General features: G+C 64.9%; 173 protein-coding genes, 1 other RNA gene and 2 pseudogenes (1 of these 176 cut by a window edge). 112 read left to right on the plus strand and 64 right to left on the minus strand.

Annotated elements, in window-relative coordinates:
• Window positions 1-764, minus strand: partial view of a type I glyceraldehyde-3-phosphate dehydrogenase gene (gap, locus tag I6F12_RS15665; protein ID WP_036021724.1) — the 5' portion only. Its footprint begins 244 nt before the window's first position; the window shows 764 of its 1,008 coding nt (coding positions 1-764); the start codon lies at window positions 762-764; the stop codon falls past the left edge of the window.
• A 149-nt stretch (window positions 765-913) separates the two neighbouring features.
• The gene (gene tkt, locus I6F12_RS15670; RefSeq protein WP_225139289.1) at window positions 914-2,899 is read right to left on the minus strand and encodes a transketolase; all 1,986 of its coding nucleotides are present in this window, start codon (window positions 2,897-2,899) and stop codon (window positions 914-916) included.
• Window positions 2,900-3,297: 398 nt separating this feature from the next.
• Here tkt and I6F12_RS15675 point away from each other — a divergent pair, with 398 nt between their 5' ends.
• From I6F12_RS15675 to I6F12_RS15695, 5 genes are all read left to right on the plus strand, one after another.
• The gene (locus I6F12_RS15675; protein ID WP_225156777.1) at window positions 3,298-3,588 is read left to right on the plus strand and encodes a DUF4164 domain-containing protein; all 291 of its coding nucleotides are present in this window, start codon (window positions 3,298-3,300) and stop codon (window positions 3,586-3,588) included.
• Window positions 3,585-3,968, plus strand: a complete 384-nt coding sequence (locus I6F12_RS15680; RefSeq protein ID WP_035998340.1) for a cell division protein ZapA — start codon at window positions 3,585-3,587, stop codon at window positions 3,966-3,968. The genes I6F12_RS15675 and I6F12_RS15680 overlap by 4 nt, the downstream gene beginning before the upstream one ends.
• A 283-nt stretch (window positions 3,969-4,251) precedes the next feature.
• A non-coding RNA gene (ssrS, locus tag I6F12_RS15685) (6S RNA) lies at window positions 4,252-4,412 on the plus strand.
• 187 nt (window positions 4,413-4,599) lie between these two features.
• Window positions 4,600-5,196 carry a 5-formyltetrahydrofolate cyclo-ligase gene (locus tag I6F12_RS15690; RefSeq protein ID WP_225156778.1) on the plus strand — a complete coding sequence of 199 codons (597 nt, stop codon included), beginning with the start codon at window positions 4,600-4,602 and terminating at the stop codon, window positions 5,194-5,196.
• Window positions 5,174-5,998, plus strand: coding sequence for a TIGR00282 family metallophosphoesterase (locus I6F12_RS15695; RefSeq protein WP_035998346.1), 825 nt, complete (start codon window positions 5,174-5,176; stop codon window positions 5,996-5,998). The genes I6F12_RS15690 and I6F12_RS15695 overlap by 23 nt, the downstream gene beginning before the upstream one ends.
• Before the next feature lie 163 nt (window positions 5,999-6,161).
• Here the strand turns inward: I6F12_RS15695 and I6F12_RS15700 are convergent, their stop codons facing one another.
• From I6F12_RS15700 to I6F12_RS15715, 4 genes are all read right to left on the minus strand, one after another.
• Window positions 6,162-6,749: an N-acetyltransferase gene (locus I6F12_RS15700; RefSeq protein WP_085971997.1), complete on the minus strand. Its 588-nt coding sequence runs from the start codon at window positions 6,747-6,749 to the stop codon at window positions 6,162-6,164.
• Between the two features lie 104 nt (window positions 6,750-6,853).
• Window positions 6,854-7,990: a DSD1 family PLP-dependent enzyme gene (locus I6F12_RS15705; RefSeq protein ID WP_225156779.1), complete on the minus strand. Its 1,137-nt coding sequence runs from the start codon at window positions 7,988-7,990 to the stop codon at window positions 6,854-6,856.
• A 280-nt stretch (window positions 7,991-8,270) separates the two neighbouring features.
• Window positions 8,271-9,695 carry a methyl-accepting chemotaxis protein gene (locus I6F12_RS15710; RefSeq protein ID WP_225156780.1) on the minus strand — a complete coding sequence of 475 codons (1,425 nt, stop codon included), beginning with the start codon at window positions 9,693-9,695 and terminating at the stop codon, window positions 8,271-8,273.
• Window positions 9,696-9,835: 140 nt separating this feature from the next.
• A complete protein-coding gene (locus I6F12_RS15715) occupies window positions 9,836-11,584 on the minus strand; it encodes a methyl-accepting chemotaxis protein (RefSeq protein WP_225146414.1) in 1,749 nt (582 codons plus the stop codon).
• 216 nt (window positions 11,585-11,800) lie between these two features.
• Here I6F12_RS15715 and I6F12_RS15720 point away from each other — a divergent pair, with 216 nt between their 5' ends.
• The 7 genes from I6F12_RS15720 (at window position 11,801) to I6F12_RS15750 (ending at window position 17,073) form a co-directional block, all read left to right on the plus strand.
• Entirely contained in the window at window positions 11,801-12,547 is a 747-nt protein-coding gene (locus tag I6F12_RS15720; protein WP_225146415.1) for a YebC/PmpR family DNA-binding transcriptional regulator, read from the plus strand.
• Window positions 12,548-12,626: 79 nt separating this feature from the next.
• Window positions 12,627-13,154, plus strand: coding sequence for a crossover junction endodeoxyribonuclease RuvC (gene ruvC, locus I6F12_RS15725; RefSeq protein WP_225156781.1), 528 nt, complete (start codon window positions 12,627-12,629; stop codon window positions 13,152-13,154).
• Complete coding sequence (gene ruvA, locus I6F12_RS15730; protein ID WP_035998377.1) at window positions 13,151-13,768, plus strand: Holliday junction branch migration protein RuvA; 618 nt, start codon at window positions 13,151-13,153, stop codon at window positions 13,766-13,768. The genes ruvC and ruvA overlap by 4 nt, the downstream gene beginning before the upstream one ends.
• Before the next feature lie 131 nt (window positions 13,769-13,899).
• Entirely contained in the window at window positions 13,900-14,958 is a 1,059-nt protein-coding gene (gene ruvB / locus I6F12_RS15735; protein WP_109142466.1) for a Holliday junction branch migration DNA helicase RuvB, read from the plus strand.
• A 129-nt stretch (window positions 14,959-15,087) separates the two neighbouring features.
• Window positions 15,088-16,008 carry a metallophosphoesterase gene (locus I6F12_RS15740; RefSeq protein WP_225112980.1) on the plus strand — a complete coding sequence of 307 codons (921 nt, stop codon included), beginning with the start codon at window positions 15,088-15,090 and terminating at the stop codon, window positions 16,006-16,008.
• Window positions 16,009-16,076: 68 nt separating this feature from the next.
• Window positions 16,077-16,526, plus strand: coding sequence for a tol-pal system-associated acyl-CoA thioesterase (ybgC, locus tag I6F12_RS15745; protein ID WP_036021745.1), 450 nt, complete (start codon window positions 16,077-16,079; stop codon window positions 16,524-16,526).
• Window positions 16,527-16,605: 79 nt separating this feature from the next.
• Window positions 16,606-17,073, plus strand: coding sequence for a nuclear transport factor 2 family protein (locus tag I6F12_RS15750; protein WP_225156782.1), 468 nt, complete (start codon window positions 16,606-16,608; stop codon window positions 17,071-17,073).
• Window positions 17,074-17,267: 194 nt separating this feature from the next.
• Here I6F12_RS15750 and I6F12_RS15755 read toward each other — a convergent pair whose 3' ends face one another.
• Window positions 17,268-17,975, minus strand: a complete 708-nt coding sequence (locus I6F12_RS15755; protein ID WP_225156783.1) for a type 1 glutamine amidotransferase — start codon at window positions 17,973-17,975, stop codon at window positions 17,268-17,270.
• Window positions 17,976-18,003: 28 nt separating this feature from the next.
• Window positions 18,004-18,930 (minus strand): LysR family transcriptional regulator, encoded by a 927-nt coding sequence (locus tag I6F12_RS15760; RefSeq protein WP_225156784.1) that lies wholly within the window; start codon window positions 18,928-18,930, stop codon window positions 18,004-18,006.
• A gap of 151 nt (window positions 18,931-19,081) precedes the next feature.
• On the opposite strand from I6F12_RS15760, the gene I6F12_RS15765 reads away from it, so the two are divergent.
• The 8 genes from I6F12_RS15765 to I6F12_RS15800 are packed head-to-tail and all read left to right on the plus strand — an operon-like array spanning window position 19,082 to window position 27,174.
• Window positions 19,082-20,038, plus strand: coding sequence for an N-carbamoyl-D-amino-acid hydrolase (locus tag I6F12_RS15765; RefSeq protein ID WP_081494441.1), 957 nt, complete (start codon window positions 19,082-19,084; stop codon window positions 20,036-20,038).
• 37 nt (window positions 20,039-20,075) lie between these two features.
• Window positions 20,076-20,903, plus strand: coding sequence for an ABC transporter substrate-binding protein (locus tag I6F12_RS15770; protein ID WP_225156785.1), 828 nt, complete (start codon window positions 20,076-20,078; stop codon window positions 20,901-20,903).
• On the plus strand, window positions 20,900-21,757 hold the full coding sequence (locus tag I6F12_RS15775; protein ID WP_036021759.1) for an amino acid ABC transporter permease: 858 nt from the start codon (window positions 20,900-20,902) through the stop codon (window positions 21,755-21,757). The genes I6F12_RS15770 and I6F12_RS15775 overlap by 4 nt, the downstream gene beginning before the upstream one ends.
• A complete protein-coding gene (locus I6F12_RS15780) occupies window positions 21,754-22,518 on the plus strand; it encodes an amino acid ABC transporter ATP-binding protein (protein ID WP_057028105.1) in 765 nt (254 codons plus the stop codon). Before I6F12_RS15775 ends, I6F12_RS15780 begins: the two co-directional genes overlap by 4 nt.
• A gap of 16 nt (window positions 22,519-22,534) precedes the next feature.
• The gene (locus tag I6F12_RS15785) at window positions 22,535-23,350 is read left to right on the plus strand and encodes an ABC transporter substrate-binding protein (RefSeq protein ID WP_225156786.1); all 816 of its coding nucleotides are present in this window, start codon (window positions 22,535-22,537) and stop codon (window positions 23,348-23,350) included.
• Window positions 23,337-24,221: a polysaccharide deacetylase gene (locus I6F12_RS15790; RefSeq protein ID WP_225139282.1), complete on the plus strand. Its 885-nt coding sequence runs from the start codon at window positions 23,337-23,339 to the stop codon at window positions 24,219-24,221. Before I6F12_RS15785 ends, I6F12_RS15790 begins: the two co-directional genes overlap by 14 nt.
• Complete coding sequence (locus I6F12_RS15795) at window positions 24,221-25,804, plus strand: ABC transporter substrate-binding protein (protein WP_225156787.1); 1,584 nt, start codon at window positions 24,221-24,223, stop codon at window positions 25,802-25,804. Before I6F12_RS15790 ends, I6F12_RS15795 begins: the two co-directional genes overlap by 1 nt.
• Complete coding sequence (locus tag I6F12_RS15800; protein WP_225156788.1) at window positions 25,801-27,174, plus strand: amidohydrolase family protein; 1,374 nt, start codon at window positions 25,801-25,803, stop codon at window positions 27,172-27,174. Before I6F12_RS15795 ends, I6F12_RS15800 begins: the two co-directional genes overlap by 4 nt.
• Here I6F12_RS15800 and I6F12_RS15805 read toward each other — a convergent pair.
• Window positions 27,164-28,084 (minus strand): LysR substrate-binding domain-containing protein, encoded by a 921-nt coding sequence (locus I6F12_RS15805; RefSeq protein ID WP_225156789.1) that lies wholly within the window; start codon window positions 28,082-28,084, stop codon window positions 27,164-27,166. The two genes, I6F12_RS15800 and I6F12_RS15805, sit on opposite strands and share 11 nt — an antisense overlap.
• 277 nt (window positions 28,085-28,361) lie before the next feature.
• Here I6F12_RS15805 and I6F12_RS15810 point away from each other — a divergent pair, with 277 nt between their 5' ends.
• The 10 genes from I6F12_RS15810 to I6F12_RS15855 all read left to right on the plus strand — a co-directional run bounded on the left by I6F12_RS15810 (window position 28,362) and on the right by I6F12_RS15855 (window position 38,287).
• Window positions 28,362-29,396 carry an ABC transporter substrate-binding protein gene (locus I6F12_RS15810; RefSeq protein ID WP_225156790.1) on the plus strand — a complete coding sequence of 345 codons (1,035 nt, stop codon included), beginning with the start codon at window positions 28,362-28,364 and terminating at the stop codon, window positions 29,394-29,396.
• A gap of 23 nt (window positions 29,397-29,419) precedes the next feature.
• Window positions 29,420-30,460 (plus strand): ABC transporter ATP-binding protein, encoded by a 1,041-nt coding sequence (locus I6F12_RS15815; protein ID WP_225156791.1) that lies wholly within the window; start codon window positions 29,420-29,422, stop codon window positions 30,458-30,460.
• A complete protein-coding gene (locus tag I6F12_RS15820) occupies window positions 30,457-31,332 on the plus strand; it encodes an ABC transporter permease (RefSeq protein WP_225156792.1) in 876 nt (291 codons plus the stop codon). The genes I6F12_RS15815 and I6F12_RS15820 overlap by 4 nt, the downstream gene beginning before the upstream one ends.
• Window positions 31,329-32,135 (plus strand): ABC transporter permease, encoded by an 807-nt coding sequence (locus I6F12_RS15825; protein WP_109142479.1) that lies wholly within the window; start codon window positions 31,329-31,331, stop codon window positions 32,133-32,135. Before I6F12_RS15820 ends, I6F12_RS15825 begins: the two co-directional genes overlap by 4 nt.
• Before the next feature lie 8 nt (window positions 32,136-32,143).
• Window positions 32,144-33,280 (plus strand): FAD-dependent oxidoreductase, encoded by a 1,137-nt coding sequence (locus tag I6F12_RS15830; protein WP_225156793.1) that lies wholly within the window; start codon window positions 32,144-32,146, stop codon window positions 33,278-33,280.
• A gap of 31 nt (window positions 33,281-33,311) precedes the next feature.
• Entirely contained in the window at window positions 33,312-33,608 is a 297-nt protein-coding gene (locus tag I6F12_RS15835; RefSeq protein ID WP_025034065.1) for a (2Fe-2S)-binding protein, read from the plus strand.
• Window positions 33,605-35,023, plus strand: coding sequence for an NAD(P)/FAD-dependent oxidoreductase (locus I6F12_RS15840; protein WP_109142481.1), 1,419 nt, complete (start codon window positions 33,605-33,607; stop codon window positions 35,021-35,023). Before I6F12_RS15835 ends, I6F12_RS15840 begins: the two co-directional genes overlap by 4 nt.
• Window positions 35,020-36,141, plus strand: a complete 1,122-nt coding sequence (locus tag I6F12_RS15845; RefSeq protein WP_225156794.1) for an FAD-dependent oxidoreductase — start codon at window positions 35,020-35,022, stop codon at window positions 36,139-36,141. Before I6F12_RS15840 ends, I6F12_RS15845 begins: the two co-directional genes overlap by 4 nt.
• Window positions 36,142-36,154: 13 nt before the next feature.
• Complete coding sequence (locus tag I6F12_RS15850; protein ID WP_028138431.1) at window positions 36,155-36,502, plus strand: RidA family protein; 348 nt, start codon at window positions 36,155-36,157, stop codon at window positions 36,500-36,502.
• Between the two features lie 171 nt (window positions 36,503-36,673).
• Window positions 36,674-38,287 (plus strand): ABC-F family ATP-binding cassette domain-containing protein, encoded by a 1,614-nt coding sequence (locus I6F12_RS15855; RefSeq protein ID WP_225156795.1) that lies wholly within the window; start codon window positions 36,674-36,676, stop codon window positions 38,285-38,287.
• 192 nt (window positions 38,288-38,479) lie between these two features.
• Here I6F12_RS15855 and I6F12_RS15860 read toward each other — a convergent pair whose 3' ends face one another.
• A complete protein-coding gene (locus I6F12_RS15860; RefSeq protein ID WP_225126345.1) occupies window positions 38,480-39,814 on the minus strand; it encodes a dicarboxylate/amino acid:cation symporter in 1,335 nt (444 codons plus the stop codon).
• 126 nt (window positions 39,815-39,940) lie between these two features.
• Here I6F12_RS15860 and I6F12_RS15865 point away from each other — a divergent pair.
• The 12 genes and pseudogenes from I6F12_RS15865 to I6F12_RS15920 all read left to right on the plus strand — a co-directional run bounded on the left by I6F12_RS15865 (window position 39,941) and on the right by I6F12_RS15920 (window position 54,507).
• Window positions 39,941-40,659: pseudogene (locus I6F12_RS15865) on the plus strand (solute carrier family 23 protein).
• A 70-nt stretch (window positions 40,660-40,729) separates the two neighbouring features.
• Entirely contained in the window at window positions 40,730-41,566 is an 837-nt protein-coding gene (locus tag I6F12_RS15870; RefSeq protein ID WP_225156796.1) for a glucose 1-dehydrogenase, read from the plus strand.
• Window positions 41,567-41,697: 131 nt separating this feature from the next.
• Complete coding sequence (locus I6F12_RS15875; protein ID WP_225139275.1) at window positions 41,698-43,497, plus strand: cation:proton antiporter; 1,800 nt, start codon at window positions 41,698-41,700, stop codon at window positions 43,495-43,497.
• A gap of 74 nt (window positions 43,498-43,571) precedes the next feature.
• Window positions 43,572-44,393: an NAD-dependent protein deacetylase gene (locus I6F12_RS15880; protein WP_225156797.1), complete on the plus strand. Its 822-nt coding sequence runs from the start codon at window positions 43,572-43,574 to the stop codon at window positions 44,391-44,393.
• A 140-nt stretch (window positions 44,394-44,533) separates the two neighbouring features.
• On the plus strand, window positions 44,534-46,618 hold the full coding sequence (locus tag I6F12_RS15885) for a hydantoinase/oxoprolinase family protein (RefSeq protein ID WP_225141135.1): 2,085 nt from the start codon (window positions 44,534-44,536) through the stop codon (window positions 46,616-46,618).
• A gap of 2 nt (window positions 46,619-46,620) precedes the next feature.
• A complete protein-coding gene (locus tag I6F12_RS15890; RefSeq protein ID WP_225126338.1) occupies window positions 46,621-48,279 on the plus strand; it encodes a hydantoinase B/oxoprolinase family protein in 1,659 nt (552 codons plus the stop codon).
• Window positions 48,280-48,312: 33 nt separating this feature from the next.
• A complete protein-coding gene (locus tag I6F12_RS15895) occupies window positions 48,313-49,311 on the plus strand; it encodes a TRAP transporter substrate-binding protein (RefSeq protein ID WP_225156798.1) in 999 nt (332 codons plus the stop codon).
• A 9-nt stretch (window positions 49,312-49,320) separates the two neighbouring features.
• Window positions 49,321-49,914 (plus strand): TRAP transporter small permease, encoded by a 594-nt coding sequence (locus I6F12_RS15900; protein WP_225156799.1) that lies wholly within the window; start codon window positions 49,321-49,323, stop codon window positions 49,912-49,914.
• Window positions 49,915-49,945: 31 nt separating this feature from the next.
• Complete coding sequence (locus tag I6F12_RS15905) at window positions 49,946-51,250, plus strand: TRAP transporter large permease subunit (protein WP_225156800.1); 1,305 nt, start codon at window positions 49,946-49,948, stop codon at window positions 51,248-51,250.
• A 324-nt stretch (window positions 51,251-51,574) separates the two neighbouring features.
• Window positions 51,575-53,293 carry a PQQ-binding-like beta-propeller repeat protein gene (locus I6F12_RS15910; RefSeq protein ID WP_035998486.1) on the plus strand — a complete coding sequence of 573 codons (1,719 nt, stop codon included), beginning with the start codon at window positions 51,575-51,577 and terminating at the stop codon, window positions 53,291-53,293.
• 114 nt (window positions 53,294-53,407) lie between these two features.
• Window positions 53,408-53,722 (plus strand): cytochrome c, encoded by a 315-nt coding sequence (locus I6F12_RS15915; protein ID WP_225126332.1) that lies wholly within the window; start codon window positions 53,408-53,410, stop codon window positions 53,720-53,722.
• A gap of 17 nt (window positions 53,723-53,739) precedes the next feature.
• Window positions 53,740-54,507: a transporter substrate-binding domain-containing protein gene (locus tag I6F12_RS15920; protein WP_035998489.1), complete on the plus strand. Its 768-nt coding sequence runs from the start codon at window positions 53,740-53,742 to the stop codon at window positions 54,505-54,507.
• A 36-nt stretch (window positions 54,508-54,543) separates the two neighbouring features.
• Here the strand turns inward: I6F12_RS15920 and I6F12_RS15925 are convergent, their stop codons facing one another.
• The gene (locus I6F12_RS15925) at window positions 54,544-55,188 is read right to left on the minus strand and encodes a glutathione binding-like protein (protein WP_225156801.1); all 645 of its coding nucleotides are present in this window, start codon (window positions 55,186-55,188) and stop codon (window positions 54,544-54,546) included.
• Between the two features lie 106 nt (window positions 55,189-55,294).
• Between I6F12_RS15925 and I6F12_RS15930 the strand changes: the two genes are divergently transcribed.
• Window positions 55,295-55,975 (plus strand): TetR/AcrR family transcriptional regulator, encoded by a 681-nt coding sequence (locus tag I6F12_RS15930; RefSeq protein ID WP_225156802.1) that lies wholly within the window; start codon window positions 55,295-55,297, stop codon window positions 55,973-55,975.
• 15 nt (window positions 55,976-55,990) lie between these two features.
• On the opposite strand, the gene I6F12_RS15935 is transcribed toward I6F12_RS15930, so the two are convergent.
• Window positions 55,991-56,956: a glyoxylate/hydroxypyruvate reductase A gene (locus I6F12_RS15935; RefSeq protein WP_109142496.1), complete on the minus strand. Its 966-nt coding sequence runs from the start codon at window positions 56,954-56,956 to the stop codon at window positions 55,991-55,993.
• Window positions 56,957-57,096: 140 nt separating this feature from the next.
• On the opposite strand from I6F12_RS15935, the gene I6F12_RS15940 reads away from it, so the two are divergent.
• From I6F12_RS15940 to I6F12_RS15955, 4 genes are all read left to right on the plus strand, one after another.
• A complete protein-coding gene (locus tag I6F12_RS15940) occupies window positions 57,097-57,465 on the plus strand; it encodes a YciI family protein (RefSeq protein WP_035998498.1) in 369 nt (122 codons plus the stop codon).
• Window positions 57,462-58,748 carry an RNA polymerase sigma factor gene (locus tag I6F12_RS15945; protein ID WP_035998501.1) on the plus strand — a complete coding sequence of 429 codons (1,287 nt, stop codon included), beginning with the start codon at window positions 57,462-57,464 and terminating at the stop codon, window positions 58,746-58,748. The genes I6F12_RS15940 and I6F12_RS15945 overlap by 4 nt, the downstream gene beginning before the upstream one ends.
• A 118-nt stretch (window positions 58,749-58,866) precedes the next feature.
• Window positions 58,867-59,406, plus strand: coding sequence for a K(+)-transporting ATPase subunit F (kdpF, locus tag I6F12_RS15950; RefSeq protein WP_035998503.1), 540 nt, complete (start codon window positions 58,867-58,869; stop codon window positions 59,404-59,406).
• 30 nt (window positions 59,407-59,436) lie between these two features.
• Window positions 59,437-59,850 carry a VOC family protein gene (locus tag I6F12_RS15955; RefSeq protein WP_035998505.1) on the plus strand — a complete coding sequence of 138 codons (414 nt, stop codon included), beginning with the start codon at window positions 59,437-59,439 and terminating at the stop codon, window positions 59,848-59,850.
• Window positions 59,851-60,046: 196 nt separating this feature from the next.
• Here I6F12_RS15955 and I6F12_RS15960 read toward each other — a convergent pair whose 3' ends face one another.
• The 3 genes from I6F12_RS15960 to I6F12_RS15970 all read right to left on the minus strand — a co-directional run bounded on the left by I6F12_RS15960 (window position 60,047) and on the right by I6F12_RS15970 (window position 62,133).
• Window positions 60,047-60,397 carry a hypothetical protein gene (locus tag I6F12_RS15960; protein WP_036041329.1) on the minus strand — a complete coding sequence of 117 codons (351 nt, stop codon included), beginning with the start codon at window positions 60,395-60,397 and terminating at the stop codon, window positions 60,047-60,049.
• 395 nt (window positions 60,398-60,792) lie between these two features.
• The gene (locus I6F12_RS15965; RefSeq protein ID WP_035998510.1) at window positions 60,793-61,230 is read right to left on the minus strand and encodes a hypothetical protein; all 438 of its coding nucleotides are present in this window, start codon (window positions 61,228-61,230) and stop codon (window positions 60,793-60,795) included.
• Window positions 61,231-61,344: 114 nt separating this feature from the next.
• A complete protein-coding gene (locus I6F12_RS15970) occupies window positions 61,345-62,133 on the minus strand; it encodes an SDR family oxidoreductase (protein WP_036021843.1) in 789 nt (262 codons plus the stop codon).
• Window positions 62,134-62,397: 264 nt separating this feature from the next.
• On the opposite strand from I6F12_RS15970, the gene I6F12_RS15975 reads away from it, so the two are divergent.
• The 6 genes from I6F12_RS15975 (at window position 62,398) to I6F12_RS37330 (ending at window position 65,424) form a co-directional block, all read left to right on the plus strand.
• Window positions 62,398-62,802 (plus strand): YciI family protein, encoded by a 405-nt coding sequence (locus I6F12_RS15975; protein ID WP_035998515.1) that lies wholly within the window; start codon window positions 62,398-62,400, stop codon window positions 62,800-62,802.
• Window positions 62,803-62,850: 48 nt separating this feature from the next.
• Complete coding sequence (locus I6F12_RS15980) at window positions 62,851-63,216, plus strand: YciI family protein (RefSeq protein ID WP_035998517.1); 366 nt, start codon at window positions 62,851-62,853, stop codon at window positions 63,214-63,216.
• Between the two features lie 211 nt (window positions 63,217-63,427).
• Window positions 63,428-64,168 (plus strand): TetR/AcrR family transcriptional regulator, encoded by a 741-nt coding sequence (locus I6F12_RS15985; protein ID WP_057028075.1) that lies wholly within the window; start codon window positions 63,428-63,430, stop codon window positions 64,166-64,168.
• 121 nt (window positions 64,169-64,289) lie between these two features.
• Window positions 64,290-64,781 (plus strand): DUF2852 domain-containing protein, encoded by a 492-nt coding sequence (locus I6F12_RS15990; RefSeq protein ID WP_035998538.1) that lies wholly within the window; start codon window positions 64,290-64,292, stop codon window positions 64,779-64,781.
• 254 nt (window positions 64,782-65,035) lie between these two features.
• Complete coding sequence (locus I6F12_RS15995) at window positions 65,036-65,293, plus strand: hypothetical protein (RefSeq protein WP_035998541.1); 258 nt, start codon at window positions 65,036-65,038, stop codon at window positions 65,291-65,293.
• Entirely contained in the window at window positions 65,290-65,424 is a 135-nt protein-coding gene (locus I6F12_RS37330; protein ID WP_260344240.1) for a hypothetical protein, read from the plus strand. The genes I6F12_RS15995 and I6F12_RS37330 overlap by 4 nt, the downstream gene beginning before the upstream one ends.
• Before the next feature lie 33 nt (window positions 65,425-65,457).
• Here I6F12_RS37330 and I6F12_RS16000 read toward each other — a convergent pair whose 3' ends face one another.
• A complete protein-coding gene (locus I6F12_RS16000; RefSeq protein ID WP_057028073.1) occupies window positions 65,458-66,621 on the minus strand; it encodes a fatty acid desaturase in 1,164 nt (387 codons plus the stop codon).
• A 255-nt stretch (window positions 66,622-66,876) separates the two neighbouring features.
• On the opposite strand from I6F12_RS16000, the gene I6F12_RS16005 reads away from it, so the two are divergent.
• Window positions 66,877-67,647, plus strand: a complete 771-nt coding sequence (locus I6F12_RS16005; protein WP_036021861.1) for a DapH/DapD/GlmU-related protein — start codon at window positions 66,877-66,879, stop codon at window positions 67,645-67,647.
• Between the two features lie 7 nt (window positions 67,648-67,654).
• Here the strand turns inward: I6F12_RS16005 and I6F12_RS16010 are convergent, their stop codons facing one another.
• The gene (locus I6F12_RS16010) at window positions 67,655-68,173 is read right to left on the minus strand and encodes a DUF2231 domain-containing protein (RefSeq protein WP_035998550.1); all 519 of its coding nucleotides are present in this window, start codon (window positions 68,171-68,173) and stop codon (window positions 67,655-67,657) included.
• A 421-nt stretch (window positions 68,174-68,594) separates the two neighbouring features.
• Here I6F12_RS16010 and tolQ point away from each other — a divergent pair, with 421 nt between their 5' ends.
• From tolQ to I6F12_RS16080, 14 genes are all read left to right on the plus strand, one after another.
• On the plus strand, window positions 68,595-69,311 hold the full coding sequence (tolQ, locus tag I6F12_RS16015) for a protein TolQ (protein ID WP_225126318.1): 717 nt from the start codon (window positions 68,595-68,597) through the stop codon (window positions 69,309-69,311).
• A gap of 43 nt (window positions 69,312-69,354) precedes the next feature.
• Window positions 69,355-69,807 (plus strand): protein TolR, encoded by a 453-nt coding sequence (gene tolR / locus I6F12_RS16020; RefSeq protein ID WP_036021864.1) that lies wholly within the window; start codon window positions 69,355-69,357, stop codon window positions 69,805-69,807.
• 4 nt (window positions 69,808-69,811) lie between these two features.
• Window positions 69,812-70,771, plus strand: a complete 960-nt coding sequence (locus I6F12_RS16025) for a protein TolA (RefSeq protein WP_225112958.1) — start codon at window positions 69,812-69,814, stop codon at window positions 70,769-70,771.
• 30 nt (window positions 70,772-70,801) lie between these two features.
• The gene (tolB, locus tag I6F12_RS16030; RefSeq protein WP_225112957.1) at window positions 70,802-72,148 is read left to right on the plus strand and encodes a Tol-Pal system beta propeller repeat protein TolB; all 1,347 of its coding nucleotides are present in this window, start codon (window positions 70,802-70,804) and stop codon (window positions 72,146-72,148) included.
• A gap of 78 nt (window positions 72,149-72,226) precedes the next feature.
• Window positions 72,227-72,370 carry a hypothetical protein gene (locus tag I6F12_RS16035; protein ID WP_225112956.1) on the plus strand — a complete coding sequence of 48 codons (144 nt, stop codon included), beginning with the start codon at window positions 72,227-72,229 and terminating at the stop codon, window positions 72,368-72,370.
• Window positions 72,371-72,406: 36 nt separating this feature from the next.
• The gene (locus I6F12_RS16040; protein WP_225156803.1) at window positions 72,407-74,728 is read left to right on the plus strand and encodes an EAL domain-containing protein; all 2,322 of its coding nucleotides are present in this window, start codon (window positions 72,407-72,409) and stop codon (window positions 74,726-74,728) included.
• A gap of 167 nt (window positions 74,729-74,895) precedes the next feature.
• Window positions 74,896-75,657, plus strand: coding sequence for a hypothetical protein (locus tag I6F12_RS16045; RefSeq protein ID WP_035998571.1), 762 nt, complete (start codon window positions 74,896-74,898; stop codon window positions 75,655-75,657).
• A gap of 244 nt (window positions 75,658-75,901) precedes the next feature.
• Window positions 75,902-76,390 carry a peptidoglycan-associated lipoprotein Pal gene (gene pal / locus I6F12_RS16050; protein ID WP_035998574.1) on the plus strand — a complete coding sequence of 163 codons (489 nt, stop codon included), beginning with the start codon at window positions 75,902-75,904 and terminating at the stop codon, window positions 76,388-76,390.
• Window positions 76,391-76,597: 207 nt separating this feature from the next.
• The gene (gene ybgF, locus I6F12_RS16055) at window positions 76,598-77,692 is read left to right on the plus strand and encodes a tol-pal system protein YbgF (protein WP_225156804.1); all 1,095 of its coding nucleotides are present in this window, start codon (window positions 76,598-76,600) and stop codon (window positions 77,690-77,692) included.
• A 64-nt stretch (window positions 77,693-77,756) separates the two neighbouring features.
• On the plus strand, window positions 77,757-78,812 hold the full coding sequence (gene tilS / locus I6F12_RS16060; protein WP_035998583.1) for a tRNA lysidine(34) synthetase TilS: 1,056 nt from the start codon (window positions 77,757-77,759) through the stop codon (window positions 78,810-78,812).
• A 276-nt stretch (window positions 78,813-79,088) separates the two neighbouring features.
• Window positions 79,089-81,011, plus strand: a complete 1,923-nt coding sequence (ftsH, locus tag I6F12_RS16065; protein WP_035998585.1) for an ATP-dependent zinc metalloprotease FtsH — start codon at window positions 79,089-79,091, stop codon at window positions 81,009-81,011.
• A gap of 253 nt (window positions 81,012-81,264) precedes the next feature.
• Entirely contained in the window at window positions 81,265-82,104 is an 840-nt protein-coding gene (locus I6F12_RS16070) for a universal stress protein (RefSeq protein WP_225156805.1), read from the plus strand.
• A gap of 9 nt (window positions 82,105-82,113) precedes the next feature.
• Window positions 82,114-83,346 (plus strand): APC family permease, encoded by a 1,233-nt coding sequence (locus I6F12_RS16075; RefSeq protein ID WP_225156806.1) that lies wholly within the window; start codon window positions 82,114-82,116, stop codon window positions 83,344-83,346.
• Between the two features lie 121 nt (window positions 83,347-83,467).
• Window positions 83,468-84,907: a hypothetical protein gene (locus tag I6F12_RS16080; RefSeq protein WP_109142505.1), complete on the plus strand. Its 1,440-nt coding sequence runs from the start codon at window positions 83,468-83,470 to the stop codon at window positions 84,905-84,907.
• A 64-nt stretch (window positions 84,908-84,971) separates the two neighbouring features.
• Here I6F12_RS16080 and I6F12_RS16085 read toward each other — a convergent pair whose 3' ends face one another.
• The 3 genes from I6F12_RS16085 to I6F12_RS16095 all read right to left on the minus strand — a co-directional run bounded on the left by I6F12_RS16085 (window position 84,972) and on the right by I6F12_RS16095 (window position 89,129).
• Window positions 84,972-85,967, minus strand: coding sequence for a glycosyltransferase family 2 protein (locus I6F12_RS16085; RefSeq protein WP_225156807.1), 996 nt, complete (start codon window positions 85,965-85,967; stop codon window positions 84,972-84,974).
• Window positions 85,968-86,031: 64 nt separating this feature from the next.
• On the minus strand, window positions 86,032-87,528 hold the full coding sequence (locus I6F12_RS16090) for a hypothetical protein (RefSeq protein ID WP_225156848.1): 1,497 nt from the start codon (window positions 87,526-87,528) through the stop codon (window positions 86,032-86,034).
• Window positions 87,529-87,638: 110 nt separating this feature from the next.
• Window positions 87,639-89,129 carry a hypothetical protein gene (locus I6F12_RS16095; protein WP_225156808.1) on the minus strand — a complete coding sequence of 497 codons (1,491 nt, stop codon included), beginning with the start codon at window positions 89,127-89,129 and terminating at the stop codon, window positions 87,639-87,641.
• Window positions 89,130-89,426: 297 nt separating this feature from the next.
• Between I6F12_RS16095 and I6F12_RS16100 the strand changes: the two genes are divergently transcribed.
• Window positions 89,427-89,591 (plus strand): Flp family type IVb pilin, encoded by a 165-nt coding sequence (locus tag I6F12_RS16100; protein ID WP_128264172.1) that lies wholly within the window; start codon window positions 89,427-89,429, stop codon window positions 89,589-89,591.
• A 168-nt stretch (window positions 89,592-89,759) separates the two neighbouring features.
• Window positions 89,760-90,989: a glycosyltransferase family 87 protein gene (locus tag I6F12_RS16105; RefSeq protein WP_225156809.1), complete on the plus strand. Its 1,230-nt coding sequence runs from the start codon at window positions 89,760-89,762 to the stop codon at window positions 90,987-90,989.
• A gap of 147 nt (window positions 90,990-91,136) precedes the next feature.
• Here I6F12_RS16105 and I6F12_RS16110 read toward each other — a convergent pair whose 3' ends face one another.
• The 6 genes from I6F12_RS16110 to I6F12_RS16135 form a co-directional block, all read right to left on the minus strand.
• Window positions 91,137-91,433, minus strand: a complete 297-nt coding sequence (locus tag I6F12_RS16110) for a hypothetical protein (protein WP_035998615.1) — start codon at window positions 91,431-91,433, stop codon at window positions 91,137-91,139.
• Window positions 91,434-91,524: 91 nt separating this feature from the next.
• On the minus strand, window positions 91,525-91,668 hold the full coding sequence (locus I6F12_RS16115; RefSeq protein WP_156447004.1) for a hypothetical protein: 144 nt from the start codon (window positions 91,666-91,668) through the stop codon (window positions 91,525-91,527).
• 16 nt (window positions 91,669-91,684) lie between these two features.
• Window positions 91,685-92,611, minus strand: coding sequence for a glycosyltransferase family 87 protein (locus tag I6F12_RS16120; protein ID WP_225156810.1), 927 nt, complete (start codon window positions 92,609-92,611; stop codon window positions 91,685-91,687).
• Between the two features lie 375 nt (window positions 92,612-92,986).
• Window positions 92,987-94,585: a glycosyltransferase 87 family protein gene (locus I6F12_RS16125; RefSeq protein ID WP_225156811.1), complete on the minus strand. Its 1,599-nt coding sequence runs from the start codon at window positions 94,583-94,585 to the stop codon at window positions 92,987-92,989.
• Between the two features lie 313 nt (window positions 94,586-94,898).
• On the minus strand, window positions 94,899-95,318 hold the full coding sequence (locus I6F12_RS16130; RefSeq protein ID WP_225156812.1) for a hypothetical protein: 420 nt from the start codon (window positions 95,316-95,318) through the stop codon (window positions 94,899-94,901).
• Window positions 95,319-95,570: 252 nt separating this feature from the next.
• On the minus strand, window positions 95,571-96,296 hold the full coding sequence (locus I6F12_RS16135; RefSeq protein ID WP_225141180.1) for a hypothetical protein: 726 nt from the start codon (window positions 96,294-96,296) through the stop codon (window positions 95,571-95,573).
• 438 nt (window positions 96,297-96,734) lie between these two features.
• On the opposite strand from I6F12_RS16135, the gene I6F12_RS16140 reads away from it, so the two are divergent.
• Window positions 96,735-97,415, plus strand: a complete 681-nt coding sequence (locus I6F12_RS16140; protein WP_057028549.1) for a TetR/AcrR family transcriptional regulator — start codon at window positions 96,735-96,737, stop codon at window positions 97,413-97,415.
• 33 nt (window positions 97,416-97,448) lie between these two features.
• On the opposite strand, the gene I6F12_RS16145 is transcribed toward I6F12_RS16140, so the two are convergent.
• The 3 genes from I6F12_RS16145 to I6F12_RS16155 all read right to left on the minus strand — a co-directional run bounded on the left by I6F12_RS16145 (window position 97,449) and on the right by I6F12_RS16155 (window position 100,621).
• Window positions 97,449-98,357, minus strand: coding sequence for an EamA family transporter (locus I6F12_RS16145; protein ID WP_225156813.1), 909 nt, complete (start codon window positions 98,355-98,357; stop codon window positions 97,449-97,451).
• Window positions 98,358-98,606: 249 nt separating this feature from the next.
• Window positions 98,607-100,043 (minus strand): pyruvate kinase, encoded by a 1,437-nt coding sequence (gene pyk, locus I6F12_RS16150; RefSeq protein ID WP_225136420.1) that lies wholly within the window; start codon window positions 100,041-100,043, stop codon window positions 98,607-98,609.
• Entirely contained in the window at window positions 100,040-100,621 is a 582-nt protein-coding gene (locus tag I6F12_RS16155) for a DUF1036 domain-containing protein (RefSeq protein ID WP_035998649.1), read from the minus strand. The genes pyk and I6F12_RS16155 overlap by 4 nt, the downstream gene beginning before the upstream one ends.
• A 153-nt stretch (window positions 100,622-100,774) precedes the next feature.
• Between I6F12_RS16155 and I6F12_RS16160 the strand changes: the two genes are divergently transcribed.
• The 3 genes from I6F12_RS16160 (at window position 100,775) to I6F12_RS16170 (ending at window position 103,402) form a co-directional block, all read left to right on the plus strand.
• Window positions 100,775-101,080: a DUF1244 domain-containing protein gene (locus tag I6F12_RS16160; RefSeq protein WP_035998652.1), complete on the plus strand. Its 306-nt coding sequence runs from the start codon at window positions 100,775-100,777 to the stop codon at window positions 101,078-101,080.
• A 195-nt stretch (window positions 101,081-101,275) separates the two neighbouring features.
• Window positions 101,276-101,548: a DUF2312 domain-containing protein gene (locus I6F12_RS16165; RefSeq protein WP_018641571.1), complete on the plus strand. Its 273-nt coding sequence runs from the start codon at window positions 101,276-101,278 to the stop codon at window positions 101,546-101,548.
• An 87-nt stretch (window positions 101,549-101,635) separates the two neighbouring features.
• Entirely contained in the window at window positions 101,636-103,402 is a 1,767-nt protein-coding gene (locus I6F12_RS16170) for an adenylate/guanylate cyclase domain-containing protein (RefSeq protein WP_035998656.1), read from the plus strand.
• A 49-nt stretch (window positions 103,403-103,451) separates the two neighbouring features.
• On the opposite strand, the gene I6F12_RS16175 is transcribed toward I6F12_RS16170, so the two are convergent.
• The 3 genes from I6F12_RS16175 to I6F12_RS16185 form a co-directional block, all read right to left on the minus strand.
• Window positions 103,452-105,059 (minus strand): DUF882 domain-containing protein, encoded by a 1,608-nt coding sequence (locus tag I6F12_RS16175; RefSeq protein ID WP_225156814.1) that lies wholly within the window; start codon window positions 105,057-105,059, stop codon window positions 103,452-103,454.
• 284 nt (window positions 105,060-105,343) lie between these two features.
• Window positions 105,344-107,512, minus strand: coding sequence for a L,D-transpeptidase family protein (locus tag I6F12_RS16180; RefSeq protein ID WP_225156815.1), 2,169 nt, complete (start codon window positions 107,510-107,512; stop codon window positions 105,344-105,346).
• A 347-nt stretch (window positions 107,513-107,859) separates the two neighbouring features.
• Entirely contained in the window at window positions 107,860-109,356 is a 1,497-nt protein-coding gene (locus tag I6F12_RS16185) for a sigma-54 dependent transcriptional regulator (RefSeq protein ID WP_225156816.1), read from the minus strand.
• Between the two features lie 127 nt (window positions 109,357-109,483).
• Between I6F12_RS16185 and I6F12_RS16195 the strand changes: the two genes are divergently transcribed.
• From I6F12_RS16195 to I6F12_RS16250, 12 genes are all read left to right on the plus strand, one after another.
• Window positions 109,484-111,421, plus strand: a complete 1,938-nt coding sequence (locus I6F12_RS16195; protein WP_225156817.1) for a M3 family oligoendopeptidase — start codon at window positions 109,484-109,486, stop codon at window positions 111,419-111,421.
• 81 nt (window positions 111,422-111,502) lie between these two features.
• The gene (locus I6F12_RS16200; protein WP_035998672.1) at window positions 111,503-111,727 is read left to right on the plus strand and encodes an AbrB family transcriptional regulator; all 225 of its coding nucleotides are present in this window, start codon (window positions 111,503-111,505) and stop codon (window positions 111,725-111,727) included.
• Between the two features lie 12 nt (window positions 111,728-111,739).
• Window positions 111,740-112,135, plus strand: coding sequence for a type II toxin-antitoxin system death-on-curing family toxin (locus I6F12_RS16205; protein ID WP_074447732.1), 396 nt, complete (start codon window positions 111,740-111,742; stop codon window positions 112,133-112,135).
• A 97-nt stretch (window positions 112,136-112,232) separates the two neighbouring features.
• Complete coding sequence (locus I6F12_RS16210; protein WP_035998674.1) at window positions 112,233-112,385, plus strand: aa3-type cytochrome c oxidase subunit IV; 153 nt, start codon at window positions 112,233-112,235, stop codon at window positions 112,383-112,385.
• Window positions 112,386-112,525: 140 nt separating this feature from the next.
• Window positions 112,526-113,653, plus strand: a complete 1,128-nt coding sequence (locus tag I6F12_RS16215) for a Re/Si-specific NAD(P)(+) transhydrogenase subunit alpha (protein WP_225156818.1) — start codon at window positions 112,526-112,528, stop codon at window positions 113,651-113,653.
• Between the two features lie 12 nt (window positions 113,654-113,665).
• Window positions 113,666-113,983 carry a proton-translocating transhydrogenase family protein gene (locus I6F12_RS16220; RefSeq protein ID WP_035998681.1) on the plus strand — a complete coding sequence of 106 codons (318 nt, stop codon included), beginning with the start codon at window positions 113,666-113,668 and terminating at the stop codon, window positions 113,981-113,983.
• Window positions 113,984-114,022: 39 nt separating this feature from the next.
• Window positions 114,023-115,420: an NAD(P)(+) transhydrogenase (Re/Si-specific) subunit beta gene (locus tag I6F12_RS16225; RefSeq protein WP_035998685.1), complete on the plus strand. Its 1,398-nt coding sequence runs from the start codon at window positions 114,023-114,025 to the stop codon at window positions 115,418-115,420.
• Window positions 115,421-115,629: 209 nt separating this feature from the next.
• Window positions 115,630-116,427, plus strand: coding sequence for an alpha/beta hydrolase (locus I6F12_RS16230; RefSeq protein ID WP_035998702.1), 798 nt, complete (start codon window positions 115,630-115,632; stop codon window positions 116,425-116,427).
• Between the two features lie 4 nt (window positions 116,428-116,431).
• Window positions 116,432-117,859, plus strand: coding sequence for a sodium:proton antiporter (locus I6F12_RS16235; RefSeq protein ID WP_225156819.1), 1,428 nt, complete (start codon window positions 116,432-116,434; stop codon window positions 117,857-117,859).
• A gap of 48 nt (window positions 117,860-117,907) precedes the next feature.
• The gene (locus tag I6F12_RS16240; RefSeq protein ID WP_225156820.1) at window positions 117,908-119,005 is read left to right on the plus strand and encodes an ionic transporter y4hA; all 1,098 of its coding nucleotides are present in this window, start codon (window positions 117,908-117,910) and stop codon (window positions 119,003-119,005) included.
• Between the two features lie 12 nt (window positions 119,006-119,017).
• On the plus strand, window positions 119,018-119,302 hold the full coding sequence (locus tag I6F12_RS16245; protein ID WP_035998690.1) for a cupin domain-containing protein: 285 nt from the start codon (window positions 119,018-119,020) through the stop codon (window positions 119,300-119,302).
• Window positions 119,303-119,395: 93 nt separating this feature from the next.
• Window positions 119,396-120,301 (plus strand): hypothetical protein, encoded by a 906-nt coding sequence (locus I6F12_RS16250; RefSeq protein ID WP_036021950.1) that lies wholly within the window; start codon window positions 119,396-119,398, stop codon window positions 120,299-120,301.
• Window positions 120,302-120,327: 26 nt separating this feature from the next.
• Here I6F12_RS16250 and I6F12_RS16255 read toward each other — a convergent pair whose 3' ends face one another.
• The gene (locus tag I6F12_RS16255; RefSeq protein ID WP_074447704.1) at window positions 120,328-120,978 is read right to left on the minus strand and encodes a tetratricopeptide repeat protein; all 651 of its coding nucleotides are present in this window, start codon (window positions 120,976-120,978) and stop codon (window positions 120,328-120,330) included.
• A gap of 101 nt (window positions 120,979-121,079) precedes the next feature.
• Window positions 121,080-121,376, minus strand: coding sequence for a 30S ribosomal protein S21 (gene rpsU, locus I6F12_RS16260; protein WP_008546194.1), 297 nt, complete (start codon window positions 121,374-121,376; stop codon window positions 121,080-121,082).
• A 259-nt stretch (window positions 121,377-121,635) separates the two neighbouring features.
• Between rpsU and aqpZ the strand changes: the two genes are divergently transcribed.
• A complete protein-coding gene (aqpZ, locus tag I6F12_RS16265; protein ID WP_035998714.1) occupies window positions 121,636-122,358 on the plus strand; it encodes an aquaporin Z in 723 nt (240 codons plus the stop codon).
• A 42-nt stretch (window positions 122,359-122,400) separates the two neighbouring features.
• Here the strand turns inward: aqpZ and I6F12_RS16270 are convergent, their stop codons facing one another.
• From I6F12_RS16270 to I6F12_RS16280, 3 genes are all read right to left on the minus strand, one after another.
• Window positions 122,401-123,507, minus strand: a complete 1,107-nt coding sequence (locus I6F12_RS16270) for a 5-(carboxyamino)imidazole ribonucleotide synthase (protein ID WP_225156821.1) — start codon at window positions 123,505-123,507, stop codon at window positions 122,401-122,403.
• On the minus strand, window positions 123,504-123,992 hold the full coding sequence (gene purE / locus I6F12_RS16275; protein ID WP_036021962.1) for a 5-(carboxyamino)imidazole ribonucleotide mutase: 489 nt from the start codon (window positions 123,990-123,992) through the stop codon (window positions 123,504-123,506). Before purE ends, I6F12_RS16270 begins: the two co-directional genes overlap by 4 nt.
• A 93-nt stretch (window positions 123,993-124,085) precedes the next feature.
• Window positions 124,086-124,277, minus strand: a complete 192-nt coding sequence (locus I6F12_RS16280) for a hypothetical protein (RefSeq protein WP_225156850.1) — start codon at window positions 124,275-124,277, stop codon at window positions 124,086-124,088.
• Between I6F12_RS16280 and I6F12_RS16285 the strand changes: the two genes are divergently transcribed.
• Window positions 124,186-124,842 carry a GGDEF domain-containing protein gene (locus I6F12_RS16285; protein WP_225156822.1) on the plus strand — a complete coding sequence of 219 codons (657 nt, stop codon included), beginning with the start codon at window positions 124,186-124,188 and terminating at the stop codon, window positions 124,840-124,842. The two genes, I6F12_RS16280 and I6F12_RS16285, sit on opposite strands and share 92 nt — an antisense overlap.
• Window position 124,843: 1 nt before the next feature.
• Here I6F12_RS16285 and I6F12_RS16290 read toward each other — a convergent pair whose 3' ends face one another.
• The 3 genes from I6F12_RS16290 to I6F12_RS16300 all read right to left on the minus strand — a co-directional run bounded on the left by I6F12_RS16290 (window position 124,844) and on the right by I6F12_RS16300 (window position 125,674).
• Window positions 124,844-125,095 (minus strand): hypothetical protein, encoded by a 252-nt coding sequence (locus I6F12_RS16290; protein ID WP_036021965.1) that lies wholly within the window; start codon window positions 125,093-125,095, stop codon window positions 124,844-124,846.
• Window positions 125,096-125,117: 22 nt separating this feature from the next.
• Window positions 125,118-125,336 (minus strand): hypothetical protein, encoded by a 219-nt coding sequence (locus I6F12_RS16295; RefSeq protein ID WP_035998725.1) that lies wholly within the window; start codon window positions 125,334-125,336, stop codon window positions 125,118-125,120.
• A 131-nt stretch (window positions 125,337-125,467) separates the two neighbouring features.
• Window positions 125,468-125,674 (minus strand): DUF465 domain-containing protein, encoded by a 207-nt coding sequence (locus I6F12_RS16300; protein WP_008546179.1) that lies wholly within the window; start codon window positions 125,672-125,674, stop codon window positions 125,468-125,470.
• Window positions 125,675-126,004: 330 nt separating this feature from the next.
• Here I6F12_RS16300 and I6F12_RS16305 point away from each other — a divergent pair, with 330 nt between their 5' ends.
• Window positions 126,005-126,187, plus strand: coding sequence for a DUF465 domain-containing protein (locus I6F12_RS16305; protein WP_008546178.1), 183 nt, complete (start codon window positions 126,005-126,007; stop codon window positions 126,185-126,187).
• 146 nt (window positions 126,188-126,333) lie between these two features.
• On the opposite strand, the gene I6F12_RS16310 is transcribed toward I6F12_RS16305, so the two are convergent.
• On the minus strand, window positions 126,334-127,458 hold the full coding sequence (locus tag I6F12_RS16310; protein ID WP_035998729.1) for an NAD(P)/FAD-dependent oxidoreductase: 1,125 nt from the start codon (window positions 127,456-127,458) through the stop codon (window positions 126,334-126,336).
• A gap of 202 nt (window positions 127,459-127,660) precedes the next feature.
• On the opposite strand from I6F12_RS16310, the gene I6F12_RS16315 reads away from it, so the two are divergent.
• The 5 genes from I6F12_RS16315 to I6F12_RS16335 all read left to right on the plus strand — a co-directional run bounded on the left by I6F12_RS16315 (window position 127,661) and on the right by I6F12_RS16335 (window position 134,969).
• Window positions 127,661-130,345, plus strand: coding sequence for an EAL domain-containing protein (locus I6F12_RS16315; RefSeq protein WP_225156823.1), 2,685 nt, complete (start codon window positions 127,661-127,663; stop codon window positions 130,343-130,345).
• Between the two features lie 131 nt (window positions 130,346-130,476).
• Window positions 130,477-131,949, plus strand: coding sequence for a glycerol-3-phosphate dehydrogenase (locus I6F12_RS16320; RefSeq protein WP_225156824.1), 1,473 nt, complete (start codon window positions 130,477-130,479; stop codon window positions 131,947-131,949).
• A 118-nt stretch (window positions 131,950-132,067) separates the two neighbouring features.
• Window positions 132,068-133,240, plus strand: a complete 1,173-nt coding sequence (locus I6F12_RS16325) for an ABC transporter ATP-binding protein (RefSeq protein ID WP_225156825.1) — start codon at window positions 132,068-132,070, stop codon at window positions 133,238-133,240.
• Window positions 133,237-134,151 carry an ABC transporter permease gene (locus I6F12_RS16330; protein ID WP_225156826.1) on the plus strand — a complete coding sequence of 305 codons (915 nt, stop codon included), beginning with the start codon at window positions 133,237-133,239 and terminating at the stop codon, window positions 134,149-134,151. Before I6F12_RS16325 ends, I6F12_RS16330 begins: the two co-directional genes overlap by 4 nt.
• 5 nt (window positions 134,152-134,156) lie before the next feature.
• Window positions 134,157-134,969 (plus strand): ABC transporter permease subunit, encoded by an 813-nt coding sequence (locus I6F12_RS16335; protein ID WP_225156827.1) that lies wholly within the window; start codon window positions 134,157-134,159, stop codon window positions 134,967-134,969.
• 96 nt (window positions 134,970-135,065) lie between these two features.
• Here I6F12_RS16335 and I6F12_RS16340 read toward each other — a convergent pair whose 3' ends face one another.
• From I6F12_RS16340 to I6F12_RS16355, 4 genes are all read right to left on the minus strand, one after another.
• A complete protein-coding gene (locus I6F12_RS16340; RefSeq protein WP_035998760.1) occupies window positions 135,066-135,917 on the minus strand; it encodes a carbohydrate ABC transporter permease in 852 nt (283 codons plus the stop codon).
• Entirely contained in the window at window positions 135,914-136,786 is an 873-nt protein-coding gene (locus I6F12_RS16345; protein ID WP_035998764.1) for a sugar ABC transporter permease, read from the minus strand. Before I6F12_RS16345 ends, I6F12_RS16340 begins: the two co-directional genes overlap by 4 nt.
• Window positions 136,787-136,882: 96 nt before the next feature.
• Window positions 136,883-138,268: an ABC transporter substrate-binding protein gene (locus I6F12_RS16350; RefSeq protein WP_109142529.1), complete on the minus strand. Its 1,386-nt coding sequence runs from the start codon at window positions 138,266-138,268 to the stop codon at window positions 136,883-136,885.
• Window positions 138,269-138,456: 188 nt separating this feature from the next.
• Window positions 138,457-140,340 carry an AsmA family protein gene (locus I6F12_RS16355; RefSeq protein WP_225112929.1) on the minus strand — a complete coding sequence of 628 codons (1,884 nt, stop codon included), beginning with the start codon at window positions 140,338-140,340 and terminating at the stop codon, window positions 138,457-138,459.
• A gap of 287 nt (window positions 140,341-140,627) precedes the next feature.
• Here I6F12_RS16355 and I6F12_RS16360 point away from each other — a divergent pair, with 287 nt between their 5' ends.
• Genes I6F12_RS16360 through I6F12_RS16370 form a run of 3 tightly spaced genes read left to right on the plus strand, consistent with a single transcriptional unit; the run spans window position 140,628 to window position 142,661 of the window.
• Window positions 140,628-141,335: a CoA transferase subunit A gene (locus tag I6F12_RS16360; RefSeq protein WP_035998773.1), complete on the plus strand. Its 708-nt coding sequence runs from the start codon at window positions 140,628-140,630 to the stop codon at window positions 141,333-141,335.
• Window positions 141,336-141,353: 18 nt separating this feature from the next.
• A complete protein-coding gene (locus tag I6F12_RS16365) occupies window positions 141,354-142,004 on the plus strand; it encodes a CoA transferase subunit B (protein ID WP_035998776.1) in 651 nt (216 codons plus the stop codon).
• Between the two features lie 21 nt (window positions 142,005-142,025).
• On the plus strand, window positions 142,026-142,661 hold the full coding sequence (locus I6F12_RS16370; protein WP_225156828.1) for a GNAT family N-acetyltransferase: 636 nt from the start codon (window positions 142,026-142,028) through the stop codon (window positions 142,659-142,661).
• A gap of 81 nt (window positions 142,662-142,742) precedes the next feature.
• Here I6F12_RS16370 and I6F12_RS16375 read toward each other — a convergent pair whose 3' ends face one another.
• From I6F12_RS16375 to I6F12_RS16395, 5 genes are all read right to left on the minus strand, one after another.
• Entirely contained in the window at window positions 142,743-144,377 is a 1,635-nt protein-coding gene (locus I6F12_RS16375) for an iron ABC transporter permease (RefSeq protein ID WP_225156829.1), read from the minus strand.
• A 67-nt stretch (window positions 144,378-144,444) separates the two neighbouring features.
• Window positions 144,445-145,470 carry a Fe(3+) ABC transporter substrate-binding protein gene (locus I6F12_RS16380; protein ID WP_035998784.1) on the minus strand — a complete coding sequence of 342 codons (1,026 nt, stop codon included), beginning with the start codon at window positions 145,468-145,470 and terminating at the stop codon, window positions 144,445-144,447.
• Window positions 145,471-145,634: 164 nt separating this feature from the next.
• Entirely contained in the window at window positions 145,635-146,513 is an 879-nt protein-coding gene (locus I6F12_RS16385) for an SUMF1/EgtB/PvdO family nonheme iron enzyme (RefSeq protein WP_225139243.1), read from the minus strand.
• Between the two features lie 58 nt (window positions 146,514-146,571).
• Window positions 146,572-147,669: a copper-containing nitrite reductase gene (gene nirK / locus I6F12_RS16390; protein WP_036022006.1), complete on the minus strand. Its 1,098-nt coding sequence runs from the start codon at window positions 147,667-147,669 to the stop codon at window positions 146,572-146,574.
• 302 nt (window positions 147,670-147,971) lie between these two features.
• Window positions 147,972-148,172, minus strand: a complete 201-nt coding sequence (locus I6F12_RS16395; RefSeq protein WP_035998787.1) for a hypothetical protein — start codon at window positions 148,170-148,172, stop codon at window positions 147,972-147,974.
• Between the two features lie 165 nt (window positions 148,173-148,337).
• Here I6F12_RS16395 and hemN point away from each other — a divergent pair, with 165 nt between their 5' ends.
• The gene (gene hemN / locus I6F12_RS16400) at window positions 148,338-149,690 is read left to right on the plus strand and encodes an oxygen-independent coproporphyrinogen III oxidase (protein WP_225139242.1); all 1,353 of its coding nucleotides are present in this window, start codon (window positions 148,338-148,340) and stop codon (window positions 149,688-149,690) included.
• A 179-nt stretch (window positions 149,691-149,869) separates the two neighbouring features.
• On the plus strand, window positions 149,870-150,067 hold the full coding sequence (locus I6F12_RS16405) for a DUF1858 domain-containing protein (RefSeq protein WP_035998817.1): 198 nt from the start codon (window positions 149,870-149,872) through the stop codon (window positions 150,065-150,067).
• 105 nt (window positions 150,068-150,172) lie between these two features.
• Here the strand turns inward: I6F12_RS16405 and I6F12_RS16410 are convergent, their stop codons facing one another.
• Window positions 150,173-150,883: a Crp/Fnr family transcriptional regulator gene (locus I6F12_RS16410; RefSeq protein WP_036021991.1), complete on the minus strand. Its 711-nt coding sequence runs from the start codon at window positions 150,881-150,883 to the stop codon at window positions 150,173-150,175.
• 129 nt (window positions 150,884-151,012) lie between these two features.
• On the opposite strand from I6F12_RS16410, the gene I6F12_RS16415 reads away from it, so the two are divergent.
• Entirely contained in the window at window positions 151,013-152,224 is a 1,212-nt protein-coding gene (locus I6F12_RS16415) for an NnrS family protein (RefSeq protein ID WP_225126268.1), read from the plus strand.
• A gap of 2 nt (window positions 152,225-152,226) precedes the next feature.
• On the opposite strand, the gene I6F12_RS16420 is transcribed toward I6F12_RS16415, so the two are convergent.
• A complete protein-coding gene (locus I6F12_RS16420) occupies window positions 152,227-153,255 on the minus strand; it encodes an AraC family transcriptional regulator (protein ID WP_225156830.1) in 1,029 nt (342 codons plus the stop codon).
• 199 nt (window positions 153,256-153,454) lie between these two features.
• On the opposite strand from I6F12_RS16420, the gene I6F12_RS16425 reads away from it, so the two are divergent.
• Together I6F12_RS16425 and I6F12_RS16430 are read left to right on the plus strand one after the other, a co-directional pair.
• Window positions 153,455-154,063, plus strand: a complete 609-nt coding sequence (locus I6F12_RS16425; RefSeq protein WP_225156831.1) for a response regulator — start codon at window positions 153,455-153,457, stop codon at window positions 154,061-154,063.
• Between the two features lie 179 nt (window positions 154,064-154,242).
• A complete protein-coding gene (locus I6F12_RS16430) occupies window positions 154,243-155,922 on the plus strand; it encodes a mucoidy inhibitor MuiA family protein (RefSeq protein ID WP_225156832.1) in 1,680 nt (559 codons plus the stop codon).
• A gap of 172 nt (window positions 155,923-156,094) precedes the next feature.
• On the opposite strand, the gene I6F12_RS16435 is transcribed toward I6F12_RS16430, so the two are convergent.
• From I6F12_RS16435 to I6F12_RS16450, 4 genes are read right to left on the minus strand one after another with little or no spacing between them, the layout of a single operon-like run.
• Window positions 156,095-156,907 carry a heme ABC transporter ATP-binding protein gene (locus I6F12_RS16435; RefSeq protein ID WP_225126265.1) on the minus strand — a complete coding sequence of 271 codons (813 nt, stop codon included), beginning with the start codon at window positions 156,905-156,907 and terminating at the stop codon, window positions 156,095-156,097.
• Entirely contained in the window at window positions 156,904-157,989 is a 1,086-nt protein-coding gene (locus I6F12_RS16440; RefSeq protein ID WP_225156833.1) for an iron ABC transporter permease, read from the minus strand. Before I6F12_RS16440 ends, I6F12_RS16435 begins: the two co-directional genes overlap by 4 nt.
• Window positions 157,986-158,936 (minus strand): hemin ABC transporter substrate-binding protein, encoded by a 951-nt coding sequence (locus tag I6F12_RS16445; protein ID WP_225156834.1) that lies wholly within the window; start codon window positions 158,934-158,936, stop codon window positions 157,986-157,988. Before I6F12_RS16445 ends, I6F12_RS16440 begins: the two co-directional genes overlap by 4 nt.
• Before the next feature lie 5 nt (window positions 158,937-158,941).
• Entirely contained in the window at window positions 158,942-159,148 is a 207-nt protein-coding gene (locus I6F12_RS16450; RefSeq protein ID WP_036022033.1) for a hemin uptake protein HemP, read from the minus strand.
• 262 nt (window positions 159,149-159,410) lie between these two features.
• On the opposite strand from I6F12_RS16450, the gene I6F12_RS16455 reads away from it, so the two are divergent.
• The 6 genes from I6F12_RS16455 to I6F12_RS16480 all read left to right on the plus strand — a co-directional run bounded on the left by I6F12_RS16455 (window position 159,411) and on the right by I6F12_RS16480 (window position 164,876).
• Entirely contained in the window at window positions 159,411-161,804 is a 2,394-nt protein-coding gene (locus tag I6F12_RS16455; protein ID WP_225156835.1) for a TonB-dependent hemoglobin/transferrin/lactoferrin family receptor, read from the plus strand.
• A gap of 126 nt (window positions 161,805-161,930) precedes the next feature.
• The gene (locus I6F12_RS16460) at window positions 161,931-162,266 is read left to right on the plus strand and encodes an antibiotic biosynthesis monooxygenase (RefSeq protein ID WP_035998838.1); all 336 of its coding nucleotides are present in this window, start codon (window positions 161,931-161,933) and stop codon (window positions 162,264-162,266) included.
• A gap of 24 nt (window positions 162,267-162,290) precedes the next feature.
• Window positions 162,291-162,806, plus strand: a complete 516-nt coding sequence (hutX, locus tag I6F12_RS16465; RefSeq protein WP_035998840.1) for a heme utilization cystosolic carrier protein HutX — start codon at window positions 162,291-162,293, stop codon at window positions 162,804-162,806.
• A gap of 23 nt (window positions 162,807-162,829) precedes the next feature.
• On the plus strand, window positions 162,830-163,606 hold the full coding sequence (gene exbB / locus I6F12_RS16470; protein ID WP_128264129.1) for a tonB-system energizer ExbB: 777 nt from the start codon (window positions 162,830-162,832) through the stop codon (window positions 163,604-163,606).
• Between the two features lie 2 nt (window positions 163,607-163,608).
• Window positions 163,609-164,049 (plus strand): TonB system transport protein ExbD, encoded by a 441-nt coding sequence (gene exbD, locus I6F12_RS16475; protein ID WP_128264128.1) that lies wholly within the window; start codon window positions 163,609-163,611, stop codon window positions 164,047-164,049.
• Window positions 164,049-164,876: an energy transducer TonB gene (locus tag I6F12_RS16480; RefSeq protein WP_225156836.1), complete on the plus strand. Its 828-nt coding sequence runs from the start codon at window positions 164,049-164,051 to the stop codon at window positions 164,874-164,876. Before exbD ends, I6F12_RS16480 begins: the two co-directional genes overlap by 1 nt.
• A 56-nt stretch (window positions 164,877-164,932) precedes the next feature.
• Here the strand turns inward: I6F12_RS16480 and I6F12_RS16485 are convergent, their stop codons facing one another.
• The 5 genes from I6F12_RS16485 to I6F12_RS16505 all read right to left on the minus strand — a co-directional run bounded on the left by I6F12_RS16485 (window position 164,933) and on the right by I6F12_RS16505 (window position 170,889).
• Entirely contained in the window at window positions 164,933-166,288 is a 1,356-nt protein-coding gene (locus I6F12_RS16485) for an esterase-like activity of phytase family protein (protein WP_225156837.1), read from the minus strand.
• A 141-nt stretch (window positions 166,289-166,429) separates the two neighbouring features.
• Window positions 166,430-167,272, minus strand: a complete 843-nt coding sequence (locus I6F12_RS16490; protein ID WP_225112986.1) for a carbohydrate ABC transporter permease — start codon at window positions 167,270-167,272, stop codon at window positions 166,430-166,432.
• A 49-nt stretch (window positions 167,273-167,321) separates the two neighbouring features.
• Window positions 167,322-168,278, minus strand: a complete 957-nt coding sequence (locus I6F12_RS16495) for a sugar ABC transporter permease (RefSeq protein ID WP_035998865.1) — start codon at window positions 168,276-168,278, stop codon at window positions 167,322-167,324.
• A 141-nt stretch (window positions 168,279-168,419) separates the two neighbouring features.
• Window positions 168,420-169,760, minus strand: a complete 1,341-nt coding sequence (locus tag I6F12_RS16500) for an extracellular solute-binding protein (protein WP_057028022.1) — start codon at window positions 169,758-169,760, stop codon at window positions 168,420-168,422.
• A gap of 85 nt (window positions 169,761-169,845) precedes the next feature.
• Window positions 169,846-170,889 carry a C-terminal binding protein gene (locus I6F12_RS16505; RefSeq protein ID WP_225156838.1) on the minus strand — a complete coding sequence of 348 codons (1,044 nt, stop codon included), beginning with the start codon at window positions 170,887-170,889 and terminating at the stop codon, window positions 169,846-169,848.
• 254 nt (window positions 170,890-171,143) lie between these two features.
• Between I6F12_RS16505 and I6F12_RS16510 the strand changes: the two genes are divergently transcribed.
• Window positions 171,144-172,829 carry a methyl-accepting chemotaxis protein gene (locus I6F12_RS16510; RefSeq protein WP_035998883.1) on the plus strand — a complete coding sequence of 562 codons (1,686 nt, stop codon included), beginning with the start codon at window positions 171,144-171,146 and terminating at the stop codon, window positions 172,827-172,829.
• A gap of 120 nt (window positions 172,830-172,949) precedes the next feature.
• Here the strand turns inward: I6F12_RS16510 and I6F12_RS16515 are convergent, their stop codons facing one another.
• Window positions 172,950-173,927: a tripartite tricarboxylate transporter substrate binding protein gene (locus I6F12_RS16515; protein WP_035998887.1), complete on the minus strand. Its 978-nt coding sequence runs from the start codon at window positions 173,925-173,927 to the stop codon at window positions 172,950-172,952.
• A 97-nt stretch (window positions 173,928-174,024) separates the two neighbouring features.
• Window positions 174,025-174,960 (minus strand): DMT family transporter, encoded by a 936-nt coding sequence (locus I6F12_RS16520; protein WP_225156839.1) that lies wholly within the window; start codon window positions 174,958-174,960, stop codon window positions 174,025-174,027.
• A gap of 92 nt (window positions 174,961-175,052) precedes the next feature.
• Here I6F12_RS16520 and I6F12_RS16525 point away from each other — a divergent pair, with 92 nt between their 5' ends.
• Entirely contained in the window at window positions 175,053-175,454 is a 402-nt protein-coding gene (locus I6F12_RS16525) for a DUF1330 domain-containing protein (protein ID WP_036022067.1), read from the plus strand.
• Window positions 175,455-175,648: 194 nt separating this feature from the next.
• Here I6F12_RS16525 and I6F12_RS16530 read toward each other — a convergent pair whose 3' ends face one another.
• A complete protein-coding gene (locus tag I6F12_RS16530; RefSeq protein WP_035998893.1) occupies window positions 175,649-176,581 on the minus strand; it encodes a DMT family transporter in 933 nt (310 codons plus the stop codon).
• A 423-nt stretch (window positions 176,582-177,004) separates the two neighbouring features.
• Between I6F12_RS16530 and I6F12_RS16535 the strand changes: the two genes are divergently transcribed.
• Both I6F12_RS16535 and I6F12_RS16540 read left to right on the plus strand, forming a co-directional pair.
• Entirely contained in the window at window positions 177,005-178,297 is a 1,293-nt protein-coding gene (locus tag I6F12_RS16535) for an adenylosuccinate synthase (protein WP_057028019.1), read from the plus strand.
• A gap of 37 nt (window positions 178,298-178,334) precedes the next feature.
• Window positions 178,335-178,783: pseudogene (locus tag I6F12_RS16540) on the plus strand (hypothetical protein); the annotation flags it as partial.

A 178,783-nucleotide genomic window follows, 5' to 3' on the forward strand; every position in this document is an offset into this window, starting at 1 on the left:
GCGTCGGTGGCGCGCTTGGCGACGATCTTGAGGTCGACGACCGAGACGTTCGGGGTCGGCACGCGGATCGCGACGCCGTCGAGCTTGCCCTTCAGCTCGGGCAGCACGAGGCCGATCGCCTTCGCGGCACCCGTCGAGGTCGGGATCATCGACATCGCCGCCGCGCGGCCGCGGTAGAGATCCTTGTGCATCGTGTCGAGCGTCGGCTGGTCGCCGGTATAGGCGTGGATCGTGGTCATGAAGCCGGTCTCGATGCCGACGAGATCGTTCAGCACCTTGGCAACCGGCGCAAGGCAGTTGGTGGTGCAGCTGCCGTTGGAGACGACGAGGTGATCCTTGGTCAGCGTGTCGTGGTTGACTCCGTAGACGATGGTGGCGTCGGCGCCGTCGGCGGGCGCGGAGACCAGCACGCGCTTGGCGCCGGCGGTCAGATGCGCGCTAGCCTTGTCCTTCGAGGTGAAGATGCCGGTGCATTCCATCGCAATGTCGACGCCGAGATCCTTCCAGGGCAGCTTCGAGGGATCGCGCTCGGCGGTCACCTTGATCTTGCCGTTGCCGAGGCTGATGCAGTCGCCGTCGACGGTGACGGTGCCGGGAAAGCGGCCGTGGACGCTGTCGAAGCGGAGGAGATGAGCGTTGGTCTCGACCGGGCCGAGGTCGTTGATGCCGACGACCTCGATGTCCTTGCGGCCGGACTCGGCGATAGCCCGCAGGATGTTGCGGCCGATGCGGCCAAAACCGTTAATTCCGACGCGGACTGCCATGTTTCGTCTCCTTCAATGACCGTTGTCATCCCGCACAACGCGCGGATAGCGCGCCTGCGAGGTTTTTTAGGGGCGGACGCCCGGTTCGGCCGGGCGGTGCTTGATCATATGGGAGATTAGGTAGTCCTTTTTTGCGGCAAGCTCAACTCTCAGGAAACGCGCTTCAGCACAGCGTTAACCGCGGCCTCGGCGGTAATGCCGAAATGCTTGTAAAGCTCCTTGGCAGGGCCGCTTTCGCCGAACGAATGCATGCCGATGAATTCGCCATCCTGGCCAATCACGGCGTCCCAGCCCCAGCGCACGGCGGCCTCGATCGCGATCTTCACCGGCGCGTTGCCGATGATGGCGGCGCGCTTGGCCTCTGGTTGCGCTAACAACAGCTCCAGCGAGGGAACGGAGACAACGCGCGAAGCGACGCCGCGTTCCGCCAATTGTTTCTGGGCCGCGACCGCGATCTCGACCTCTGAGCCCGAGGCGAACAGCGTCGCCTTGGCTTCGCCCTGGGCGGCGACCAACTCGTAGGCACCAGCCGCGCAGGGATTGTCGTTCGGTGCGGTGGTCCGCAGCTGCGGCAGGTTCTGCCGCGTCAGTGCCAGCACGGTCGGGCCATCGACGCGGTTGAGCGCGAGCTCCCAGCACTCAGCGACCTCGATGGCATCGCAGGGACGGAACACGCGCATGTTGGGAATGGCTCTGAGCGCTGCGAGATGCTCGACCGGCTGATGGGTCGGGCCGTCTTCGCCGAGGCCAATCGAGTCATGAGTCATGACGTAGACGACGCCGGCGCCCATCAGCGCGGCAAGGCGCATCGCCGGACGCGCATAATCGGTGAAGACGAGGAAGGTCGCGCCGTTCGGCGCGAAACCGCCGTGCAGGAAAATGCCGTTCATCGCGGCCGCCATGCCGTGCTCGCGGATGCCGTAATGGATGAAGCGTCCCTTCGGCGTCTTGGCTGAGAAGGCGGTCGCCGACTTCGCCTTGTTGTTGTTGGAGCCGGTGAGGTCGGCCGAGCCTGCCAGGAATTCCATCGGCATGGCGCCGGCGATGACTTCGATCACCGCTTCCGACGACTTGCGGGTGGCCGCGGTCATCGGCTTTTCCAGCAGCTCCTTCTTGTAGGCGCGCACGGCCTTGGCGAGCGAAGCCGGACGCTCATGACGCAGGCGGCGCTCGAACTCGGCGCGCTTGCGGCTGCCGAGCTCACCGAGCCGCGCTTCCCATTCCTGGCGTGCCGCGGCGCCGCGGCTGCCGGCCGCGCGCCATGCCTTCAGCACGTCGTCGGCGACCGCGAACGGCTCGAGCGAAATGCCGAGATTTTCCTTGGCAGCCTTGAGCTCGTCGGCGCCGAGTGCTTCGCCGTGCACCTTCGAGGTGCCTTGCTTGTGCGGCGCGCCGAAGCCGATCGTGGTGCGGCAGGCGATCAGCGTCGGCTTGCTGGATTTCTTCGCGCGCGTGATCGCATCGGCGATCGCGGCCTGGTCGTGGCCATCGATCTTCTCGGCCGCCCAGCCCGCCGACTTGAAGCGCTTCACCTGGTCGACGGAATCGGAGATCGAGGTCGGGCCGTCGATCGAGATGCCGTTGTCGTCGTAGAGCACGATCAACTTGTTGAGCTTCCAGTGCCCGGCCATCGCGATCGCTTCCTGCGACACGCCTTCCATCAGGTCGCCGTCGGAGGCGAGCACATAGGTGTGGTGGTCGACGATCTTCTTGCCGAACTCGGCCGCGAGCATCTTCTCGGCCAGCGCCATGCCGACCGCAGTCGAGATGCCCTGGCCGAGCGGGCCGGTGGTGGTCTCGATGCCCCTGGTGCGGAAGTTCTCGGGGTGGCCGGGGGTCAGCGAGTCGACCTGGCGGAACTGCTTGATCTGGTCCAGCGTCATCTCGGCATTGCCGGTCAGATACAGCAGCGAATAGAGCAGCATCGAGCCGTGGCCGGCCGAGAGCACGAAGCGGTCGCGGTCCGGCCAGGCGGGCGCGGCGGCGTCGAATTTCAGGAATTGGGTGAACAGCACGGTGGCGATGTCGGCGGCGCCCATCGGCAGGCCGGGATGGCCCGATTTCGCCTTCTCGACAGCGTCCATCGAAAGGCCGCGGATCGCGTTGGCCATACGGGTGTGATCGACCTGCGTCATGTCTGAAATCCGTCTGAAATGAAGCGCTTGGCGATGGTTGCCCGCGCGGGGAGAAGCCTGGCGGCCACTGAAGGTTGGCGCTGGGATAGCACCTCGGTTCCGGGAGTCCAAGGCAATCGAACGCCGGTTTGGCCGCAAAAGTTGCCTGTGTGGACATTGGTTTTCCGCCGGGATCGCGCCGGGCGGAAGCGACGCAGCGACACGTCGTCCCGATTGAACAGTGCATAGTTTTGCGGCGGCGTTGCGCTTGGCTAGCTTGCTTTGTAAATTTCTGCTTCTAACGGCTTGCCGAACCGAGTCTTTTGCCGGACGGCAAGCTCCAGGGAAAGGCCACTGGGCAAAGGCCGCCAGGTTCCGCCGCTGACTGCATGAACGATCGCGTATCCAACAGTTCTGCCATGACGGAGTCGTCCGCCGTCGAGATCGAGATTGCGACCCGCAGACTCATGGCGGCGCTCGATGCGCTCGAAAGTGCGGTGGAGCGGCGTCGCGATGCCGATCGCGACGAGAACGAGCTTGCGGCGCGCATCCAGGCGCTCGGCGCGGATCGCTCGCGTCTTGCCGACGAGCTCGACGGCGCGCTGGTGAAGGCACGCACGCTCGAGCGCACCAATCGCGAGATTTCTGACCGGCTGGATTCCGCGATCGTGACGATACGCTCGGTGCTCGATACCGGAGAGGACGGATGAGCCACATCAACGTCACCATCAACGGCCGGCAATATCGCATGGCCTGCGAGGAGGGCCAGGAGGTGCGGCTGCTCAAGCTCGCCGAGACGCTGGAGACGCGCATCCAGTCGCTGCGCGGAAAATTCGGCGAGATCGGCGATGCGCGCCTCACCGTCATGGCTGCGCTCACCGTGTGCGATGAGCTGATCGACACCACCAACCGCGTCCGCACCCTTGAGCAGGAATTGACCGAGCTCAGGGATTTCCGCAATGCCGCCGTCGAGCGCGCCAGGATGACGCAGACCGCGGTGGTCAACGCGCTGAACGCCGCCGCCGAGCGCATCGAGAAATCGACCCAGGTCCTGAACCGGACGGTGGGGAACGGCATCGCGATCGGCTGAAGCTCGATAGGAGCCGTGCCCTTACCCTCCCCTGGAGGGCCCTGGAGGGGGAGGGTCGATCGCGCGTAGCGCGAGCGGGGTGGGGTGATCTCTCCACACGGACAGTGCCCGTGGGGAGAGATCACCCCACCCCGTCTCACATTTCGCTGCGCTCCATGTGAGCCGACCCACGGGCGAGCTTCGCTCGTCCCGGACCCCTCCAGGGGAGGGTAAGAAAGCGCGCAGCGGAAGCCGCACTCTCGTCGCACTGGCGATTCGTCAGTACAGTTGTTACATTGCCTGCGCGAGGCTGCGACGTGCGTCAGGAGCCATATATCCCCGGGGCCTTATCGATCCTTTAGGGAACTGTCCCTGGCCGGGCCCGTGGGCTCGGACATATGGTGCCCACCTACTTTCGTAGGGAACTCCGGGATCGAGTGCTTCAACGGCGTTCGCGGCTTCGCACTTTCGTTTGCTTCGTTTGTGCTTGTTGAAACGACTGCGGCCAATTCAACAGGTGTCATTCCCCCCGAGTGCGCAATTGCGCACGGGGCGGGGAATCCAGTACGCCGCGGCCCTTGTGTGAATCACCACCGCCTCTGGAATACTGGATCACCCGCATTCGCGGGTGATGACGTGGGGACCAAAGCACATGTCCAACTCCAAAGCCGAGCTCCGTGCCAAAGCCCTCGCCAAGCGCGATGCGCTGAGCGAGAAGAAACGCATCGCGGCCGCCGCAAAGCTCGCCAAGCGCGGGCTACCGTTCAAGCTGCTGCCCGACAGCATCGTCTCCGGCTATTCGCCGATCCGCAGCGAGATCGATCCGATGCCGCTGCTCGCAAAGCTCGCGGAAGAGGGCGCCAGGCTGGCGCTGCCTTGCGTTACCGCGCGCGGCCAGTCGCTGATCTTCCGCATCTTCCATCCGAACGACCGCCTGATGCTCGGCCCGCTCGGCATTCCCGAACCTTCACCTGCTGCGGCCGAAGTCATTCCCGACATCATGCTGACGCCGCTCGCCGCCTTCGACCGCCTCGGCCATCGCATCGGCTATGGCGCCGGGCATTACGATTTCACCTTTGCGCATTTGCGCAAAGCCAAGCACATCGTCGGCATCGGCCTTGCGTTTGCAGTGCAGGAGATCGAGGCGGTTCCGGCACTATCCCACGACGTGGCGCTGGATTATGTGCTAACGGAATCGGACGTGTTCGATTTCCGGAGTTCTGAAGTTGCGCATTCTCTTCGTGGGTGACGTCGTCGGCCGTAGCGGGCGCGAGGCCGTCTCAGAATATCTCCCCGGCATGGTCAAGGATTGGTCGCTCGATCTCGTCGTCGTCAACGGCGAGAATTCGGCCGGCGGCTTCGGCATCACGGAAGCGATCTACCAGGAGTTTCTCGAGGCCGGCGCCGACGCGGTGACGCTCGGCAATCACTCCTGGGACCAGCGCGAGGCGCTGGTGTTCATCGAGCGCGCCGACCGCCTGGTGCGCCCCGCCAACTATCCGCGCGGCACGCCCGGCCGCGGCGCCGCCTTGGTCGAGACCAAGAACGGCAAGCACGCCCTCGTCGTCAACGCGCTCGGCCGCGTCTTCATGACCCCGTTCGACGATCCCTTCGCCGCGCTCGAGCGCGAGCTTGGCGCCTGTCCGCTCGGCGTCGCCGCCGACGCCATCGTCGTCGATTTCCATTGCGAGGCTTCAAGCGAGAAGCAGGGCATCGGCTTCTTCTGCGACGGCCGCGCCAGCCTCGTCGTCGGCACGCACACGCATGTGCCGACCGCCGACCACCAGATCCTGTCAGGCGGCACCGCCTACATGACCGACGCCGGCATGACCGGCGATTACGATTCCATCATCGGCATGCAGAAGGAAGAGCCGCTGCGGAGGTTCACATCAGGAATTCCGTCCGGCCGCTTCGAGCCGGCCGCAGGCGCCGCGACGCTCAGCGGCGTTGCCGTGGAAACGGACGATGCGACAGGGCTCGCGCTCAAGATCGCGCCGGTGCGCGTGGGTGGAAGGCTGGAGCCGACGACGCCGAAATTCTGGTTGAGCTGAAGCGCGAGCGAAATCACCCGGTGTCGTCCCCGGACGATTATATCAACTTTGCCCTCAGCAGCGGACATCGACGGGCAACAAGGGAACTCCGCTTTGGGCCACAAGCGGAAGTCAACAGTCATTGGCGGCTGCGAGCCCTTCTCTTCGACAGATTGGATTCCGTTCAAGAAGCTGTCCGCAACATTGGTGTCATCGTCGGCGAAGAACCATGTTGTATCTCGCCGATGATCTTGAAGCCGTGGCGTTCATAAAGGGAGATGTTTCGCGGATTCGAACTTTCGAGGTAGGCGGCGATGCCCTCCTCGTCGCATCGCCGAAGAGCGTGCTTCATCAACAATGTGCCGAGACCTTGGCCGATCCAGTTCGGATCGGAGGCAATGAGAGGCAGATACCAATGGGGCTCGTGGGGATGATGTTCGGCCATTCCCTGGAGCATGTGTCCAATATCATCGGCGATCTCCGGACGCAGGGATTGCGCCATGAGTGCGTCCATGGCCGTTTCATCGGGCTCGACGCCGGGCGGCAGCCACAGGGCGGCCGCGCGAGCCCCTTCTGTGATGTAAGCTGTGCCATGCTCGAATGCCCGTCCGCCAAATGCCTTGACGAATTGAGGCATAATCCTGAGATATTCGGATGAATCGGGCCAAACCCAACGCGCCATCGGATCGGCTGCAAAGCCAAGTACAATGGTGCTGATAGTGCTTGCCTGAATGTTGGCGCCCGCAGATTTGATTTCCGAGTCTGCGCTCATGATATCGTCTCCAAGTCGTCGATGGCGTCGGCCACATTCATTCTAAGATGCAGCACAGGATAGTGGCCGGGCGCTACGGCGTCGCGCGCAATCACGCGTCAATCTCAGGTGACCGCGCCCCGCGCCGCGACTGGCCAAAGTGCCTCCACGCGGGAATCCGGCGTGTTGAAGCCGCGCACGCCGACATACCAGTCGTAGAGATTGACGGTCGGGTCGCAATGGCCGGGGATCAGCGTCACCTTGTCGCCGATCGCCAGTCGCGACGAAGCGCTGTCGAAATCGAGCAAGCCATGCTCGTCAGAGGGCCGATGATAGCGCAGATCGGGCCGGCCGAGCACGACCGGAAATCCGCTGTCGTTCGACAGAGCCTTGTGGCCGGCATCGATGACCGCGTGTTCGCCGGCGCCTGTGCTCATCACCGTCGCGATCACGAACAGCGCATGCTCGAACGGATTGGCGTTGCGCGCCCCGTCGGCGAGGTTCTTGGCGTAGTCGGCGTCCATGAAGATATAGGAGCCCGCCTGCAATTCGTTCCAGATGCCGCTCGCGCCTTCGAGCTCGAATGTGCCGGTTCCCGCACCTCCAATCGTCCGGCACTGAAAGCCCGCGTCCTTGAGGACGCGCAGTGTCTCCGCGGTCGCGTTCGCGGCACCGGCGATGGCAGCGCGCCGCTCCTCCGGCGTGCGCAAATGCTGGGCAGAGCCGTGATAGGCCTGCAAGCCGCCGAACGATAGGAAGCGTGAAGCCGCCATCTGCCGCGCCAGGGTGGCCGCCGCCGGCCCCGGCCTGACGCCGCAGCGACCGGCGCCGACGTCGATTTCGACCAGGACTTCGATTTGCGATCCTGCCCGCTCCGCGGCGTGCGACAGTTGCTCGACCATGATCGCATCGTCCACGCAAACGCTGATGCGTGCGTGGCGAGCGAGGCCTGCGAGCCGTTCCAGCTTCCGCAGGCCCACCACCTCATTGCTGACGAGCACGTCACTCACCCCGCCCGCAACCAGGATCTCGGCCTCGGCGACCTTCTGGCAGCAGATGCCGATTGCGCCGCGCGCGATCTGCTTGGCCGCAATGATCGGTGATTTGTGGGTCTTCGCATGCGGACGCAAGCGAACGCCGAGCTTGCTCACCGCCGCCGCCATCGTGTCGAGATTGCGCTCGAAAGCGTCGAGGTCGATGATCAGCGCCGGTGTATCGATCTCGGAAAACGGCGCGCCGATTTGGGCGGGTGGACAGGCCATCGAAAAACCAGCTTGTTGTGTTCGGGTTCGCGCTCCGAATGCGCGGCGGCATTTCTACGGCAACGTCGGCCGCCGCGCCAGTGCAGGCGGCTTTTGGTGCTCGGCAGGCGGCGGTGAGAACCGCCCACAATTTCGGAATAATAGCATTCTACCCCTGTTTTGCCCGACGGGTCAACGCGCGCCACGGCCTGCCGGCGCAAGCCATTGATTCCACACGCCCCGGCTACTGTGCATGGGGTTGTTTTCGAGCTTTTGTTTTGAAGATGCCGGAGCGTCCTCGTCAGCCCTGGCGAAAGCCCATCCGGAAGGCGCCCCAGTGCTTGCCGCGGATCATGATTGGTGAGGACAGGTCCTTCATCAGCACGAACTGCCCGCCGCCCATGTCGCGGCGATAGGTCTGCAGCAGGAAGGGTTTTGTGTTGGCCGCGACCTTCTTCACCGCGCGGTCGGTGAACAGGCGGCGGTTGCGGCAATTGGCGTTGTTCCAGACCGGGTCCTTGCCCTGCGGCAGGCGGTAGTTCGGATTGTGGGTCGGAAGGTAGCCGCCCCGCGCCCAGGCGACGCAGAACACGATGCGCGGATCGGTCTTCTGGATCGGGTCCTGGATCGCGGGCAGCACGCGGTCGGTGAACTCGACGTAATTGGTGAGGTACTGCTTCGGATCGGTGCCTGATATCTCGCGGTAGGTCTCGTCCATGAGCTGGTCGAGCGTGATCTCGCCGCGGTCGATCGCAGCTTCGAACTCGGCCGAGATCCGCTTCGCGGTGTCGACGACGATGCGGATCAGCGGCGCGTCCGACGTCTCCACGCCGCTGTCGGCGATCAGCGCGATCAGGCCTTCGGAGGCGTCGAGCAGCTTTGCTACCCGCTCGTCGGCGCTTCGGAGGTCGCGCGAGGAGAGGTCGACGCCCTTGGCGAGCTCGTTGAGCTCGCTGATCACGGTGTCGCAGTGGCCGAGATTGGAGGTCGCCGCGCGCGCGACGCCGTCGATCTCGGCTTCGACCGAGGCGAAGCCCTGCTGGACCCGCGAGATGATGCCGGAGATCGCTTGCGCGCCTTCGCCGGCGGTCTTGGCGCGCTGCGAGGCGTCGCTGCTCTCGCCGATCAGGCCTTCGATCTGGCCGTCGAGATCGCGCACGGTGTCGGAGATCTCATGCGTGGCCTGGCGCGTGGCCTCCGCGAGGCTCTTGACCTCGCTTGCGACCACCGCGAAGCCGCGGCCGGCAGTGCCGGCGCGCGCCGCCTCGATGGTGGCGTTGAGCGCGAGCAGATTGGTCTGCTTGGCGATCGCCTCGATCGAGCCGGAGACCTTCGCCACCTGCGCCAGCGCCGCGCCGACCGCGGACAGGCGTGCCTCGATCCGCTCCACCGCGGCGACGAGCTCGGAGATGTGGCTGACCGCGGTGTCGACGGCGCCGCGCGACTGCGCGATCTCGCCGACCGCGGCCGACGTCGTGGTTTGCACCGCCTGCGAGGCATTGGCGATGTCGTGGTTGGCCGAGACCATCGTCTCGGCCGTCTTCTGCAAATGGTGAAACCGTTCCGACTGGCTCGCGACGCGGTTGGCGACGTCCTGGACGTTGCCGGCGATGTCGGCGAGCTCGACGCCGAGACCGCCGATGCGGTCGGCGAGCTGGTCGATCAGGCGTTCGGCCAGCGTCCGGTTGGAGGCAGTGTCCAATACGGCAAGTTGTGCAGAGGACATGTACGGGCTCTCTCCAGTCGGAGCCGTTGATCGGCTCCTTGGCGGCATTCCGATTCCAGATCCGACCTTAGAGGATGATTCGCGCCCGGCGTCTTGCCCAGGAGTGCAGGTGCGTGCAGGTGCGTGCACGCGCGGGAGCGCTACAGCTTGTAGGCCGTGCGGAAGCCGCCCCAGTGCCGGCCCTGCACGCGGATCGGGACGTCGATCTCCCGCATCATCACCGTGTTCCCGTTGCCCATGTCGCGCGCATAGCTCTGGACCAGGTACGATCGCAGGTTGCGCGCGGCGGCCAGCCCCGCCGGATCGTTGAAGAGGCGCCGGTTGCGGCAGTTGGCCGTGTTCCAGGCGACATCGCCCGGCCGCTGCGGGTGCGAATAGATCTTGTTGTGCACCGGCAAGAAGCCGTTGCGGTCGACCATGGCGCAGAATGCCATCCGCGGCTCCCGCGCCAGGAAGGACTCCTGGAACGGCGGCAGGGCGCGGTCGGCCCAGTCGAGATATTTGGTGCGGTATTGCTGCGGATTGGTGCCGGCGATTTCCAAATAGTCCGTGTCGAAGAGGTCGTCGAGCTTGACCTCGCCGCGCGCAACCGCCTTCTCGAATATCTGCGTCAGCGCATTGCCGGCTTCCATGGCACGGGTGACGAACTCGGTGTTCTCCTCATGGATCGACCAGAGCTTGTCCTCGATCTTCTCGTTGAGAGCGGCGGTGGCGCCGACGAATTGCGCGCGGGCGCCGGCCTTGGATTGCTCGATCACGCGCAGGCGGCAGGCGCCGATGTCCTCTAAGCTGCCTTCGATCGTCGCTTGCGTTGCCAGCCGGCTTGCGTCCGCGCCGCCGATCAGCACGCCTTCCATCGCGATTTCATAGACCGGCATCACGGCGCGCGCGGTTTCGAATTTGAGGTGGCAGGGCAGCCGCTCGGTCTTGCGGCGGTCGTCGTGCTCGCTCTGGCGCAGCAGCACCGCGCAGCGCGATTTCAGCTTCTGGGCGAAGGTGGTGACGGCCTTGCCGGCGCTGGCGACGCTCTCGCCATGGGTCTCGGCCGCCTTGGTCGCCGCGTCGATCTCGGCCGCGCTCTCGCCGACCGAGATGATGAACTCCGAGGCGCTGGCGGCATTGCCGGAGACTTCGCTGGTCGTGGCATTCTGCTCGGCGACCGCGCCGTTGACGGTGTCGAACACCGGACGGATCGCCTCGATCGCCTGCGAGATGCGGTGCACGGCGTCCGCCGAACCGGCGGCGTCGCGCTGCAATGCGTCGATCTTCTTCGTGATCTCCTCGGTCGCACTCTGGGTCTGCACCGCGAGCGCCTTGACCTCGGTGGCAACGACGGCAAAGCCTTTTCCGGCTGCGCCCGCGCGCGCGGCCTCGATCGTCGAGTTGAGCGCGAGCAGCGTGGTCTGCCGCGCGATCTGCGCGATCAAATTGACGACGTTGCCGATGGCGGCGGAGGATTCGCGCAGGCGGTCGACATTGGCGCGGGCTTCCTGCGCGGCGGCGCTGGCCTCGTCGGCGAGCTTGCCGGCCGCGCGAACCTGTGCGCCGATGCCTTGCGCGGACTGGGTGAACTTGTCGGCGGCATGGGCGAAGGTGGAGGCGGTGGATTGCGCCGCGTTGGTCCGGCCGGTCAGGGCGTCGGTGCGGTCGCGAATGGCAGCGAGGGTCGCCGCGGTCGCCTCGGCGCCGCCAGCCACCGAATTGGCGGCGCGCTCAAGCTGGCGGATCATGGCGCCGAGCTCGAGTTCCAGCAATTCCAGGATTTCCCGGGCCGAATCACTTTCGGCGGTCGGGGCGGGTGCGGCAGGAGCCGCCGGCTGCGCAGCCTCCGGGGCTGCCGCGGGCGCGGCCGTGTCCGGCAGACGCTTCCGAAATAATCCGAACGCCATCGGGTCTCTCTTGTCGGGGGACGGTCGGGCGCTATTTTCGCAGTCCGGAATGAAATCAGGGTTAACGGTGCCCATCTAGGCAGGCGCCGTTACGGCGGCTACCTTTACAGTGCTACCTCAGGCGCAGCCGAGCCCTTTGATTCCGGTGGGTTGGCGGCCTATAAGGCCGCGCTTCCCACGCTCATCTTTGGCTGACGATTTCTCAAGAGACCACGCATGGCCGGACATTCCCAATTCAAGAACATCATGCACCGCAAGGGGCGGCAGGATGCCCAGAAGTCGAAACTGTTCGGCAAGCTGGCGCGGGAAATCACCGTCGCTGCCAAGCTGGGCACCCCCGACCCCGCCATGAACCCGCGCCTGCGCGCCGCCGTGATCGCTGCGCGCCAGGAGAACATGCCGAAGGACAATATCGAGCGCGCCATCAAGAAGGCGCTCGGCAGCGACGGCGAGAACTATGACGAGATCCGCTACGAGGGCTACGGCCCCGGCGGCGTCGCCGTCATCGTCGAGGCACTGACCGACAATCGCAACCGCGCCGCCTCCGACATCCGCTCCTTCTTCACCAAGTCCGGCGGCAATCTCGGCGAAACCGGCTCAGTCTCCTTCATGTTCGACCGCACCGGCATCATCGAATACGACCGCAGCGTCGCCTCGGACGATGCGGTGCTGGATGCCGCAATCGAAGCCGGCGCCGACGACGTCGTGTCCGGCGAGAGCGGCCACGAGATCTACGCCTCCACCGAAAGCTATCGCGACGTCGCCAAGGCGCTGGAAGCCAAGTTCGGCGAGCCGCGCAAGGCTGCGCTGATCTGGAAGCCGCAGAACACGGTTGCGGTCGACGACGAGACCGGCGAGAAGCTCCTGAAGCTGATGGACCTGCTCAACGAGCACGACGACGTCCAGAACGTCTACGCCAATTTCGAGGTGTCGGACGCGCTTGTTGCGAAGATGGGCGGGTAGGGCTCGACGGCCCTACTTCCCTTGTTACTTCCGTTCTGTTTCTGTTTCCTCCAGGGCAGCCAGCCGCTATCACTGGCGCATGACCGCGCTCCCGATTCGTGGCCCCGTTCGCATCATCGGCATCGACCCCGGCCTGCGCCGCACCGGCTGGGGCGTGATCGAGGCCGAGGGCAATCGCTTGGCCTACGTCGCCTGCGGCTCGGTGGAACCGCCGGACGATTTGCCGCTGGCGAGCCGGCTGCTCGCGATCCATGAAGGGCTCGCTTCCGTCTTGTCCAATCACCAGCCGCTGGAAGCCGCGGTCGAGCAGACCTTCGTCAACAAGGACGGCGTTGCAACGCTGAAGCTTGGCCAGGCCCGCGGCGTTGCCATGCTGGCGCCCGCAATGTTCGGCATCTCTGTCGCAGAATACGCGCCGAACCAGGTCAAGAAGACGGTGGTCGGCGCCGGCCACGCCGACAAGCAACAGATCGCGATGATGCTGAAGATCCTGCTGCCGAAGGCCGAGCCGCCGTCCGCGGACGCCGCCGACGCGCTCGCCATCGCCATCACCCACGCCCATCACCGCCAGAGCACGGCGCTCCGGCTGAAGGTGGTGGGGATATGATCGGCAAGCTCAAGGGCTTGATCGATTCCTACGGCGAGGATTTCGTCATCCTCGACGTTGGCGGCGTCGGCTATCAGGTACATTGCTCCTCGCGCACCTTGCAGCATCTGCCCTCGCCGGGTGAGGCCGCTGTGCTGTCGATCGAGACCTATGTCCGCGAAGATCAGATAAAACTGTTCGGCTTCCGCACCGATCAAGAGCGCGAATGGTTTCGCCTGCTTCAGACCGTGCAGGGCGTCGGCGCCAAGGTCGCGCTGGCCGTGCTCGGCACGCTGTCGCCGGCCGATCTCGCCAATGCCATTGCGCTTCGCGACAAGGCCGCGGTGGCGCGCACGCCCGGCGTCGGCCCGAAGGTCGCCGAGCGGATCGTCACCGAATTGAAGGACAAGGCGCCGGCCTTTGCCAATGTCGATCCCGCCGTCGTGCATCTCGCCGGCGCCGTCGACGACCAGCGCGCGCCGCGCCCCGTCGCGGATGCGATCTCTGCGCTGGTCAATCTCGGCTACGGCCAGCCGCAGGCCGCCGCGGCGATTGCATCGGCCTCGCGCAGCGCGGGTGAGGGCGCCGAGACGGCGCAGCTGATTCGGCTCGGGCTGAAGGAATTGGCAAAGTGAGTGCGTCAATGGTCAGTCTCGTAGGGTGGGCAAAGCGAAGCGTGCGCACCATCTACAAAGCGAGCAGCGACATGGTGGGCACGGCGCGAAGTGCGCCTTTGCCCACCCTACGATCCGATGGAGTTCGCTGAGTGAGCGATCCGAAGGCCAGCCGCATGGTCTCGCCCGAGCGCCGCAGCGATGATGTCGGCGACACCGCGCTGCGGCCGCAATCGCTGTCCGACTTCGTCGGCCAGGCGCAGGCGCGCAAGAATCTCTCGATCTTCATCGAAGCGGCGCGCAAGCGCGGCGAGGCGCTGGACCACGTGCTGTTCGTAGGTCCCCCGGGGCTCGGCAAGACCACGCTGGCGCAGATCGTGGCGAAGGAGCTCGGCGTCGGTTTCCGCGCCACCTCGGGGCCCGTGATCGCCAAGGCCGGCGATCTTGCCGCCCTCTTGACCAATCTCGAAGAGCGCGACGTGCTCTTCATCGACGAGATCCATCGCCTCAGCCCCGCGGTGGAAGAGGTGCTCTATCCCGCGATGGAGGACTTTCAGCTCGACCTCATCATCGGCGAGGGCCCGGCGGCGCGCTCGGTCAAGATCGAGCTGTCGAAATTCACGCTGGTCGGCGCCACCACGCGCGCCGGCCTTCTCACCAATCCCTTGCGCGACCGCTTTGGCATTCCGGTCCGGCTCAACTTCTACACGATCGAGGAGTTGGAGAGCATCGTCAGCCGCGGCGCGCGCGTGCTCAACGTCGGCATGAGCGCCGATGGCGCCAACGAGATCGCGCGCCGCGCCCGCGGCACGCCGCGCATCGCCGGCCGCCTGCTCCGCCGCGTGCGCGATTTCGCCTCGGCGGCCGATGCCGACAAGATTGACCGTAAGATTGCCGACCATGCGCTGAGCGCGCTCGAGGTCGATGCCGCAGGGCTGGACGCGATGGATCGGCGCTATCTCTCGACCATCGCGCTCAACTATGGCGGCGGACCGGTCGGCGTCGAGACCATGGCTGCGGCCTTGTCGGAGCCGCGCGACGCCATCGAAGACATCATCGAGCCCTATCTGATCCAGTGCGGCTATCTGCAGCGCACCCCGCGCGGCCGCCTGCTGACCTCGCACGCCTTCCGTCATCTCGGCATCGCCGAACCCTCGCGCGATGCGGCGGCGCAGTTCGGCCTGTTCGGCACGGATGACAGCGACGAGTGAGCTGCTGAACCTCGCGCCGTTCCGCCTATGATGAATTTCCGTTAACCTCGTGCAGACGATCTGCACGAACGCACCCCAATTCCGCTCCAATCGGATATCATCAAGGCGCCGCATCATCATCGGGCTTCCATGATCACGCGCCGTCATCTTATCCGTTCCATTGGCGGTCTGTCCGCCCTCGGCGTCTCGACCGCAGCCTACGGCGTCGGTGTCGAGCCGGTGCTGCGCCTTCGCGTCACGCGCTATCATCCGATGCCGCGGCAGTGGCCGGCGGATTTTCCGCTGAAGATTGCCGCCATCGCTGACATCCATGCCTGCGATCCCTGGATGTCGCTGGAGCGCATCGAGGGCATCGTCGACCGGACCAACGCGCTCAACGCCGATCTCATCGTGCTGCTCGGCGACTATGTCGCCGGCCTTCACCACGTCACGCGCTTCATTCCGTCGAGCGAATGGGCAAGGGTGCTGGCGCGCCTGAAGGCGCCCCTCGGCGTTCATGCCGTTATGGGCAACCACGACTATTGGGATGACAGAGCCGTGCAGCGGGCCGGGCACGGGCCGACCATCGCACATCGGGCGCTGGAGGCGGCCGGCATCCCCGTCTACGAGAACGATGCCGTACGCCTCACCAAGGACGGCCGTCCGTTCTGGCTTGCCGGCCTCGGCGATCAACTGGCCTTCCTGCCGGCGCGGCGCTTCCGGAGCATGACGCATTTCGGTGCCGACGATCTCAACGCCACGCTGGCCAAGATCACCGACGATGCGCCGGTCATTCTGCTCGCGCACGAGCCCAATGTCGCTCCGCTCGTGCCCGCGCGCGTCGCGCTGCAATTGTCCGGCCATACCCATGGCGGCCAGGTTCGCCTGCTCGGCTGGTCGCCGGCCGTCGCGCCCAAGAACGGTCTGCGGCTCGCCTATGGCCATTTCCGCCTGAAATGCGATCTCATCGTCTCCGGCGGCCTCGGTTGCAGCATCATGCCGCTCCGCTTCGGCGTGCCGCCTGAGATCGTCGAGGTGACGCTGGGAAGGTCAGGACCGGTCGTGTCCTAACACGCTTGCGCGTCCGGCTGTTTTTGCGCAAAACGTGCCGGTTACCGACCAGCGAAGAGGCTCCGGACGTGACAGCTCATCTCGACGGCGAGATCCGCGACGGCCGCCACCACATGCAGGTCCGGGTCTATTACGAGGACACGGATTTTTCCGGCATTGTCTATCATGCCAATTACCTGCGCTACATGGAGCGCGGACGCACCAATCATCTCAGGCTGATGGGTGCCGAGCAGCAGGTGCTGTTCGAGCAGACCGAGACGGACGGCGCGGGCTTCGCCTTCGTGGTGCGCTCGATGCATCTGGACTTCCTGAAGCCCGCGCGAATGGACGACGTGCTCGACGTCGTGACCTGGCCGGTCGCGGTGAAAGGGGCGTCAATCATGCTGGCGCAGGAGGTGCGGCGCGGTGACGACGTGCTGGTGAAAGCCGAGGTCCGCGTCGCCTTCATCAGCGGCGGCCGGGCCCAGCCGATTCCGAAGTCGATCCGCCAGCTGATGAAGGCCGATCTGGTTACGTGATCGCTCGATAGCGGATCGCCTATCGACTCTGCCAATTGCGACGATACATTCGCGGTCCCGATCAACCGATGAGGCCACCATGTCGCGCCCGCCGCTTCCACCCTTCACCCGCGAGACCGCCGCGCAAAAGGCCCGCATGGCCGAGGACGCCTGGAATTCACGCGATCCGGTGCGGGTCTCGCTCGCCTATACCGAGGACAGCCGCTGGCGCAACCGTTCGGAAGTGTTTCAGGGCCGCGAGGCCATCGTCGCCTTCCTCACCCGCAAATGGGAGAAGGAGCAGGATTACCGCCTGATCAAGGACCTCTGGGCCTTCGACGGCAACCGGATCGCGGTGCGCTTCCAGTACGAATGGCACGATGCAAGCGGCCAGTGGTACCGCTCCTACGGCAACGAGCAATGGGAGTTCGACGAGCACGGCCTGATGAAGCGGCGCGAGGCCTCGATCAACGACATCGCCATTGCGGAGAAGGATCGCCGGTTTTACTGGGCGGCGCCGGGCCCGCGGCCGGCCGATGTGCCGGGGCTGGGAAGCGAGCCGTTCTGAAATTAACAAAGCGACCGCTGCTTCACCCTCTCCCCTTGCGGGAGAGGGTGGCTCGCCGCATAGCGGCGAGACGGGTGAGGGGTCTCTCTCCTCACGAGCAGTCCGGCGAATGGATAGAACCCCTCATCCGGCGCTTCGCGCCACCTTCTCCCGCAAGGGGAGAAGGGAAGACGAGTGCGTCTCGAGCTTCGTAGTCAGGTGCGCTTAGCCAGAAACCGCGTAATCGCCCCGCCGAGCTTCGCATTGTCCATCGGCTCCGCCAGCGACGTCCTCGCCGTGGCAACGACATCCTCAGGTGCCTTGCCATCGCGCAGATCGCAGCACACTTGCGCGAACCCGACATCGAATTCCGGATGCGGCTGCACTGTCAGCGTCGCGCCATTGGCATAGAGCAGGCCGGCATGCGGGGTGAATTCGGAGGAGAGGATCGTCAGCGCATCGCTTGGCGGCTCGATCACCTGGTCCTGATGCGAGGCGGCGATCGCAACCGCTTCACCGTCGATGACGCCGTTCTCCGGCAGCACCTGATAGACATGCCGGCCGATGCCCCAGCCATGCTCCGATTTGCGCACGGTGCCGCCGAGCGCCTGCGCGATCAGCTGGTGGCCAAAGCAGACACCGACCATCGGTGTCTTGTTGGCGTAAGCCGTTCGCACGAAATCTTCCAGCGGCGCGATCCAGTCGAGCCCGTCATAGACCCCGGCCGCCGCGCCGGTAATGAGGATGGCCTCGAGCTTGCTCGGATCGGGCAGCGCATCGCCGCTGGGGATGCTGACGACCTCGATCGTCGCGGCCGGCTCCTCGGCGCGGATCATGCGCGCGAACATGTCCGGAAATGAACCGTGGCGCTCGCGGTATTTTTGCGGCACCTCTCCGGTCTCGATGATGGTGATGCGTGCCATGGGCCTCCCGGTCAAAAGGTTGCGAAGCTCAGCCGCTTTCTGCCCCATGTTGCTGGTGCGGCGCTGCCCGCTCGAGCAGAGCGCTCTCCTTGCGGATCTCGTTGAGAAAGGCCTTGGCCAGACGCGACAGCGGCTCGGCTTCAGACCATAGCATATAGGCGACCGCCTGCGTCGTCGGCGTGAACGGACGGACGACGAGGCCGCTGCCGCCGTTCTGCCGCGGCGAGAAAGGATCGACCACCGCCGCGCCGACGCCGGCGGCGGCCAGCACGCAGGCCGTGTTGCAGTAGCGCACCTCGACCGTCGGCCGGAACGGCGCGCCGGCGCGGGCAAAGCTGTCGCGCACGGCTTCGCCGAGCCGCGTGCCGCGTTCGAGCCCAATGAAGGGCAGGCCGGAGAGATCGGAAGCGGAGATCATCGGCCGGTCGGCGAGTGGATGCTGTGGCGGCAGCACGCAGACCATCTCGCCGGTGTGCACCACCTCATGCGCGATCCCTGGATGATGCGTGAGGCCGAGCGCGAAGCCGAGCTCGGCGACGCGGCTCAGCACACCCTCGATGATGCCCTCATAGCGCCGTACGTCGAAGAACACCCGCGTCTCCGGGCGGCGGCGCAGGAAGCCCGACAGCGCGGACGGAATGATGCTGTACGCGAGCGGCGGCGTCGCCACGATGGCGAGATGCCCGGACCGGTTCTCGCGCAAATCGCGCATGCGGTTCTCGAGCTTGGCGTGCAGCGCGAAGATCGCCTCGCTCTCCTTGTAGAGCGCCATCGCTTCGGCGGTTGGAAACAGCCGGTTGTTGACGCGCTCGAACAGCGCAAAGCCCGCCTGCGCCTCCATCGTCTTCAGCGCGTTGCTGACCGCCGGCTGCGACAGCGCCAGCTCGTCCGCCGCCGCCACCGTGGTGCGGTGGCGGATCACGGCGCGAAGGATCTCGAGCTGACGCAGGTTCATATCACTGCCGATTATAGTCAGGGCCAAAACATCATAGCAACGCGAATTGATTTTGCAGCAGTGCTTGCCCGTAATGGCAGCCGATTTGCACGTCGCATCAAAGGGTTCGTTCGCCCATTGAGGCAGCACTGCGCACAGATTGGAGGCAATCTTGGTTCGTGTCCTTCGCGCCGCCGCCGCTCAGATGGGGCCGACGCAAAAAGCCGATACGCGCGAGCACACGTTGTCGCGGATGCTCGACATGCTGGAGGAGGCGGCCGGTCGGGGTGCGAGCCTTGTGGTGTTTCCGGAGCTCGCCTTCACCACCTTCTTCCCGCGCTGGCTGCTCGAAGGCGAGGCCCTCGACCGGTATTTCGAGCGCAGCATGCCGAACCCCGCGGTGGCAAAGCTATTCGATCGCGCACGTGCGCTGCGCGTCGGCTTCTATGTCGGCTATGCCGAGCTGACGCCGGAGGGGCGGCGCTACAATTGCTCCATCCTGGTCGATCGCGACGGCGAGGTTCTCGGCCGCTATCGCAAGGTGCATCTGCCGGGCTCGGTCGAGCCGCGTCCGGGCGCGCGCTACCAGCAACTCGAGAAGCGCTACTTCGAATATGGCGACCTCGGCTTTCCCGCCTTCCGCGCCGGCTCATCCTGGGCCCACGCCATCATGGGCATGATGATCTGCAACGATCGGCGCTGGCCGGAATCCTGGCGCGTGCTTGGTCTGCAAGGCGTCGAGCTCGTCTGCATCGGCTACAATTCGGCGGCCTACGATCCCAACGGCGGCACGACCGAAGACGGAGCCTTGCGCACCTTCCACTCGACGCTGGTGACGCAGGCCAACGCCTACATGAACGCGACCTGGGCGATTTCGGTGGCGAAGGCGGGCGAGGAGGACGGCTCCGGCCTGATCGGCGGCTCCTGCATCGTCGATCCCAATGGCCGCATCGTCGCGCAGGCGCAAACGCTGGCCGACGAGGTGATCGTCGCCGACATCGATCTCGACCTCTGCCGCCAGGGCAAGGACAAGATGTTCAACTTCGCCGCCCACCGGCGGCCCGAGCAATACAGGGTGATCACCGAGCGTGCCGGCATCATCGAGCCGGCCGTTCTCGACGCAGATTGACCAACGGCCGGTCGCGGCGTTGGCAAAAGGAGCTGACATGACACGCCTCTCGTATTTGCTTGCCTGCGCAGCGCTGGCTGCGGTGACGTCGGCGCGAGCCGCCGAGCTGCCGGCGGAGATCAAGCAGGCCGGCACGCTGAAGCTCACGGTCAATTCCACCTACGCGCCGATGGAATATCGCGACCCCGCAACCAACGAGCTGGTCGGGCTCGACATCGATCTGGCGAAGGAGCTCGCCAAGCGGCTCGGCGGGCTGAAGATCGTCTGGAGCGAGACGCCGTTCGCCGAGCTGATCCCGTCACTCACGACCAAGCGGGCCGACTTCATCATTTCTGGCATCTCCGATCGTGCCTCGCGGCGCGAGACCGCCGACTTCGTCGATTACCTCGCAACCGGCCCGCAGTTCTTCGTGATGGCGGAGAGCGCGGTCAAGGACGCCACCGATCTCTGCGGCAAGAAGGTCGGCACCACCCGCAGCACCAGCTTCCCGGTCGAGATCGAGAAGTGGAGCAAGCAGAATTGCGAGCCGGCCGGCAAGCCGGCGATCCAGTACGTTCCGGGCGAGAATTCCATCGACGTCCGCAACCAGCTCAAGCAGGGCCGCATCGACGCCGCCGTGCAGGGCAGCGAGACGTTGCCTTATGCGCAGCAACAGGAGCCCGGCAAGTACCGCATCGTCGGCGAGCCCTTTGCCAAGGGCTATCAAGGCATCATGTTCCGCAAGGACGATGCCGCCTTGCGCGAAGTCGTGACCGAGAAACTCGCGGCGATGATCGCTGACGGCTCGTACAAGGCCATTCTCGACAAATGGGGCTTGGGGACCAATGCAGTCGCCCAGCCCATGCTGAACGCGGCGCCGCAATGAAGCAGGCGCCGGCACTCGCGCAAGGATTTCCCGATCTGTCGGGCATGCGGATCGCGCGCGAGCCGCACTGGTTTCGCTGGATCAGCGCGGCCCTGATCGTCCTCGTGCTGGCGGCGATCGCGCGCGCCTTTGCGAACGGCCAGATCGAATGGTCCTATGTCAGCCGCTTCCTGACCGCAAAGGTCATCCTCGAAGGCATCGTCAACACCATGGTGATGGCGGTGCTGGCGATGATGCTCGGCATCTTTCTCGGCATCGTCGTCGCGATCATGCGGCTGTCGCCCAATCCGGTGCTGAAGTCGGTCGCCGCCGGCTACACCTGGCTGTTCCGCGGCACGCCGCTGATCCTGCAGCTGCTGCTGTGGTTCAATCTCGCGCTGGTGTTTCCGACCATCGGTATCCCCGGCCTGTGGTCTGCACGCGCCGTCGACGTCATGACGCCGTTCCTTGCCGCGCTGCTCGGGCTCGGCATCAACCAGGGCGCCTACACCTCCGAAGTCATGCGCGCCGGCATGCTGTCGGTCGATATCGGGCAATATGAGGCGGCGCAGGCGATCGGTATGGGACGGCTGCGCGCGCTGCGCCGCATCGTGCTGCCGCAGGCGATGCGCGTGGTGATCCCGCCGCTCGGCAACGAGTTCATCGGCATGGTGAAGGCGACCTCGCTCGCCAGCGTGATCCAGTATCCGGAGCTGCTGCACAATGCCGAGAACATTTACTACGCCAACTCCCGCGTCATCGAGCTGCTGATCGTCGCCGGGCTCTGGTACCTGCTCGCGGTCTCGATCCTGACACCGCTCCAGATGTTGCTCGAACGCCGCTTTGCACGCGGCACATTGCGGCTGGCGCGATGACAAAGCCGCTCGTCGCGATCCGCTCCGTAGCCAAGAACTTTGGAGAGTTTCAGGCTCTCAAGAACGTCTCGCTCGACGTCTGGCCCGGCGAGGTGATGTGCCTGATCGGCGCCTCCGGCTCCGGCAAGACCACGCTGCTCCGCTGCATCAATCAGCTCGCCACGATCGATGCCGGCGGCATCTGGCTCGACGGCGAACTGCTCGGAGTGCGCGAGCAAGGCGGGAAACTCCATCGCCTGAGCGAGCGCGAAATCGGGCGGCAGCGGCTCAAGACTGGCATGGTATTCCAGCGCTTCAACCTGTTTCCGCACAAGACCGCGCTGGAGAACATCACGGAAGGCCCGACCCAGGTGCAGGGGCGCAAGCCGGATGAGGTGCGCGCCGAGGCGACCGAGCTGCTTCGGCGCGTCGGATTGTCGGCCAAGGCCGACTGGTATCCGGCGCAGCTCTCCGGCGGCCAGCAGCAGCGCGTCGCGATCGCGCGGGCGCTCGCCATGAAGCCGATGCTGATGTTGTTCGACGAGCCCACCAGCGCACTCGATCCCGAGCTGGTCGGCGAGGTGCTCGCGGTCATGAAGGAGCTGGCGCGAAGCGGCATGACCATGATGGTGGTGACGCACGAGCTCGGCTTCGCCCGCGAGGTCGCCGACCGCGTCGTCTACATGGATCAGGGCGCGATCGTCGAGCAAGGCCGCGCCTCCGACGTGTTGGGCGCGCCGCGCGAGGAGCGCACCAAGGCATTTCTTTCGGCAGTGATCTGACATTGGGGGTATGGTGATGAAGAGATTCTTGCTTGCGGCGGCGTTCCTGGGCGCCATGAGCGTGTCGGCAATGGCGGCCGAACTGCCGCCTGAGATCGTAAAGCGCGGCAGCATCAAGGTCGCGGTGGTGCCGAACTATCCGCCGATGGAGTTCCGCGATCCCGCCACCAACGCGCTCTCCGGTTTCGACGTCGATCTCGGCGAAGCCATCGGCCGCAAGCTCGGCCTCAAGATCGAATGGACCGAGACCAGCTTTGCCGAGTTCATACCCTCGATCTCGACCGGGCGGGTGGATGCGATCCTGTCCGGTTTCACCGACTATGCGAGCCGGCACGAGGTCGCGACCTTCGTCGATTATTTGCGCAGCGGCCCGCAGTTCTTCGTGCAGGCGGCACGCAAGGCGGAATTCAAGGATGCGACGTCGCTGTGCGGCAAGAAGGTCGGCGCCAGCCGACGCACCATGTTCCCGGCCCAGATTGCGGCGTGGAGCGAGAAGAATTGCGGCAGCTCTCCGATCCAGTTCGTCGGCACCGACGGCTCGGCCGATGCGCGCACCCAGCTGAGGCAAGGCCGCATCGATGCCGCCGCCCAGGGCAACGAGACGCTGCCCTACATCATGGACCTCGAGCCCAACACCTATGCGACCGTGGGCGCGCCCATCGCACAGCAATTCACCGGCATTGCTCTGCCGGTGAAGGAGAAGGCATTGCAGCAGGCAATGCTGGAGGCGGTCGACGCGCTGATCGCGGACGGCACCTACAAGACGCTGTTGGCGAAGTGGAAATTGAGCGACAACGCAATCGAGAAGGCGACCATCAATGCTGGACAGTAAGGCACTCCAGAGCATTCCGCTCGTTCCGGCCAACACCGCGGATCCCGCGCCCGAATATCCGTGGCCGAAGCCGTACACATCCGCGATGTTCCTGTCGTTCGACGTGGACGCCGAGAGTGCCTGGACCAGCAAGGACGCAGGTCATGCGCAGCGGCTCATCACCATGAGCTATGGCGGCTATGAGGCGCGCGTCGGCACGCCGAAACTCCTGGAGCTGCTCGACCAGCTCGATCTCAAGGCGACGTTCTTCGTCACGGGGTGGTCGGTCGATGCGCATCCGGCGATGGCGGAGTCCATCCTCAAGGCCGGTCACGAGATCGGCCATCACGGCTATCACCATCTGCTGCCAGATCCCGGCGATCCCTGGATCGAGGAGGAGCTGGAGCGCGGCTTCGAGGCGCTGAAGCGCCGGCTCGGCGTCAAGCCGACCGGCTATCGCGCGCCCTATGGCGAGTTCACCGAGGAACTGCGCGTCGCGCTGGTGCGCCACGGCATCGTCTATACGTCATCGTTCCGCGACGACGTCAGGCCCTATCGTCATCGCCTCGCCGACGGCAAGCCCGGCACGATCGAGCTGCCGGTGACCGCGAGCTATGACGACTGGATGCACGGCCTGTCCGCGCGCTTCAGTCCGCGCTCGATCTTCCCTAGGGAACACGTGCTCTCGATGTGGAAGGACGAGCTGGATGAGGTCCGCGACTGGGGCGCGATGGTGACAACCGTGCTGCATCCGCAATGCAGCGGCCGCCCGATGCGGCTGCGGCTGCTGCGCGAATTCCTGACCTACGCAAAATCGTGCCCGGATGTCTGGATCACCACCGGCGAGAACATCGCGGAGAACTTCCTGCGCCACGAAGCGGGTCACCGCTAATGTCCATCTCCCGCCGTTCGCTCCTCAAGGCCGGCGCGGCGCTGCCGGCGCTGTCGCTGCCGGGCATCGTCCGCGCTGAATCGCAATCCACGCTGCGCTTCATCCCCGTCATCGATCTCGCCTTCGTCGATCCCATCTATTCGACCGCGCAGGTGTCGCGAAACCACGGCTTCATGGTTTACGATACGCTCTACGGCATGAGCGCCTCGCTCCAGGTCTCGCCGCAGATGCTGTCGGGCCACGCCATCTCCGCCGACCAGCTGCAGTGGGACCTCACGCTTCGTGACGGCCTGTTCTGGCACGATGGCGAGCGCGTGCTGGCGCGCGACTGCGTCGCCAGCATCCGCCGCTGGGCCGCGCGCGACGGCTTTGGCGGCGAGCTGATGGAGGCGACCGCCGAGCTCTCGGCTGCCGACGACCGCACCATCCGCTTCCGTCTGAAGCGTCCTTTTCCGCTGCTGCCGCAGGCGCTCGGCAAGGCAGCGATCAATGCCTGCTTCATGATGCCGGAGCGGCTCGCGAGCCAGGATCCGTTCAAGCCGCTCACCGAGGTGATCGGCAGCGGTCCGTTCCGCTATCTCGCCGACGAGCGCGTGCAGGGCGCGCGCAATGCCTATGCCAAGTTCGAGCGCTATCAGCCGCGCACCGACGGCAAGCCGGATTGGACTGCGGGGCCGAAGATCGTGCACTACGATCGCGTGGTCTGGACCACTACGCCCGATGCCGGCACCGGCGTCGCCGCGCTCCAGACCGGCGAGCAGGATTGGCAGGAGACTACGCCGCACGATCTGCTTCCGGTGATCAAGGCGGCCGGCGATATCGAGACGCGCATCCTCGATCCCCGAGGCTACGCCTGCATGCTGCGCCTCAACCACCTGCAGCCGCCGTTCGACAATCCCGCCATCCGCCGCGCGCTCCTGGGTGCGATCGACCAGTCCGCATTCATGACCGCCGTCGCCGGCACCGATCCGGCGTTCCAGGTCTCACCGGTCGGCTATTTCGCACCCGGCACCCCGATGGCAAATGAGGTCGGCCTCGACGTGTTCCGCGGCCCGCGCGACTACGCCAAGGTGAAGGCCGACCTGAAAGCCGCCGGCTATAACGGCGAGAAGATCGTGCTGCTCGTTCCGACCAACTCGCTGGCGCAGAAGCCGCTCGGCGAGATCGCGGTGGATTCGTTGCGCAAGGCCGGCATGAACGTCGAATATGCCGGCCTCGATTTCGCCGTGGTGCTGCAGCGCCAGCTGAAGAAGGATCCGCTGCCGCAGGGCGGCTGGAGCGCCGCGGTCGGCAACTGGCAGGGTATCGACTGGCTCAACCCGGCCGGCAACACCAACATTCGCGGCGAAGGCAAGGTTGCCGGCTGGTATGCGAGCGAGAAGATGGGACCCTTGCGCAGCCAATGGCTGGCGGCCTCCGAACTCGCCGAACAGCAGCGCATCTGCCGCGAAGTCCAGAGGGTGGCGTTCGAGGAAATCCCCTATATTCCGATCGGCCTGTACAAGCAGCCGACGGCCTACCGCAAGGCCATCACCGGCATTCTCGACGGCACCGCCGTGTTCTGGAACGTACGCCCCGCATGAGCACCACAGCAATCTTCGGCAGCTATGTGCTGTCACGCAAAGACGGCGCGCAGGACGTGCTGCGCGACCGCTGGGTTCTGGTCGAAGGCAAGAAGATTGCGGCGATCACGCGCGACAAGCCGCGCGCCGATCAGGTCTATGATCGCCCAGGCCGCTTCGTCCTGCCGGGCCTGCTCAATCTGCACAATCATTGCTTCTCGGAAGCGGTGGCGCGCAGCCACACCGAGGACGGCAACGGCCGCAAGAACAGCCAGAGCATCGTCTACACGGTGCTGCTGCCGCTGACCAAGCGCGGCGCCGTTATCTTGTCGGCGGAAGAGCGCCTTGCGGTGGCGCGGCTCGGCATCCTCCAGCTGCTCAAGGGCGGCGCCACCACGGTGATGGAGCCGTTTCGCAACTCGATCCCCGAGATGTTCGACGCGGCGGAAGAGATGGGCATCCGCTTCTATGGTGCGCCCTATCTGTTCTCGACGTCCGACGCCAAGGCCGGGCTAGATGGTGTGGTCCAATATTCCGGCGATGACGGCGCCGCGGACATGGCGACATGGAATGCGCTCTATCAGCGCTGGAATAATCGCGGCGACGGCCGCATCAGCCTTGCCATGAGCCCGCATGCCACCGACACCTGCGGCCCCGATCTCTTGAAAGCCTGCGCCACGCGGGCGCGCGAGCTCGGCGTTCCCATCACGACGCACATGGCGCAAAGCCGCGCCGAGGTCGAGACCATCGGCAAGCGCTATGGCGGCCGCACGCCGGCAGAATATCTGGACTGGCTCGGCCTACTCGCGCCCGACCTCATGGCGGCGCATTGCATGTTCAGCAGCGATGACGATCTCAAGCTGATGGCCGCGCGCGGCATGACCGTCTTGAACTGCCCCCGCGTGTTCGCGCGTGCCGGCATCACCGCCGCGTTCAGCCGCTTCGCCGAGCACGGCGTGCGCACCGTGGTCGGCACCGACGGCTACAACATGGACCTGCTCGGCGAGCTCAATGCGGCGTCGCTGATCTCCAAGATCATTTCGGCGCGCCCTGACGTCGCGAACTCACCCGAACTGATCGAGGCGAACACGGCCGTGGCCGCCGACGTCATCAAGCGGCCCGATCTCGGCCGCATCGAGCCGGGCGCGACCGCAGATCTCACCGTCGTCGATCTCACCCATCCGCATCTGCAGCCGCTGTTCGACCCGCGCCGCGCGCTGATCGCACTCGCCAACCGCGCCAATATCGATCAGGTCATGGTCGACGGCCGTGTGCTGGTCGATGAGGGGCGCTATCTCGGCGCGGATGAAGCTGCGATCATTGCGGCGGGCACCGCCGCGATCGGCAAGATCTGGGATCTGCCGGAGGCGCAGGCGGCGTTCAACGGCTGACCCCGGCTTCGTCGTCCTCGAACTCCACCAGCGCCTTGCGCATGGTCTCGACCAGGTCCAGCGCCACGGGTGAAGGGCTGCGCTGCGCCGGAAACACCGCGGAGAATTCGAAGTCGATGCGCGGCAGGAAGCGGCGCACGACGACGCCGCGCGTTGCAAATTCCTGCGCCGTGAAGGGATCGCAGATCGCGACGCCAAGGCCGGACGACACCATGCCGCACATGATCTCCGAAAGCGTAGTCTCGACGCGCAGCACGCGGCGGACATCGTGGCGGTGGAAGACCTGATCGACGAGGTGCCGGCTCGACGATCCCGCGGACAACGAGATGAAGGTCTCGCCCTCGAAATCGCGCGGCTCCAGCACGTCCTTCTCCGCGAGGCGATGACCGGTCGGCAGCACTGCGACGCGCGCCGGCGCCGGCAGTCTCTGGCTCGGCAGACCGGAATGCGCGATCGGCACCTCGGCAAAGCCGACGTCACATTGATTGTTCAGCACCCAGTCGACCACGATCGGCGAGATGACGCCGAAGAAGGCCAGGTTGAGGTTTGGCCGCTCCTTCAGGAAGTGACCGGTGAGCCGCGGCAGATAGCCGTTCGACAGCGCCGGCAGTGCTGCGATGCGTAGCGAGCCCGTGCGCCGGCCGCGGATTTCTTCCGCCGCCGCAGTGATGCGTTCCAGCCCGACGAAGGAGCGCTCGACTTCGGTGTAGAGCGCCATCGCCGCGGCGGTCGGCACCAGGCCGGTGCCGCGGCGTTCGAACAGCTCCATCTTCAGCAGGGCCTGGAGGTCGCGCAGCAAGCGGCTGACGGCCGGCTGCGTCACCTTCATCAGCGCCGCCGCCTCGGTCACACTGCCGGTCAGCATCATCGCGCGGAAGGCCTCCACCTGCCGCGAATTGATACGCGCCATTCCACCATCCAATCATAACATTTCGGCATGCAGAGGGTGCCATTATTCATTGGACGATGGAAGTACAGGTCTGCGATCTTTTTCATCAGGACTGGAGACAGCCCGCTTTTTCGGCAGATTGGAGGGGTTCAAACCTCCAGATCGCGCCAAAACCCGCCGAATGGGGGCCGGAGCCCTGATCGAAAGCGGATTGGCGCGGAAGGGAATGCGGCAACGCGCTTCAGCCAGCGAGACTCGTCGGCACGTCACCTCATTCCGGTATTGGAGATCGGTCCACATGAAGACTTTTCGCCTTCTGACCGCGGTCAGCATCGCAGCGCTCATTGCCGTCCCCTCGGTCGCCTCGGCCCAGCAGAAAACGCTCTACGTCGCCGGCTATGGCGGCTCGTTCGAGAAGACCATCCGCGACGAGGTGATCCCGGCCTTCGAGAAGGAGAACGGCGTCAAGGTCGAATACGTCGCCGGCAATTCCACCGACACGCTGGCCAAGCTCCAGGCGCAGAAAGGCAACCAGCAGATCGACGTTGCCATCGTCGATGATGGCCCGATGTACCAGGCCATCCAGCTCGGCTTCTGCGGCAAGCTCGACGGCTTGCCCGCCGATCTCTACGACACTGCACGCTTCAAGGACGATCGCGCGGTTGCGATCGGCATCGTCGCCACCGGGCTGATGTACAACACGAAAGTGTTCAAGGAGAAAGGCTGGGCGCCGCCGACCTCGTGGAACGACCTGAAGGACACGAAATACGCAAAACAGCTCGTGATTCCACCGATCAACAACACCTACGGTCTCGAAGCGCTGGTGATGCTGTCGAAGATGAACGGCGGCGGCGAGACCAACGTCGAGTCCGGCTTCAAGATCTTCAAGGAGCAGATCAATCCGAACGTGCTGGCCTATGAGCCGTCGCCGGGCAAGATGACCGAGCTGTTCCAGTCCGGCCAGGCCGTGATCGCGGTATGGGGCACCGGCCGCGTGCAGAGCTTCGCCAATACCGGCTTCCCCGTCGACTTCGTCTACCCGAAGGAAGGCGCAGCGACGCTGCTGACCACGGCGTGCCCGATCAATAAGCCCAATGCTTCGCCGCTGGCTGCGAGCTTCGTCAAGATGCTGCTCGATCCGAAAAGCCAGCTCGTGATGCTGAAGGATTACGGCTACGGCCCGGTGCTGAAATCGCTGGTGATCCCGCCCGAGCTCGGCAAGATGGCGCCGATCGGCGAGCGCGCGGCCAAGCTCTATAATCCGGACTGGACCGTGATCAACGAGAAGCGCGAGGAGTGGACCAAGCGCTGGAATCGCGAGGTCGAACGCTGATCGGTCGCCGCGGAGACAGCGCCATGGCCTATCTCGAGCTCGATCGGGTCGCAAAGCAGTTCGGCACGCAGACTGTGGTCGATGACTTCAGCCTGTCGGTGGGGAAGGGGGAGTTCATCTCCTTCCTCGGCCCGTCCGGCTGCGGCAAGACCACGACGCTGCAGATGATCGCGGGCTTCCTCGATCCGACGCGCGGCGCGATCCGCCTCGAGGGCAAGGACCTGACCGCGATCCATCCGGCAAAGCGCGGCCTCGGCATCGTGTTCCAGAGCTACGCGCTGTTTCCGCACATGACCGCGGCGGAGAACGTCGCCTTCGGCCTCGAGATGCGTGGCGTGCCGCGCGCTGAAAGGTCCGAACGCGTCCGCGCCGCACTCGCGATGGTGGGCCTCGCCGGATACGAGGATCGCCATCCGCGCCGCATGTCCGGCGGCCAGCAGCAGCGCGTGGCACTGGCGCGTGCGCTGGTGATCAAGCCCAGCGTGCTGCTGCTCGACGAGCCGCTGTCGAACCTCGACGCCAAGCTGCGCGAGGAGATGCAGATCGAGCTGCGCCAGATCCAGCGCACCGTCGGCACCACCACGATCCTGGTCACGCATGACCAGAACGAGGCGATGTCGCTGTCGGATCGCATCGTGGTCATGAGCCAGGGCAAGATCGAGCAGATCGGCACGCCACAAGAGACCTATGAAAGGCCGGCCTCGGCCTTCGTCTCGCAATTCCTCGGCAAGACCAACGATTTTGCCGGAACGATCGACCGGACCGTCGCGCCGACGCAGTTGGTGGCCGGCTCCTGGCGCGCACCGGCGCCGGCTGGGCTCGGCGGTCCCGTCACCGTCAGCGTTCGCCCCGAAAGAATCGGCTTTGGCGATACAGGGCTCAGCGGAAAGATCATCACGCGCATCTTCCAGGGCAATCACTGGCTGTTCCAGTGTGACAGCGAATGCGGCCCGGCGATCGTCATCCGCCAGAACGACGGCAAAGCGCAGCCGGCCGAAGGCGACGCGGTTCGCCTCACCTGGCGGCCCGAGGACATGAGCGTGCGCGCGAGGGCTGGCGCATGAGCATGGCCGCGGAGGAGCGCAGCACACGCGCGCCGTGGGTGCTGACCGCGCCCGCCTTGATGCTGTTCGTCGGCGTGCTGCTGATTCCGCTGGCGATGACGGTGATGCTGTCGTTCCACGATTGGGGCCAGTACAAGGGCATCGAGCCGGTCTTCATTCTCAAGAACTGGCACGAGATCGCGACCGATCCTTACTACGCCGAGATGTTCTGGCGGACCTTCCGCATCGCGATCCTGACCACTTTGCTCACGGCGCTGCTCGGCGCACCCGAAGCCTATATCCTTAACCGCATGAGCGGCCGCTGGAAGAGTTTTTTCCTGCTTGTCATTCTCGGGCCGCTCTTGATCTCAGTGGTGGCGCGAACGCTGGGCTGGGCCCTGCTGTTCGGTGGCAACAACGGCCTCGTCAACAAGCTGCTGATGTCGCTCGGGCTGATCGGCTCCCCCATTCCCTTCATGTTCACCGAAACAGGCGTGGTGATCGCGCTCGCGCATGTGATGATGCCGTTCATGGTGCTGTCGGTATGGGCCGCCCTCCAGCGGCTCGATCCGCAGATCGAGAATGCTGCGATGTCGCTCGGCGCGGGCCCTGCGACCATCATCCGCCGCATCATCATGCCCCAGATCATGCCAGGCGTGCTGTCGGGCGCCATCATCGTGTTCTCGCTCTCGGCCAGCGCCTTCGCAACGCCGGCGATCATCGGCGGCCGCCGGCTCAAGGTCGCGGCAACGCTCGCCTATGACGAATTCCTCAACACGCTGAACTGGCCGCTGGGCGCTGCGGTCGCAACGCTGCTGCTGGCCGCATTGGTGCTGATCGTCGTCGGCAGCAACGCACTGATCGAACGCCGCTATGCGGAGGTGTTCCGATGAGCCGGAACGGTCCGCTCGCGCTGATCTTTCACACCATCTTCGTCATCGTCATGGTGGCGCCGATCCTGGTGGTCTGCCTCGTCGCCTTCACGCCTGAGGGATACCTGTCGCTGCCGACCAACGGCTTCTCGCTGCGCTGGTTCAGGACCATTGCGAACTACCCCGAATTCATTCACGCCTTCTGGGTCAGCCTCGGCCTTGGCGCGTTGTCCTCCCTCGTGGCACTGCTGTTCGCGGTGCCGGCGGCGCTGGCGATCGCGCGCTATCGCTTCCGTGGTCGTGATGTGCTGGCGGCGCTGTTCCTGTCGCCGCTGATGATCCCGCATGTGGTGCTCGGCATCGCCTTCCTGCGCTTCTTCACTTCGGCCGGTCTCGGCGGTAGCTTCGCGGCGCTGATCGTCGCGCATGTCATCATCGTGTTCCCGTTCGCGCTGCGGCTGACGCTGGCGGCGGCGACCGGCATGGACCGCACGGTCGAGATGGCGGCGGTCTCGCTCGGCGCCGGCGGCTGGACGCTGTTCCGCCGCGTGACCTTGCCGCTGATCCTGCCCGGCGTGATTAGCGGCTGGGCGCTCGCCTTCATCCAGTCCTTCGACGATCTCACCATGACCGTCTTCCTTGCGGCGCCCGGGACCGAGACGTTGCCGGTCCGCATGTTTCTCTACATCCAGGACAACATCGATCCGCTCGTGACGTCGGTCTCGGCCTGCGTGATCGCAATCACCATGGCCGCCCTCATTTTGCTCGACCGCTTCTACGGGCTCGACCGTGTGCTCGCTGGCAAGGGCGATACGGGACGATAGGAGAACTCATGTCAGGAGATTACGACGTCGCCGTCGTCGGCGGCGGACTGCTCGGCTCCGCCATTGCCTGGGGCCTCGGCCGGCTCGGCAAGAAGGTCGCCGTGCTCGACGAAGGCGACATCACCAAGCGCGCCTCGCGCGCGAACTTCGCATTGGTGTGGGTGCAGAGCAAAGGGCTCGGCATGCCGGCCTATACGCGGTGGACCGTGCAGGCCTCGCAGGCGTGGGGCCGGCTGGCCTCCGAGCTGAAGCAGCAGACCGGCCTCGACGTCGCCCTGCAGCAGAACGGCGGTTTTCATCTCACGCTCGGCGAGGACGAATTCGGCCAGCGCACCGAGCTCGTCAAGCGCATGCACAACCAGGTCGGCGCGGCCGACTACAAGATGGAGATGCTGCGGCCGTCCGAGGTGAAGGAGGCGCTGCCGCTGATCGGCCCCGAGGTCTCCGGCGGCAGCTATTGTCCGCTCGACGGCCACGTCAATTCGCTGCGCACCTTCCGCGCCTTCCACACCGGCTTCATTGCGTTCGGCATCGACTATTTTCCGGAGCGTCCGGTCTCGGCGATCAGCAAGAGCCGGGGCGAATTTCGGCTGATCACGCCGCAGGGCGAGCTGCGCGCCGCCAAGATCGTGCTCGCCGCCGGCAACGCCAACCAGACGCTGGCGCCGATGGTCGGCCTCTTTGCGCCGATGGGCCCGACTCGCGGCCAGGTCGTCGTGACCGAGCGCACCATGCCGTTCCTGCCGCATCCGCTGACCACGATCCGCCAGACCGACGAGGGCACGGTGATGATCGGCGACAGCAAGGAGGACGATCTCGATGATCGCACGCTGAAGCCGTCGATCAGCGGCGTCATGGCCGATCGCGCGCAGCGCATGTTCCCGCATCTGGCGCGGCTCAACGTGGTCAGGAGCTGGTCCGGCATTCGCGTCATGCCGCAGGACGGCTTTCCGATCTACGATCAGTCGGAGACGCATCCCGGCGCCTTCGTCGCCTGCTGCCATTCCGGCGTGACGCTCGCCTCCAACCACGCCTTCGAGATCGCGCGCATGGTGGCGCAGGGCGCGCTCGAGCCGGAGCTGGTCGGCGCGTTCTCGGCCAGCCGTTTTGGCGGCGCAGGTGCTGCGAACAGCAGCGGCTACTAGAGATTCTGAGAAGGAGCCAAGAGGCATCCCCATGTTCAAGCGATCCGAACAGGACAAGCGGCCACAGGTGCAGATCTTCGTCGATGGCGTCGCGGTCGCAGCGCGCCAGGGCGACACCGTCTCCGCCGCACTGCTGGCCTCCGGCGTTGACGCACGGCGTTCCACCGCGGTGAGCGGCGCGCCGCGTCTGCCTTATTGCATGATGGGCGTCTGCTTCGACTGCCTCGTCACCATCGACGGCGTCGGCAACCGGCAAGGGTGCCTCGTGCCCGTCGCCGAGGGCATGCAGATCGAAATCCAGAAGGGCAAGCGGGAGATCGGAAAATGAGCGTGGCTCCCAAGCGCGAAAACTATGACGTCGTGGTGATCGGCGCCGGGCCCGCGGGCCTTGCTGCTGCCGCAACATCCGCCGAGGCCGGCCTCTCGACGCTGCTGCTCGACGAGAACATCGGCCCCGGTGGCCAGGTGTTTCGCGCCATCGCCTCGACGCCGGTTACCGAGCGCAATCAGCTCGGCGCCGATTATTGGGTCGGCGCCGATCTCGTGCAGTCGCTGCGCGCGAGCAATGCGGAGGTCATTCACCGCGCCACCGTCTGGAGCCTCGACCGCAATCTCGATATCGCCGTCTCGATCGGCGGCGCCTCGGCCTTCGTCAAGGCGAAACGCGTGATTCTCGCGACCGGTGCGCTGGAGCGGCCGCTCCCAATTCCCGGCTGGACGCTCCCGGGCGTGATGACCGCGGGCGCGGCGCAGACCATGCTGAAGTCCTCGGCGCTGGTGCCCGACGGACGCACCGTGATCGCAGGGCAGGGGCCGCTGCTCTGGCTGCTCGCCGCGCAGATACTGCGGCTTGGCGGCCGCATCGATCGCATCCTCGACACCACCCAGCGCGGCAATTATTTCGCCGCGCTCCCGCACGCTTTCGCCTTCCTCACCTCGCCCTATTTCGCCAAGGGCCTGTCGATGATGCGCGAGGTGAGGGCGAAGGTGCAGGTCGTCTCCGGCGTCACCGAGCTTGCGGCTTCCGGTGATGGCCAGCTTGCCAGCGTGAGCTACGTCGCCGGCGGCAAGCGCGAGACCATCGCTGCGGACCTGTTGCTGCTGCATCAGGGCGTCGTGCCCAACGTCAATCTGGCGATGTCAGCCGGCATCGAGCATCGCTGGGATGATCTGCAATTGTGCTGGTCGCCAGTGCTCGACGCGAGCGGCAATTCGTCGGTCGCCGGCATCGCGATCGCCGGTGACGGGGCCGGCATCGGCGGCGCGAGTGCAGCCGTGGTGCGCGGTCGCATTGCCGCGCGCGCCGCCGTCGAAGCACTGGCGCCCGCTTCTGCCGCAAAACTTCCCGCAATGGCGACGCTCCGTTCCGACCTCGCCAAGGCTGAGCGTGGTCGCCTGTTCCTCGACACGCTGTTCCGCCCCGCCCCGCAGTTCCGGATTCCTTCAGGCGATACCATCGTCTGTCGTTGCGAAGAGGTCACGGCAAAGGACGTTCTCGATTCCGTCGCGATCGGCGCGACCGGGCCGAATCAGCTCAAGGCCTATCGCCGCACCGGCATGGGCCCGTGCCAGGGCCGGCTCTGCGGCCTCACCGTCACCGAGCTGATGGCGCGGGCGCGCGGCAAGACCCCGCAGGAGATCGGTTACTACCGGCTGCGCGCGCCGGTGAAGCCGATCACGCTGGCCGAACTCGCCGCCGTTCCCAAGAGCGAGGCCGACGTCAAGGCTGTGGTGCGCGGATGAGCACAAATGTGGATGCGATCGTCATTGGCGGCGGCATCCACGGGTGCTCGACCACGCTGCATCTGTGTCTCGCCGGCCTGAAGCCGGTGCTGATCGAGAAGGACTATGCCGGCCGTCACGCCTCGGGCGTCAATGCCGGCGGCGTCCGGCAGCTCGCGCGGCACATTCCCGAGATTCCGCTGTCGATCCGCTCGATGGACATCTGGGAGAAGATCACGGATCTCGTCGACGACGATTGCAGCTTCGAGAGCTACGGCCAGGTGCTGGTCGCCGAGAACGAGGACGAGCTCGCCCTTTGCCGCGCCCGCGTCGCCGAGCTCAATGCGCTGGGCTTCACCCACGAGGAGCTGATCGACGCCGCCGAACTGCGCCGGCTGGTGCCGGCGGTGGCCGAGACCTGTCCCGGCGGTGTGGTTTCTCGGCGTGACGGTGCGGCCAATCCGGCGCAGACGACGACGGCGTTCCGCCGCAAGGCCGAGCAATTGGGCGCAACTGTGCGCGAAGGCGTAGCTGCCGGCAGCATCCGGCACCGTGACGGCCTCTGGCACGTCGATGCCGGGTCGGAGAGCTTTGCCGCGCCGGTGCTGGTGAATGCTGCCGGCGCCTGGGCCGGCAGGATCGCGGCTCATCTCGGCGAGCCCGTCCCGGTCGAAACCGTGGCGCCGATGCTGATGATCACCTCGCGCGTGCCGCACTTCATCGACCCCGTCGTGATCCTGCGTGGTCGAAAGCTGTCCTTCAAGCAGTTCAAGAACGGCACCGTGCTGATCGGCGGCGGCCATCTGGCGACGCCCTATCAGGATCGCAACGAGACGGTGCTGGACTGGAAGAGCCTTGCGACCAGTGCGCAGACCGTGTTCGAGCTGTTTCCGGTGATGCGCAGCGCCAACATCGTCCGTGCCTGGGCCGGCATTGAAGCCAAGATGAAGGACGACATTCCCGTGTTCGGGCCGAGCTCGCGTCACAAGGGCCTCTATCACCAGTTCGGCTTCTCGCTGCACGGTTTCCAGCTCGGCCCTGGCGCCGGCGCCGTGATGGCGGAACTGATCGTCAACGGCGGCACCCAGACCCGTATCGGCGAACTCGGCATCGACCGCTTCCACTCTTCCACGCTCTAAACAAGAGGATATCATGAGCATCACCCGCAGCATCCGCACGCCCATCATGCACCGCGCCGTCGAAGCCAATGGCTTCGTCTTCCTCGGCGGCACGATCGCCGACGACACCTCGGTCTCGATGGGCGAGCAGACCCGCAACATCCTCGGCAAGATCGCCGGCTATCTGAAAGAGGCGGGAACCGACAAGAGCCGCGTGGTCAGCGCCTCGATCTTCGTCACCGATCTCTCCAAGAAGAAAGAGATGGACGCGGCCTGGACCGAATTCTTCGGCGACAACCTGCCGACCCGCGCCACCGTCGGCGTCGCCGATCTCGGCGGCGGCGCGCTAATCGAGGTGGTGGTGACCGCGCTCAAGGGCTGATGGCGCACGGCGAGGAAGGACGACAGCGCCAATCACGCTGTTGTCTCCTCGAGCCGCGCCTTGATCTCGCCTTTTGATGGGACTAGTTAGAGAGTTCCTCAATCAGGATCTTCGCAGCCATGGATTTCACCCCGACCGCAACGCCCATCCGCCTTGCTCACGGAGAATTCCATGCCTGCTTCAATCGTCCTGTCGAACCTGTCGCTGTCCACGCCTGACGGGCGCTCTCTTTTCTCAAACCTCGATCTGACATTCGGCGCCGAGCGAACTTGTCTCGTCGGCCGTAACGGCGTTGGCAAGACGACGCTGCTTGCGTCGATGCTCGGCGAACATGTTCCTCAGTCGGGACGCGTTCTGATCAACGGCACTATAGGCTTGTTGCGCCAGGACGTGCAGGTTCTTGCCGGCGCGACCGTGGCGGATCTGTTCGGCGTGCGGCCGGCGCTCGAGTTGATGCGCCGTGCCGAGCGGGGCGACGCCTCCGCCGACGAGGTCGCTGCGGTCGACTGGACGCTCGAGACGCGGCTTGAGGCCGCGTTGGCGCGCCTCGGGTTCGATCCGTCTCCCGATACGGCGCTGTCGTGCCTGTCCGGTGGCCAGATCACGCGGGTTCGTCTCGCCGCGCTGGTGTTCGCTGCGCCTGACTTCCTGCTGCTGGACGAGCCCACCAACAATCTCGACCAGGACGGACGCAGAGCCGTCACCGATCTGCTGGCTGCCTGGCGCGGCGGCGCGATTATCGTCAGCCACGACCGGACACTGCTCGACACCATGGATGCGATCGTCGAGCTGACGTCGCTCGGCGCGACGCGATATGGTGGCAATTGGAGCAGCTTTCGAACGCAGAAGGCCATCGAGCTCGCGGCTGTGAGGCACGATCTCGCGCTTGCCGAGAACCGGCTGTCCGAGATCGACGGGAGGGCGCGGGAGGCCGCGGAGAAGAAAGCGCGCAAGGACAGCGGCGGCAGAAAGAAGCGCGCCAAGGGCGACATGCCGCGCATCCTGGCCGGCGCCCGCAAGGATCGCAGCGAGGACACCGGCGGCAAGAATGCGCAAATCGCCGAGCGGCAGCGCGCGGAAGCGCTTCAAGCCATCGACACGGCGCGCCGGCGCGTCGAGGTTCTTCAGCCGCTCTCGGTCAAATTGCCCGCAACCGACCTGCCGGCGGGGAGGGAGGTGCTTTGGCTTGACGGTGTCAGCGCTGGCTTTTGGCCGGAGCAGCCAGTCGTGCGCGACCTCTCATTTGCGGTGGTCGGGCCGGAGCGCGTCGGGCTGGTCGGGCCCAATGGCTCCGGCAAGACGACGCTTCTGAAGCTCATCGTGGGCGAGCTGCGTCCGCTTGCGGGCATCGTGCGGCTCAGGCCGGATTTCGCGTTGTTCGACCAGAAGGTCAGCCTGCTCGACCCGGCGCGCTCCATCCTGGACAATTTTCGGCGTCTCAATCCGAAGGCCGGTGCGAACGAGTGCCATGCCGCGCTGGCCCGGTTCATGTTTCGCGCCGATGCCGCCTTGCAAATCGCCGGGAGCCTGAGCGGCGGGCAAATCTTCCGCGCGGGCCTCGCTTGCGTGCTGGGCGGGCAGCCGCCGCCGTCGCTGCTGATCCTGGACGAGCCGACCAATCATCTCGACTTCGAGTCCATCGAAGCCGTCGAGGCCGGCTTGCGGGCCTATGACGGCGCACTGCTGGTCGTCAGCCATGACGAGGCGTTCCTGCAGGCGATCGGGATCACGCGGCGGATCGAACTTGCCGCCAATTTGCCGCGCATCGATGGCGGGATCGTCTGATCCCGCTTGGCGCTCTGGATCTGGCTGTGATTTTCAAAAGCCCGACGCCCTGCCCCCAGCGCGTCGGGCGGAAAAAAATGAGTATAAATCCGTGATCCCAACGCCATTGTTGTGACGCGGGCCGCATCGATTTTCTACTCCGGGAAACTACCGCATCGGAACCAGGCTTCGTCTGCCCACCGATTGCGCGGCCTAGGATGCCGCGCCTCCACCCGGCTCCAGCGCCTCGCCGATCTCCAGCGGATGCGCCATGGTCTCGTGCAGCGCGTCGCGGTCGAGCTCGCCTTCGGAGATGCTGATGACCACGCAGGCAACGCCATTGCCGATCAGGTTGGTGAGCGCGCGGCATTCACTCATGAACTTGTCGATGCCGACCAGGATCGCGATCGACTGGATCGGGATATCAGGCACGATCGACAGCGTCGCAGCGAGCGTGATGAAGCCGGCGCCGGTCACGCCCGAGGCCCCCTTGGAGGTGATCATGGCGATGCCCAAAATGCCGAGCTCCTGCCAGATGGTCAGATGGGTGTTGGTCGCCTGCGCCAGGAACAGCGTCGCCAGCGTCATGTAGATGTTGGTCCCGTCGAGGTTGAAGCTGTAGCCGGTCGGGATGACGAGGCCGACCACGGAGCGTGAGGCGCCGAGATGCTCCATCTTCTGGATCATCTGCGGCAGCACGGTCTCGGAGGACGAGGTGCCGAGCACGATCAAGAGCTCGTCCTTGATATAGGCGATGAAGCGCAGGATCGAGAAGCCGGCGAGCCGGGCGATCGAACCCAGCACGATCAGCACGAACAGGATACTGGTCAGATAGAACGTGCCGATCAGCGCGGCGAGATTGAGCAGCGAGCCGAGGCCGTAGGCGCCGACGGTGAACGCCATGGCGCCGAAGGCGCCGATCGGCGCGACGCGCACGATGATGCGGATGATGCCGAAGAACATCTTCGCCGCCTTGTCGATCGCGTCCGCAATGGGCTCGCCGGCCTTGCCGAGAAAGGCGATGGCGAAGCCGGAGAGAATCGAGATCAGCAGCACCTGCAAGAGGTCGCCGCGCGCGATCGCCCCGAGATAGCTGTCGGGAATGATCGCCATCAGATGGGCGACGATGCCCTCTTCGTGGGCCTTGGTGACGTAGGTCGCCACCGAATTCGGGTCGATCGTGGCTGGATCGATGTTGAAGCCGTGCCCGGGCTGGAGAATCTCCCCGACCAGAAGGCCGACCGCGAGGGCCACGGTCGAGACCGTCTCGAAATAGATCAGCGATTTCAGCCCGACCCGGCCGACCCGCTTCAGATCGCCCATCGAGGAGATGCCGTGCACCACGGTGCAGAAGATCACGGGCGCGATCATCATCTTGATCAGCGCGATGAAGCCGTCGCCGAGCGGCTTCAAGGCCTTGCCGAGATCGGGATAGACATAGCCGATGAGCACGCCGAGTGCGATCGCGATCAGCACCTGGACGTAGAGGATCTTGTACCAGGGCTGATGCCGGCGCTGGATGGCTGACGGGATCGCAATCTGTGTCATAATGTAGGCTCGGGAACGGATTGATCGTGCATGATTTGCATCATGTGATGGGCGCCGCAGAAGCGACAATCACATTTTTGTCTGTTGGCACGACCATCGGTCGTTGCGTCGAACTTGGGTGGGAACATGACGATCGCAACAGGCTCGGACGAGCAGAGTTATTTTCCACGTTGGAAGCTCAAGACCTCGGGCGTGATCATGCCGGAGGAGCGGCTGTCCTGGGGCCAGACCATCGTCTCGGGTCTTCAACATTGCGTCGCGATGTCCGGTGCGACGATCATCGCGCCGCTGTTGATGGGGTTCGATCCCAACGTTGCAGTTCTGTTCTCCGGCGTCGGCACGCTGATCTTCTTCGTCATCGTCGCCGGGCGCGTGCCGAGCTATCTCGGCTCGAGCTTCGCCTTCATCGCCGTCGTCATCGCCGCCACCGGCTATGCCGGGCAGGGGCCGAACCCGAACCTGTCGGTTGCGCTCGGCGGCATCGTCGGCGCCGGAGTGCTGTATGGCCTGATTTCGCTGGTCGTGATGTGGTGTCGATCCTGCTCGGCTTCTCGCCGAAATTCGGCGCGCTCATCTTGTCCATCCCGGGTCCCGTCATCGGGGGGCTTTCGATCGTGCTGTTCGGGCTGATCGCGGCGATGGCCGGACGAATCTGGGTCGAGAACAAGGTCGACTTCGCTAATCCTGCGAACCTCATCACGGTCGCGGTGGCGCTGATCGCAGGGGCCGGCGATCTCACGCTCAAATTCGGTGCATTCACGATCGGCGGCATCGGCACCGCGACCTTCGGCGCGATCATCCTCTATCAGATCTTGACCTCGCCGCGCGCGCAGCGAGCTGACTAGATCCCGGCATCTGCGAGGGATGGAACAAAACGCCGGTTCCATCCATGATGATGCATCCCGGAGAAAACACATGCCGCAAACCGAACGCTCGACCCCGTTTCCCTCGCGCCTCGTCGGCCAGTACGCGCTGGTGACCGGCGCCTCACAAGGCATCGGCCGTGCCGTCGCCATCCGGCTCGCCCAGGAAGGCGCGACCGTCGCCATCAATTATTTCGGCAGTCCCGAGGGGGCGGACGAGACGCTCGCGCTCGCACGAACCGCATCGAGCGATCGCGGCCACGGCAGGCTCGACCATATCGTCGCCAAGGCCGATATCGGCAATGAGCAGGACATCGCCGCGATGTTCGAGACGGTCCTGGCGCGTTTCAAGCGCCTCGACTGTCTCGTCAACAATGCCGGCTTCCAGCGGGAATCGCCGAGCGAGGCGCTCGACGTCGAAACCTATCGCCGCATCATCGACGTCAATCTCAACGGCGCGGTACTCTGCTCGCAGAAGGCACTCGCCCATTTCGTCGCGCGCGGAGGAGGCGGCTCCATCATCAACTGCTCCAGCGTGCACCAGATCATTCCCAAACCCGGCTATCTCGCTTACTCGATCAGCAAGGGCGGCATGGCCAATCTGACGCGCACGCTGGCGCTGGAATTCGCCGGCCAGCGCATCCGCGTCAATGCGGTTGGTCCCGGCGCGATCGACACGCCGATCAATGCGGCCTGGACCGGCGATCCGGAGAAGCGCGGCGTCGTCACCTCCCACATTCCGATGGGGCGCGTCGGCACGCCGGAAGAGATCGCCGCGGTGTTCGCCTTCCTCGCCTCGGACGACGCCAGCTACATCACCGGGCAGACTATCTATGCCTGCGGGGGCCTGACGCTGTTTCCAGAGTTTCGGGAGAACTGGGCAAGCTGAAAACCGGCTTGGGGTTGCGCGCGCCTCGCGTGGGATAGAGGGGCGCGACCGGTTGGGGATCTGCGGCGCCGTGTGCTATCGACCGTGGATGGCGCTGCCGCTATTGGCGGGCGCCGACACGTGAAGGGCCCGTGACCACAACCATCAACATCAATGCCTATAGTGACGCGCTGGTGGTGCTCGGGACTGCCGGCGTGGTGGTGCCAATGGTCCGGCATTGGGGCATCAATCCCGTGCTGGGCTATCTCGGGGCCGGCGCCATTCTCGGTCCGCTCGGGCTCGGCTCGCTCGTCAAGGACGTCCCGGTCCTGTACTGGTTCACCGTGACGGACGCCCAGAACGTCGAGGGTATCGCCAATCTCGGCATCGTGTTCCTGCTATTCCTGATCGGGCTCGAGCTGTCTTTCAGACGGCTCATGACGATGCGGCGTCTGGTGTTCGGGCTCGGCGGCCTGCAAGTCCTCGCGACGTCGGCCATGATTTTCGGCGTGGCGCTTCTCTTCGGGCAGAGCTCCGATACGGCCGTGATCCTCGGCGCGAGCCTTGCGCTGTCCTCGACGGCGATCGTGCTCGAGCTCCTGTCCGCCGAGAGGCGGCTTTCCACCTCGGCCGGGCGCGCCAGCTTCTCGGTGCTGCTGGCTCAAGACCTCGCAGTCGTCCCCATTCTGGTTTTCGTCTCGGTGCTCGGCGCGGGAAGCGGTGGCTCGGTCGTGGCGCACATCTCCAGTGCGGTCCTGAAGGCTGTGCTGGCGGTAGCCTTCCTCACTCTGGTCGGACGGCTGCTGATCCGTCCGCTCTTCCAGATGGTCGCAGGCACCCATTCGACGGAGTTGTTCGTTGCCGCGACCTTGTTCGTCATCGTCGGCGCAGGCCTTGCCGCCCACCAGGCTGGCCTGTCGATGGCGCTCGGAGCCTTCGTTGCAGGACTGATGCTGGCGGAAACCGAATATGGCAAGGCCATCGAGGCCACCGTCGAGCCGTTCAAGGGCCTGCTGCTGGGCATCTTCTTCTTCACAGTCGGGATGGCGATCGACGTCCGTGTGTTCCTGCGCGAGCCCGGCTGGCTGCTGGCCGCCGTCGTCGGCATTCTCGTCGGCAAGGCGATCGTGCTGATCATCCTGGGGCGCCTCTTCAGGCTGTCATGGCCCGCGGCGATCGAGATCGGCTTCCTGCTGGGCCCCGTCGGCGAATTCGCCTTCGTCAGCATCGGAATGGCGGCGGCCGGAGGCATGATCGAGCCCCGCGTGTCGAGCTTTGCCGTCGCCGTCACCGCCGTGACGATGGCCCTGACGCCGCTTCTGGGCATGCTCGGGCGACGATTGGCCGCGAAGCTGAGCAGCGAACGCACGCCCGATCCCGAGCTCGCGGTCCGGCCGCCCGGCGACCGGGCGCAAGCCATCGTGGTCGGCTATGGCCGTGTTGGAAAGGTCGTCTGCTCCCTGCTGACCAGCCATGGCCTGAACTACATCGCGGTCGATCACGCGGCCGTCGACGTGGCGCGCGACCGCCGCGACGGTCACAAGGTCTATTTTGGCGATGCGACAGAGCCGGGTTTCCTCGAAGCCTGCGGCTTGATGCAGACGACCGGCGTGATCATCACCATCCAGTCGCGGCCGGCGATCGATGCCGTCGTCGAGCGGATCCGGGCGGTGCGGCCGGACGTGCTGATCGTCTCGCGTGCGCGGGACGCCGATCATGCCCGGCACCTTTACGCGATCGGCGCAACCGATGCGGTGCCGGAGACCATCGAGGCGAGCCTGCAGCTCTCCGAAGCCGCACTGGTCGGCCTCGGCGTTGCAGTCGGGCATGCGATCGCCTCGGTGCACGAGAAGCGGGACGAGTTCAGGCTGACGCTGCAGCAGGCCGCGCGGATCGCGGGACAAGAGAAAGCTCGTCCGCTCGATCTCACGGGACGGCGGTCGCCGCGATAGCGGCTATGCGGCCGCCATGCGCCGGGATTGTCGTCATCTGGCAAAACGGGCCGGCGCGAACTACATCATGCGCCATGACGAATGCCCCTCCGGCAAAACCTCCGCTCCAGGATTTCATCGGCCGGCGCGAACGCCTGTTCGTGCTGACGGGCGCCGGCTGCAGCACCAATTCCGGGATTCCCGACTATCGCGACAGCCAGGGCAATTGGAAGCGGACCCAGCCCGTCAACTTCCAGGCCTTCATGTCGGACGAGCACACCCGTCGGCGCTATTGGGCGCGCAGCCTGATCGGCTGGCAGCGGTTCGGCCGGGCGAGGCCCAACGATGCGCATCGCGCGCTGGCCCGGCTCGAGGCGAACGGCCGGTGCGGGATGCTGCTGACCCAGAACGTTGACCGGCTGCATCAGTCGGCCGGCCACCGCCAGGTGATCGACCTGCACGGCCGGCTCGATCTGGTCCGCTGCATGGGCTGCGGGGCGAAGACGCCGCGCGAGGAGTTTCAGCATGCGCTCGGCCGGGCCAATGCGGCATGGCTGACGCTCGATGCCGCCGATGCACCCGACGGCGACGCCGATCTGGAGCACGAGGATTTTTCCTCCTTCGAGGTGCCACCTTGCGAAGCCTGCGGCCGCATCCTCAAGCCCGACGTGGTGTTCTTCGGTGAGAACGTGCCGCGCGAGGTGGTCGCCACGGCGCAGGATCATCTGGCAGAAGCCGATGCCATGCTGATCGTCGGCTCGTCACTGATGGTCTATTCCGGCTTCCGCTTCGTCCAAGCCGCCGCGCGGCGCAATATCCCCATCGCCGCGGTCAATCTCGGCCGCACCCGCGCCGACGATCTCCTGACGCTGAAGGTTGAGGAGCGCTGTGAAGCGGCGCTTGCATTCCTGCTCTGATCGCTCAGGCGCGAACACGCCTTGCCTATTGCATAGGTGCCGCGCAAAATAGCCGGGCACAGCGTTGCAGGCATGTCTCATGGCACGGGAATTGCTGCGCCTTTGGACCCGAACTTGACGATCAGCACGGAGAAATTGGAATGCTCGAGGGAGCCGAGGTGCGGCTTGCCGTTGATATCGGTGGCACGTTCACCGACATCGTGCTGGACGTGGGACAAGACCGCAAAACCCGCAAGGTGCTGACGACGCCGCAGCGGCCCGAGCAGGCGGTGCTGGACGGCATGCGGCTCATTCTTGCCGATGCGCGCGCGCATATCAGCGATATCGACGTCTTCATCCACGGCACGACGCTTGCGACCAACGCTATCATCGAGCGGCGCGGCGCCAAGACGGCGCTGATCGCAACCGAAGGCTTTCGCGACGTGCTCGATATCGGCACCGAGAGCCGCTACGACCAGTACGATCTCAGCATCGACAAGCCGAAGCCGCTGGCGCCGCGCGGCCTCCGCTTCACCGTGCCCGAGCGCATCGACGCCCACGGCGCCGTCCGCCTCCCGCTCGACGAGACGGCCGTGCGCGCGCTCGCGCCGAAATTGCGTGAACTCGGCGTCGAGAGCGTCGCGGTCGCCTTCCTACACTCCTACGCCAATCCCGAGCACGAGCGACGCGCAGCGGCGATCATGGCCGAGGAGATGCCCGGCATCTCCGTCACATTGTCTTCCGCCGTCTGTCCCGAAATTCGCGAGTATGAGCGCACATCGACTGCGGTCGCGAACGCCTATGTGCAACCCCTGATCGACGGTTATCTCGCCCGCATGGCCGACGCCCTGCAGGTCGAGCAGTTCCGCGGCGCGATCTACCTCGTCACCTCAGGCGGCGGCGTCACCTCGATCGAAACCGCGCGGCGCTTTCCGGTGCGTCTCGTCGAATCCGGGCCGGCCGGCGGCGCGATCTTCGCGGCGCAGATCGCGGCGAGGCTTGGCGAGAGCAAGGTGCTGTCCTTCGACATGGGCGGCACCACCGCAAAAATCTGCCTGATCGAGAAATACCAGCCCGAGACCTCGCGCGTGTTCGAGGTCGATCGCGCCGCGCGCTTCCTCAAGGGCTCCGGCCTGCCGGTGCGCATCCCCGTGATCGAGATGGTCGAGATCGGCGCCGGCGGCGGTTCGATCGCCCATGTCGACGCGATGAAGCGCGTCACCGTCGGCCCGGAGAGCGCCTCGTCGGAGCCGGGACCGGCCTGCTATGGCCGCGGCGGTCAGCGCCCCGCGGTGACGGATGCCGACGTTGCGCTCGGAATGATCGATCCTGACGCCTTTGCGGCCGGCACGATCAAGCTCGATCCGGAGCTGTCGAAACAGGCGCTGCTGCGCGATGTCGGTGCGCCGCTCGGCCTGTCGGCGGAAACAGCGGCTTATGCCGTGCACGAGGTGGTCTGCGAGAACATGGCGAGCGCCGCGCGCGTGCACGCTGTCGAGCGCGGCGCGGTGGTCGGCCAGCACACGCTGATCGCCTTCGGCGGCGCCGCGCCGCTGCATGCGGCGCGCGTTGCCGAGAAGATCGGCGTCTCCCGCGTGATCGTGCCCTCGAACGCCGGCGTCGGCTCGGCGGTCGGATTTCTGGCGGCTCCCATCGCGTATGAATTGGTGCGCAGCCGTCACGTCCGGCTCGATGATTTCGATACCGAGGCGGTCTCTGACTTGCTTCAGGACATGGTGACCGAAGCGCGCGCGCTGGTCGAGCCGGGCGCGGCCGGCGCGCCGGTGCGCGAGCGCCGCGCGGCTTTCATGCGCTATGTCGGCCAGGGCCACGAGATCACCGTCGAGCTGCCGAACCGTCCGCTGACGACGGCCGATCTCGCCGGTCTGCGGCAAAAGTTCGAGGCCGACTATTCGGCGATGTTCGAGCGACCGATCCCGGGCGCGGCGATCGAGGTGTTGAGCTGGTCGGTGCTCGCGACCACCGAGGCGCGCAATCCGCCCGCCGTCGCTTCCGTGGCGCGCCAGCCCGCGGCCAAGGCGTCCGGCAGCCGAAAATTCTTCGACGGCCGGGCCGGCGAAGTGATCGAGATCCCGCTCTATCGGCGCGAGGACATGGCGCCAGGGGCGACCATCGCAGGCCCCGCCGTGATCGCGGAAGACGAAACCTCGACCTTCGTCTCCACCAGTTTCGACGCCCATATCGACGGTGCCGGCAGCATCGTCATGGAACGAAAGGCGGCCTGATCATGAGCAAGGCAAATGGCGCGAGCCTGATCGACCTTCAGATCATGTGGCACCGGCTGATCGCCGTGGTCGAGGAGCAGGCGCAGGTGCTCTTGCGCACCGCCTTCAGCCCGATCGTGCGCGAATGCGGCGACCTCTCGGCCGGCGTGTTCGACCTCAGGGGCCGGATGCTGGCGCAGGCGGTGACCGGCACGCCCGGCCACGTCAATTCGATGGCGGAATCGGTCAAGCACTTCATCGCTCACTTCCCGATCGAGACGATGAAGCAGGGCGATGCCTACATCACCAACGATCCCTGGATGGGGACCGGTCATCTCAACGATTTCGTCGTCACCACGCCCTGCTTCAAGGACGGCAAGGTCGTCGCACTGTTCTCCTGCACCAGCCATCTCATGGACATCGGCGGTATCGGCTTCGGGCCCGATGCCACCGACGTGTTCATGGAGGGGCTCTACATCCCCATGCTGAAGCTGATCGACCAGGGCGTCGTCAACGAGACGCTGATGGCGATGATCCGCACCAACACGCGGCTTCCGATCGACACCGAGGGCGACACCTATTCGCTCGCCGGCTGCAACGACGTTGGCTGCGAGCGCCTGGTCGAGATGATGAGCGAGTTCGGCATCGAGACGCTCGACGAGCTCGGCGACTACATCTGCGACCGCTCGCGCGAGGCCGTGCTGGCCGAGATTGCAAAGCTGCCGAAGGGCAGCTGGCGCAACACCATGGTGGTCGACGGATATGATGCCCCGGTGACGCTGGCGGCGACGCTGACCATCTCGGATACCGGCATCCACGTCGATTTCGACGGCACGTCCGCCGCGTCAAAATTCGGCATCAACGTGCCGCTGTCCTACACCACCGCCTATACCGTGTTCGGCCTCGGCTGCGTCGTCGCCTCGCAGATCCCCAACAATGCCGGCTCGCTCTCGCCGCTGACGGTGTCTGCGCCGGCCGGTGCCATCCTCAATGCGCCGAAGCCGGCGCCCGTGGCGTCGCGCCACGTCATCGGCCAGATGCTGCCGGACGTCGTGTTCGGCTGCCTGCGCCAGATCATTCCCGAGCGCGTGCCTGCGGAAGGCACCTCCTGCCTGTGGAATCTCAACGTGCGCGGCCAGACCCGCTCCGGCGCCGGCGGCAATTACGGTTTCTCGATGGCAGTCACCTCCAACGGCGGCACCGGTGCGCGCTTCGGCAAGGACGGGCTGTCGGCGACCGCCTACCCAAGCGGCGTGCGCGGCACGCCGGTCGAGATCGCGGAGACGCAGACGCCGCTGATCTTCTGGCGCAAGGAGCTGCGCCCGGATTCCGGCGGGGCAGGGCGCACCCGCGGCGGCCTCGGCCAGATCATCGAAGTCGGCAGCGGGGTCGATGCGCCGTTCGACATCCTCGCCGCGTTCGACCGCATCGACCACCCGCCGCGCGGGCGGGACGGCGGCCAGAACGGCGAGGCCGGCTATGTCGGTCTCAAGTCCGGCAAGAAGCTGCGCGGCAAGGGCTTTCAGCAGGTGCCGCCGGACGACCGGCTGGTGGTGCTGACGCCCGGCGGTGCCGGCATCGGCGATCCCAGGGAGCGCGATCGCGCGGCCGTCAACGACGACGTCGCAAGCGGTCTCGTGTCTTCGGAGAACGCAGTCAAGGTCTATGGGTACGCGCGTTGATGCATCAACGCGCTCGGTAAACGGAGGGGAGCAATGATTACGCGACGGAACTTCACTGTGGGCGCAGCGACGCTGCTCGCCGCCGGCCACATCTCGACTCGCGCACGGGCGGCAACGAGCTGGGATATGTCGACGGTCTGGCCCGACGGCAATTTCCACACCCAGAACGCGATGGCGTTTGCGGAGGAGGTGAAGAAGCAGAGCAATGGTGCGGTCGCCATCACCGTGAAGGCCGGCGGCCAGCTCGGCTTCAAGGGGCCCGAGCACTTGCGGGCCGTGCGCGACGGCCTGGTGCCGCTCGCCGACGTCCTCAACATCCAGCAGGTCGGCGACGAGCCCTTCATGGGCGTCGAGAGCATCCCCTTCCTCTGCGGCTCCGTGGAGGAGCTCAAGGTGCTGCACAAATATGTGCGGCCTGAATACGAGAAGATCGCTGCGCGCAACAACCAGAAGATACTCTACATCGTGCCGTGGCCGACGCAATATCTGCATCTGAAGGCGAAGGTCGCCGACGTCGAGGGCCTCAAGAACATCAAGATCCGCGTGCCCGACAAGAATGCGGTCGAGATGCTCAATGCCATCGGTATGGCGGCGGTGATGATCCCTTGGGGCGAAACGATCCCCGCACTCGCCTCCGGCGCGGTGGCCGGGGTCTCCACCTCGTCGGTGTCCGGCGTCGACGGCAAGTTCTGGGAGTTCCTGAAATACGTCTACCCGACCAACCATGTCTGGTCGTCGCAGATGCTCACCGTCAATCTCGATGCCTGGAAGGCGCTCGGCGCCGATCAACAGAAGCTGGTCGCTGACATCGCGGCGAAGATGGAGCCCGGCTTCTGGGCCAATTCGCTCAGGGCCGATGTCGACAGCCTCAACCGCCTCAAGGAGGGCGGCATGGAGGTGGTGCCGGTCTCGGACGCCATGATGAAGGACATCCGGGCCAAGACCGCGCCGCAGTTGGATGCCTTCCTCAAGCGCGTGCCGGCGGCCGACAAGCCGGTGCGGGCCTATCTCGCCGAAATTAAGCGCGGCTGAGGGCGAGGCGTGGTGAGCCTTTCGCCTGAAGCATCGCAAAGCCTCAACGCGGCGGCGCCTGCGCCGCTGCGCATCGTCCTCGACGGCATCGATCGCCTCGGCCGGCTCGATGGCTGGATCGGCGGCTTCTGTCTCCTGATGCTGACGCTGTTGATGCTGTGCGAGGTCGCAACCCGCTTCCTCTCGAACTTCCTACCGTTCTTCCCGCCGACCATCTCGATCGCGTGGGAATATTCCTCCTATCTGATGGCGGCGGCCTTCACTTTCGGTGCCGCCATGACGCTGCGCGTCGGCGGCCACATCCGCGTCGTGCTGCTCCTGAAGAACGCACCCGTGCCGGTGCAGCGCGCGCTCGAGATCCTCTCGGCGGCGGCCGGCTTCGCCTTCATGGCGTTCCTGACCATGGCCATGGCGAAATTCGCCTGGAGCGCCTTCGTGCGCGGCCAGGTCTCGACCTCGAGCGACACGCCGCTGTGGTTTCCGCAAGCGATCGTCACCTTCGGCATGTTGCTGCTGACGCTGCAGTTCCTGGCGCGTGCGATCCAGGCCGCGCTCGGCCTGCCGATGGAGGATCATCGCATGAAGGCCTCGCCCGTCGAATGATCGCCTTGCCCGCATCCGGATCCAAGATCGCATGACCATCGAAGTCGTCGCCCTTTTCGCGATCCTGTTTGTGCTGCTGGCTTGCGGCGTCTGGATCGGCCTCACGCTTGCGCTGACCGCGACGATGCTACTCGCGATGTTCCGTTCGGTCCCGCTCGACAAGCTGCTGCCGCAATACGCCTGGAACATCCTGACCACGCAGGAGCTGCTGGCGCTGCCGCTGTTCATCCTGATGGGTGAGTTGCTATTCCGCACCCGTCTGTCACGCTCCCTGTTTCAGGGATTGGCGCCCTGGGCCGGGCTGCTGCCCGGGCGCCTGCTGCATGTGAACGTGATCGGCTGCACCATCTTCGCGGCGATCTCGGGCTCGTCGGCCGCGACGACGCAGGTGATCGGCCGCATGTCGCTCAGCGAGCTCACGCGCCGAGGTTATTCCCGTGACATCGCGATCGGCTCGCTCGCCGGCGCCGGCACGCTGGGCTTCCTGATCCCGCCCTCCAACATCATGATCATCTACGGCGTGCTCGGCGACGTCTCGATCCTGAAGCTGTTCACCGCCGGCGTGCTGCCGGGCTTCCTGCTGGCCGCGACGTTCATGGCCTGGGTGATGCTGCACACCACCCTCAAACCCGCGATGGTGCCCGAGACCGAAGCCAAGCTCTCGCAGGTGCCGTGGAGCGAGCGCTTTGCAGCACTGAAGGATCTCGCGCCGGCGCTGTTCCTGATCGCATGCGTGCTCGGCTCGATGTATGGCGGGCTCGCAACGCCCTCGGAAGCTGCCGCGGTCGGCGTGCTCGGCGCGGCCCTGGTTGCCTGGGTGCAAGGCGCAATGTCGCAGCAGGTGATCCGCGACGTCTTGATCGGCTCGGTCGTCACCTGTTCGATGATCGCGCTGATCGTGCTGGGAGCCTCGATCCTCGGCAATGCCGCGGCCTTCCTCGGCATCCCGCAGGCGGTGGCCGCGTTCGTCAAGAGCCTCGGCCTGTCGCCCTTCATGCTGATCGTGGCGCTGATCGTCTTCTATCTCGTGCTCGGCTGTTTCCTCGACGGCTTCTCGATGATCGTGATGACGCTGCCGATCGTGCTGCCGATCGTGAAGGGTGCCGGCTTCGACGAGGTCTGGTTCGGCGTCTTCCTTGTGCTCGCCGTGGAGATGGCGCAGATCACGCCGCCCGTCGGCTTCAACCTGTTCGTGATCCAGGGGCTGACCGACGACGGTCTCGGCTATATCGCCCGCGTCACGATGCCGTACCTCATGATCATGATCGGATTCGTGCTGCTGCTGACGCTGTGGCCGGGCATCGTCACGATTCTGCCGAAGGTGCTTTACGGATAAGACGACTTGTTCCGGGATCGGCGGATCGAAAGCAAAAACGGTCAGCGTCGCTGCCGTTTCAAGTCGCGCTGCATCGAATTGACTTCGGCGCGCATTCCATATTTGCACGCCCTGTGATCCGTCGTACAGTGTAACGGCAAGCAGAAGTACAACAGCAACCACTCCGGTGAACGTGGCTCCTCGGCGCGATGCGCCGAGAGAGGGGACGTCTGTTGACGATTCGGTCCGATGGAGGACGATCGACGCACACTGAACTGCAAATACCCCTCGCAAGCCGCATTCACGAGACGCAATCAACAAACACAAGAGCGGGAGGAAGTGCAAATGAGGAAACAGTGGCTCAGCTCGGCCTTGGCTGTCGTTGTCGTTGCGACACTTGCAGCGACGGCGGCATTGGCTCAGTCCGTGGATACGGCCCGGATCGAGGCCGCCGGCCAGAACGATTGGCTCACCTATCACGGTTCGTACAAATCCCATCACTACAGCCCGCTTACACAGATCAATACGAGCAATGTCGGCAATCTGGGCGTGGCATGGATGCACATTCCCGGGCGATCGACGCGCGGCCTGCAGTCGATGCCGCTCGTCGCCGACGGCGTGCTGTACTATTCGGGCTCTTACAGCCGGGTCTTCGCGCTGAACGGCGCCAGCGGCGAGGTGATCTGGTCGTTCTTTCCGGAGCTGGATGAAGCGCTGATCAGCCGCCAGACCCACTCGCCCTATAACCGCGGCGTCGCTCTCGGCGAAGGCAAGGTCTTCGTCGGCACCATGGACGGTCGTGTCTTCGGGCTGGACGCCAAGACCGGAAAGGTTCTCTGGGAGACCAGGCTGATCGACTCGCAGAAGCTGACGGTCGGCTTCACCGGCGCGCCGCTCTACGCCAAGGGCAGCGTGATCATCGGCGCGCAAGGCGGCGAATGGCCGGGCCGCGGCCCGATCTTCGCGCTCGATGCCGCAACCGGAAAGAAGAAGTGGGAGTTCCTCACGGTCGCAGGCACCGAAGAGGCGATGAAGACCTGGGGCAACGAGTCCTGGCGCACCGGCGGTGGTGGCGGCTGGATGCCGGGCACCTACGATTCCGAGACCAACACTGTCCTGTGGGGCACTGCGAATCCGGCGCCGCTCTACGATTGGTCGGGTCCGGACTACAAGACCCAGGGGGCGCGTCCCGGCGATAACCTCTATACGAGCTCGGTGATCGGGCTCGACATCGATACCGGCAAGCTGAAATTCTACCATCAGGAACTGCCGCACGATGCCTGGGACTTCGACAGCTCGGTCGGCGAATTCGTGATGCTCGAGCGTGACGGCCAGAAATACGTCGTCCATCCGAACAAGGGCGGCTTTGTCTTCGTCTACGACCGCAATCTCAAAGTGAAGAACGTCTGGCGGCTGGTCGAGAACATCAACTTCGTCAAGGACATCGATCCCAAGACCGGCGCCCTGATCGGCCGTCGCGATTTCCCGGTCGGCAAGGTCACCGAACCGCCGCTGTGTCCGTTCATCGGCGGCGGCATCAGCTGGAACGCCGGCTCCTACAGCCCCAAGACCGGTCTCTATTACAAGATCGGACAGGAATGGTGCATGACGCTGGATATCCAGAAGACGACGCCGGTCACCACGCCGCAGGTCCAGCTCAACATCGGTGCCGATTTCAAGATGGTGCCTCCTCCGGGTGGCGAGATCTACGGACATCTCGACGCGCGCGATCCCATCACGGGCGCGAAGAAATGGGAGGTTCGCTATCCCGAGCCTCCGCTCGGAAGCGTGCTGTCGACCGCAGGCAACCTCGTCTTCGTGCCTGATTCGCGTGGCGTGCTGCACGCCTATGATGCCGAAACTGGCGCCGAGCTATGGAGGCACAACAACGGCACCGGCCATCAGGGCGGGATCGTCAGCTACTCCGTCGGCGGCAAGCAATATATCGCGGTGACGGCGGGCTTCGGCGGGATGCTGGCGGACGAATATGCGCCGAACTTCGGCGGCGTCTACAAGAGCATGCCGCGTGACGACGGCGCCCTGGTCGTCTTCAGCCTGAAATAGTCTGCCGCAGATGTTCCGATCCTGGAGCGGGCGCAAGCCCGCTCCTCGATCGATGTCGCGGCCGCGTGGCTCAGGAATGGAGCGTAGCTGTTGAGACTGTCTTGCAAGACGATTTTGGCGGGGCTGGGCGCCTCGTTGCTGTGGGCTGCGATGGCCCAGGCCCAATCCGCCACACCCGCGCCGGAGAACACGGCGTTCGAGGTCGAGCAGGTGTTTGCGGGGACTTGCGGCTTCTGTCACTCCGACGGTGGCCGGGCCGCTGGGAAGGGGCCGCAACTGATGAATTCGCCGCGCGACGACGACTATATCCGCAGTCGCATCAAGCTCGGCAAGCAAGGAGCGATGCCGGCCTTTGACGGCGCCTTCACCGACGCCCAGATCGACCAGATGGTCAAGTACATCCGCGCCCTGAAACCGCGCGACGGCTGACTAGCATAGAGTGTGGAATGAAGACATTTGCCCCGGTCATCGTCGCTGCCGCCATCGTCCTGTCGGGGCAGGCGGCGGCGCGCCCCCTGGAGGCGATCCGCTCCAGCGGCGTGATCGGGCTCTGCGCACATCCCAATTCGCTTCCCTTCGCGCACAAGACCGGCGATCCGCCCGGCTTCCAGGTCGAACTCGGTCGGGTGCTGGCACGCGAGCTCGGTGTCTCGCTGCGGCTCGACTGGATCATCACGCAGTACCAGATGCGCAGCGCCGGCTGCGACATTCTCCTGGACGTCATCGCCGATCGCGAAGCGCAAGGCGAAACCCGTCTGAGAATCTCCAAACCGTATTATCGCACAGGCGTCGCGCTCGCCGTGCCGTCATCCAGCACGCTCACGTCCTTCGCCAGCCTCAACGAATCGACCAAGGTGGGCGTGCAGGTTGGATCGATCGCAGCCATGATCATCGGTCAGCGGCGCGTGCCGATATCGACCTTCGGCTTCGAGAGCGACAGCCTGGAGGCCGTGTCGAACCGCGAGATCGACGCCGCCGCGGTCACGCCCACCGCCGCCAGCTATTTCAATCTGACCCATCCGGACAAACCGCTCCGGATCCTCGATCGCGACGAGAGCACGGCCGATCTGAACTGGAATGTCGGCGTCGGCATGGTCCGCCCGGACGATGCGTTGCGCGAAGCCATCGACGCAGCCGTGGAGCGGCTGCGCAGCGACGGCACGATCGACCGGATCTACCGCCGCTACGGCATCGCGCTGCAGGCGCCGAGATAGCGCGCTGCCGCGCGAATACGGAGCTCGCGTGCGGCCTCAGGCCGCCGCCTTCTTCCGCGCGAGCTCGGCCTTGTACAGCTCGAACTCCTCCGCGATCGCCTTGGCAATCGAAGGTCGCTGACGCAGCCGTTCGTGATACGCCTTCAGGTTCGGCCATTTCGCAAGCTCGATCGGCGGCGTCGCCATGGTCCAGTTGATGACCGTGACGAGATAGGCATCGGCCACGCTGAAATGGTCGAGCAGGAACTCGCGTCCTTTCAGGTAATTTTCGAGATAGTCGAGCCGCGACAGGTTCTTTTCCAGGGCATAGGCCTTGGCTTCCTGCGGCGCCTTGCGGTCGAGCATGGGGATGAAGAGGCCCTTGTGCAGCTCGGTGCCGATGAAGCAGAGCCATTGATGCAGCCGGGTGCGCTCGATGCCGGCGCTCGCGCCGAGGCCGGCTTGCGGGAAACGGTCCGCGACATATTGCAGGATCGCAGCGTTCTCGGTCAGCACCATGCCTTCATCGGTGCGCAGCGTCGGCACGAGGCCGATCGGATTCACGGTGCGGAAGTCGGAGCCGTCGCTCAAGACCTTCTTGGTCGGCGGATCGACTTCGAGGTAGTTCGCCTCGGCGCCGGCTTCATACAGCGCGACGCGTGTCGCCATCGAGCAGGCAAGCGGCGAGAAATAGAGATCCATCTGTAGCCTCCTTGGGCAATTCCTCTTTGGGTGTCGCTCAACCTGGCCAGATTGATTTTTGTACCATCTTGCATAATATGGGTGAGGTCAAGGAATAACTTGCGGAATGGTACAAAAATCGAAGCCGCCAGCTGCTGCCAATCAGCCCGAGCGTCGCGGCGAGTCCGAGCGTCGCGGTGGGCCTAAGCGCCGCGGCCGTCCGCGCGCCTACGAGCCCGATATCGCGCTCGGCAAGGCGCTCGACCTGTTCCGCAAGCAGGGTTTCGCGGCCACCTCGCTCGACGATCTCAGCGCAGCCACCGGCATGAACCGGCCGAGCCTCTACGGCGCCTTCGGCGACAAGCGCGAGCTCTACATCAAGAGCTATCAGCGCTACCGCGACGAGGCGGGCGCGGCGATGGTCGCGATCTTCCGCGAGGAGATGCCGCTGCGCCAGCGGCTGGAGCGCATCTACGCAGCCGCGCTGGACATCTATCTGTCCGGCGACACCGGACCGCGCGGTTGCTTCACGGTCGTGACCGCGGCCTCCGAGGCGGTCGGCGATCCCGAGATCCGCGCCATGGTGCTGGACGGCCTCACCGGGCTCGACAAGGCCTTTGCCAGTTGCTTCCGCCGCGCCAAGGAGAAAGGCGAGCTGCCGGAGAGCGCCGATCCGTTCGCGCTGGCACAGATCGCATCGGCCACCATCCACACCATCGCCATCCGCTCCCGCGCCCGCGTGCCGCGCAAGGAGCTGGAGGCGATCGTCAAGTGCGCGATCGACGTGATGATCGGCGCCAAAGGATAAGCTGGAAGCGAAGCTTCAATATCCCCGCGTTCGGTCCACCACGTTCTCCAGCGCGCCGCCCGCCTCAAACCGGGCGATCTGCTCGGCGACATAGGCCGAGATCGCATCCGCGTCGGTGTCGGCGGCATTGTGCGGCGTCAACACCACCTTGGGGTGGGTCCAGAACCGGCTGTCCTTCGGCTGCGGCTCCTGCACGAAGACGTCGAGCGAGGCGGCGCCGAGCGTGCCGTCGTCGAGGCAGGCGAGAATATCGGCCTCGTTCTGCAGGCCGCCGCGGCCGGCGTTGATCAGCACCGGCGCGCCGAGCGGGCTGGTGCGATTGAGCTTGGCGAAGACCTCGCGGTTGAGGATGCCGTGCGTGTCTGATGTCAGCGGCAGCAGGCAGACCAGGATATCGGTCTTGCGCAGGAACGCGTCCATTCCGGCGGCGCCATGGAAGCATTCGACGCCCTCGATCGTGCGCGGGCTGCGGCTCCAGCCGGCGACGCGGAAGCCGAGCCGCCGCAGCACGTCGGCCGCATCGGCGCCGAGCGTGCCCAGCCCCATGACGCCGACCGTGATCGCGCTCGCCGGCCACTGATATCTGGGCTCCCAGCGCTTCTCGCGCTGCGATTGCCGCAGGTAAAGCTCCTGGCGGTGATGCATCAGAACGTGCAGCACGACATATTCGGTCATGCGATTGGTGAGATCGGGCACGGCGACGCGCACCAGCGGCACCTCGGGCAGGCTCTTGTCCGCCATTAGCGCGTCAACGCCGGCGCCAAGGTTGAAGATCGCCCGCAGATTGGGGAACGCACCGAGATCGCCGGGCACCGGCTTCCACACCGCCGCATAATGCACCTCCGCCGGATCGAGCCCGGCGTCCGGCAGCAGCACCACGCGGCGTCCCCCGCAGACCGCGTCGAAGCGGGCCTTCCAGCGCTCCGGCAGCCAGTTCTGCTGCGTGCTGTTGATCAGGACGGCCAGTGTGCCCATGGTCATTCGAAGTGCCTCTTCAGGTTCCGCGCAAGAAGGCCCTCCTTGGCACGATCTGCCGGATTTTTCTTGCAAATTTTTTCCGCAGCGCTGTCGGGGCGGGGCATATTGGCGCGTCTTCAGAACAGACGAGGGAAGTGCTGCCCATGCTTTACGCCATTCTTTGCTATCACGATGAGGATTTCGTCGGCTCCTGGAGCAAGGAACAGGACGAGGCCGTGATGAAGAAGCTCACCGTGGTGCAGGAGAAGCTCACCAGGCAGGGTCGACTCGGGCCGGTGGCGCGGCTGTTGCCGACGACCGCGGCGGCGACGCTGCGCAAGGAGGATCCGCCGCTGGTGCTCGACGGTCCCTATGCCGAGACCAAGGAGCAGCTCCTCGGCTTCTACATCGTCGACTGCAAGAATCTCGACGACGCGCTCGACGTCGCACGCGAGCTGGGTGCCGCCAATCCCGGCGGCGCCTATGAGGTGCGTCCCGTCGGCGTATTCCGGCCCGGAGGAAACCTGACGTGAGCGAGGCCGATACCGCCTGGATCGAGACTGCGCTGACTTCGGCGCGACCCCAGGCGGTCGGCGCGCTGCTGCGCTATTTCCGCGATCTCGACACCGCCGAGGAGGCGTTTCAGAACGCCTGCCTGCGCGCGCTCAAGACCTGGCCGCAGAATGGGCCGCCGCGCGATCCCGCGGCCTGGCTGATCATGGTCGGCCGCAACGTCGCGATCGACGAAGTGCGACGCGCGCGCAGGCAGCAGCCGCTGCCTGAGGACGACCAGGCGATCTCCGATCTCGACGACGCCGAAGGCGAACTGGCCGAGCGGCTCGACGGCTCGCACTATCGCGACGACATCTTGCGGCTGATGTTCATCTGCTGCCATCCAGGACTGCCGGCGACGCAGCAGATCGCGCTGGCGCTGCGCATCGTCTCGGGCCTCACGGTGAAGCAGATCGCCCGCGCGTTCCTGGTTTCGGAAGCGGCGATGGAGCAGCGCATCACGCGCGCCAAGGCAAAGGTGGCCGAGGCCGGGACGCCGTTCGAGGCGCCGGGCGCGGTCGAGCGCTCTGAGCGGCTCGCCGGCGTCGCGGCGATGATCTACCTGATCTTCAATGAAGGCTATTCGGCGAGCGGTGACACCGCGGAGATCAGGAAGCCGCTGTGCGAGGAGGCGATCCGGCTGGCGCGGCTGCTGCTGCGGCTGTTTCCGAGCGAGCCGGAGATCATGGGCCTGACGGCGCTGATCCTGTTGCAGCACGCGCGCAGCGCGGCGCGCTTTGCCGCGGACGGGTCACTGATCCTGCTGGATGATCAGGATCGTTCCTTGTGGAACGGCACCATGATCGCGGAGGGCCTCGCGCTGATCGACAAGGCGATGCGCCACCGCCGCAGCGGGCCCTACCAGATCCAGGCCGCGATCGCCGCCCTGCATGCGCGCGCGGCGACGCCGGAGGAGACCGACTGGACGGAGATCGACCTGCTCTACGGCGCGCTCGAAGTGGTGCAGCCCTCGCCGGTGGTGACGCTCAACCGGGCGGTCGCGGTCTCCAAGGTGCGCGGGCCGCAGGCCGCGCTCGAGCTGATCGAGCCGCTGGCGCCGAAGCTCGCCAATTATTTCCATTTCTACGGCGTGCGCGGCGCCTTCCTGATGCAGCTCGGCCGCAACGACGAAGCCCGAATCGCCTTCGATCGCGCCATCGCGCTCGCCAACACCTCGGCCGAAGCCGCCCACATCCGCATGCATCTCGATCGCCTGATCCGGGACAGCCAGCCGAAGGCAAAGGAAAGCGCCAAGGCGAAGTAGGCCCGTCTGTTTCCACGCCATGACGTGGGGTGCGCAGTGCGCCAAAGAATTTCTGTCCCATTGTCGGGCCGGGGCCTCCCCCGTTCGTCCTAGGCTCCGTATCCACGGAGAGCTATCCATGCTGAAAGCCATTGCCGTCATCGCCATCGTTCTCGCCGCCGGCCTTGCCGCGGTCCTCGTCTTCGCCCTGACGAAACCCGACACGTTCCGTGTGGAACGCTCGCTCGCCGTCAAGGCACCGGCCGCTGCGATCTATCCGCTGGTTGCCGATTTCCATCGCTGGACCGCCTGGTCGCCGTATGAGACCCGCGATCCCGCCATGAAGCGGACGTTCGGCGGAACCGCGGCAGGGAAGGGTGCGACCTATGCCTGGGAGGGCAACAACAAGGTCGGCGCCGGCCATATGGAGATCCTGGAGGCGAACGGGCCCTCCAAGCTCCGCATCAAGCTTGATTTCGAGCGGCCGTTCGAAGGCCACAACACCGCCGAGTTCACCTTTGTGCCGCAAGGCGATGCCACACTCGTCACATGGGTAATGTACGGTCCGGCCCCGTTCCTGTCCAAGCTGATGCAGGTGTTCTTCAACATGGACAGCATGATCGGCAAGGATTTCGAGACCGGCCTCGCCGGCCTGAAGAAGCTCACCGAGAAGCAATAAGCCTCACTGCAAACGAAGAGGAGAGAAACGATGCTCAATCCCTATCTGTTCTACCAGGACAATTGCGAAGCAGCGTTCAACTATTACGCCAAGGTTCTCGGCGGCAAGATCGACGCGATGATGCGCGCATCGGATGCGCCGCCGGAGGTGCCGGCTACGCCCGGGCGCGAGAAGATGATCATGCATGCGCGGATGTCACTGCCGGACGGCACGGTATTGATGGCCTCCGACTCGCCGGCCGAGCATTTCCAGAAGCCGCAGGGCTTTGCAATCTCGCTTACGGTCAAGGACCCCGCGGATGGTGAGCGCAAGTTCAACGCGCTTGCCGACGGCGGCAGCGTCACCATGCCCTTCAGCAAGACGTTCTGGGCCAAGGGCTTCGGCATGTGTGTCGACAAGTTCGGCATTCCCTGGATGGTGAATTGCCCGGCCGAGGGCATGTGATAGGAGCATGATCCGGAAAAGTGTGAAGCGGTTTTCCGAAAAGATCATGCTCAAACAACAACCTAAAGCGCGATGACGATTTATCCTATCGCATCGCGCTTTGGGCGCGACCGTCGCGTTGCGATGCCTCTCTCCAATGCTGCGGGAGAGGGGACGTACGTTTCGTTACGTTAGGCGCCGATCAGCCGTTGTCCTTTCACCGGATTGATCCGGTGACGTCCTCGGGCGGCGGCGACGATTCCACGCAGCGAGGACAGATCACGAGCTTGGCGCCCAGCTTCCTGTCGTTCTCCGCCTGTATCTCGTCCTGGACCGCCCACCACGCCTCGGAATAGGGGCGCAATGTGCCGAGCACTTTTTCGCGCTCCTGATTGGGATCACTTGCAGCCGGCGCGCCGGTCGTGACGCGCCGCTTGGCCACATGCGGACGGTTCGGATCCTTGCCGAGGCCATCCCATGCAATGGCGCGGCGTTCCTGCGCTGGCGCCTCTGCGCATCCGATCAGCGCTGTGCAAAAAGTGAGCACGATCAAGCCGTGTCGAATCATGCCGGGCTTTTGCCTCCACAATCGGCGCGCAGAATCTGCGTGAGACACGCGCATCGTCGGTTCAATGGAACTCAAGGCAAAACAAACTTGCCGGCATGGCCGAATATGAGTCGTGCTTTCGCATCACTTTGCGGACGCAGTGAGGCCGCTTCGTGAAGCGAGCTGCATCGCACAACAATTGGCGCAAGATTGGGCTGTGCTCTGCACGTCAGAATCGTTATTGGTGAGTCATAAAAGCTACAAACTGGGATGGACGTCACTTGCAAGGGGAGCGACCGATGGCGGCGGCGCTACAGATCAACTTTGCTCTTTGGGGAATGCTCATTTGCGCCAGCGCGAAGCTGGCGCCAGTGATCCAGACGCTGTTTTGAAAGCGGTGGCGGCTGCCGGCTGTATCAGCGGCAACGCGGATAGATCGCGGCGAGATCGCGCCCCTTCAACAGCAGCAACCGCGAGGTCAGACCGCCACGTCGGCTGATCCAGTCGCGCACCGGACCGGGATAGGCGGCAAGCACCGCGACCGATGCTTCCGGCTCGGCATAGAAGCGGCCGCGCCGGTCAACCGAGCGTGCGGCATGGAAGCCGAGCACGGCGCGCTTGGTGACGCAGATGCGCTCGCCCGGCACGATGCTCAGCACCAGCGTGCAGGCGGACAGGCAGGGGCCGTCGATCACCACGCGCTCGCCACTGTCGCGGACCTTTTCGAACAGATCGAGGAACGGCCCGACCTGTCCGCCCGGGGACTGGATGATGCGGATCTCGGCCGCCGCAGGCGCGGCGGCGAGCAGCGCGGATGCAAGCATCAGAGCTTTGAGGAAGGTGATGCGTTGCATGAACTCTCCACCAACTCGCTTTCGTAGGGTGGGCAAAGCGTAGCGTGCCCACCATCCGCACCGCAAATTTGGGATCGGCGCGTTGCGCCTTTGCCCACCCTACAAATCCTGCGCCTACCCGTTGCGCCTTTGCCCGCGCAGCGTCGGCAGGCCGATGCCCGCCGCATCGAAGCCGCCGTCCACGGCCAAAATTTGGCCGGTGATGTAGCTCGCGCGGCCCGAGCACAGGAAATAGATCGCTTCCGCGAGTTCCTCTTCCAGGCCGTAGCGGTTGAGCGGAATGGCGTCGTGATAGTCGGCGCGGATCTCCTTGGTGTGCACCTGCTTCGCCATCGCGGTGTCGACCGGCCCCGGTGCGACCGCGTTGACGCGGATGTTGAGGGAGGCGAGCTCGACCGCGAGCTGCTTGGTAAGGTGTGCAAGGCCTGCTTTGCTGGTGCCGTAGGCCGAGCGCAGTGTCGAAGCGCGCACGGCTGAGATCGAGGTGATGTTGACGATGGCGCCGCCACCACCGTCGCGCATCAGGGGCACCGCGGCCTTAGTGCAGAGGAACGGTCCGGTGAGGTTGACCTCGAGCACGCGGCGCCAGTCGGCATCCGACGTCTCCATCAGCGGCGCGAACACCGCGATGCCGGCATTGTTGACCAGCGCGTCCAGCCGGCCGAACCGCCGCTCGATCGTCGTCATTGCGGTGCTGACTGCGGCCGCGTCGGCGACATCGCAGGTCAGCGCCAGCGTCGCCTCGCTCTGGCCGATGTCCGCGACCGCGCGGCCGAGCAGTTCGTGCTCGATGTCGAGCAGGGCCACGCGCCAGCCCTCGGCCAGGAATTTCTTCGCGGTCGCAAGCCCGATGCCGCGGGCGGCACCGGTGACGAGGGCGACTTTTTGCGGGGCTTGCGGCATTGCCTGATCTGTCCTGTGTCCGGGAGCAGCGCGCGAAGCGCCGGTTCCTTTTACTGCGCTTTCGTTCCGGCATGAAAGGCCTCGCCGAGCCGATCGAGCCCGATGCGGCCCAGAATGCGCCAGCCGCGGCTGCGCTGCGGCCTCGAAATAATTTCTGTCCCGCTGTCGGCCCGGCAGAAGGCCGTTCGTCTTGGAGGGGACGCGGGCCCGGCCGTTTCCGCCCGCAGGACATATCGGAATGACTGAGAGCAGCAAGGAACTCCCATGCGATTCATGATGCTGATGATCCCGCTCGGCTACGAGAACGCGCCGCCGGAGCTGCAGCTCGATCCCGAGCGCGTCGCCGCGATGATGCGCTACAACGAGGCGCTGAAGGACGCAGGCGTGCTGATCACGCTCGATGGGCTGCACCCGCCGTCGACCGGGGCACGCGTCTCGTTTGCGACCGGCCAGCCCATCGTCACCGACGGGCCCTTCGCGGAAGCCAAGGAAGTCCTGGGCGGCTATTGGATGATCGAGGTCGCCTCGCGCGCCGAGGCGATCGCCTGGGCCAAGAAATGTCCCGCTTCAGCCAACGAGATCATCGAGGTCCGCCAGGTGCAGGAGATGGCCGACTACTCGCCCGAAGTGCAGGAGATCGTCGCCGGGTTTGGCGACCTGAAGACGTAGACGAGACGGCGGCTGCGCGATTCCCAATCAACCCTGAGGAGAAAACCCATGAGCACCGAACACAAATTTCTCGCCGTCTATCTCGGCAGCACGAGCGGATCGAAAATGGCGGCGTGGCGCGCGATGCCCGAGGCCGAGCGGAAGGCGAAGGAGCAGGAGGGCATGGCCGCCTGGCACGGCTGGGTCGAGAAGCACAAGTCCGTGATCGTCGAGATGGGCGGCCCGCTCGGCAAGACCCGCAGGATCGACGGGAGCGGAATCACCGAGGTCAGCAACGCGCTGACCGGTTTCACGGTGGTGCGTGCCGCCTCGCAGGAGGACGCTGCAAAGCTGTTCGAGAACCATCCGCATTTTGCGGTCTTCCCGGGCGAGGCGATCGAAGTCATGCCCGTGCTGCCGATTCCGGAGATGTAGCCCTGAGCGAATAGGTATCCGGGCGGCCAAGTGGGCGTCATTCCGGGGCGGTCCGCAGGACCGAACCCGGAATCTCGACATTCTCAGGTGCGCAAGCGCGCACCATAGTTCGGCTCTATGAGCCGCCCGGAACGACTGCGGAGAATACGGGTTAATCACGAGCGATTCCCGCTAGTGACCTTCACGCCCGGCTCATGTAAAGCTCGTTCACATGAGCTGGCGCAAGGAGCAGCGCCGCGCCGAGCGCGGCTATCACCACGGCAATCTGAAGGAAGCCCTGTTGCAGGCGGCCCTCGGGCTGATCGCCGAGAAGGGGGCGGCCGGCTTCACCTTCGCCGACGCCGCGCGCATGGCCGGAGTCAGTGCGGCGGCGCCCTACCGGCATTTCCGCGACCGTGACGAGCTGCTGTCCTCTATCGCCCAGCGCGGTTTCGAGCAGTTCGAGGCGCGCCTGTCGGCGGCCTGGGACGACGGGCGGCCCGACACCGTCACCGCCTTCGAGCGCGTCGGCAAGGCCTATCTCGCCTTTGCCCGCGCGGAGCCGGCCTTCTACAACGCGATGTTCGAATCGGGCGTGCCGGTCGATGCCAATCCCGCACTTCAGGCGGCCAGCGAACGCGCCTTCAACATCATTCGAGCCGCAGCCGAGCGGCTCGCCGCACTGACGCCGCCCGGCACACCCCGCCCGCCGGCGATGATGATGGCGCTGCACATCTGGTCGATGTCGCATGGCGTGGCCTCGCTGTTTTCCCGCGGCGATGCTGCGCGACGCAAGCTGCCGATGTCGCCGGACGAGCTGCTGGAGGCCGAGGTGCTGATCTATCTGCGCGGCCTCGGCTTCCCGATCGACCGCCGTCCTCCGGCCAGGGGCGCCGAGCCGCCGCCGGTGCCGCCGGAGGCTCCCTCCGGTTCGGGCCTGCCGCCCGGCAGCCCCTGGGGCAAGCCGAAATAAGATTGCGCAAGTAATCACGCGGGCGTGTCTTGCTGCCAGCTTGACAAAATCGCGGGATGGTCTAGCTATGTAAATGTTATTTACATTCACAACGGCGCTGGTGCCGTGATGGAGAAGGGAAATGGCCTACACCGCTGATGTCAATCGCTGGCGCGGCCCGTCGGACCAACAGCAATATTACGAGCGCCCCCGCATGCTGGACACGCCCTGGCATCCCGGCTGGATCGCCGTGACCATTCTCGGCTTCATCATCTGGTGGCCGATCGGACTTGCCCTCCTCTTTTTCACACTCGGGAGCAGAAGAATGTCGTGCTGGAGCAATCAGGATCGCTGGCAGAACAAGATGGAAAAGATGCAGTACAAGATGGATCGCATGCGCGACCGCATGGAGCGCCGCGGCTTCGGCTTTGGCTTCGGCCCGCCGTCCTCCGGCAACCGCGCCTTCGACGAGTATCGCAGTGAGACACTGCGCCGGCTCGAGGAAGAGCAGGTCGAGTTCAAGAACTTCCTCGACCGCCTGCGTCACGCCAAGGACAAGGAAGAGTTCGATCAGTTCATGGCGCAGCACAAGACGCGTCCGACCCCGCCGCCGACCGACCAGCAGCAGGGCTGATCCGAAGAATTACACCTCTCAAAGGCTTCAGGCGCATGCCCCCAAAGTCCTGATGGCCCCGAGCCGCCCGCCTGCGCAACCCGCAGGCGGGCGGTTTGGTTTATGTCACACTTCGATGGTCGTCCTGGCGATGCGAAGCGCCTGCGAGGGCTTTGCGAGGCCCATCACGCAGATGTGCAGGATCGATAGAACCCGGACCGCGCTAGCACCGACCAAGCCTTGACTGCGCCTCCGCGGCGCCGACGGGCACGATCATGACCAACATTGAACGCAAACAAATCAGCCAGCGCCTCGCATTGTTCGAGCGCGCGGCCGTGTTGTTCGAGCGCTTCGGCCCTGTGGTGCCGGTGGCGATTGCGTTCCTCAATGGGTGGCCCACGGAAGTTCAGCTCTACCCGGAATGGCAGCTCGGCGAGTCCTGGCGGTTGTTTCTCAGCGCCAATCTATATTGGGGCGCATCGTACGCACTCAGCCGCGCTGTGTCGTTCGCGCAGGGAAGTATCGTCCCATGATCCTGCTCCGCGATTTCGCGCTTTTCGTCCTGCCCGTGCTGATCGCCGCAGGCGGCTGGCTCTATGCGCTCAGCCTCCGCAAGCAGGCTGACCCCGGCCGCGCCCGCGATGGACGCGCCCCGGCAACATGACCGGTGCCGGCCGGTGTCGCATGGCGTGGAGTTTCAGCGCGCCGTGGCGAGTTGCGCGTGAACCGAGGCCAGGAAGTATTCGTAGGCGTGGTCGACGATCTCGTTGAGCGATCGCGTTCGCGCGAACATCGCCTTGGCCTCCGCGAGAAACTCCTCGCGTGTCGGGATCTTCGGCAGATGCAGATGCGTCAGCGCGTCGACACCTTCATGCGCGCGATTGAGGATGTCGTGCAGCGTCGGCAGCTGCAACTGGGCGAGATCGGCCCGGCGGCGTGCCGACGAGATCGCATGCGCCAGGGTTTGCGCATCGAACCGTCCGGCGAGCTCGCGGGCCGCCCGCTGGATGACCCGCGCGCCGAGCGGCTGCTCGTTGCGCAGCACCTGTTCGGGCGGCGCCTTCATGTTCCAGACGACGCCGATCCACGACAGCAGCGTCAGGATGTAATAGGTCACGTCGACCTCCCACCAGCGAAAGCCCTGTCGCACGCTGCTCTGATAGGCGTGGTGATTGTTGTGCCAGCCTTCACCGAGCGTGACCAATGCCAGCAGCCAGTTGTTACGGGAATCATCGCCGGTCACGTAGCGCTTGCGCCCGTGCACATGGGCAAGCGAATTGATGCAGAAGGTCGCGTGATAGACCAGCACCGTGCTCCAGAGGAAGCCGACCACCAGACCCGACCATCCTGCGACCAGGAAGCAAAGCCCTGCCAGCACGAAGGCCGGCAGCAGCTCCAGCCGATGCAGCCACATCAGCTCGGGATAGGCGGCGAGATCGCCGACCTTCACGAGGTCGGTTGCGTCGTGCTGCCGGTAAAAGATCCAGCCGAGATGGCTATAGAGGAAGCCGCGGTGACGCGGTGAATGCACGTCGTTTTCAGTGTCGGAATGCAGGTGATGGTGGCGATGCTTGGCCGCCCACCACAACACGCTCTTCTGGGCGCTGCTTTGCGCAAGGCAGGCCAGGATGAACTGAAACACCCGGCTGGTCGCAAACGCCCGATGCGAGAAATAGCGATGGTAGCCGGCTCCGATCGCGAACATCCGCAAGCAATAGAGTGAGACGCAGATCGCGACCGCCTCCCAGGTGACGCCCGACCAGATTGCCGCAAGGCAGCCGAGATGGACCAGCAGGAACGGCAGGGCGGATGGATACATGATGTCGTCGTGCTGGTCGTCGGCGGGGGCGTTGAGCGGCATATTTGAGCGTGACCTCGGATGACGTGGATTCGGAACTGGCCGGCAGCTTGACGTCCGGCGGGTACCAAAACCCGCGGATGCCACCGCGGGCTCCGGCCGAAGGCTGGCCGCAGCTCTCTGGCAAGCAAGCCCGTAGCCTTACGGGGAGCATGGCGCACAGGTGGCCGCGCGTGTTGCCGACGCCAATTGGCGCGCAGGCGGCCTGCGTCCTATATTCGACAGCGAGAAGCAAGCGTCAAAACACCGCAGGCGGCAATGCGGACGGAGACTGCGATCGTGGCGAGCGACATCCTCTGGCAGGAGATACGCGGCGAGGCGCGGCGCACCGCAGCGGCGGATCCCGTCTTCGGCAAGGCTGTCGCCGATGCCATCCTTGCCCATGACGATTTTACCGCTGCCTTGGCCGATCTGATCGGGCGTCGGCTGGGCGGCAGCGCCGCCGATCGCGAGCGCTTCACGACGTTTTCCCGCGATGCCTTTCGCGGCCAACCGGATCTGGTCGAAGCGGCCGGCCGCGACCTGCGCGCCATCGTGCTCCGTGATCCCGCCATCGCCGGATTGTTGCCGCCGCTGCTGCACTTCAAGGGCTATGTCGCGCTGCAGTCCTGGCGCGTCTCGCACTGGCTATGGCGTCATGACCATCGTGATGCGGCGCTGCTGTTGCAGAACGAGGCATCGAACGTCCTGCAGGTCAGCATTCATCCGGCCGCGAGCCTCGGCTCGTCGGTTTATCTCGACCATGCCACCGGCATCGTGATCGGTGCCAATGTCGTCATCGGCGACGAGGTGACCATCCTTCAGAATGTCAGCATCGGACGCCATGGCGACCTGCCGATGCGCTCGCCTCGCATCGGTCGCGGCGTGTTCATCGGCTCCGGCGCGACCATCCTCGGCGACATCGAGATCGGCGACTTCGCCAAGATCGGCGCCGGGACTGTCGTGACCGGTGACGTGCCTGGCGGCTGTACCGCAATCGGCAATCCCGCGCGGCTCACCAATTGCCTTGCGGCCGCTTCGTCCGCTTGACTGTCGCTCAGGCGGCGCGGCGGTGGCTTTCGCCGCCATGATGCGGGTTGACCGGCTCCGAGCTGGTCTGGCCCGGCGCATCCAGCACCGCGACGTGGTGGCGATAGACCATTTCCCAGCCCTTCCATCCCGTGAACAGAAGGATGCCGACCACGACCAGGGACAGCACGACGCCCCAGGGCTTGATCGCCGCCTCCGCGCCTTGGGCGTAGCGGAGATAGAAATTGACCAGGGCCAGCACCACCGCCGCGAGATTGCCGACCATGTGGTACCAGGCATCGTTCAGGCGGCGGATGCGTGGCTCGCTGAAGAAGTCGGTGAAGCCGGCTGCGGCGGCAACCAGCGCCATGACGATGCCGGCGCCGATCAGCCACATCGCGGCGCGTGCCCAAAAACCGTCGCCGGTTCCGATGAAGGCCAGATCGGCGATGGGAGCGCCGACCAGGAACGCGACGGGGAACGGAATCAGCATGGGGTGGAGCGGGTGATCGCCGATCGCGGCGGTCGTCTTGGGGTTGATGGACATGGCAGGACCTCGCTGAGAGTGATTTTCCGGACAATTTTTGGCACGAGAGCAGGTTCCTCCGGCCGGTGCGTCTGGAACACGGGATCCGGGGTCCATCCCCCTGCAGGGACTGTCTTTCCTGCAGCCAAATGCGTCGCCGGTAACCCCGCATTAACCATCGGCGGGCTCTGGTATGTGCGGACAGGCGTGCCCGGAGCCCGACGTCAAGGCCTGGGGTCGAGGCCCCTTAGTTTTGACATCTTGGCGGGGAATGCAGGCGGCCGGCTTTTGACGAGCCTTTGGACGAGCCCTGCACCCCAGAAAGACAAGGCTTTGAGCGGGCTTGCCCGCCGCGCGGGTCCGGCGCGGCTGTTGGGGAACACCGGCCGCGATTTGCTGGCCGAAGACATTAGGTAACGATCGCCTTGAGAGGATACTGCTTATGAATCCGGCCGAATTGGCTCAGACAGCCCTTCCGGTTGCTGCCTCCGCCGACGTGTCGCTGATCGCGCTGTTCTGGCAGGCTCACTGGATCGTGAAAGCGGTGATGCTGGGGCTTCTGGCCTGCTCGGTCTGGGTCTGGGCGATCGCCATCGACAAGATCTTTCTCTACGCGCGCACCCGCCGCTCGATGGACCGGTTCGAGCAGGCGTTCTGGTCCGGCGAGTCGATCGAGGAGCTCTATCGCACGCTATCGGCAAAGCCGACGCATTCCATGGCGGCCTGCTTCGTGGCGGCGATGCGCGAGTGGAAGCGCTCGTTCGAGAGCCATGCCCGCTCGGTCGCAGGGCTTCAGATGCGCATCGACAAGGTGATGAACGTCTCGATTGCGCGCGAGGTCGAGCGGCTGGAACGGCGCCTTCTGGTGCTGGCGACCGTCGGCTCCGCCGGCCCCTTCGTCGGCCTGTTCGGCACGGTCTGGGGCATCATGTCGAGCTTCCAGTCGATCGCAGCCTCGAAAAATACCTCTCTGGCGGTGGTCGCCCCCGGTATCGCCGAGGCGCTGTTTGCGACCGCCGTCGGCCTTATCGCCGCCATTCCTGCCACTATTTTCTACAATAAGTTCACCTCCGAGGTGAACCGGCAGGCCCAGCGGCTCGAGGGCTTTGCTGATGAATTTTCAGCCATTCTGTCTCGTCAGATCGACGAGCGGGGCTGACGGACGGCATGTATAGTGTGAAGGGCAATCTGGGCACGCGATCATGGCCATGAACGTTGCGAGTTCGTCCGGCGGCGGCGGGCGCCGCGGCCGGCGCAAGCCGGTCGTGGCCGAGATCAACGTCACGCCGATGGTCGACGTCATGCTGGTGCTGCTCATCATCTTCATGGTGTCGGCACCGATGTTGACGGTCGGCGTCCCGCTCGACCTGCCCCAGACCAGTGCCAAGAGCCTCGAAAACAACGACCAGAAGCCGATCCAGATGTCGGTCGACATCAAGGGCAAGGTGTTCATCAACGACACCGAGATTGCGCTGAACGAGCTGATCCCGAAGCTGAAGGCGATCACCGATGCGCGCGGCGGCCTCGAGGAACGCATCTATCTGCGCGCCGACAAGAAGGCGGATTACGGCACCGTGGCCAAGGTGATGGGCCAGCTCTCGGGCGCCGGATTCAAGAAGCTGGCGCTCGTCACGGAAGCGGATCAGGGGTCTTGAGGCCGTGAAGGTGAACGTCGACAAGACACTCGTTGCGTCGATTGCCCTGCATGTCCTCGTGCTGGGATGGGGGCTCGTCACCTTCAGCAGCAAGGCCTACATCGCTACGCAGGAATCGCTTCCGATCGACATCATCTCCTCCGATCAGCTCGCCAAGATGATGGCGGGGCAGAAGACCGGCAAGAAGGAGGAGCCGAAGCCCAAGGTCGAGAAGATCGCGGAGCCCAAGCCGGAGGAAGACGCCGTCGGCAAGGTCACTGAGAAGAAAGAGCTGATCAAGACCAATTCGCAGCCGGAGCCGCCGCCGAAGCCGGTCGAGAAGCCGGTGGAGAAGAAGCCGGAGCCGCCGAAGCCCGTGGCGGAGGCCAAGCCGAAGGAAGAGCCGAAGCCGCAGGAAAAGAAGCCTGATCCGGCCAAGGAAGATCCGATCGCCGAGCTGCAGAAGAAGATGGAGACCAAGAAGCCGCCGCCGAAGCCCGTGGAGCAGAAGGTCGCGGCGGTGCAGCCGCAGCAGCAGCCTAAGCCCAAGGAGCGCACCTTCGACCCCGCGCAGATCCAGCGCGACCTCGACAAGCGCGCCGCGACCCGGCACGAGCAGACCGGCTCGGCGTTGAATGCATCAGCCTCGCTGGGCACAGCGACAGGGACGGCCGCCAACAACGTCGCGACTTGGCAGGGAGCTTTCGTCGCTGCCGTCAAGCACTGCTTCAATTTCCCTTATGATGCTCAGGACAGGGATCAGTTTACGGCCGACATAGACATTCAGATGCGCCCCGACGGCACGCTCGCGTCAGCGCCTGTGATTGTCGCGGTTCGAGGACCGTCTCGGGCAATTGCAAATGCGATGGCGGAGAGTGCCAAGCGTGCGATCCAACAGTGTCAGGCCTACACGTTCTTGCCCAAAGCTCAGTACGACACTTGGAAAACGATTGCGCTGACTTTCGATATGAAAGATCAGCAGTAGATGAGACATGAATTAACTCAGGTGAACAAGATGCCATTTCTGACGCGACGTGGATTCATCGCGGCCGCGGGATCGTCAGTCACCCTGCTGGCCGGAGGCGCCGCGACGGCGCAGGGGCGACTTCAAGTCAGTCCCGGCGGATTTCAGCCCATCTCGATCGCGATCAGCAACTTCGTGCCCGGCTCGCCCTCCGACAGCGACGTCGCTAACGGTGTCACGCAGGTCATCACCAACAACCTGAAGCGCTCAGGTCTGTTCGCGCCGATCGACCAGGCCGCCTTCATCGAGCGCATCAGCAACATCGACGTCGCGCCGCAATTCGAGAACTGGAAGACCATCAACGCGCAGGCTCTGGTCACCGGCCGCATGACGCGGCAGCCGGACGGCCGCCTGAAGGCCGAATTTCGCCTGTGGGACGTCCTCTCCGGCCAGCAGCTCACCGGCCAGCAATATTTCACCTCGCCGGAATATTGGCGCCGCATCGCGCACATCATCTCCGATCAGATCTATGAGAAATTGACCGGCGAGAAGGGCTATTTCGACAGCCGCGTCGTGTTCGTGGACGAGACCGGGCCGAAGGAGCGCCGCGTCAAGCGGCTCGCGATCATGGATCAGGACGGCGCCAATGTGCGCTATCTGACCCGCGGCTCCGATCTCGTGCTGACCCCGCGCTTCTCGCCGAACTCGCAAGAGATCACCTACATGGAGTTCGGCCAGGGCGATCCGAAGGTCTATCTCTACAACATCGAGACCGGCCAGCGCGAGATCGTCGGCAATTTCCCCGGCATGACCTTTGCGCCGCGTTTCTCGCCGGACGGCCAGCGCGTCATCATGAGCCTGCAGCAGGGCGGCAATTCCAACCTGTTCGTGATGGATCTGCGCTCGCGCTCGACCACGCGTCTCACCGATACGCCGGCGATCGACACCTCGCCGTCCTATTCGCCCGACGGCAGCCGCATCTGCTTCGAGTCCGATCGTGGCGGCAGGTCGCAGATCTACGTGATGAGTGCGGGCGGCGGACAGGCGCAGCGCATCTCCTTCTCCAAGGACGACACCAACGCCAGCTATTCGACGCCGGTGTGGTCGCCGAAGGGCGACTACATCGCCTTCACCCGGCAGGGCGGCGGGCAGTTCGCGATCGGCGTCATGAAGCCCGACGGCTCGGGCGAGCGGCTGCTCACCTCCGGCTTTCACAACGAAGGCCCGACCTTCTCGCCGAATGGCCGCGTGCTGATGTTCTTCCGCGATCCTGGCGGCAATGGCGGGCCGTCGCTGTACTCGGTCGACATCTCCGGCCGCAACGAATTGAAGGTGCCGACGCCGGGTTTTGCCTCGGACCCGGCATGGTCGCCGCTGTTGTCCTCGACCTCGGGCTGACCACAGCGCAGTTGAAACATCGCGCGTTCAGACGCGCGATGTTTTCGAAAAACCGCGCCGATTTTTTCCGAGTTTGCCGTGACCGGCAACACTTCCTTCACCTTGCGCCCGGCAAGGCTTGCCTACCTGCTTGATATTCCAGCGAAAATCATTTCGCTATTGCCGAAAAACAACCCGACTTTAACGATGTTCCCTCAGAAAAGCTTCATCTCGGCTGGGTAAGACTACGCGCTGAACAGGACGCGCGTACAAACCAAAATGCAGTTCGCAAGCCAGAGCGGAGAGCAGGGGCAACCGCCGCCGGTCAATCCGGCGGCGCAGATCGATTCGCTCTTTGAAGCGCCCGGACCGCTGCTGGCCGGTCTCATCTTCGTGTCGATCGGTGCTGCGCTGACTGCGCTGAAGACAGGTGAGCCCCTGATTTGGGCGTGCGTGGCACTGCTCGTCTTGGCCGGAACGGTGCGGGCGATCGATTTGCGTCGCTATCAGGGACGCAAGTCGAGCGTGACCGCCGAGGCGGCCAAACGCTGGCAGGCGCGGTATCAGATCGGCGCGAAGATCCAGGCTGCAGCGATCGGCATCTGGTGCGGCACGACTCTGCTCGCCACCGACGACGCGGTCGCGCATATGATTGCCCTGTCGGTCACGACAGGCATTGCCGCAGGGGGAGCGGGAAGGGCGTACGGACGACCGTCGATCTTCCATCTGCAGGCGCTGCTCATTTTCGCCCCGGCGGTGTTGGCATTGGCGTGGCGCGGCACGCCCTACTACATCGCGATGGCCATTGTGAGCGCGGCCTTCCTGCTGGCGATCATGCAGCTCTCGGTCAACTTGCACCGGATCTTCATGGGCGCCGTGGTGGCGCGCGAACGCGAAGCCGCACTTGCGGGCCAGTTCGATACCGCCCTCAACAACATGCCGCACGGTCTTTGCATGTTCCATCGCGATGGCCAGCTCGCGGTGATGAATCACCGCTTCGCGGCGATGATGAACCTGCCCGACCATCTGCCTCGGAGCGGCGCCAGCGCGCGCGACATCATCGCGGCGTGCGTGCAGGCAAGATCCATCTCGAGCGCGGACGGCGAGCATATCGTCGCCGGCATCGAAAGTTCGCGGGAGAAGGAGATCATCACCGCCGAGGCGAACCTGGAGCGAAATCGGTCGCTGTGCTGGACCGTTCAGCCGATGGCGGACGGAGGGGCGGTGCTGCTGCTCGAGGACATCACCGAGCGGCGCAACGCCGAGGCCAAGATCACCCATCTTGCGCGATATGACGACCTGACGGCGTTGCCGAACAGGGTCAACTTCCGCGACCAGATCGAGCACCTGCTGGCTGTCTCCCACGATGCGGCGCAGCTCTCTGCGCTGCTGTTCATCGACCTCGACCAGTTCAAGCAGGTCAACGACACGCTGGGCCATCCCTGCGGCGACCAGCTCCTGTGCGCCGTCGCCAACCGCCTGCGCGAGATGCTGCGCCCCGAGGATTTCGTCGCCCGGTTCGGCGGCGACGAGTTCGTCGTGTTCCAGCAAAACCTCACGTCGCCCGAGGATGCCGCGGCACTCGCCCGCCGCATCGTCGAGCGGTTGAGCGAGCGGTACCGCATCGACAATCATCTGGTCGAGATCGGCGCCAGCGTCGGCATCGCGCTGACCTCGCCGGAGGGCACCAGCGCCGACACGCTGCTCAAGAACGCCGACATGGCGCTGTACCGCGCCAAAGCCGACGGCCGCGGCACCTATTGTTTCTTCCGCGACGAGATGGCCGCGACCGTCGAGGCGCGCCGCATCCTCGAGCTCGACCTGCGCAAGGCGCTCGCCAACGAGGAATTCGAGCTGTTCTTCCAGCCGCTGGTCAATCTGAGGTCCGGCAAGATCACCACCTGCGAAGCGCTGCTGCGCTGGAATCATCCGGTGCGCGGCACGGTCTCGCCGGTCGACATCATCCCGGTCGCCGAGGACATGGGCCTGATCGTCGATCTCGGCCGCTGGATCCTGCGCCGCGCCTGCATGGAATGCATGAAGTGGCCGGAGGGTGTCAGCGTCGCCGTTAATTTCTCGCCGCAACAATTCCACCAGCGCGACGTCCTGAGCGAAATCCGCTACGCGCTCGAAGTGTCGGGCCTGCCGGCGCATCGTCTGGAGATCGAGATCACCGAGTCCTCGCTGCTGCGCAACACCCAGCTCACCCACGACATCCTGTCGCAATTGCATGCGCTCGGCGTGCGCATCTCGCTCGACGATTTCGGCACCGGCTATTCCAGCCTCAGCTACCTGCACAATTTCCCGATGCAGAAGGTGAAGATCGATCGCTCCTTCCTCGAAGGCATCGATTCCGACAGGCCGCTGACGCTGCTGCGCGGTGTCGCGCGGCTGTCCGCCGACCTCGGCATGGCCGTCGTGGTCGAAGGCATCGAGACCAACGAGCAGCTCGAGCTGATCAGCGCCGACGGCACCGTGACCGAAGGGCAGGGCTACCTGTTCAGCCGGCCCGTACCGGCGGTGCGGATCCGGCAATTGCTCAACGCCTCGCATGGTCGTCGCGTGCCCGACGACCAGCTCGCCCTCGTGTCGTCGCGATAGGCCCGATCCCTTCCCGGCAGCTCCACTCTCGCAATCGGCTCCCGTGTGCACCGTAGTCTTGCGGGCTCGCAAAGGTTAACCCTAACGATTCTATAGCTTTGCAATTCCGTTAAGGAACCATTAAGGTCTGGCTACTCGTGGAAGTTGCTTGGAGTCAGAGGTTGCAGATGAAGTCCGGAGCCGAACCGAACACGGCGCTCCTTCCACGAGGCGCCGCGTTGTTTGACCGCATCGATTATCGGCTCATCGAAACGCCCGAGGACAAGGACAACCTGTATCTGATGCGCTACCGCGCCTATCTGCAGGCCGGTCTGATCGAGCCATCACCTTCGCTGCGCGTCAGCGATCGTTTCGACGAAACGCCCAACACCTGGAATTTCGGGGTCTATGTTGACGGAGAGCTTTGCAGCTCCGTCCGCATCCATCTGCTGACGTCGGAATGGCGGATGTCCTATACCACCGAGGTGTTCGGCGACATCCTGCATCCCCGCCTCGATCGCGGCGAGGTTTTTGTCGATCCATGCCGGCTCGTTGCAGATCCCGACAAGCACCACCGTTTTCCCGAGCTGCCCTATTTGACCGTCCGCCTCGCCTTTGTCGCGTGCGATCATTTCAACGCCGACACCGGCCTTGCCATGATCCGGACCGATCATCAGGCGTTCTACCGCCGCATCTTCCTGCACGAGACCATTTCGCCGGAGCCGCGGGGCTTTCCGGGTTGGCCCACCAAGAAGGCGGTCCTGATGGCCACCGACGTCCGGCGGCAGCGGGACAAGGTGCTCGCGCGCTTTCCGATCATGCGCTCCAGCGCGTTCGAGCGGCGCATGCTGTTTGAACGCAGCATCCCCCGCCAGGCCGCCACGCGGCCGATTCTGCTCACCACGCCGCGGACCCTGGACGTGGCCTCTCAAGCGCTCGGTTCGGTCTAGGCGGGCGCTCCCCGGTCATTTCGGCCCAAAATTCCAGCAAGTGCCGGCCCTTTTGCCGGCCGACGCGGCTTGCCTTCACCCTCGCGCCACATTTACAACCCATTAACCATGACGTTTGCTTTTCGCTGGTTGGGGGCATTTGACCGGCTGAGGCAAGGTTCCGTCAAGGTTGACGGAACGTTCGCTTAACCAACCCCCTGTAGACCGGACAGCAGTGGACTAACGTGAGCGTGGAGGCTCCGGAATGAGACATCCTATGCGTATCCTCCAGGGATTGAAGCTGGCCGCGGTGCTCGCCGTCGCGCTGTCGATGGGCGCCTGCGCCAACAAGAATGCCGCGACGGATGCGATGGCCAATGCGGCGACGCCCGGCAGCCAGCAGGACTTCGTCGTCAACGTCGGCGACCGCGTGTTCTTCGAAAGCGACCAGACCGATCTGACCCCGCAGGCGATCGTGACCCTGGAGAAGCAGGCGCAGTGGCTGCAGACCTATCCGCGCTACTCCTTCACCATCGAAGGTCATGCCGACGAGCGCGGCACCCGCGAATACAACATCGCGCTCGGCGCCCGCCGTGCCCAGTCGGTCCGTTCGTTCCTCGCCTCGCGCGGCATCGACCCGAACCGCATGCGCACGATCTCCTACGGCAAGGAACGGCCGGTCGCCGTCTGTAACGACATCTCCTGCTGGTCGCAGAACCGCCGCGCCGTCACTGTCCTGAACGCCAGCTCCTGACGCTCGGTCAGGTCCCCGGTGGTCAGTCAGGCCCCGTTCAGCTTTGCAATTGGATGATGCCGGCGCCCTCTCGGGCGCCGGTTTCGTTTCAGCATTCTGTGACTGAAAACCCCTTGGTATCAGTCACATTTTTGGCGTACTCCACTTCGATGTGTGGCGCGTCGAGGGTTCCGTCGCAGGCCATTTCGCTTTCGTCGTCAGGGCAAGATGTCATCCAGATTTAAGGCTTTTACCGGTACCGCGGCGACCGCCGCGCTGCTCTCTTTGTGCTCGCCCGCGCTTGCGCAATCGGTCTACGGGCAGTCGGATGATGTCGACCCTGAGATGCGGATCGAGCGGCTGGAGAACCGGCTGCGCCAGCTCACCGGCCAGAACGAGGAGCTGCAATATCGCAACCGCCAGCTCGAAGAGCGCCTGCGGGCGCTTGAGGGCGGCGCGCAAGGGGCGCCCGGGCAGGCACCCAACGTCGCGGCGATGCCGCCCGCGCAGATCGCACCCAGCCAGATTGCACCAGGTCAGGTCGCGCCCGGCTATCGCCAGCCGCCGCCGCAACAGCAAGCCGCGCAGCCGAGCTACGAGCAGCCGCAGATCGCCGCGCCCGCGCCGATCGTTCAGGAGCAGCCGGCGCCCGGCGCTCCCGGCACACGCCGCCGCGGCGATGCCTTCGACCCCAACCAGAACCCGAATGCACCCGGCGCGCCGCGCGCACTCGGCGGCGGGCAGCAGCCGATGCCGGCGGTCACGCCTGGCGGCGGCCGCAATGCGGGCGAGCCGCTCGATCTCGCCAACACCAGCCCGCGCTACCAACAACGCTACCAACAAGGTGTGCCGCCGGCCGCGCAGCCCGGCTATCCGCCGGCACAATCCGGTTATCCCGCACCGGCCGGTGGCGCTGCCTTGGCCACCCTGCCGCCGTCGGCGACGCCCCGCGACGAGTTCGACCTCGGCATCGGCTACATGCAGCGCAAGGACTACGCGCTGGCCGAGCAGACCATGAAGAACTTCACGCAGAAATTTCCGAGCGACCCGCTGGTCGGCGACGCGCAATACTGGCTCGGCGAGAGCTATTTCCAGCGCCAGCAATATCGCGATTCCGCCGAAGCGTTCCTCGCCGTCACCACCAAATACGAGAAATCGGCCAAGGCGCCGGATGCGCTGCTGCGGCTCGGCCAGTCGCTCGCCGCGCTGAAGGAGAAGGAGGCCGCCTGCGCCGCCTTCGGCGAGATCGGCCGCAAATATCCTCGCGCCTCCGCCGGCGTCAAAGCCGCCGTCGATCGCGAGCAGAAGCGGGTGAAGTGCTGATCCGCTGACAAAGCGGATGGCGTTGCGCTAAACATTCGGTCAATCCGCGGATGATTGCAGCGTCATGTCAGACGACGACGATTCACCGATCTCGGCGCGCGAGGCGAGGCGGCTCTTCGCGGGCCTAAGAGATGCCCCGGCGCTGGTGCTCGCGGTCTCCGGCGGGCCCGACTCGGTTGCGCTGATGTGGCTTGCAGCGCGCTGGCAGCGCAGCCTCGCGCGAGGCCCGCAAATCACGGTCGTCACGATTGATCACGGCCTGCGCCCGGAGGCCGCCCGTGAGGCGCGCGAGGTCAAGCGGCTCGCCGCGGCGCTCGGATTGCCGCACCGGACCTTGCGCTGGCGCGGTGAAAAGCCGAAGACGGGGCTGCCTGCCGCCGCGCGCGAGGCCCGTTACCGCCTGCTCGCACAGGCCGCCCGTGCCGCCGGCGCGAGCCATGTGCTGACGGCACACACCCGCGACGACCAGGCCGAGACCCTGTTGATGCGCCTGTTCCGCGGCAGCGGACTTGCCGGACTCTCGGCCATGGCTCCATTCACCGAGCGCGACGGAATCGTGCTGGCGCGTCCGTTGCTCGACGTTCCGAAATCGCAGCTGATCGCGACCTTGCGGCGGGCGAGGATCGGCTTTGCCGAGGATCCCACCAACCGGGACACCGCCTACACACGGCCGCGGCTGCGCGCGCTGCTGCCGCTCCTCGCGGCCGAGGGCGGCGACGCCAGAAATCTGGCGCGGCTCGCGGCAAGGCTGGCGCGGGCCAATGCGGCGGTCGAGGTGCTTGCCGACGGCGCCGAGCGCTTCCTCCGCCTGCGGGATCGCGGCGATGCGCCGCAGGCGAGTGTCAGGAGCTTCGAGGCCGCGACCTTTGCCGCCCTGCCGGAGGAGGTGCGGCTGCGGCTCCTGCTGCGGGCCATCAACGCGCTCGGCCATGAAGGGCCGGCGGAACTCGGCAAGGTCGAAACCCTGATGTCGGTGCTTGATCGGGCGATCGCCGGCCCCGGTGCAGCCGCAAATGGCCGGCCGGTTCTGAAGCAGACCCTCGCGGGAGCCTTGATCAGCCTTGCCGGCGGGCGTATCCAGATCGCGCCGGCGCCGGCCCGGCGGCGCAAGGGCAGATGAGCGCGACGAGAGCGGATCATGACACCGGTCAATTCGCGTCCGTGCCGTCAGGCCACCTTAACCAGGCAGGAAAAACCCGGGTTCGGACGCCATGATTTCAGCGGGAATCGCGCTAAGATGGGATAAATAGTCCCATCTCGTTCCCTTGGCAGCGACCGGGGCGGCACCTAAATTGTATCCGTCTAACGATGAGGATTCCTTGGGATTTCCTCGCATTGACCAAATCAACTGCCCAAGGATCACGGCCGCGATCCGCGCGACCACGAAGGAAGATCGATGAACGCCAATCTGCGCAATTTCGCCCTCTGGGTCATCATTGTCTTGCTGCTGTTGGCGTTGTTCACGCTCTTCCAGAATCCGGGTCAGCGGGCCTCCTCGCAGGACATCGCCTTCTCGCAGCTGCTGAGCGAAGTTGACCGCGGCAATGTGCGCGACGTCGTGATCCAGGGGCCGGACATCCACGGCACCTTCACCAACGGCTCCAGCTTCCAGACTTACGCGCCGAACGACCCGACGCTGGTGAAGCGCCTCTATGACAGCAAGGTGCAGATCACCGCGAAGCCGCCCGGCGACAACGTGCCGTGGTTCGTCTCGCTCTTGGTCTCCTGGCTGCCCTTCATCGCGCTGATCGGCGTCTGGATTTTCCTGTCGCGGCAGATGCAGGGCGGCGCCGGCAAGGCGATGGGCTTCGGCAAGTCGCGTGCGAAGATGCTGACGGAGGCCCATGGCCGCGTCACCTTCGAGGACGTCGCCGGCGTCGACGAAGCCAAGCAGGACCTGCAGGAGATCGTCGAGTTCCTGCGCGACCCCGGCAAATTCCAGCGCCTCGGCGGCCGCATTCCGCGCGGCGTGCTGCTGGTCGGCCCGCCCGGCACCGGTAAGACCCTGATCGCGCGTGCGGTCGCGGGCGAAGCCAACGTGCCGTTCTTCACCATCTCCGGTTCCGACTTCGTCGAGATGTTCGTCGGCGTCGGCGCGAGCCGCGTCCGCGACATGTTCGAGCAGGCCAAGAAGAATGCGCCCTGCATCATCTTCATCGACGAAATCGATGCCGTCGGTCGTCACCGCGGCGCCGGTCTCGGCGGCGGCAATGACGAGCGCGAGCAGACGCTGAACCAGCTGCTGGTCGAGATGGACGGCTTCGAGGCCAACGAGGGCGTGATCCTGATCGCCGCCACCAACCGCCCCGACGTGCTCGATCCCGCGCTGCTGCGTCCGGGCCGCTTCGACCGTCAGGTCGTGGTGCCGAACCCCGACGTCGTCGGCCGCGAGCAGATCCTGAAGGTGCATGTTCGCAAGGTTCCGCTGGCGCCCGATATCAACCTCAAGACCATTGCGCGCGGCACCCCGGGCTTCTCCGGCGCCGACCTGATGAACCTCGTCAACGAGGCCGCTTTGACCGCCGCCCGCCGCAACAAGCGGATGGTGACGCAGGCCGAGTTCGAGGAGGCCAAGGACAAGGTGATGATGGGCGCCGAGCGCAAGTCGCTCGTCATGACCGAGGAAGAGAAGTTGCTCACGGCCTACCACGAGGGCGGCCACGCCATCGTCGGCCTCAACGTGCCCGCGACCGATCCGATCCACAAGGCGACCATCATCCCGCGCGGCCGTGCGCTCGGCATGGTCATGCAGCTGCCCGAGCGCGACAAGCTGTCGATGTCGCTGGAGCAGATGACCTCGCGCCTCGCCATCATGATGGGCGGCCGCGTCGCCGAAGAGCTGATCTTCGGCCGCGAGAAGGTGACCTCGGGCGCGGCGTCCGACATCGAGCAGGCCACGCGCCTGGCCCGCATGATGGTGACGCGCTGGGGCCTGTCGGAAGAGCTCGGCACCGTCTCCTATGGCGAGAACCAGGACGAGGTCTTCCTCGGCATGTCGGTGTCGCGCACGCAGAACGCCTCCGAAGCCACCGTCCAGAAGATCGATTCCGAGATCAAGCGTCTGGTCGAGGAAGGCTACAAGGAGGCGACGCGCATCCTCACCGAGAAGCGCGCCGATCTCGAGACGCTGGCCAAGGGCCTGCTCGAGTTCGAGACGCTGACCGGCGACGAGATCGTCGACCTGCTCAAGGGCAAGAAGCCGAACCGCGAGTCCGTGCTCGAGCCGACCACACCGCGCGCCTCCGCCGTGCCCCCGGCCGGCAAGCCGCGCCCGCGTCCCGATCCGGATCCCGGCCTCGAGCCGCAGCCGCAGGCGTAATTCCAAGCTGCAGCTGAGAATCGAAAAACGCGGCGGTAACGCCGCGTTTTTTATTGTCCGAGCGCGCCTTCGCGAGCTGGCATTGCGCTGGCCCCTCCCGCAAGGCAGGCGCCGCCGAACCAGAGCGTTCTGTTCCGGCGCCATCGTTCGAGCCTGGGCCGTTTTGCCACAGCCATCCGGCTGAATCGGTTGCGGTGGGTCAAGAAGGAGCATCTCGACAGCGTTAGGTTCCGACTCGTCAAAGGAGGCACACATGGCTTTCAAGGATGTTCTGTTGACCCTGGCGAGCTACCCGGAGCCGACGCCGGTTTCAGTGATCGACGATGCCGTCTCGGTGGCCGCCGCCCTGGGGGCGCACCTCGCAGCCATTTCCTGCGAGGTCCATGCGGAGGTGCGCGCAAGCCTGCTCGGGGATGTCATCCTGGACATACCCGCGCTTATTGCGCGCGAGGCCGCCAAGAGCCGCGAGAATGCGAAAGCCCTGCTTGCCGCATTCGAAGACTCCGCCGACAAATCCGGCGTCCGGCATGAGACCATCTTCGAGCACTGTGCAACCGCCAGCGAGGCCGCGCTGCTGGTTGACTATGCAAGGCTTCGGGATCTCACGATCATGGCGGTGCCGGACTGCCATGATCTGGGGTACGCCGAAGAGGTGATTTTCGAATCCGGCAGGCCGACGCTGATCCTGCCCACCGGCCCGCGGTCGCGTCCGTTGCGGCTCGACGCCATCTGCGTGGCTTGGGACTTCAGCCGCACCGCTGCGCGAGCGGTTTCCGACGCACTTCCTTTGCTCGAAAGCGCAAGAAGTGTGCGCGTCGTGACTGTCACCAATGAAAAGCCCCTGGATTCCAGACATTCCGGCCGAGAACTGGCGAAGAACCTGGCTCGTCACGGCATAGAGGTCGTGCTGGATGAGATCGATGCCGAGAGCAAGCCGATCGACGAGGTCCTCACATCTTACGTGCTGTCCCATGGCATCGACGTCCTCGTGATGGGCGCGTACGGAACGCCGAGATGGCGGGAATTCGTGCTCGGCGGCGCGACCAGGGGCCTGCTGTCCAAGCCGCCGATCCCGATCCTGTTTTCGCATTGACGCTTGGTGATGCAGGAGGTGGCGCCGCTCGGGTCTACGAAACTGGTCAGATCGCTGACGCTCACGCACGCGGTCCTCTACGGGCTCGGCGTCACGATCGGCGCCGGAATCTACGTCCTTGTGGGCGCGGCCGCCGCCCGGAGCGGAATGCATGCACCTCTGGCGTTCCTTGCTGCCGCGGTCGTGATGGGCGTGACGGCCGGGAGCTTTGCCGAACTGGGCACGCGACTGCCGGTCGCGGCGAGCGAGGCCGCCTATGTCCAGGCCGCGTTTCATCGAAAATGGCTCAGCGGTGCCACAGGGTTGCTCGTGGTGGCTGCAGCGACGATTTCCGGCGCGACCATCACCGTGGGGAGCGCCGGCTATATCAGCGTGTTCCTGCCGCTGCCTGCCAGCTGGATCATCGCCGGCGTCGTGCTCGCGATGGGAGCGATCGCCTGCCTGTCCGCGGTTCAGTCCATCAGCTTCGCCGGCTTGATGACGGTCGTGGAGATCGGAGGATTGGTCCTCATTGTCGGAGCCGGGCTGTTTGAGGGCGACGCCCTGGTCTCCCGGCTGCCCGAACTGTTGGCTCCCCTGAGCGATAAAGCAGCGTGGACCGGGATCGCACAGACGTCGCTGCTCGCCGTGTTTGCGTTCATCGGGTTCGAGCACCTCGTGAACATCTCCGAGGAAATGAAGAATCCGTCCCAAACGCTGCCTTGGGCGCTCTTCATCACCCTCGGCGTGACCGCGCTCCTCTACATGATCGTCGTCTGGGTTGCGGTGGTCGCGGTGCCCCCGGCCGAGCTCGCGCACGCCTCGGCTCCGCTTGCACTTGTCTTTCAGCGGTTGACCGGTCTTCCCCTCTCGGTATTGAGCGTCATCGCGATCGTTGCGACGGTCAACGGGATCATCGTTCACATGCTGATGATCGGACGTGTGCTGTACGGGCTTGCGGACCAAGGCAGCCTTCCGGCCTTTCTGGCCCGTGTGAACGCCAGGAGCGGCGCGCCGGTGGTTGCAACCCTCTTCGGCGTGGGCGCCATCCTGATCCTCGCCCTCGGCGTTCCCTTGACCGGATTGGCCGAATGGACCTCACGCCTGACGCTCGGGATCTTCGTCCTGGTCAACCTGGCGCTTCTTCGCATCAAGACGAGAGAATCCAAGCCTCCCGCCGGCGTGTTCTTCGTGCCCATTTGGGTGCCGATCGCAGGACTGTTCACAAGCGCCGCGTTGCTCCTGATCGATCTCGTGCGATAGCGCCCGCGTGGCGTTTCGGCGGAGGACCCGGACGTTGCGATGGCGGTTCTCTCGCTTCCGCACGCGCGATCGGTGAAACATTAAAGAACACCTTAACAATTAAGGCCTAGCTTGGCCCGCCATGACTGATCAGGTCGTCTCCAGCGCGGTTCAACCGTTTTCGGCGCGTGCAGTGCTCCCTTGGGCTGTGGGGCTCGCCGTCTACGCTGTGTTGCTGGCTGTCGGCCCGAAGCTGCTCGGAGATCCCGACAGCTATTCTCACGTCGAGCTCGGGCGCTGGATCATGGCGCATGGGACCCTGCCGACGAGCGATCCATTTTCGTTTTCGAAGCATGGCGCGCCCTGGATCACGTTCGAATGGCTGTCGGAAGTCATCTATGCCGGAGCCTACGTCCTGTCAGGCTGGTCCGGCGTCGTCGTCGTCGCGGCCGCGGCGATCGCACTCGCCTTTGGTCTGCTCACATACTTCCTGCTGCGCGAGCTGTCGCCGACCCAGACGCTGGTCATGGTGATCGCGGCCGTCATCCTGACGGCGCCGCACATGCTGGCGCGGCCACACGTGCTCGTGATGCCCATCATGGTGATCTGGGCGGCTGCCCTGGTGCGTTGCATGGATCACGGCAGGCCGCCACCATACTGGGCCCTGCCGCTGCTGGTCGTGTGGGGCAATCTGCACGGCAGCGGAGTGCTGGCGCTTGGCTTGATTGGACCCGTGGTGCTCGAGGCGCTGCTGCGCGAGGAGCGAAGCCAATGGCCACGCGTGCTGCTGCGCTGGGTGCCATTCACACTGCTTGCCGTCGCCGCATCCTGCCTGACGCCGCATGGGCCGGAACCGCTGCTGATGCCGATCACGACACTCGGCCTCGGTCCCGCGCTCGCCTGGATCGCGGAATGGCGGCCGCAGGATTTCAGCCGCATCGGCGGCTTCGAGCTGCTGTTGCTGGGGGGCATCTTCGCGCTCTCGCGCGGCGTCACGCTGCCGATCGTGCGGACCCTCGTGGTGATCGGCTTGCTCCATTTCGCGCTGGCGCAGATGCGCAATGCGGATCTGCTGGCCATGCTGGCACCGCTCTACCTCGCGGCCCCGCTGGCCCGGAGGTTCGGCGGGCCGAGCGGGAACGAGACCGACCGCTCCTCGCGTGGCTTGAACCTGGCGGCATTCGGCATCTTGGCCGCGATGAGTGGATTGGCGCTGGCGCGCGACATCCGGCCGGCTCCCCTCATCACCCCCGAGGCGGCGGTCGCCCGTGCCGACCTCGCCAAGGCGGGGCCGCTGCTCAACGATTATTCCTTCGGCGGCTATTTGGTCTTTGCCGGCATTCCAACCTTCATCGACGGCCGCGCGGAACTGTTCGGCGGACCGTTCATCGACCGCTACAATCGCGCCCTGGCGCTGATTGACCTCGGAGATTTTCTCAAGCTGCTCGACGACTACAAGATCAGCGCGACGCTGCTCGCACCGAATACGCCCGCCACAGCGATGCTTGACCGGCTGCCGCACTGGCAGCGCGTGTACAGCGACGATGTGGCGGTCGTCCACAAGCGCCGAGAGATGCAGTAAAGCCCGCTCGGCAGCAGCATTGAAGACCAGGTGTTGGCCTCACGTCCGAGATGATTGCGGCGAATCACTCGTTGATTGCGTGTTTCGCGGGTGCAGTCGCCGCCTCGTTGCGATCGAAGCCGGCTCGCTTCTGGACCACGTACAGTGGACGGCGCTTTACTTCGGCATGGATGCGGCCGACGTAAAGGCCCACGATCCCCGTCATCAGCATGTTCATTCCACACAACAGCGAGAGGAGGACGATGGTCGAGGACCAGCCGGTCACGAGATGAGCGTCGTTGCTCAGCCACATCACGACGACCCAGCCGCCGTAGAGCAGTGCGAATGCCGAGACGGTCAATCCGCACCAGATCGCCAGGCGCAAGGGCAGATCGGAAAAGCCGAGCGCGGCGTTCACCGCGAGCCGGATCATCTTGAACAGGGGGTACTTGGTCTCGCCCGCGGCGCGCTCGAGACGATGGAAGGTGACCTCGGCCTGGCGGAAGCCGAGCCAGGCGATCATGCCGCGTACGAAGCGATCCTGCTCCGGCATCTGCCTGAGCGCGTCCAGCACCTTGCGATCGATCAGGCGGAAGTCACCGACGTCGGCGGGGATGCCGACGGAGGACATCTTGCCGAGCAGCCGGTAGAACAGGTGTGCGGTCGCGCGCTTGAATCGGCTTTCGCCCTCGCGCGACAAGCGGCGGGCGTGGACGACGTCATTGCCTTCGTGCCATTTTGCGATCAATTGCTCGATCACTTCGGGCGGATCCTGCAAATCGGCGTCCATGACGATGATCGCGTCACCCTGCGCGGCGTCCATGCCGGCGGTGATGGCGACTTGATGGCCGAAATTCCGCGACAGGCCGATATAGCGAAAGCGGGCGTCGCGCACGGCGAGTGCCTGCAGCACGATCGAGCTGGAATCGCTGCTGCCGTCGTCGACGAAAATCGCCTCTGCCGGCCCGTCGAGCCGGGACAGCAGGAAGTCGAGCCGGCGTAACAATATCGGCAGTACGGCTTCCTCGTTGAAGACGGGAATGACGAGGCTGTAGCGGATCGGTCCGGAATTGGCCGCCATGCGAAGGAGTCCAGCTGGGTTGCAGGGACGGAAGTCTACGGGCAGGTGGTTAAGGTCGCCTTTCTCAGGACTTGCGGCGAATCCTGTAGAGCACGAACCGATCCGAGGTCTGCAATAGTTCCAGCAGATCCGGCAGCGGGTTTGCGGCCCGCGGTCCCAGCACATAGAGGTAGTCGAAATCCCGGTACCAGGTGCGGACAAAGCGCGGCGAGTCCGCCGGCGGGTGGCCCGCTGCTATCGCGGTGAGCAGGCCTGAGGACACCAGTCCGCCATCCGGAGTGGCAAGATGGCGCACGGCCTCGACGGCCCGAACAGGCTGCTTGCCCGCCTCCGTGAAGAGATTGGGCACGAACGCATTGGCATAGTGCACCGCCAGCGTTGGCGCATAATACATCGGATACGCCGTGAGATCGGCGAAGGGCGGGTCGCCAGCTTCGTCCGCATTGCTGACGAGGACGCGCGAGCCACGTTCGACCTTGCGGAACGACTCGACAATGGCCGCGTAGTCAGTGCGGTAGGGCAGCCATACCGTGAAGACAACGGCGAGATTGATCAGCGTGATGCCGCTGATCGCAGCGAGTGCAGCCATCCGCCAAGCCCGGCTTGGCAGCGACAGCGAGCAGAACGCCGGCAGGATCAGCGCCGCAGCAGGAAACACGCGGAGGTCGGCGAAAGAGGTCCCGAACAGCCTCGAGGGAATGGCCACGTACAGGAGCGCAAGACCGAGCGCGATCCAAATCCCGGCGGGCTCGAGCCTGAGCAAGCCGCGCCTTGCGGCGAACAGCAACGCGGTCATGAGGGTCAGCCCGGTCACCGCCGCGGCCGTCAGATTGTAGCCGTTCATGATGCGGAGCGGCCAGACCGGCTTGAATGCGAGGAACCAATCGTTGCCTTGGCTTCCGATCGCGCCTGCCGTGACATGCATGATCGCAAGCAGCGCAAGCGCCGGTAGGGCCAGCGCGCCAAGCCGCGCGGCCGCGACGGAATACGCGACCCGCCCTTGGCGGACGCGCGACAGCTCGAAAAGGCCGAGCGTTGCGCCATAGATGCCGAGCGAAAAGAAATGCGCCACATAGAGCGCGGCGACGAAGATCAGATTGGCCATGAAGCGCAGCGGCCAGGGGCCTTCCGCCAGCATCAGATAGACGGCGATGCCCCAGAGCGCGAGGCCGAGCCCGAACTCGAAGTTCACGAAACCCCAGCTGAACGGCAGGCAATAGAGCAAAGCGAGCGCGGCGAAGCCGGCGAGATGGATGCGTCCCTTCCGGACCCATTCGAGCAGAAGCGCACCGGTGACGATCAGGCATTGGCTCAGCAACAGAAACAGCCGCGTCGCGTTCTCGACGCTCATCAGGCGCGCCAGCTGCGGGACCAGCAGGTCCATTCCGAGGTTGGGATAGAAGGCCCACCTCACCTCGTAATACGGATTTGCACCCGCGGTGCCGTTCTGGCTCAGAACAGACATGCGGGCGAGGTGATTGGGATAATCGACCATCGCCGGAATGGGCGTCAGCAGCACCGGAACAAACGAGACCATAGCCAGCATCGCAAGCACGATCATCGCCACGGCTCGGTCCGGGGCGGAACGCGCCGGATCTGTCAGGATCGGGTTGCTGGAAGGAACCATCTGATGAAGTTGCTGAGGTCGAAGACGCGCGCTGGAGCGGGTCGTCACTTCGAAGGCGCCGCGGTCGCGCCGTCTGCGGCGTCGCGCACGTGGATCACGGCGATGTCGTCCGCATAGATCCGCTTCCAGCCTTTGAGCTGGTCGAGGATCTGCGGCCCCGGCGCATCCGCGCCCAGCAGCGTCGCATCGATCTTGTGCTCGTCGAGCAGGCGTGGCAGCAGCTCGGGCTTCTTGCCCTCGGTCGCCTTGAAGAAGTCCATAATGAATTTCTCGCCGTAGAGCTCGGCGCGGCCGTCGACGAAAACAGGGATATTGCGCGAGATCAGATAGCCGCCGAACTGGTAGGCGTTGAAGACGCGCTGCACCTTGCGTTCCTCGAGCAGGTCGACCGCCGCAACCGGCGTCTGCGTCATCGTGAAGGTGAAGCGGTGGTGCCCCAGATAGAGCGAGGTCGAGGTCCAGCTTGCCGCCACGATCATCAGTGCGCCGAGCGCCGTGACGTAGCGGCCCGGCCAGCTTTCGGCACCGGCGGGCTCAAGTGCCGGCTGCGGGAACATCTCGCCGAGCGGCTTTGCCAGCACCAGCGGCACCAGGAATGCAAATGCGTCGATGCTCCTGACGTGGCTCAGCGCGCTCCAGGTCAGGAACAGGATCAGGAAGATCCGGGGCGCCGACAGCACCAGGCCGCGATAATAACCGAATGCGATCAGGGCGAGCAGGGCGCCTTCGAACGGGGTGAACGTGGCGAAGTTCGCCGGCATCCATTCGACGATCAGTGTCAGCAGCTCGCCGAGGCTGAGGATGTTGGTCGCGCCCTGCAGCGTTCGCCAGCCGTACGACGTGCAGCAGCTCGCGATCAGCGCCCCGATTCCGAACAGCACCCAGCGCATGAACAGGGCGAGCCGCCGTCCCTTCTCGGCATGCTCGACCGCTTCGAGCGAGATCGGGCCGATCAGCGCGAGCCCGAGCACGAAGCCGCCGTGCAGGTTCGCCCACAGCGCCATCAGCGGCAGCCAGGTCCAGGACGGCGCGCTCCGGCGGCTCGCAGCCGTCATCAGTAAGCCGACCCACGCCACCATCACCGGCAGCGCCAGGATATGCGGCCGCGCCAGCACGTGATGGATCGACAGCAGCAGCGCCAGCATCGCGAACAGCACCGCGCGCGGGGCTCCGATATGCGCCTCGAGCAGATGGACGAAGATCGCGACGGTGAGCGCGACGGCGGCCGCGGTGAGGATGACGGGGCCTGCCCAGCCCCAGTGCGCATGCGAGAAGGCGAACGCGACCTGCGACAGCCAGGACGTCGAGATCCACGGCGCGCCCGTCCGCGTGAAGGAATAGAAGTCGATCATGGGCATGGCGCGGTGATCGAGGATCCATTGCCCGATCTTGATCTGCCAGAACGAGTCGGAATCCTGAAGCAGCGTGTCGCCCAGGAACAGGAAGAACAGATAGGCGCCGGCACCGACGCACAACGGCGCCAGAGCGCGCGCGCGGCCCTGCACCGCGATGCTGTTGGCGAAGGAAAGGGACATGCCGTCTCGTCGTCCTGGTTGTTCTTGCCGGCCCGAGCGGGCGGCATTGGACCACGCGGGTCATAACTTCGGGTAAACCGGCCGCGCCAGGCCGGGGTCAGATGCTTACAATTTAACGGATTGTTTCGAACTTGGATTTACCATGGGCCGATACACGCAATCCGCTCGGTGTTTACGCAGCCGAATTAACTGCGGTGCAATTCTTTGCCTCTACGTTCCGTTGCCATGGTCGGGCGGCGCTGGGAAGCCGAAGAGACCAGATCAGTTGTAGCCTCGTGTACTCATTTGGAGCACTCTATGAAGAACCTCGTTGCGCGTTTCATGAAGGATGAATCCGGCGCCACCGCCATTGAATACGGCCTGATCGCTGCCGGCATCGCGCTGGCGATCATCACCGTCGTCAACAACCTCGGCACCACGCTGAACGCCAAGTTCAGCTCGATCTCGACCAGCCTCAAGTAAGGCTGGACGACCAGCGGAATAGCGAGGAGCCCCGTCATCGACGGGGCTCTTTTGCTTTGCCCGGGAATTCGGCGCGGGGCGTTCGACGATCGGGCTTAAGCCTCCTTCAAGTCACTCGGGTGTATGGCTTGGACGTATCCGCCTCACATGATCGCGTAAGGAAGCCGCATGGCCGAAGCCTCCTCCGTTCCGCCTGCAATCGGCCGTCACGGTGCGGTCCCAGCGATCCTCGTCAACATCTCCTTCGTGCTGGCGATCGTCACGCTGGCGTATTTTCCGACGGCCTATCTCGCCCATCTCTGGATCTTTGACGCCGACGGGCGCGGCATCCCCACTGATTTCGTCAACGTCTGGGCGGCCGGAAGACTGGCGCTCGAGGGGCATCCCGCGCAGGCCTGGGATTGGGACATTCAGAAGCAGGTCGAGCTTGCGCTGCTCAAGCAGGATTTCGTCGGCCATTTCGCCTGGCACTATCCGCCGCCCTTCCTGTTCGTCGCGTCCTTCCTCGCGCAATTTCCCTATGCGATCGCCTTCATCGGCTGGGCCGCCTTCAGCATGGTGCCTTATCTCGCCGTGATGCGCGCGATCATCGGACGCAATGCGGGCCTTCTGATTGCGGTTGGATTTCCGGCAGCCTTCCTCAACATCCTGGTCGGGCAGAACGGTTTCCTCACGGCCTCGCTGATCGGCGGCATGCTCTATCTGCTGCCGACGCGGCCGGTGCTGGCCGGCATCTGTCTCGGCCTTCTCAGCTACAAGCCGCAATACGGTCTCTTGTTTCCGCTGGTTCTCTTCGCCGCCGCCGAATGGACCGTGCTGTTCACCGCCGCGATCGTCACCGTCGCGATCGCCGCGATGTCCTGGCTCGCCTTCGGCACCGAAAGCTGGCAGGCGTTCTTCCACTGGATTCCGATGTTCTCCCAGGCCTTCCTGACCGAAGGCAGGGCGCCCTGGTTCAAGATGCAGAGCATCTTCGCGCTGGTGCGCTATGTCGGCGGCACCGAGCAGCTCGCATGGATCTTCCAGTGGGTGTTGACCGCTTCTGTGGCCGTGGCGCTGGTCGTGGTGTGGCGGAGCCGGCTGCCCTACGCCCTCAAGGCAGCGATGCTCGCCACGGCGACGCTGCTCACGACGCCCTATCTTTTCATGTACGATCTGGTCGTGCTGGGCATCGCGGTGGCGTTCCTCATCCGCGCCGGGCTCGATGAAGGTTTCGCACGCCACGAGGTGATGGCGCTGGCGCTCGTCTTCGCGCTGCTTGCGAGCTTCCTGTTTCTCGGGCAACCGGTCGGCTTCCCGGCGATCCTGATCGTGTTCGGGCTGATCCTCGGACGCTGCGCAGCCTGGCGGAGTGCCGAGGCCGCATCGGCGCAGCTCGCTCTCACGCGAACGAGCTGAGGAGTTCAGTCATGCTCGGTCTCCGGGTGAGACGTTGGGGCGTGAGGCGTTCGCCGTCAGCGCAATGATGGAGGCTGCACCATCTATTAGGCGGCGGAACAATTGATATTCCTCAACTGCTGCGATGGGCCCGTTCCGGACACCGCGTTATCGCTTCCTTTCCCGCTCGGCGATAATTCGAGCCATCGAGGAAAACTCCTCCTCATGTGCAGCAACGGCCTGCTCAACGGTGGCGAACCATCGACTGCGTTTCTTCGGCTCCACTTCGATAAAGAGCTCGATGAATTGGCGGTCGAGCTCGCGACGGGCGTCGACCGTCACCGGCAAGGCATAGAAGTCGGCGCTTTGGACGCAGAAAAGGTGCGACGCAACATCCTCAAAGCATCTGAAGTGAACTGCTCTTTTGGCGTCAATTCGTTTCCAGATGGAGAGTTCTCGATACATCCGCGTCCACCGACTAGCTCATAATCTTCGCGCAATAGGTTTTCCGTCCTGCTGCTTAGATGCAGCGTATAGCACGAAGCGGAAAGTTCGCTTAGGTCAAAGGCGCCGGTTTGGCGAGCGCCAACAGCCAAGGCTCCCCTTTTTCGCCTGCGAGGTTCCCGTGCGAACCGTTGACATCTCGCCCGCAATTGAACGGGCACTCGATGTCTTCATCGAACTCGATGGCGTCGCGCAACAGGAAATGTCGCCACTCAAGCTAACGCTGGCGACGTCACTGACGAGGCTTGCTTTGATCTATCATTGGACAACCGCCACAGCAGACGAGCGGCGAACAAGGGGAGGATCAGTAAAGCAATCGGTATTTGCGCGAAGCCGAATGGAAACATCAGAATAGGCAACATCCACAACGCAAGCGAAAGAATTTGATCGGCGAATGCTTCGTTTCCGCGCTGACGCAGAAGCGCGACAATCCATCCGAATACGACCATGTCGTAGTTCATGATCCAGGGTGAAAACAAGAAGGTGGCGGTAACGAAGAGCGCTAGTGAGAGGACCGGATCGCGCTTGCGCCAGAACGTCCAAACCACCGCACCGACGGCGCATACCGACGCCGCTCCTTGCACTACCCAGGCCAAATCAGCCGGAAGACCCGCAAGGCGGGCGTTGATCAAGGCTGAGGCAACGATCGGCCAGCCCATGATACCTGCCACGTCGAGCAGTTCGTGCTGTTGCGGCAAAACTTTATGCCAATATGCGATCCAGATTTCTGGCCCAAACCATGCTGCAGTCGCGGCGACAAGCGACACCGTCATGACGACGGCTGAACCAATGACTCGCCAGTGCCCTCCCAGCACCAGCACGATCGGAAGCAGGAGTCCGAGTTGCGGCTTGATAGTCAGCATACCAAACAAAATTCCAGCGAGTATCGGCCGCCGCTCGAGGTTTGCCAGACCGCCGATCAAGAGCGCAGCGGTCAAGAAGCCATTTTGGCCGAGGAATACGTTAACCGTGACGGCAGGTGCGACGGCCAGAAACACCCAGTATTTTCGTTCGACACCACATGATGTTGCCGCCCAAACGTACAGGGCAAGCCCGGTGACGCACCACACAATGTACGACGGCAGAAAACCGAGCAAAAGGGCCAAATGAAGAACAGAAGATGCGGCGGATACGACCAATACAGAGGTGCCAAATCGGGAATGCCGGTCACCTTCGCTATCGCAGCCATGTAGGCGCTGGAATCAAACCAGTCCGCAGGGCCGCCGGAAAAGCCGATCGGCCGCCTATCCAAGTGTTCAGAAAATCTCGACCAACCGGAAAGCCGCCTGGGTCAAGTACGAACGATGGGAACGACTGGGCTGCTGCCAGGTGGAAGTCAAATATGACAACCGCCAGCAGAATGGCCGCAGCGACCACGGTGAGGGACGCGTAGATCCTTACTGATGCTGGATTGTCTGTGCCGAGCTTGCCATGACTCATTGTACGCTCAAAGGGTAAGGCCTCTGTTCGAGAGGCGCGATGGTTCTCAAGTTTGAGTTCCGCGCGGACGGCGACTAATGCGCAGTCCGCGCGATCAGCGGGCAACTTTCGATCACCGTGCCGGGGCGGGCGCCCTCAATGGTGACGCAGGGCCGGGAGCGATCGATGGTGAGCTCGTAGCGATCCAGCAGCGCGCTGCGGTCCGGATCGCCGCGCATGTGCAATTCGCGGACGCCGCCGGGCAGCGGCGTCTTCAGCCCGGCGCGAATGCGCTGGTCGAAGATGCCGCCGGGGACGATCGGCACGGCGATATCGGCGAGCAGGTAGAAGCGGGATTGGGAGGGCAGCTGCGGCGCGATATAGGCCAGCGGCTTGCCGAGGATGAAATAGGTCGCGGGCTGATCGAGCTCGTGGGCGATCTTCGGCCGGTAGAGGTCGGACCAGGGGCGGTGCCACCAGTCCGCCGGCTGCGACCACGCTGCGATCGCGACTGCGAGCGTCAACGTCAACACGGCGAGCGGACGAGGGGACGCCGTCAGCGATGACGGTCCGGTGCTCGCGGCGAGGCGCGTGAGCAGGAGAACGATCAGCGGACCGCACAGGAGCTCCAGAACCACCGCATAGCGCTGGATCGAGAACAAGCCGAGCCATGCGAGGTAAGAGGCCGCAAACAGCACCACCAGCTGCACGTCACCCCGGGTGAGGATCGCGCTCTTGCGCCTCGCGCGGACCCACAGGCCGAGCACGAACAGGACCATCACCACCGCGAAGCGCGCGTCGCGGAACGGATGCTCCGCGCCGCGGTGGTCGCCGATCAGCCAGTAGAAGGGGTAGGCCAATGCGTCGAGCACGCCATAAGGCATGAACTGCGCATCCATCAGGTTGACGCCGGCCACCTCGCTCGACTGGAACAGTGCATTGAACAGCGGGAAGATCGGATTGCCGGTGTCGCGCCACGTGATCAGGCACCATCCGCCGCCGGTGAGCGCCGCGCCGGCCATCCCGCCGATGCCAAGAAGCGCGATCGCGCGAAGCGGACGCGCGGAGACGAGCAGCGCCGCGGCAGCGCCGATCGCGTAGACGACATTGGTCAGCTTCAGCCCGACGGCGGCACCGATCAGCAATCCCGCGAGCAGGACGCAGATCGCGGGTCGGCGATCCGCCACCAGGATCAGAAGGCAGCCACCGATCACGGGCAAGGCCAGCAGCACGTCGGAAAAGCTCGTGCCGACTTCCGAGAGCGTCATCGGACCCGAGGCAGCGATGACGACCACTGCTGCGACCGGCGCGATGGTCGCGGCCTGGCGCAGCACCAGACGTGCGAACAGGCAGATCAGCGCGAGGTTGAGGCCGTGAACGGCGCCGATGATCATCAGCCCATAGGGCGCCGGCAGCACATGGCGGAGATAGTAGACTGGGAAATAGACGAGCGGATTGAAGTAGGTCTGAAAGCCCGGCGGGACCACATCGACGCCATAGCGGCCGTTGAGAACGGCCCAGACATTGTATTCGTGGTAGTTCTGCCAATCCCAGTTGACGTCTTCGCCCATCGCCAGGGTGTAGAGCGCGCCCGCCAGCATCGCGCAGACGACAACGGCGATGGCTGCAAGCGCATTGCCGCGCTGCTTCGCCCTCCACGACCGCCGCAGCCTGTCGGCCGCGGGAAGGGACATGACCTCTCGCGGATCGGAAGAAATCGCCGCGCGTTCCAGCATCAAGGCGCCATATGCGCCGGGAACATCAGGAGCAGAGCCGGGTCGCTGAACCGCAGAAAGCCCGCTCGTGAAATGCATTGCCGAATTCCAATTTACAACCGTATGACTATGGATAGCCAGTTAAAGTTGTATGAATCAATGCGGGAACTTTGCGTGATTGCACGTCAAAGTCGCGAGTAGTCGAGGGCTCGAATCGGTCCTCCGGGTCGACCTGCAGCGTTTAGGGCCTGATGCCCATGCGCTCGCGCTCATCGTTCCAGAATTTCTCTTCTCAACTCTGATACTCTGCCTCGCTCATCGGAAATCCGGCCAAATGCCAATGACCGCCATCGTCCGCGTACACGACGACAAAATAATCCCTCTCCAGCTCGGACTTGGTACGCGGCATCGGAATTAGGGAATGGGTTTGATCAGTTACTCCGAACGTCGCGTCGAAGACCGAGTCGACCGATGCATTTCCGCTCTGGACTTCGAGAACCCTGAGGCTGACCGCGAGACGCTCCCTGAGAGAATCGTTCCCACGGCCTCCCGGTGGAATCCGCCCACCCAGGCCGGCCGCAGTCCCCAGTAGCCGCACTCTCGCCAGCAGTACTTCCTTGGCCGTCGTGGGTAATGTTGACGTGCGAATATCGCTCGGAGGCTTATCGAGAAAGTACATAACGGGCAGCTCGGATCCGGCTGTGAGCAGCATCTTTCGTTCTCCTCTCCAAGATGAGCTTGCCGGGACCAAATGTGCCGCGAATCGGACTTGGAGCGTTTGGTTCTTGGTCGGCTGCTCGGCCGAAAAGATGGCTGTGGGCAACGCCAGAACGAGAATGGCGCAGCTTGCTCCGCGTGCAGCGAGTTTGCGTCTCATGACGACGCACCATCAACGTTCATGTCGTCGGCACGGTCGCCCAGTCTTTCGTTTTCTTCGATTGTTGCTGCCGTGGAGAGGCGTCTCTTACCGCTGCGACTCTCTATGGAATTCCATCATTGTTCGAGGCGGGACTTCTTGACATTGCACGACAGTGCGAGGTCGCGCTGCATCGCCATCGATGCCTTCAATCGTGATGGTCTGGCGGCTTCTGCTCCATACGACCCGGCGGGGGACCTCGAAATTCATCGAGAGCGTGACGTCATCCTGGCCGGCATCGGTGACTTCACCGCGAAACCCTCTTCCCTCCTTGCCACGCTCGAAGAGTGCTTGTTTCGAAGCTGCATCCATCGTGAAGTACACAGCGCCCGTGTGTTCACAGCGTACAGAGATCGGATTCAGAATGGGATCGCGAACCCCTAAGCTCAAAATGCTTCTCGGGGGCGTGACAGTGCACGGATGGGTTAATGTCGGCCGAAAGGTGGGGTCGTCGAGTCCCGGCCAAGTCATCGTCTTCTTGTTGCTATCAAAGATCAGGCCGATCCGACCTGGACGAACGCGCAGCATGAATTCGATCTTTCCATCGTTTTTGGAAATGATTTCTCCAGAACGTGTAGTGATGCCGAAATTTGTTTCGAGGTCTATCGGCGGCGTCTCAAACACGACAGCTTTGGCATCGACGTCGAACGTCGCGAAGTAGAGGCGGGCGGGAATGCCGCCTTCACACCGCACCGAAAATAATTCACCGGCTGCCGCGCGGTCTGGCGTCGGCATCAGAAAGAGAATGAGCGCGAGGCCCAAGAGCCGCTTCATGACGCACGCTCCGTTCGTCCATGAGACTGTCCACCGCAGCTTGAGAGAGCGCCGAGTCTTTCGAGGCTTCGAAAACTGCCTGGCAGTGAAGATCGATGCCATCAGCACACTGCACCAGGCGCGCGTCAACGTCTGGCTGCGAACAGGATAAATGAACCTATAAGTATATGATCGTAGCGCAATCCAGCCGGAACACTCACAGGCGAAACACCGACCACTGAATTCACATTGTGCGATCCAAGCCCTCCAAGAATACTCGTTCAGTCTCTCGACCGGTTCGTTTGACGCCCCCGTCCGCCCACCATGACGCCCCACGCATTTGCATCTTGTCATTCACCCTGAATAGTTGTTCAGTCCTTGCGGGGCGATTTGCATCTAGTGCGTGAGAAGCGTTCGGCCGCAGGGCGTGCGGCCGGCGTGTGGGACAGGAAGCGCGCCATGGTTTATCGGCGGACGCATCAAGTGGTTAAGCGCCTTGCGGCGCGGCGCAGCGCCATACTGGCGGCGGCGCGGGAGGCGGCGGCGGAAGGCGGGATGGCGGCGGTGCAGATCGCGCCGGTCGCGGTACGGGCCAATGTCGCGGCCGGCACCGTCTATCGCTATTTCCCCTCCAAGGCCGAGCTGATCTCCGAGCTCATTGCCGAGGTCTCTCGCGACGAGCTCGCGGCGATCCGAAGAGCGGCAGATGCCGCGCCGGGGCCGTCCTCGGCGCTGGCGGCCGCGGTCACCACCGTGGCGGTGCATACGCTGTCGCAGCGCAGGCTGGCTTGGGGCATCCTGGCCGAGCCGGTCGATGTCGATGTCAGCGCCTCGCGCCTTGCCAGCCGGCGCGAGATCGCCGGCGAGATCGCCTCCCGGATCGACGCCGCCGTGCGTGCCGGCCATCTGCCGGCGCAGGACACCGCGCTTGCGGCCACCGCCTTGCTCGGCGCGCTGCATGAGGCGCTCGTCGGCCCGCTCGCGCCCGACAATCTCGATGATCCCGTCAAGATGCGCGATGCGGTGCAGACCGTGACCCTGCTGGCGCTGCGCGCCGTCGGCGTCATGGACGCTCGTGCCCGCGGCCTCGTGGTGCAGCAGACGCTGCTGCCGACGACCAAGGCGCTGGTCGGCGCCTGAGCCGACCGCCACCGGGATCGCCCGGGCCCGCTGTTATCCTGCTACATCAGCATTTTCCCGGCCGGACTGATCAACCCCGGTGGGACGCTTCAGAAGAATGAGCCCGGCGGTCACAATGAGGACGGCTCCGGCGATCATGGAGCCTTGCGGGATATCCTTGAAGACAAGATAGCCGATGGCTGTGGAACCGAGCAGTTCGAGATAGACCAGCGGCGATAGGGTGGACGCTTCGGCGAAGCGAAATGCCGCGATGGACAGGACATGACTGACAGCAGAGAGCGCACCCAAAGCCAGAAAAAACATGACAGCGTCCCAAGCCGGTGTGGTCCAGGTCAAGATGGCTTGTGGCGTCAGGAGCACCATGCCGACGACACACTGGAAGGCGAGCGTCTTGACGGGATCGCTGACCAGAGAAGCCTGCCGCGTTGCGATCAGATAGAGCGCGAACGTTAGCCCGGCGCCGAGCGCCAGCAGGATGCCGGGCTCGATGTCGCCGTTCGGGCGCAGAATGACGATGGCGCCGGTGAAGCCCAGCGCCAGGCTCGCGATCTTTCGTTGCGTCAAACGCTCCTTCAGGACCATGGCGGCGAGCGCGACCGCGATGACCGGCCCCACGAAATAGGCGCTGACGGCTGTAGCCAGCGGAACGGTCGCGATGGACAGGAAGTAAAGTGTCATCCCGGTGACGAGGAACACCGTCCGCAGCATATGGGAGGCGCGCCGTTCGGCGGGAAAGATCTCTCCTTTGTACCTGATCGCGGCCACCGGAAGGACGACGGCGCTTGCCACGGCGTAGCGCGCCCAGGCGATGAAGAGCGGCGAATAGTCGGCGCTCAGATATTTGGCGATCCCATCGACCAGCGGGATCGAAAGCATCGCGGCCGCCATGAGCACGATGCCCAGCGTCGGGCGGGCGCGGGCTTCGGATTCTACGGTGGCCATGCGACCGATTCCATTCGAACAACTTCTCGCCGCCCCCGCGGCTTGGTGCAGCAGACGCTGATGCCGGCGAACCAGGCGCTGGTTTGGGACCTGAAGAAATCGCGCCGCGAGCCAAAAGGCGATCTGATCGAGCTCAGGCCATTGCCCGAGCGTGTCTTTTCGCAAAACCCCGGCAAGGTCCGGCCGAGCGGCCGGCTACTGTGCATGGGGTTGTTTTTTGACTTTTTGTTTGGCCGCCCTGGCGGACCCTCATATGTTCGCGTCGCCCTCGGGCCCGACCGAGGCGATGCGCACCATGTTGGTGGTGCCGGGGATGCCGAGCGGCACGCCGGCGACGATGATGACGCGCTGGCCGGCGCGGACGAAACCGTCGCGGAAGGCGATCTGGCCGGCGCGGCTCACCATGTCGTCCTGGTCGCGCGCGTCCTCCGCCACCACGCAATGCACGCCCCAGGCGACCGCGAGCCGGCGGCCGGCGGTGATGTTCGGCGTGATCGCCACGATCGGCGGCTTCGGCCGCTCGCGCGCCACGCGCACGGCGGTCGAGCCCGATGAGGTCCAGCAGATCAAGGCCGGCAGGTCGAGCGTCTCGGCGATCTGCCGCGCGGCGTCGGCGATGGCATCGCCCGCGGTGGATTCCGGCGCCGGACGTTGGGCCATGATCACCGAACGGTAGGTCGGATCGCGCTCGACCTCCTCGCCGATGCGGTTCATGGTCGAGACCGCCTCGACCGGGAACTTGCCGGCCGCCGATTCCGCCGACAGCATGATGGCGTCGGCGCCCTCATAGACCGCGGTGGCGACGTCGGAGACCTCGGCGCGGGTCGGCACCGGCGACTGGATCATCGATTCCAGCATCTGGGTCGCGATCACCACCGGCTTGCCGGCGCGGCGCGCCATCCGCGTCATCTGCTTCTGCAGGCTCGGCACCCGCTCCAGCGGCAGCTCGACGCCGAGGTCGCCGCGCGCCACCATCAGCGCATCGGAAGCCTCGATGATGTCGGCGAGGCGGTCGATTGCCTGCGGCTTCTCGATCTTGGCCATCACGGCGGCCCGGCCGCGGATCATCTTCTTGGCCTCGATCACGTCGTCGGCGCGCTGCACGAAGGACAGCGCGATCCAGTCGACGCCGGTGACGAGGGCGGCCTCGAGGTCGGCGCGGTCCTTGGGCGTCATCGCCGAGACCGGCAGGTCGGTGTCGGGCAGGCTGACGCCCTTGCGGTCGCTCATCTTGCCGCCGACCACGACACGCGTCACCGCATGCTCCTTCGAGGTCTCCTCCGCGATCAGCCGCACCTTGCCGTCGTCTAGCAGCAGCGCATGGCCGGGCCTGAGCGCCGCCAGGATCTCCGGATGCGGGAGCTGGACGCGCGTGGCATCGCCGGGTGTCTTGTCGGAATCCAGCGTGAAGGTCTGTCCGTTCTGGAGCTGGATCGCCCCTTCGGCAAAGGAGCCCAGTCTCAGCTTCGGGCCCTGCAGGTCGACCAGGATGCCGATCGGCCGGCCGTAGCTGCTCTCGACGTTGCGGATCGTCGCCACCAGCTCCCGCATCTTGTCATGCGGGGTGTGGCTCATGTTGATGCGGAACAGGTCGGCGCCCGCCTCGAACAGGCGACGGATCATCGCGAGGTCTGAAGAGGCTGGTCCCAGGGTCGCGAGAATCTTGATACGGCGAAGGCGCCTCATGGCTTATTTCCAGACGGGGGTGGCAGGCCGGGCGAGCCCGGGGGCGTAGCACCGGGCGGGCTATTGGGCAAACCCGGAACGCCGCCCGGGCCCACCGGGCCGGGCAGGCCAGGCACGCGCTGCTGCGCCGGCTGTTCGTTGGCGTCGGTCAGCTGCACCGTCCAGGCGCGCTGCTCGCCGGTGTCGACCTCGAAATAGCCGGTGCGGTCATAGCCGCGGGCCAGGCAATCCTCGGTGCCGCGGATGGTGAACTCCTTGTCGCGGGAGCACATGAAGGCTTGGCCCGACCATTCGCCGCCGCGGTCGTAGTCGATGGCGTAGATGTAGTAGTACCGGGCGACCAGCGTGCCGCGCAGCAGCGTCTCGCAGGAACGGGACGAGATGTTCCACCAGCCCTCGGTGGTCCAGCCCTCGGCGTCCTTGTAGCCGAGCGCGATCCCGACCCGGCTCGACGTGTTGTTGCAGAGGCGGAAATCGGCGGAGGCCGGGCCGGCGTAGAGGCACGCCAGGGCGACCACCAGCACCGGGACCAACCGGGCGAGCAGGTAAAGCGGGGAGCGGGGAGATTCGGCAGTCATTGTCGCGGAAGCTATACCAGATCATTGACGATTTGGCGTTGGGCCGGGGGCAGCCGGGCAGTGGCCCCTTTGCGCCGCGATATGGCAAAATCTGTGACAAGACCCACCTGATCCCGTAACCCTGCCCCGGAACGGACCTTGAGGAAGACAGCCATGGCAATCGACGACAAAACCAGAACGGAGCTCGAGGCGGCCGCTTTTCGGCGCTTGGTCGAGCATCTGCGGAGCCGCACCGACGTCCAGAACATCGACCTGATGAATCTGGCCGGCTTCTGCCGCAATTGCCTGTCCAACTGGCTCAAGGACGCCGCGGACGCCCAGGGCGTCGCCTTGAGCAAGGACGAGAGCCGGGAGGCCGTCTACGGCATGCCCTATGAGACCTGGAAGGCGAAGCACCAGGGCACGGCCACGCCCGAGCAGCTCGAGGCGATGAAGAAGGTCCATCCCCACGGGCATTGAACGGCCCATCGCCGAGCCCTGAGTCGCACCACACAACAGCTTTCTGTGCGTCGGCGCAGGAAGGTGTGGGCGCGCTGTGGACGAGCGTGATGCTTGCTTGAACGCTGGGAGCGCCGACCCTAAGGGTCTACCCAGCACGCGCGGTGAGGGATGCCGGCGTCACCTCGTTTTGCCAGTTCCATTGGGAGTACCAAGATGGCCACCTCCGCCGCCGTCCGCGACGACGAGCCCGCGACGAAATTCGCCAAGGACCAGCTCAAATCCATCATCGAGCGCATCGAGCGGCTGGAGGAAGAGAAGAAGGCGATCTCCGACGACATCCGCGACGTCTATGCCGAAAGCAAGGGCAACGGCTACGACGTCAAGGCGCTGCGCACCATCGTGCGCCTGCGCAAGCAGGACCCCAACGAGCGCGCCGAGGCCGAGACCATCCTCGAGACCTACATGCAGGCGCTGGGGATGCTCTGAGGCCCCCCCGCCCGGTCGGCGTTGCAGCGCACCAAGCTTGGGCAAAATCTCGGCATCTGCTAGGTTGCTCGGTGAAGGGACCGAGCGATGGATGTGCCGGGACCAGAGCGCAGGCTTGCCGCGGTTCTCGCTGCCGACATGGTCGGCTTCAGCCGGCTGATGGAGGTCGACGAGGCCGGCACTCTTGCGCGCCTCAAGACCCATCGTGTCGAGCTCATCGATCCTGCCATTGCCAAGAATCGCGGCCGTATCATCAAGACGACCGGCGACGGCATGCTCGCGGAATTCCACAGCGTCGTCGATGCCGTGCTATGTGCGGCCGAGGTTCAGCGCCGCATGGCGCGGCGCAATGCCGACGTCCCGCCGCCGCGGTGGATCCAATTCCGCATCGGCATCAATCTCGGCGACGTCATCGTCGATCAGAACGACATATTCGGCGATGGCGTCAACGTCGCGGCGCGGCTGGAGACGCTGGCCGAGCCCGGAGGAATCTGCGTCTCCGGCGCGGTGCGCGATCAGGTCGGCGACCGGCTCGACGGCGTTCAGTTCGACGATCTCGGTGAACAGAGCGTCAAGAACATCGCCCGTCCAATCCGCATCTTCCGCATTCGGCTGGCGGAGGGGCCCGCAAGCCTGCCTGACGGGTCCAATCGTGCTCTGACGCCGCCGGGTGTTTCGAAGAAGCCGTCCATCGCCGTGCTGCCGTTCGCCAATATGAGCGGCGATCCGGAGCAGGAGTTCTTCGCTGACGGTCTCACCGAGGACATCATCACCGAGCTTTCGCGCTTCCACGACCTGCTCGTCATCTCCCGCAACTCGACGTTCGTCTACAAGGGAAAGGCCGTAAAGGTCCAGGACATCGGCCGTGAGTTCGGAGTCGACTATGTCATCGAGGGCAGCGTTCGCAAGGCCGGCGAGCGCGTCCGCGTCACCGTGCAGCTGATCGATGCAGAGACCGACCGCCATATCTGGGCGGAACGCTACGACCGCGAGCTCCGGGATATCTTCGCCATCCAGGACGAGATGACCCGCGCGATCGTGGCGACGTTGCCGGGTCGGGTAGAAGCCGCAACGCACGACCGCACCAAGCGCAAGCCGACCGACAACATGCCCGCTTACGAATGCGTGTTGGCTGCGAAGCTCCTGCATCATCGGTCAACCCGCGACGACAACGCTCAGGCGCAGACGCTGCTCAACCGCGCGCTGGCGATGGATCCGAACTATGCCCACGCTCATGCCTGGAAGGCATGCGTGCTCGGTCAGTGCTGGATCTATGGCTGGTGCGCCGACCGCGAGGCGACCTTCGAGCAGGTTGCTTCGGAGCTGGAAATTGCGTTGGCGCTCGACGACAACGACGCGGACGTGCACCGAATTCTCGCCGCGCTCAATCTGACGCGACACGACTACGAAAAGGCCACCTATCACCAGGAGCGTGCACTCGCCCTCAATCCCAACTACGACCTGGTCGTCGTGCAACAGGGAGAGCTTCTGACCTGGCTGGGCCTGCCGGAGGAAGGCATCGACTGGATCAGGAAAGCGATGCGTCTCAACCCCTATCATCCCGAGCGCTTCTGGAGCCATCTGGGCCGCGCCTATTATTGCGCGGAGAAATACGCCGAGGCCGCCGAGGCGTTTTCAAGGATCACGCGCCCCGACTATACCCATCATGCGTTCCTGGCGGCGACATTCGCGCAGATGAAGAACGCGATCGCGGCCGGCGCTCACGCCGCCGAGGTCTTGAAGCGCGAACCGGGATTCTCGGTGGCAGCTTATCTTGCGACGCTGCACTACAAGCGCGAGCCCGACCGGCAGCGTCACGAGGCCGGCCTCATCGCGGCCGGCTTGCCGGCTTGATCAACCCCGGGCAAGGACGAACAGAGAGAGCTTTGCTGGTACAGAGGACTCAGCGCAGCGCGGCGGTGCGCACGACGAACGACGTCGTCTCGAGCTTTGCGGTCGCGCTGCCCGAGAAATTGTCGCAGGACAGGCCCTGCATCGGGTCGTCGGAGAAGCCCATCGCGATCACGGAGCGCGGCTTGACGAAATAGCCGCGCAGCGCCGCGGTATCGAGCTCGCCCATCAGCGTCACCGACATCGCGTGGCTGGCGCTCGGCGACAGCATCACGATCTTGAGCCAGATGCTCTCGCCCTTGGCCGCAGACAGGCGGGTCGCGGTTGCGACCCTGCCGTCGACGCTCTTGCCGACCACGCTGTTGATCTCCGGCGCCTGAGCCACGCTACGGGGGCGGGTGGTGCGCGGGATCGGCGCCGAGGCGGCGACGACATTGCCGCGGTCGACCGGGGACGCCGCCGGCGCGTAAGCCAGGGCTTGCAGGGCCGCGTTGGACACGCTCGCGGTCGGTTGCGGATCGGTGGCCGCGGCCAGCGCCTGGCGCGCCTTCAGCGCGGCGACCTGCGCCGGCGTCGCCTGCTGCGGCGTGGCCGGAACGTCATCCCAGAAGCCGCGCGCATTGATGATGTCGGCCGGGGTCTCCGGCTTTCCGTCAACAGGCTTGCCGGAACCGGGCTTGTCAGCCACGGGCGCGGGCTTCGGCTTGGGCGGCGCGACGATCTGCGCATCGGCCGACGCGAGCTGGATCGCGGCGGCGATCTGCGGCTTGGCGCGCGGCGTCGGCACCGGCTCGGCGGGCTTGGCGGCGGCTGCGACGACGGTCGGTGCCGCCGACTTCGCGGCCGGGGCGGGCGCGCCCTCGTCATCCTCGTCGCTGGCGGCCGGAGCTGCCGGCTTGCTCCTGAACAAGGCTGCGAAGAAATTCGGCTTGCTGCCGGCATCATCGCCGTTGCCGCGCCGCTCGATCTCGGCCTTGGCGAGCTCATAGTTCTTCAGCGGCACGCCATCGGTCGGCAGATGCACCGTCTTGCCGTCCGGGAAGACGCGGGCGAGCTGGTCATGCGTCATCCGCGGCCAGTGCCGGACGCTGCCGGTGTCGAGGTGCACGAAAGGCGAGCCGGATGTCGGATAGAAGCCGACCCCGCCGCGCTGCAGGCGCAGGCCGGCGAAGCGGATCTGCTCCAGCGGTACGCCGGGGATGAAGAAGTCTATCGCATGGCCCAGCATGTGCTGGCTGGCGCGCGCCACGCCGGAGGAGCGGCGGCGGAGCATGGCGTTGGTGGCGGGGGAGCGATAGGAGGAGATGATCTGAATCGGCTGCTTGCCGTCGACGTCCCGATAGACTTCCCAGAGGATGTCGAACAGGCGACGGTCCATGACCGTCTGTTCCTGGGTACGCCAGTCGCGCAGGAAGTGGTTGAGCTGCTTCAGTGCCCCCTCGTCGTAGCGCCCGTCGCGCTTGAAGGTGACGGTGAGGTCTTCGCCGGAATGGGTGTGGTGGAACGAGAGCGTCTTGGTCTCGTTCAGAGCGGCGGCGTCATGAACCGAACCGGCGGCCGCAAGCAGCAATGCAGCCGCAAGGCCGATCCGGGACCCGGCCTTCACGCCCGCATGGGACAACGACAGCACAGCAAGTTGGCGTGCGAGACCAGTCAGCACGTATGAGCCCACCCAGTCGACGAGCGTTCAAATGGACTCTCCCGCCAACCCCGTTAGCAGCGCGAAAGAGGATGAACGCTTTCTTAAAGCGAGAAGGTTAATTTGAGGTTGACCTTCTCGCCCCCAAACCAAGTCAGATTACGATCCTAAGCGGTTGACTGTGGCAAAAAAACGCCCGCCGCCCCATCGCAGGTCGCAGCATGGTTAACGTCAACGACCCCATCCTGGGGACGGGGTCGCTGATTTCCTTGCAGAATTTCAGGAAAACGAGTGCGGGACGGGCGTCAGCGGGTAAACACCCGCTGCTGTTGCGGACGGCGGCCGACCGGTGCCGGCGGCACGGCCTGGGTGGGCGCCCCGAACAGCCGCTCGAAGAAGTTCGGCCCGGACGAGCCGAAGCCGTTGCCGTTGTTGGCCACGGCCACTCCGGAGGGCAGCGTCGTTGCCGGACGCGAATAGCTCGGCTGGGAATGCGCCACGACGGCCTCGAGGTCCTTGCCGCGGTTGTTCTTCAGGACGTTGATCATGGCCGCGTCGCGGCCATAGACGTCCTTGCGGAACTGCAGCTTGCCGGCCTCATCCACGAACGCGGTCTGATAGGTGATGTTGACCGGGATTGGGGTCGGGAATTTCAGGTCGATCTCGCTTTTGCCGTACATGCTGCGGATGCGCTCCGGCGTGTACTTCTCGTTCGGCATGACGATGTTGAGCAGAACGGAGGCGTACTGATCCGGATTCTGCACGCGCATGCAGCCATGGCTGAAGGCGCGCTCTTCCTTGGCGAACAAATGCTTGTCCGGCGTGTCGTGTTGATAGACGAGGAACTTGTTCGGGAAGTTGAAGCGGATGCGGCCGAGCGCGTTGGCTTCGCCCGGCGGCTGCGAAATGTGCACCGAGCCGTCGCGGTTTTGCTCAAGCCTCAGGCCCATGCGTTGAAGCACGGTCGGGTCCTGCTGCAATGCCGGCAGGTACTCGTTGTAAACGATGGATGGCGGCACATTCCAGGTCGGGTTCACCGTGATGTACTTCATCGTCTCGGTGAGGAGCGGGGTGGCTTGCTTGCCCGGCTTGCCGGTGACGACGCGTGTGGTCCAGACCTGCTGGCCGCGTTGCATCACTTTCAAAGTGAAATCGGGAATGTTGAGGATGACATAGGCATCACCCAGCGCCGGCGCGCCGAGCTCGCGCGGCAGCCAGCGCCAGCGTTCCATGTTCACCAGCACCACGTCGATCTGCTTGTCGCGCTTGGGGGTGTTGAGCGCCTTGACCGTCTTGTCGTCGAGGATGCCGGTCGCCTTCAACTCGGCGCCGCTCTGGAATTTGCGCACGGCTTCGGCGACCGCCGCGTCATAGCGGGTGTCGCTCGCGTTCTCGGCGAGGCCGAGCTTGGCGCGCAGTTGCGGCACGCGCGGATCTTCCACGACGATCTCAGCCTGCTTCTTGCCGGCAGGGGTGTATTTCAGCGCAGGGCCGTCGGCGATCTCGATCACCGGACCGCTGCCCTGGCCGCGCAGCTCGGCGAGCTTGGCCTTCAGCTCCTTGTAGAGCTTGTGCGGCGGGTTGTAACTCTCGAGCGCCGCGGAGGCGTCCGCCGCCGTCGTGACCTTGGCGAGCACTTCGCCGGGATCGACCGGATGCTCGGGATAGAGAATGTCGCCGCTCGCCTGCGACCAATGCATGCGGCCGCTCTGGGCGTGGCGCGCATAGTCGAACATGCTGGCGGTGAGCTTGAGCTCGGCATCAGCCAGCGCATCGGGGGTCGTGGCGGCGAAATCCGGCACCGGATAGTCGGCGGGATTGAGACCGTCGGACGCCGCGTCCTTGAGCCGTGCGATCACGCCCTTGGCCGCAGCAGTCAGGTTGCCGCCTTGCGTCCAGACCGGCGCGAAGTCGCGCGCGCCATAGAACTTCTCAATCGCTGCACGCTCGTTCTTGCGGTCGAAATGGCGCGAGGTCTTAGCGCCGATGATGTCCTTGAGCTTGTCCGCGACCGGTTGGTCGGCGGTGGGCACGTTGCTTGCGGCCTTCACCGGTTCGGCGGCCGGTGCTGCGGGAGCCGCCGGCGTGGCCGTTGCGGTGTCGGCCTTGGCCGGCTCGGTTTTCGCAGTCTCGCTCTTCGGCGCTTCCGGCGCGGGTGTGGTGGCAACGTCGGAGGGCTTGGTCTCCACCTTGTCCGCCGTGGGCGCGACGTTCACCTTGGCGGAATCCCTTGCGACGTCCTTCGTGGAATCCTGCACCGTGGCGGTGGTGTCGAGCTTGATGTCGGCTGCAGTCGGGGGCGGGACGTTTGCCGGTTCGGGGCGCGGGATCGCGGCTTCGATCGCGAGTTCCGCGGCGCTGCTGCGCGGCAGATCCTGCGCCAGGGCCGAGCTGGCCGACACCGTGAGGAAGGTCGCCGCGACCGTCATCAAGACACGGTCAAAGCCCACACGGTGGTTCAAACAGTCACGCATTGTGTCGCACCCCTCGGGTGAACTGTTCCTTCATGGAACAGCTCGTTATCGCTTATTGGTGTTTCGGCTAAACCGCGCCGGCCTCTCGAAAGTTGCACGCCTGCACGCAACGATTCTGACGCAGACGATATACAGGCCCCGATTTTGCGGCCAGCGCTGCCCGGGGCAACTCACGACAAACTGACTTCAAGGGAGCCTCTTGGCAACGGATTGTACGGTTCTGCCACGCGCTTTTCCCTCTGTCTGTCACTTCCAAGTCACGGTTCAAATCGCAGACGAATTCCGTCGTCACGCGAACGGCTTAGAGCGATCTCGCACCGCCGCGCGAAGCTTCGTTCGCACTGGGCTCAATGCGTCTCCTCGCCGCTTTTGCCGCCATGCCCGGGAACCCCGGCCTCGTCGAGTTTGCGGTAGAGCGTCGAGCGGCCGATTTTGAGTCGGCGAGCCACTTCGGACATCTGGCCGCGATAATGCGAGATCGCGAAACGGATGATCTCGTTCTCCATGTCCTCCAGCGGGCGGACATCCCCGGTCGCAGTGAGCATAGACAGCGTTCCCACCGCGGTGAGCGGGGCGATTGGTATTTCATTACCCGACACTACGGAGGGCGTCGCCGCCGGCTCGAGCAGCAACGGAGCGGTCGGAATATCCGTGACGGGATGCGCCTGCGAGGCGAGCAGAGGGAAGTCGCCGAGACCAAGCTGGTCCCCGTCGCTCATCACCACGGCGCGATAGACCGCGTTCTCGAGCTGGCGGATGTTGCCGGGCCAGTCGAGCTGGGCAAGATGGGCCACCGCCTCGCCGCTGATCCCGGTGATCGGGCGGCTCTCCTCGGCGGCAAAGCGCGCGATGAAATGCCTGAGCAGGTGCGGGATATCCTCACGCCGCGCGCGCAGCGAGGGGATCGTCAGCGGCAGCACGTGCAGCCGGTAGAACAGGTCTTCCCGGAATTGTCCCTGCTTCACCCGCTCCAGCAGCTTGCGATTGGTGGCCGAGATGATGCGGACGTCGACCTTGAGCGGCTTGCGGCCGCCGACCGATTCCACGGCGCCTTCCTGGAGCGCACGCAGCAGCTTTACCTGCGCCGTCAGCGGCAGCTCGCTGACCTCGTCCAGAAACAGCGTGCCGCCATGAGCCTCGACGAACTTGCCCGTGTGCCGCTCGGTGGCCCCGGTGAAGGCGCCCTTCTCATGGCCGAACAGGATGGACTCGACGAGGTTGTCGGGAATTGCGCCGCAATTGACCGCAACGAACGGCTTGGCCTTGCGCTCGCCGCTGCCATGGATGGCGCGCGCGAACATCTCCTTGCCGACGCCGGACTCGCCCTCGATCAGCACGGGGATCGCGGAGTTTGCCGCCTTCTGGGCGGCGCGCATCACGCCCGTCATCGCTTCGGAGCGGGTGATGATGTCGGAGAAGGTGAGCCGTCCTTCGCGGCTGTGACGGATGCGCTGCAATTCCCCCTTGAGCGCGGACGTGTTGAGCGCGTTGCGAAGCGAGACCTGGAGCCGCTCGACGCCGACCGGCTTGACGACGAAATCGGCCGCGCCCGCGCGCATCGCGGAGATCACGTTGTCGATACCGCCATGAGCGGTCTGCACGATGACGGGGACGCTCAGGCCGGCTTCGCGGATCTTCGCCAATACGCCCATGCCGTCGAGGCCGGGCATGACGAGGTCGAGGATGACGGCGTCGATGGCCGGTCCGTCGGGGGCAGTGAGGGCGGCAATTGCGGCGTCACCGGAGTCCACGACGACCGTCTCATAGCCGCATTTCTGCACCATGTTCTCGACCAGCCGGCGGGCTACAGCGTCGTCGTCGGCGATCAAAATACTGGCAGCCATGGTGTTCCCCGCACGCTACTACTATCTGTCTCGAATCGGGGCACTCTGGCCGAAGCCGATTAACGCACGCTTAAACCTTGATGCCCCCGCCTGCCGCCGCGATTGTTGAACACAGGTTTCCCACACAATGAATTCGCGCTCCAAGTCCGCCTTGAACAAATCTGCCTTGAACAAGTCCGCTCTCAAGAAGTCCGCTCCCGGCAAGCCCGCTCTCCGCAAGCCAAGCACCAAAAAATCCGCCCCCAAGGCAAGGCCCTCCAAAGCTGCACCCTCCAAAGCTGCGAGCAAGACCGGCAAGCTTCCGGAGTGGAACCTGGCCGACCTCTATTCCGGGATCGAGGCGCCGGAGGTGGCGCGCGACCTCGAGAGAATGGATGCCGACTGCGTCGCCTTCGAGACGGACTACAGGGGCAAGCTGGCGACAGGGACAGCAAACGAAGATGGCGGAAAGTGGCTCGCCGAGGCGGTGCGACGCTATGAGGCGATCGACGATCTCGCCGGCCGTCTCGGCTCCTATGCCGGGCTCGTCCATGCCGGCGACAGTGTGGACCCTGCGATTTCAAAGTTTTACGGCGACGTGTCCGAGCGGCTGACGGCGGCGTCCACGCATCTGTTGTTCTTCGCGCTCGAGCTCAATCGGATCGATGACGATATTTTGAATCGCGCGATGCAGGCCGCCGAGCTCGCGCACTACCGTCCCTGGATCGAGGATCTGCGCAAGGAGAAGCCGTACCAGCTCGACGACAAGCTCGAGCAGCTTTTCCTGGAGAAGGCGCAGACCGGCTATTCAGCCTTCAACCGGCTGTTCGATCAGACCATCTCCAGCCTCCGCTTCAAGGTCGGCGCCAAGGAGCTCGCGATCGAGCCGACGCTGAATCTGCTGCAGGATCGCGACGGCGCCAAGCGCAAGAGCGCGGCGCAGGCACTGGCGAAGACCTTCAAGGCCAATGAGCGCACCTTTGCGCTGATCACCAACACGTTGGCCAAGGACAAGGACATCTCCGACCGCTGGCGCGGCTTCAAGGACGTGGCCGATTCCCGCCATCTGAACAATCGTGTCGAGCGCGAGGTCGTCGATGCGCTGGTCGCCTCGGTGCGCGCAGCCTATCCGAAACTGTCGCATCGCTATTATGCGCTGAAAGCGAAATGGTTCGGCAAGAAGCGGCTGGCCTATTGGGACCGCAACGCGCCGCTGCCTTTCGCGGCGACCGATGTCATCGCCTGGCCGGACGCGCGCAGCATGGTGCTGACGGCCTATCGTGGCTTCTCGCCCAAAATGGCCGATATCGCCGAGCGCTTCTTCACCGACCGCTGGATCGACGCGCCGGTCCGGCCGGGCAAGGTGCCCGGGGCGTTCTCGCATCCGACCACGCCGTCAGCGCACCCTTACGTTCTCATGAACTACCAGGGCAAGCCGCGCGACGTGATGACGCTCGCGCATGAGCTCGGCCATGGCGTCCATCAAGTGCTCGCGGCAAAGAACGGCGCGCTGATGGCGCCGACGCCGTTGACGCTGGCGGAGACCGCGAGCGTGTTCGGCGAAATGCTCACCTTCAAGCGGCTGCTGGCCCAGACCAAGAGCGCGAAGCAGCGCCAGGCGCTGCTCGCCGGCAAGGTCGAGGACATGATCAACACCGTGGTGCGGCAGATCGCGTTCTACTCCTTCGAGCGCGCGGTCCACACCGAGCGCAAGAACGGCGAGCTCACCGCGACGCGGCTCGGCGAGATCTGGCTGTCGGTGCAGGGCGAGAGCCTGGGGCCGGCGATCGAGATCAAGGCGGGCTACGAGAACTACTGGATGTACATCCCGCACTTCATCCACTCGCCGTTTTACGTCTACGCCTACGCGTTCGGCGACTGTCTCGTGAACTCGCTCTACGCCGTCTACGAAAACGCGGCCGAGGGTTTCGCCGAGCGCTATCTCGACATGCTCGCCGCCGGCGGCACCAAGCACTATTCCGAGCTGCTGCGGCCATTCGGGTTAGATGCGAAGGACCCAAAGTTCTGGGACGGCGGGCTCAGCGTCATCGCCGGAATGATCGACGAGCTGGAGGCGATGGGCTGACGCATTCGCCATCCGTAAAACATCCGTTGAACCGACTCGTTGGTTGTGTTATACAAGTGTATAACGCGCCGGAGGTCAGCCATGAAAATTGAGATCAAGAAGATCGGCAATTCGGATGGTTTGCTGTTGCCACGCGAGCTGATGCAGCGCCTCGATCTCAAGCGCGGCCAGCAATTGCATGTGGTGGAATTGCCTGGTGGTGGTTTTCAGCTGCTGCCCTACGACCCCGATTTCGAGCGGACGATGGAGATCGCCGACGAGATCATGGATAAGTATCGCGACACGCTCGCCGCGCTCGCAAAATAGCTGGCGATGCGCATGAGCGATCCTCAGGAGCCGCTCTGGGTCACTTACGAGCAGGCTGTCGCAATTCATGGTCGACAGCTCCGGCGCTTCGGCGGTGCGCCGGGATTGCGCGACGAAGGCATGCTGCGCTCGGCGCTGGAGCGCCCGATCAACAAATGGCGCTCGGAACAGGCGCCGTTGGACGAACTCGCTGCAGCCTATGCATTCGGCCTCGCGAAAAATCATGCATTCGTCGATGGAAACAAGCGCATCGCCTTCATGGCCATGATGGCTTTTCTTCGCAAGAACGGCGTAGCTTTCAGCCCCGATCCCGCGGAAGCGACAACGATCATCCTCTCCCTCGCCGCCGGCGAAGTCAGTGAGGAGAGTCTGACGCGATGGATCCGGGACAATTGGAATTCCAAATGACCCGATTTGCGGGAAAACCCCGCCTCGGTGCCGTTGCCCTGTCTAAATCTTTCAGGTATCCCAGCCCGAGAATTCGACGTTCGACTGGGGACATTCCATGGCTGACCATAGCGAAGTGGCGTACACCACCGCCGACGGCAACGACTACGTTGCCCACGAGCAGACCTATGAGGGCTTCATCAAGCTGGTGAAGTACGGCACGGTCTCGGTCGCGCTCATCGTGATCCTGATGGCGGTCTTTCTGACCTGATCCATCGTCGGCTGCATCCGCCAACGCCGGCGGCTGCTCATTAAATTTGCATACAAGCCGGTTTCAAAACCGGTATCCAAACGTTGCGGGAGTAACGCTAAGTTCGCGTGCGCGTTTTTGTCCGCGTCGCTGGAGGGCCTATGAAGATCGCCGTTGCCAAAGAAACAGATCCGTCGGAGCCGCGGGTCGCCGCTTCGCCTGATACGGTGAAGAAGTTCAAGGCGTTGGGCGCCGAGATCGCCGTCGAGCCGGGTGCCGGCATCAAATCGGGCCTGCCGGATTCCGAATTCACCGCGGTCGGCGCCACCGTCAGCGCTGACGCGCTCAAGGACGCCGACATCATCATCAAGGTGAAGCGCCCTGAGGCATCCGAGCTGGCGCAGTACAAGCGCGGCGCCCTCGTCATCGCCATCATGGACCCCTACGGCAACGATGCCGCGCTGAAGACGATGGCCGATGCCGGCATCGCCGCCTTCGCGATGGAATTGATGCCGCGCATCACCCGAGCGCAGGTGATGGACGTGCTGTCCTCGCAGGCCAACCTCGCCGGCTACCGCGCCGTGATCGAGGGCGCCGAAGCCTTCGGCCGCGCCTTTCCGATGATGATGACCGCAGCCGGCACCGTGCCTGCCGCAAAGGTGTTCGTGATGGGCGTCGGCGTCGCCGGCCTCCAGGCGATCGCGACCGCGCGCCGTCTCGGCGCCGTCGTGACCGCGACCGACGTGCGGCCCGCCACCAAGGAGCAGGTGGAATCCCTCGGCGCGAAATTCCTCGCCGTCGAGGACGAGGAGTTCAAGAACGCGCAGACCGCCGGCGGCTACGCCAAGGAAATGTCGAAAGAATACCAGGCCAAGCAGGCCGCGCTCACCGCCGAGCACATCAAGAAGCAGGACATCGTCATCACCACCGCGCTGATTCCGGGCCGCCCGGCGCCGAAGCTCGTCAGTGCCGACATGGTCAAGTCGATGAAGCCCGGCTCGGTGCTGGTCGATCTCGCCGTCGAACGCGGCGGCAATGTCGAGGGCGCCAAGGCCGGCGAAGTCGTCGACCTCGATGGCATCAAGATCGTCGGCTACACCAACGTTGCGGGTCGCGTTGCGGCCTCGGCCTCCAGCCTCTACGCGCGCAACCTGTTCTCCTTCATCGAGACCATGGTCGACAAGAAAGAGAAGAAGCTCGCCGTCAACTGGGACGACGAACTCGTCAAGGCTACCGCGCTGACGAAGGACGGCGCCGTGATCCACCCGAACTTCCAGCCGAAAGCTTAAGGAGAGATTGCCATGGAGCACGCTGCACAGGTCGTCGACCCCTTCATCTTCCGGCTGTCGATCTTCGTCCTCGCCGTCTTCGTCGGCTATTTCGTGGTGTGGTCGGTGACGCCGGCGCTGCACACGCCGCTGATGAGCGTGACCAACGCGATCTCCTCGGTGATCGTGGTCGGCGCGCTGCTCGCGGTCGGCGTCGGCATGGTTTCGAGCGGCTCGGGCTGGGCGCGCGGCTTCGGCTTCGTCGCGCTCGTCTTCGCCTGCGTGAACATTTTCGGCGGCTTCCTTGTCACCCAGCGCATGCTGGCGATGTACAAGAAGAAGTCGAAGTAAGCGGCCACCTCGGGCTGAAGGGATCAATGGGGACCTGAGATGAGCGCCAATCTCTCTGCATTCTTGTATCTCGTGGCGGGGGTGCTGTTCATCCTGTCGCTGCGCGGGCTGTCGAGCCCGGCAACCTCGCGCCAGGGCAATCTGTTCGGCATGATCGGCATGGCGATCGCGGTCGCCACCACGCTGGCGAGCCATCCGCCGGCGGATGGCGTGGCCTGGGTCCTCGTGATCCTCGCGGTCGCGATCGGCGGCGGCATCGGCGCGGTGATCGCCCGCCGCGTGCCGATGACCTCGATGCCCGAACTGGTCGCCGCCTTCCACTCGCTGGTCGGCATGGCCGCGGTGCTGGTCGCCGCCGGCGCGTTCTACGCGCCTGAGGCCTTCGACATCGGCAAGCCTGGCGCCATTCATGCATCAAGTCTGGTCGAAATGTCGCTCGGTGTCGCCATCGGCGCGCTGACCTTCACCGGCTCGGTGATCGCCTTCCTGAAGCTGTCCGCGCGCATGAGCGGCGCGCCGATCATCCTGCCGTTCCGCCACATCATCAACATCGCGCTGGCCGTCGCGCTGGTGTTCTTCATCGTCCGTCTCGTCCTCACCGGCGGCGCGTTCGACTTCTGGATGATCACCATCATCGCGCTGGCGCTCGGCGTGCTCATGATCATCCCGATCGGCGGCGCCGACATGCCGGTCGTGATCTCGATGCTGAACTCCTATTCGGGTTGGGCGGCCGCCGGCATCGGCTTCACGCTCGGCAATTCCGCGCTGATCATCACCGGCGCGCTGGTCGGTTCCTCGGGCGCGATCCTGTCCTACATCATGTGCCACGCGATGAACCGGTCCTTCATCTCGGTCATCCTCGGCGGCTTCGGCGGTGAGACCGCGGCGGCCGGCGGCGCCACGGGCGAGCAGAAGCCCGCCAAGCTCGGCTCGGCGGACGATGCGGCCTTCATCATGAAGAACGCCTCCAAGGTCATCATCGTGCCCGGCTACGGCATGGCGGTGGCGCAGGCCCAGCACGCGCTGCGCGAGATGGCGGACATGCTCAAGAAGGAAGGCGTCGAGGTGAAATACGCCATTCACCCGGTCGCCGGCCGCATGCCCGGCCACATGAACGTGCTGCTGGCCGAAGCCAACGTGCCCTATGACGAGGTGTTCGAGCTCGAGGACATCAACTCCGAATTCGCGCAGGCCGACATCGCCTTCGTGATCGGCGCCAACGACGTCACCAACCCGGCGGCCGAAGAGGACAAGACTTCGCCGATCTACGGCATGCCGGTGCTCCAGGTCTGGAAGGCCGGCACGGTGATGTTCATCAAGCGCTCGCTGGCGTCGGGCTATGCCGGTATCGACAATCCGCTGTTCTACCGCGACAACACCATGATGCTGCTCGGCGACGCCAAGAAGGTCACCGAGAACATCGTCAAGGCGATGTGACGGGGGGAGGGACCGTGGCCATCAATTAGGAATGGCACCAGTCCGATCGCATGCCGCAAGGCGTGCGCGAGCAGCGCGTCGCCTGGCACGCTGCCCACAAGGCGGCGTGCAGCTGCCGCGACGTTCCGGCGAGCCTGCGACCGACGTCATGAAATTGCTGCGGAGCCGTCGCAAGCCCTAGTCTCAAGCGAGGGAGCGGCCGCGCAATGATGAGCATTGTCAAGTGGATCGCCATCGTGCTCCTGACCGTCTATTGCGCCGGTCTCCTCGTGCTGTACGTCCGCCAGCGCGAGATGCTGTTTCCGATCCCGCCCGCCGGTCGCACCGCACCCGATGCTGCGGGCCTTCCTGAGGCGCAAGAGCATGTCTTGACCACGTCTGATGGCGAGCAGGTCATCGTCTGGCACGTGCCGGCCAAGCCCGGTCGTTCCGTGATCCTCTACTTCCACGGCAATGGCGATTTTCTCGCCGGCCGCGTCGGCCGTTTCAAGGCGATGACCGCCGACGGCACCGGCCTCGTTGCGCTGTCCTATCGCGGCTATGGCGGCTCGAGCGGGATGCCGAGCGAGCAGGGCCTGCTGCGCGACGCTGCAGCCGCCTACGCGTTCACCACCGCGCGCTATGCGGCGGAACGAATCGTCGCCTGGGGCTTTTCGCTCGGGACGGGCGTCGCGGTCGCGCTCGCCTCGGAGCATCGCGTTGGAAAACTCATCCTGGAGGCGCCCTATACGTCGACGGCCGACATTGCGGGGTCATCGTTCTGGTTCGTTCCGGTCCGCCTTCTGATGCGCGACCCGTTCCATTCGGACCAGCGCATGTCGCGCGTCACGGTGCCGCTGCTCGTCATGCATGGCACCAATGACCTTGTCATTTCGATCGTCTTCGGAGAGCGTCTGTTCGCGCTCGCCCGCGAGCCCAAGCGGTTCGTTCGCATCGAGGGCGGCGGGCACGACGATCTCGATCAATATGGCGCGATCGAAACGGCGAGAGGCTTCATTGGCGGCTGACGGCTTGGCTCAACGTTACATCCCCGCGCTCGCTGCCTCCTGCTTGACGCTTCTGCCGCAGAATGCGCTTGCCGCGACCGGCCTCGATGGTGCGGCGATGCGCTGGCCCTATGCGCTGCCCTTTGCCGGCTTGTTGCTGTCGATTGCAATGGGGCCGCTGCTGTTGCCGAAGATCTGGCATCACCACTACGGCAAGATCACCGCCGCCTGGTCGCTGATGGCGCTCGCCGCGCTCGTCGTCTTTGCCGGCGGCGCGGCGACCTTGGCGGCGCTGGTCCATGCCATGCTCGCCGAATATCTCGGCTTCATCGTGCTGCTGTTCGCTCTCTATGTCGTGGCCGGCGGCATCCTCATCACCGGCGACATCAAGGGCACGCCGGCGGCGAATGTCGGCATCCTCGCGCTCGGCACGCTGGGGGCGAGCATCGTCGGCACCACGGGTGCCGCGATGATCCTGATCCGCCCCTTGATCCGCGCCAACCGGCAGCGGCGCCACAACACCCATGTCGTCATCTTCTTCATCATCCTGGTGGCCAACGTCGGCGGCGCGCTGAGCCCGCTCGGCGATCCCCCGCTGTTCGTCGGCTTCCTGCATGGCGTTGACTTCTTCTGGACCACGCGGACCATCTGGTTGCAGACCGCACTCGTCGCCGTCCTGCTGCTCGCGATCTTCGCCGTCGTCGACGTCTGGCGCTTTCGCAGTGAGCCGCCGCCCGCCGACACAGGCCGGGGAGAGCCGTTGCGCATCCGCGGCCTCGTCAATCTGGTGCTGATCGCAGCCATCGTCGCCAGCCTTCTCGCTTCGGCGATGTGGAGGCCCGACATTGCCTTCGACATTTTCGGTACCAAGCTGGAGCTGGAGGACGTCGCGCGCAACCTGGCGCTGCTAGCCATCGCGGCGCTGTCGGTGTGGCTGACGCCCGACGAGCACAGGCAGGCCAACGGCTTCACCTGGGAGCCGATCCGCGAGGTCGCAAAACTGTTCGCGGGCATCTTCGTCGCCATCATCCCGGTCATTGCCATGCTCAATGCCGGCCATCACGGCGCGTTCGCCTGGCTGCTGTCGGCGGTGACGGCGCCGGATGGCGCGCCGCGCGAGGTCGTTTATTTCTGGTTCACCGGCCTGATGTCCGCGTTCCTCGACAATGCGCCGACCTATCTGCTGTTCTTCGAGCTCGCCGGCGGCAATCCGCAGGTGCTGATGCATCAGCTCTCGGGCACGCTCGCCTCGATCTCCATGGGAGCGGTCTACATGGGAGCACTCACCTATATCGGCAACGCGCCGAACTTCATGGTGAGCAGCATCGCCCGCGAGAACGGCGTCGCGATGCCGAGCTTCTTCGGTTATCTCCTGCGCGCCGGCGCCGTGCTGATCCCGCTGTTCCTGTTGCTGACGTTCCTGCCGGTCGCACCGATCCTGCACTGGCATTGAATCCGCCGGCCGATTTGCTATTGCTCGCTTTGTAGTTGGAGCCGATGGATGAGCGCGCATGATCCGATGCCCCGGTCGGCCTGGGTCTTTCCGGCGCTGGCCCTGCTGTTGTTCGCAGCCGTCAGCGCCACGGATTACGTCTTCACGCTGTCGTTTGGCGGTCTTCTCTTCACCGTCGTCCTTCTGGTCATCCTGTTCGGCACGGTGTTCGCGGCGGTTCATCATGCCGAGGTGATCGCGGAGCGGGTCGGCGAACCCTACGGCACGCTGGTGCTGACGCTCTCGGTGACCATCATCGAGGTCGCGCTGATCACCACGATCATGCTGGGCGACAAGCCTGCCCCGGCACTGGCGCGCGACACCGTGTTCGCCGTGGTCATGATCGTCTGCAACGGCCTCGTCGGGCTCTGCATCTTCATCGGCGGCCTGCGCTATCGCGAGCAGGGTTTTCAGCTCTCCGGCGCCAACGTCTATCTCAGCGTCCTGTTCGCGCTCGCGACCATCACGCTGATCCTGCCGAACTACACCACCACCACGCCGGGGCCTGTCTATTCGGCGGTCCAGCTCGGCTTCGTCGACGTGGTCACGCTGGCGCTCTATGCGGTGTTTCTCTACACCCAGACGGTCCTGCACAAGGATTACTTCGTCCACGAGCGGGCGTACGCCGGCAGCGGCGAGGTGCATCTGTCGGGCAGGATGCTGGTGCTCAGCGTCGTGCTGCTGCTGATCGCGCTGCTGGCGGTCGTGCTGCTCTCCAAGAAATTCTCGCTGGTGGTCGACGCCGTCGCGGCCAAGATTGGCGCGCCGCCGGCCTTTGCCGGGCTTCTGGTCGCGCTTCTGATCCTGATGCCGGAAGGCGTCGCGGCCGTCTCGGCGGCCCGCCAGAACGACCTCCAGAAGAGCATCAACCTCGCTCTGGGATCGTCGCTGGCGACCATCGGCCTGACCATTCCTGCCGTCGGCATCGCCACTTACGCGCTCGACAAGGAGCTCGAGCTCGGCCTCGGCGCCCAGGGCAGCGTGCTCCTGCTGCTGACCTTCTTCCTGAGCATGCTGACCTTCGGCACGGGCAGGACCAATGTCCTGTTCGGCCTGGTGCATATGGTGGTATTTGCCGTCTACGTGTTCATGGTTTTCGTACCCTAGAAGGAGCTCCCGGTGCTTGCCGCCCAGTCCGAGGTTCAGGTCGACAACGAAGAGGTCCGGGTGACGGAATGGCGGCTTGCCCCCGGCAGCGCCACCGGCCATCACACCCATGGCATGGACTATGTGATCGTTCCGCTCGCCGCCGGCGAGATGACCATCGTCGCGCCCAATGGCGAAAGGTCCAAGGCGCAGCTTGCCGCCGGGAAATCCTATTTCCGCAAGGCCGGCGTCCAGCATGACGTACTTAACGAAACCTCAACTGAGATCGTGTTCCTTGAAATTGAGCTGAAACGCTAGGGTCGCGCCACCGTTTGCCATCGATCCGTCGCAGTTGATCCCTCACAATGCCCTAAAGTTCCCGCATCAGGTCGCGCGGGGAGTGTGGTCGGAATGCTGAAATACCTCGCAAAAATTTCGATGGATATTTTCCCCTCGGTGCTCGCGACGATCATCGGGGCCTACATCGTCAATCATTACATCAACGCCAAGCCGGCCGCCGACACCCCAGCCGCCGTGACCGCGCCTGCCCAGACCGGCAGCGACGGCAAACCCACCGATACCGCCAACCTTCCCGCCTCCGGCGTCAAGGCCAAGGGCATCCCCGAGAAGAGCGTGACGGACAAGGCGGCGGTCGAGAAGCCGGTCGATCATCCGCCGGCCGCCGAGACCAAGGCCGCAGACGTGGCTCCCGCTGACACCGGTCCGCGCGGACGTCCCTCTGCCCGCGACAAGGCCGCGGCGAAATCCGCACCGGCGGCTTCTGCTCCCGTGGTTGAGGCCAATTCGGCCCCGACGGCGGCTTCCGCGGCTCCCGACGCCAACGATCTGGCGCGTGCTGCGATCGAGCGCCTGCGCAAGTCGCCCGAGGGCAAGGCTGCCGAGGCCAGGTCGTCGGAAACCAAGCCTGCCGAGGCTCGCGCGTCGGAGACCAAGCCGGCTGAGCCTGCGGTGCGGGACGCCGCCCGCACGCCGGAGGCTCCGCGTGTCGTGAATGTGGAGCCGTCTCCAGTCCGTCCGCTGCCGCCGCCGATCAATGTCTCGACGCCCTCACCCGAGGCCTATGGCAATGGGGGCTCCAATCCGCCCTACACGGCCTCGATCGGCAACGATGATCCGAATCGGGTGACGCCGCCGGCCGACATTCCCGTGCCGGTCATCGCACCGCCGCTCGACCTGCGTGCCGATGCGGGCGCCGCCCTGCCGCGGCCGAAGAAGACCAATGTCGCCGACGAGATGCTGTCGGGCATGAAGTCGATGTTCAACGCCGTTCTGCCCAAGAGCGCCACGCCCGACTAGAACTCCGCTCAGCCTCCGCCAAACCGTCAGCCGCCGACGCGGGCGAGACCGCTGCGAGCGGGTTCGTCGCGTGGACGAAGCGCAACCGCCTTGGTGTAGGACGCCGCCGCCTTGGCTTTGTCGCCCAAGCGCTCATAGACCTGACCGCGCGCGGTCCAGACCTGGGCATTGTTCGGATCGGCCTCGGAGGCTTCGTCGAGATCGGCTGCGGCCTCCTTGACCTTGCCGAGCGCGAGATAGCTGTTGGCGCGGCCCAGCAGCGGCTCGGCCTTTTGCGGGTTGAGTCCGCTGGCGGCGCTGAAATCGGCGATCGCGAAGTCGTGCTGGTTGTTGCCCTGGTAGATCAGGGCGCGGCCATAGAGCGCCTGCGCATTGTAGGGATCGAGGCCGATCGCGCGATTGAACTCGTCGAGCGCTGCCGCGGCCTCGCCTGACTTCGCCAGAGACTGAGCCTTCGCGGTATGGGCCTGGGCTTCGGTGACGTTGCCGGCGCTCACCGCGCTCTCGGCCGGCGCGGCGGCCTTGGGGGCCTCCTGCGGCTTGTCCTTCTCCGGCATCAGTGATCCCAGATCGAACGAGCAGCCGCCCAGCACGATCCCCGTCAGGGCCGCCGCGAGCGGCGGCTGCCAGATCCGGCGCCGTCGCGGAAGGCCGCGCTGGGAGAAAGGGGAGGCCATCTACGGTTGGCTCGCGCTAGAGCTTGATCCGACAAGTCCTCAAAACAATAACGCGGGCCTGGGGCCCGCGTCTTCGAAAACTAGAGTCTTGCTGAATCGGCTCAGCGCGGTCCGCGCGGACCTGCGCCGGGGCCGCCACGACCGCCGCGATCACCGCCCGGGCCGGCGCCGAACACCGGCTTCGGCTTCATCGGCAGCAGGCCTTCGCGCTGCAGCTTCTTGCGGGCCAGCTTGCGCGCGCGGCGCACGGCCTCGGCCTTTTCGCGGGCCTTCTTCTCGGAGGGCTTCTCGTAATGACCGCGGAGCTTCATCTCGCGGAAAATTCCCTCGCGCTGCATCTTCTTCTTCAGCGCCTTGAGGGCTTGATCAACATTGTTATCGCGAACGAGAACCTGCACGCGGCATCCTCTTCAGGTGGATCGGATTTGAATTCTGGTAAGTCAAAGGGGATGGCGAAACGCGCAAGCCCTTAACCTTGAGCGCGCGGATGTATCAGACAAAACCGCAGATGTCCACCGGCCAAGCGGATTTTCGGGCCAAGTTCGGCCATTAAATGCGGCGAAAATACCTCCATGCGGCCCCGATTTGGGCGATTTGGCGCCGAGGACGGGGCCGCACCGGAGCTTTGTTCCGGAATCTTTGCAATGAGGGACTACAATGGACATCAAAAAATATGCTGCCGAAGCCATCGGCACCTTCTGGCTGACATTCGCGGGCTGCGGAAGCGCGGTGATCGCCGCCGGCTTCCCGCAGGTCGGGATCGGGCTGGTCGGCGTGTCCCTGGCTTTCGGATTGAGCGTCGTCACCATGGCCTACGCGATCGGCCACATCTCCGGGTGCCATCTGAATCCGGCCGTCACGGTCGGTCTCGCCGCCGGCGGCCGCTTTCCGGCCGGCCAGATCCTGCCTTATGTGATCGCCCAGGTGGCGGGCGCGATTGTCGCCGCATCGCTGCTCTATGTCATTGCGAGTGGGGCGCCCGGCTTCGACGTCAGCAAGGGCTTCGCCTCCAACGGCTATGGCGCGCATTCGCCCGGTCAGTACAGCATGATGGCCGGCTTCCTCACCGAGGTGGTGATGACCATGATGTTCCTGTTCATCATCATGGGGGCGACCCATGGGCGCGCGCCGGCGGGTTTCGCTCCGCTGGCGATCGGGCTCGCGCTGGTGATGATCCACCTCGTCAGCATTCCCGTCACCAACACCTCGGTGAACCCGGCGCGCAGCACCGGCCCGGCGTTGTTCGTCGGCGGCTGGGCGCTGTCGCAGCTGTGGCTGTTCTGGGTCGCGCCGCTGATCGGCGGCGCGCTCGGCGGGGTGATCTATCGCTGGCTCAGCGAGGAGCCCAGCGGCGTCGTTGCGGGCGTGAAGACGGCGTAGTCACAATCGCCCGGCGGGATTGCAGCTCTTGCTGCGATCCCGTCACGTGTCGCGGGGCGGCCTGACTTCCGTCACGTGGCCCATCTTGCGGCCGGGGCGCGGCGCACCCTTGCCGTAGATGTGCACGGTCGCGCCCGGCACGCTCATCCACTTTTCGTAATCGTTGATCTCGTCGCCGATCAGGTTGGTCATGGTGACGACGTCGCCGTGGCGCACCGGCTTGCCGAGCGGCCAGCCGGCGATGGCGCGGATGTGCTGCTCGAACTGCGAGACGGAGGCGCCGTCGAGCGTCCAGTGCCCGGAATTGTGCACGCGCGGCGCGATCTCGTTGACCAGCACCTTCGGTCCGGTGCCGCCTGCCAGCACGAACATTTCGACCGCGAGCACGCCGACATAGTCGAGCGCGCTTGCGATTTTGCTCGCGATGCTGCGCGCCTCCTCGGCGAGCGCGTCAGGAATCGGCGCGGGCGCACGCGATACCTTCAGGATGTGGTCGCGGTGCTCGTTCTCGGTGACGTCGAAGCACTCGACCTCGCCCGTGGCCGCGCGCGCGGCGATCACGGAGATCTCGCGCTCGTAGGGCACGAAGGCCTCCAGGATCGCCAATTTGGTGGCGAGGCTGGTCCACACCTTCGCGATGTCGTCGCCCTCGCGGATGATGGCCTGGCCCTTGCCGTCATAGCCGAAGCGGCGGGTTTTCAGCACCGCTGGAAGGCCGATCCTGGCGATCGCCTCGCGCAGCGAGGAGATGGAGGTGACGTCGGCGTAGGCGGCAGTGCCGATCCCGAGCTTCGTCACGAAATCCTTCTCGGCGAGCCGGTCCTGGGTCGTCTCGAGGATCTTGCGGTTGGGCAGCACCGGGCGGCGCGCGTCCAATACCAGCGCGGCTGCCGCCGGCACGTTCTCGAATTCGTAGGTGATGACGTCGACATCATGCGCGAACAATTCGAGCGCCTCGACGTCGGCATATTCGGCGCAGGTCGCGTTCAGCACGACGTCGAAGGCCGGTGAATCCGGATCGGGCGAGAACACCTGGCAGCGCAGGCCGAGTCGCGCCGCGGCCATGGCCAGCATCCGGCCCAATTGTCCGCCGCCGAGGATTCCGATGGTGTCACCGGGCTTCAGCTTCACGTGCCTGGTGTCCGTCACGCCTTGTCCTCCGGCCGCTCGGCGACCGCCTCGGTCTGGGCCTTGCGCCAGGCGGCGAGGCGATCCGACAGGGCGGGGTCGGACAATGCCAGCACGGCGGCTGCCAGCAGCGCGGCATTGATCGCGCCGGCCTTGCCGATGGCGAGGGTGCCGACCGGAATGCCCGCGGGCATCTGGACGATCGAATAGAGCGAATCGACGCCCCTGAGCGTCTTGGATTCGACGGGAACACCAAACACCGGGAGTTCCGTCAGCGCCGCCGCCATGCCGGGCAGATGGGCCGCGCCACCGGCGCCGGCGATGATAATCTTGTAGCCTGCGGCCTTGGCACCCTTGGCGAATGCGAACAGCCGGTCGGGCGTGCGGTGGGCCGAGACGATGCGGCTGTCGGCAGCAATGCCGAGCGCGTCAAGCGTGTCGGCGGCGTGCCGCATCGTGTCCCAGTCCGACTGGCTTCCCATGATGATGGCGATCGGCGCGGTCATGACGTCAATTGTGCCCAGAAAAACAGAGAGATAGGCCAGATTAATGATTCCGGCCGGCGGCTCGCAAGGCGGTGGCAAGGAGAAGGGAATCCACTATCCTGTCTTGGTGAATCCCCGCAAGCCTTCATTGAGCACGATGCCCATGAAGAAACCGAAAAGGGCGAGCCCTGCGAAGGCCAGAAAGGGCCGGAACATGAGCGCCGCCCGATCCAAAGCCGTTTCGAGCCGCGCGGCCAAACCGGCCTTGCGCAGAGCGCCGGCTGCCGATGACGGCAAGGCGATCATCCGCGGCCTCAGGAGCAAGCTCAAGGCGGCCCTGTTGCGGATCTCGGAGCTCGAGGCGGCCGCCGATACCGATTTCCTGCTCGGGATTCCCAACCGGCGCGGTTTCGAGCGCGAGCTCGCGCGCGCCATCGCCTATATGAAGCGCTACCGCGCCAGCGGGGCGCTGATCGTGCTCGACGTCGATCGGCTGAAGCCGATCAACGATTCCTTCGGTCATGCCGCCGGCGATGAGGTGCTCAAGGCGATTGTCGCCACGCTGACGCGACAGGTCCGCGCCTCCGACGTGGTCGGCCGGCTCGGGGGCGACGAGTTCGCGCTGCTGCTCTGGAATCTCAGCGAGACCGATGCGAAGGTCAAGGCTGCGGCCTTGGAGCAGGCGATCGACGAATTGTCATTCGTTTTTCGCGGCCAGCACGTGACCGCGGGCGCCTCGGCCGGCGTCGCGCTGCTCGGTCCGCAATCCGCTGCAGGCCGCGCCCTGGAGGAGGCGGATGCCGCCATGTATGTGCGCAAGGCGAGCCGCCGGCACGAGCCGCGGATCAGGCTGGTCGGCGGCGAGCGCTAGTCTAGAGGGTGGCAAGATCTTCCGGCACGTTGCCGAACTTGCGCAGCAGCGTCGCGTCGCCGAATTCGCCGGTCATGGGATCGCCGCTGCGGCTGAACGCGATCGCGCCGATATGGCCGGCGCCGCGCGCCAGCATCTCTGCGCGTCGCAGCGCCGCCGTCGAGGACTGACACTCCTCTGCAGCGCCTGCGACGGGTGATCCGTCGTCATCGATCAAGAAGGGCATTGCAACGTAATAGGTCACATCCGACATGGCGTTGCTCCAAGGTTGAAGATTATGCGGCGCTGCTCTTGCTCCGCATCTTGCTGCGCGAGATCTCCGGAATGCAGCCGGCTGAAATCGCCGCCTGCAATTCCTCCAGCTCGGCTTCCAGATATTCGTTGGCCATGATCAGCGCCTTGATGGTGCTGCGCAGATTGCCGTCGCACATCGCGATCGCCTGATCGCAGGCCTGTTCGTAATGGCTGTTGTCGAAAAGGGCGGTTGCCGACATCTGCGTTGTCCTCGTGTGTTGTCCTTGAGCGTTCTCTGAGGTGTTGGGGCGCCCGCGAATGTTCCTATTTTGTTCTTATTGAGTCAAGCGGATTCGGAAGCGGCGGGGCGCCGCGCAAGACCGGCTCACGGTCAGGCGATGATGTCGGGGGTGATCTGGTCTTCGATGAATGCGATGCGGTCGCGCAACAACAGCTTGCGCTTCTTCAGGCGCTGTAACCGCAACAGGTCGGGGGCGGGCGATTGATGCAATGCATCGATCGCCGCATCGAGATCTCGGTGTTCCTGCTGCAACCGGGTGAGCTCGGCTTCGAGCTCACGCTCATCTTCATTGGTCATGTCTGCGGTGGCCGAAAACCGATAGGCGTGAGATCCGGGCTGTGGATGCCCTGTGGAAATTATCGTCCTTGCGCCGCGTGATCGCAAGCGATCTGCGATCCCTCGTCCCCGATCTCCAGCAACATATTTCTGCAGGGAGCTGCGGCGGTGCGTCGGCGTATTGATATCATGGATTTTTCCGGCGTGGTTCCCTTAGTCACGCTTCGTTACATATGAACTTTCAAAAATGACGCTGCAACGACGGATACCCATCGACAGGACGAATCGGTGATGTAGACTTGGTTGTCCGGATCGAATCCTAAAGGTTCAACCCTACCGAGGAGGTTTCGAATGACAATTCAGGCACATCTCGTTGAATTGGAACGGAAGCACAAACTTCTCGAAAACGAATTGCACGAAGCTCTCGTGCACCTTTCAACAGACGACCTGCAAATTGTTGAGTTGAAGCGCCGGAAGTTGATGGTCAAGGACCAGATCGAGCGTCTGAAGCAATCTGGCGACACGCTCCACTAGTAACCCCCGTGACAGTGTAGAGTTGATCACGTCCTTCACGCAGGGATGAGAGCATCCGTGCTCATCCCTGCTGCAAGGTGTGTACCGTGCAACACGGTTGTGCGGCGCTCACTCTTGCTTGGACCCGTGGCTCTCGACGCGCACACCTATCCGCTTCTCGAAACACTGTCGATATCTGCGAGCTCGGCGACGTGATCGGCGATCGCGAGCGAGGACGTCAGTCCCGGCGATTCGATGCCGAACAGATTGATCAGGCCTGCAACGCCGTGATCGCGCGGGCCCTGCATCAAGAAATCCTGCGTGGCCACGGCCGGCGGCACGATCTTCGGGCGGATGCCCGAATAGCTCGGCATCAGCGCGCCGTCAGGCAGCGTCGGCCAGTATTTGCGGATCGCGGGATAGAAGCGCTCGGCGCGTGACGGATCGACCTCGTAGTCGATCGTCTCGATCCATTCGACGTCAGGCCCGAAGCGCGCCTGTCCTGCCATGTCCAGCGTCAGGTGCACGCCCAGGCCGCCGGGCTCGGGCACCGGATAGATCAGACGCGAGAACGGCGCCTTGGCGTTGCAGCTGAAGTAGTTTCCCTTGGCGAGATAGGCCGGCGGAATCCGGTCCAGCGGCATGCCGTCGATGTTGCGCGCCACATGCGTTGCCGACAGCCCCGCGGCGTTGACGAGGAGGTTGCATTGCAGCGTCATCGGTGCCTCGCCGCCGGCATCGATCTCGATGAGGCCGGCCGCCGCCTTGGCACGGATCAGCGGGGTGTGAAACGCGAAAGCTGCGCCGGCGTCCTCGGCTTCGCCGCGCAGCGAGAGCATGTAGGAATGGCTGTCGATGATGCCCGTCGACGGTGACAGCAGCGCGGCGTCGCAGGCGAGCGCCGGCTCCAGCGCGCGTGCGGCCTCGCCCGAGAGCAGCTGCATGTCGAGCACGCCGTTGGCCTCGGCATGCGCCTTGATCGATTGCAGCTTCTCGGTCTCCTTCGGGCTGGTCGCGACGATCAGCTTGCCGCAATTTTTGTGCGGGATGCCGCGCTCGGCGCAGTAGCGGTACAGCGCGTGCTTGCCTGCCACGCACATGCGCGCCATCCAGCTCCCGGCCCGGTAGTAGATGCCGGCATGGATCACCTCGCTGTTGCGCGAGGAGGTGACGGTGCCGATCGCCTCGGCTTCCTCCAGCACGATCACCTCGCGCCCGGCCTGGGCGAGCTTCCGGGCCACCGCGAGCCCGACCACGCCGGCTCCGATGACGACGCAATCGACCCTATCCATGGTTGTGCAGGATACCAGTTGGAAGCACCGGTGGCGCACGGTCCGGATGCGGCGGCGCAGGCGGGGCTTCCGTTAAGAAGTCGTTTATCATGTCAGGGCAATTGCCGCATTTTATGTCACATTATTCTGTTGTGCCCACAGGCGTTTACCCGATCCAAACCCGCGAAGCCAGACAATCCGACGTTGAAATCGCGGGTGGCTGATGGCTGAGAAGAACTGGCACGTGGGCAGCACGCTTTGGATTGCTGTGCACGCCCTCCTATGCCTGGCCGTTACGGGCGCGCCTGCGCGCGCCTTTGCGGCATCGGACAGCCTTGCCGTTCCGGGCGATCTCACCAGGCTTGATCCCGGCGTGATCTGGGAAGCCCTCATCGCGGGCATCGTGGTCTGCTCGTTCCTCGCCGCGATCGGGCTGTGGATCCATTCCTCGCTGCGCCGGTCCAGCCGTTTGCAGCTGCGTCGCAACGCCTTCATCTCCTCCGCCATGAACAACCTCAACCAGGGCGTGGTGATGACGGATGCGCAGCGCCGCGTCATCTTCTGCAATGACCGCTATCTCGAGATCTATGGCCTGACGCGATCCGACCTCCGGCCCAACATGACCGGTTGCGACATCCTGAGGCTGCGCCGCGAGCGCGGAGTGCTCGGCGTCACCGATGACGAATTTTACCAAAAGGCATCGAGCGCCAATGGCCTGACCACGGAACTGCCGGACGGACGGGCTATCCTGGTGAAGTATTTCGTGTTGCCGAACGGCGGCTCGGTGGCGACCCATCTCGACGTCACCGAGCAGCGCAACCTGTCGCGGCAGCTCGCCTCCACCAAGCAGTTCCTGGAATCGGTGCTCGATCATGTGCCGGCCTGCGTGGCGGCCAAGAACATCGAGGACGGCTGCTACATCTTCGCCAACAGCGCCTATGAGAAGTTCTGGGGATTGTCGCGGGACTTCGCCGTCGGCAGGAATGCACGGGAGCTGTTTGCGTCGGCCTCGGCGGCCAGCATCGAGGCCGCTGACCAGGCCGCGCTCAATTCGCCGGATGGCCAGCACCGCAATGAGTTCGAGGTGGATCGTGCCGGCGCGCGGCGCATGGTCGCCTCGATCCGGATCGTGGTCCGCAACGAGAGCAACAAGCCCGAATTTCTGCTCATCCTGTTCGAGGACATCACCGACCGCCGCTCGCTGTCGCAGGAGCTGGAGAGCACCAAGAAGTTCCTCGAGCTCGTGGTCGACAACATCCCGGTTGCGCTGATCGTGGAGCAGGTCAAGGACGGCCGCTATCTGCTCGCCAACCGCAGCGCGGAGACGATCCTCAACCGCAGGCGCGAGGAAGCCACCGGACTGACCGCGTCCGACATCTTCAACGCCAAGGAAGCCAAGCTGATCGTCGCGCGCGACGAGGCCGCGATCAAGAAGCGCGGGATGATCACCGAGGAGCATCCGATCTCCACCAAGGGCGGCCTGCGGCTGTTCCTGACCCGCCGCGCCACTGTGGTCAACGATGCCGGCGAGCCGCAATATCTGATCAAGACCCACGAGGACGTCACCGACCGCCGGCAGACCGAGTCGCGCATGGCGCACATGGCCTATCACGACGGCCTCACCGATCTGCCGAATCGCGCCGCCTTCCTGCAGGCTCTGACCCAGATGATCGAGGCTTGCGAGGGCACCGGCGAGGAGTTCGCCGTGCTCTGCGTCGACCTCGACGGCCTCAAGGAGGTCAACGACGTCTTCGGCCATGCGCTCGGCGACAAGCTCCTGATCGAGGTCGCCCATCGGCTCCAGGATTCCGCACGCGGCGGCGTGGTGGCGCGCCTGTCCGGGGACGAGTTCGGCCTGATCATCGACGGCAAGCAGCCCGAGGCCGGCCTCGCGCTGGCGCAGCAGATCGGCGAAGCCGTCGCGAAGGATTTTCAGATCGACGGCCGGCCGGTCCGCGCCGGCATCACCACGGGCATGTCGGTCTTTCCCCACAATGGCACCGATGGCGCCTCGCTGCTCGCCAATGCCGGCGCGGCGCTGTTCCGCGCCAAGCAGAAGTCGCGCGGCACGATCAGCCTCTACCAGCCCGAGATGGACCAGCAGATCCGCGACCGCCGCGTGCTGCACCAGGACCTCTCCATGGCGGTCAAGAACGGCGAGCTCTCGCTCGCCTTCCAGCCGCAGGGGGCCGCGGGCCACAGCGTCGCCGAGAGCGAGATCATCGGCTTCGAGGCGCTGGCGCGCTGGCAGCATCCGGTGCGCGGCCAGGTTTCGCCGGCCGAATTCATTCCCATCGCCGAGGAGAGCGGCCTCATCGTCGAGATGGGCGAGTGGATCCTGCGCGAGGCCTGCCGCGAGGCGGCGTCCTGGCCGAAGCCGCTGCAGGTCGCGGTCAATCTGTCGCCGGCGCAGTTCATGCACGGCGACGTGGTCGGCCTCGTCCATTCGATCCTGATCGAGACGGGCCTCGCACCCGGCCGGCTCGAGCTCGAGATCACCGAAGGTGTTCTGATCGAGGATTTCGATCGCGGCCTTGCGCTGCTGCGCCGCCTGAAGGCGCTCGGCGTGCGCATCTCCATGGACGATTTCGGCAGCGGCTATTCTTCGCTGAGCTATCTCCAGGCGTTCCCGTTCGACAAGATCAAGATCGACCGCGCCTTCATCATCAATCTCGGCCGCAACCCGCAATCGGCGGCGATCGTGCGCGCCGTCATCGACCTCGGCCACGGCCTCGAAATGTCGATCATCGCCGAGGGCGTCGAGACGCTCGACCAGCTCGCCTTCCTCGCCAAGGAAGGCTGTGACGGGGTGCAGGGCTATCTGCTCGGCAAGCCGTTGCCGATCGGCAAATATGCCGGGCTCGTCGGCCGCGCCGAAGCCATGGAGCTTGCGCTGAAGACCGGTTAGAGCGTAGCGGAGTGGACACCGACTCGCGTCAAGAAAACGCGTCACAATATGAATCTAGAGCCACCGTTCCGATTTCATCGGAACGGAAATCGCTCTAGTGATGAGAGTGTTCGCTCCCATTCGACGGCTTCATGGCGGATTACGACCTCGCGATCATCGGCGGCGGCCTGAACGGCGTCAGCCTCGCCCGCGATGCGGCGGGCCGCGGCCTGCGGGTGATCCTGTTCGAGCAGGGCGATCTCGGCGGCGCGGCGTCGTCGGCCACACCGCGGCTGATCCACGGCGATCTCTCGGTGCTGGAGCGCCGCGGCTTTTGGCGGGTGCGCCGGGCACTGGCCGAGCGCCGGACCTGGCTCGCCATCGCGCCGCATCTGGTGCGGCCGATGCGTTTCGTGATTCCTGCACATGTGGACGAGCGTCCGCCGTGGCTGCTGCGGGCCGGCCTGTTTCTTTATGACGTCCTCGTCGGCCGGAGCGGCCTGCCCGGATCGACGACCCTCGACATCACCCATCACCCGGTCGGCAACGCGCTGAAGCGCCCGTTCGGCACGGCGTTCGAATATTCGGACTGTATCGTCGACGATTCCCGCCTTGTCGTGCTCACGGCGCTGGACGCCGCCGAGCGTGGTGCGACGATCCGGACCGGGGCGCGCTGCGTGCGTGCCGACCGAACCGACATCTGGCGGCTCGCCGTGGTCGATCGCGGCCACCGCCGCTCCGTTACAGCAAGGGCGCTGGCCAATACCAGTGGCGGCTGGACCTCGATCGTCGCGGAGACCGTCCTGCGCCAGCCGCAGCCCGCCGCGACGGCCATGCAGATGAGCCAGATCATCGTGCCCAGGCTGTTCGATTCAGACAATGTCTACGTGTTCCAGAACAGCGACGGCCGACTGATCTTCGCAAGCCCGTTTGAGCGCGCGTTCACGCTGATCGGCACAGTCACGCACGATTTCACCGGCGACCCCGCCATCGTGGCGGTGCGAGGGGCCGATGTCGGTTATCTCTGCGAAGCGGCGAGCCGCTACTTCCGCGAGCGCGTCGCCCCGACCGACGTGGTCCGGGCGGTCTGCGGCGTCAATCTGAGACCGGCGTCCGCGCGGCAACGCGAGGGCACAACCCTGTTCCACGCGCGCCGGCGCAAGGCACCGCTGATCACGATGTTCGGCGGCGACCTCACCACCGCGCGCCGGCGCGCCGAGCGGGCGGTGACGAGGCTGACGCCGTTCTATCCGATGTCGCCGCCCTGGACCGCCGGCGCAGCGCTGCCAGGTGGAGATTTCGCCTGGGATCGTTTCGACACCGAGGTCGACCTCGCACGCGAGCGCTGGCGCTTTCTGTCCGAGCCGGAAGCCCAGCGCCTGGTCGCGGCCTACGGCTCGCGATTGGCGGCCGTGCTCGGTGAAGCAAGGACGCGAAAAGAGCTTGGCCCAGCCTTCGGTCCCGAACTGACCGGCGCGGAGGTGCGATATCTCATGACCTGCGAGTGGGCGCGTTTTCCGGATGACGTTCTGTGGCGCCGTTCCAAGCTGGGCCTGACAATGCCTGCGACGGACCACGACGCGCTGGCGGCGTTCATGGCGGATCTGAGCCGGTCACTGGTGTAGCCCGGATTCCGCTTCGCTCCATCCGGGCTACGGCGGCGCGATGTAAGTTTTCCCCGAACCGGTTGAGCAAAAGCCAATCGGCCGCTAGCGTGCGGCGGAATCGGGTTTGGCAGGGACCATGGCGGAAGAGTTGCCCGGGATGAACGTTGCGGCTGAAACGGCTGGCGGAGACGCATGTCCGGCGGCCGGCCAGCCGCTGCTGCTCATCGAGGGCGTCGCCAAGACCTTCGGTACGTTCCGCGCCGTCGACGGCGTGTCGCTCGATATCAAGGCCGGCGAGTTCTTCGCGCTGCTCGGCCCGAGCGGCTGCGGCAAGACCACGCTCTTGCGCATGCTCGCGGGCTTCGAGGCGCCGGACGAGGGGCGTATCCTGCTCGGCGGCAAGGATATCGCGCAGGCGCTGCCGCACGAGCGCCCGATCAACATGATGTTCCAGAACTATGCGCTGTTCCCGCATCTGTCGGTACGCGACAACATTGCCTTCGGCCTGAAGCGCGCCGGCATGCCGCGTGCCGACATCGCCACGCGCGTCGTGGAGATGGTGGCGCTGGTCAAGCTCGAGGGATTGGAGAAGCGCAAGCCGGACCAGCTGTCCGGCGGTCAGCGCCAGCGCGTGGCGCTCGCCCGCGCCTTGGCGCGCCGGCCGCAGCTCCTGCTGCTCGACGAGCCGCTCGCAGCGCTTGACAAGAAGCTACGCGAGAGCACGCAAGCCGAGCTGATGGAGCTGCAGCGGCGGCTCGGCATGACCTTCATCATCGTCACCCACGACCAGGAGGAGGCGATGACGATGGCTGATAGAATCGGCGTGATGAACGCCGGAAAGCTCGCCCAGGTCGCCAGCCCCCGCGAGCTCTACGAGGCGCCGCGTTCGCGCTGGGTCGCCGAGTTCGTCGGCGACATCAATCTGTTCGACGGCGAATCGAAATTGCGCGACGGTCGTCGTTTGGTCATTGGCACCCGCGATGCGGGCGCGCTGGTGGTGACCGAGCCGCGCGAGGCCGTCGGCGCCGGAAAACTGGCGGTCGCGATCCGCCCCGAGAAGATCAAGCTGTCGCGCCGGGCCCCGGTCAACGAGGCCGGTCGCGAGACGGCGATCAACACGCTCGAGGGCGTGATCGCCGACATCTGCTATCTCGGCGGTACCACCACCTACAAGGTGAAGCTCGACACCGGCGGGATGCTGCAGGCGTCGGTCGCCAACAGCGCGCGGCTCGACGTCGATGCCTACAACCTGAACCAGCATGTCGTCGCCTGGTTCACGCCTGATGATTGCGTGGTGCTGCAAGCATGAGCTCCCGCCGCATCTTTGCAAGACCCGCGCGCTTTGCCGCGATCGCGCCCTATGCCTGGATGGTGCTGTTCTTCCTGGTGCCGTTCGCCTTCGTGCTCAAGATCAGCCTGTCGCAGACCGCGATCGCGCAGCCGCCTTACGAGCCGGTGTTCGACCTGACCGCGGGATGGGACGCGCTTAAGGCGGCCTTTGCCGCGCTGTCGGTCGACAATTTCAGGCTGCTCGGCTCCGACGACATCTACGTCTTCGCCTATATCCGCAGCCTCACCGTCGCCCTTACGGCGACCGCGCTGTTGCTGCTGATCGGGTATCCCATCGCCTATGGCATGGCGCGGCTGCCGAAGCGCTGGCAGGCGGTGGCGATGGTGCTTGTGATCGTGCCGTTCTGGACCTCGTTCCTGATCCGCATCTATGCCTGGATCAACATTCTTCAGCACGACGGCCTGCTCAACCAGATCCTGCTCGCGCTGCATCTGGTCAGCCAGCCAGTGGTGTGGCTCGCCACCGACGCCGCGATGTATATCGGCATCGTTTATTCCTACCTGCCATTCATGGTGCTGCCGCTCTACGCCACGCTCGCCAAGATGGAGCCGGCGCTGGAGGAGGCGGCCTCCGATCTCGGCGCGCCGCCCTGGCAGGTGTTCTGGCTCGTGACTTTTCCGCTGTCGCTGCCCGGCGTCGGCGCCGGCGTGCTGCTGTGCTTCATCCCGATCGTCGGCGAATTCGTCATCCCGGATCTCCTGGCCGGCTCCAACGCGCTGATGATCGGCCAGACCCTGTGGCTCGAATTCTTCACCAACAAGGACTGGCCGGTCGCCTCCGCTGCGGCGATCGTGCTGCTCGTCGTGCTGCTGGTGCCGCTCTTGCTGTACGAACGGCTGCAGAAGCGGCAGCTGGAGCAGGGAAGCTAGCGGCGATGCGCAGGATCTCCCGCCTGTCCCGCTTCAACATCGCCTCGCTCGCGCTGGGGCTGGCGTTCCTCTATTTGCCGATCCTGATCCTCGTTCTCTATTCCTTCAACGCTTCGCGCCTGGTGACGGTGTGGGGCGGCTGGTCGCTGCGCTGGTATCATGAGTTGTTCAACGATCGCGCCATGATCGAGGCGGCCTGGATGAGCCTGCGGGTCGCGGTCGCCTCCGCGACGATCGCGACGCTGCTCGGCACGCTCGCAGCGGTGGCGCTGTCGCGCGGTGAACGCTTTCGTGGTCGCACCCTGTTCTCAGGCATGCTCTACGCACCGCTGGTGATGCCGGAGGTGATCACCGGATTGTCGCTGCTCTTGCTGTTCGTTGCGCTGAACGCCGAGCGCGGTTTCTGGACGGTGACGATCGCCCACACCACGCTCACCATGTGCTTCGTCACGGTGGTCGTGCAGTCGCGCCTCGGCTCGCTCGATCGCTCGCTGGAGGAGGCGGCGATGGATCTCGGCTGCAATCCCGTCGGTGCGTTCGTTGCCGTGACGCTGCCGCTGATCGCCCCTGCGATCGTCGCCGGCTGGATGCTGGCGTTCACGCTGTCGCTCGACGATCTCGTGATCGCGAGCTTCACCACGGGCCCAGGCTCGGCGACGCTGCCGATCCGCATCTATTCGGAGGTGCGGCTCGGCGTGAAGCCCGAGATCAACGCGATCTGCACGCTGGTGATTGCCCTGATCGCAGTCGTCATCGTTATCGCCTCGCTCGCTTCGAAGCTGTCGAGCTCGCGAGGTGAGAGCGCTGCGCCGCTGTAGGCTCTGCTGTCATTGCGAGGAGTTCTTGCGACGAAGCAATCCAGTCTGGAGGTAGTCTGGATTGCTTCGCTTCGCTCGCAATGACGAAAGAAGAGCTTACGACTTCACCGCACCCGCCGTGAGCCCGCCCACCATGTAGCGGCGGAAGGCGTAATAGACCGCGGCCGGCGGCAGCGCGTAGATGAAGCCCGTCGTCATCAGCAGCTCCCACGGCGAGTCGTCGGCGGCGAGGAAGTTGCCGAGCGCGACGGGAAGGGTGATGTCGCGGTCGTTCGACAGCAGCAGGAACGCGTAGAGATACTCGTTCCAAGCCAGCAGCACCGCATAGGTGCCGATCGCGACCAGCGAGGGCATCATCAGCGGCAAATAGACCAGGCGGAAGATCTGCAGCGTGGTGGCGCCGTCCATCACGGCGGCTTCGTCCAGCTCCACCGGCAGCTTGTCCGAGGCCTGCTTCAGCACCCAGATCGCGTAAGGCGAGGCGATCGTCACCATGGCCAGGATCAGCGACCAGTGATTGTTGAGCAGGCCGTAATTGCCCATCGTGCGATACATCGGGACCGCGAGGAACGCCGCCGGAATGAAATAGGTGAAGAGCGCGAGGTTCAGCACGGCGCGGCCGCCCGGCACCTTCAATCGCGAAATCGCGAACGCCGCGGCGGTCGCGATGAACAGCGTGAGCACGCCCACGGAGACTGCGATCAGCGTCGAATTCCAGAACTGGGCGTAGAAGTCGCGCAGGAAGTAGTGCTGCTGCTTGAACACGATTTCGAAGTTGTGCAGCGTCGGATGATCCGGCCACAGCTTGCCCGAGAACGCGTCCTCCTTCGGGGAGATCGCGAACAGGAACATGTGGTAGATCGGGATCATCGTCCACAGGAAGACGGGAATGCCGATCAGCAGCAGCCGCGCTTCCGTCGCGACGTCACGGAGGGAGGGAAGCTTCATCGCGACAACCGTTTCATCATGAAGTAAACCAGTGGCAGGACGAACGGCATCGCGCAGACGATGGATGCCATCGCGAGCGAGAGCTGGTCGAGCCGAAGATAGCGGATGCCGAGCGTCGCCAGCACGTGCGTGAGGTCGGCAGGTCCGCCGCCGGTGAGCAGGTAGACGCTGTTGAAATCGCCCAGCGTCCAGATCATCGAGAGCAGCGTGCAGGTGACGTAGAGCGTCTGCATCGACGGCCAGGTGATGTAGCGGAATTTCTGCCACCAGCTGGCACCGTCGACCTCGGCGGCCTCGAACAGATCGTGCGAGATCGCAAGGCGCCCGGTGATCAGGATCAGCGTCCAGAACGGCAGCGACTTCCAGATGTGCACGGCGATCGCCATGCACAGCGCGACGGTCGGGTCGTTCAGCCAGTTCGGGCCGTCATCGCCGGTCAGGGAGAAGATGAAGTGGTTGACCATGCCCCATTCGGGATTGAGCATGAAGCGCACCGACAGGATGGTCGGGATCGACGGCACCGCCCAAGGCAGGATGAAGATCACCGACAGCCATCTGATCCAGGTGCGCTGCTGTGCGAAGAAGCCGGACAGGAACAGCGCAATCATCATCTTGATGTTGATGCCGACGACCAGGAAGATCAGCGTGTTGATTGCAGCGCGCGCGAAGATCGGGTCGTGATACAGCGCCACATAGTTCGCCGGATCGCGTGCCAGCCAGAGCCCGTAGCAGACGGGGTAGACGACAAAGGCAAGGAAGACGAGCAGATAAGGTGTTAGCAGGAGGATGCCCCAGACCTGCGCCGGGGTCAGCCGCGACGACAGGGGCGGGCCGGGTATTGCCTGATCGCCAGAGAGCGTGATCGCCATTCTTTCGGACTCTTCAAAGAGAAGCCGGCCGCGAGACGCGGCCGGTGTTGTTGTTGTTGCACTCTCCCCCGCAATGCGGAGAGATGGGCGGACGACTCAGCCCGCGACCTGCTTGATGCGGGCGATGAGTTCGTCGACGGCCTTGTCGACCGGAACCTTCTCACTGACGACGCGGTTCATCGCCTTCGCCCACACGTTCTCATTGTTCAAGATCGTGAACTTCCAGTTCCTGGTAAAGTCGAACTGAGAGGTGCCGCCCTTGAACTGGGTGTAGACGGCCTTGCGGTGCTTGTCGGCCTGCCAGAACGGGCTTTCCTGGCTTTCTTTCGTCACCGGGAACCAGCGGCCGAGCGCGCCCTCGATGTAGGGACGGATGTTCTCTTCCTGCAGCAGGAAGTTGAGGAACTGCTTGCCCTCGGCCTTGTTCTTGGCCGCGGTGAAGATCAGACCCGTCTTGACGTCGGAGCGATACTTGATGGTCGAGCCATCGGGAGCCTTGGGGAAGGACGCCGTGACGATGTCCTGCTCATAAGCCTTCTTGCCGGCCTCGCGCTGTTCCGGCGTGAGGTTCTGGTTCTGTGACTCCTCGTACCATTTTGCTGCGATCGAGATCGTGAAGTTGTGGGTCATCACGATCGTCTTGTTGTGGAAGGCGACATTGTTGTCCGGGTCCTTCCAGGTGGTCGCGGAGGGCGGGGCGCAGCCCTTGGTGTAGGTGTCGGTGTAGTCCTTCAGCGCCTTGATCAGGCCGTCGCGGACCTTGGGGTCGTCGACCAGCAGCTTGCCGTCGTCGTCGACCAGCTTGACGTGGTAGGCGTCCATGAAGGTGTAGAACGATTGGAACGAGTCGGTGGATTCCACGCCCATCGGCTGGCCGACGGCATAGATGCGCTGGCCTGTGGCCTTACGGATCGCCGGCTGCACCTTGTCGCACCAGAAGCTCCAGTAGCCGGTCCAGTCGTTCGGGATGTCACTCTGCTTGAAGCCGGCTTTCTCCAGCATGTCGTTCCAGATCTGGACGTGCATGCTCTGCTGCTTCAGCGGGAAGCCGTAATAGGCCTTCTTCTTGGCGACGTCGTTGTAGAGGATCGAGGCGTCCAGCGTGTTCTGCACGAACCGGCCCTTGATCGGCTCCATGACGTCGGTGAGGTCCTCGAGCTTGCCCTCATAGGCCCACTTGCCCTGTACCTGCACGTCGTAGCTGTCGGAATAGGCGACGTCGGGCACGGTGCCCGCATCGAGCGCTGCGACGGTCTTCGGAATCATGTCCTGGATCGCGTATTGCGACAATTCGACCTTGATGCCGGTCTTGGCTTCAAACTTCTTGATCGTCTCGGCGAGCGCTTCGTCCTCGGACTTGTAAAAGCCTTTGACCCACCACACCGTGATCGTCTTCTGTTGTGCAAATGCGGGCGCAGTGGCGGCAAACAGCCCGACCGCAGCGACCGCCAATGAAACTGCGCCAATAACCTTGGATTTCACGTTTTTCTCCCTCAAACGGCCGGTGTTTTAACCGGTCGTATAAAACACTAGCGCATGGTGGTAGCGCAATCAACGCATCTTGTCGGACCAAGGTCGTAGCGCGTCGGAGATGCATCATGCGCGCATCGATCCAATCGCCGCATCAATTCACCGGGATCAATTCGCGCGCGCTCCACGTCGCACAATCGTCAGTTCGACTTCGCGCCCTCTTTCGCATTTTCGGCGGTCGGCGATCCCTCCGGGCGCTTTCCACCCGTGATGCGCTGCTTGAGGAGATCGAGGAAGGGAGACGCCGCCGGCGACTGCCGGATCAGGCTTTCGGGATCGGGGAATATCAGGGGATCGTCCCAGGGGCCCTGCACCATGAAGGGCAATTGAAAGCCGGACGCCGTGTTGAGGCTCGCCACGCCCTTCATGTCGTATTCGCGGGTCGGCACCGAAGCGGTGCCGGTCAGCGTGATCTTGGCCGCCGGGCCTTCGATGCGGATGTCTTCGGCGGTTGCGATGCCGTCGGAGAATTTCACGGCGATCGTGAGCTTGTCATATGGCGTCGAGCCGCTGCGGAAATTGCCGCCGCCCGACAGCGGCCGCCGCTCCAGCCGCTTCAGCAGCTGCTCGGCATTGAAGCCCGCGATCGCGCCGTTATGCCCGGTCACGGTGGCGCTGCCGTCGAGCGACTGCACGAGGCCGAACGGGCTCGAGCCCGAGGCGAACAGCGAGACGTTGATGTTGCCGCGGCCGGACAGCTTGTTGAGGCCGAACAGCTCGGTGGCGCAGGCCTGCAGATCGACATCGGTGAACTGGAATTGCGCCTTGATGTCGGCGACCGTATCGGACCGCGCGATGCCGAACGAGCCCTTGGCGATCCCGCCATAGACCTGCGCCTCGCCGACCGAGAGCGCCAGCGTGCCGTTGCGCAAATTGGCGCCGATCGCGGTGCGGCCGAGCCGCGTGGGTCCGACGGTCAGCTTGGCCGCCGACAGGCGCATGTCGAGGTCGGTGGTCGACAATCCCTGGAGGTCGAACAGCTGCCTGTTCCAGTCGCGCGCCCCACTCGCGAGCAGGCGGAACGTCGAGATATAAGGTGTGAAGTCGAGCGCGTCGGCGGCGAGCGTGGCCTGCAGCGTCTGCCGGCCGTTATTGGCGTAGGTCATGACGCCTTCGGCGGCATTGCCGTCGAGCTCGACGTTGACATTGGTGAGCGCGATCGAGGCGCCGACGACGTTGGCGCGCGCCTTCAGCACGAAGCGGCCGAAGCCGCCGCTGCCGGGCTGCGGCTGTCCGGTCCAGCGCAGCGCGTTGCGCAAGGACGGGCTGTCCACTGTGAGCGTGCCCTCCATCATCGCGCTGGTGCGATTGGCGACGCTGCCGTCGAAGGCGAGCTTGAGCGGCGCGCTGGCGATGCGCGCCTTCAGGCCGGAGCGGTCGCCGGAGAGGGCGGCGACGAAATCGGAAAAGCTGATCGAGCCGTCGACGCGCTCGCCGCGCCAGTCGAACTGCCCGGTCGCGGCAAAAGAGCGCGAGATCGAAGGCCAGGCCAGCGACAGGTCGATGTCCTCGAGCTTCTCGTTGGCACGCGTGGCAACGTCCTCGTAATCGAGCACGCCGTCCTGGATGCGGATTTCGGAGAACGAGACCTGGTTCTCGGCCCCGGGCTTCATGGTGCGTGCGATGGTCTGGATGAATGGCGTCCAGTTGCTCTCGCCGTCCGGCTTCAGGCTGACGTGGATGCGCGGCCGCAGCAGCGTCAGGTCGGCGATCTCGAAACGCTGAAGCAGGAGCGGCAGCAGCCGCAAATTCGCGGTAAGCACGTCGACCTGGAGCGCGGGAGCGCTGGTGCCGCCGCCCTTGAGGCCGACGTCGCGGAAGGAGATGTAGCTCGCCGGAAGCACCGAGATCTCGATGCTGCCTGCGACATTGAGCTCGAGCCCGGTGACGTCGCGGATCTGCGCTTCGACCGCCTTGCGCAGCGCGTCGCGGTTGATGAGCCAGGAGGTCGCGATCAGGGCGATCAGCGCGACGCCGAGCAGCGCCGCGATCGGCGTCCCGAGGCGCTTCATTCCTTGGGCCATGGTCAATGGCATGTCCTGATCGGGTTGGTGGTTGGAGCCAGAAGGGCGGGCCGCGAAACGTGTGTGCCGACGCCCAGATCCTATGGTGTTAAGTACCGCAACTTGATGGGTTTTCTTGACGCTTTCAAGGCCGCTGCGCGGTTATGCCCACGGCATGGGCAGCTTCTATCACCCGGGGGCGGAGCGGAGAACCCCGTATCATTGACGGCTTCGGACGATTTCGCCTAATAATCGCCGCCAATGAGGCGCGACGCCCGCCAGCCCAAGGTTCAGTCGAGGTTTTTTGCATGAACAAGGTCTATCCCGACGCCAAGTCGGCGCTGTCAGGCATTCTAAAAGACAATATGATGATCATGTCGGGCGGCTTCGGCCTCTGCGGCATTGCCGAGGAGCTGTCGGACGCGATCCGGGATTCCGGCGTCAAGGGCCTGACCGTGGTCTCGAACAATGCCGGCGTCGACGGCATCGGCCTCAGCCGCCTGCTCGAAACCCGCCAGATCAAGAAGATGATCTCGTCCTATGTCGGCGAGAACAAGCTGTTCGCCCAGCAATACCTCGCCGGCGAGCTGGAACTCGAATTCAATCCGCAGGGTACGCTGGCCGAGCGCATCCGCGCCGGCGGCGCCGGCATCCCGGCCTTCTACACCAAGACCGGCGTCGGCACGCTAATCGCCGAAGGCAAGGAAGTGAAGGAATTCGACGGCGAGAAGTACCTGATGGAGCGCGGCCTGTTCGCCGACCTCGCCATTGTGCACGCCTGGAAGGGCGACACCGCCGGCAACCTGATCTACCGCAAGACTGCGCGCAACTTTAACCCGATGATGGCGACCGCCGCGAAGATCACGGTGGCCGAGGTCGAGCATCTGGTTCCCGCCGGTGAACTCAATCCCGACCACATCCACACGCCCGGCATCTTCGTGAAGCGCATCGTCGAGGTCGGCACGGCCAAGAAGCGCATCGAATTCCGCAACACCCGCCCGCGTACCGCCGCTTAAGCGCAACAGGAGACTCACATGGCCTGGACCCGTGAACAGATGGCCGCGCGCGCCGCGAAGGAATTGCGCGACGGCTACTACGTCAATCTCGGCATCGGCATCCCGACGCTGGTCTCGAACTACATCCCCGATGGCATGGACGTCTCCTTGCAGAGCGAGAACGGCATGCTCGGCATGGGGCCGTTCCCCTATGAGGGCGAGGAAGACGCCGATCTCATCAACGCCGGCAAGCAGACGGTGAGCGAGCTGCCGTCGACCTCGTATTTCTCGAGCGCGGATTCCTTCGGCATGATCCGCGGCGGCCACATGGATCTCTCGATCCTCGGCGCCATGCAGGTGGCCCAGAACGGCGATCTCGCCAACTGGATGATCCCCGGCAAGATGGTCAAGGGCATGGGCGGCGCGATGGATCTCGTCGCCGGCGTTAAGCGCGTCGTGGTGGTGATGGAGCATTCGGCCAAGGACGGCCCGAAGCTCCTGAAGAGGTGCAATCTGCCGCTGACCGGCGAGCGCGTCGTCGACATGGTCGTCACTGATCTTGCCGTCTTCACCATCGACAAGCACGGCGATGGCGGCATGGCGCTGATCGAGCTCGCCGACGGCGTCACGCTCGACGAGATCAAGTCCAAGACCGAAGCCGAATTCCGCGTCGCGCTGAAGAACACGTAGGGTCGTCGTAAAGGGGCGCGCATGACGATACGGTCCGCGCGTCCCGAAGATGCCGAATTCATCGCACAAACCATCCTGAATTCGACGCGCGGCCACCGGCCGCGCGGCTGGTTCGACGTGGCGCTCGGCTGGCCGGAAGCGGAGTGCCTCGCTTTCGTCGCGCGCGTCGCCGTCGCACGGGCGGTGTCGATGTGGCATTTTTCGCAGTTCCTGGTCGCCGAGATTGATGGCAAGCCCGCTGCTGCACTTTGCGCCGTGCCGGCAGCCGGCACCGGACCGGCGGCATGGCGCGCGGTCGAAGAGGTCGGTCTCTCAATTGGGCTGACGGCGTCAGAGCTCGACGCCATCCGCCAGCGCGGTGCCTATTCGCGAGCTTGCTGGGTCCAGGGCGGCGAGGGCGACTGGATGATCGAGCATGTCGCGACCGACCCTGCCTATCGTGGTCGTGGCTTGATGCAGGCGTTGATCGCGCATGCGCTGGACAAAGGGCGGGCAGCTGGGTTTGCCCGGGCGACGATATCGTTCCTGATCGGCAACGAGCCGGCCGAGCGCGCCTACGCGAAGGCGGGTTTTGTCTTCGCGGAAGAGAAGCGCGACCCGAATTTCGAGGCAATCATCGGCGCGCCCGGTTTTCGCATGTTCGCGCGGAAGATTTGAGCAGGTTGCAGGCACCGGCGACAACCAAGCGTTTGCTATCAATTGGTCGAAGCGCCATGAATGTGCGGACGATGTGCCCCTTCAAGCGGGGCCGCTCGGCACCTCGGAGAACCGGGTCAGCCAGGCAACTGGGCCGATGCTCGCGGCGATGATCAGGAGGGCCGCGAGCGCGCCGTCCTCGAAATTGCCGCGGCTTGCGTACTGGTAGATCGACGTGGACAGCGTTTCGACGTTGAGGGGCCGCAGGAGCAGCGTTGCCGGCAGCTCCTTCAGGCAGTCGACGAACATGATGATGACGGCGCCAAGCATCGCGGGCCGGAGCAACGGCAGATAGATCTGCCTCAACATGACCCCCTGGCCGGCGCCGACCGCGCGTGCGCTCTCGTCATAGTCGCTCGGAATGCTGTCGAACCCGGCCTTGATCATGCCGACCGGCACAGCCAGAAAACGAATCGTGTAGGCGATCACGACGGCCATCCCGGAGCCGACCAGGACCAGCCCCGGAAGCGAACGTCCGGTCCAGGTCGCGACCGCGCTCAGCGCATTGTCGACCGCCAGGACCGGGGTGAGCAGGCCGAGAGCGATGACGAGACCCGGCAGCGCGTATCCGGCCTGCGCGATGCTCAGCGCGACATATCGCAGAGGATCCGGCCGCAAGCGATGCGCGATCGTCGTGGCGAGCGCAAGCATCAAGGCCATGAGCGTTGCGAGCCCTGCAAAGGCAAACGAATGGAAGGTGTGGCGCCACAGCAGCGGGTCGAAATTTGCAAGCAGGCCGCGGCCGAGAGCCTGATGCGCCAGATAGAGCAGCGGGACCACGAAGCCGATCAGCACCGGCAGCACGCAGACCGCAAACGCGATCGACGCTCTTGCGCCCGACAGCGGGGTTCGCCGCCTCACATGCGGGCTTTCGGCCGAGAATTCGATGCTGGCGTTGCGACGGCCGTAACGCTCCATCGCGATCAGGCCGGCGACGATCGCAAGCATCAGGCATGCGAGCTGCGCTGCACCGGCAAGGCTGCCGCGGTTGAGCCAGGTGGTGAAGATCGAGACCGTCAGCGTGCGGATGCCGAGATATTCGCTGGCTCCGATGTCGTTGAGCGTTTCCAGCGCGACCAGCGCCACGCCGACCGCCAGCGCCGGCCGCGCCATCGGCAGTGAAACGCGCCACAAGATGGTCCATCGGCCGGCGCCCAGCGTCGTGGCCGCTTCCGCGAATTCGGCTGACTGAACCTGGAACGTCGCACGCGCCGAGAGATAGACGTAAGGGTAGAGCACGAGCCCGATCACGAAGATGGCGCCCGGCAGCGAGCGGAGGTTGGGCAGAAGGCCGAGGGCATCGCCCAACGGCAGCCAGATCGCCAGGGTGCGATGCACCAGGCCTAGCGGTTCGAACAGATCGGCATAGACGTACGCCGCAAGATAGGTCGGAATCGCCAGCGGCAGCGGCATCAGCCACAGCAGCATGCCCCGGCCGGCAAAATCGTGGCGCGACATCACCCATGCAGTGCCGGCGCCGATCAAAAGTGTGACCGCGCCGACCCCGACGAGCAGAAGGGCAGTGTCGAGAAGGGCGGCCGGCAGCACGTAGTTGATCAGGTCGTGCCACACATCGGATGCCGGCTGCAAAGCCAGCGAAACGATCGAGATCACGGGCGCCGCGACCAGGACCGCGGTTGCGATCGCGATGGCGGTTGCGGCGCGACCGGCCCGCACACGGCCCCTCGATCGAGGCCGTGTGCTCGTAGCTTCCAGCAGTTCGATAGACGTGGGCCGCCAGAGATCAGTTGTCAAAGCCGACCTTGTCCACCAGCGAGGCCGCAGCCTTGCGGTTGGCGGCGATCTTTGCGATCGGCAACGGATCCGGGACGAGCTTGCCGTAGCCGGCGATGGTCGCATTGACGGCGACACCGCTCCGAACCGGATATTCGTAGTTCTGGTCGGCATACATCTGCTGCGCCTGCTCGCTGACGAGCCACTCGATCAGCTTGGTACCGTTGGCCTTGTTGGGCGCGTTCTTGGCGAGCAGCACGCCGGAGAGGTTGACGTGGGTGCCGCCGCCCTCGAAGGTCGGCAGGATGACGCGGGTCGCCTCCGCCCACGGCTTCTTCTCGGGATCGTTGTTCATCATCAGCGCCCAGTAATAGGTGTTGCCGATGCCGATATCGCATTTGCCGGCGGCGACGTCACGCGCGGCTTCGCGATCGCCGCCCGACGGCTTCTGCGCGAGATTCGCCTTCAGGCCCCGCAGCCATTCCTCGGCCTTGGCCTCGCCGTACTTGGCCGCGTAGGCCGCGAACAGCGCGTTGTTATAGATGTGCTGGCCCGAGCGAATGCAGATCTTGCCCTTCCACTTGGGATCGGCGAGCTCCTCATAGGTGATCTTGTCCTGCTTGACGCGATCCTTCGAGGCATAGATCACGCGCGCGCGCATGGAGATGCCGGCCCAGTGTCCGTCCGGATCGCGATATTGCGCCGGCACGACCTTGTCGACCGCCTCCGACTTGATCGGCTGGGTGACGCCGGCCTGCACGGCCTCGTCGATGCGGCCGATGTCCACCGTCAGCAGCACGTCGGCCGGACTGTTGGCCCCTTCCGCCTTCATGCGCTGCTCCAGACCGGAGCTTGCGGAGACGACGTTGACCTTGATGCCCGTGTCCTTGGTGAACGCATCGAACAGCGGCTGGATCAGCTTGGTCTCGCGGTAGGTATAGACGTTGACCTCGCCGTTGGCGGCTGCCTCCGACACGAAAGACGTGGTCAGGCTCAACACCGCCGCAGACGCGGCGAGGACGCGAAGATAGATCATAAGGGCTGCTCCCAGGCGCGAGATTGAACGCCGATTGAGTAGCGCAGGCGGGGGGCCAACGTTAGCGACGCGATGTCGCGAGAGCATAAGCTTAGAGCAATTCCAAAGTATCTTTTAGACTCATTCTAATACTGAAGCGACGGTCATGGGAAATAATTGACGCCCTATGATCCTGCCGGCCTCATCTTGCTCAGGCGCTGCGAGACGCTGGCCAGCCACGACGTCTCCTCGCGCACCAGGCGGAAGCCGAGATTGGCGGGCGGCACGCCCTGGGCGCAGCCGCCGGCACGGGCGTCGCGGATGAAGTCGGTGACATAGGCGCGGTGCGCACCCTCGGCGACGCGCACGCCGCAATTCACGGTCGCGCGGCCGGGATTGCCGGAATCATCGACACGCGAGCGCACGAAGCACGTCGCGGTCCACTCCCAGATATTGCCGGCGAGGTCTTCGACGCCATGTTCGTTCGGGCCGAACTTGCCGAAGCGATGAGCCGTGGTGTCGGAGAGGTCGCGTTCGGATTCGCGCTCATAGCGGCTGATCCAGCGCTTCGAAGGGTCGCTTGCATCGACCGGTGCGCCGTCGTCCTTGAATCGGGAGCCGGCGGCAAAGGCCCATTCCTCGTCGCTCGGCAGGCGGTATTGATGGCCGGTCTTGCGCGATAGCCAGCCTGCGTAGGCCTCGGCATCGTGCCAGCTCACCTGCACTGCTGGGCGATCGGGGGCGATTGCCACGTCGCGATCGAGTGCGCGGCAGGCGCCATCCTGCACGCAATGCTGATAGTCGGATGAAGCGACCTGATTCCGCATGATGCGCAGCGGCCGGTTGATCCGGATGGTGCGCATCGGCGCTTCCGCCTGCTGTCCGCCGCGGGTGAAATCGCCGGCCTCGCGATAGGCGAAGCTGCCCGGGGCGACCTCGACCAAGGCCGGCTCGCCGACGGCATGGCGCATCGTCAGCTCCGAGACCAGAGGCGCAACGGCCAGCGGCCCCGCAAGCCCGGCCGCGCAGGCAAGTGCCAGCTTGAGCTTGAATGCGATCAGCACAATCATTCCTCCGCAGAAGGAAAAAAGGGGCCGGCGATGACCGGCCCCTTCGTCGCGTCTAGTTGGTGCTGGCAGGAGGTATTTCGGCAGGCGCCTTCACTTGCATCATCAGATCGTCGTTCCACTTGCCTTCGACCTTGAAGTGCGCGGTGGCGCCGAGACTGGCCGCCTCGATCAGGTTATGCGTGACATAGGCGTAGATGCCGGGCTGCTGGAACTTGTACAGCGCAGCTCCCGCCGAGCCGCCGCGGATGAACCAGGTCTCGAGCCCGACCTCGGGCGCGTTGCCGAACTTGCCGGTCTCCCAGACATAGTCGCCGTGGCCACCGATCAGATGCGGACGGCTGTCGCGATTGGCCTGCGAGTGCACGATCAGCACGTTCTCGCCGACCTTCGCGGTGAGCGCGTTCTTGCCGGTGAGCGCGCCAACCTTGCCGTTGAACACGACATGGGTCGGGGTCAGCTTCTTCATCACCTCTTCGGTCTCGGTGAAGGCTTCGCCCGGCGATTCGTAGGACTTGAAGTTGCCCTTCTCGTCGCGCGGCACGTACATGTCCTGCTCGCCGATATAGTAGACCTTGTCGTATTTCAGCGCGCGGCCCTTGCCGTCGTTCAGCCCCTCACGCGGCAGCACCATCACGGCACCGTTCATGCCCGAGACGACGTGCCAGGGGGTCATCGGGCCGCCCGGTGCGCAGTGATACACGAACACGCCGGTCTTGGTCGCCTTCCAGCGCAGCACGACCTGCTCGCCGGGATTGATGAGCGTGAGCTCGCCGCCGCCGAGCGCGCCGGTCGCGGAATGGAAGTCGATGTTGTGCGGCATGGTGTTCGTCGCGGGATTGACTAGTGTCAGCTCGACATAGTCACCCTCGTGCACGACCATGAGCGGGCCCGGCATCGAGCCGTTGAACGTCATCGCCTGGAAGGTGGTGCCCTTGTCGTCGATGACGAATTTCTTCTCCTCGATCGTCATCCTGAACTCGACGATCTTGGGGCCCTGTGTCGTGGCCTGCTCGTGCGCGTGCACGAAGGGCGGAGCGACCAGCTCTACCTTCTGACGCGGCAGCTTGAGATCGCCGGCGGCGAAAGCCGGGATCGCCAACATCAGGGCGGTCGCGGCGGCGCTGATCAATGCGGCTCTGCGGGTGAACATCGGAAGCATCCTTCATCTGAAATGGTTTTGATGACGGAGTGCAGTGTGCGCCGATTGCGGCAAGCGTGTTTGTGCTGCGACAAGCTTCCGCCGGATTCGCGTTCGGCAACATGACCTAGATTTCTCGAAGGAGCGGGATCGGCGATGGCAACTCACCGCGTCCGCAGGCGCGATGCCGATCGAGGCCGAGCGTCAACTCAGCGGCAACTCGTTTGCATGTTCAAGCTGGATGACGATCTCGGTTGCCCCGCTCATGCGCGTGGACGAGATCGCAAGACAGGCCTTGGCGAAGGCGCGTCCGTTCAGAGCAGGTTCACGGCGAGCCAGACCAATCCCCAGATCGCCAATGACAGCGCGACGAAGACGGCGATCGCGGCCGCCAGGGCGCGCACCGCGCCGGCGGGGGCCGGCGCGGCCGGGGCCGGCCGGAAGTCGTCGAAACGCGGGATATGGCCGCGGACGTCGAGCAGGGAGAGAATGAGTTCGAGTGCGAAAAGCCTCATGGCGAACGCTCCGGATGGCCGCGATTTTTTCTCACCATGGCCGGGAACCGGTATCCGCGCTTTGCGCGAGCGCAAAGCCGCGTCCGCCGATCCGGGTTATTTGAATTCATTCCGTGATTTGCCGCGATGTCTCGCGCGCGGCGGGCATTTACGAATGGGTAACTTATGAGAGCTGATCTTGCGGCGATCTACGGCGAGGAGCGCCTGCCTCGCTACACCAGCTATCCGACCGCACCGCATTTCACGCCCGCGATCGGTCCGGACGCCTATGCCCGCTGGCTGGCGGAGCTGCCGGTGGCCGCCAGCGCATCGCTCTATCTGCACGTGCCATTCTGCCGCGAGATGTGCTGGTACTGCGGCTGCCATACCCAGATCGTCCGCCGCGACGAACTGATCGCCGGGTACCAGCGGACGCTACGCAGAGAGATCGCGCTGACGGCCGAAACCATCGGCCACCGCATCAAGGTCGAGCACATTCATTTCGGCGGCGGTACGCCGACGATCATGGCGCCGGACGCCTTTGCCGAGCTGATGGCGACGATGCGCCAGGAATTCTTCGTGCTGCCCTCGGCGGAAATCGCGGTCGAGATCGATCCCCGTACATTGAGCGCGGACATGGTCGAGGCGATGCGGCTCTCCGGCGTCAACCGCGCGAGCCTCGGCGTGCAGAGCTTCGACCCGGTGGTGCAGCGGGCGATCAACCGTGTGCAGAGCTTCGCGCAGACGGCCTCCGTGGTCGAGATGCTCCGCGGCGCTGCGATCGAGGGTGTCAACTTCGACCTGATCTACGGACTGCCGCACCAGACAGTGGCTTCGTGCCTGGAGACGGTGCGACGCAGCCTCGCGCTTTCACCCAGCCGCTTCTCGGTGTTCGGCTATGCTCACGTGCCAGCCTTCAAGAAGCACCAGCGCATGATCAATGAAGGCGTGTTGCCCGACGGCCTTGCGCGCCACGACCAGGCCTGCGCCATCGCCAATGCCTTGAAAGAGGCCGGCTACGTGCAGATCGGGCTCGATCATTTCGCGCGGCCCGACGATGCCATGGCCGTGGCGTTCGAGCAGGGCACGCTGCGGCGCAACTTCCAGGGCTACACCACCGACCGGAGCGAAGTCCTGCTCGGCTTCGGCGCCAGCGCGATTGGGCACCTGCCGCAGGGCTATGTCCAGAACGAGGTGCAGATCGGCGCCTATTCGCAGAGCATCGCTGCCGGCCGCCTCGCCACCGCGAAGGGTTACGGCCTCACCGATGACGACCGGCTGCGCGCCGACATTATCGAACGCATCATGTGCGAGTTCGGTGCCGATCTCGGTGACATCTGCGCGCGCCATGGCGCGGAGGCCGGCGCCATGCTGAAATCTGCCTCGCGTCTGAAGCCGCTGATTTCCGACGGCGTCGTGAGGGTGGAGGGCGATCGACTCGCTGTCGCCAAGGACTCGCGCTTCCTGGTCCGCAGCGTCGCCGCTGCGTTCGATGCGCATCTGGATCCAGGCAAGCAGTTGCACAGTCGGGCGGTGTAGCCCCCCGTCATTCCGGGGCGCGCCTCTTGGCGCGAACCCGGAATCCATTTCACTGCACTGGTTGCTGCTCGATGGATTCCGGGTTCGCGCTACGCGCGCCCCGCAATGACGAGCCAGCTTGCGCTCCAACAAAGAAACTCGGTCCCGCGTCGCTATCGTCGATCGGAATGGAGTTGTCCATGTCCTTCCGATCCGACGATCTGGTCGATGACATCATGCATTCGGCGCCGCACACGATCCGCGTGTTTCTCGCCTTCAGGATGGCTTGCGTCGGCTGTCCGATCGCGACCTTCCACACGGTCGATGACGCCTGCCGCGAGCATGGCATTGACCGCGACAAGTTCCTCGCCGCGCTGATCGAGTGCGTGCCGGCGTGAAACGATCAGGAATCGCGCAGGTGTGCGTGGGTTCCCGGATGATGAGCGCGCTTTCGCCGTAAGCGGAAGCGCGCCTCATCCCTGACTTGAGCAGAGAGGTGTCTCTCACGCCGTGCCGCTGTCGACGCTCCGTTCCGCCAGAACCACAATCTTGTGCGGCTCGCGCAGAATGATGCGCTGGCGGCCGCTCTCGACCAGGCCCTGGCTCTCCCAGCCGCTCAGGATGCGGCTGACGGTGTGCAGCGTGGTGCCCGTCATCTGCGCGATGTCCTGGCGGCTGATCGGGAAGTCGATCTCGATGCCGTGGTCGAGCTTCTTGCCGGATTGCTTGGCGAGGCGAAGCAGCGCGTGCGCGACGCGTTGCTCGACCTGCTGGGTCGACATTTCCAGGATGCGGGTGTGACTTTCCTGCAGCCGCGTGCCGACGGTCTGGAGCGTGTTGGCGGCAAGCGCCGGAAACCGCTCGACCAGCCGCGGCCAGGCCGAAGTCGGCCAGATCAGCACGACGCTGTCGTCGACCGCCATGGCCGTCGCCGGATACCGCGCGGCTCCGATCGCCATCGCGAGCCCGAACGTCTCGCCGGGCGTGACATAGCGCACCACGATCTGCTCGCCGGCAGGTGTGGTCTTGGCCGCGCGGACATGGCCGTGCAGCAGCAGGAAGAAGGACTGCGCGTCCGCCCCCTGCTCGAAGATCGCACTGTTCTTGGGATAGCGCGCCGAGCGGGCCTCACGCAGGATCTCGTCGAGAGCTTCCGGCGTCATCCCCGCAAACAGCGGCAAATGCGCAACCAGCGATGTGTCGACCTTGGCCATTCTGCCTCCCCTGGCATCAGGGAGTGTGATGGCACCTGCAATCGTCAGGTAGTTTGCGTTAGCGCAAAACGAGGCCGCCCGGTGGCAGTATTTTTCCAAGCAACAGTCTGATTTGATTGGAGTTGACCCATGGCTGGCGCCCGATCCCGCAACTTTACGGGCTGGCCGCTGTTTGCGAACAGCTTTCGCCCCTTTTTCCTGCTCGCCGCAATCCAGGCGGCGTTGTCGATCCTGGTCTGGCTGCCGATGTTCTACGGCGAATTGTCGGTGAGTTCCGCATTCGCGCCGCGCGATTGGCACATCCACGAGATGCTCTATGGCTTCCTGCCGGCCGTCATCACCGGCTTCCTCTTTACCGCCATCCCGAACTGGACGGGGCGCCTGCCGATCCAGGGCGCGCCGCTCGCAGGCTTGGTGACGGTCTGGCTTGCCGGACGCGTCGCGGTGACGCTGTCGGCGAATACCGGTTGGACGTTTGCACTGGTCGTCGATGCCGCGTTCCTGGCATTGGTCGTTGCCGCCGCAACGCGCGAGATCATCGCGGGCGGCAACTGGCGCAACCTGCCGGTGGTGGGGCTGGTGCTGGTTCTGCTCGCCGGCAACGTCGCCTTCCATGTCGAGACGCATTACGCAGGCGCGGCCGACGTCAGCATCCGCGTCGGCATCGGCGTGGTCGTCCTGCTGATCGGCTTGATCGGCGGCCGCGTCATTCCGAGCTTCACCCGCAACTGGCTGGTCAAGTTCAATCCCGGCCGCCTGCCGGTGCCGTTCGGACGATTCGATGGCGCGGTGATCGGCTTGAGCGCGCTGGCGCTGATCGCATGGATCGCGGCACCGCTGAACATGATCACCGGCGTCGCGATGGCGGCAGTCGGCGTGCTGCATCTGGTTCGGCTTGCACGCTGGGCCGGCGACCGCACTACGCGAGAGCGGCTGCTGCTGATCCTGCATGTCGGTTATGTCTTCGTGCCGCTCGGCTTCATCCTGAACGCTGTGGCCGCCTTCGGCGAGCTGCCGCCGAGCGCCGGCATCCATGCCTGGATGGCGGGTGCTGCGGGAACGATGACGCTCGCGGTGATGACCCGCGCCAGCCTCGGCCATACCGGACAGGCGCTGACGGCTTCGCCGGCGGTCCAGGCAATCTATGCTGCAATCGTCATCGCGGCTCTGGCCCGAATCGGTGCCGTCGTGTTGCCCGCGTATGGCGACGTGCTGCTGTACGTCGCTGCCTGCGGCTGGATCCTCGCCTTCCTCGGATTTGCCGTCGCGTTCGGTCCGCTGCTCGCCGGCAGCGGGCGGCGGGCGCTCGCCACGATGGGCGTGCCCGCCCCCGCGCGCTGAAGTCAGGCTGCACTTGCCGAGGGCGGTGCGGAGCGAGGCCGCACGCCCTTGCGCCAATCGGTGATGGTGCAGCCGAAGCGGCCGCGAAACCAGCGCGCCATGGCGCTCTGCGCGGAGAAGCCGAGCTGCACCGCGATGTCGGCCAGCGGCCGGGTGTGATCCTCGATCAGCTGGAGCACGAGATCGGCGCGCTGCGCGTCCAGGATGGCCGAGAAGCTGGTGCCCGATGCGGCGAGGCGGCGGTGGATGGTGCGGCGGGTGCAGGCCAGATGCTCGGCGACGCGCTCGACCGTGCAATCGCCGCTGGCGAGCAGGGTCCGCACCACCTCGTCGACCTTGGCCTCCCAGCTTGCCGGCCTGCTCTCGATCGCCTCGATCCGCTTGCGCAAGTAACTCGCGATCAAGGGATGCGCGCTTGGGATCCGGCGCTGCATGTCGTGCGCCGACAACAGGATCGCATCATCGTCCGCATTGAAGATCACCCGGCAGCCGAAGAAGTCGCGGTAACGCTTGCGGTCGAGCGGCGGCGGGTAGTGCAGATGCACTTCCAGCGGCCGCCAATCGCCTCCGAACAGCGACTGGATGATGCGCTGAACGCTGCCGAGCGCCATGTCGATCGACTGCCGCGGCGCGCGCGGCTGCCGGCCGCGCAAATGCAGCGTGATGGTCACGGTCCGCTCGTCACGCGTGACGTCGAGCCGCATGCCGTCGTGATGGATATGGATGAAGCGCGAAAACGCCTCGATCGCTTCGCCGACGGTCGCCTGTTCGCGCACGATCAGGCCGACCGCGCCGAAATTGGTGAGGCCGCCGCGCTCGGCGAGACGCAGGCCGAAATCCTCGGCGCCGGAGGCCTTTGCCGACAGTTCGAGCAGGCGGCGCAGGCCGGTGACGGCGATGGGGATGTCGGGCTGGTCGAGGCAGGCCAGCGGCAGCCTGACCTTGCGCATCATCTGGCCGGGGTCCAGCCCGACCGACCGGGCGACCTCGGGGTAACAGCTCAAGCCTGCGCTGCGAATGAGGTCGGTCATGCAAACCGTTCCTGCCAGCCATACCCGCAGATGTCCCGAAATGTAAAGTTTCTGTCTCAATACGTCAAATCGGGGAACCCGGCGGCGCATACATAAGGAAAACCGATGCACCGGCGTGAATGCCGTGCGCACTGACGGCGGGCGCGACGGGGCCCGGCCGTCTCGGGCCATTTGACCAAGACATTGCTGGATCGGGACTATGCCGGGGAACATGCTTTCCAAGGGCGAGGTATTCGTCATCGACACTGACGCCGCCTCCCGCGAACAACTTTCCGCCGCGCTCGAACAGAGCGCCTATGACGTGATCTGCTTTGCCGATGGTGCCTCTCTGCTCTCGGAAGCCAAGACGCGGATGCCGGCCTGTGTGCTGCTGGAGATGCCGCCGGATCGCTCCGCTCTCGAGGTGCTCAGGCAGCTGCGCGAGGAGAATTGCATGGCGCCGGTGCTGGTGACGTCGGCGAACGGCAGCATCGCCATGGCGGTCGACGCCATCAAGAGCGGCGCAGCCGACTTCATCGAAAAGCCGTTCCGTACCCACGACATCGTCAACCGGATCGATGCCGCTATCGATCAATTCGCGCAACCCGGGGCGATCCGGCAACGCTGGCTGCCGGGCTGCGAACCTCTGACCGCGCGCGAAGCCGACGTGCTCGAGCATCTTGCCGCCGGCCTTACCAACAAGGGGATCGCCCGGCGGATGCATCTGAGCGCGCGGACGGTCGAAGGTTACCGCGCCAGCGTCCTGAAGAAGGCCGGCGCCAAGAACGTAACCGATCTGCTCCGGCGCATTTTCGGCCAGGGCTCTTAGGCCCAGGTCTGAAGCCGCCCGGAGCACCGGGCGTTCCGCAGACATGGTGCCGCCGCGGCGGCGCCCCACGGAAGTCTCAATCGAACCGGTTCCTTCCCTGCCGCGTCCAACCACGATGGCGAGGCATCTCATCGCGCGCGTCCGGCTGGCGGCGCGGCGATACCGGCAGGAGGGACTTTATGCGCATCACCGCAAGGTATTTGGCAACCACGGGCCTGGTCCTGGTGACCACGGCGCTGGCATCGCCGTTATGGGCGGCCAATGTGGACGCCAATTCGACGATCGACACGGTCACCGTCTATCCCGACGGTGCCACCGTCACCCGCGTCATTTCGCTAGATCTCGCCTCCGGCGATTCGACATTGGTGGCCAAGGATTTTCCGCTCTCGCTCGATCCATCTTCCCTCCGCGTCGAAGGCGAGGCGGGCGCCAAGCTCACCATCGGCACGATCGACGCACGCCCACCGAAGGCCGCGCCGCCGGTCAACCTGCCCGAGCTCGACAAGCGCATCGAAGCGCTGAGGGATCAACGGGCCGACCTGCAGGGTGCGATCGACTCGGCCAATGCCCGGCGCAAGTTCGCGCAGCATTTTGCCGAGGCGTCGCCGGCCGGCCTCGGCGAGAAGGGCGAGGCGCGCCCGATTGCTGAATGGCGCGCGGCCTTTGCCGCGGTCGCCGAGGAGATCGCGACCGCCGACAGCGCAATTCGCGATGCCACGCGAAAACAGCGCGAGCTCGACCGCCAGATCGCGCAACTGGAAGCCGAGCGCTCGGCCAAGCCGCCGAGCAAGCTGGAAGTGCGGATCGACGTCGCCTCGGCCGCCGCGACCAAGGCGACGCTGCGCGTAACCTATGCCGTGCGCAACGCGCGCTGGGTGCCGCTCTACGATGCGCGGCTCGATACCGGCGCCAAGGATCGCAAGCCGCAGCTCGAACTGGTTCGTCGCGCCGAGGTGACGCAGGCCACCGGCGAGGACTGGTCGAACGTGACGCTCGGCGTCTCCACCGTGCGCATCAGCCGCGGCGGCAGTGCTCCGGAGCTGCATTCGCTGATCGCGCAATATCCACAAGTGCCGAAGCCCATGGCCCTTGGCACGGCCTCGGATCTAGCGCGGCCTGCGCCAACTGTTCGCCAGCGCTCGTACGAGCCCATGTCCAAGGCTCCCGAAGCGACCGAGTTGCGCGAGCGCGCCGACGAGCAACAGGCCCTCGCCGAGATCGGCGACTTCCAGGCCACCTTCAGGATTCCCGGCCGCGTCAGCCTCGGCGCCGCCGACGGTGCCAAGAGCCTACGTATCGCTTCGGTGAATGTGCCCGCCGATCTCGCGGTGCGCGCCGCGCCGGTGCTGGATCCGACCGCATTCCTGGAAGCCAGCTTCAAGCAGACCGACGACACGACCCTGCTGCCGGGCAAGGTCGCGATCTATCGCGACGGCACCTTCGTCGGCCGCGGCAAGATCACGGCGTCCACCAAGGACGACATCGTGCGGCTCGGGTTCGGCGCCGACGACAAGGTCAAGATCGAACGCGCCGTGCTCAAGCGCAACGAAGGCTCGGCAGGCCTCCTGGTCACGACGTCGAAGACCGACGAGCGTTCGTTCAAGACCACGATCCGCAACGGGCATGATTTTCCGATTCGCGTCGCGATCGAGGATCAGCTGCCGGTCAGCGAGAACGAGGACATCGTCGTCGAGATGCTGCCCTCGAGCACCCAGCCGACCGCCAACAACATCCGCGACAAGCGCGGCGTGCTGGAATGGTCGTTCGACGCCAAGCCCGGCGAGGCCCGCGACATCAACTTCGCCTGGCGCATCCGCTGGCCGAAGGACAAGAGCATGGTGATCGTCCCGGCGGGCTGATTTCCTGCACAGGTGGCGCAGCTTCACCTCGCCCCGCTTGCGGGGAGAGGTCGGGTTGCATCGAAGATGCAATCCGGGTGAGGGGGTACAGGTCTCTCGACCATTTCGCGTGTGGAGAGAGGCCCCTCACCCCAACCCTCTCCCCGTAAGAACGGGGCGAGGGAGCGCACCTTCACCGTGGCGGCAGTTCAGCTTGCCCCGCAGCCCGCATCGACTGCGGCAGCACATACGGCACGCCGTCAACTTGATGCACGACCGCGTCGATCTCGAAAATATCCCGGATCCTCTCGCGCGTGACGACCTCGGCGCGCGGACCGTCCGCGGCGAGCCTGCCGCCGGCCAGCACGACCAGCCGGTCGGCAAAGCGGATCGCGAGGTTGAGATCGTGCAGGATCGCGATCACGGCGGTGCCGGCTGCCGCGCGGCGGCGCGCCGCCTCGACGAGGTCGATCTGGTGACGCAGATCGAGGCTCGATGTCGGCTCGTCCAGCAGCAAGAGCCCGGGGCCGTGCTTGGCCTCGCCGCAGGCGAGCTGCACCAGCACGCGGGCGAAATGAGCGCGCTGCTGCTCCCCGCCTGACAGCGTCGGCAATTGCCGCTCGCGGAAATGCGACAGTCCGACCTCGTCCATCGCGGCGTCGACGAGCGGGCCGGCCTCGCGCAAGCTGCGCTCGCCCGCGCCCATCAGCACGATCTCCTCGACGGTGAAGGGGAAGGTGACGTTGATGTGCTGGGACAGCATCGCACGGCGCGCGGCGAGCTCGCGCGGCGCGAAGCTGCCGATGTCGCGCTGCTTGAGCCGCACCTCGCCGGCGCTCGGGCGGAGATCGCCGGAGAGCAGCCGCAGCAGCGTCGACTTGCCGGCGCCGTTCGGGCCGATGATGGCGATCATCTCGCCGGCCGCAACCGTCAGGCCGACGCCGTCAAGCAATGTCGCGCGGCCGGCGCGCTTGCCTAGGTGTCGTGCATCGAGCACTGCGGTCATAGCGCGGCGAGCCCGCGCTGCCGCAGCAGGATGAAGAGAAAGACGGGTGCGCCGACGGCCGCCGTCAGGATGCCGATCGGCATCTCCGCGGGCGCCACGATGGTGCGCGCCAGCGTGTCGGCTCCGACCATCAGGATCGCGCCTGATAGCACCGAGGCCGGCAACAGCAGGCGATGCGCCGGGCCGATCACGAGACGGAGCAGATGCGGCACGACGATGCCGACGAAGCCGATCACGCCGCTGATCGACACCGCGACGCCGGTCATGACCGAGACCATCACGATCGAGATCCGCTTCAGGCGCTCGACGTCGACGCCGCCGTGAAAGGCGTCGGCCTCGCCGAGCACCAGCAGGTCGAGGCCGCGCGCGATGAAGACGCAGCCTGCGAGTCCGGCAATGAGCACCGGCGCGAGCACGGCGGTCTTGGTCCAGGTCGCGCCGCTCATCGAGCCTAGCATCCAGAACGTGATGTCGCGCAGCTGACGGTCGTCGGCGATGAATACCAGGAGGCCGATGCCCGCATTGGCGATCGCGGTGATGGCGACGCCGGCGAGCAGGAAGATCGCGATCGAGGTGCGTCCCGAGCGGCTGGAGATGCCGTAGAGGATTGTGGTGGTCGCCAGCGAACCCGCGAAGGCTGCGAGCGGCAACAGCTCGGTCTGGAGAACGCGCAGCGCCTCGCCGAAGCGGGAATCGGTGAAGACGATCGCGCTCGCGGCTGCGAGCGCGCCGCCGCTGGAGACGCCGACCAGGGCGGGATCGGCGAGCGGGTTGCGAAACAGCCCCTGCATGATCGCGCCGGCCGCGGCAAGCAGGCCGCCGATCATCGCCGCCGCCGCGATCCGGGGAATGCGGATCGACCACAGCACGAGCTGGTCGCGGGCCGTCATGGCCGTGTTTTCGCCGGCCAAGCCCAGCGCGGCTGGCAGCCGGGAGAGCGGGATGCCGGCGGCGCCGACCGTCAGAGCGGCGATCGCGGTGACCAGGAGCACCACGAGCAGAAGGGGAATCGCGAACGATGCTGCTCGCCGTCCCGCGCTGTGTCGCGGGCTCCGTGTTTCGATCCCGGCGGCCACGCTCATTGCCGGCAATTCGCCGTCGACAGCGCCGACGCGAACGCGCCGCCCTCGGCCAAGGCCGGATAGAGCTTGACTGAGAGATCGCGCGCCGCTGCCGCGGTGCGCGGCCCGAAGCCGAGCAGATAAAGCCCATCCATGGTGATGAAGCTCTTGTTGGCCGCGACCGGCGTCAGCGCAAAGCCGGGGTGCGTGTAGATTGCATCGGCCTGCAGCGAATCCTTGCCGCGCTCGATCGACAGCACGACATCGGGCTTTGCGGCCACGATCGCCTCGTCGCTGATGACCTTGTAACCATCGTAATCCTCGACCGCGTTGGCCGCGCCCGCGAGCTGGATGATCTCATCCGCCGCGGTCTTGTGGCCCGCCACCATCGCCCGCCCGTTCTGGAGCGACATCACGAACATCACCCGCACCGGCTTCGTCACCTTGGCGCGCAGGGCACGGAGCTGTGCAAGATCGGCGCCGACCGCGGCGCTGAGACATTCGGCACGCGCATCGACGCCCATGGCGTGGCCGACCAGCTTGATCTTCTCGATCAGGCCTTCCTCGGAAAAGGTCTCGGGCACCAGCACCAGCGGCACCTTCGCCGTCTCCAGGATGTCCATGGTCTCGCGCGGGCCCGAGCCCTGGATCGCCAGGATCAGCGTCGGGTTGAGACCGAGCACGCCTTCGGCCGAGATCTGGCGCACGTAGCCGACATTCGGCTTGTCTTGCAGTGCCGCCGCCGGATAGAGGCTCGTTGTGTCGACGCCGACCAGCCGGCTTTCCAATCCCAGCGCATAGAGGATCTCGGTGATGGCGCCGCCGATCGACACCGTGCGGGCAAAATCGGTAACAGTGACGTCGCGATTGCGCGCGTCATGCACGGTGATGCCCGCGGCGTGCGCAGCAGACGCGAACGCGAGTCCGCCGGAGAGCAGGAGACGGGTGAGGGTGCGGCAACATGTCATTGCAGTTACTTCGTCAGGATCAGCTTGTTCTGCGAGGTCAGGCGGAGACGATAGCTGTCCTCGCCATGCGCAATGATGATCTCGCGCTCGGCGGCAAACAGCTCGCGACTGTCGATCCGGCTGCCGCGCATGGTGAGAGTTCGGGTTGCCGCAGAAGGGCTTTGTGCCGGTCCTGCCGCGCTGCCGCTGCTGTCTCCTGATGTGGCTGACATTGTCGGTGTGATGCGCTTTCGAAAGCTGGAGTACCGCCCGTTTGTACAGGTGGCGCCAAGCGCATTCCAACCATCGCAGTTTACAATCGATATAAACTGTAACCCGATGTCATTGACCGTCAGAGTGTTGCCACGTAACGATTTCTCACAGCGGGGAACTCGCCCGCCTCTTGAGACAATCAGCCAGCCAGTCGCTCGCGTTGCGAGCGCGCGCCAGCCAGACGACATCAAAAACTAAAGTGAAGTGCAGGCTGGGGCTGATATGGCTGACGGGGCTAGGTATTCGCGCGCCCTGATTTTGGGCGCGTCGGTGGTTTCAATTGCGGCAATGACGGCGGAGGGCAGTCTCGCGCAGACCGCATCGCCGCAGAGTGAAAACGCGTCGTCGGACAGGCCGAAGCAGGCCAAGCGTAAGCCGGCGCCGCAAGTTGCGCAGCAGGCCGCGCCGGAGGTGATGAACGCCCGCGCCCAGGCCGGCGGCGCAGCGCCGGTGCAAACGCTCGATGCGATTACGGTCGCGGCAACGAAGACCGAGGAGCGTGCCGTGGATGCGCTGGCACCGGTCAGCGTCGTGACCTCGGCGCAGATCGAGGGACGTCAGGCCAGCACGGTTGGTGACCTCATCTATAATGTGCCGGGCGTATGGGTTCAGAATCGCGGCGACGAGCCGTCGACCTCGATCAACATTCGCGGCCTGCAGGATTTCGGCCGCGTTGCTGTCGTCGTCGATGGCGCGCGGCAGAACTATCAGCGCACAGGCCACTTCGCCAACGGCTCCTTCTTCCTCAATCCGGAGCTGATCAGCGGCATCGACATCGTGCGCGGCCCGACCGCGAACATCTACGGCTCCGGCGCGATCGGTGGCGTGGCCTCGTTCCGCACCAAGGACATCGAGGATGTCGTCCGCGTGGGCGAGCGCTGGGGCGTCGACGTAAAAACCATCCTCGGCAGCAACTACGGACGTGCACTCGGATCCGCGTTTGGCGGTGTTCACGTCAATCCGAATGTCGACGTGTTCGCAGGCGGCACCTATTCGACGCAGGAGAGCTACAAGGACGGCACCGGCTTCGAGGTCGCCAATACCGGCAATCGGCTCAGCAGCGGCATCGCCAAGCTGACGGTGCGGCCGGCGGACGGCCACGAGGTCAAGCTCGGCGCCATCTTTCAGGAAGACATCTACAGTCTGGGCCAGCCGCCGCGACGCGCCGGCGATCCCAATTCGACCAATGCGAACGGCACGAACAATCTGAACGGCACGTCCATCTACGCCTCCAACGTGAAGAATTACACCACGACGCTCGGCTGGAAATATTCGCAGCCGGATGATCAGTGGTTCGACTGGGATGCGAAGATCTACTGGAATCGCACCGAGAACGACCAGACTAAGACCAGGCACACCACCACGACGCCGTCAGTTTATTGCGGTGGCGTGCCGGGCAATGCCGTTTCGGGGTGCATCGGGAGCAACCGCGGATATCTGCTCGATACGATCGGTATCGACGTGCACAACACGACACGCTTCGAAACGGGAAGCTGGCGCCACGCGGTGACTTACGGTCTGGACGCCTTCCAGGACAAAGTATCTACCCAGGATAGGACGGGTACCGGCGAAGTGACGACGCCGGGCGGCCAGCGCACGGTGTCTGGCGGCTTCGTGCAGTGGAGGGCGAACTACACCTCGATGCTCGAGGTGATCGGTGCGCTCCGTTACGACAATTATCAGCTTTCCTCGGCATCCTCGTCGTCGGGCGGCGATCGCCTCTCGCCGAAGATCACCGTTGCTCTCGTTCCGACCGCGGTCGTGACCCCCTATGCCAGCTACGCGGAAGGCTATCGGGCGCCCTCGATCACGGAGACGCTGGTGAGCGGGCCACATGCCGGCGCGACGGTCAACGACTCGTTCTTCCGCTGTCCGTCTGGCACGCCGGGACCGGGCGCGGATTCGACCTTCTGCTTCGTGCCCAATCCAAACCTGCGCCCCGAGGTCGGCAAGAACAAGGAGATCGGTTTCAATATCAAGAAGAACGATCTGTTCACGGCGGGCGACACGCTGCGCGGCAAGATCAACGTGTTCCGCAACGACATCAGCGACTTCATCGATCAGGTCGCTTACGGAAACCCGCTCGTGGTCCCGACCGGGCCGCCTCCGGCACCTTCGATCACGGTGCTCCCGTTCCTGCAGTATCAGAACGTGGCGTCCGCGCTCATACAAGGCGTCGAGGCCGAGGCGATGTATGACGCGAACCTGTGGTTCTTCGGCCTCTCCGGGACCTATCAGAGCGGAAAGAATCTGCAGACCGGCTTCGGCCTCTACAGCATTCCGCCGCAGAAGATCACGACGACGGCCGGCGTGCGTCTGCTCGACCGCACCCTCATCCTTTCGATGATGTGGACGTCGGCAATCGCCAACTACGACATCCCCAGGACCTACACGCCCGCGACGTCGTACGATCTCGTCAATCTTTACGCGCAGTATCACCCGACGCCCGATCTCACGCTCAACTTCTCCGTCGAGAACCTCTTCAATCGCTACTATCGTCCGTACGCCATTCCGGTCGGTAGCACGGGCGACACGCAAAACGACGTGAAGTGGGCGAGCGCCGGTGCTGGGCTCGTGATCAAGGGAGGTCTCAAATACCACTTTGGCGGCACCTGAGCGAGACACCGGAGGTTATGCCTTGCCGATCTCGAAAGCCACGCTGATGCGTCAGCGTGGCTTTCGGTCCGTTCTGAAATATCCGGTCGGCAATTGCCGATCTACAAGTCACAGGAGAAAAGTCGAATGTTCATCGCCATGAATCGCTTCCAGGTGAAACCCGGCTCGGAAGCCGCGTTCGAAACCGTCTGGCGGACCCGTGAGTCCTATCTCGGCAGCATGGCGGGGTTCGTCGAATTCCATCTGCTCAAGGGGCCGGTCGCCGAGGACCACACGCTGTATTCCTCGCATACCGTGTGGGTCGACAAGGCGGCTTTCGAGGCCTGGACGCGCTCGGAGGAATTCCGCCGCGCTCATGCGCGCGCCGACAACAAGACCGGCGAGAGCCTCTATCTCGGTCACCCCAAGTTCGAAGGTTTCGAGGTCATCATGACCGAGCGCAAGGCGAGCGCGGCCGCTTGAGGCGCCGGGGTTGAGGAGCCAGATATGCTGAGCACCGATCTCGCCGACCTCAAGGCGCATATGGCGGACAATCCGGGTGCCGTGATCGAGGACGTCGCGCGCGAGCGCAGCGCCACGCCGCGCGCGGTGATCGAGGCGTTGCCGCCGTCAATGGTGCGCATCGGGAGCGGCGAACATTTTGCCGCCGCCATGCAGGACATCGCGGAATGGGGCGAGGTCACGCTGATCGTCCACACCGATGATGCGATCTTCGAGTTCACCGGGACCATTCCCGCGGGCGAGATCGGCCGCGGCTATTTCAACCTGATGCAGCCAAAGGGCCTGCACGGCCATCTCCGCCACGAGCGCTGCGCGGGAATTGCCTTCGTCGAGCGGCCCTTCATGGGCAAGTCCTCGGCCTTCGTCGCCTTCGTGAACGCCGACGGCGGCATCATGTTCAAGGTCTTCGTCGGCCGCGACGAGACGAGGGCGCTGCGGGCGGATCAGCTGGCGCGGTTCCGGCGGCTCGCGGACCGGATCGCGGCGAAGCTTTCGGCGTAACTTCCATTTGTCGGGAGATCAGGATGCAGAGCAATTCCACGCTAGGGCACGTGATCCTCACAATCGCACTGGCGCTCGTGCCGGCGCCGGCCTTTGCGATCGACGCGGCGCTGTTGCCGCGCAATCTGTCGCCCTGGGGCATGTTCCTCGGTGCCGACATCGTCGTGAAGGTCGTGATGGTCGGGCTTGCCGTTGCCTCACTGGCGACATGGACGGTCTGGCTCGCCAAGACCATCGAGCTGCGTCGCAAGGGCTCGCTCGCCTTGCAGCGGACGCGCACCCTCGAAGGCAACATGACGCTGGCCGAGGCATCCGCGCGGACCGGCGACGCCCGCGACGCAGTCGCGCAGCTGATTCAGTCCTGCGCCAGGGAGGCCGAGCTCTCCGGCGGCATTCTCGACGACGGCCTGCAGGAGCGCGTCGCGTTGCGGCTGGAGCGGGTCGAGGCGGCGATGTCCAGGCAGATCGCGCGCGGCACCGGCGTGCTCGCGACCATCGGCGCCATCGCGCCGTTCGTCGGTCTGTTCGGCACCGTCTGGGGCATCATGAATTCCTTCATCGGCATCTCCGAGAGCCACACCACCAGTCTGGCGGTGGTCGCGCCCGGCATTGCCGAAGCGTTGCTCGCGACCGCGCTCGGTCTCGTCGCCGCGATTCCGGCGGTGGTGATCTACAATCATCTCGTCCGCGGCATTGCCAATTACCGCGCTTTGCTCGGCGACGCCTCGGCGCAGCTCATGCTGCTGGTGAGCCGCCAGCGCGACCACGGCCATTTCCGTCTGGCGCGGGCAGCGGAGTAGCCATGGCCGTCAAGCTCGGAACATCGAAGCTCGGCTCGCGCGGCGAGACGAGCGATTTCGACGTCACCCACGAGATCAACGTCACGCCGTTCATCGACGTGATGCTGGTGCTCCTGATCATCTTCATGGTGGCCGCACCGCTCGCCACCGTCGACATCGGCGTCGATCTCCCGGCGACCGCCGCCGAGCCGGCACCGCGGCCCGACAAGCCGGTCTTCGTCACCGTCAAGCCGGATCTTTCGATCGCCGTGGGTGAGGATATCGTCGCTCGCGACGGGCTCAGCACCTCGCTCGATGCGGCCACCAGGGGCCGCAAGGACGAGCGCATCTATCTGCGCGCGGACAAGGCCGTCTCCTATGGCGACCTGATGGAGGTGATGAATACCTTGCGCAATGCCGGCTATCTCAAGGTCGCACTGGTCGGCCTCGACGGACGCAGCTGATGACCGCGAACGCCTTTGCCCTGCACCAGCCGGTCGACGAGCGGGAGGGTGCGCGCTGGGGGGCCTCGGCGGCGATGATCGTGGCGTTGCATCTCGGCGCCGCGTTGCTTGCAACGAGCTGGCTGAAGCAGGTGCCGGACGAGGGCGTCAACATGCCGGCCATCCTGATCGACATGACGCCGGAGACTTCGGCACCGCAGTCGACGCCGCTGGACATCGCGCCGGGACCGATGATGCAGCAGGCGGATGCGTCACCGCCCGAGCCGGTGCAGCAGCAGGCTGTCGAGGAAATGATTCCGCCGACACCGCCGCAGGAGCAGCCGGATGTGGTGGCTCCACCGGAACAGAGCCTCAAGCCGAGCCCGTCGGAGCCCGAGCCTGCGAAAGTTGCACCCGTGGAGAAGCCCGCTCCGGCGAAGCCCAAGGCGGTCCGCCTCGACGCCCGGAAGCCGTCGGATGCCCTTCCGGCGCCGCGCACCAGCGCACCGCCGCGCGCGGAGCGGCAGGCTCCGCTGGCCTCTGCCGTCAATGCCGGCTCGCTCGCGTCTGCGATGGCGACCTATTATCAGCGCGTCCGCGCGCATCTCATGCGCTTCCACCAGTATCCGACGAGCGCGAATGGCCAGAGGGGCGTGGTCAAGGTGAGCTTCACGCTCGGCCGTAACGGTCAGGTATTGTCCAGCCGCCTCGGCGGCTCCTCGGGCGTCGCAGCGCTCGATGCCCAGGCGATGGCCATGGTGCGCCAGGCCCAACCATTCCCGCCGTTGCCGGCCGAGATCACTTATGCAACCATACCCATCAACGTCCCGGTGATTTTCGGGAAGTAGCCATGGGCAATGACTCTCCCTCCCGCGGAAAAGCGGGAGGGAGAGCGAACCTCGCCTCACTTCGCCTTCAGGAAATCCGCAACCTCGAGCAGCACGAATTCGTTGTCGTCGGCCGTGTTGGGATCGCGGCTGGAGGAGAACGGCAGGTTGTTGTCGTTGCCGACGATGATGTGGGTGTCGTCGACGCGATCGACGTTCTCGATGGTGAAGAACGGGAAGGTGTAGACGCCGTCGTTGAGCGGCTTCCGCGCCTTCTTGTCGGGATCCCTGATCTTCATCAGGTCGATATAGCCGATCTTGCGCACGGGCTTGCCGACATTGGCGTCGGTCAGCTCGATCTTGTAGACGCGCTTGAACTTGGCGAGGTCGGGGAAGCAGTTCTCGCCGCGCTGGCCTTGCGGGCAGGCCTTGTCGGCGGTGCCCTCGCCATTGTCGCGCTCGATGACGAGGCCGGAGGCCTGGTCGATCATGTTGAAGTCGCCGATGGCGTTGCCGTTCTGCTCGAACACATAGTGCCAGTAGCGGCCGGTGAATTTCTCAGCAGTGACGTCGAATTCGAGGATGCGCGAGGCTTCCTTGCCGTCGACCTTCTCCCAGTCCTTCTTGTCGGCATCCCACAGCGGTCCCTCGAGCAGGCCGTAGAGGAACTTGCCGTCCTTCGACGCGGCGAAGCCCTCATAGCCCCGGGAGCGGCGGAGATTGACGTTGGTATAGGTCGCGCCCGGCGCGGCCGGCGTCCCCACCGCCCAATTGTCGGGCGAGCGCACCGGCTTGCCGTCGGCGACCGTATCGAACACGCCGAGGATTTTGCCTGACTTGTCCGCCTTCAGGACATAGGGGCCGAACTCGTCGCCGATCCAGAAGGTGTCGCCGACGATCTGGAAACCTTCGGTGTCGAAATCGGAGCCGGTGAGATAGCGCTTCTGGGTGTCCTCATGCACAATGCGGAAGGGGACGCGTTTGTCGGGGTCGTGCAGGAAGATGGTCTCCAGCCGCTCCATCTTGCCGCTGGCCCAGTCCATCTTGTAGCGGTTGAGGTACAGCATCGAATCCGGCGAGTTGGCGCGCGCGCCCATGCCGTTGTCGGTGAGGACCCGGAACGTGCCGTCGGGCATGGTCTTGATGCCGGAATGGCCTTGCAGCGGCTGGCCCTTGAACGGCAGCGACACGCCGGTCGGACGCTCGAAGGACTTGCCCATCACGGTGCCGAGCGCGTCGACCCGCTTGCCGGTGGTATATTTGCCCGCCGCCTTGAGATCGGCGGGGGCATCAGCCGGCGCCTGGATGAAGGTTTCGGCCGGCATCACCGCATGGCCGGCGAGCTTGGCGGGGAATTCGCCCTCGCTCTGCGCGAGCGCTGTGCTCGCGGTGAGGATGATCGTGGCGACGGTGCAAAGAAAAGTCGCGCGCATGTGCGTCTCCTGTTGGCGGACGCAACGCTTATGCGGATCGCATGTTGCAGTATTGTGAAGCCGGGCCAAAGGCCGCAGCGCTCTTCGCCTCTCCCCGCCTGCAGACCGTGAGAACGGGGAGAGGGGGACGAGAGAGCGGGGCTACTCCTTCACCGCACCCGTCAGCGAAGAGACGTAGTAATCCACGAACAGCGAGTAGAAGATCGCGACCGGGAGCGAGCCGAGCAGCGATCCCGCCATCAGCGCACCCCATTGATAGACGTCGCCGGTGACGAGCTCGGTCAGGATCGCGACCGGCACCGTCTTGTTGGCGCCGCTCTGGATGAAGGCCAGCGCGTAGATGAACTCGTTCCAGGACAGCGTGAAGGAGAAGATGCCGGCCGAGATCAGGCCGGGCACTGCGAGCGGCAGCGTGATCCGGCGCAGGATCTGCAGCCGCGTGGCGCCGTCGACCAGCGCGCATTCCTCGAGCTCGTAAGGAATCGACTTGAAATAGCCGATCAGGAGCCAGGTGCAGAACGGCACCAGGAAGGTCGGATAGACCAGGATCAGGGCCAGCGGCGAGTCGAACAGGCCGAACTGCACGACGACTGTCGCGAGCGGAATGAACAGGATCGACGGCGGCACCAGATAGGCGAGATAGATGCCGAGGCCGACATAGGGGCTGCCGCGGAAGCGCAGGCGCTCGATCGCGTAGGCCGCCAGCGTCGACGCGATCAGCGACAGCGTGGTCGAGCCGATCGCGACCAGCATCGTCGTCTTCAGCCATTGCGGATAGGCGGTGTTGAACAACAGATGCTTGATGTGCGCCAGGGTCGGCGAGGAGATCCAGAACGGGTTGTTGTCCCGGTAGTTCATCAGCTCCGCGTTCGGCTTGAACGAGGTGATCGCCATCCAATAGAACGGAAACAGCAGGATCAGAACGAAGCAGCCGAGCGGCAGGTAGATCATCATCAGCCGCCGCAGCCCGGAATCCCAGGCCATGGTGTCGGGCGGCGCTTTTGCGTCCGCGACGGTCGATTGCGCGACGGTTTCAGTCATTGGCCTCTCCCTGCTGCCATTTGCGGCGTGCTAGGCCGAAATAGGAGAACAGCGTCGCGAACACCAGGAACGGGATCATCGACACCGCGATCGCCGCGCCTTCGCCGAGCTCGCCGCCGGCGATGCCGCGCTGGAACGCCAGCGTCGCCAGCAAATGCGTCGAGTTCACCGGACCGCCGCGGGTAATGGCGTAGACCAGCTGGAAGTCAGTGAAGGTGAAGATGATCGAGAACGTCATGACGATGGCGAGGATCGGCAGCATCATCGGGAAGGTGATGTAGCGGAAGCGCTGCCAGGCGCTGGCGCCGTCCAGCATCGCGGCCTCGTAGAGCGAGGGCGAGATGGTCTGCAAGCCCGCCAGCAGCGAGATCGCGACGAAGGGAATGCCGCGCCAGATGTTGGCGGCGATCAGCGAGAAGCGCGCCGGCCAGGGCGAGCCGAGGAAGTCGATATTGCTGTCGCGCCAATGCAGAACGTCGACCAAGAGGTACGAGATGATCGAGAACTGCGGATCGTAGATCCACCAGAACGCCAGCGCCGACAGCACCGTCGGGACGATCCAGGGCAGCAGCACGATGGCGCGCAGCAGGCTCTTGAACGGGAAATGGTTGTTGAGCAGCAGCGCGAGCCAGAAGCCGAGCGCGAATTTTCCGAAGGTCGCCACGGCCGTGTAGAACACGCTGTAGAACACCGCGTTCCACCACAAGGGGTCCGTGAGCAGGTACTGGAAATTCTCGATCCCGACATAGATGCCGCGCCGGCCGATCGTGGTGTCGGTGAAGGCGAGCCAGACGCCGAGGCCGAGCGGGTAGGTCAGGAATACCGTGAGCAGCCCGAGCGCGGGCGCGAGGCACATCACGATCAGGAACGGCTTGTAGTCGAACAGGCGCACGATCCAGTTCGGCTGCCGTTGCGCCAGTGCGTGGGAGGAGAGGGTGGTCACGGACATAGATTGGTTTGTCCCGTCTGAAGTGTCACGACACCGTCATTGCGAGCGAAGCGAAGCAATCCAGTCTGTCTCCGCAGTGATCGTCTGGATTGCGTCGTCGCAAGTGCTCCTCGCAATGACGGCGGCTCTGTCGTCGTCGCTCTACCGCTGTCGCCGGAAGTAGCGCTTGCAGCGCTGCTCGGCTTCGGCGGCCGCGGCCTCCGGCGTGGCGGCGCCTGTGGCGACGGAGGCGCACATCTGAATCAGCACGTAATCGGCGCTGACCGCGCCGGTCGCCGTCGAGATCGGCCCCTTGTAGCCGTCATAGTAAGTGCTGTTCATCGTGTTCTTGAACAGGCTCACCTTCGGATCCTGCGACCACACGGCGGCCTCGGCATAGGCGGCCAGCGGCTGCGACCAATAGCCGGAATTGGCGTTGAGCCACGGCTCGTATTGGTCCTTCTCCAGCATGTACTGCAGGAAGGCCTTGGCGGCATTGGGGTACGGGCTGTGCTTGAACACCATGGCGTTCAGCGTCAGGCCCGCCATCGGCGAGACCTTGGCGAGGCCCTTGGGCAGCAGCTGATGCTCGCTGTCCTCGGCGATGGCCTTGGTGGCCGGATCGTTCTTCAGCGAGAAGTACAGTGAGACGCCGTTGGCCGTCAGCGCGATCTCCTGCGAGGAATAGGCCCGGTTGTTGCTGACGTCGTTCCAGGACGGCGTGCCGGCGATGAAGGTCGGATACAGCTCCTTGACCCAGTTCAGTGCGGCGATCGTCTCTTTGCTGTTGATGGTGACGTTGCCCTCCTCGTCGAGCAGGGAGGCATTGTGCGACCACAGCGCCCAGTTGGCGAAGCCGTTGCCGTCGCCCTTGGCGTTGCCGAGTGCGAAGCCGGCCGGCTTGCCTGCCTTTTGCAGCTTGCGGCAGAGGTCGAGCACGCCGGCATGATCTTCCGGAACCTTGTCGAAGCCGACCGATTGCAGGACCGACTTGCGGTAGATCAGGGGACCTGCGGTGGCGCCGAACGGCAGTCCGATCCAGGACTCGCTCTTGTTCTTCTTGCCGTAGCGTTGCGCCAGCGGCAGCCAGCCGCCGTACTTCTTGCCGAGATAGTCGGCGACGTCGGTGAGCTCGATCAGCTTGTCGATGTAGATGTGGGGCGCGTCGGAGAAGCCGATGATGATGTCGGGGCCGGCGCCGGAATTCGAGGTCACCGCGGTCTGCTGGTTGATGTCCTCCCAGCCGACGAAGTCGACCTTGACCTCGACCCCGGTGTCCTTGGTGAACTTTGCCGCATTGGCGCGGAACACGTCCTCGTCCGCCTGGACGAAGCGCACCGGGCGCAGCATGCGCAAGGACGCGCCCTTTTCGATCTCGCGCTTGGGTGCCGGGACGTCGGCAGCCTTGATAGCGGATGTTTGCGCTGCAGCACCGGTGGCCGCGAGCGTTGCAGCAGACAGGCCCAGCGCCAAGGCATCACGACGTGTGATGTCGTTCCTCATCAGTACCTCCCTATGATGTCTCCCTTCCCGGCGTTGATCGCCGGTGAAGGGGCCGTTTGGTCCTTGGCGCCTTCGCGCCGCCCGCCTAGCTGTTCGGCCCGCGGTCCATGCTGACGGGCTGCCAGCGGCGGAGCGCGGTGTTCTGCAGCACCGACGGATTGACGCAGCTTACCGGCCACATGCCCTGGAGCACCAGTGACAATTCGTAGCCCACCCGGCGCTTGCGCGCCTGGTCGAACCGTGCCGAGGCCGAGGCGACATGGGCGGTCAGGGTCACGTTCTCCATGCCGAGCAGGGGATTGTTGTGCGAGGGCGGCTCCTTTTCCAGCACGTCGAGAGCGGCGTGCGCGATCCAGCCCTCCTGCAGCGCCTTGATCAGGCTCTCCTCGTCCACGGTGGCACCGCGGCCGGTGTTGATGAAGATCGAGCCTTTCTTCATCTGTCGGAAGTGCTTCTCGGTCAGCATGTGATGCACCTCGGGCCGCGCCGGGGCATGCATCGAGACGAAGTCGGATTGCGACAGCACCTCGTTCAGCGTCGCCGGGATCACGCCGTGTTCGTACATCAGCGTTTCCTGGATGAAGGGATCGTAGGCCATCATGCGCAGGCCGAAAGGCGCGGCGCGTCTCGCGACCGCACGCGCGACCCGGCCGAACGAGATGAAGCCGAGCGTCTGGCCCATCAGCCTCGGGATTTTCAGCAGCGCCGGCCGGCCCTCGGCCCAGCGGCCGTCGCGCACCATGCGGTCCTGCTCGACCAGGCGGCGGAAGCCGGCGAGCAGCAGCATCATGGCGTGGTCGGCGACCTCCTCGATGAAGGTGTCAGGAATGTTGGTGACCGGAATGCCGCGGGCCGTGGCGGCCTTGACGTCGACACTGTCGACGCCGACCGAGCCGAGCGTGATCACCTTGCAGCTCTCGAGCGCGTCGATGATCGACTTGGTGATCGGGATGCCCTTGGCGTAGATCGCGTCGGCGTTCTTCGCGGCGGCGATGAACCCGGCCTCGTCGGCGGGCGCCTCGACGATCTCGGCATCGATCGGATCGAGCGCCTCGCGCTCATAGGAATAATCGCTGCCGGCGACCGTGAAGCTCGCACCCTTCGGCGTCACCACCCTGTATTTCGGCATTATCTGCTCCCGATTTGGTTTCTTGTCGTGGTCCGCCTCGACGAGCGGGCCTTTGCGTCTTTTACGCGAAATTCGGGCAAGTGCGTACAATTCACGGTTGTTGCGGGCGAGGTATATTTCCGTTTTTCCGTGCAAGCCCCGGGCTTCTACGGAGGTGCGTAAGTAACTTGCTAAGGGCTCCGCCACTAAGACTTGATTCGAATTTGATCGATCTCGTCATGCGCCCGTACCCCAATATTGCCGGAGCTAACCCCGTGAAGTTGAGCAATCTGAAGATCGCCCCGAAGCTTGGCATTCTCGTTGGAGTCACGCTGTTCGGCCTCTGCATCTCCGGAGTTCTCGCTGGCTATCTGATGAAGCGCGAGATGGTGAATGCGCGCATCGACCAGGCCAAGGCGATCGTCGAGCTGGCGCGCAACTATGCCGCCGCGTTGAAGAAGCGCGTCGATGCCGGCGAAATGACGAAGGACGCCGCTATGGCCGAGCTTCGCCGCTACGGCAACGCGATGACCTATGACAAGGGTGCCGGCTACCTGTTCGGCACGTCCTATGACGGTCTCACCCAGCTTGCGCCCGATCCGAAGGTGATCGGCACCAACCGAATGGACGTCGTGACCAACGGCCGCAAGCTGTCGCTGGAATTGATGAACGGCGTCAAGGCCAACGGCGAGATCCTGCTTCACTATGAATATATGAAGCCCGGCCAGGAAACGCCGATCCGCAAGATCGGTTACGCCGTCGCGGTCCCCGGCTTCGATATGTATCTCGGCACCGGCGCCTATCTGGATGACATCGACGCCAAGATGGGTCCGGTCTACTGGCTGCTCGGCCTGGCGGTGCTCGGCATCGTCATCGTTGCCGGCAGCGTCGCCTGGATGATCGGCCGCAGCATCAGTGCTCCGCTCGGGCTGCTCGGCACCCGGATGCGGGAGCTGGCCGACGGCAAGCTCGAAGGCGACATCCCCGGCGTCGGTCGTGGCGACGAGATCGGCGCGATGGCATCGACCGTGCAGATCTTCAAGGACAACGCGATCCGCATCCGCGACCTCGAGAAGACCGACGCGGACGCCAAGGAACGCGCCGCGGCGGATCGCCGCAGCGCCATGGAGGAGATCGCCAACGATTTCGAGCGCAGCGTCAACGGCATCGTCCGCTCGGTCTCCTCGGCCGCAGCCGGCATGCAGACCACGGCGCAATCGATGACCGCGACCGCCAGCGATGCCTCCTCGCGCGCGGCGACCGTCGGTGCCGCCTCGCAGAAGGCGTCCGGCAATGTTGGCACCGTTGCGGCCGCCGCCGAAGAGCTGTCGAGCTCGGTTGCGGAAATCTCCCGCCAGGTGACGCGCTCGACTGAAGTTGCGAGCCGTGCCGTCAGCGATGCCGAGCGCACCAACGCCACGGTGCAGGAGCTCTCCACCGGTGCCGAGAAGATCGGCGAGGTGGTCAAGCTCATTCACTCGATCGCGGCGCAGACCAACCTGCTCGCGCTCAACGCCACCATCGAGGCGGCGCGTGCCGGCGAGTCCGGCCGCGGCTTCGCCGTGGTCGCCTCCGAGGTCAAGGCGCTCGCCAACCAGACCGCGAAGGCGACCGAGGAGATCTCCGCCCAGGTCGCGGCGATGCAGACCTCGACCAGCGACGCGGTGTCGGCCATCTCCGGCATCACCCAGACGATCGCCGAGATGAGCGAGATCACCGCCGGCATTTCCGCATCGATCGAGCAGCAGGGCGAGGCGACGCGCGAGATCGCCCGCAACATCCAGTCGGTCGCGGCCGGCTCGAGTGAAATCAACGCCCATATCGGCAGCGTCACCTCGGCCGCCGAAGCGACCGGCAGCGCGGCCAGCGATGTGCTCACCAACGCCCGCGAGCTGGACACCCAGTCCGGCGCGCTGCGCGATGCCGTCGACGGCTTCCTCGCCAAGGTCCGCGCGGCGTAAATTCTTGCGCTGAATTCGTAGGGTGGGCAAAGACGAGAAGCGTCGTGCCCACCTTTTCTTTTTGAGTACGGTGCGACTCTTCGTGGGCACGCTGCGCTTTGCCCACCCTACGAGACCGTACTACTGCTTCTCGATCTTCGCGTTGGCGATCAGCTTCTCCCACAGCACCAGCTGCTCGTTCACGAAGGTGCCGAGCTGCTCCGGCGTGCCGGAAAAAGCGTCCATGCCGAGCGTGGCGAGCTTGGCCTTGATCTCCGGGTTCTCGATGATCTTGCGGATCTCGGTGTTGAGCCGGGTCACGATCTCCTTCGGCATGCCGGCCGGGCCGAAATAGCCCTGCCAGGACGTGATGTCGAAGTCCGGCACGCCGGCCTCCTGCATCGAGGGCAGGTGTGGCACCAGCGGCGTGCGGTTCTTGGTGGTGACGGCGAGCGCGCGCAGCGCGTTGCCGTTGACATGGGGCAGGCCGGTCAGGATGTCGACGAACATCATCGACACGCGGCCGCCCATGACGTCGTTGAGCGCCGGCGGCGAACTCTTGTAGGGCACGTGCAGCAGGTCGAGCCCGGCATTGTGCGCGAAGGTCGCGCCCGATACGATCGCCGCCGAGGAGCCCGAGGCGTAGCTCAGCTTGCCCGGATTGGCCTTGCCATAGGCCACCAGCTCTCCGACCGTCTTGGCCGGCACCTCGGGATTGATGACCAGCATGAAGGGCAGATCGCCGGTGCGGGCAATCGGGGTGAAATCCTTGACCGGATCGTAAGTGAGGCTCTTGAGCAGATAGGGATTGGCCGAATGCGTCGTGTTGGTCGTCACCAGCAGCGTGTAGCCGTCGGGAGCAGCCTTCGCGACATAGGTCGCGGCAAGCATGCCGTTGGCCCCCGCCTTGTTCTCGATCACGATGGGAACGCCGAGCGCCTGCGACAGATGCTGCGAAATCAGCCGCGTCGTGGTGTCGGTGCCGCTGCCGGCCGCGAAGGGCAGCACCAGCGTGATGTTGCGGCTGGGATAGGTGTCGGCGTGAGCGGTGGATGCTGCCGTGAGGCATAGCGCGGCCGCGGCGACGGTCCGCAGGTTTCGAATCAGCCCTGAAATCATGTCGGTCGTTCCCTCTTTTTGGTTGGCGGGGAACCTAGCTTGTCCAAAGGGGAATCGGAAGATGGCTATAGGTCGTGACCGCGTCCGTCGCGCGGAATTATGTCATCGCCGAGTCCCGCCGCGATGCAAGCACGACTCCGGCGAGCACCAGCGCGTAGCCGATCAGGTGGAACGGCTGCAGCTTCTCACCCAGCAGCACGATCGCCAGCGCCGAGCCGAACACCGGCACCAGATGGAAGAACGGCGCCGCCCGGTTCGGCCCGATCAGCGCCACGCCGCGGTTGAAGAAGAGATAGGCGAGTGTGGAGGGGAAGATCAGGATGTAGCCCAGTGTCGCCAGCGTGGTCGCGTCGAATTGCAGCACGCGGCCGCTCGCCGCCTCCCAGATCGCCGTCGGCAGCAGCATCGTCGCGCCGCAGCAGGTGGTGAAGGACAGGAAGGAGAGCTGGTGGATCTTCGGCCGGCGCGGGATGAAGGCCGAGTAGAGCCCGAACGCCACCAGCGACGAGGCGAACATGATGTCGCCCCTGTTGAAGCTGATGCTTGCCAGCGCCGCGAGGTCGCCGCGCAGGATGATGATCAGCACGCCGAGCAGCGAGATCGCGATGCCGCCGAGCTGCGCGCCGGTCAGCCGCACGCCGAACAGCACCAGCGACCACAGCGCCACGAACAGCGGACCCGCCGACTGGATCAGCAGCGCATTCAGCGCCTCGGTGTATTGCAGCGCCCAGTACGAGATCGCGTTGTTGAAGGCAAAGCCGACCAGCGACAGGAACAGCATCAGGGGCATGCTCTTGCGCAACGCAGGCCAGTCGCGCTTCAGATGCGGCCAGGCGAACGGCAACAGGATCAGGAACACGCCGAACCAGCGGATCGTGGTGATCGTCAGCGGCGGCACATGCGCCCCGACATGGCGTGCGAGCACGATGTTGCCGGCCCAGAACAGCGAGCTAAGGCTGAGCAGCAGATAAGGCTGGTTGTTGAGCCAGCTGGCCGGATTGGCGGCCGGTGGCGCGGGCGAAGCGGTCGTCATGGGCGTTGGATACAACTTGCGCCCGATTGCCGCGATGGCACAAGTCACAGCGCCGCAATGCTACAATGCAGCCGAGCCCTAAGGAGGTGCCATTGGCGGTCAATATGTTGAACATCGAGGGCCTGGAGCGGCTCGATCCGAATGCGCCGGTGGTGATGCTGAACCTGATGCGCTTCCACGCGCGCTCGCTCGATGGCGACGGGTCGGGCTGGGACGCATACTTGCGCTACAGCGCGATCACGGTGCCGATGATCAAGGCGCGCGGCGGCACGCTGCTCTGGACCGGTGAAGGCAAGGCGGTCGCACTCGGTCCGCACGCGGGCAATGATTGGGACTTCGTCGCGCTGGTCCATTACCCGTCCGTCTCGGCCTTTCTCGACATGATGACCTCGCAAGCCTACGAGCGCGAAGCCGATCCGCATCGCGTCAACGGCTGCGCCGAGCACGTGATCATTGCGACGAGCGAGGCGTACAGCAAGTTCAAGACGAAGTAGCAGCGCGTGCACTTTTCCCCTCTCCCCTTGTGGGAGAGGGTGGCTCGCCGCGTAGCGGCGAGACGGGTGAGGGGTCTCTCTCCGCGAGTCCACTCCCAATTGAATGCGCGGAGACAACCCCTCATCCGGCGCTTCGCGCCACCTTCTCCCACAAGGGGAGAAGGGAAGTGCAGCGAGCGCTTCGATGAAGCCGCCTAACTTGCCTGCTTTCGCGACGCCGCGAACACGCCCGCCAGCACCAATGCGAAACCGATGAAGTGGAACGCCTGCGGGTGCTCGCCCAGAAACGCCATCGCCATGATCGAGCCGAACACCGGCACGACGTGGAAGAACGGTGCGGCGCGGTTGGCGCCGATCAGGCGCACGCCGCGATTGAAGCAGAGATAGGCGAGCGTCGAGGGAAAGACGGCGACGTAGAACAGCGTCAGGAGGTTCGGCCCGTCGAGCTTCATCACCGGGCGAGCGGACAGTTCCCAGATCTCCAGCGGAATGAGACAGGCGGCGCCGCAGCCGAAGGTGAAGGCGAGGAACGAGAGGCCGTGCATCGGCGGCCGCCTCAGTGACAGCACCGAATAGAGCGCGAAGATCAGGAGCGCGAGCAGGAAGATCAGGTCGCCCTTGTTGAAGTCGATGCTCGACAGCGTGGTGAAATCGCCGTGCAGCAGGATGGTCAGCACGCCGCACATCGACAGCAGCACGCCGAAGGCCTGCGCGGCGGTGAGACGAATGCCGAGGATGACCAGCGACCACAACGCCACCAGCAGCGGCGCGGCCGACTGCAGCAGCAGCGTGTTGAGCGCCTGGGTGTGCTCCAGCGCCCAATATTGCAGCGTGTTGAAGGCGCCGATGCCGGTGACCGAGAGCGTGACCATCAGGCCGAGCTTGCCGCGGATCGCCGGCCAGTCCTGCACGAGGTGCTTGAAGGCGAACGGCAGCACCAGCAGGAAGGCAAAGAACCAGCGCAGGAACGACAGCGTCACCGGCGGAATGTGGCCGGCAGCGAGCCGCCCGACGATGGCGTTGCCGGCCCAGCACAGCGCGGTGATGCTGAGCAGCAGGTAAGGCTGGTTGGCGATCCAGCTGTGGCCGGATGTTTCCGCGGGCGTGGTCTGGCCGGTGGCGGACATTGTGATGGTTGAGCCCCGCGTCGAGTACGCCGAGCCCTCCGGCCCGGCGAGGTCCGGGCCGGCTGATCACCCGGCAGGTCCAAAGACACGGAAAACCAGGTTGCATCAACGGGGACGGGCGCATCGCGACCATGCTGGCGGCGAAGGCAGCCTCTCCCGCTTTGGTCGAAGCCGCCTGCGCCGGCCCGCCAGGGCCCGGGATTTTCCGCGGATATCAAGGGCTTGGACCGGACGTTGGACCCCGAAAAAGCCCCGTTCTTGCTTGCCTAGAAGGGCTGCTTCCTTTATCCGGTTGGCTGCCTTGCGTGCGGGCGGCTCCGGCTGCCGATTGGGCTGGGCGCAGGCGTGATCCCGGAAGAGTGGGCACCGGTTTTCCGCGAGGATCATGCCTTCTAGAGACAGATTGAACAGGATTACCCGCGAATGGCCAATGTTGTCGTCGTCGGCGCCCAATGGGGCGACGAAGGGAAGGGCAAGATCGTCGACTGGTTGTCGGAGCAGGCGGATATCGTCGTCCGCTTCCAGGGCGGCCACAACGCCGGCCACACGCTGGTGATCAACGGCAAGACCTACAAGCTCGCGCTCCTGCCCTCCGGCGTGCTGCGCGAGGGCAAGCTGTCGGTGATCGGCAACGGCGTCGTGTTCGATCCCGCCGCTTTCCTCGACGAGGTCGCCAGGCTCAGGTCGCAGGGCGTCGATGTCGGCCCCGACAACCTGCGTGTCGCGGAAAACGTCACGTTGATCCTGCCGCTGCACCGCGAGCTCGACGCGCACCGCGAATCCGCCAGCGCCGCGACTGCGATCGGCACCACCCGCCGCGGCATCGGGCCGGCCTATGAAGACAAGGTCGGCCGCCGTGCCATCCGCCTGATGGATCTGGCCGATCATCAGACGCTGCCACACAAGATCGACCGCCTGCTGGCGCACCACAACGCGCTGCGCCGCGGCCTCAACCTACCGGAATTCGACGGCGCGGTGATCCTGAAGGAGCTGATGGCGATGGCGCCGCAGCTGCTGCCCTATGCCGAGACGGTCTGGCGGCTGCTCGATATCGAGCGGCGCGCCGGCAAGCGCATGTTGTTCGAGGGCGCGCAAGGCGCGCTGCTCGACGTCGACCACGGCACCTATCCCTACGTCACCTCGTCCAACACGGTGGCGGCGCAGGCCGCGACCGGCGCCGGCCTCGGGCCAGGCGCGGTCGGCTACGTGCTCGGCCTGTGCAAGGCCTACACGACCCGCGTCGGCCAGGGCCCGTTCCCGACCGAGCAGGACAACGAGATCGGCCGCAAGATCGGCGAGCGCGGCCGCGAGTTCGGCACCAATACCGGCCGTCCGCGCCGCTGCGGCTGGTTCGACGCCGTGCTGGTCCGCCAGGCGGTCCGGACCTGCGGCATCAATGGCCTTGCGCTGACCAAGCTCGACATCCTCGACGGCTTCGATTCAATCGAGGTCTGCACCGGCTACAAGCTCGACGGCAAGGAGATCGACCATTTCCCGGCCGGCGAGGGCGCGCAAAGCCGGGTCGAGCCGATCTACGAGACCATCGAGGGCTGGAAGGAGCCGACCGCCAATGCGCGGTCCTGGGCCGACCTGCCGGCGCAGGCCATCAAATATGTCCGGCGGATCGAGGAATTGGTGGGATGTCCGGTCGCGCTGCTTTCCACCAGCCCGGAACGCGAAGATACTATCCTGGTGCAAAATCCGTTTGAGGCTTAACGATATCTTACCGGGACGCGCGTATAGTTGAGTAGAAATGGCTGATTACTATCCGCTGATCGCCCGCGCTATTGCCGCCCTGGACCCCAACGCTCCCGGCGAAAGCCGTCGCGCGCTCTATGAACGGGCGCGCACGGCACTGATCGCGCAGCTGCGCAGCGTGCAGCCGCCGCTCTCCGAATCCGAGATCACCCGGGAACGGCTGTCGCTGGAGGAGGCCGTTCGCAAGGTCGAATCGGAGGCCGCCCAGCGGGCCCGCGAGGCCTCGCGTCCCGGTGGCGCCGCCCGCTCCGGCTCGAGTGGCGATGCCTTCCGCCGCGCCAGCACCCGTGCCACCGAGGCGAGCCCGGCTGCGGCTCCGCCGCGCACGCGTCCGGCCCCGACGCCGCCGCGCGCCGACCGCCCGTCCTTCAACGTTGATGATCAAGGCGAGGCCCCGCGGCCGCCGCGCGCGCCCCGTTTCGACGCCCCGCGCCCACCTGGCCC

Origin of the sequence: Bradyrhizobium sp. IC4059, assembly GCF_020193615.1 — a bacterium.
GTDB lineage: Bacteria > Pseudomonadota > Alphaproteobacteria > Rhizobiales > Xanthobacteraceae > Bradyrhizobium > Bradyrhizobium yuanmingense.

Excerpts from the sequence above, each read along its gene's own strand:
- I6F12_RS16180 (WP_225156815.1), bottom strand. The coding sequence starts at position 107,512 with ATGCGTGACTGTTTGAACCACCGTGTGGGCTTTGACCGTGTCTTGATG.
- I6F12_RS16345 (WP_035998764.1), bottom strand. The coding sequence starts at position 136,786 with ATGGCGATCACGCTCTCTGGCGATCAGGCAATACCCGGCCCGCCCCTG.
- I6F12_RS15935 (WP_109142496.1), bottom strand. The coding sequence starts at position 56,956 with ATGACCATGGGCACACTGGCCGTCCTGATCAACAGCACGCAGCAGAAC.
- I6F12_RS16195 (WP_225156817.1), top strand. The coding sequence starts at position 109,484 with ATGAATTCGCGCTCCAAGTCCGCCTTGAACAAATCTGCCTTGAACAAG.
- I6F12_RS15825 (WP_109142479.1), top strand. The coding sequence starts at position 31,329 with ATGAGCCGGAACGGTCCGCTCGCGCTGATCTTTCACACCATCTTCGTC.
- I6F12_RS16285 (WP_225156822.1), top strand. The coding sequence starts at position 124,186 with ATGAGCGCCGCCCGATCCAAAGCCGTTTCGAGCCGCGCGGCCAAACCG.
- I6F12_RS16360 (WP_035998773.1), top strand. The coding sequence starts at position 140,628 with ATGAACAAGGTCTATCCCGACGCCAAGTCGGCGCTGTCAGGCATTCTA.
- I6F12_RS16095 (WP_225156808.1), bottom strand. The coding sequence starts at position 89,129 with ATGTCCCTTTCCTTCGCCAACAGCATCGCGGTGCAGGGCCGCGCGCGC.
- I6F12_RS16485 (WP_225156837.1), bottom strand. The coding sequence starts at position 166,288 with ATGCGCGCGACTTTTCTTTGCACCGTCGCCACGATCATCCTCACCGCG.
- I6F12_RS15845 (WP_225156794.1), top strand. The coding sequence starts at position 35,020 with ATGAGCACAAATGTGGATGCGATCGTCATTGGCGGCGGCATCCACGGG.
- I6F12_RS16460 (WP_035998838.1), top strand. The coding sequence starts at position 161,931 with ATGTTCATCGCCATGAATCGCTTCCAGGTGAAACCCGGCTCGGAAGCC.
- I6F12_RS15795 (WP_225156787.1), top strand. The coding sequence starts at position 24,221 with ATGTCCATCTCCCGCCGTTCGCTCCTCAAGGCCGGCGCGGCGCTGCCG.
- I6F12_RS16305 (WP_008546178.1), top strand. The coding sequence starts at position 126,005 with ATGACAATTCAGGCACATCTCGTTGAATTGGAACGGAAGCACAAACTT.
- I6F12_RS16215 (WP_225156818.1), top strand. The coding sequence starts at position 112,526 with ATGAAGATCGCCGTTGCCAAAGAAACAGATCCGTCGGAGCCGCGGGTC.
- I6F12_RS15750 (WP_225156782.1), top strand. The coding sequence starts at position 16,606 with ATGTCGCGCCCGCCGCTTCCACCCTTCACCCGCGAGACCGCCGCGCAA.
- I6F12_RS16455 (WP_225156835.1), top strand. The coding sequence starts at position 159,411 with ATGGCTGACGGGGCTAGGTATTCGCGCGCCCTGATTTTGGGCGCGTCG.
- I6F12_RS16005 (WP_036021861.1), top strand. The coding sequence starts at position 66,877 with ATGCGGACGGAGACTGCGATCGTGGCGAGCGACATCCTCTGGCAGGAG.
- hemN (WP_225139242.1), top strand. The coding sequence starts at position 148,338 with ATGAGAGCTGATCTTGCGGCGATCTACGGCGAGGAGCGCCTGCCTCGC.
- I6F12_RS16520 (WP_225156839.1), bottom strand. The coding sequence starts at position 174,960 with ATGACGACCGCTTCGCCCGCGCCACCGGCCGCCAATCCGGCCAGCTGG.
- I6F12_RS15760 (WP_225156784.1), bottom strand. The coding sequence starts at position 18,930 with ATGAACCTGCGTCAGCTCGAGATCCTTCGCGCCGTGATCCGCCACCGC.
- I6F12_RS15705 (WP_225156779.1), bottom strand. The coding sequence starts at position 7,990 with ATGGCCTGTCCACCCGCCCAAATCGGCGCGCCGTTTTCCGAGATCGAT.
- I6F12_RS15870 (WP_225156796.1), top strand. The coding sequence starts at position 40,730 with ATGCCGCAAACCGAACGCTCGACCCCGTTTCCCTCGCGCCTCGTCGGC.
- I6F12_RS15965 (WP_035998510.1), bottom strand. The coding sequence starts at position 61,230 with ATGCAACGCATCACCTTCCTCAAAGCTCTGATGCTTGCATCCGCGCTG.
- I6F12_RS16010 (WP_035998550.1), bottom strand. The coding sequence starts at position 68,173 with ATGTCCATCAACCCCAAGACGACCGCCGCGATCGGCGATCACCCGCTC.
- I6F12_RS16495 (WP_035998865.1), bottom strand. The coding sequence starts at position 168,278 with ATGTCCGTGACCACCCTCTCCTCCCACGCACTGGCGCAACGGCAGCCG.
- I6F12_RS16220 (WP_035998681.1), top strand. The coding sequence starts at position 113,666 with ATGGAGCACGCTGCACAGGTCGTCGACCCCTTCATCTTCCGGCTGTCG.
- I6F12_RS15690 (WP_225156778.1), top strand. The coding sequence starts at position 4,600 with ATGTCCAACTCCAAAGCCGAGCTCCGTGCCAAAGCCCTCGCCAAGCGC.
- I6F12_RS16205 (WP_074447732.1), top strand. The coding sequence starts at position 111,740 with ATGAGCGATCCTCAGGAGCCGCTCTGGGTCACTTACGAGCAGGCTGTC.
- I6F12_RS15680 (WP_035998340.1), top strand. The coding sequence starts at position 3,585 with ATGAGCCACATCAACGTCACCATCAACGGCCGGCAATATCGCATGGCC.
- I6F12_RS16130 (WP_225156812.1), bottom strand. The coding sequence starts at position 95,318 with ATGCTGCTCACAGCCGGATCCGAGCTGCCCGTTATGTACTTTCTCGAT.
- I6F12_RS16315 (WP_225156823.1), top strand. The coding sequence starts at position 127,661 with ATGGCTGAGAAGAACTGGCACGTGGGCAGCACGCTTTGGATTGCTGTG.
- I6F12_RS16240 (WP_225156820.1), top strand. The coding sequence starts at position 117,908 with ATGAGCGCGCATGATCCGATGCCCCGGTCGGCCTGGGTCTTTCCGGCG.
- I6F12_RS15960 (WP_036041329.1), bottom strand. The coding sequence starts at position 60,397 with ATGATTCGACACGGCTTGATCGTGCTCACTTTTTGCACAGCGCTGATC.
- I6F12_RS16440 (WP_225156833.1), bottom strand. The coding sequence starts at position 157,989 with ATGAGCGTGGCCGCCGGGATCGAAACACGGAGCCCGCGACACAGCGCG.
- I6F12_RS16300 (WP_008546179.1), bottom strand. The coding sequence starts at position 125,674 with ATGACCAATGAAGATGAGCGTGAGCTCGAAGCCGAGCTCACCCGGTTG.
- I6F12_RS16295 (WP_035998725.1), bottom strand. The coding sequence starts at position 125,336 with ATGTCGGCAACCGCCCTTTTCGACAACAGCCATTACGAACAGGCCTGC.
- I6F12_RS15775 (WP_036021759.1), top strand. The coding sequence starts at position 20,900 with ATGAAGCAGGCGCCGGCACTCGCGCAAGGATTTCCCGATCTGTCGGGC.
- nirK (WP_036022006.1), bottom strand. The coding sequence starts at position 147,669 with ATGTTCACCCGCAGAGCCGCATTGATCAGCGCCGCCGCGACCGCCCTG.
- I6F12_RS37330 (WP_260344240.1), top strand. The coding sequence starts at position 65,290 with ATGATCCTGCTCCGCGATTTCGCGCTTTTCGTCCTGCCCGTGCTGATC.
- I6F12_RS16255 (WP_074447704.1), bottom strand. The coding sequence starts at position 120,978 with ATGGCCTCCCCTTTCTCCCAGCGCGGCCTTCCGCGACGGCGCCGGATC.
- I6F12_RS15855 (WP_225156795.1), top strand. The coding sequence starts at position 36,674 with ATGCCTGCTTCAATCGTCCTGTCGAACCTGTCGCTGTCCACGCCTGAC.
- I6F12_RS16145 (WP_225156813.1), bottom strand. The coding sequence starts at position 98,357 with ATGGCCACCGTAGAATCCGAAGCCCGCGCCCGCCCGACGCTGGGCATC.
- I6F12_RS16185 (WP_225156816.1), bottom strand. The coding sequence starts at position 109,356 with ATGGCTGCCAGTATTTTGATCGCCGACGACGACGCTGTAGCCCGCCGG.
- I6F12_RS16380 (WP_035998784.1), bottom strand. The coding sequence starts at position 145,470 with ATGATCTATCTTCGCGTCCTCGCCGCGTCTGCGGCGGTGTTGAGCCTG.
- I6F12_RS16535 (WP_057028019.1), top strand. The coding sequence starts at position 177,005 with ATGGCCAATGTTGTCGTCGTCGGCGCCCAATGGGGCGACGAAGGGAAG.
- I6F12_RS15770 (WP_225156785.1), top strand. The coding sequence starts at position 20,076 with ATGACACGCCTCTCGTATTTGCTTGCCTGCGCAGCGCTGGCTGCGGTG.
- purE (WP_036021962.1), bottom strand. The coding sequence starts at position 123,992 with ATGACCGCGCCGATCGCCATCATCATGGGAAGCCAGTCGGACTGGGAC.
- I6F12_RS15885 (WP_225141135.1), top strand. The coding sequence starts at position 44,534 with ATGCTCGAGGGAGCCGAGGTGCGGCTTGCCGTTGATATCGGTGGCACG.
- I6F12_RS16410 (WP_036021991.1), bottom strand. The coding sequence starts at position 150,883 with ATGGCCAAGGTCGACACATCGCTGGTTGCGCATTTGCCGCTGTTTGCG.
- I6F12_RS16085 (WP_225156807.1), bottom strand. The coding sequence starts at position 85,967 with ATGGCGGCCAATTCCGGACCGATCCGCTACAGCCTCGTCATTCCCGTC.
- I6F12_RS16435 (WP_225126265.1), bottom strand. The coding sequence starts at position 156,907 with ATGACCGCAGTGCTCGATGCACGACACCTAGGCAAGCGCGCCGGCCGC.
- I6F12_RS16170 (WP_035998656.1), top strand. The coding sequence starts at position 101,636 with ATGGATGTGCCGGGACCAGAGCGCAGGCTTGCCGCGGTTCTCGCTGCC.
- I6F12_RS15850 (WP_028138431.1), top strand. The coding sequence starts at position 36,155 with ATGAGCATCACCCGCAGCATCCGCACGCCCATCATGCACCGCGCCGTC.
- I6F12_RS15860 (WP_225126345.1), bottom strand. The coding sequence starts at position 39,814 with ATGACACAGATTGCGATCCCGTCAGCCATCCAGCGCCGGCATCAGCCC.
- tolQ (WP_225126318.1), top strand. The coding sequence starts at position 68,595 with ATGAATCCGGCCGAATTGGCTCAGACAGCCCTTCCGGTTGCTGCCTCC.
- I6F12_RS16425 (WP_225156831.1), top strand. The coding sequence starts at position 153,455 with ATGCCGGGGAACATGCTTTCCAAGGGCGAGGTATTCGTCATCGACACT.
- I6F12_RS15930 (WP_225156802.1), top strand. The coding sequence starts at position 55,295 with ATGGTACAAAAATCGAAGCCGCCAGCTGCTGCCAATCAGCCCGAGCGT.
- I6F12_RS15975 (WP_035998515.1), top strand. The coding sequence starts at position 62,398 with ATGCGATTCATGATGCTGATGATCCCGCTCGGCTACGAGAACGCGCCG.
- I6F12_RS16290 (WP_036021965.1), bottom strand. The coding sequence starts at position 125,095 with ATGTCGGATGTGACCTATTACGTTGCAATGCCCTTCTTGATCGATGAC.
- I6F12_RS15710 (WP_225156780.1), bottom strand. The coding sequence starts at position 9,695 with ATGTCCTCTGCACAACTTGCCGTATTGGACACTGCCTCCAACCGGACG.
- I6F12_RS16080 (WP_109142505.1), top strand. The coding sequence starts at position 83,468 with ATGACTGATCAGGTCGTCTCCAGCGCGGTTCAACCGTTTTCGGCGCGT.
- I6F12_RS16105 (WP_225156809.1), top strand. The coding sequence starts at position 89,760 with ATGGCCGAAGCCTCCTCCGTTCCGCCTGCAATCGGCCGTCACGGTGCG.
- I6F12_RS15740 (WP_225112980.1), top strand. The coding sequence starts at position 15,088 with ATGATCACGCGCCGTCATCTTATCCGTTCCATTGGCGGTCTGTCCGCC.
- I6F12_RS16250 (WP_036021950.1), top strand. The coding sequence starts at position 119,396 with ATGCTGAAATACCTCGCAAAAATTTCGATGGATATTTTCCCCTCGGTG.
- I6F12_RS15805 (WP_225156789.1), bottom strand. The coding sequence starts at position 28,084 with ATGGCGCGTATCAATTCGCGGCAGGTGGAGGCCTTCCGCGCGATGATG.
- pal (WP_035998574.1), top strand. The coding sequence starts at position 75,902 with ATGAGACATCCTATGCGTATCCTCCAGGGATTGAAGCTGGCCGCGGTG.
- I6F12_RS15980 (WP_035998517.1), top strand. The coding sequence starts at position 62,851 with ATGAGCACCGAACACAAATTTCTCGCCGTCTATCTCGGCAGCACGAGC.
- I6F12_RS15955 (WP_035998505.1), top strand. The coding sequence starts at position 59,437 with ATGCTCAATCCCTATCTGTTCTACCAGGACAATTGCGAAGCAGCGTTC.
- I6F12_RS16515 (WP_035998887.1), bottom strand. The coding sequence starts at position 173,927 with ATGATTTCAGGGCTGATTCGAAACCTGCGGACCGTCGCCGCGGCCGCG.
- I6F12_RS16395 (WP_035998787.1), bottom strand. The coding sequence starts at position 148,172 with ATGAGGCTTTTCGCACTCGAACTCATTCTCTCCCTGCTCGACGTCCGC.
- tolR (WP_036021864.1), top strand. The coding sequence starts at position 69,355 with ATGGCCATGAACGTTGCGAGTTCGTCCGGCGGCGGCGGGCGCCGCGGC.
- I6F12_RS15970 (WP_036021843.1), bottom strand. The coding sequence starts at position 62,133 with ATGCCGCAAGCCCCGCAAAAAGTCGCCCTCGTCACCGGTGCCGCCCGC.
- aqpZ (WP_035998714.1), top strand. The coding sequence starts at position 121,636 with ATGGACATCAAAAAATATGCTGCCGAAGCCATCGGCACCTTCTGGCTG.
- ftsH (WP_035998585.1), top strand. The coding sequence starts at position 79,089 with ATGAACGCCAATCTGCGCAATTTCGCCCTCTGGGTCATCATTGTCTTG.
- I6F12_RS16330 (WP_225156826.1), top strand. The coding sequence starts at position 133,237 with ATGAGCTCCCGCCGCATCTTTGCAAGACCCGCGCGCTTTGCCGCGATC.
- I6F12_RS15785 (WP_225156786.1), top strand. The coding sequence starts at position 22,535 with ATGAAGAGATTCTTGCTTGCGGCGGCGTTCCTGGGCGCCATGAGCGTG.
- I6F12_RS16340 (WP_035998760.1), bottom strand. The coding sequence starts at position 135,917 with ATGAAGCTTCCCTCCCTCCGTGACGTCGCGACGGAAGCGCGGCTGCTG.
- I6F12_RS16480 (WP_225156836.1), top strand. The coding sequence starts at position 164,049 with ATGACCGCGAACGCCTTTGCCCTGCACCAGCCGGTCGACGAGCGGGAG.
- I6F12_RS15910 (WP_035998486.1), top strand. The coding sequence starts at position 51,575 with ATGAGGAAACAGTGGCTCAGCTCGGCCTTGGCTGTCGTTGTCGTTGCG.
- tilS (WP_035998583.1), top strand. The coding sequence starts at position 77,757 with ATGTCAGACGACGACGATTCACCGATCTCGGCGCGCGAGGCGAGGCGG.
- I6F12_RS16100 (WP_128264172.1), top strand. The coding sequence starts at position 89,427 with ATGAAGAACCTCGTTGCGCGTTTCATGAAGGATGAATCCGGCGCCACC.
- I6F12_RS16335 (WP_225156827.1), top strand. The coding sequence starts at position 134,157 with ATGCGCAGGATCTCCCGCCTGTCCCGCTTCAACATCGCCTCGCTCGCG.
- I6F12_RS15810 (WP_225156790.1), top strand. The coding sequence starts at position 28,362 with ATGAAGACTTTTCGCCTTCTGACCGCGGTCAGCATCGCAGCGCTCATT.
- I6F12_RS16325 (WP_225156825.1), top strand. The coding sequence starts at position 132,068 with ATGGCGGAAGAGTTGCCCGGGATGAACGTTGCGGCTGAAACGGCTGGC.
- I6F12_RS15800 (WP_225156788.1), top strand. The coding sequence starts at position 25,801 with ATGAGCACCACAGCAATCTTCGGCAGCTATGTGCTGTCACGCAAAGAC.
- I6F12_RS15835 (WP_025034065.1), top strand. The coding sequence starts at position 33,312 with ATGTTCAAGCGATCCGAACAGGACAAGCGGCCACAGGTGCAGATCTTC.
- exbD (WP_128264128.1), top strand. The coding sequence starts at position 163,609 with ATGGCCGTCAAGCTCGGAACATCGAAGCTCGGCTCGCGCGGCGAGACG.
- I6F12_RS16140 (WP_057028549.1), top strand. The coding sequence starts at position 96,735 with ATGGTTTATCGGCGGACGCATCAAGTGGTTAAGCGCCTTGCGGCGCGG.
- I6F12_RS16490 (WP_225112986.1), bottom strand. The coding sequence starts at position 167,272 with ATGGCCTGGGATTCCGGGCTGCGGCGGCTGATGATGATCTACCTGCCG.
- I6F12_RS16165 (WP_018641571.1), top strand. The coding sequence starts at position 101,276 with ATGGCCACCTCCGCCGCCGTCCGCGACGACGAGCCCGCGACGAAATTC.
- I6F12_RS15905 (WP_225156800.1), top strand. The coding sequence starts at position 49,946 with ATGACCATCGAAGTCGTCGCCCTTTTCGCGATCCTGTTTGTGCTGCTG.
- I6F12_RS16430 (WP_225156832.1), top strand. The coding sequence starts at position 154,243 with ATGCGCATCACCGCAAGGTATTTGGCAACCACGGGCCTGGTCCTGGTG.
- I6F12_RS15700 (WP_085971997.1), bottom strand. The coding sequence starts at position 6,749 with ATGAGCGCAGACTCGGAAATCAAATCTGCGGGCGCCAACATTCAGGCA.
- I6F12_RS15880 (WP_225156797.1), top strand. The coding sequence starts at position 43,572 with ATGACGAATGCCCCTCCGGCAAAACCTCCGCTCCAGGATTTCATCGGC.
- I6F12_RS16355 (WP_225112929.1), bottom strand. The coding sequence starts at position 140,340 with ATGGCCCAAGGAATGAAGCGCCTCGGGACGCCGATCGCGGCGCTGCTC.
- I6F12_RS16090 (WP_225156848.1), bottom strand. The coding sequence starts at position 87,528 with ATGATCGTGCTTGCGATGCTGGCTATGGTCTCGTTTGTTCCGGTGCTG.
- I6F12_RS16200 (WP_035998672.1), top strand. The coding sequence starts at position 111,503 with ATGAAAATTGAGATCAAGAAGATCGGCAATTCGGATGGTTTGCTGTTG.
- ruvA (WP_035998377.1), top strand. The coding sequence starts at position 13,151 with ATGATCGGCAAGCTCAAGGGCTTGATCGATTCCTACGGCGAGGATTTC.
- I6F12_RS15830 (WP_225156793.1), top strand. The coding sequence starts at position 32,144 with ATGTCAGGAGATTACGACGTCGCCGTCGTCGGCGGCGGACTGCTCGGC.
- I6F12_RS16445 (WP_225156834.1), bottom strand. The coding sequence starts at position 158,936 with ATGACATGTTGCCGCACCCTCACCCGTCTCCTGCTCTCCGGCGGACTC.
- I6F12_RS16320 (WP_225156824.1), top strand. The coding sequence starts at position 130,477 with ATGGCGGATTACGACCTCGCGATCATCGGCGGCGGCCTGAACGGCGTC.
- I6F12_RS16135 (WP_225141180.1), bottom strand. The coding sequence starts at position 96,296 with ATGAAGCGGCTCTTGGGCCTCGCGCTCATTCTCTTTCTGATGCCGACG.
- I6F12_RS15720 (WP_225146415.1), top strand. The coding sequence starts at position 11,801 with ATGGCCGGACATTCCCAATTCAAGAACATCATGCACCGCAAGGGGCGG.
- I6F12_RS15920 (WP_035998489.1), top strand. The coding sequence starts at position 53,740 with ATGAAGACATTTGCCCCGGTCATCGTCGCTGCCGCCATCGTCCTGTCG.
- I6F12_RS16505 (WP_225156838.1), bottom strand. The coding sequence starts at position 170,889 with ATGCCGAAATACAGGGTGGTGACGCCGAAGGGTGCGAGCTTCACGGTC.
- I6F12_RS16000 (WP_057028073.1), bottom strand. The coding sequence starts at position 66,621 with ATGCCGCTCAACGCCCCCGCCGACGACCAGCACGACGACATCATGTAT.
- I6F12_RS15925 (WP_225156801.1), bottom strand. The coding sequence starts at position 55,188 with ATGGATCTCTATTTCTCGCCGCTTGCCTGCTCGATGGCGACACGCGTC.
- I6F12_RS16370 (WP_225156828.1), top strand. The coding sequence starts at position 142,026 with ATGACGATACGGTCCGCGCGTCCCGAAGATGCCGAATTCATCGCACAA.
- I6F12_RS16155 (WP_035998649.1), bottom strand. The coding sequence starts at position 100,621 with ATGACTGCCGAATCTCCCCGCTCCCCGCTTTACCTGCTCGCCCGGTTG.
- exbB (WP_128264129.1), top strand. The coding sequence starts at position 162,830 with ATGCAGAGCAATTCCACGCTAGGGCACGTGATCCTCACAATCGCACTG.
- I6F12_RS15675 (WP_225156777.1), top strand. The coding sequence starts at position 3,298 with ATGACGGAGTCGTCCGCCGTCGAGATCGAGATTGCGACCCGCAGACTC.
- pyk (WP_225136420.1), bottom strand. The coding sequence starts at position 100,043 with ATGAGGCGCCTTCGCCGTATCAAGATTCTCGCGACCCTGGGACCAGCC.
- I6F12_RS15990 (WP_035998538.1), top strand. The coding sequence starts at position 64,290 with ATGGCCTACACCGCTGATGTCAATCGCTGGCGCGGCCCGTCGGACCAA.
- I6F12_RS15820 (WP_225156792.1), top strand. The coding sequence starts at position 30,457 with ATGAGCATGGCCGCGGAGGAGCGCAGCACACGCGCGCCGTGGGTGCTG.
- I6F12_RS15790 (WP_225139282.1), top strand. The coding sequence starts at position 23,337 with ATGCTGGACAGTAAGGCACTCCAGAGCATTCCGCTCGTTCCGGCCAAC.
- I6F12_RS16045 (WP_035998571.1), top strand. The coding sequence starts at position 74,896 with ATGAAGTCCGGAGCCGAACCGAACACGGCGCTCCTTCCACGAGGCGCC.
- I6F12_RS15755 (WP_225156783.1), bottom strand. The coding sequence starts at position 17,975 with ATGGCACGCATCACCATCATCGAGACCGGAGAGGTGCCGCAAAAATAC.
- tolB (WP_225112957.1), top strand. The coding sequence starts at position 70,802 with ATGCCATTTCTGACGCGACGTGGATTCATCGCGGCCGCGGGATCGTCA.
- I6F12_RS15815 (WP_225156791.1), top strand. The coding sequence starts at position 29,420 with ATGGCCTATCTCGAGCTCGATCGGGTCGCAAAGCAGTTCGGCACGCAG.
- I6F12_RS16405 (WP_035998817.1), top strand. The coding sequence starts at position 149,870 with ATGTCCTTCCGATCCGACGATCTGGTCGATGACATCATGCATTCGGCG.
- I6F12_RS16210 (WP_035998674.1), top strand. The coding sequence starts at position 112,233 with ATGGCTGACCATAGCGAAGTGGCGTACACCACCGCCGACGGCAACGAC.
- I6F12_RS15780 (WP_057028105.1), top strand. The coding sequence starts at position 21,754 with ATGACAAAGCCGCTCGTCGCGATCCGCTCCGTAGCCAAGAACTTTGGA.
- I6F12_RS15715 (WP_225146414.1), bottom strand. The coding sequence starts at position 11,584 with ATGGCGTTCGGATTATTTCGGAAGCGTCTGCCGGACACGGCCGCGCCC.
- I6F12_RS16500 (WP_057028022.1), bottom strand. The coding sequence starts at position 169,760 with ATGAGGAACGACATCACACGTCGTGATGCCTTGGCGCTGGGCCTGTCT.
- I6F12_RS16530 (WP_035998893.1), bottom strand. The coding sequence starts at position 176,581 with ATGTCCGCCACCGGCCAGACCACGCCCGCGGAAACATCCGGCCACAGC.
- I6F12_RS16070 (WP_225156805.1), top strand. The coding sequence starts at position 81,265 with ATGGCTTTCAAGGATGTTCTGTTGACCCTGGCGAGCTACCCGGAGCCG.
- I6F12_RS16450 (WP_036022033.1), bottom strand. The coding sequence starts at position 159,148 with ATGTCAGCCACATCAGGAGACAGCAGCGGCAGCGCGGCAGGACCGGCA.
- I6F12_RS16075 (WP_225156806.1), top strand. The coding sequence starts at position 82,114 with ATGCAGGAGGTGGCGCCGCTCGGGTCTACGAAACTGGTCAGATCGCTG.
- I6F12_RS16125 (WP_225156811.1), bottom strand. The coding sequence starts at position 94,585 with ATGTCCCTTCCCGCGGCCGACAGGCTGCGGCGGTCGTGGAGGGCGAAG.
- I6F12_RS15995 (WP_035998541.1), top strand. The coding sequence starts at position 65,036 with ATGACCAACATTGAACGCAAACAAATCAGCCAGCGCCTCGCATTGTTC.
- I6F12_RS16415 (WP_225126268.1), top strand. The coding sequence starts at position 151,013 with ATGGCTGGCGCCCGATCCCGCAACTTTACGGGCTGGCCGCTGTTTGCG.
- ybgF (WP_225156804.1), top strand. The coding sequence starts at position 76,598 with ATGTCATCCAGATTTAAGGCTTTTACCGGTACCGCGGCGACCGCCGCG.
- I6F12_RS16040 (WP_225156803.1), top strand. The coding sequence starts at position 72,407 with ATGCAGTTCGCAAGCCAGAGCGGAGAGCAGGGGCAACCGCCGCCGGTC.
- I6F12_RS16365 (WP_035998776.1), top strand. The coding sequence starts at position 141,354 with ATGGCCTGGACCCGTGAACAGATGGCCGCGCGCGCCGCGAAGGAATTG.
- ruvC (WP_225156781.1), top strand. The coding sequence starts at position 12,627 with ATGACCGCGCTCCCGATTCGTGGCCCCGTTCGCATCATCGGCATCGAC.
- I6F12_RS16230 (WP_035998702.1), top strand. The coding sequence starts at position 115,630 with ATGAGCATTGTCAAGTGGATCGCCATCGTGCTCCTGACCGTCTATTGC.
- I6F12_RS16225 (WP_035998685.1), top strand. The coding sequence starts at position 114,023 with ATGAGCGCCAATCTCTCTGCATTCTTGTATCTCGTGGCGGGGGTGCTG.
- I6F12_RS15895 (WP_225156798.1), top strand. The coding sequence starts at position 48,313 with ATGATTACGCGACGGAACTTCACTGTGGGCGCAGCGACGCTGCTCGCC.
- I6F12_RS16160 (WP_035998652.1), top strand. The coding sequence starts at position 100,775 with ATGGCAATCGACGACAAAACCAGAACGGAGCTCGAGGCGGCCGCTTTT.
- I6F12_RS16310 (WP_035998729.1), bottom strand. The coding sequence starts at position 127,458 with ATGGATAGGGTCGATTGCGTCGTCATCGGAGCCGGCGTGGTCGGGCTC.
- I6F12_RS16280 (WP_225156850.1), bottom strand. The coding sequence starts at position 124,277 with ATGATCGCCTTGCCGTCATCGGCAGCCGGCGCTCTGCGCAAGGCCGGT.
- I6F12_RS15840 (WP_109142481.1), top strand. The coding sequence starts at position 33,605 with ATGAGCGTGGCTCCCAAGCGCGAAAACTATGACGTCGTGGTGATCGGC.
- kdpF (WP_035998503.1), top strand. The coding sequence starts at position 58,867 with ATGCTGAAAGCCATTGCCGTCATCGCCATCGTTCTCGCCGCCGGCCTT.
- tkt (WP_225139289.1), bottom strand. The coding sequence starts at position 2,899 with ATGACGCAGGTCGATCACACCCGTATGGCCAACGCGATCCGCGGCCTT.
- I6F12_RS16110 (WP_035998615.1), bottom strand. The coding sequence starts at position 91,433 with ATGTATCGAGAACTCTCCATCTGGAAACGAATTGACGCCAAAAGAGCA.
- I6F12_RS15940 (WP_035998498.1), top strand. The coding sequence starts at position 57,097 with ATGCTTTACGCCATTCTTTGCTATCACGATGAGGATTTCGTCGGCTCC.
- I6F12_RS16420 (WP_225156830.1), bottom strand. The coding sequence starts at position 153,255 with ATGACCGACCTCATTCGCAGCGCAGGCTTGAGCTGTTACCCCGAGGTC.
- I6F12_RS15890 (WP_225126338.1), top strand. The coding sequence starts at position 46,621 with ATGAGCAAGGCAAATGGCGCGAGCCTGATCGACCTTCAGATCATGTGG.
- hutX (WP_035998840.1), top strand. The coding sequence starts at position 162,291 with ATGCTGAGCACCGATCTCGCCGACCTCAAGGCGCATATGGCGGACAAT.
- I6F12_RS15985 (WP_057028075.1), top strand. The coding sequence starts at position 63,428 with ATGAGCTGGCGCAAGGAGCAGCGCCGCGCCGAGCGCGGCTATCACCAC.